The organism is Bacillus sp. LQ01 (assembly GCF_057624735.1).
The window spans coordinates 1-211633 of record NZ_JBYEZL010000004.1; the positions used below are offsets into that span (position 1 = coordinate 1).

Sequence of the window (211633 nt, forward strand, 5' to 3'; positions counted from 1 at the left end):
ATTTCCCATAGCGTAAGCTAGTAAGATCCCTGAAAGATGATCAGGTTGATAGGTTCGAGGTGGAAGCATGGTGACATGTGGAGCTGACGAATACTAATAGATCGAGGACTTAACCATATAATATGTAGCAATGTTATCTAGTTTTGAAGGAATATGCCTTCATAGTTTGGTGATGATGGCAGAGAGGTCACACCCGTTCCCATACCGAACACGGAAGTTAAGCTCTCTAGCGCCGATGGTAGTTGGGACCTTGTCCCTGTGAGAGTAGGACGTCGCCAAGCAAGAACCTAAGTCATTTTGACTTAGGTTTTTTTGTGTTTATTTCTATTTACCGAATGTTATAATCCATAAATTTAATAAAGCTAAAGACGAAAAAAGAATGAAATAGAGACTGTTTAAAATAATAGCAATAACTTTTAGTGTTCCTGATTTTCCTAATGCCACTAAAGTAATACTTAAAATAGGACACATTATTTCTATCATAAGTATATATTTTAAATAATGAGATGCTATAAATAAGTATTTAATAATTACAGAAATTACTGCAATAGAGAAAAATAAATAGGATGATAGCATAGTTCTTTCTTTAACAGTTATCCTCCTTAGAAATTAAATCGTTATAATAATACAAGAGTATATATATTTTGATTTAAAACATACTGAAGTGCCATTTAAACGATTATACGTAAAATAGATGTCTAGAAATATATATTCTAATTCCCTTTTCTTCTTGCATATAGTTGCAATTCTTCTTTTGAATATAACTAAAACACGAACGTTATTGACTACTAATAAAAAAACATTCGATTATTTATTGACATTGTTTATGAAATATTGTTAATATAGCCATAGAAACAATAATATAAGACCTCATATAATCGCGGGGATATGGCCTGCAAGTCTCTACCTAACGACCGTTATTCGTTAGACTATGAGGGAAAGTCACTCGGTATTTTTCTATTCACAAGGGATACGTATGCCTGAGTAGAGCGCTTTCTCTCATAGTAAAAGAGAAACTGTTCTATTTCAGGCTTTTTTTATTTGAATCGGGGGGATTCTAATATGAAATCACTAGTTGGAGTCATAATGGGAAGCACGTCAGACTGGGAAACAATGAAATATGCTTGTGACATTTTAGATGAATTAAATATACCGTATGAGAAAAAAGTTGTATCCGCTCATCGGACTCCGGATTATATGTTTGAATATGCAGAGACGGCTCGTGAACGTGGATTGAAAGTTATTATTGCTGGAGCTGGTGGAGCAGCACATTTACCAGGAATGGTTGCAGCGAAGACAAATCTTCCTGTAATTGGAGTTCCAGTTCAATCAAAAGCATTAAACGGCTTAGATTCATTATTATCCATCGTCCAAATGCCAGGAGGTGTTCCAGTTGCAACTGTTGCAATTGGTAAAGCTGGTTCAACGAATGCTGGATTACTTGCCGCACAAATACTTGGATCATTCCATGATGATATACATGATGCATTAGAATTGAGACGAGAAGCGATTGAAAAAGATGTGCGTGAAGGTAGTGAGCTAGTATGACGAGAATCATTTTACCTGGAAAAACAATCGGTATTATTGGAGGCGGCCAGCTAGGAAGAATGATGGCATTGGCAGCTAAGGAAATGGGATATAAAATTGCTGTTTTAGATCCTACAAAGCATTCACCATGTGCACAAGTTGCTGATATTGAAATTGTTGCACCATATGATGATTTAAAAGCAATTCAGCATTTAGCAGAGATAAGTGATGTTGTCACATATGAATTTGAGAATATTGATTATAGATGTTTACAATGGCTTGAAAAACATGCGTACTTACCACAAGGTAGTCAGTTGTTAAATACAACGCAAAATCGTTTTACAGAAAAGAATGCGATTGAGAAGGCTGGGTTACCAGTAGCAACGTATAGATTAGTTCAAAATCAAGATCAGCTTACAGAAGCAATTGCTGAGTTATCATTCTCTTCCGTCTTAAAAACGACGACAGGTGGATATGATGGGAAAGGACAAGTTGTTTTAAGAAGTGAAGCTGATGTTGAGACAGCAAGAAATCTTGTGGATAAAGCAGAATGTATTTTAGAGAAATGGGTGCCTTTTGAAAAAGAAGTATCAGTTATTGTGATTCGTAGTGTAAGTGGTGAAACAAAAGTGTTTCCAGTAGCAGAAAATATTCATGTAAATAACATTTTACATGAATCTATCGTTCCAGCTCGCATTACAGAAGAGCTTTCTCAAAAAGCAATTGCTTATGCAAAGGTACTTGCGGATGAATTAGAACTTGTGGGAACACTAGCTGTAGAGATGTTTGCTACAGATAATGGTGAGATTTATATTAATGAATTAGCGCCAAGACCTCACAATTCAGGACACTATACACAGGATGCATGTGAGACGAGTCAATTTGGTCAACATATTCGAGCAATCTGTAATTTACCTCTAGGAGAAACAAATTTGTTAAAACCAGTTGTCATGGTAAACATTTTAGGCGAACATATAGAAGGGGTCCTAAGACAAGTGAATAGATTAACCGGGTGCTATTTACACTTGTATGGAAAAGAAGAAGCAAAAGCACAGCGAAAAATGGGGCATGTTAATATTTTAAATGATAATATTGAAGTCGCTCTAGAAAAAGCGAAGAGTTTGCATATTTGGGACCATCAAGAACAACTGTTGGAGGGAAAAAGATGATTAGTCGTTATACACGCCCAGAAATGGGTGCAATTTGGACGGAAGAGAACAAATTTAAAGCATGGTTAGAAGTTGAGATTTTAGCTTGTGAAGCATGGGCTGAGCTTGGCGATATTCCAAAAGAAGATGTTAAGAAAATTCGTGAGCATGCATCATTTGATATTGATCGTATTTATGAAATTGAAAAAGAAACACGTCATGACGTAGTTGCATTCACTCGTGCTGTATCAGAAACGCCAGCATTAGGTGAGGAACGTAAATGGGTTCATTACGGTTTAACATCTACAGACGTAGTAGATACAGCATTATCTTACATCTTAAAACAAGCGAATGAAATTATATTAAAAGACTTAGAGAACTTTGTAAGCATTTTAGCTAACAAAGCGAAAGAGCATAAATACACAATCATGATGGGAAGAACACATGGTGTTCATGCAGAACCAACAACATTTGGTTTAAAACTTGGTCTTTGGTATGAAGAAATGAAACGTAACGTAGAGCGTTTCAAACAAGCTGCTGATACAGTTCGTGTTGGTAAACTATCTGGTGCGGTTGGTACATATGCAAATATCGATCCATTCGTAGAAAAATATGTTTGTGAAAACTTAGGATTAGAAGCAGCACCAATTTCAACACAAACATTGCAACGTGATCGTCACGCACACTACATGTCAACACTTGCACTAATTGCAACATCTATCGAAAAGATGGCAGTTGAGATTCGTGGTTTACAAAAGAGTGAAACACGTGAAGTTGAAGAAGCTTTCGCAAAAGGTCAAAAAGGTTCTTCTGCAATGCCACATAAACGTAATCCAATTGGTTCTGAAAATATGACTGGTTTAGCTCGTGTTATCCGCGGTTATATGATGACAGCTTACGAAAATGTTCCATTATGGCATGAGCGTGACATTTCTCACTCTTCGGCAGAACGTGTAATTTTACCAGATGCTACAATCGCATTAAATTACATGTTAAATCGCTTTGGTAATATCGTTAAAAACTTAACTGTATACCCAGAGAATATGAAACGCAATATGACAAGAACATACGGCTTAATTTATTCTCAGCGCGTAATGCTTACACTAATCGACAAAGGTATGGTACGTGAAGAAGCTTATGATATCGTACAGCCTAAAGCGATGGAAGCCTGGGAAACACAAGTACAATTTAAAGAGCTTGTAGAAGCTGATGAGCGTATTACAAGCAAGTTAACACAAGAAGAAATTAATGAATGCTTCAACTATGAGCATCATATGCAACACGTTGATACAATCTTTGAACGCCTTGGATTAAACGAAGCGTAAAATTTCATATGGCACAGAATAGAGTCATTCTGTGCCATTCTTTATAAAAACATTATTCACATTTTTCAAACTACAGGGGGCTTGCGAAATGCAAAAGCTAGAATTGCTGTATGAAGGTAAGGCAAAAAGAATTTATCGTACAGAATCAGCAGATATGGTTTGGGTAGAGTACAAAGATAGTGCGACTGCTTTCAATGGGGAGAAAAAAGAGACGATTACAGGAAAAGGTCGTTTGAACAATGAAATTACAACTTTATTGTTCAGAAAGTTACAAGAAGTGGGAATTAAAACACATTTTGTTGAGAAGTTATCTGAAACAGAACAACTTGTTAAAAAAGTGAGTATTATTCCTTTAGAAGTTGTCACAAGAAATGTAATTGCAGGAAGTCTTTCAAAACGATTAGGAATGGAAGAGGGAACTGTACTTGCAGAACCAATCGTAGAATTTTACTTCAAAGATGATGATTTAGGAGATCCGCTTGTAACGGAAGATCATATTCGTGTATTAAACGTTGCATCACCAGAGCAAGTAAGTGTATTACGAGATATGGCTCTACAAATCAATCAAGTGTTGATTGATCATTTCGCAAGCTGTCGTGTAAGATTAGTAGATTTCAAATTAGAGTTTGGTGTAACGGAAGAAGGAGAAATCATTTTAGCGGATGAAATTTCACCGGATACTTGCCGTTTATGGGATGAAACGAGCAATGAAAAGTTTGATAAAGACGTATTCCGTCGCGATCTTGGAAATTTAACAGATGCTTATGAAGAGATTTTAAAACGTTTAGGGGGAATTTCACATGTATAAAGTTAAGGTATATGTAACATTAAGAGAAAGCGTATTAGATCCACAAGGAACAGCAGTAAAAGGAGCACTTCATAGTCTTTCATTCACAGAAGTACAAGATGTTCGAATCGGAAAGTACATGGAACTAACAATTGATAAATCTGTATCTGATTTAGATAGCAAGGTAAAGGAAATGTGTGAAAAACTATTAGCGAACGTTGTAATGGAAGACTTCCGTTATGAAGTTGAGGAGGTTGTCGCACAGTGAAATTTGCCGTAATAGTATTTCCGGGTTCGAACTGTGATGTCGATATGTTCCATGCAATTAAAGATGAGCTTGGCGAAGAAGTAGATTACGTTTGGCACGATACAGAGAATCTAGATGAATATGATGCAATTCTACTACCAGGTGGATTTTCTTATGGTGACTACTTACGCTGCGGTGCTATCTCTCGCTTTGCTAATGCAATGAAAGCAGTGCAAAAAGCTGCTGAGCAAGGAAAGCCGATTTTAGGTGTATGTAATGGATTCCAGATTCTTGTTGAATCAGGATTACTACCAGGAGCGTTAATGAGAAACGAAAACTTAAAATTTATGTGTCGCACTGTTCAGTTGCGTGTTGAAAATAATGAAACGATGTTTACATCACAATATGGAAAAGATGAAGTAATTAATATTCCAATCGCGCATGGTGAGGGGAATTACTATTGTGATGAAGCGACGCTTAAACAATTAGAAGAGAACAATCAAATCGCATTCCGTTACGTAGAAAACCCTAACGGTAGCGTTTCAGATATTGCTGGTATTGTAAATGAAAAAGGAAATGTACTTGGTATGATGCCACATCCAGAGCGTGCTGTAGATGAATTACTTGGCGGTGCTGAAGGGTTAAAAGTCTTTCAATCTATCTTAAAACAGTGGAGGGAAACATATGTCGTTAATGCTTGAACCAAATCCAACACAAATTAAAGAAGAGCGTATATATGCGGAAATGGGGCTAACAGACGAAGAGTTTGCCATGGTTGAAAAGATTTTAGGTCGTCTGCCAAATTATACAGAAACAGGGTTATTCTCTGTAATGTGGTCTGAACATTGTAGTTATAAAAATTCGAAACCAGTTCTTCGTAAGTTTCCAACTACAGGTGAGCGCGTTCTGCAAGGACCTGGAGAAGGTGCTGGAATTGTAGATATCGGTGATAATCAAGCAGTTGTATTTAAAATGGAAAGTCATAACCATCCTTCAGCTATTGAACCATATCAAGGAGCTGCAACAGGTGTTGGTGGTATTATTCGTGACGTATTCTCTATGGGAGCACGCCCGGTAGCTCTATTAAACTCACTTCGTTTCGGTGAATTACAGTCACCACGTGTGAAATATTTATTCGAAGAAGTAGTAGCAGGAATTGCAGGATACGGTAACTGCATCGGTATTCCGACTGTTGGCGGCGAAGTACAATTTGATCCATGTTATGAAGGAAATCCACTTGTAAATGCAATGTGCGTAGGTTTGATTAACCACGAAGACATTAAAAAAGGGCAAGCGCACGGTGCTGGTAACACAGTAATGTACGTAGGAGCATCAACTGGTCGTGACGGTATTCACGGTGCAACATTCGCGTCGGAAGAACTATCTGAAAGCTCAGAAGCGAAACGTCCAGCGGTTCAAGTAGGGGATCCATTTATGGAAAAGCTTCTTATTGAAGCGTGTTTAGAATTAATTCAATCCGATGCACTTGTTGGAATTCAAGATATGGGTGCGGCTGGTTTAACATCATCATCTGCAGAAATGGCAAGTAAAGCAGGAATGGGTATTGAAATGTACTTAGATGATGTACCACAGCGTGAAACAGGAATGACACCATATGAAATGATGCTATCTGAATCACAAGAGCGTATGTTAATTGTCGTGAAAAAAGGTAGAGAACAAGAAATAGTAGATTTATTTGAGAAGTATGGTCTTGCAGCGGTTACGATGGGGAAAGTAACAGAAGATAAAATGCTTCGTTTATTCCATAAAGGTGAAAAGGTAGCTGAAGTTCCAGCAGATGCTTTAGCAGAAGAAGCACCAATTTATCATAAGCCATCAAAAGAAGCAGCATACTTTGCTGAATTCCAAGCAATGAAAATGGAAACGCCAAAAGTAGAAAATTATAAAGACGCGTTATTTGCTTTATTACAGCAACCAACAATTGCAAGTAAAGAGTGGGTATACGATCAATACGATTACCAAGTTCGCACAAGCACAGTTGTTACGCCAGGTTCAGATGCTGCAGTTGTACGTGTACGCGGTACAGAAAAAGGATTAGCAATGACGACAGATTGTAACTCTCGCTACATTTATCTAGACCCAGAGATGGGCGGTAAAATTGCAGTAGCAGAGGCAGCGCGTAATATCGTATGTTCTGGCGGAGAGCCACTTGCAATTACAGATTGCTTAAACTTCGGGAACCCAGAAAAACCAGAAATCTTCTGGCAGATTGAGAAATCAGTAGACGGTATGAGTGAAGCTTGTCGCACATTACAAACACCAGTTATCGGCGGAAACGTATCGATGTATAACGAGCGTAGTGGTGAAGCTGTATATCCAACACCAACTGTTGGGATGGTCGGACTTGTGCATGACTTAAAACATGTAACAACACAAGAGTTTAAGCAAGCTGGTGATTTAGTGTATGTAATTGGTGAGACGAAAGCTGAGTTTGGCGGAAGTGAATTACAGAAAATGATTCACGGCAAAATTTTCGGTCAATCACCAAGTATCGATTTAGATGTAGAATTAAAACGCCAAAAACAAGTATTAGAAGCAATTCAAGCTGGTCTTGTTCAATCTGCACATGATGTTGCTGAAGGTGGTTTAGCAGTTGCGATTTCAGAAAGTGCAATTGGTGCTAAAGGCTTAGGTGCTACTGTGAAATTAGATGGAGAAGCAACAGCAGCATTATTCGCTGAATCACAGTCTCGCTTCGTGATAACTGTAAAACGTGAAAATAAAGAGGCGTTTGAGAAAGTGGTAGAAGCAATCCAAGTTGGAGAAGTAACAAGTACAAATGAAGTAACAATTCATAATGAAGAAAATGAAGTATTACTTACAGCAAATGTAGATGAAATGAGAAAGGCTTGGAAAGGGGCAATCCCATGCTTGCTGAAATAAAGGGGTTAAACGAAGAATGTGGCGTTTTCGGAATTTGGGGGCATGAAAATGCAGCACAAGTTTCATACTACGGATTGCACAGTTTACAGCACCGTGGGCAAGAAGGCGCAGGCATTGTCGTAAATAATGGGGAAAAAATCGTCGGTCACAAGGGGTTAGGTTTAATATCAGAAGTGTTTTCAAGAGGTGAGCTAGAAGGATTAAATGGAAAATCAGCAATCGGACATGTACGATATGCAACAGCTGGTGGAAGTGAAGTTGCTAACGTTCAACCATTGTTGTTCCGTTTTTCCGATCATAGTATGGCGTTAGCTCATAACGGAAATTTAATTAACGCAAAAATGCTTCGTCGTGAATTAGAAGCAGAGGGCAGTATTTTTCAAACTAGTTCAGATACAGAAGTACTTTTACATCTTATTAAACGTAGCACGAAAGATTCTTTAATTGAAAGTGTAAAAGAGGCTTTAAATAAAGTGAAAGGTGCGTTTGCGTATCTTTTACTAACTGGAAATGAAATGATCGTTGCATTAGATCCGAATGGGTTCCGTCCGCTTTCAATTGGAAAGATGGGGGATGCTTACGTTGTAGCATCTGAAACATGTGCTTTTGATGTAGTAGGTGCAACATACATTCGTGATGTAGAACCGGGTGAATTACTTGTCATTAATGATGAAGGAATTCACGTAGATCGTTTCACAAACGATGTAGAACATGCAATTTGTAGTATGGAATATATTTACTTTGCACGACCAGATTCTAATATTGCTGGTGTTAACGTCCATGCAGCACGTAAGAATATGGGGAAACGTTTAGCGGCAGAAGCTCCTATTGAAGCAGATGTTGTTACTGGTGTACCAGACTCTAGTATTTCAGCTGCGATTGGCTATGCGGAGGCGACAGGTATTCCATATGAGTTAGGATTAATTAAAAATCGTTACGTTGGACGTACGTTTATTCAACCTTCTCAGGAACTGCGAGAGCAAGGGGTTAAGATGAAGCTTTCCGCAGTAAGAGGTGTAGTTGAAGGGAAACGAGTTGTTATGATTGATGACTCTATCGTAAGAGGAACGACAAGTAAACGAATTGTTCGTATGCTTCGTGAAGCTGGAGCGACAGAAGTTCACGTAAGAATTGCTTCACCACCTCTGAAATATCCATGTTTCTATGGCATTGATATTCAAACGAGAAAAGAATTAATTGCAGCAAATCATACAGTAGAAGAAATCCGTGAAATGATCGGAGCAGATTCTTTAACATTTTTAAGCGAAGATGGATTAGTAGATGCAATTGGACGTCCATATGAAGGGAAATATGGCGGCCTATGCATGGCTTACTTTAATGGGGACTATCCAACAGCTCTTTATGATTATGAGCAAGAGCTTTTAGAAAGTATGAAATAAGAAAAGTGAGAAAAGCTTCTACTTCTTTTGATGTAGGAGCTAGATCCTTTCTTAAAATAGCCCGCCCTGGATGGGGAGAAATTAAAAGACGAGGTGTAAATAACGATGGCGAATGCATATAAGCAAGCAGGAGTAGATATTGAAGCTGGATATGAAGCGGTATCTCGCATGAAAAAACACGTACAAACAACTATGAGAAAAGAAGTACTAGGCGGTTTAGGCGGTTTTGGAGGTATGTTTGATCTATCAAAATTTGCATTAGAAGAACCTGTATTAGTATCTGGAACAGATGGCGTGGGAACGAAATTGATGCTCGCTTTTATGGCAGATAAACATGACACAATTGGTATTGATGCAGTAGCAATGTGTGTAAATGATATTGTTGTCCAAGGAGCAGAGCCGCTTTTCTTCCTTGATTATATTGCTTGTGGTAAAGCTGAACCTAGTAAAATTGAAAACATCGTCAAAGGTATATCAGAGGGCTGTCGCCAAGCTGGTTGTGCATTAATCGGTGGAGAAACAGCTGAAATGCCAGGAATGTATTCTACGGAAGAATATGATTTAGCTGGTTTTACAGTTGGGATTGTTGATAAAAAGAAAATTGTAACAGGTGAAAAGATTGAAGCTGGTCACGTGCTAATTGGCTTAGCATCTAGCGGTATTCATAGCAATGGTTACTCTTTAGTACGAAAAGTGTTATTAGAAGATGGGGAACTATCTTTAGAGCGTATTTATGGCCGCTTAGAACTACCTCTTGGTGAAGAATTATTAAAACCAACGAAAATTTATGTCAAACCTATTTTAGAACTATTGAAGAAACATGAAGTATACGGTATGGCGCATATTACAGGTGGTGGATTTATTGAAAATATTCCACGCATGTTGCCAGAAGGAATCGGTGCTGAGATTGAACTAGGATCTTGGGAAATTCAGCCGATTTTTAGTTTGCTTCAAGAAGTTGGAAAACTGGAAGAGAAAGAAATGTTCAATATTTTTAACATGGGTATTGGTATGGTAGTAGCAGTGAAGGAAGAAGATGCAAAAGATGTTGTTCGTCTTCTTGAAGAGCAAGGAGAAATGGCTCGTATTATTGGACGTACTATACAAGGAGCTGGCGTTACTTTTAATGGGGGCACAGCACTATGAGTAGATTAGCAGTTTTTGCTTCTGGAAGTGGATCTAACTTTCAATCTCTCGTTAATGCGGTAGAAGAAAAAAGATTGGGTGCAGAAATTAGTTTATTAGTATGTGATAAACCAGAAGCACGAGCTGTTGGACGGGCAAATTATCATCATATTCCGTGTTTTGCTTTTTCAGCGAAAGCATATGAGTCAAAAGAAGCGTTTGAAAAAGAGATATTAAAGAAGCTAGAAGAATATGAAATTGATTATGTTATTTTAGCTGGATATATGCGTTTAATCGGGCCGACGTTACTAGAAGCATACGGCGGGAAGATTATTAATATTCATCCATCATTACTACCGAGCTTTCCGGGTAAAGATGCTGTCGGTCAAGCGTTAGAAGCAGGTGTGAAAGTAACTGGAGTAACAATTCATTATGTAGATGCAGGTATGGATACAGGGCCAATTATTGCACAAGAAGCAGTGGTTGTTTCTGAAGGGGATACGAGAGAAAGCTTACAAAAGAAAATTCAACAAGTTGAACATAAATTATACGTAAATACAGTGAATCAAATTGTTCAGTCTGTGAAAGAATCAACTGTTAACTAACATACAACCAGGGGTGAAGGATAAATGAAAAAGCGTGCATTAGTAAGTGTTTCAGATAAAACAGGAGTAGTAGAATTTGTTAAAGGGTTACTAGAACAAGGGATTGAAGTTATTTCAACAGGTGGTACGAAAAAGTTACTAGAAGAAAATGGCTTACAAGTAATCGGCATTTCTGAAGTAACTGGTTTCCCTGAAATTATGGATGGCCGTGTGAAAACATTACATCCAAATATTCATGGTGGTCTATTAGCAGTTCGTGATAATGAAACACATGTAACACAAATGAATGAGTTAGGTATAGAGCCAATTGACTTTGTTGTTGTTAACTTATACCCATTTAAAGAAACAATCGCTAAGCCTGATGTAACATTTGCTGATGCAATTGAAAATATTGATATCGGTGGCCCAACAATGATTCGCTCTGCTGCGAAAAATCATAAATTCGTATCGGTAATTGTAGATCCAGTAGATTATGATATTGTGTTAGCAGAACTGAAAGAGAACGGTGAAGTAGCAGAGGAAACAAAACGTAAACTAGCAGCGAAAGTATTCCGTCATACAGCAGCGTATGATGCGTTAATTTCTAACTACTTAACAGAGCAAATGGGTGAAGAAAGTCCAGAAACATTAACTGTGACATTTGAGAAAAAGCAAGACTTACGCTATGGCGAGAACCCACATCAAAAAGCAACTTTCTATAAAGCGCCATTCGCAGCAACGTCTTCTGTTGCATACGCAGAACAATTACACGGTAAGGAATTATCGTATAACAATATTAATGATGCAGACGCAGCGCTTAGCATCGTAAAAGAATTTACAGAACCAGCAGTAGTAGCAGTAAAGCATATGAATCCATGTGGTGTTGGAGTAGGAACTAATATTCACGAAGCATATACTCGTGCTTATGAAGCAGATCCAGTATCAATCTTCGGCGGTATTATTGCAGCAAATCGTGAAATTGATAAAGCTACAGCAGAAAAGTTACATGAAATTTTCTTAGAAATTGTTATCGCACCTTCGTTCTCGCAAGAAGCTTTAGAAGTGTTGCAAAGTAAGAAGAACTTACGTTTATTAACTATAAATATTGAAAAAGCGACAAGTGCAAGCAAAAAACTAACTTCTGTACAAGGTGGACTTCTTGTTCAAGAGGAAGATACGTTATCATTAGATGAAAGTACAATTTCAATTCCAACGAAACGTGAACCTTCAGAGCAAGAATGGAAAGATTTAAAACTCGCTTGGAAAGTTGTAAAACATGTGAAATCAAACGCAATTGTTTTAGCGAAAGATGATATGACAATTGGTGTCGGTGCGGGACAGATGAACCGTGTAGGTTCTGCAAAAATCGCAATTACACAAGCTGGTGAAAAAGCACAAGGTAGCGCGCTTGCATCTGATGCTTTCTTCCCAATGCCAGATACATTAGAAGAAGCAGCAAAAGCAGGAATTACAGCAATCATTCAACCGGGCGGATCAATCCGTGATGAAGATTCTATTAAAGTGGCAGATACTTACGGGATTGCTATGGTGTTCACTGGCGTACGTCATTTCAAACACTAATAGAGGATGTTTAAAAAGTCCGGTTAAGAGAACCTTCGCATGTCGTCGTTGCATCGCCAGTGCGGTACTCATGTAGGAAAGCTACACTCCGTGTCCTCCTGGCAAATGCGCCTCGACCTGCTTGGTTCTCTTAATCCTCCTTTTTAAACCTTTATTGATATGGATGTTAAAAAAGTCCGGTTAAGAGAACCTTCGCATGTCGTCGTTGCATCGCCAGTGCGGTACTCATGTAGGAAAGCTACACTCCGTGTCCTCCTGGCAAATGCGCCTCGACCTGCTCGGTTCTCTTAATCCTCCTTTTTAAACCTTTATTGATATGGATGTTTAAAAAGTCTGGTCGAGATAACCTTTTATTGATATGAAAAAGCAAACTAGGAGCATAGCTTCTAGTTTGTACTTATTTAATTATTGGGGGATGAAATATGAATGTTTTAGTAATTGGCCGCGGTGGGCGTGAGCATGCTTTAGCTTGGAAGTTTGCACAATCTGAAAAAGTAGAAAAGGTATATGTAGCACCAGGTAATGAAGGTATGAGAGATGTTGCAACACCAGTTGATATTGATGAAAATGATTTTGATGCATTAGTTTTATTTGCAAAAGAGAATAATGTTGAGTTAACTTTCGTTGGACCAGAAATTCCGCTTATGAATGGAATTGTTGATCGTTTTAAAGAAGAGGGACTTCGCGTATTTGGTCCGAATAAAGCGGCTGCTGTTATTGAAGGTAGTAAAGCTTTTACAAAAGAGCTTATGAAAAAGTATGATATTCCAACTGCGGCGTACGAAACTTTTACAGATTATGAAGAAGCAGTACAGTACATTCAAAAAGTTGGTGCACCAATCGTTATTAAAGCTGACGGCCTAGCTGCTGGTAAAGGTGTAACGGTAGCGATGACGCTTGAAGAGGCATTACAAGCTGTGAAAGAAATGCTGCAAGATGTGAAATTCGGCGCGGCAAGTAAGAAGGTCGTTATTGAAGAGTTTTTAGATGGACAAGAATTTTCATTAATGGCATTCGTGAATGGAACAACTGTACATCCAATGATAATCGCCCAAGATCATAAAAGAGCTTTTGATGGTGATAAAGGACCAAATACGGGCGGAATGGGTGCATATTCTCCAGTACCACAAATTCCAGAATCAGCAGTTCAAGAAGCGATTCAAACCGTATTGCATCCAACTGCTAAGGCGATGATTGAAGAAAACCGTTCGTTTACAGGTATTTTATACGCAGGTCTTATTTTAACAAATGATGGTCCGAAGGTAATTGAATTTAATGCACGCTTCGGTGATCCTGAAACAGAAGTTGTATTACCTCGATTAGAAAACGATTTAGTTGATGTATGTAACGCTGTATTAGATGAAAGTGAACTAACGTTACAATGGTCAGAAGAAGCGGTAATCGGTGTTGTACTTGCTTCTAAAGGATATCCAGAAGCATATAAAAAAGGTGATATTATTAGCGGACTAGATGCACTGCAAGATGTGATTGTTTTCCATGCAGGTACAGCAATGAAACATGGGGACTTTGTAACGAACGGTGGCCGTGTATTATTTGTTGCTTGTAAGGCAAATAGTTTACAAGAAGCAAAAGATAAAGTATATAAAGAAATCGGTAAAATTGAGAGTGATGGTCTATTTTATCGAAGTGATATAGGATATCGTGCAATTGGGCATGAGATGACGAAAAGTTAATATGTAAAAATCCCGCTGAGGAATCAGCGGGATTTTTTATGCATCTTTATCTTTTTTTAATTTCCCTTTTTGCTTTGCCATTTCTCGAAGTAAATACTCGATGTGTGCATTGACGCTACGAAATTCATCATTTGCCCATTTTTCGATGACTGCGTGTAATTCAGGATCAATACGTAATGGAAAGCTTTTCTTTTTAGCCATAATTACTTATAGCCCTTAGTATAGGCTTCCTGTATTAATAACTGGCTGCGCACCTTTATCTGAAACGATGGCAACTAATAAGTTGTTTACCATATTTGCTTTACGCTCGTCATCGAGTTCTAGTACGCCTTCTTCATCTAACATATGGATGGAATCTTTCGCCATCTTCACAGCACCTTCAACAATTTCTTTTCTAGCAGCTAATACTGCTTTTGCTTGCTGGCGTTGTAGCATTGCATGGGCAATTTCTGTTGCGTAAGCTAAGTGCGTTAAACGAGTTTCTAATACTTCTACACCAGCAATTTCAAGACGCGCCTCTAACTCACGTTTTAATTCTTCAGAGATTTCTTCAGTATTTCCGCGTAACGTAACGCAGGTTTCATCTTGGAAATTGTCATAAGGATATTTTGTTGCAACATGGCGGATTGCCGTTTCGCTTTGAATTTCTACAAATCGATCATAATGTTCAACACCAAACATTGCTTTTGCAGAATCAACAACTTTATATACGATAACAGCTGCAATTTCAATTGGATTTCCATCAACGTCATTTACTTTTAATTTTTTACTGTTAAAGTTTTCAACACGTAAAGATACAGTTTGACGGAATGCGAACGGAATCGTTAAAAATAAACCGTTTTGACGAATTGTTCCTAAATAATTACCGAAGAACGTAATAACCTTCGCTTGATTCGGTTGAACAATACCGATACCTGTAGCGAGAACTGCGGCTAATATAATAGTTAGTGCCGCTCCTATGAAAATTTCTTGTGCAAGGAAAAATACACCGATAGCAGCTAAAATCAAAATTCCAATAATACCGAGAAAACCATTTACATAAAATACTTGTTTTTCTTTCATATGATCGCCTCCTGATATAAAAATGATATCACTTTTATATCATTTTAAGCAAGAGGTATGCATCTAATTTTCTGAATTTTATTGGTTGATATCTTTTATATACATTTTAAGGTTCAAAAAGAGAATATACGTTCTGTTTTATGGTAAAATAAAGAAGACTTAACCGCCCACTGCAGCAGCTAAGTCCCTTTGAGAGCATCTTGCATCGTGACAAATGATTCAAAGCGGTTTTGCCAGGATTATATCTTCAATCGCTGACTCAATCTCTTTGTCAGAAGCGTCATAACTTCCTTTTGACTCTGGCTTGTCATGAGTGGAAGTTTGATTCACTTCTTCTTTAGCATGTCCTTTTTCACCAAAATTCATGCTAGGCATTTTAAATGCCCCCATATTCATGTATTTTCCGAATTTCCACATTTCAACAACAGGGCAGAAACGAACAATTCCTTCTGCAACTTTCATTGCACCAATCCATAGAAAAATGTTAGACCAAGTGCACCACGGCTTGCGTACAAGTTTAGTTGCACTACATCCGAAGAGGACGAGCCCAAGTGTAATTCGAATTAGAGCGTTTATTGTCCCGATATTTTGCTTCATTAGAAAAACACTCCTTTTTATGAAAGTTGAAATAGATAATACTATTTCTCTTATTAGTATCCCGTTTGATTTTTGGGATATGTAATCCAACATTTGACGTGGAAAAAGATGTTGGATTGTGCGTGTGTGTAAGTAACTTTTTTTGTTATAATGAAAGAATGCATAAAAGGAACTTCAAAATTAAATCCTCTAGTTTAAAAAATATGGAAGAGGTAATTCCAAACGTAATTCTCCGTTTTAAACAAATATTTAAGATGAAGTTAAAACAGTAATGATGAAAATAAACTGTTATTTTGAACAGAAATATATATAACTAGAGAAAAGGAAGGGTGTTTTCATGTACGATATTTCCGGATGGAAACATGTATTTAAGCTTGATCCAAATAAGGAGTTAAGCGATGAACATTTAGAAATGATTTGTGAGTCTGGAACTGATGCGGTTATTGTAGGCGGAAGTGATGGAGTTACAATTGATAACGTATTACACATGCTAGTTAGCATTCGTAGATATGCAGTTCCTTGTGTATTAGAGGTTTCTGATGTAGAAGCAATTACACCAGGATTTGATTTTTATTACATCCCAAGTGTTTTAAATAGCCGAAAAGTAGAATGGGTAACAGGTGTTCATCATGAGGCATTGAAAGAATTTGGGGATATTATGGACTGGGACGAAATTTTTATGGAAGGGTATTGTGTTTTAAATCCAGAAGCGAAAGTAGCCCAGCTTACAGAAGCGAAATGTGATTTAACAGAAGATGACGTTATTGCATATGCTCGTTTAGCAGACAAGCTATTACGTTTACCGATATTTTATTTAGAATATAGCGGTACGTATGGAGATGTTGAACTTGTTAAAAATGTAAAAGCAGAATTGAAACAAGCTAAGTTATATTATGGCGGTGGTATTTCTAATGCAGAACAGGCGAAAGAAATGGCACAATATGCTGATACAGTAGTTGTTGGAAATATTATTTATGATGATATAAAATCGGCGTTAAAAACAGTTAAAGCAGTAAAAGGAGAGTAGGTGCAGGCGTATATGAGTATGACAGATAAGTTATTAAACGGTTTAAATCCACAGCAACAAAAAGCAGTACAAACAACGAATGGACCACTTCTATTAATGGCAGGTGCAGGTAGTGGTAAGACACGTGTGTTAACACATCGTATTGCGTATTTACTTGGTGAAAAAGGTGTAGCACCATGGAATGTACTAGCTATTACCTTCACAAATAAAGCAGCTCGTGAAATGCGTGAGCGTATTGATACACTTGTGGGACCAGAAGCAGAAGATATTTGGATTTCGACGTTCCACTCTATGTGTGTACGTATTTTACGACGCGATATCGATCGTATTGGTATTAATCGTAACTTTACAATCTTAGATTCAGGTGATCAGCTAACTGTAGTCAAAAAAATTATGAAAGAGCGCAATGTTGATCCGAAGAAATTTGAGCCGCGCTCTATTTTAGCGGGTATTAGTAATGCGAAAAATGAACTGTTATCTGCGGATAAATATGCAAAAAAAATTACAATGGCTGATCCATATGAAAAATTAACGAGCGATGTATACGCAGAGTATCAAAAACGTCTTTTGAAAAATAATTCATTAGACTTTGATGATTTAATTATGACGACGATTCAGCTATTTGAACGTGTTCCAGAAGTATTAGAGTTTTATCAGCGTAAGTTCCAATATATTCATGTTGATGAGTATCAAGATACGAACAAAGCGCAATATCTTCTTGTTAAACATTTGGCAGCGCGTTTTAAAAATCTTTGCGTTGTGGGTGACTCTGACCAGTCTATTTATCGCTGGCGTGGTGCAGATATTTCTAACATTTTGTCATTCGAAAAAGACTATGAGAATGCACAAGTAATTCTGTTAGAACAAAACTATCGTTCGTCACAAAATATTTTAAATGCAGCGAATGCTGTTATTGAAAAAAATACGAATCGTAAGCCGAAGAAATTATGGACAGACAATCAAGTTGGAAGTAAAATCTCGTATTATCGTGCTGCAACTGAAAAGGACGAAGCGTATTTTGTTGCAAAAAAAATTCGTGACGATATTCAAATGGGGAAACGAAAATATACTGATTTTGCAGTGCTATATCGTACGAATGCTCAGTCTCGTATGGTCGAGGAGATTTTCCTTAAATCTAACATTCCGTATAAAATTGTCGGGGGTACGAAGTTCTACGATCGTAAAGAGATTAAAGATATTTTGGCGTACTTACGTTTAATCGGTAATCCAGATGATGAAATTAGTTTTGCACGTATTATAAATGTGCCAAAGCGTGGCATTGGTGCGACTTCTATCGATAAAATTATTAATTACGGTGTGCAAAATGGAATTTCATTAACTGCTGTATTTGATGAGATTGAGCATGTTGGAGTAAGTGCAAAAATTACAAAGGCAGTAAAAGAATTCGCGAATTTATTAAATAACTGGGTAAATATGCAAGAGTATTTATCTGTTACAGAATTAGTAGAAGAAGTTATTGAAAAAACAGGCTATCGCGATATGTTGAAAAATGAACGTTCTTTAGAAGCGGAAGGTCGTTTAGAAAACTTAGACGAGTTCTTATCTGTTACGCAAACATTTGAATCTCAAAGCGAAGATAAGAGCCTTGTTGCATTCTTAACAGATTTAGCACTTGTTGCTGATATTGATCGTGTAGATGAAGACCCAACTGCTGGTGAAGAAGTTATTTTAATGACGATGCACTCGGCGAAAGGATTAGAGTTCCCGGTTGTCTTTATTGTTGGCTTAGAGGAAGGGATATTCCCTCATACTCGTTCTCTTATGGAAGAGGATGAAATGCAAGAAGAACGTCGTCTTGCTTATGTAGGTATTACTCGTGCAGAAGAAGAGCTATATTTATCTAACGCGCAAATGCGTACATTATTTGGTAGAACAAGTATGAACGCTGCGTCTCGATTTATTACAGAAATCCCGACAGAACTAGTGGAATCATTAAATGAAACAGCGCCGAAGCGTGAAACATCGTTTGGTACAAAAGGCAGAACGGCAAGTAGCGGCAAAACGACAATCACAACAGCAACACGCTCTCGTTCAGCTTTCGCGCGCCCTGCGGCTAAGACGACAGGCGGCGAACAAATTGGCTGGGCAGTAGGAGATAAAGCTTCCCACCAAAAATGGGGAGTCGGTACAGTTGTAAGTGTAAAAGGTGAAGGTGATGCAAAAGAATTAGATATTGCGTTCCCAAGCCCAATTGGTGTTAAACGTTTGTTAGCAAAATTTGCACCTGTGACGAAACAATAGGAAAGGAATGAGGATATGTCAAAAGAGATAGTAAAAAAACGTATAGAAGAATTACGTGACTTGTTAAATACATTTAACTATCAATATCACGTATTAGACAATCCTTCTGTTTCTGATGCGGAATATGACCGTAATATGCAGGAGCTTATAAAATTAGAAGCAGAGAACCCAGAGTTTATGAGTGAAGATTCTCCCTCCGTTCGCGTTGGGGGGACTGTTCTTGATATATTTGAAAAAGTAACACATAAGTCACCAATGTTAAGTTTAGGAAATGCATTTAACGAAGGAGATTTACGTGATTTCGATAGAAGAGTACGTCAAGGAATTGATGGTGCGAATGTAAGATATATATGTGAATTAAAAATTGACGGGCTTGCCGTTTCGCTTCATTATGAAAAAGGACGCTTCATTCAAGGGGCAACACGTGGTGATGGTGTAACGGGTGAAGATATTACTCAAAATTTAAAAACGATTAAAGCTATCCCACTTCGTTTAAATGAAGAAGTAACGTTAGAAGCACGAGGCGAAGCTTATATGCCGAAGCGTTCATTCGTTAAACTAAATGAAGAAAAAGAGCAAAATGGAGAAGATGTATTTGCGAATCCGCGTAATGCAGCAGCAGGTTCAATACGTCAACTTGATCCGAAAATTGCAGCGAAGCGTAACTTATCTATGTTTGTGTATGGTCTTGCGAATGTAGAAGAAAAAACAATTTCATCACATAGTGAATCGCTGGATTTCTTAGGTGAACTTGGATTTAAGACAAATCCAAATCGCCGTACATGTGAAACAATTGAAGAAGTTATAGCTTATGTAGAAGAATGGCAAGAAAAACGTCCGCATCTTGATTATGAGATTGATGGAATCGTTATAAAAGTAGATGATGTTGCTCTTCAAGAAAGTCTAGGAACTACAGCGAAGAGTCCAAGGTGGGCGATTGCTTATAAATTTCCGGCTGAAGAAGTTGTAACGAGATTAACAGGCATTGAATTAAGTGTTGGCCGAACAGGGGTTGTAACACCGACTGCAGAACTAGAGCCAGTGAGAGTTGCTGGTACGATTGTTCGTCGTGCTTCTTTACATAACGAAGATTTAATTCGTGAAAAAGACATTCGAATTGGTGACTACGTTGTTGTGAAGAAGGCTGGAGATATTATTCCTGAAGTTGTGAACGTTATTTTTGATAAGCGTACTGGTGAGGAAGAAGAATACCGCATGCCAACTCATTGTCCAGCATGTGAGAGTGAACTTGTTCGTTTAGAAGAAGAAGTAGCACTTCGATGTATAAATCCGACTTGTCCGGCTCAAATTCGAGAGGGATTAATCCATTTCGTTTCAAGAAATGCGATGAATATTGATGGACTTGGAGAACGTGTCATTACACAACTCTTTGATGCAGATTACATTCGTACATTTGCTGATTTATATGCATTGACGAAAGAGCAATTATTACAGTTGGAACGTTTTGGTGAAAAATCAGCAACAAACTTAATACAAGCAATTGAAAATTCTAAAGAAAACTCGTTAGAGCGATTATTATTTGGTCTTGGAATTCGCCACGTTGGAGCGAAAGCAGCACGTACATTTGCAGAGCACTTTGAAACGATGGATGAGCTTGTAAAAGCAACGGAAGAAGAACTAAAAGCAATTAATGAAATTGGCGAAAAAATGGCTCAATCTGTTGTGACATATTTTGATAATGAAGATGTATTAGAGTTATTACAGCAGTTTAAAGAGTATGGCGTGAATATGACATACAAAGGTATAAAAATTGCAGATTTACAAAATGTTGAATCTTACTTCGCAGGAAAAACGGTTGTTTTAACAGGTAAGCTAGAAGTTATGGGACGAAGTGAAGCGAAGAAGAAGATTGAGGCATTAGGTGGAAAAGTAACAGGAAGTGTTAGTAAGAGTACGGATTTAGTTGTTGCAGGTGAAGCAGCTGGTTCGAAATTAGCACAAGCGGAGAAACATAATGTTGAGGTTTGGAATGAAGAGAGGTTCTTACAAGAGCTAAATAAGTAAGAGGTGCAAACTTACCATGAAAAAAATAGCATTAGCGGTATTAAGCCTTGGCCTACTTGTAAGTGGGTGTAGTGCAGGTGCCGACAAAGATGAAAAAGTGGCTGGGAAATCGGGGAAAGCAAAAGAACAATCAGTTGTTCCAAAATACGCTATTTCGGATGAATATTATAAGACGACTATTCCATTTGATGGTGGAAAGGCACGTGGTTTAGTGGTGCAAGGGTTAAATAGTCGCCTTGATATAGATGAATTTGAAACAGGATTAATGCGAATTGCAAAAGAATCATTTAGTACGAAAGATAATTTTTTAAAAGGCGGAAAAGCTCTAGATACTCAAACTATACAGATGCTTGTTAAAAGAAAACGTACAGATGCTGAACAAAAGGAACTAGAGGAAAAATTAAAAAAAGATGCAGTTAAATTTCCAAATATAGGATTAAATCCTGCATTAGGAACAGGATCCGAATCACTAGAAGTGAAAAATAAAAAAAATCCAATATATATTTCAAATATTTTAGAGCATGATTATTATGTGAAAAAAGGCGATAACGGCGAGGAACGTGTTGGTATGGTAGTTGGATTAGCGATGAATTCTGTTCAATATTTTAACGAAGAGCATGGTTACCCACGTGAAGCTGCAATCCCAGATGAAAAGATGTTAGCTGAAGGGAAAAAAATGGCGCAAGAAATTTTGAAAGTCATACATCAAAAAGAACCTGAAACAAAAAATATTCCGATAACATTTGCGATTTATCGCCAAGCTCCAAAGTCTTCGCTCGTGCCAGGTAATTTTGTTTCTTATGCAAATGTCGAAAAAGGTAGTGAAACGGTTGAAGATTGGAAACAAATTAATGAAAAATATTATTTGTTCCCATCAGAGCAAGCGAAAACAGATAATAAACGTGAAGATCTTGCAAGAGTATCCAACTTTAAGGCAAAACTAAGCGATTATTTCCAAGGCGACTATACAGCTGTTATTGGTACTGGTATGTATAGAGATGATGAATTAAGAGAAATGAAGCTTGATATTCCTGTCCAGTTTAATGGAAAAGCGGAAATAGTTGGTTTTACACAATATGTGGCAGGGCTTGTTATGGAATACTTCCCGAATTATATGAAAGTACAAGTAACGATTAAATCTGTAGAACGCCCAGAAGCTATTATTATACGTGAAGCAAAACAAGATGAACCACTTGTGAAAATTTTAGATTAAATATGAAGGCTGTTCCTCTATGGAACAGCTTTTTTTCTTATGTAATTTTGTTATAATTTAAAATGTTGTAAAAAATAGGGGTAAGGGGTAAAGCTCATGGAAGAATTAAGTTTTCAAGTCATTATTTTATTAATTGCATTCGGTTTTTTAGCAGCTTTTATTGATTCCGTTGTTGGAGGAGGAGGGTTAATTTCGCTTCCTGCACTTATGTTTGTTGGCCTATCGCCAGCTTCGGCAATTGCAACGAATAAATTAGCGGCAACAATGGGGACGTTTACGAGTGCGATGTATTTCATTCGATCAGGAAAAGTTGATTTTAAAATTGTAGGAAAGTTAATCCCGTTAACTATTGTTGGAGCTGTTGCAGGTGCTTTAGTAGTAAAATTTATTCCATCGGATATTTTACGCCCATTAGTACTTGTAATGTTGGTATTTATTGCTATTTATATTATTGCAAAAAAGAATTGGGGAAGTGTGTCTACCTATAAGAAGATGACGCAAAGAAAAACATTAATATTTTTCTTTGCTATTTTAATGATAGGATTTTATGATGGGTTTTTTGGACCAGGGACAGGGTCGTTTTTAATTTTTGCATTTTTATTAATTGGCTTGGATTTTATTCAAGCGGCAGCATCTGGAAAACTTTTGAACTTTGTTAGTAATATTGTATCTTTAATTACTTTTTTATTCTTAGACATAATTCATTTTGAATACGGTATTATCATGGGATTATCAATGATCTTAGGTGCTTATTTTGGATCGAAGTTTGCGGTTCAAAAAGGTGTTGGATATGTAAGGACTTTATTTTTATTAGTTACTATATTATTGATTGGGAAAAATGTTTTGGAATATACTCATATTTTGTAGATTCATACGCATGTATGAATCTCTTTTTTTATTATATTTTAAAAATTTATTAATTTTTAAAATATAAGTCTAGGAATATTTGAATAAATCTAAATTATCGTGTAGAATAATGTTGTAAAATGTAAACGTTTTTCTAAGGGGAGGCTAAAAAAATGGTAGTAGCATACAAACATGAGCCATTTACAGATTTTTCAGTGGAGGCTAACAAATTAGCGTTTGAAGAAGGTTTAAAGAAAGTAGAATCTTATCTTGGACAAGACTATCCATTAATTATCGGGGGAGAAAAAATCACTACAGAAGACAAAATTGTTTCTGTAAACCCTGCAAATAAAGAGGAACTTGTTGGTCGTGTTTCAAAAGCAAGCCGTGAGTTAGCTGAAAAAGCAATGCAAGTAGCGGATGAAACATTCCAAACTTGGAGAAAATCAAAGCCAGAAATGCGTGCAGACATTTTATTCCGTGCTGCAGCAATCGTTCGTCGCAGAAAACATGAATTCTCTGCTATTCTTGTAAAAGAAGCAGGTAAGCCATGGAATGAGGCAGATGCTGATACAGCAGAAGCAATCGACTTTATGGAATATTATGGTCGTCAAATGTTAAAATTAAAAGACGGTATTCCAGTAGAAAGCCGTCCGATTGAATATAATCGTTTCTCTTACATTCCATTAGGAGTAGGTGTTATCATTTCTCCTTGGAACTTCCCATTCGCAATTATGGCAGGTATGACAACAGCTGCTTTAGTTTCTGGTAACACAGTATTACTAAAACCAGCTAGTACAACTCCTGTAGTAGCAGCGAAATTTATGGAAGTATTAGAAGAAGCTGGCTTACCAGCTGGCGTAGTAAACTTCGTTCCAGGTAACGGTTCTGAAGTTGGTGACTACTTAGTAGATCATCCTCGTACACGTTTCGTAAGCTTCACGGGATCTCGTGATGTAGGTATCCGCATCTATGAGCGTGCAGCGAAAGTAAACCCAGGACAAATTTGGTTAAAACGCGTTATCGCTGAAATGGGCGGTAAAGACACAATCGTTGTTGATAAAGAAGCAGATCTTGAATTAGCAGCTAAGTCTATCGTTGCATCAGCATTCGGATTCTCAGGACAAAAATGTTCTGCATGTTCTCGTGCAGTAATCCATGAAGATGTATACGATCACGTATTAAATCGTGCTGTTGAATTAACAAAAGAATTAACAGTTGCTAACCCAGCAGTATTAGGTACAAACATGGGTCCTGTTAATGACCAAGCTGCATTTGATAAAGTAATGAGCTATGTTGCAATTGGTAAAGAAGAAGGTAGAATCTTAGCAGGTGGCGAAGGAGACGATTCTAAAGGCTGGTTCATCCAACCAACAATCGTTGCTGACGTTGCAGAAGATGCTCGCTTAATGAAAGAAGAAATCTTCGGACCAGTAGTAGCATTCTGTAAAGCGAAAGACTTCGATCATGCACTTGCAATTGCAAACAATACGGAATACGGTTTAACAGGTGCTGTTATTACTAACAACCGTGACCATATTGAAAAAGCACGCGAAGACTTCCACGTTGGTAACTTATACTTCAACCGTGGATGTACTGGTGCAATCGTAGGTTACCAACCATTCGGTGGCTTTAACATGTCTGGTACAGACTCTAAAGCTGGTGGACCTGATTACTTAGCACTTCACATGCAAGCAAAAACTACTTCTGAAACTTTATAAGAAATAGTAGAGGAGCTCTTCACAGAATGTGAAGAGCTCCTTTTAAAATTGAACCCCCATATATTACCGTCGTTCGAAGAGAATGAGCTAAAACCTATTAATAGCGGGATAAACATGTAAACAGAAATAAAATAATGAGAAAAGTTGACTTATTAGTCATATTTTTTAGTATTCATTTTGAGAATTTCCTGTATAATACAATTTGAAAGAAAATCTATGGTTCGACAAGGAACACTCCTTTCGGTTTTGCTCACTGAAAGGAGTGTTTTTTTATGTAGCTAAAAATTCTTGCGTGCTTATTACATTTGCATATACGCCATTTAAACTAGCTAAAATTGTATTGTGAATATAAACAGCTGGTATAGTAGCGTTCTTAAAAGAAAGGTCTTTTGTAGCACAAGCGTCATGTATAACGGTACATTGAAAGCCAAAATCGAATGCAGCCCTTACTGTTGCATCGATACACATATGAGTCATCATCCCGCATACAACGACATGTTCAATATTAAAACGTTTTAATTGCTCTAGAAGATTAGTTTCTCGGAAGCTATTTGGATAATGTTTGACTATAACTGTTTCTTCTCTAAGTGGACGTACGCTTTCGTGAATATGTACACCTTCTGTATTAGGTAGGAAAAAAGTAGCGTCATCTTTTATAGCTACGTGTTGGATATGAAAAATAGGTTCGCTGTTTGTTCTAAATTGTTGTAATAACTGATTAGCATATTCGCTTGCTTCTACTGGATTACGCAATTCCATCTTTCCATTTGGAAAATAATCGTTTTGAATATCGACGAGTAAAAGAGCTGTTTTCATATATTTATCTTCCTCCGAGTTTCATATTCAAATAAATTTATTCAATTCGTAGAGAGGATTCTCCTGTTTAAAAATATGAGGAAGAAGAATTTTAAATAACCTTGAAAGTTACTATTTTTCAGATGAATATTCATCTGAAAATTTTAATAAAGGAATAATTAATATTTTTCTAAAAAATGTATTGACTCTTATTATTCTGAGTTCTATAATGAGAATTAATTAAACGACAATTAAATCGATACATTCTTATCCAGAGAGGTGGAGGGACTGGCCCTACGATACCTCAGCAACGGGTTTTTTAATACCGTGCTAACTCCAGCAAGCCATATAAAGGCTTGGAAGATGAGAAGATGTGAACGAGTACATATAAGTGCTCTCCTTCTTATCTTTATGGTTGATAAGAAGGAGGGCACTTTTTATTTTACCTCGAAAGCTCTGCTTCAAGTTTTTACAGCATATAGGAGGGAAAAAAATGATTTCTTTTACCAATGTAAGTAAAGTGTATGAATCAGCTGGCCAATCTGTTCATGCGGTGGAGGATGTAACATTATCAGTTGAGAAAGGCGAAATTTTTGGCATTATCGGTTTTAGTGGCGCTGGAAAGAGTACGTTATTACGCTTAGTAAATATGTTAGAGAGACCGACGGCAGGAACGATTTCAATAGATGATAAAGATATTACATCATTATCGACGAAAGAATTGCGTAAACTAAGACAAAGAATCGGAATGATTTTTCAAAGTTTTAATTTATTTAATTCAAGAACAGTATTTGGAAATATTGCTTATCCATTAAAGTTAGCGAAAGTACCAAAGAATGAGATAAAAGAAAGAGTAAATGAACTGCTGAAGTTTGTAGGGTTAGAAGATAAAGCAAACTATTATCCAGAGCAGCTATCAGGTGGGCAAAAGCAGCGTGTGGGCATTGCTAGAGCACTTGCGACATCGCCAGATATTCTTATATGTGATGAGGCAACATCAGCCTTAGATCCAGAAACGACGACAGAAATTCTAAACTTATTAAAGAAAGTAAATCGAGAATACAATTTAACAATTCTTCTTATTACACATGAAATGCATGTTGTGAAAGAAATTTGTCACCGTGTAGCTGTAATGGAGAAGGGGAAAGTTATTGAAGAAGGAAAACTGTTTGATGTTTTCACGCAACCAAAAACAAAGACGACTCAAAACTTTGTACGTTCTGTCATTAATGATCATTTACCGGAAAGTGTTCTAGCGAAAATTCAAAATGGTGGTCAAATTTATCGTCTAACATTTACTGGTGAGGAGACAGGACAGCCGGTACTATCATATATCGCAAAAAACTATAACGTCGATGTAAATGTACTGTACGGAAATATTATTGAACTTCAAAATGTGCTATTTGGAAATCTTCTTGTAGAGTTGCAAGGTGAGCAGAGGGAAATTCAAAAAGCATTACAACATCTAAGACTGCAAGTGCAGCTGAAGGAGGTAGAAGCTCATGCGAGTTGATTGGAGTATATTTTGGCCGCGCATACTAGATGCGACGGGGGATACCCTCTTAATGGTAATTGTAACCCTTATATTCGCTACAATTCTGGGTATACCTCTAGGTTTACTTTTGTATGTAACGAGAAAAGGAAACTTTTTAGAAAATAAATGGGTCTTTTCTATTCTTAACATCATAATTAATACAATTCGTCCGGTACCATTCATTATCTTTTTAGTAGCCTTAAGTCCACTAACAAGAAGTGTTATCGGAACGACGATTGGAACAGCAGCGGCAATTTTCCCGATGACGTTAGTCGCATCAATTGGTATTGCTAGAATGGTTGAAACAAACCTTGTTTCCGTTCCGAAAGGAGTAATTGAAGCAGCGCAAGCAATGGGAGCCTCACCAATTAGAATTGTTTTTGAAATCCTTGTACCAGAAGCGTTAGCACCATTAATCTTAGGTGTCACATTTATGACAGTTGGTTTAATTGAATTCTCTGCAGTTGCTGGGCTTGTCGGTGGTGGCGGTCTTGGTGACTTGGCAATGACATATGGTTATCAACGTTTTGATACATCAGTTATGTTCGTAACGGTCGTGTTACTTATCATTCTCGTACAGATAGCTCAAAATTTAGGAAACTACTTTGCGAAAGTCTTGTTACGCAGATCATAAAAAGGAAGAGAGGAAAAGAAAATGAAGAAAATTTTAGCATTTGCATTATCAGCGATTGTAGGAGTCTCAGCATTAAGCGGCTGCTCAAGTGGAGACACGGGTGCAGGAGCGAAAGAAAAAGTAGTTCGCGTCGGTGTAACTGGAACGGATGGAGACGCTTGGGAAATTTTGAAGAAAAAAGCTGAAAAAGAAGGGATTAAGATTAAACTGGTCGAGTTCTCTGATTACACAACGCCAAATAAAGCGTTAGCTGATGGAGATATTGAATTAAACTCATTCCAGCATATTGCTTTCTTAGAGCAATTTAAAAAAGAGCATAAGTTAGATATTACAGCTGTTGGTACAACGCAAATTGCGCCAATGGGTTTATACTCTGAAAAATATAAGAAAGCAAATGAAATCCCAGATGGTTCAGAAATTGCAATTCCAAACGATCCAACGAACCAAGCACGGGCATTAAAACTTCTTGATGCAGCTGGATTATTAAAGCTTAAAAAAGACTTTGGTCTATTTGGAGATCCAAGTGGTATTGCTGAAAATCCGAAGAAATTAAAAATTACACCGGTTATCGCACAGCAAACACCTCGTGTGTTAAAAGATGTAGCGGCATCAGTTATTAATAACGGTGTTGCTGGTCAAGCTGGATTAGATCCAGCGAAGGATCCTATTTTCTTAGAAGATCCAAAGAATGAAAATGCAAAGCCATATATTAATATTTTTGCAGCTCGTAAGAAAGATAAAGATGATCCAACATTGAAAAAAGTAATTGAACTATATCATTCAAAAGAAGTAACAGACGCAATTAAGAAAGAAACAAATGATGGTTCCATTTCAGTAGATCTTTCACTTGATGAGCTTGAAAAAATCGTAAAATAATCATTGGGTTTAATGGACTAACAGAAGGAACCCCTCCGCTGTTAGTTCGTTCAACATATAAACTTAACAAACAAACCCTAATTCTGTACCTTCCAATTTTGTATAACATAGAATCCAATGTTTGTTAAGTAGAGTGATAGACCAGGAATTTTCCTGGTCTTTTTTTATGAATGAAAGTAGCTAGCGAACAGTAAGGTGATCCAAATTATAATGGGATAAGAAAATAAGCTGAAAAGGAGTGTAATTACGAATTGCTTTGGATGAATTAAGTGTTTTTTTGATAAAAAAAAGAAAATAGAAAAGAGAGTAATGAAAAATGCTGATATTACGCCGGGGTTATAAGAGCGATAAATGAAAAACAAAATAATATGTTGAACAGAGTTGAAGAAGATGGCCCCTTGTATAAAAATAATCCAGCATATAGAAGACAAGAAGTTAAGTTGATATAGAAAGACGATAAGTAATACAAAGATTGTTAATACGGAAATGGCGATGAAAAATTGTTGGCTAGTTATAAGACGGATTGAAAATTGATTAGCAAGGTATTGTGGCATTTGGAAAGCTTCTTCAAGGTTATGAATGAAAAATAATAAGGGAATGATCCAGAATATAGTAGTGGAATGTTTTTTCATCAATTTACATCACTCCAATAAAGTATAGAAAGCCTAAAAAAAGGCCCTCTATACAGAGATGGTTATTCAATTATGATATTTTTTAAATTAACTTCATGATGCTCTCGTTCTTTCAGATAAGCAGCTAGTTCCTCTTGTAAAATATTTAATATTTGCTTAGCTGATTGTTGGATTGGATTAGGTAGCTCTTCTAATATATGCATCCCGACTTTTACTTTTGTACGAATTACCCTTCGTAGTAATTCCTCATGCATGTACTACACCTCCAAACCGAATATTTAGTACATCTTCTTCAAATTTTGCTCCTTGAATAGAAAGGTGTGTTAATGTTTTTGGTAACGTGATGTTCCGTTTAACAGAACCCGCTCGAATAATAAGTTCATCACCTTTTTGATTTAAGGAAAGTTCACTTTTGTTTGAGAAGGGAATGGACAGAACGAAAATATACTCATCGCCATCCTTTTTTACATATTGAGTGCGCCCGTTAAATTTTACTTTTGTAGGGGAATGATCAGTTTTAAATAAAGAATCTCCTACACGTTCTAACATAGACAAACCAACAACTTCTTGTTCAAACATTGGAGCTTCGTAAATAGGAAGGGGTTGAAAACTATCTTTAATTAATGTTTTATATTTCTTCTGTGTATCTTTCCATGCCTGAAAATAAGGATCGGTGACAGTGTTAGGGATGACGCGGTTAATCATAATGGCATCTACGTTATAATCGTATAAATTCAAATAAGTAAAGCTGCGCTGGGCTTCTTTAATGACCATTTTTTCAGGATTTACAACGATGCGGATACTTGTTACTTCTCGATTTGATAAAATATCTCTCATTTCTCCGAGCTGTTCAAGTGTACTTGTTAATTCGTCCATAATATCGTCGGTTGGAAGAGGGACACCAAGGAGTGGTTGAGCTACTGGACGAACGACTTTTAAAACTTTTCTTTTAATAGGAAATAATTTTTCCATCCACCAGCCGAGCATGTCTGGAAAGCTTAGCATTGCTAATGTTTCTCCTGTAGGGGCACAATCAATAATGATAACATCATATGTGTCTTGCTTATAATAATCGAGTACGCGAAGTAGGCTAATTAAATCTTCCATACCGGGAAACATCGTTAATTCTTCTGTTGTAATATCATCAGCTGCTTTAGAAGTGAAGAGTAGTGTAATATATTTCTGTAATTTTCCCCAGCCTTTTTCCATTTCATAAATCGTATTAATTTCTTGTGCCCACAAATTTTCACGAATTTCTAGTGGTTCAGAAGATAGCTTTATACCAAATGAATCTCCTAAACTATGAGCAGGATCTGTGCTCATTACTAATGTTTTTAATCCTTGTTTCGCACTTTGAATTGCTGTTGCTGCTGAAATGCTAGTTTTTCCTACGCCGCCTTTACCTGTATACAAGATAATTCTCATCATTCATATCCCCTTTGTTTCGAATGTCGAATATTACGAGTGTCGAAGTAAATGGTTGAATAAAAACCCAGATAGGGTTTTATTCAATCGGAATGTTTTTCATTTTAGGTGTAGAAATCTTTTCTTCTGTTTTTTGCTGTGACGTAGCGATGTGATTCATGATTTTTTGGAAGATTTGTAGTAAGAATGCTTTTTCTTCTTCTGATAATGCTTCTGTTACTAAGCTAAAGTAATGGGCCGCATTTTGTTTTACTTCTTGAACGAGTATTACGCCGTTTTCTGTTAACCGAATTAATACAATACGTCGGTCATTTTCATCACGGTAGCGTTCAATATATCCCTTTTTTACAAGGCGATTTACAACGCCCGTTGTTGTACTCATCGGTATATCAAGAAGATCAGCAATTTTCGTCATTGTAATATCTGTATTTCGTTCCATCCAAAGTAAACAAAATACTTCTGTTTTAGAAAGTGTTAAATCTAGGCTTACCCATTCTTCAGGATAGAAAAGTTTCTTGGCGTTATCTAGCAGTAAGTCTAAAAAATGTTCATATTGCAACAATTAATTCCACTCCCGTATATTTCGAGGTTCGTAATATTTATTTTTATTTTATGTAGAATAGAAATAATTGTCAATGATTTTAATTGTTTTTTCAGATTAGGCAGAAAACTTTCTTTAAAATAGTATTCTTTTATGATAGATTTATAAATATAAAGCGAGAATTTACATAAAAATCCATCATGGTAAATATACTTATCTATAATGGGTATGCAGCTAACGAGGGGGAGAACGATGAGAAGACGTAATACGCAAGCGTTCACGTTTTTAGCATGGACTTCATTTGTTTGTGCGATTTCAGGTATGCTAATTGGGATTTATACGTTAGATGAAACGCTTAGTGTAAAAGGATACTATTTAATTGGAACATTATTTTTAACGATGTCTTGTTTTGTATTACAAAAAACAATTCGTGATAATGAAGAAGATAACGAGAGATTTCCGAAAAATAAACCGTTAGATAAAGAGTAAATTGTAAAGAAAGGCATTTGCCTTTCTTTTTTTATGTAAAAATGGCGTAAGTACTCTGTGTTGACTTGCTTGAAGTACTGAAAATTTGGTATCATCAATAGTATTGTAGATTGAACGATATATTATGGAGGTGGCCTAGCCGTGTCAAGAATTTCCGTTGAGAATGTAAAGCACGTAGCACATTTAGCACGTCTTGCAATTACTGATCAAGAAGCAGAAAAATTTCAAAAACAACTAGATGCAATTGTTACATTTGCAGAACAGTTAAATGAATTAGATACAACAGATGTAAAACCAACAACTCATGTATTAACTATGAAAAATGTTATGCGTGAAGATGTACCAGAAAAAGGTTTACCAGTCGAAGAAGTATTAAAAAATGCACCGGATCACAAAGATAATCAAATCCGTGTTCCAGCAGTATTAGAATAGAGGAGGGGAATTTCGATGTCATTATTTGATCATTCAGTATCAGAGTTACATAAGAAGTTAAACAACAAAGAAATTTCCGTTACGGATTTAGTAGAAGAATCTTACAAACGTATTGCGGATGTTGAAGATAACGTAAAAGCTTTTCTTACATTAGATGAAGAAAATGCACGCGCAAAAGCGAAAGAATTAGATGCAAAAATCGGCGCTGAAGATAATGGTTTATTATTCGGTATGCCAATTGGTGTAAAAGATAACATTGTAACTAACGGTCTTCGTACAACTTGTGCGAGCAAAATGTTAGCAAACTTCGATCCAATTTATGATGCGACAGTTGTGCAAAAGCTAAAAGCTGCTGACACAATTACAATCGGTAAATTAAACATGGACGAGTTCGCAATGGGTTCTTCAAATGAAAACTCAGGATTCTACGCTACGAAAAACCCATGGAACTTAGATTACGTTCCGGGCGGATCTAGTGGTGGTTCTGCAGCAGCTGTAGCAGCAGGAGAAGTACTATTCTCTCTAGGTTCTGATACGGGTGGTTCTATCCGTCAGCCAGCTGCATATTGCGGTGTTGTAGGTTTAAAACCAACTTATGGACGCGTATCTCGTTACGGATTAGTAGCATTCGCATCTTCACTTGACCAAATCGGACCGATTACACGTACAGTAGAAGACAATGCATACTTATTACAAGCTATTTCAGGTATTGACCGCATGGATGCAACTTCTGCAAACGTTGAAGTTGGAAACTATTTAGCTGGTTTAACAGGCGATGTTAAAGGTTTACGCATTGCTGTACCGAAAGAATACTTAGGCGAAGGTGTTGGCGAAGAAGCTCGTGAGTCAGTACTAGCTGCTTTAAAAATATTAGAAGGTATGGGCGCAACTTGGGAGGAAGTATCGCTTCCACACTCTAAATACGCTCTAGCAACGTATTACTTACTATCTTCTTCTGAAGCATCTGCGAACCTTTCACGCTTTGATGGCGTGCGTTACGGTGTTCGTTCTGATAATGTAAATAACTTATTAGATCTTTACAAAAACACACGTAGTGAAGGTTTCGGTGATGAAGTTAAACGTCGTATTATGCTTGGTACATTTGCGCTTAGCTCTGGTTACTATGATGCATATTACAAGAAAGCACAACAAGTACGTACATTAATTAAAAACGACTTTGAAAATGTATTTGCTAACTATGATGTTATTATTGGACCAACAACGCCAACTCCGGCATTTAAAGTGGGCGAAAAAGTTGATGATCCAATGACAATGTATGCAAATGACATTTTAACAATCCCAGTAAACTTAGCGGGTGTTCCAGCGATTTCTGTTCCATGTGGATTCGGTGCTAACAACATGCCACTTGGTCTACAAATCATTGGTAAACACTTCGATGAAGCGACAATTTACCGCGTTGCACATGCGTTTGAGCAAGCAACAGACTATCATACAAAAAAAGCAAGTCTGTAAGGAGGCGAGCATAGATGAATTTAGAAACAATTATTGGTTTAGAGGTTCACGTTGAGTTAAAAACAAATTCGAAAATTTTCTCTGCGAGTCCAACAGAATTCGGAGCGGAGCCAAATACACAAACAAGTGTAATTGACTTAGGATACCCAGGGGTACTTCCTACTTTAAATAAAGAAGCAGTTAACTTTGCAATGAAAGCTGCAATGGCATTAAACTGTGAAATCGCAACGGAAACGAAGTTTGACCGTAAAAACTATTTCTATCCAGATAACCCGAAAGCTTACCAAATCTCTCAATTTGATAAGCCAATTGGTGAAAATGGTTGGATTGAAATCGAAGTAGACGGTAAAAAGAAACGTATCGGTATTACACGTCTTCATTTAGAAGAAGATGCTGGTAAATCAACGCATACAGCTGATGGTTCATTAGTAGACTACAACCGTCAAGGTATGCCTTTAATCGAGATCGTATCTGAGCCAGATATGCGTACGCCAGAAGAAGCATATGCATACTTAGAGAAGTTAAAATCAATCATTCAATACACTGGTGTATCTGATTGTAAGATGGAAGAAGGTTCCTTACGTTGTGATGCGAACATTTCTCTTCGTCCAGTTGGACAAGAGAAGTTCGGTACAAAAGCGGAACTGAAAAACTTAAACTCATTCACTTACGTACAAAAAGGTCTTGAGCATGAGCAAGTGCGCCAAGAAAAAGAACTGTTATCTGGTGGCATCATCCAACAAGAAACACGTCGTTATGATGAAGCAACAAAGAAAACAATCTTAATGCGTGTGAAAGAAGGATCTGACGATTACCGTTACTTCCCGGAGCCAGACTTAGTTGAACTTTACATCGATGATGAGTGGAAAGAAGCAGTTCGAGCTTCTATTCCAGAACTTCCAGATGCACGTAAAGCTCGCTACGTTGCAGAATTAGGCTTACCAGCTTATGATGCACACGTGTTAACATTAACGAAAGAGATGTCTGATTTCTTTGAAGCAACTGTTGCAGACGGTGCTGATGCGAAATTAACATCGAACTGGTTAATGGGTGAAGTACTTGCATACTTAAACAAACAACAAAAAGAATTAAAAGACGTTGCATTAACGCCTGCTGGTTTATCTAAAATGGTTCAATTAATTGAAAAAGGTACAATTTCTTCTAAAATCGCGAAGAAAGTATTTAACGAATTAATTGAAAAAGGTGGAGACCCAGAAGAAATCGTTAAAGCGAAAGGTCTTGTTCAAATTTCTGACGAGGGTACACTTCGTAAAGTTGTAACAGAAATTCTTGATAATAATGAGCAATCTATCGAAGACTTTAAAAACGGTAAAGACCGTGCAATTGGCTTCTTAGTTGGTCAAATTATGAAAGCTACAAAAGGACAAGCAAATCCACCACTTGTTAACAAAATCTTACTTGAAGAGATTAATAAGCGATAATAGTAGTGACTTTTAAAGATTAAGCAGAAAAACACCCGTACATGGGTGTTTTTCTAGGTTAATCAAACGTTTGTTTAAATGAGACAAAATCGTTTAAACAAACGTTTGATTAACTGTCAAAAGTGGAAAAATGTTTGTATAGCAACTATGGTATGATAGTTGCAAAAAGGTGGGAATAATGATAAATCTAAACATAGAGGTTTTTTTCATCTCATGAAATAATAGATAGTTATTATTCGTTATATGTAAATTTTTATGGAAGAATGGATAGAAATAAAGTGAAACTTTAATCAGTAGGAGGTTCATCCACCATTGATTATTAGCCCTCACCAATCGGGCATTTACTGCCCGCAAATAGCGGGATAAATTTTGGAGTCAAATAAAAAACCATTGAAATGAATATTTACTTTTGATGGACTACACGAATCGGGTTCTTACTGCCTGTTTGAGCGGGATAAAAGAAGGATAGCAAGATGAGAGGAGGTAGGCATGGGAATACTGAATAGAAGTTCAGTATGTTCTTTTTCGATACATAAAGAAATTTCCTGTGCTAATAAATGATGAAGCGAGCAAGAATTATTTATAATCCTACTTCGGGGCGTGAGCTATTTAAGAAGAGCTTACCAGAAGTATTACAAAAATTAGAACAAGCTGGCTATGAGACATCTTGTCATGCGACAACGGGTCCTGGAGACGCTACTGTGGCGGCGAGGCAAGCTGCGGATCGTAAGTTTGATGTTGTTATTGCGGCTGGTGGCGACGGTACATTAAATGAAGTAGTAAACGGTTTAGTTGGGCATGAATTCCGTCCGAAATTTGGAATTATTCCAGTTGGAACGACAAATGACTTTGCACGTGCAATTGGTGTACCTCGTTCTATTGAAGAGGCAGCAGATATTATTTGCGAAGGAAAAACAGTGCCATTAGACCTTGGTAGAGCGAACGATACATATTTTATTAACATCGCTGGTGGCGGTCGTATTACAGAATTAACATACGAAGTACCGAGTAAGTTAAAGACAGTATTAGGACAACTTGCTTATTACCTAAAAGGTATCGAGATGTTACCATCATTGCATCCGACATATGTTGAAATTGAGTATGATGGAAAGTTACTACAAGAAGAAATTACGATGTTTTTAATTACGAATACCCGTTCAGTAGGTGGATTTGAAAAGGTAGCACCGTATGCATCTATTAACGATGGGTTATTTGACCTATTAGTACTGAAAAAAGGTTCTATCGCTGATTTAATTAAAGCAGCAACACAAGCACAACGTGGTGAACATATTAATAATCCAAAAGTGTTATATACACAAGCGAACCGAATTAAAGTACATTCACCAGATAAACTAATGATTAATTTAGATGGTGAGTATGGTGGAGATGCACCGATGGAATTCGAAAATATATATCATTGTTTAGAACTATTTGTTCCTGAACATCAAGAGGATGCCCTGTAAAGGCATCCTTTTTACTTTGTTAAAATGAATTGTAAATTGGGAGTTAGTTTGATTTTTATGGTATTTTTACAATTCTTTTATTTTACATCCATACTTTATTGATACACTGGAAGAGATAAGAAATGAGAGGTAGGGTGCTATGGAGAAGGTAAAGGCGATATTATTTGATAAAGATGGGACATTAATGGATTTTCATTCAATATGGATAAAAGTAGCTGAAGAACTTGTAGCTGAATGTATAAGTTTATATCATTTACCAAGTACAATGCGGCAGACCTTATTAGAAGAGATTGGTGTAGAGGGAGCATTTGTTAATCCGAGGAGTGCAATAGCTGCTGGAACAAGCCTTGATGTAGCGAAGGGGCTTTGTAATTATATTGAGTCTGCTAGAGAAGAAGAGATGCATCATTGGGTAAGTGAGAAGTTATTTTCCCTTATGTATGAGCATCGTTCGCATATGAAAATGACAGCAGATTTACCGAAAGTGTTACAGGCATTAAAAGATAAAGGATTTATATTAGGGGTTGTCACGGCGGATGATTTCGCACCAACAGAATTATTTTTAAGACAATATAAGTTGGAGAACTTTTTTGATTATATTATAGCCTCGGATACATTCCCTGCGCAAAAACCAGATAAAAAGATTATAGAAGTGTTTTGTGAGAAATTTAATTTAGCATCATGTGAGGTTGCGGTTGTTGGAGATACGCCAACTGATTTACATTTAGCCAAAAATGGCGATTGCTATGCAATTGGGGTGCTATCTGGTACGGGAGACCGTCCAACATTAGAACCACTTGCTGATTTAGTGTTAGATTCTGTTGGAGAGTTTATTTCTCAATCGGGTGAGTTTTTCTGGGAGAAAGAAAAGTCTAATGTGTAAGGAAAATAAGTCTATAAAGACTCTTAATGAGTCTTTATAGACTTATTTTTTATGCCTGGATACAAAGAATATAGGATAAATGCTAGAAAAGAAAGTTGGCATACATTTTGCAATAAAAAGAGAAAACAATGTAAAGAAAAGGATGGGGTACGCAATGAACACAAAAAAATTTGCTAAAGTAAATGAACAAATTCCAGGACCGAAAGCGGCATCTTTATTAGAACGCCGTCAAAATATAGTACCAAAAGGAGTAAGTAACGGCATCCCAACGTTTGTACAATCTGCAAATGGTGCTCTTGTAACAGATGTTGATGGTAATCAGTACATTGATTTTGCAGGAGCAATCGGGACAATTAACGTAGGGCATTGTCATCCAGCGGTTAAAGAAGCGCTCCATAAACAAGTCGATCAATACATTCATACTGGATTTAATGTCATGATGTATGAGCCATATATTGAATTAGCGGAAAAGCTTGCGGCATTGGCACCAGGAAGTTTCGATAAGCAAGTCCTCTTTTTAAATAGTGGTGCAGAAGCAGTTGAGAACGCGGTGAAGATCGCTCGTAAATATACGAAGAGACCTGGTATTATCGCATTTTCTAAAGGTTTCCACGGGCGTACATTAATGACAATGACGATGACAAGTAAAGTGAAGCCATATAAATTTGGGTTTGGTCCATTTGCTCCAGAAGTATATAAAGCGCCATTTCCATACGAATACCGTCGCCCAGAGGGATTAACGGAAGAGCAGTATGATGATTTTATTATTGAAGAGTTTAAGAACTTCTTCATATCGGAAGTAGCACCAGAAACAATTGCAGCTGTTGTAATGGAACCTGTTCAAGGGGAAGGTGGATTTATCGTCCCAAGTAAGAAATTTGTTCAAGAAGTACGCCGCATTTGTTCAGAGAACGGCATCTTATTTGTAGCGGATGAAATACAAACAGGCTTTAGTCGTACAGGAAAATATTTTGCAATTGATCACTATGATGTCGTTCCAGATTTAATTACAGTGTCTAAATCATTAGGTGCTGGTGTACCGATAAGTGGTGTCATTGGACGTAAAGAAATTATGAATGAGTCTGCACCAGGTGAACTTGGTGGAACGTATGCAGGAAGTCCATTAGGATGTGCGGCTGCATTAGCTGTTCTCGATGTAATAGAAAATGAGAAATTAAATGATAGAGCGATAGAATTAGGAAAAGTCGTAATGAACCGATTCGAAGAGATGAAAAATAAATATCATTGCATCGGCGATGTGCGTGGGTTAGGTGCAATGTGTGCATTTGAGGTCGTTCAAGATCGTAAGACGAAAGCACCTGACAAAGCGTTAACGGCTAATCTATGTGCAGAGGCAAATAAGCGTGGGTTACTGTTATTATCAGCAGGAACATATGGAAATGTTATCCGTGTGTTAATGCCTTTAGTTATTACAGATGAGCAACTTGAAGAAGGTTTAACAATAATTGAAGAATCATTGCAAGCTTGTTATGAGCAAACAAACATCGCTCGCGTTTAAAAAATGAAGTATAAATAGCAAACATTCTAGCTGACTCTATATTAAATGCAGAAAATTCACTTTATAATAAAGGTAGTGAAGTGGATCGATGGATTTGAAGTTAGGGGTGGCTAGGATGGTTGCAGAAAAGGAACGAGTGTTAATGGATTTAAAAGATGTATTTGAATATGCGTTTGACGAAATTTTTGTTACAGATGAGCAAGGGATCGTTGTGCGTGTAAATAGTACATGTGAAAGGCACTACCAACTAGCTGCCGAAGAGTTAGTTGGTAAGCATGTAAAAGAACTACAAAAGGATGGAATCTTTTATCCATCAGCGACATTAGAAGTGATTGAAAAAAAGAGGCCAATTGAACTCGTTCAAACTACAAAATCAGGAGAGTATTTACACGTTCGTACAAGGCCTGTTTTTGATGATGAGGGAAATTTAAGAAGAGTGATTAGTTATTCTCGGGACCTTACTGAACTCTATCAATTACGTCAAAAGGTAGAGGAAATGGATAATCAGCTAAAAACATATAAAAAAGAATTAAGAGAAACATATGAGCATGAAGGACTTATTTTTAAAAGTCTAGCTATGCAAAAAATAGTCGATACAATCAAAAAAGTATCTGTAGTGGATAGTACTGTTCTCGTTTTAGGCGAGACTGGAGTTGGGAAAAGTCGATTAGTACGCCATTTACATGAAGTGAGTTACCGTAAGAATGAAAGTTTCTATGAAATTAATTGTGCGGCATTGCCAACTAATTTAATTGAATCAGAGCTTTTTGGATATTCAGGTGGATCTTTTACAGGTGCGAATCGTGAAGGGAAAAAGGGACTATTAGAATCCGCGCATAAAGGAACTCTTTTTTTAGATGAAATCGGTGAAATGCCGCTTGAAATTCAAGCGAAGCTTTTGCAAGTATTGCAAGAAAAAACATTTCGTCCTATAGGCGGAAGAGAATTGAAAAAAGTGGATGTTCGAATTGTGGCGGCAACAAATAGAGATTTAAGCGAGATGGTGAAACAAGGAACATTTCGGAAAGATTTATACTATCGTTTGAATGTCATTCCAATTGCAATTCCCCCGCTTAGGGAAAGAACAGAAGATATTTTGCCGCTTATTTATCATTACTTGCAGCAATTTAATAAAAAGTACGGACGTGATGTGAAACTAGCGCCGAGTACGTTACAAATGTTTGTTGGATATCCGTGGGAAGGAAACAATAGAGAAATAGAGAATGTAATTGAGAGAATTGTTATTACTGTCGATGATGTTGTAACGGTAGAGGATTTGCCACTCTCTATGCAAGAGGCTGCAGTTGAACAATCGGGGCAAAGCCTTTATAAAATGCTGGAAGAGGTAGAGAGAAATATTATTCTTAAAGCGTATAAAACGTATGGATCAAGTTATAAAGTAGCTGAGTTTTTGCAAATTAGTCAATCTGCTGCTACTAGGAAAATTAAGAAGTTCATAGAGGAGGAAGAAAACATTGGATAAAAAGGCGACTTTTGTAAGTATAGATAAAAAGGCGATGTATATAAATGGTGAGTGGATTACACTACAAGAACAAATTGAAGTAAATAATCCTGCGACGAAGGAAATATTTGCAACTGTACCAAAAGGCGGAGTAACAGAGGCAAAGCAAGCTGTTGATGCTGCACATGAAGCTTTTAAAACGTGGTCTAAGTTAACGGCAGCAGATCGTGCAACGAAGTTAAAAAAGTGGTTCATGCTTATTGATAAAAATAAAGAAGAGATCGCAGCGCTTATGACGAAGGAACAAGGAAAGCCGTTTGCAGAAGCGCTTGGTGAAGTAAATTATGCAAATAGTTTTGTTGAATGGTATGCAGAAGAAGGGAAACGTGTGTATGGTGAAATGATTCCTGCTTCTCATCCGAATAAGCGCATTTTAGTTATGAAGCAACCAGTTGGCGTTATGGCAGCTATTACACCTTGGAACTTCCCGGCAGCAATGATTACGAGAAAGGTAGCCCCAGCGCTTGCAGCAGGCTGTACAGCCGTTGTGAAACCGGCGAGTCAAACGCCGCTAACTGCATTGAAATTGGCGGAATTAGCCCATGAAGCAGATATTCCAAAGGGCGTAATCAATATCGTAACAGGTAGTGCAAAAGCAATTGCTGATACATGGATGGAAGATAGTCGCGTTCGAAAAGTATCCTTTACAGGGTCAACGGAAATCGGGAAAGAGTTAATGGCTAGTGCTGCACAAACGATGAAAAAAGTTTCGCTTGAGTTAGGTGGCCACGCTCCGTTTATCGTAATGAATGATGCGGATTTAGATAAAGCAGTAGAAGCGGTGATTGGTTCGAAATTCCGTAACGCAGGACAAACGTGTATATGTACAAACCGAGTATTCGTTCAAGAAGAAGTATACGAAGTATTTGTAGAGAAGTTCCAAAAGGCAGTAGGGCAGTTGAAAGTAGGAGACGGTTTCGGTGACGGAACGACTGTCGGACCACTTATTGATGAGAATGCAGTTTCAAAAGTACAAGAACATATTGAAGATGCTATTCAAAAAGGTGGAACAGTTTTATATGGTGGTCAAAAGGTCGCAGAGTTAGAGGGACATTTCATTCAACCGACTGTAATTGGATTGGCAAATGATACGATGCTTTGTATGAATGAAGAAACATTTGGGCCAGTGGCACCAGTTGCGAAATTTAAAACAGTTGATGAAGTAATCGAACGTGCAAATAATACACCATACGGTTTAGCTGCGTATATTTTCACGAAAGACATTAGCCAAGCATTCCAAATTAGTGAAGCGTTAGAGTACGGTATTATCGGTCTAAACGACGGTCTTCCATCAGTTGCACAAGCACCATTCGGTGGATTTAAAGAAAGTGGTATCGGTCGTGAAGGAGGCCATTTCGGCATCGAGGAATATTTAGAAATTAAATATATTTCATTGGGACTATAAGTAGTATACTAGAATCTCTATAAGGTAACAGAGAAGGAGATTCTAGTATGGTATATTGGCTATTATTACTTGTTACAATTATTTTTGAAGTAGCTGGAACAATTGCGATGAAACTATCAAATGGTTTAACAAAGCTCGTTCCGAGTGTACTGATTTTCGTGTTTTATGGAATTTGTTTCAGCGTGTTCGCCATCGTTGTGAAAAAGATCCATTTAAGTATTGCTTATGCTATTTGGTCTGGCGTTGGAACATTACTTATTACAATCATTAGTGTGTACTTCTTTAAAGAGCATATTAGTTTATTTCAAGCATTTTGTATTCTTTTTATTGTTTTGGGTGTCATTGGACTTAAGGTTTCATCGGCATCATGAAAGCTATCTTTTGTAGAAGATAGCTTTTTTCTATTTGTGCAGTTAGCAATTAATACGACAAAATATGACAAGAAAGAGTAAAGCGTTTTGTTATGATATATATGAAATTTTGTCTTATGTGGAGGAAAGAGTATGTTAGAAAAGGTAAGTCAAATTGTTTTAATTTTTGGCATAGCTTTTAGTTTAAGTGCTTGCACTGAGACTAAAGATAGTAATGAAAGTAAACAAGAAGATGTTCAAGATAAAGTGTATAAAATAGGGGAGACAGTAGACGTAGATGGTTTGCAAGTAACTATCGATTCAGTTAAATTAGGATATCCGGATTATGATGAGGATAAAAAGAAAGAGGAGATTTTGGGGATTATTTTCAAAGTAGAAAATAATAGTAAAAAGGAAATACCTTTTGCATTTTATGAATTTGAGATTACCGATAAGAAAGGTACAAGATTTAAAGAATATAATAACCCTGATAGCTTTATTAGTAAAAAGTTAGCACCAGAAGAAAAAATTCAAGATATCATGCTATTTGACGTAGCGAAAGAAAATACGTATATCGCTACGTATAGACCAGAGTTTACGCGTGAAAATAGAACAATAAAATTTGAATTGAAACCAAATAAATAAAGAAACACATTGGATTATCCAATGTGTTTCTTTATGGTAATAAATTTAAAACGCCCAGTTACCTTTACGGAAGATAGGCTCATGTCTGCCATCAGCAGTAATACCGTCAATATCAAGCTCAGCTGATCCAATCATGAAGTCGTTGTGTGTAATACTAGCGTTTGCGCCGTTTTCAGCAAGTTCTTCTTTAGACATTGTTTTTCCGCCAACTAAGTTAAATGCGTAAGCATTTCCAATCGCAAGGTGGCAAGATGCATTTTCGTCAAATAGTGTATTGTAGAATAAAACATTTGTGTTTGAAATTGGTGAGTCATGAGGTACTAAAGCTACTTCCCCTAAGAAGTGAGAACCTTCATCTGTTTCTACTAAATGTTTTAAAGCTTCTTCACCAGCTTCAGCTTTATAGTCTACGATACGTCCGTTTTCAAATGTTAACGTGAAATTATCGATAATATTACCTGCAAATACTAACGGTTTTGTACTAGAAACTTGGCCGTTTACACCTGTTTTAAGTGGCATTGTAAATACTTCTTCAGTTGGAATATTAGCCATAAATGGTACGTTCTTTTCATTTAAGCTACCAGCACCAGCCCATACATGTTTTTCTGGAAGTTCGATTGTTAAATCTGTTCCAGGACCTGTATAGTGAAGAGCTTTATAATGCTTTTCGTTTAAGTAATCCACTTTTGTATGTAATGTTTCATCATGTTCTTTCCATGCTTCTACAGGATTTTCTAAATCAGCACGAGTAGCTTTGAAAATAGCATCCCATAACTTGGCTTCTTGTTCTTCTGGCGCTACGTCAGGGAATACTTTCGCAGCCCATTCTTTCGTAGGAACAGAAATGACACACCAGCTTACTTTATCTGCTTGTACGTAATCACGGTATACTTTCATTGCTTCTCCAGCTACTTTATGAGCTGTTGCGATACGCGATGGTTCTACACCTTTTAATAAATCAGGGTTTTCCGCATAGATAGACATAAATGCAGCGCCTTCTTTTGCTAATTCTTCACGAGCATGTGCTTTCCAAGATGGAAATTCAGCGAAAGCTTCTTCAGGAGCTAGATCGAATTTTAAGCGTGTTAACGTCTCATCATTCCAATCTACATATACGTGTTTTGCACCAGATTTATATGCTTTTTCTGTAACGAGGCGTACAAATTGTACAGCTTCAAGAGGTGCACTAATTGATAAAGTTTGTCCAGGTTGAATATTAACACCAACATTAACTGCAAGAGCAGCATATTTCTCTAACGTTTGTTCAAATGACATATGTATAATCTCCTTTAATTTGAAAGATTTCTTACTATATATAATACAAGAAAATTCTAAAAATATATATAAATATAAAGTAAAAAGAGAGCTCAAAATGTATTGAGCCCTTATATTTACTTAATTGAAGAAGCAAACTGCTCTACAGTCGTTGTATGGTGTATACGAACGCGCTTCATCTTTAACAATTCATCAGGTTCACCCTTCGTAATGAATTGCCCAGGCTTTGTCGTCGTCGCAAATTGATAATACTTCTTCGTTTCTGCAACAACCTTATCATCTACATGACCGAATGGATAAGCAATCGCGATAACAGGCTTACCTGTTATTTTTTCTAGCTTTTCTTTTGAACCTTTTAACTCTTCCTCATAGTTTGTAATTTTCGGTAAGTCTGCATGTGTTGCAGTATGAGATTGCACCGAGAAAATGCCGGAATCAACCATTTCTTTTATTTCAGAAGTAGACAATGCTCCTTCTACATCAACGTTATCAACAATCATATATTCTGTTGCTGCCGGTTTAAAAGTATCATCTTTTAGCTTTTGTAAAATGCGAAATGCATTCATATTATTTTTCATACCGTCATCAAATGTAACGAAAATCGGTTTATTTACTGTATTTATATCGCCCCAGCGTTCAAACGTTAAAAGCGTATAACCATTGTCCTTTAAATGTTTCATTTGTGCTTCAAAGTTAGCTGGTGATACGAATAAATCTTTAATGCCTTGACCATGATAATCATCAATTGCGTGATACATAAGAACAGGAACCTTTTGTTCGAAAGTAATAGTAGATTTCGTAAGCGGGATTGTTTTCCCATCTTCTTTCATTCCTGTTGCTTCAATTTGGAACTCACCGCGTTTTCCTTCAAATTCCTTTATATCAAAAGGAAGTGTGAATTGTTTCTCTTTTTCTTTAGAAGAAAAAGATTTAGCACTTTCCTTGCCATCAGCTGTGCGCCAAATTTTATATTGTACTTCATTTAAAGAATCTTTTATGTCTGTAATATGAATACTTGTGTTTGTAGATTCGTGTGTAACTGAATTATATGAGATTTTACCTTGTTCTTGCACAGTCTCTTCTTGTTTCTTAATCCCTTGAGCCGTTTTCTCTTTTTTAGGTTCTGGACTTACATTGTTAGTATTACAGCCTGCTAGAATGGCAGACGTACATAAAGCAATTGCTGCGTATTTTCTCATAAAAATCACCTTCTATTGTGTAGTATGTTGCATATTTACATTAAAATCCCCACCGCTATAAGAGTGGTGGGGATATACCCTTGTTCATCATATCATTTGAAGAAAATGAGGGGAATATGATTTTTAGGAGGTTATTAATGTAATAGATTAGTGACTTTGAATAGATGTATTTTTTTGTTTCTTATTAGAATTAATAATAATATAACCGACTACAAAGATAAGAGGAATAATGAAGACATAGATAGGCATTCCCCATACATAATAGCTTTTCAGCGTTAAGACTAGTAAATGTAAGAAATCGAAAATTGCGTGAGCTTTCATAATATCCTCCAATGGTTTTTTGAAAATTATAACATTTTAAACTTGTTATTTGTATAATTTGGAAATTTATTTAAGCTAATTTTAAAGTAAGAAGAATACATATTAATATGCAATTTTGCATAAGGATATGTATTTTATTAAAATATAAAGATTTTATACTATAATGAAAACCGCTATAAAACTAAGTAAGAATAATGTATGGAGTGGAGAATAGAAATGAAATATAAAAAAATAATATATATCTTTTTCATATCGCTATTTATAGTTGGTTGTCAAAGTGAAGTGAGTAAAGCGAATAGCGTGGAAGAGTATATTCCATCGCATCTTATGAATGCGGAAGTGACGGCGGATATTATGACACTTGAGATGGAACCAGATACTCTTAAAAAGGTAGGGAGTATTGGTCAAAGAATGAGAGAGCATCTAGCAAGTAATATGGAATGGTATTTAAAATATGTAGAAGAACATGCAGAGAAAAAAAGTTTTCCATATCATCCTAATTTCGGTGTTACAAAAGAAGAGTATGAGTTTGTACTAAATGCAATTGATCAAAGTAAATTGGTTAATACAAAAGATGGAAAGCTGAAATTTAAGAAAAAAAATGATCATGAAGTAGAGATTTTTTCAAGTGAAAGTATAAAGCTCCTTAAATATGTAGTTATTGATACGAAGAAGAATACAGTAAAAACATCTCTAGGCGAATGTGAATATTTTGGAGAAATACTAGCGTCACCAGAACAGAAGTTAACTGGTCCTTGGCACGGAAAACAATGGATGTTAAAAAAAGATGACTTAATATATATATTTTCTTTAGGGAAAATTGAAGCAGAAAATAAATCAATTATTGATATTTTCGTGAAAGGTAAATATAAGGGGGAAATTATTAATAAGGAAGAGGCATTAGAGTTTTCTTCAGTTTCTTAAATGATGATAATAAAAAAATCACCTTGCTGTCTAAGCAAAGGTGATTTTTTATTAAATAAACAATCCAGCGATTGTCGCAGATAAAATAGAAGCAAGTGTTGATGCAAATAGCATTTTCCAACCAAATTTAGAAACAACGCTTCCTTGTTTTTCAGAAAGGGCACGGATTGTACCAACGATTGCACCAATTTGGCTAATACTTGCGAAGCTAATTAAGAATACTGTAACGATTCCAACTGTACGTGGAGCTAATGTTGTAGCTGTGTCTTTTAAATCAAGGATTGCTACAAACTCATTTAAAACAATCTTCGTACCCATAATACCACCAGCTGGGATAATATCTTGAGTTGGAATACCCATTAAGAATGCGAATGGAGAAAGTACGTAACCGAAGATTTGTTGTAAAGTAATGGCATGTCCCATTGCGCCTGAAGCTGCACTAATTACGTAGTTTACAACTTCCATCACACCGATAAAGGCGATCATTAATGCGGCAACGATACCAGCTACTTTTAAACCATCAAGCGCACCGTTAATCATTGCACCGATAAAGCTGTCCCCGAATAGAGTTCTATCAAATTTTTGAATCACTTCATCTTCTTTCTTCGTATCAACTGGTGTTAATAACGAACAAACGATTAAGCTTGAGAATAAATTTAGCGGAAGAGCTGCTAGTACGTATTTTGCATCTAACATCATTACGTATGATGCTGTAACAGAAGCAGAAACGGAGCTCATCGCAGAACAACAAATGATAAACATACGGTTTTTATTGAAATGCTGTAAATCGTTTTTAATAACGATTAATGCTTCACTTGAACCGAAGAATACAGAGTTTACTGCGTGGAATGACTCAACGCGTGGTAAACCAGTAATTTTTGAAATAGCACCGCCGACAACGCGAACGATGAATGGTAAAACACCTAAATAACTAAAGATTGAAAGTAGTGCTGAGAAAAATACGATAATTAGTAATACGTTTAAGAAAAAGACAAAATCTCTGTGAATTCCATTAAAGAGAAAATCGACACCTGTCGTACCAAGTTTAATTAGTTTGTTGAAAACTTTACTAATGAAAATAATGATTTGTTGACCAATCTTTGTAGCAAACATAAACCAACCGATTAAAATTTGGAAACCAATCATAATTGCAATTGCACGGAAGTTGATTTTACCTTTGTTGTTTGACAAAGCAAAACATAAACCTAACACGGCAAGAATACCGATAATGCTCATTACATATTGCATGTAGTTGCCCCTTTCAGAAGTTCGTATAAAGTTTGTACATAAAACGCTCGTTATATTACTAAAAATAAAGGAATGAGGTTTTATGTCATACGTAAGATGTCTGACCTTTTAGAAAAATAAAAATAAAAAAAGACCCATATGGATTCACTTTCATCTATGAGAGAAAGCTAATCAATATGAGTCCTTTTTTGCGCATAGGCTAATATTCATTAGTTTTCCCCATAGTCCAGCAATTTAAGGTTGCTGGGTAGAAACTCTCGATCCATATTATCAAGTATATATGAGGTAACATCGTCCGTATTAAATTAGTAGTAGCGTAACATTAACAGAGAACTATCGTCAATAGCTTTTTTTCTTCCAATAGAAAAAGACCATATAAGTATGATAAAATGTAACGCAGTGTTATGAAAAAGAGAGGTCGGAAAATGAGTACTAAAATGACGCCACCAGTTGAGAAAAACGAGTTTATAGATGTAGTATTTGAAGATTTAACACATGATGGTGCCGGTGTTGCGAAAGTAAAGGGCTATCCTATTTTCGTTAAAAACGGATTACCAGGTGAAGAAGCGCAAATTAAAATTATTAAAGTGAAGAAAAACTTCGCATTTGGTCGTTTAATGAAGCTTCATACAGAAAGTCCATATCGTAAAGATGCAGAATGCCCAGTATATAATCAGTGCGGCGGTTGTCAGCTTCAGCACTTAACTTATGAAGGACAATTACAGGCGAAAGAAAAACAAGTACGTGACGTTATGCAGCGCATTGGAGGACTAGGTGATGTTCCTGTTCATCCTGTACTTGGCATGGAAAATCCGTGGGTATATCGCAATAAAGCACAAGTACCAATCGGAGAACGTGAAGGCGGACTTGTAGCTGGTTTCTATCGCCAAGGAACGCATGACATCATTAATATGGAATCATGCTTAATTCAGGCAGAAGAAAACGATACATTAATTCAAGAAGTAAAACGTATTTGTGAAAAGCACGGTATCACTGCGTACAACGAAGAGCGTAACAAAGGAACACTTCGTCACGTAATGGCTCGTTACGGACAAGTAACAGGGGAAATTATGCTTGTCTTCATTACACGTACAGCAGAATTACCGAACAAAAAAGCAATCATTGAAGAAATTGCAGCGAAATTCCCAGAAGTAAAATCAATCGTTCAAAACGTAAATACGAAGCGTACGAATGTAATCTTCGGAGATAAAACGACAGTACTGTACGGATCAGAATATATTTATGACTTTATCGGTGACATTAAATTTGCGATTTCAGCACGTTCATTCTATCAAGTAAACCCAGAGCAAACGAAAGTGCTTTACGATAAAACGTTAGAATACGCAAAATTAAATGGTAACGAAACAGTAATCGATGCCTATTGTGGAATCGGATCAATCTCGTTATTCCTAGCGCAAAAAGCGAAAAAAGTGTACGGCGTTGAAATCGTCCCAGAAGCAATTGAAGACGCAAACCGAAACGCAGCACTAAACAACATGACAAACGCTGAATTTGGCGTAGGAGAAGCTGAAGTAGTTATTCCAAAATGGTACAAAGAAGGCGTAATCGCCGACACAATGGTCGTAGACCCACCGCGTAAAGGCTGTGACGAAGCATTACTAAATACAATCATCGACATGAAGCCAAACCGCGTCGTATACGTATCGTGTAACCCAGCAACATTAGCACGTGATTTAAAAGTACTAGAAGAAGGCGGATATAAAACACAGGAAGTACAACCTGTTGATATGTTCCCGCATACGACGCATGTGGAGTGTGTGGCTTGGCTTAAGTTGGTATAATAGGAAAGCAGTTGATATAGGGGAAATCTATACCATCTGCTTTTTGGTTTACAAAAATACCATTCATAAGCGATTTTAGTTAAAATAAATATTGCTGATTTTCACAAATTATAAATTTAGATTTTGAAATTGTATTCATAGTGAGAGGATTTGAATTTGAAATGATAGATAATTTTTGGCGTGAATTACCACGACCATTTTTCGTACTTGCACCAATGGAAGATGTGACAGACGTTGTTTTCCGTCACGTAGTAAGTGAAGCTGGTCGTCCAGACGTATTCTTCACAGAGTTTACAAACTCGGATAGCTATTGTCATCCAGAAGGTATGAAAAGTGTACGTGGCCGTTTAATTTTTACAGAAGACGAACAGCCGATGGTAGCACATATTTGGGGAGACAATCCCGAATACTTCCGTCAAATGAGTATCGGTATGGCAGAACTAGGATTTAAAGGCATCGATATTAATATGGGTTGCCCAGTACCGAATGTAGCATCAAGAGGGAAAGGTAGTGGCCTTATTCTACGTCCAGACGTTGCAGCAGAACTTATTCAAGCAGCAAAAGCGGGCGGACTACCTGTCAGCGTAAAAACAAGACTTGGCTTTAAAGAGTTAAGCGAGTGGGAAGATTGGTTAACGCACATTTTCAAACAAGATATTGCAAACCTTTCTATTCATTTACGCACAAGAGAAGAAATGAGCCAAGTAGATGCGCATTGGGAACTAATTCCGGAAATCAAAAAATTACGTGACCGCATTGCACCAAATACGTTAATAACAATCAATGGAGACATCCTTGATCGTAAAATGGGGCTGGAACTTGCTGAAAAATACGGCATTGATGGCGTAATGATTGGACGAGGCATCTTCAAAAACCCATTTGCTTTTGAAAAAGAGCCAAGAGAACATAGCAGTAAAGAACATCTAGATCTTTTAAGACTACAACTTGATTTACAAGATCAATATGCAGAAGTACTGCCACGCTCAATCACAGGGCTTCACCGCTTCTTCAAAATTTATGTGAAGGGCTTCCCAGGAGCTGCGGAATTGAGAAATCAATTGATGAGTACGAAGTCGACGGATGAGGTGCGTGCTTTGTTGGATAAGTTTGAGGATAGTGTTGGTGAGGCTCAGGATAGTGAGACGCTTTAACTTTTAAGCACTTAAATCATTTCATATGTAGTGCATGACATGAGTGAGTTGAAAATAAGTGCAGAGCTGGAAAAGAACAGTGTATTTGAGAAATCAAAACACTGTTTTTTTTCTTTTAGTTAATGTTAAGAGAGAAATCTTTTTATAGGCATATAAAAAACATGTAAGAGCTCTGTAGATACAATGATAGAGAAAAGTTCGGGTAAGACTATAAAACATATCTTTAAAATGTTAAAGTATTAATTTAGTGGACAATAACTAAAAGGCTAGATTAAACATGATAATTTAAAGCAGGTTATAGCATAAACTTTAACCGCTGAATAAATAATCAACATTTCAGGAGGAAACCCAATGGCAATGAGCAACAACGATATATTAAAAAGAGTACGATACGCTTTAGATATAAAAGATATAGATATGGTAGAAATCTTTAAACTTGGCGGGATGGAAGTAACGAAAGAAGACGTAGTTGATATGCTTACAAAAATAAAGAGAGCTCCTCAGCACGAAGCTGAAAATGATGAGGTAGCTGAAGATGAGTACGTAAAAACATGCGATATGATGATGTTAGAGGCATTTTTAAATGGATTTATTACTTTAAAAAGAGGAAAGCAAGATCCGAAACCAGGGCAGCCTGCACCTGTACAGAGCAAGGAGAGTGCCAATAACCTTCTTCTAAAGAAAATGAAAATCGCACTATCTTTAACGAGTGAGGATGTACTTGATATATTAGATAGCGTGGGCGTTACGGTAACAAAAGGAGAGTTAGGCGCTCTGTTAAGAAAAAAAGGCCATAAAAATTACAAAGAGTGTGGCGATAGATACGCAAGGAATTTCATTAAAGGATTAGCTGTAAAGTATAGAGGATAATGAGTTCGTTAAAGCGGTAAATGATATAATAGGTAGAGTAGGACGTTTGTATCCTACTCTTTTTTATTTGTAAAATAATACGTTAGGTGATGAAATGGTATATACATATTTAGGTGAGACAATTAATTTTCATATAACTTATAAGAAGAAAAAGTCCGTGCGTCTTTTTGTAGATTCATACGGAAATGTGGAAGTACAGGCTCCGAAAGGGACACCTGTTGAATACTTAGTCCAGTTGCTAGAGGAAAAGTGGGATTGGATTCAGACAACTCGTAAGGAAATGGCGGAGCGAGCGCGTGGACCACAGGAAAAGGATTACGATCAAGGAGAAGGCTTTTTGTATTTAGGGAATACGTATCCGATACAGATTTCCCAAGATGTAAGCATTGAGCAAGACAATGCGATTTTTGAAGGGGATAAGTTACATATTTATGTAAAAGAGCTAAAGGATGAGAAAATACAGCAAGCTTTAAAACGATTTTATTATAAGCAGTGTAAAGCTTTAGTAGAGAAAAGCATTAAAGCGCATCAAAGTAATTTCAAAACAAAACCACGTTCTATTCGTATTAAAGATAGTAGTCGTACTTGGGGTACTTGCGATTCGAATTTACAACTAACATTCAATTGGAAGCTAGCAATGGCACCACAGCGAGTAATTGACTATGTAGTCGTTCATGAAATGTGTCATATGGTTCATTTAAATCATGATCGATCGTTTTGGCGTCTTGTCGGGAAGATAATGCCTGACTATAAGGAAATGGAGAACTGGTTAGCTTTATCTAGTTGGAAGATGACGGTTTAATGTTGCGCTTTGTATAGGTTGCAATTATTGTCAATCTTTGTCGGTAAGTCGATATATTTCGAAAATCGCTGATATATTTGAAGTTGCGCCGATATATTTCGAAAATCGCTGATATATTCGGAGTTGCGCCGATATATTTCGAAAACCGCTGATATATTTGGAGTTGCAATCGATATGTTCAATGAAGAGAAAGTAAAAGGAGAGGTCACAGCAGACATCTCCTCTTTTCGAGTATATAGATTATCGTCCAAACTTCACAACAAAATCCTCATCCACTTTCTCCATCTCATACCCACGATACCCTTCCGAAAGCAAAGCCTGCTGTCCACTAGCATCACTCATTAGAATACTTTGAACATCCGTCCAATCTCTTTTCTTGTCTTCACGCAATTTCTTCACAAAAACATACCGCAGACTACCACCATACTTCTCTTTCAGCGCAGCAATCTCCATCCCTTGCGCAAATTTATCCTTCAAACTTGGAATGTTAAAAGGAGCAACGGTGCAGCATACGTAATCATATTTGCTGTCTTCTTTTTGCAATTCTTCCATAATGACTTTCGCTAATATTTTTTGCATCCCATTTCCTCGGCAGTTCGGATGAACGTTTGAGATTTCTTGATAGATGACGCGGTGCAGTTCACTTTCTGATAGACCAATATCAAGCCCTAAATGTTCATCGTCGATAGGAGGGACGAGTAGAGCGCGAAATGCGATGAGTTTGTTTTCGATAAAAGCACCGATCATCATGCCGTTTCCTTTTAGAATGTATTGAAATTCTTCTTGTGAGAGTGGTTGTAAACGACTTTTATCTTCTAGTGCTTCAACTACGATGTTTTGTAGTGATAAAATTTGTTCGATGTGCTCTAGTGATAGTAATGTAACGTGAAATGATTCGTTATTTTGTTTTAATGTTCCTTCGTATAGAACCGTCATATGATAGTCCTCCTTTAGCGTACAACGTCTTGAAAGACGGTTAGTTCTTGTAGTGTATTTTCATTTATTTCAATGCCGAGTCCCGGCTTCTCGTTTAAGCGAATGAATGGTACATCGTAATGTAAGTTTCCGATGTCTTTTGTGAATTTTAATGGCCCTGTTAGCTCTACGCTCGTAATGATTTTCTTTGAGAAAGCGACATGGAATCCTGCGGAAGAGGCAACAGATGATTCGACCATTGATCCCACTTGGCATTCAATGCCGGCCATTTCAGCTTGATGAGCGAGCTTTACAGCTGGATATATGCCACCGCATTTCATGAGTTTTATATTCACTTTATCAGCAGCTTCTAATTTAATAATTTGGCGCATTTCACGAGAACTTTTTAGTCCTTCATCAATCATAAGCGGGAGGTCTGTCTTAGAACGGATATGAGCCATGGCATCAATATCGTCCGCGATAACAGGTTGTTCAATCCAGTCAATGTTTAAATGTCCTAATGAACGCAGTGCTGTTAATGTGTTTGCGCTATTTTTCCAGCCTTGGTTTACATCAACGCGAATAGCGATGTCATTTCCTACACGTTCTCGTACAGCTTCAATACGTTTCACATCTTCTTTTACATTCGTACCAACTTTCATTTTGAAAGATTGGTAACCTTTTTGAATCATAGAAGCAACTTCTTCAGCCATATCTTCAGGATCGGCAATACTTAAAACGTGAGTGACAGGGAATTCTTCATGATAGCGCCCGCCAATTAATTGATATACAGGTTGATTTAGTTTTTTGCCCATTATATCAAAACAAGCAATATCAATTGCAGCTTTCGCTGTTGGAACACCGTAAATTGTATTGTCCATCATATCGTGTATTTTTTCGATATTCATTGGATTTTTCTCGATTAGAGCAGGGGTTAGCGTATGTTTTAAAGTATGGAAAGTACTTTCCCATGATTCACCTGTGACGTGATCATCAGCAACGCCTTCACCGTAACCGATAATACCTTCATCTGTTTCCATTTTGACGATAATAGAGGGCATATCAGAATAAGAGCCATAACTAATAACAAACGGATTGCGAAGCGGTAAACGAATTGCGTAAAGATGAATAGCTGTAATTTTCATTGAATAGAAACCCCTTCCTGTTTACAATAGTTTTGTACATTTGATATAGTTGACGTTAAATAGTCGTTAATTAATGATAAGGAGTTAGAGAAAATGATGATAAAAATTGCAGTTGTCGGTTCAAAGGAGTTTATGGAGAACCTTTTTCCTATTGCTCAAAAATTAGAAGGAATAGAAATTGATCCATATATTTACCTTCATCCGGCGGAATCTTCTGAATTATTAAAGTGTCTAAAGCCTTGTGATGTCATCTTTTTCTCAGGTGCTTTACCTTATTATATGGCAAAAGAAATAAGAGAACAATTACGAATTCCAAGTACATACTTACAGCAAGACGAGACAACTGTCGCATCTTCAATTCTTTCTATCATGTATCATCAAAGTATTCAACCACATAACATTTCCATCGATTTAGTAGACCGCTCGTTTATTACAAATGTGTTCCATGATATTGGTATAAAAGAAAGCCCGCAAGTGTTGGATTATGAAAATATGCTGTGGAGTAAAGATGAAATAAATAGAGTTATCGATTTTCATGTAGCTAAATATCAATCTGGAGAGGCTCATTTAGCTTTAACTAGTATTCACGCTGTTTACGATGAGCTTCAAAAAATAGGTGTTCCTTCAGAGCGTATGATTGATCCAACACAGTCTATTATATATGGGCTAAAAGATGCAAAAATAAAAGCTGAGTTAGCAAAAAGCTATTCAGCTACTGTTGGTGCTTGTATTATTTCTTCCCTAGAATTACGAACGAGTTTGCTTGAAAAACTAGATGTCATTTCAAAAGAACTACGTGGTTCATTTAAACAAGTGGATGAAATGACATGTATTTTGTATACAACTCGTGGTGATATCGAATCGATTATTAAAACAAATGCGATAAATAACTTGTTTGCAAGCGTAGAAGGAACGATAGCTATTGGATTTGGTTATGGAAAAACCGTGAAAGAGGCGGAGCAAAATGCAAAAATTGCTCAAAGTTTTGCAAAGAATAATCCAATAGATCGTTGTTTTTATATACTAACAAGTGATAAAGATTTGTTTGGTCCGTTCCCGAAAGAACAGAGAGTACAAAGTTTGAAAAATGATAATCCGGAACTAATGAAAATAGCGAAGGAAACGAAGCTTAGTCCGGCCAACTTGTCAAAAATCATTCAATTTAGTCAATCGCATCCGTCATTGAAGTTTACAGCAGCTGACCTTTCTGAGTACTTACAAGTGACTCGAAGATCGACAGAAAGGTTGTTAAAGAAATTAGTTGATTACGGGTATGCTCATATTTGTGGCGAGGAAATGCCCTATCAACAAGGGCGACCTCGCGCACTATATGAACTGAATTTACCGCTATTTTTAAGCTTCTAGTTGAGCTTTTTGTTTCTTTAGTAATTCTGCTTTTTCAATGTCTGATAGTTTTACAATTGTGAAGCCTGTTATGCCATAAATGATTGAGATAATAGGTACGATGAAATTCAAAATAGCATAAGGGGCATATTCAAATGCACCTACGCCAAGTGTAGCGAGAATAAATACACCGCACGTATTCCAAGGAACGAAGACAGAAGTTAATGTTCCGCCATCTTCTAATGCTCTGGATAAGTTTTTTGAATGTAGTCCTTTTTCTGTGTATGCATTTGCGTACATTCTTGAAGGGACAACAATTGAAATATATTGTTCAGAGCAAGTAAGGTTTGTTGCAAAACAAGATGCGATAGTAGAAGCGATAAGCCCTTTTGCTGATTTCGCTAACTTTAAAATTTGATTTACAATTGAGCGAAGAATACCTGTATGTTCTAATACTCCTCCGAAAGTCATAGCGACAATTGTCATAGAGACTGTATTCATCATCGAATCTAAGCCACCGCGGTTAAATAGTTCGTCTACTAGCTTGTTTCCAGTGTCTATAACAAATCCAGCTTGGAGTGCACCGACAGATGCTGAGACAGAACCACCTTGAATAAAGACTTGTGATAAAAATCCTAAAATAATACCGACGAGAATCGCTGGTATAGCAGGAACTTTTTTTGCGACCAATACCATAACGACTACGGGTATAATGAGTAGGAAAGGTGAGATAACAAAGTTTTGTTGCAATACTTGTAACGTTTGATCGATGCTCTTCGCATCAATATTGTTAGCGCCGAAGCTTCTTCCTAAGAGCGCGTAAACGATAAGAGTAATAATTAAACCTGGAACTGTAGTAAATAACATATGACGAATGTGTGCGAATAAATCTGTATTTGTTAATCCTGCGGCTAGGTTAGTTGTATCTGAAAGCGGTGACATTTTATCGCCAAAATAAGAGCCTGAAATAATGGCACCAGCAACCATTGGAGCTGGGATTCCCATACTTAGGCCAATTCCCATTCCAGCAACACCAATTGTCCCCATTGTAGACCAAGAGCTACCAATTGCTAATGCAACGATAGAACAAATGACGGTAATGGAAACTAAAAATAGTGATGGAGTTAAAAGTTTTAAACCGTAATAAATCATCGTTGCGACGATTCCACCGCCAATCCAAGCACCAATTGTTAAGCCAACAAGAATAATAATGACGATAGCAGGTAATGCAAGACGAATCCCTTTATACATTGCTTCTTCAAGATCATTCCATTTGTAACCATAACGCCAAGCGACAATAGAAGCAACGGTTGTACCGATAATAAGTGGAACGTGAGGGGTTTGTTTTAATACAACAATTGTAACCATCATAACTGCAACGGTAATGATAATAGGGATAATCGCTATTCCAAAAGGTATTTCTTTTTTCATAAAGTTCCTCCTTGTTACGTATGTTTGTTTGTATTTTTAGAATTGTCGTAAAATAGACGTTTATTAGGTTATGATAACTAAAAGTTTATGTAAGCGTCAACATAAAAAACAGAAAATAAGGAATGTTCTAGTTGTTTGTTTAGTTTGTAATATAAGTGCAGAGTAAGGTTTTTAAGTATTTAAAAATAAACAATTGACTTTTTTCTTAAAATTCAATATGTTCATAAAAACATCTGTTTTTCATAAGTATAATTAACTCGAATCGTTTGTAATGTGGGAAGGAGACTGGAACGTTGAAAACATTAGAACTACAAGAGCGCTTAACGGAGATTTTTCAGCATTTACACGAAAACCCTGAAGTAAGTTGGAAAGAATATGAAACGACAGCGTATATTACTGACTTTTTAAAAGAAGAAGGAATTTCATATAGAACATTTGATGATTGTCCAGGTGTAATTGCTGAGATTGGAGGCGGGAATCCAGTTATTGCGATTCGTGCTGATATGGATGCACTTTGGCAAGAAGTAAATGGAGAATTTAAAGCGAACCATTCATGTGGCCATGATGCTCATATGACCATTGTAATGGGACTTATTTTACAATTGAAAAATATGAGATGGAAAAGTGGTATGGTTAGATTTATTTTTCAGCCGGCAGAAGAGAAGGGGAATGGTGCTTTGAAGATGGTGGAGAAAGGTGCTGTAGATGATGCTGATTTCTTATTTGGCGTCCATCTAAGACCAATTGAAGAACTATCTTTGAAACAAGCAGCCCCATCTATTCGCCATGGAGCAGCAGGATTTTTAGAGGGTATGATTCATGGGGAGGATGCACACGGGGCAAGACCACACCAAGGTGTGAATGCAATTGATGTCATTTCCATGATTAATATCGGTTTGAAAAATATTTGGCTGCCACCGCAAAGTTCCTATTCAGTAAAAATGACGAGATGCCAAGCAGGTGGTGATAATTTAAATATCATTCCAGGAAATGGTCATTTCAGTTTAGATGTAAGAGCTGAGAGTAATATACTATTAGAAGAATTAAAGAAAAAGATTGAGCATGTAATAGAATCAGCTGCATCGATGGGGTCGAAAACTTCATACGAATGGATGGATCTTGCACCAGGAGCAGAGGTTTCCGAAGAAGCAGAGCGTTTTATGCGTAAAGGTATTCTCGAAGTGTATGGGGAAGAGAGATGCACAGGGCCTCTCTATACGACAGGAAGCGATGATTTCCATTACTATACAGTGAAAAGACCACATTTAAAAGCTGTCATGCTTGGACTAGGAGCAGACCTACAACCTGGATTACACCATCCGTATATGAGGTTTGATCATAGTTGTATTATGGATGGGGTAGAAATATTGAAACAAACTGTATTGAAAGTGTTAGAAGACAGGGGCTAAAGAGCTCCTGTTTTTTTGTCGTGAATTGTCGGTAAATCGATATATTGAGAAAATCGTTGATATATTTGAAGTTACGATAGATATATTAAGAAAATCGTTAATATAATTTCACGTACCTATTAATTTGATGAAAAATGAGCCTCCAGTACATGGTGTATAATAATAAGTACCATTTTTTAATAGGAGAAAACGAATGAACGAACAATATTACGATGCAGTTTTACATATAAAAACAGTCGGTGAGCAAAAAGGGTTTAACAAATCTATGCATTATCACCGTTATGAACCGACGCCGTATAGCGGATTAGATGAGTTACTGAATCAATATGAAATAAAAAGTAGTGACCGAATTGTAGACTTTGGGTGCGGAAAAGGGCGATTAAACTTTTATATGCATCATAAATGTGGGGCTTCAGCAGTTGGAATTGAAATGAATGAAGAGTTTTATAAAGAAGCGATTGATAATCGAGATCGTTATGCACGAAAGGCACGAAACAGTAAGGGGAAAATTCAATTCCAATGTTGTTTAGCGCAGGAATATAAGATTGATCCACATGATAATAGGTTTTATTTCTTTAATCCGTTTTCTGTGCAAGTGTTTATGAATGTAGTAAATAACATTTTGCTTTCAGTAGAAAATACGGGGAGAGAAGTGGATATTATTTTATATTATCCTTCTGAGGACTATATTTTCTTCTTAGAAAATCAGACTGCGTTTGAGCTGAAGAAAGAAGTTAGATTGCCAGGTGCTTATGAGAAGAATGGGAATGAGAGGTTTTTAGTTTATACATTAGGGTAATAAAAAAACAGGTGCCAAGGCACCTGTTTTTTATTAGTTACGGATTAAGTAATCAAATGCACCTAAAGCTGCGTTTGCACCTGAACCCATAGAGATGATGATTTGTTTGTACGGATTATTTGTACAGTCACCTGCAGCAAACACTCCTGGTACGTTTGTAGCGCCGTGCTTGTCTGTTACGATTTCACCGCGAACGCGTTCAACTGTTTCGCCTAACCAGTCTGTGTTTGGCACAAGACCGATTTGTACGAATACACCTTGTAATTCAACGTGATGAACTTCTTCAGTTTCACGATCGATGTAAGAAATACCGTTTACTTTATCAGTACCAGTGATTTCTTTCGTTTGAACGTTTTTCAGAACAGTTACGTTTGGTAAGCTGTTAAGACGCTCTTGTAATACAGCATCAGCTTTTAATTCTGGCATGAATTCAAGAACAGTTACGTGCTTAACGATACCTGCTAAGTCGATAGCTGCTTCAATACCAGAGTTACCTCCGCCGATAACTGCTACGTCTTTTCCAGTAAATAATGGACCGTCACAGTGTGGGCAATATGCTACACCTTTATTTTTGAACTCAGCTTCACCTGGTACGCCAACATTACGCCAGCGAGCACCTGTAGAAACGATTACGCTCTTACTTTTCAGAATAGCGCCGTTTTCAAGTTCCACTTCAATAAGTTCTTTTTTCTCTAAACGTTTCGCACGTTGTAGATTCATTACATCGATGTCGTATTCTTTTACGTGTTCTTCAAGGCTTGCTACTAGCTTAGGACCTTCAGTCTTTTTTACGCTGATGAAGTTCTCAATGCCCATAGTATCCATTACTTGACCACCGAAGCGCTCAGCAACGATACCAGTGCGGATGCCTTTACGTGCTGCGTAAATTGCTGCACTTGCACCAGCAGGGCCCCCACCAACAACAAGAACATCGTATGGATCTTTATCAGAAAGCTCTGATGCATCTGGACCGTTACCCATTTTAGCTAAAATTTCTTCAAGTGTCATACGACCGCTTCCGAAAGATTCGCCGTTTAGGTAAACAGTTGGTACTGCCATGATGTCTTTGCTTTCTACTTCCTCTTTGAATGCAGCGCCATCAATCATAGTATGTGTAATACCAGGGTTAAGAACGCTCATTACGTTAAGAGCTTGTACAACATCAGGACAGTTATGACAACTTAGGCTGATATAAGATTCAAAATGATATTCGCCTTGAATGTTTTTAATTTGATCGATTAATTTTTGTTCAACTTTTGGAGCGCGTCCACTTACTTGTAGTAAAGCTAACACTAATGATGTAAATTCGTGTCCTAATGGAATACCAGCGAATACGACACCAGTGTCTTCACCAGGGCGGTTTACGCTAAAGCTTGGTGTTCTCTCTAATTCAACTTTTTCTACTGTAATCTTAGATGACATAGTAGCTAATTCGTCTACTAGAGCTAACATATCTTTAGATACGTTATCGTCTCCTGCGCTTACCTTAAGTAAAATATCGTTCTCCATTAATTGAAGGTATTGGGATAGTTGTGTTTTTATATCTGCATCTAGTATCATTTTGATCGAACTCCTTAGATTTTGCCTACAAGGTCAAGGCTTGGTTTAAGTGTTGCAGAACCCTCTTGCCATTTAGCTGGGCAAACTTCACCTGGGTTGTTACGTACGTATTGAGCAGCTTTAATTTTGTTAACAAGAATGCTTGCGTCACGGCCGATACCGTCAGCATTGATTTCCATAGATTGGATAACGCCGTCTGGATCGATGATGAATGTACCACGAGCAGCAAGACCTTCTTCTTCCATTAAAACGTTGAAGTTTGTAGTGATTGTGCGAGTTGGGTCACCAATCATGATGTACTCGATTTTGCCGATAGTTTCTGAGCTATCATGCCATGCTTTGTGAGTGAAGTGAGTGTCTGTAGATACAGAGTATACTTCAACGCCTAAGTCTTTTAGAGTTGCGTATTGGTTTTGTAAGTCTTCAAGTTCAGTTGGGCAAACGAATGTGAAGTCAGCTGGGTAGAAACAAACTACACTCCATTTTCCTTTTAAACTTTCGTCAGTAACTTGGATAAATTCTCCATTATGGTAAGCATTAGCTTTAAACGGTTTTACTTCTGTGCCGATTAATAACATATTAAAATTCCTCCTAAATGTTGGTTTTGAGCATCAAAAAATAGTGTGCTCATAAAATATATTTTTTAATTAACTATAATAATTCTAATTCGATATTAATTATCATATAGAAGTGGTTATTTTGTCAAGAGAATAAACCAACTTTATACCGATTTAATTAATATTTATTCTCAATTAAGGCTAACAGGGAATGGAAAGGTAACTTTAAGTTTATAAATTTTCAATGATTGTTTGAAAGAGTAGTGTGTATGTTAGAGATATGGTGTAAGTGTAAATTCTTAGGAAGGAAATATTTCTTAGAAGTTATGTATTTGAAAAGGAACTGCTTATTTCTATTTTACAAAGAATTGTGCGATAAATAAAATAAAATGAATCGAAATCTTTTTGAACAATTTTTGTCATCTCAAATATATAATTAGGAAGTATATTACGCTGATAGTTAGAAATATTGACTCAAAGTGCTAACGAGATATAATAAAACCTAGATATACCTTTCAAAAAGAAGAATACATATTTATAGGATGAAAAAATTCAACCTATTATTTTTTATAGCTTTTAGAAAACGCTTACAATTGGTGTGGAGGGGAAACCATGTCTAAGTTCACAAAGTATTTTTTAATGGAAGCTAAAGATGTGATTGCATATGTGAAAGAGAAATTATCTAAGTTTAAACATGCAAAGGGGCTAAAGTGTAAAGAAATAGGTGATGGCAATTTAAATTATGTGTTCCGCGTTTGGGATGAAAAAGAGAACATCTCTGTCATCGTAAAGCAAGCTGGGGATACAGCTCGCATTTCAGATGAGTTTGAGTTGTCGACGAATCGTATTCGCATAGAATCAGATGTTTTGCAGTTAGAGGATGAGTTAGCACCTGGACTTGTTCCTAAGGTGTATTTATTTGATAGTGTGATGAACTGTTGCGTAATGGAAGATTTATCGGATCACACAATATTACGTACAGCACTTATAAATCATCAAATATTTCCGCAGCTTGCTGACGACTTAACTACTTTTATGGTAAATACACTTTTATTAACATCTGATGTTGTAATGAATCATAAAGAGAAGAAGGAACTTGTGAAGAATTATATAAATCCTGAATTATGTGAGATTACAGAGGACCTCGTATATTCAGAACCATTTACAAATCATAATAAGCGTAATGAGTTATTTCCTTTAAATGAGGGATGGATTAGGGAGCATATTTATAGTGATAAAGAGCTTCGTATGGAAGTAGCGAAACGTAAATTTTCTTTTATGACGAATGCACAGGCATTGCTTCATGGTGATTTACATACTGGTTCTGTTTTTGTAAGAGATGATTCTACAAAGGTTATTGATCCTGAGTTTGCTTTTTATGGACCTATGGGATATGACGTTGGGAATGTAATGGCGAATTTAATGTTTGCTTGGGTGAATGCAGATGCAACGATGCCACCTGGAGCTGAGAAAGATACGTATATGGATTGGTTACAAACTACGATGGTAGAGGTAATTGATTTATTTAAGAAGAAGTTTTTAGATGCTTGGGATATTCATGTGACCGAGATTATGGCGAAGGAAGAAGGCTTTAACGAAGTATATTTACAATCTGTATTAGAGGATACAGCTGCAGTGACAGGTCTTGAATTAATCCGCCGTATTGTTGGATTAGCGAAAGTAAAAGATATTACTTGTATTGAGAATGAGGAAGCACGTGCTAGAGCGGAGCGAATTTGTCTTAAAGTAGCGAAGAGTTTTATTTTACGAGCGAATCAATATAGAACAGGTACAAGTTTTGTAGAAACGTTAAAAGAACAGTCAATGCACTACGCGGAGTAAGGGGAGAATATGATGGAAGAGCAATTAATACCAATTCAGTGGAAAGATGATGCTTTAGTTTTGTTAGATCAAACGTTATTACCGAATGAAATTGTCTATGAATCATTTAAAACAGCTGAAAGTGTGTGGGATGCCATTCAAGTAATGAAAGTACGAGGTGCACCAGCGATTGGTGTTTCAGCAGCTTATGGAGTGTATTTAGGGGTAAAGGAATTTGCTGAAAGTACGGAAGAAGGATTTATGGATGAAGTAAGAAAGGTATGTACATACTTGGCGACATCAAGACCGACTGCAGTAAATTTATTTTGGGCACTTGAAAGAATGGAAAGTGTAGCGGCAGATAATATTCATTTATCAATCTTACAGTTGAAAGATAGATTACTAGAAGAGGCAAAAGAAATTCATAGAGAAGATGAAGAAATTAACCGTCAAATTGGAGAACATGCATTAACATTATTCCGTGATGGAATGGGAGTATTAACACATTGTAATGCTGGTGCGTTAGCGACGACTAAGTATGGTACTGCGACGGCTCCAATGTACTTAGCAAAAGAAAAAGGATGGGACTTAAAAATCTTTTCGGATGAAACACGTCCAAGATTACAAGGGTCAACGTTAACGGCATTAGAACTACAGCAAGCGGGAATTGATGTTACTGTCATTACGGATAATATGGCAGCTATGGTCATGTCACAAGGGAAGATTGACGCTGTAATTGTTGGATGCGACCGTGTGGCAGCGAACGGTGATATAGCAAATAAAATTGGAACATTAGGCGTATCTATTTTAGCGAAATACTACAACATTCCGTTTTATGTAGCAGCGCCAACGCCGACAATCGACTTGAAAACACCGACAGGAAAAGAAATTCCCATCGAGGAAAGAGATGCTTCTGAAGTGATTAATCGCTTCGGACAATATTCTGCTCCGAAAGAAAGTAAAGTATATAATCCAGCATTTGATGTTACTCCACATGAAAATGTAACAGCGATTATTACAGAAAAAGGGATTGTAAAGGCACCGTTTACGGAGAATTTAAAAAAGCTATTTCAATAAATAGATAAATATAAAAGTCAGTCATCATAAGCTTCATACTTAGGGGGATGTATATGTTATTACAAAAAGAAAGAGAAGAAATTGTAGCGTATGGAAAGAAAATGATTTCTAGTGGTTTAACAAAGGGGACGGGTGGTAATATTAGTATCTTTAATCGTGAACAAGGTCTTGTTGCGATTAGCCCAAGTGGTTTAGAGTATTATGAAACAAAGCCTGAAGATGTAGTTATATTAAACTTAAATGGTGAAGTAGTAGAAGGAGAGAGAAAACCATCAAGTGAATTAGATATGCACCTTATTTACTATAGGAAGCGTGAAGATATAAATGCGCTTGTGCATACACATTCTCCTTACGCGAAGACGATTGCGTCATTAGGATGGGAGCTTCCGGCTGTGTCATATTTAATTGCTTTTGCAGGTCCGAATGTCCGCTGTGCACCGTATGAAACATTTGGTACGAAGCAATTAGCGGATGCTGCTTTTGAAGGCATGATTGATCGTCGTGCTGTGCTACTTGCAAATCACGGTTTAATTGCTGGTGCAAATAATATAAAAATGGCATTTACTGTTGCAGAAGAGATTGAGTTTTGTGCTCAAATTTATTATCAAACGAAAAGCATTGGGGAACCAAAGCTATTGCCAGAAGATGAGATGGAGAATTTGGCGAAGAAGTTTGAAGGATATGGGCAGTAGTAGAATGAAACAAAGACACCCTCAAGAAAAGATCTTGAGGGTGTTTTTTAAGCTTTTTTAAGCAACAAATACATAAAGTAAGGAGCCCCAATTAAAGCAACGACAATACCTGCTGGAATGCCATTAGGATCAACGATATTTCTTCCAATTGTATCTGCTAATAATAATAGCCATCCGCCGATTAAAAGGGCGATAGGCATGAAGATTTGATGTCTTGGGCCTACTAAAGATTTCGCGATATGAGGAGCCATTAATCCGATAAAGCTAATTCCTCCTGTTACGGAAACAGCTGCAGCTGCAAGTGCAACAGCTGCAACTAATAAGTACCTACGTTCTTTTTCAATTTCAATTCCAACACCGATTGCGACTGGTTCGTTTAATGCTAAAATGTTTAATCGATTTGCTTTATAGAAAACAAACGGAATTAATACGATTAGCCATGGGAGCATTGCTAAAACGAATATCCAGTCATCTCCCCAAATATTTCCGGCAATCCATTTTGAAATAAAGTCTACTTTCATACGATCCGCGGATGAAATAAGGACAATCATCGTTCCAGATAGTGCAAATGCAAAACCGATACCGGTTAATGTTAATCGGATTGGTTGAAGTCCAGTTGATTTACTATATGAAAATACGTAAATTAGAACAGCTGTCAGAAATGCTCCGATAAATCCAACTACAGGTAGTAAGTAGAGAAATGAACCTACATCTATTGGAAAGTATAAAAAGAAAATAGCAACAGCAACACCGGCCCCAGAGTTAATACCAAGAATACCAGGTTCAGCTAAATCATTTCGAGTAATTCCTTGAAGAATAGCTCCTGATAAAGCGAGAGCCATACCAGCTAATAATGTAATGACAATTCTAGGTAGCCTTAAAGAGTATAAAACAAACTCCTCTTTAAAAGTCCCTTGCCCCATTAATGTTGGGAGTAGTCGATCATAAGATAAAGATGCTGAACCAAGTCCCATTCCAACTACAATGGTTGTGATGATTACTATAAGTAAAGTGAGTATAATGAGACGCTGTTTTCTTAAAATAGATTGCATCATGAGAATGTTTTTCCTCCTTTACGTACAATGAATAGGAAGAATGGTAACCCTACAATCGCGACAATTGCTGCAACTGGTGTTTCGTATGGAGCGTTAATAGTACGTCCGATTGTATCTGCAAGTAGCATAAAGGAAGCTCCAGCAATTGCTGACATCGGTATAACAAATCGGTAATCTGGACCGACAATTGGGCGTACCATGTGAGGTACCATTAAGCCGATAAATGCCATATTTCCAACAAGCGCTACAGATGCACCTGCAAGTAAGATAATAATGATAAATAAAATAGTTTTAATAACAATAATTTTTTGACCTAGTCCAATAGCCACTTCCTCACTGAAACTAAGAACTGTCAATTTTTTTGCTAGTAAGATAGCGATAAAGATACTAATTGAAATGACTGGAATAATAATTTTTAATTGGTTCCAAGTTGTTCCAATTACGCCACCAGCAGTCCAAAGTGATACATCTTGTGAAATTTTAAAGTAAATGCCAATTCCTTCTGAAATTGCGAGTAGAAATGCTGAAACTGCAGCACCCGCTAATACAATTCGAAGAGGAGAAAGGCCGCCTTTTTTCACCATACCAATTCCAAATACCATAATTGCGCCAATTGCAGCACCGATAAAGCAAGCTAATGTTAAGTAAAGATAGCTGATGGAAGGGTTGAAAGCAAGTGTCAGTGCAAGCGCAGCATTTGCTCCACCAGATAGCCCTAATAATCCAGGATCCGCAAGTGGATTTCGTGTTAATCCTTGCATAATTGCTCCAGAAACGGCTAATCCAGCTCCTACAAAAATAGCAGCAACTTCACGTGGTAAACGTATTTCTCGAATAATAGATATTTTGTCTCCTTTAGCGGAGGAAGTGAGTGCTGACCATACATCTTTTATCGAAGTATCTGCAGCACCTAATACCATTGCAACCATAAAAATAAGAAAGAATGCAATTAAGCTTAAAATTAGTTTGTATGTAAAAGCTATAGAACGTGGATTGTCATGATCTTTTGTCATTCGTTTCACATCTTTTCTGTTCATAGAATAAAGGAAGAGGAATTCTTAAATTAAGAATTCCTCATGTTTGTATTATTTACCAAGAAAGCTCTTCTTGAAGAAGTCTAGTTGGAAATCTAATGTAAGTGGATCATTGAAATAGAATTCCATCATGTTTGCTTCATATACGCGATTATTTTTTACTGCTGGGATGTTTTTATATGATTCTGTCTCTTGGAATGAGTTATCAGTATCTTTATTTTTACTTACGATTAAGTAATCACCAGCAAATTCAGGTAATACCTCAGTAGATAATGCGTAGTAACCTTCTTTTAATGCTTTTTCTTTTACTTTTTCAGGCATTTTTAATTTCATTTCTTGGTACAGAATTTCTGTTCCGCGGCCCCAGTTCTCGCCGTATACATAAAGCTGTTTGTTGAAGTTTTCTACAACAGAAACTGTAGCATCTTCACCGATTTTTGCTTTAATTTCTTTACCAGCTTCTTGTGCACGTTTCTTGAAGTCATCAACCCAAGTTTTTGCTTCTTTTTCTTTGTTTAATAACTTACCGATTTCTAAATGCTGTGTTAAGTAATCAACTTTTCCGTAAGTGTATGTTACAGTAGGCGCGATTTTCTTTAACTTATCGACATTTTTAATATTTGATAAACCGATGATTAAATCTGGATTTAGTTCAGCGATTTTTTCAACATTTTCATCTGATACTTCAGCAACATCTTTAAGTTTGCTATCAAAACGTGGGTTTTGTTTAGACCATGAATCTACCCCAACAAGATTTACACCTAATGACATTACGTTACCAGCGAATGATGATAATACAACAACGCGTTTTGGATTTGCAGGAACTTCTACTTTACCATTTTCAGATTGGTATGTAATTGTTTCTGATTTGCTACCTTTTGCATCGTCCTTTTTGTCTGTAGAACTATTGCTACAAGCGCTCATAACAAGAACGAAAAGGACTGTTAGTGAAATAAATAACTTTTTCATCGTCTTTCTCCTTTAACATAGATGATATGTGTATACAATAATTTGTTTAACTGTAATCTTTTTGAAATAGTAGTGGTAATGCAAAATAATTTATTAAAAATCTTGAATATGAGATTTTATAATATAGTAATAACCATATTAATGAAAGAAGATGTAATCTCAAATTTGCTAATTATTAACAAAATGATAATGATTATCACTATTGATTCTTTAAATAATATAATTTTATATAGGTGTATTGTCAATAGTAATTTTGATTGTAAATTTTGCGGAAACAGGTTATATTTTATTGAGAATGATAATCAATGATTAGTAGCTGAGGAGTGAGCACGAATGAATCAAGAAGAATTGTTTGATGTAACCGTGATAGGCGGAGGACCTGCAGGGCTTTATTCAGCTTTTTATAGTGGACTCAGAGAAATGAAAACGAAAATAATAGAATTTCAACCACATTTAGGTGGAAAAATACATGTGTATCCGGAAAAAATGATTTGGGATGTAGGAGGACTATTACCAGTTACAGGTGATAAGTTAATTGAACAACTTGTACAGCAAGGGTTAACATTTAAGCCAGAAGTTGTATTAGATACAAAAGTGGAATCAATTATTCGTAATCAAGATGGTACTTTTACATTAAAAACAAGTACTGGGGAAGAACACTTTTCAAAAACAGTTATCGTCGCAACAGGAAGTGGTATATTGAAACCGCAAAAGTTATCTATTGAGGGTGCTGAGCGATTTGAAGTATCAAATTTAAATTATACAGTTAAATCTTTAAAGCGTTTTAAAGGTAAAACAGTTATTATTTCCGGTGGAGGCAATTCTGCTGTTGATTGGGCAAATGAATTAGAACCAATTGCGAAAAAAGTGTATGTAACCTATAGAAAAGAAGAATTATCTGGTCATGAAGCACAAGTAAAACAACTTATGAACAGCTCAGCGGAGTGTTTCTTTAATACATCGATTACAAAATTAATTGCTGGTGATAATCATGAAGCGATCGAATATGTAGAATTAACAAATCATGAAACAGGTGAGGTTTCTCATTTACCTATTGATGAAGTTATTATTAATCATGGATATGAACGCGACATTACATTATTAGAAAATAGTGAGTTAGACGTTGCAATTATAGATAATTATTATATTGCAGGTAATGCAAATAGTGAGTCTTCAGTAGATGGATTATATGCTGCTGGAGATATTTTAAAGCACGAAGGGAAACTACACTTAATTGCAGGTGCATTCCAAGATGCTGGAAATGCTGTTAATAAAGCAAAACAATTTATCCAACCAGATGCAAGTGAGTATGGAATGGTTTCTTCTCATAATGAAGTATTTAAGAAGAGAAATCGCGAACTGATTAAGCAGATGATGAAATAATAAGGAACAAGTATACCCCCACGTATTTCTCTATTCCAATGGATGAGAGATGTACGTGGGGGTTTTCCTGTTTACTATATTTTCTATCATTATAATGACACCGGTTTCATCAGTTCATATGATATGAACATTTTATTGGTAAAGCATCCTAGAAAACAATTTAGCTATGTTTTGCTTACGCAGAACATGGCTAAATTACGCTGTCCCTTTAGCGCGTTCATTAGGAAATGGCATATTTAGTATAGAAGCAATATACTGTTTTCCATGCATTCGAGCTAATGATTCTAATATTTGGCGAACACGTTTTGTAAGATGACCTTGTTTTTTGATGGCTTCACAATATGCGTCATAGAAGGCATATTTAGCCCAAAGGAAATCATCTTGTTGGAATAAGAAATGATTTTTGTACCATTCACCAATTGTATGATAACAATTGTTTTCATGTATTGCTGTGCTTTGAGAAAGAAAACGATCAGATAAAGATACATTTAAATGAGAAATTGTGTTTTCTGTTTCAACTTGTAGTGTTTTTTCTAACATTGTAATGATGTGACGAGTAGCCATATGTTAACTCTCCTTTGTGTAAATGGGTAATACCATTCTATATTTAAAAAATTCTTACTATATAATACTATACAATATATGGAATGCATCTACCTGCTTTTTGAACTGCATTTACAAAATCTTTTTTATTTGTTTACAAAAATAAAGTAAAGTAAGATACAGTATAGATGAAAAAATAATAAAGGAATGAACGCATTGTATATAACAGTAGAAGAGACTGCGGAGTATTTGAATTTACCAAAATCGTATATTGAAGAGTTAATTCAGCAAAAGAAAATTCGTGCGCTATTCGATGGAGAGCAATATTTAGTAAATAAAGAACAATTTAATACACATTTAGAACAAATGGAGAAATATAAGCAATTAGTGGAAGAAATATTGAACGAACCAATTCCAGAAGATATGGATGTTAAAGACGAAGATTAAACTATGGAAAATCCCTTATGAAGATATGCAGAAATGTATATTCATAAGGGATTTTTTGTTTGAAGATATCAAAAACATAAGGAGTTCTTAGCCTTTCTTCAAATTTTGATAGGTAGTAGTCTACCATGTTAAAAGCATATTTTTTTCTAGCTAGGACAAACATAGAGAACGTAACCTGTACAGATACATATACTATCAGTGCAAAAGCTTATAAATTAATGGAAGGGGTTTTCTCGTGAGTTTATTTCATTGTGATTTTCTGAAAGACTTAATTGGATCTTTTGTGAGAGTAAACAGGGGTGGTCCAGAATCTCAAAAAGGGACAATAGTCGCTGTATGTTCGGATTACTTTGTATTAAAGAATGAAAAAGGAGAGCTCTATTACTATCAGATTCGTCATCTGAAAAGTATTACAAAAAATGCGAAAGATTGTAAAGCAGATGATTGCAGATGGTTGGAATGTGAATGTGAAGATGACTTTGAAAAGTTACTTCAAAGCTTCAAATATTGCTGGGTGAAAATTAATCGTGGTGGCCCAGAGAAAGTTGAAGGTATTTTACAAGATGTTTCTTGTGAATTTGTGACACTAATTGTAAAAGAAGAAGTTATATTAGTTGCAGTATCTCATATTAAGAGTGTAACAGTACCTTGTAGAGAGAGCGAAGAAAGCGAAAGTGAAAGCGAAAGTGAAAGCGAAAGTGAAAGTAATAATTCAGGTCGAGCTCGCGCACAAAGACAGTCAAGAAGAGGAAGATAATAAGAAAGGAGGATATAAATTTGGAAAGTATATTATGCTGTGAACAAATTAAAGGCTTAGTCGGTGAGACTGTAAAAGTAAATCTTCGTGGACCAGAGAGTCGAGTGGGGGTACTTGTATCGTTAGGAAGAGATTACCTTACATTACAACTTCCTCTTGGTGAATTAGTATATTACCAATTGAAACATGTGAAAAGTCTAGTTAAGAAAGTGAAAGAAAGTAAATGTGGCGATGGCTATGTTTCATGTTTCTGCTCTGATGATGATACTTTTGTCGATGTATTACGTGACTTGAAGTATAAGTGGGTAAAGATTAATCGTGGCGGCCCAGAGTGTGTAGAAGGCTTATTAAGTGAAGTGCATGAAGAATGTATTACGCTAGTAAACGGTGATGAAGTTATTTATATCATTAATTATCATATTAAGAGTGTGAGTCAAGTAGTGAAATGTAAAAAGAATGAAGATGAATAATGTTTAATAAATAAGAGGGGCATTATGAGGGAAAGAGAAGAACAATTTCTTATTTCGATAGTATGAAAAGGAATTACTTACTATTAAGACAGAACATTGCCCTGATTATTTTTTTGAAATGGAAGATAGTAAAGCTGAAATTCATAGGAAGGAGGATATAGATGAATGAGTTAAACAAAAGTATTGGGGAAAATATATATGTTAAATTAATCGGTGAAAAAAGGTTTAAAGGTATATTAATAGACGTAGGAAATGACATTATTGTTCTTTACAATGGACAAGACTATGTATATATATCTTTATATCATGTACAATACTATAAATTTTTAAGAGCACATGACGAAGACATACTAAAACCAGATGTTGATTCTGTAATTAAGAGGGAATCCCCTTCAATTTCTTTGAGAAAAGTATTAAGTACTTCTAAAGGGATTTTTACAGAAGTTTATGTAGCAGGAAATGCTCCAATACATGGTTATGTTACAAGTGTGATGAACGACTATATTGTTTTTTATAGTCCGGTTTATAAAACGGTATATATATCTTTAAAGCATTTAAAATGGTTAATTCCGTATAAAGAAAACCAAGTACCGTATGCCCTCAATAAAAATGAACTCCCCGTAAATCCGTTAAATATTACATTAGCTAGAACATTTGAAGAACAGCTTATTAAAATGACTGGGAAAATTATGGTGTTTGATTTAGGTGAGGAGTCCAATAAAATTGGAAAAATGGCGAAAATTGATGAAGGTCATATTGAGATATCAAAAGCACGTGATGCAAAAATGTATGTGAATATTCAACATGTAAAATCCGTCCATTGTCCGTAGATTAGTTGGAAGGGCTGACTTTTTCTTTTATATGCAGAAGAAAAGGTCGAGCCTATTTGTTTTAGTTTAATTTGAAGATGAGGGGAAAAATGAATTGAATATAAACATAGTATAGTGTGATTTTTTAAAAGGTAACTTTGCACTAACTTATAAAAATTGTGTACGAGCTATCTTTTTATGTATTCAATTTATTTTTTGAGGAGGAGTTGCTCAACTAATTTATTAAAGGGGTTTTGTTCGTGGAGCAGTTTCCGAATTCGTTATCAATTACATTGCTGGGTAGTGCTGGTGGAGCAGCAAAAGCAGTTTTAGCAATTTTAAATCAAGCGATAGCAAATGAAAAAGATCCAATTTATGAAGTATTAAAGAATGCCAAATTTCATTTAGTGGATATAAAACAAAAAGATAGGACTTATTATGATGAGTTGTTTTCGAATTTGAAAGGTCAATTATATTTATATGAGATAAACCTTCAAAATGTAGTGGAATTTAAACAACATTTAAAAGAAAAAAGTACGAGTGTTGTGATTGATGTTTCAGGGGCAGATACAGTTAGAGTATTAAGCTGCTGTAATGAATTAGGAATTTGTTATATTAATTCAGCCTTGGAAAATGAAGCAGTAGATCAGGACGACAGCTTAATCGGCTTTCAGCTTACGGAAAGATATACAAGGTTTGAGAAGGAGAAAGAGAAATTTACAAATACAAAAGCGATTATAGGTTCAGGTATGAATCCAGGTGTTGTTCAATGGATGGTTGTTGAGCTTATGAAGGAACGACCAAATGAAAGGCCAAGAGCATGTTATATTGTAGAACATGACACGTCGTTTTTGCATGATACAGCACTTATAAAGCCACATACACTTTATGCTTCATGGGCAGTAGAGCGATTTTTAGATGAAGCAATCTGGAGTTATCCGATGTATATGAGTCATCATCGGCCTCTTTACTTTTATGAAGATGTATATGCTTCAGAGTATAAAGTGAAGTTAGGAGAAAAAGAATTCTATGGTTGTTTAATGCCACATGAGGAAGTATTAATTTTAGGGAAAAACTTCAATATGGAAGTTGGTTTTCTTTACCGAATTAATGAGTATACAACAAATATAATTAGACAGAACTTAGATCAAGTAGAAGATTTATGGAACTGGAATCGTAAAGTGTTTAATCCAGCGGAAGAAGAGGTTGCTGGAGAGGACTTGGTCGGTGTGTTACTCGTTTATGAAAATAGTGAGACATATATGTATAATGTAATGAATAGTAGCCAAGTTTTTCGTAAATATAAAACGAATGCAACGTATTTTCAGGTAGGGTGCGGAATTTATGCGGGCTTGTCTAGTTTACTTTTAGATCAATTTGAACAAGGTGCTTATTACGTCGAGGAGTTGTTATTAAATACAGAAAGTAAGTACGGTGAGTATTTAAATTTATATATGAAGGATTTTGTAATAGGGCATAATAATTTTACTGATGGATTGTTACATGATAGGGTAAGGTGGATATAAGTTGTTACTAAAAGGAAGGAGAGATCTCCTTCCTTTTAGTATTATAAGGTTAAATATTGCCCTGAAAGCAATTTCATACTTATACTTTAAGGAGATAACAATGAAAGTTTTTTGTATCGATCAAGGGGAGTTTTTATATGAACAAATACAAGAGCTTGATTTATGAAGAAAGAAGAGCCTTAAAGGTATTTATATTATTATTTTATATTATATTCTTTTTATATGACGCTATATATTATTTTGTATATCCTGCTATGAATATTAGTGGAACAGCGGTAGGGTGGCCAGAAGGTAGTCTTGGGATAGGTGTGCCTATATTTGTAATAGCATTATTTCCTATTTCTATATATCTTCAAAAAAGAGGGTATGTATATTCTGTAAAATATTTATTTTTATTTGGATACATGTTTATCAATCTTGTTAATAATTTAATGATTTATTTGCGAACGGATAGACCTTTTGAACATGGTAGTATGGTAGAAATGTTGTTAATTTTATTTGCCCCAGTTTTCGTGAATAGAAAATACTTTTATTTAGTTTCCTTTAGTGTAATTGGAAAGTACGTATTTTTCACATTGCTATTACAAGATTTAAAAGTGATAATTCCACTTGTTTTATGTGTATTTTATTTCATTATTTCACATTCTTTATTAAAACGATTTCAATCTTATGTAAGAACAGTGGTTGAAATGATGAACAATATGAAAGAGACGGAAAATTTAGCTGTGATTGGGACTATGTCTACAACAATTGCCCATGAAATTCGAAATCCACTAACAGCGTTAAAAGGGTTTACGCAAATGCAAAAAGAAAGAAATCCAACTGATACGATGAGCTACGACATTATGCTACAAGAAATTGAAAGGGTTAATGGATTTGTTAGTGAATTGATGTTGTTAGGGAAACCAAAGCCAACAAATTATGAAAGGTGTAATATACGAGACACCCTTCTATATGTTGTGCATCTAATGGAAAGTTATGCAACGCAATATAGAGTTAAATGTAATTTACAAGTAGATGGAAATTTAACGGCTATAAACGGTGATGATAAGCAATTAAAACAAGTGTTATTAAATATCATTAAAAATGGAATAGAATCAATGCCAGAGGGTGGAGAAATTCATATCCGTGCATATCAAAAAACGCAAGGACATTTGTGTATTTCTGTTGAAGACCAAGGATGTGGTATAGAGAATGAGAAGTTAGAAAAAATCGGCAAGGCGTTTTACACAACAAAGGAGAATGGTACAGGACTTGGATTAATGATTACATATAAAATTATTAAGGAACATCAAGGGAGTATCACGATCCAAAGTAGTCTAGGAGTAGGAACGAAAGTAGAAATTTTTCTGCCGACCGTTTAATGTATTTGAGAAAAGATTTTTCAGAAAAGTGTTCTTGTTGTGTAAATATAAACATTTTATAAAATGTTTCAAGAAGGGTTTTTTTTATAAAATACTTCGTTTATAATGGAGGAAAATATCGACATGAGATTGATTGCTCATGTAACGGTTCAGTAGTGTTATGAAAAGATAAGAAGGGGTGCACGCGCATCCTTTTTTCTATGCAGATATTATGAAAGAGGTGGTATGATGGAATTAACATTAAATTCGACTGTATGTTTACACACGATTCAATTTCGAAAAGAGCAAAAGAATTATACTGTAAAAGACACAATTACAGGAGAAAAATATGAAATGCCGCCACTTTGGATTGATGCATTGGCAATGATGCGTGACGGTTTTTTATTGGGGGAAATTGAGGAGAAATTAAAAGAAGAGTATCCATCCGAAGAAGTGAATATGTTAGCATTCACGAAGCAACTGTTAGAACTAGAACTTGTTGAAATGGTAGATGGGGAAGAAATAGCTTGTACAAAGAAGAAAGAGAAGGATTATTTAGCTTGGTTACGTCCTCATGTTGAGCAATTCTTTCTTAATTTAAATAAAAAAAATAGAAGCAAAGGTCAATGATGATCTTTGCTTTTTTGTATAGTTTGTTTAAAAAATTACAGCAAATGCTCTTGCAAAAGCACCGTCGCTATCTTTAATTTTTAAAGGTGCTGCTGAGAAGAAGAAACGTTTCGTGTGAATGGCATCTAAGTTTGTTAAGTTTTCGATTAAATAAATATTATTCCCAAGTAGTATGTGATGAATTGGTGATGTTTCTGTCGTTACCTCATCAGGAGAAATAAAATCTAAACCGACAGATTTTACTTTTAATTGTACTAGTTCCTCGGCTAATTCTTCAGAAAGATAAAAAGCTTCTTTCTCATACGCCTCCGTGTTCCATTTAGTAGATAGATTGGAATGGAAAATAACAATATCTCCTTCTTTTATATCAGCATCGTGCAGTACTTCTTTAGGTAGTTTTCGTTCTTGTACATGAGTTACATCAATAAGAACAGCTTCACCTACAAATTGATCCAGCGGTAATTGATCGATGGTCGTTGCGCCTGAAATAAAATGCGCAGGAGCATCACAATGCGTGCCAACATGAACGACAGAATGAAAATCTGTAACTTGATAGCCTGATTCTTCAACACTTGTAACAGCTTCTAGTTGTATTTTAGGTGTTCCAGGAAATTGAGACATATTATTTTCAAATGTTTGTGATAAATCAATTACTTTCATTTTACATACCTCCAATATATGTTTTTCAAATAATAAAAAGCTCATCCTTCAGTATCAAGAAAGATGAGCTTTACATGCTAGTTGAGTTTTATCTTCCAAAATGCAATGCATTTTGCAGGAATTAGCACCTATTCAGTTCGTATAAACTGAGGTTGCTGGGCTTCAAAGGGCCGGTCCCTCTGCCTCTCTTGATAAAGAAGTATTTAATTTTGAAATCGGAATTTTCCGATAGTTAAATTGTAATTCATTTCCTTTTTGCGTGCAATACAAAATAGGTATTCACCCAAATAAAGCTACGCGCATATTGTAGCTTATGTAAATACAATGCTGCGAAGGAGTGAGTGCAGTGACAGGAAATGTATTGAATTATTATGCTGGTGGTAATACAGCTAGGGGATTTCATAATTTATATGAAGAGAATTTAAAAGGGTTAGACAGATTATTTATCTTAAAGGGTGGTCCAGGAACGGGGAAATCTTCTTTAATAAAGGCCATCGGTCGTGAATGGGTTGAAAAAGGATATGATATTGAATTTTTACATTGTTCTTCTGACAATAAATCGGTTGATGGTGTAATTATCCCAAAATTAAAAGTAGGAATTGTTGATGGGACATCACCACATGTAATTGAGCCCAAAATGCCAGGAGTTGTTGAAGAGTATATAAATTTAGGAATTGCTTGGGACTCAGATAAATTAAGGAAGCAGAAGTTAGAAATTGAAAGATTTGTTTCAGAAGCAAGTAAAGCTTTTCAGTCTGCTTACGCACGTTTTAAAGAGGCATTGCTTATACATGATGAGTGGGAGAAGATATATATTGATAATATAGATTTTAATAAAGCAAATGAACTAACCGATCAGCTAATCCAGAAATTATTTGCAGATAAAAGCGGGAGACAATCGCTTGTAAAACATCGTTTTTTAGGAGCTGCTACACCGAAAGGAGCAGTTGATTTTGTTCCTAATTTAACAGAAGGGTTACCACATCGTTATTTTATAAAAGGGCGCCCAGGTTCTGGAAAATCAACGATGCTTAAAAAGTTAGCTAAGGCAGCTGAAGAAAAAGGGTTTGAAGTTGAAGTATATCATTGCGGATTTGACCCGAATAGTCTTGATATGGTTATCGTAAGAGAATTAGGCTTTGCAATTTTTGATAGCACCGCACCACATGAATATTTTCCAAGTCGCGAAGGTGATGAAATTATTGATATGTATGCCCTTATTGTTATGCCAGGGACGGATGAGAAATATGCGAAGGAAATTCGTGATGTTTCCATTCAATATAAAGCAAAAATGAATGAGGCGATGTCTTTCTTAGCGAAAGCAAAATCGGTTCGTGATAAATTAGAACGAATTTATATTGCTGCTATGGATTTTTCAATAGTAGATGCATATAAAGAGGAGATTCAAAAAGAGTTTGAACGAATTGCTGCTACTGTAATTGAAAAGCAACAATAGAAGTTTTATTAGGCTGTCAGTAATTTCTGACAGTTTTTTTAGTATGTAGTAAAATTAATAGTGTATTGTCGAATTTCCAAGGAAATAATCCAAAAATGGAGATGTTATGAAATGAGAGAGAAAATCGAGTTGGAGTTAGAAAGAATTGAAAAAGAGAATGATGTGAAAATTTTATTTGCGGTGGAATCAGGGAGTCGTGCTTGGGGGTTTCCATCGAAAGATAGCGATTATGATGTTAGGTTTGTTTATATACATCCGGTAGAATGGTATTTATCAATTCATGACAAACGTGATGTAATTGAATATCCAATTAGTGATGATTTAGATATAAGTGGTTGGGATATTAAAAAGGCGTTGCAACTATTCGCGAAGTCGAACCCAGCTTTACTTGAGTGGATTCGATCACCAATTTTTTATTCGAAAAACTCTAATTTTCCAGAACTACTTCAACAGATGAGTGAGAAGAATTTTGATCCAAAAGCAACGATATATCATTATTTACATATGGCGTCGAAAAATTATCGTGAATTTTTGCAAGGTGAGAATGTAAAGCTGAAAAAGTACTTTTATGTATTACGTCCTATTTTAGCTTGTAAGTGGCTAGAAGAGAAAGCAACTTTACCACCTGTAGAATTTGATCGATTGATTACAGAATTACCATTAGAATGTAGTGTATTAGATGAGATTGAAAAGTTGTTAATAAAGAAAAAAGCAGGTACTGAATTAGATGTTGGATTGAAAATTAAGGTGCTAAATCAATTTTTAGAAGAACAAATTCATTACTATGGGCAATATGTAAAAGGAATTGAAAAGGGATCAGGGATCGATATTGAAATTTTAAATACACTATTTCGAGACATGCTGTTTGAAGCATATGAAAAAGAGCACAAGTAAGTTTGTGCTCTTTTTATTTTGTAGGAATGAAGAAAACAGATATAGCTGCGATAAGACCTGCAAAGGAGAATAAGTAAAAATTCCATGCTAAGTCATATTGCATTGTCATAATAATACCGATGAGAATAGGGCCAGCAATTGCACCAACTCGGCCAAGTCCCAGTCCCCAGCCTAAGGAGGTAGCTCGGATATGTGATGGGAAGTATTGTGTTACATATGCATTTAATATTTGAGTAATACCGACCGATCCAATACCAGCAAGGCCAATTAAAAGATAAATGATTGTAACAGATGGCTTAATTGTTAATAGTCCGATACATATGGCTGCCATAAGATAAGAGATGCTAATAACAATTTTTGCGCCTATACGATCAGCAATTGCTCCAGCGAATAACGCACCAACAGCTGCGGTAATATTTAGCATAAGTAGAAAAGACAGACTAGATCCAAGAGGATATCCCGCCTGGCGCATCATCTGTGGTAACCAAGTATTTAAACCGTATATTAAAAACATTCCCATTATATAAGTGATCCAAAAAAGTAGTGTTGCTTTTATGTATTCTTTTGAGAATAAAGTAAAAAATCCATTTTTCTTTCGTATAGTAGATGGAGCTTGATGAGTTTTATTTTTTACATGAAATTCAATTTGAAAACGATTAAGAATTTGGTTCACTTCTTCTTGGCGATTACGTGATAATAAAAATTGAATGGACTCAGGTAAATAGCGAATAATGAAAGGAATGAGGAGTAGTGGAATCATTCCGATACCAAACATAATTCTCCATCCGAAATCTTCTAACATAAACATAGACAAAATAGCACCTAATACGATACCTAAAGGATAGCCAGTAAACATAAGAGCATAAATAAAAGATTGCCTTTTTTTTGGTGAATATTCAACAGTAAGTGCTGAAGCCGTTGGGATAACACCGCCTAATCCGATTCCTCCTATAAATCGAGATAATCCAAATAACTCAGGAGAAGAAGCGATAGCCGCTAAACCCATTGTGATAGAAAAAAGTGCTAAACAGCATATAAGCGTCCATTTACGCCCAATTAGATCTGTAATCGTTCCAACTAGAATAGCCCCAATAAACATCCCAAATAAAGCATAGCTTGCAATTGTACCAGCGTGCGCTGGTGATAGCGCCCAGCTTTTGTCTTCTAGGAGCTTTGGTAGAACGGCACCGTAAATACCTAAATCATATCCATCAGCTAAAATGGCTAGCCAACAAATAAAAACAACAAGTTTTGTAATAGAGCTTGAAAAGATAGTTTCTGTAGATTCTAGATGAGGTGGAGCTGAAGGTTGCATAATATTCACCCCTTTTAATTTGTAGATGAATATATTATTTTATTTAATGTTAATATTTTCCTTCCTGTGTCGAAATTTATCTGAACAGGTTTTATAACAAATAAAGAAGTTCAACCGTAATTCTGTTGAACTTCTTTATTTGTTTACTCATTATCAACGCGTTTTAACGGTTGATCTGCTGGGCCTTCAAGAACGTCTCCCTCAATTGAAAAACGAGAACCATGGCAAGGACAATCCCAAGTACAATCACCATTATTCCATTCAACTTCACAGCCGAGATGTGTACAAGTTGTATCGACGATATGTAATTTTCCTTCTTTGTCCTTATAAGCACCTGCTCGTTTACCGTTAACATGTACGACAGATCCTTCACCAACTTCGAGATCTTCTGGCTTACGTAATGCGGTTTCAATCTTTCCTTCAATTAAATGTTTCGCAACATCAATGTTCTGGGAGAGGAACGTTTTTATATCTGGATTTGCATGGAAGCGTGATGGTGCATACAGTTCTTTATAGGGACTGTGGACTTTTAGGATGGAGTCCTTCAGTAGGTGAGCGGCAGCAGTTCCAGTTGTCATGCCCCATTTGCGATATCCAGTTGCAACAAAGATATTTGGATTTCTTTCGTTAATATGTCCGATATAAGGAAGCTTATCTAGAGTGATTAAATCTTGTGCTGACCATCTATAAGGAACCTCGTCTATTCCAAAAGTTGCTTCAGCAAAAGAATAAAGTGCTTCATAATGAAGCATCGTATTTATTCCTTGTCCTGTTTTATGACTCTCTCCGCCAATCAAAATTAATTTTTCTCCATTGTTTGTTATATAGCGTAAGGAGCGCTTTGGATCATCAATACTTAAATACATGCCACCTGGATAATCCATTTTTGCTTTTATTGCAAGAGCGTAGGAGCGTTCTGCGTACATTCGCGTAAAGAAAAAGCTATTTGCATCATAAAAAGGAAAATGTGAACAAGAGACGACATATTCACAAGTGATATGATGGCCCTCTTTTGTAATTATTTGTGGATGATCTCCCTTTTCCACATCCATAGCTGTTGTTTGTTCGTAGAGCTTTCCGCCCATCTCCACAAACTTTTCTAAAAGTGTTTTTAAATAAAGAAGGGGATGGAATTGTGCTTGATTTTTCATTATAAGCGCAGATTGTACTGGAATAGGAATCGATAGAGATTGAACATAGTCACAAGGTATATTTAATTTTTGATAAGCTTCATATTCTTTCGATAAATTTCTTAATCCGTTATCGGTAGTTGTATATAAATATGAATCTTCATTTGAGAAATTACAGTCGATTTTATATGTTTGAACAGTTTCATTTATGAATTGTAGAGCCTGATTATTTGATTCATAGTAAAGCCCGGCCTTTTCTACACCGAAATGGTTTATTAATTCATCATAAATAAGATCATGTTGTGCTGTTACTTTCGCTGTTGTATGCCCAGTCGTTCCGTTTAAAATACGACCAGAATCAATTAAAACAACATCGATGCCTTCTTTTGCAAGTAAATAGGCAGTAGTAATACCTGTAATACCAGCACCGATAATAGCAACTTTTGTCTTTATATTTTCGGATAAACGAGGGAAAGTAGGAAACTGAGTAGATTCAATCCAATAAGATAGCGGCAGTTGTGGAAATGTATCACTTGTCATTGCGGAAACCTCCTGATTTTAGAACAATTTTCCTTTTAATATTTCCATAATATATGAAATTCATGTGTGTTGTTTTAGAAGTAGTCTATTTTTATTAAAAGAGGTTATAAATTATTTTAATATAATTAATTAGATGGGGCATTATGAAGTGGTAGGATTTATATAAAACTAAATTCAAGTGATTCTGTTTGTTGATTACATAGGGAGTTATTGAATGAGATAGAGTCTATGGCGTTTAAGAAAATGTCTATATATAGTGGGTAAATCCTTATGGAATCTATACATTTTCTTTAGTGAAATAAAGTATGATTATAAAAATATAACCACCTTTTATTACTAGGTCATAAAAGGTGTTGACAATATAGAAATTCTATTGTTATGATTCATCATGTGGAAAGGTTGATAGAGAGTAAAAAGAGAAATGTTTTTCATTGATAATAAAAGCGAAAAATAAGTGACGATAGAGTGAGTATATTTTCCTTATAATAGATGCTTTTTGGATCATCTAGTAAAATCAATCTGGAAGCAAGAATTGATATATGTAAGTTGCGCAAGGCGCGGCATAAGAAAGGAGCAAAAGGATGAAGGAGCTTCATACGTTTGGGTGGTATGCAGCACGTGTATCACCACATTTGCCGAAAAAAGCATTTAAACCAGTGCCTACTCGTTTATTTGGTGGACTGGCTTATTTGCTTGTGGCATTGGCGGGGTTAATATCGATTGGTGTATTTGAATTGAATGTGTGGGCGAATCTAGGAATTGCGATTGTTCTTGGATTATGTTTTGCTTCACTTGGATTTTTAGGGCATGAAATTTTACATGGAACTGTTGTAAGAAAGGCATGGCTTCGTGACTTCTTAGGCGCGATTGCATTTATGCCATTATCAACAGGGCCAAAGCTTTGGAGAAAGTGGCATAATGCAACGCATCATGTTCATACACAGCATGAAGAGAATGATCCGGATGCATGGCCGACACTTGAGAAACTTAAGAAGAGTAAGTTTTTGAGTTGGGTATATCGTATGCCTTTACATGTACGTTCATTCTTTAGTTTTCTGTCACTAACAATTCAATTTACATTGCATTCGACTCGAATGTTCTTTCATTTTATAAAAGAGTTCAAGTCATCCAATCAAAAATCTGTATGGCTTCAACTTCTTTTGCCTTGGACAGTTTGGATTAGTTTATTGTTTATTATGGGACCTGGAAAATGGTTATTTGCATATGTCATTCCGTTGTTAATTGCTAACTTTATTGTAATGGCATATATCGCAACAAATCACCGCTTAAATCCAATTGTTCCAGTAAATGATCCGTTAGCAAACTGTTTGTCAGTAACAGTGCCGCGCTGGGTAGACGTTTTACATTTCAATTTCTCATATCATACAGAACATCATCTGTTTCCTGCTATGAGTTCTAAATACTATCCGTTAGTAAAAGAGAAGATTAAAGAAATGTGGCCGGAACGCTATCATGAGATGCCGATGACAAAAGCTTTGGCAGCGCTATGGAATACACCACGTGTGTATTATCAAGGAAGTGAATTAGTGGATCCGCATAGAGAGCATTTCTATGGTTCTTTAGGAAATGGACTAGATCCTCATAATATTTCATATCGTGAGGAACATATAGAGGAAGAAAAGAGTATTAAAAAAGTAAATCAGTAAACATTAATATATTTTTGCAATGAAAAAGCAAGCCATCTCAGGCTTGCTTTTTCTTATAAAGAAACTTCCTTTTTGTTCTTTTTATGGAATTGGACGGAGTTAGTTTCTTTTCGTTGTAGTCGTTTTTCTAAGAGATTAACAAAATAAGTAAATAGAAGAACAAGTACGAGATAGTATACACCAACGATTATGTAAGTATCTAATTGTTGGAAGTTACCTGCTGCAATTGATAAACCTGATCCCCATAACTCGGACAGTCCTACGTAAGCGACAAGTGAAGAGTCTTTTAATCCGATAATAAATTGGTTTCCTAGAGGAGGAAGAGACAGACGAAATGCTTGTGGTAATATAATCCGGCGCATAGCTAAAGGGTAAGGCATACCTAAGGAGCGAGCGGCTTCCAATTGTCCCCGGTCGACGGATTGAATGGATCCTCGGAAAATTTCCGTAATATATGCACCGTTATGAATTGCTAAAGCGATTGCTCCTGCCCAAAAAGGGGAGAAAACAATGACAGATGTAATGCCAAAATAGAGAATTGCGATTTGAACGATTAAAGGTGTACCACGAATAATAGCAATATAGATATGAGCAATGCTATTTAAAACTTTGTTATTCGAGATCCGAAAGAAAGCAAATAATAATCCAATTAATGAACCGAGTACTAGGGAGGTTAATGTTAATTGTAATGTGACAATAGTAGCTTTTAAGAGTGTGGGATAGGTAGAGATAAAAATTTCAAACATGCGTTTCACCTCATATTGTATAGATTTTAGTAGAGAATGAAATGCCCCACATAAAATGAACATTTAATCAGTGGGGCACTGTTTATGAATCTTTTGAATGGCTAACTTACTTCGTTTTTTCCTCTTCACCGAGAATATTACGCCCGAACCATTTTTTACTGATCTTTTCATACGTACCATCTTTAATGATTTCATCTAACGCTTTATTTACTTTCTCAACCATTTCTTTATCATCTTTGCGAATAGCAATTCCCATTTCATCAAGATTTAATGGTTTTCCGGCTTCTTTTATATTTGATTTTCCTTCTTTTATCATACGTAGACCAACCATTTGATCCGTAATTACTGCGTCAACACGCCCAGGCTCTAAATCCATAAGAGCAGTAATATCGCTGTCATATTCAGTGATTTGATCTGTATATTTTGCAACCAGATTTTTAAAGGTACTAGCTTTTACAACACCAATTTTCTTACCTTTTAAATCTTCTGGAGAAGAGATAGCGTTATTCTTTTTAGCTACAAAAATTTGGGCGCCAGAGCGATAGTACGGATTTGAGAAACTAACAGCTTTTAAGCGCTCCTCTGTAATTGCCATACTACCCAGTATTACATCATATTTCTTCGCTTGAAGACCTTGAATCAGCGTTTCCCATGGGTTTGTAACTGGCGTAGCCTTCATGTTCATCTTTTTAGCAAGAGCTTCACCGATTTCTACATCAAAACCGACAAGTTTGCCGTCATTTTCTTTATAGTTAAAAGGTTTGTATAATCCACTCATCGCATAGCGAAATTCTTTTTCACCATTTGTTGAAGTAGTAGAGCTTTCTTTGCTACAAGCTCCTAGTATGAAAGATGTACATAGTGTAATGCTAGCAACAATGGTTAATAGTTTTCTTTTCATAAAACCCCTCCTATATATTGATCATACGGATGGTTTTTTAGTATGTTATTGAAATATTTTATTTGGATGATTAGTTGTGCACCGTATGAATGTATTCTTTTTCGTTCGAAACAAAAGTTACATTATAAAACGTTGCGTAAAAATTGTTTTGCCCGTTCATGTGATGGAGCTGAAAAGAATTGTGCTGGCGGAGCATCTTCTACAATCTTTCCATCATCCATAAAGATGACGCGATCAGCTACATCTCTTGCGAAATTCATTTCATGAGTAACAATAACCATTGTCATCCCTTCTTCAGCAAGTTCTTTCATAACTTGCAATACTTCTCCAACAAGTTCAGGGTCTAAAGCTGAGGTAGGCTCATCAAATAGCATAATCTTAGGGCTCATTGCAAGAGCTCGTGCAATGGCAATGCGCTGTTTTTGACCACCTGAAAGAAGATGAGGAGTTACATCTGCTTTATCTTGAAGGCCGACTTTTTGGAGAAGTTGAGTTCCAATATCCTTTGCATTTGCTTTCTCTAATTTTTTTACGTGAATAGGTGCTTCTATGATGTTTTCTAGTGAGGTCATATGAGGAAAGAGGTTAAAGTGCTGAAAAACCATACCGACATTTTCACGGACTTTATTTAAATTTGAATGCTTTGGATCAATTCGCTCACCTTGTAAGTGAATTTCGCCTTCATCGTACATTTCTAAAAAGTTAAGACAGCGAAGTAATGTACTTTTACCAGAACCACTGGCACCAATTAAAACAACAACTTCTTTTTCTTTTACTTCTAAATCAATTCCTTTTAACACATCAAGTGAACCGAATGATTTTACTAGATTTCGAACTTGAATCATACAAAACCCCCAGTTAAAAATATATTTTACAAATGTTGCCCCTTATTTCTGTTATTAGTCATAAATTGTCAGAATCCTTTATTTTTTCGTGCAATTTGATATTCAAAGAAATAATTTTTTTAAAATCTCTATATCCTTCTATAATGAAAATATGGATAATAATATATAGGTAGTATTTATATTGCTTATAAAAAGGGGGAAAGGGAAGATGGAAAAAGAAAGGAAAACATTTTCTTTTGGATTACGTACACAACTTATGCTATTCACTACAGTTTTAGCTTTCATTACATATTCAACAAGTATCTTTTTTATTTACGTGATATACGATTATTTTCAAAGTTATGTAAGTCAAACTGTATATAATATTATCGTTATGTTATTAGGGGTAGTATGGTCTGGAATTTTAGCATATGGAGCAGCCGTATTTTTAATTAAACCGCTTCGCAAGTTAGAGGAAGCGGCAAGAAAAGCAGCTGAGGGTGATATTCGTGAAGATGTTCCATTACCGAAGACAGATGATGAAATTAAATCTTTAAGTGTTGCATTTAATATGATGTTAGGAAACTTAAGGGGCATGGTAAAAAATATTGATACAACATTTTCGTATACAAATAATCAAGTACAGCAGATTAGAAAACAAACAGGCGAAGCAACGAGACAAGCGCAAGGTGTATCTGAGACACTTGCAGAAATTTCTTCAGGCGCTGAGCAATCAGCGGCATCAATTCAAGCAATTGTTTCTGCTGTTGATACAACGACTTCTATTGCAAGTGAAGTAGAAGAAAAAGCGAAGCAGTCTGATACATTGTCTTCAGAAATGGTTGAAGCTTTAGGGCATAGTACTCGTGTCTTTACGTCTTTAATTCAAGGTATTCAAACATTGGCAAAAGAAAATGAAGATTCAATGCAAAATGTACAGAAGTTAGAAGAACGAATGAAACAAGTAGAACATATTGTGTCTGTTGTGAGTGCGATTGCTAGCCAAACGAATTTATTAGCACTAAATGCTTCTATTGAGGCAGCTCGCGCAGGAGAGCATGGAAGAGGCTTTGCGGTTGTTGCGGAAGAAGTACGGAAACTTGCTGATGAAAGTGATCATTCTGCAAGAAACATATCGCAGTTATTACGGAATATGCAAGATGAAGTACAACAAGTTGCAATGAAAATGACAGAACAAGTGAAAATAGCTAAAGAAGAGGCGAAACGTGGGGAAGCTACGGAATTAATTTTAAAAGAAATGTCATCAAGTGTTATGGAAGTAGCCGATGCAACTCAGCAAATTAGTAGTTATATGAATGAACAAGTGAGCCACATTCATCAAACAGGAGCACAAACAAAAGCTGTAGCAGCAATTGCTGAAGAAACGTCAGCTGGTTCGCAAGAAGTGGCGCGTGTGACGCTACAACAGTCTAAAAATATGATAGTAATCGATCAATTATTAAAGGATTTAGAGAAACAAGCAACTGATTTGAAACAAACAATTGAACGATTTTCAATGTAAAAGGAAGAACAGAATGCTGTTCTTCTCTTTTTTATTTAGCTTGATTTAATATTTACAGTTAAACTATGAACGTTTCCGCAACATTCTTTTCTGTCCCTTTCGGATGAAAATTATAGCGAGCTATAATATTAAAAGGGGTGTCTTTTATGAAAAAAGAAAAAAGACAACGGTTAATTAAACAATTTGTAAAGGAGTATGAAATAGATAAGCAAGAAAGATTAGTAGAATTGTTAGCAAAAAAAGATGTATTAGTAACACAAGCTACGGTTTCTCGCGATATTCGTGAGTTAAACTTAACGAAGGTACCTTCTCAAGAAGGATTAATGATATATAAAGTTTTCTCAGAAGAGCATGTACAAACTGATATAAAGTTAAAGAAAAAATTACGAGAAGTTGTTGTGAAAATTGATTGTGTAGATCAATTAATGGTTATTAAAACATTACCTGGTAATGCACATGTTATTGGTGTTTTATTTGATGAGTTAGATTGGAAAGAAAAAATAGGATGTATATGTGGAAATGATACATGCCTTATAATTTCACAGTCGAAATCAGATAGGGAGATTATAGAAGAAAGATTAAATTTAATTATTTAGATGCAAAAATCTTGTTTTTAATAAAATTAAAAACAGGATTTTTGTTTAAATACGGAAGTTAAATATTCAACATATATGCGTAATATATGTATTTTTTATTGAGAAAGCGAGATAGTTTGTTATAAAAATACATATTCGTATGATTTAAAAAAAATAACTTGTTTAATATTTCACAATGATAATGTGGATACTTTCACAAAGATGAAAGTGCAGAGCATTTATTATGTACTTGTAAGACATCAAACATATTTAAAAGGAGGTACAACAAATGAAACATCCGATACATGTTACTTCAGAAATTGGAGAATTACAAACGGTTTTATTAAAACGACCGGGTAAAGAAGTGGAAAACTTGACGCCAGATTATTTGCAGCAATTATTATTTGACGATATTCCATACTTACCAATTATTCAAAAAGAGCATGATTATTTTGCACAAACGTTACGCAATCGGGGTGTTGAAGTTCTTTATTTAGAAAAACTAGCCGCTGAGGCGTTAGTAGATAAAAAACTTCGAGAAGAATTTGTTGATCGTATTTTAAAAGAAGGACAGGCCGACGTAAATGTTGCACATCAAACTTTAAAAGAATATTTACTTTCCTTTTCAAATGAAGAATTAATTCAAAAAATTATGGGCGGTGTACGGAAAAACGAAATTGAAACAAGTAAGAAGACACATTTATATGAATTAATGGAAGATCACTATCCGTTTTACTTAGATCCAATGCCTAATTTATATTTTACTCGTGATCCAGCAGCTAGCGTGGGCGATGGCTTAACGATAAATAAGATGAGAGAACCAGCGCGTAGACGTGAATCATTATTCATGGAGTACATCATTAAATATCATCCAAGATTTGCAAAACATAATGTACCAATCTGGTTAGATCGTGATTATAAATTTCCAATTGAAGGTGGCGACGAGCTAATTTTAAATGAAGAAACAATTGCGATTGGAGTATCTGCTCGTACTTCAGCTAAAGCAATTGAACGTTTAGCTAAAAATCTCTTTAGCCGACAAAATAAAATTAAGAAAGTGTTAGCAATAGAAATTCCAAAATGTCGAGCATTTATGCATTTAGATACAGTATTTACAATGGTTGATTATGACAAGTTTACAATTCACCCAGCCATTCAAGGGCCAAAAGGGAATATGAATATTTATATTTTAGAAAAAGGATCAGATGAGGAAACTCTTAAAATTACACATCGTACTTCTTTAATGGAAGCATTAAAAGAGGTATTAGGCTTAAGTGAATTAGTTCTTATTCCATGTGGAGGAGGAGATGTAATTGCTTCTGCTCGTGAACAATGGAATGATGGCTCGAACACATTAGCAATCGCGCCAGGTGTAGTTGTTACATATGATCGCAACTATGTATCTAATACGTTATTACGGGAACACGGTATAGAAGTGATTGAGGTGCTAAGTTCGGAATTATCTCGTGGTCGTGGGGGTCCACGTTGCATGAGTATGCCAATTGTTCGTAAAGATATTTAGTATAAATAACGGAGAAAGTAGGGATGAATTATGTTAATGACTAGACCAAATTTAAAAGGAAGAAGCTTTCTAGCAGAAAAAGATTTTACACAAGAAGAATTATTATATTTTCTAGATTTGGCAGCAGAATTAAAAGAGAAAAAGAAAAATGGTATTCCGCATCATTATTTAGAAGGTAAAAATGTAGCGCTCTTATTTGAAAAAACTTCTACTCGTACACGTTGTGCATTTACAGTAGCATGTACAGATTTAGGAGCAAATCCTGAATATTTAGGGAAAGGTGATATTCAACTTGGGAAAAAAGAATCTGTAGAGGATACAGCAAAAGTGTTAGGGCGTATGTTTGACGGAATTGAGTTTCGTGGATTTAATCATGAAACCGTAGAATCTTTAGCACAAAATTCTGGTGTGCCGGTTTGGAATGGATTAACAGATATGTGGCATCCAACACAAACACTAGCAGATTTATTAACAATTAGAGAACATATAGGGAAATTGAAAAATGTGAAGCTCGTTTACGTTGGCGATGGACGAAATAATGTTGCTAATAGCTTACTAGTTGGTGGAGCAATCGTTGGAATGGATGTACGTATTTGTACACCGGAATCTTTATGGCCTGCACAAGAAGTAATTGATTTAGCAAAAAAATATAATGAACAGGTAATGATAACAAGCAATGTGGAAGAAGCTGTTGCGAATGCGGATGTAATTTATACAGATGTATGGGTGTCTATGGGGGAAGAAGAAAAATTTGCTGAACGTGTCGAGTTATTGAAACCTTATCAAGTAAATATGAAAATGATTAAAGCAACAGGGAATGAAAACGTGATTTTCTTACATTGTTTACCTGCATTTCATGATGTTGAAACGATGTATGGCGAAGAAGTTTATGAGAAATATGGGTTGAAAGAAATGGAGGTAACTGACGAAGTATTCCGCAGTAAACATTCAAAAGTATTTGATCAAGCTGAAAATAGAATGCATACAATTAAAGCGGTTATGGCAGCTACTTTAGGAAATATGGAGTAAAGAAGAAAGGGAGTCTTCCTTTCTTCTTTCTCCTCCTTTAGACACGATCATTCACTATTGCTTTTGTATTGTTATTGCAATTTAAGAGAGGTGAGTGGAATGGGTGAAGATAAGAAATTAGGGTTGTTTACACTAACGGCTCTTGTAGTTGGGTCTATGATTGGCGGTGGAGCCTTTAATTTAGCGAGTGATATGGCAAAAGGTGCTGGTGCTGGAGCCATTATTATTGGCTGGGTTATAACAGGAATTGGGATGATTGCACTTGGATTATCTTTTCAAAATCTAACTGTAAAACGGCCAGATTTAGATGGTGGTATTTTTAGCTATGCAAAAGCAGGGTTTGGTAATTTTATGGGGTTTAATAGTGCGTGGGGATACTGGCTATCTGCTTGGCTTGGAAATGTAGCTTACGGTACATTATTGTTTTCTTCATTAGGATATTTCTTCCCGATCTTTGAAGGCGGTCAAAATGTAGAATCCATTATTGGTGCAAGCGTATTATTATGGTGTGTTCACATGTTAATTTTACGTGGAGTTCAATCAGCAGCCCTTGTGAATTTAGTAACTACAATCGCAAAATTAGTACCTGTATTTGTATTTATTGTCATAGGAATCTTCGCGTTTCATATTGATACGTTCTTAGATGGATTTTGGGGGCAAGCTGGTTCTTTTTCATGGGGAGCAGTTGGCAGCCAAGTTAAAAGTACAATGCTTGTAACTTTATGGGTATTTATTGGGGTAGAAGGGGCTGTTGTTTTATCCAGTCGAGCAAAAAATAGAAGTGATGTAGGGAAAGCAACCGTTATTGGCTTAATTGGTACACTCATCATTTACATTTTAATCACATTATTGTCTCTTGGACTTATGCAGCAAGCAGATATTGCAGGTTTGAAAAATCCGGCTATGGCTTATTTATTTGAAAGTGTTGTTGGAAAATGGGGTGCTATCTTTATTAATTTAGGTTTGGTCATCTCTGTATTAGGTGCTTGGTTAGGTTGGACTTTGCTCGCTTCTGAAATTCCATATTTAGCGGCTAAAGATGGAGTATTTCCAAAATGGTTCGCAAAAGAAAATAAAAATAAGGCTCCAGTAAATTCATTATGGATAACAAATGGTTTAATACAAATGTTCTTGTTAACATTCGTCGTTTCTGATCAGGCGTATAACTTTGCATTCTCTTTAGCATCTTCAGCTATTTTAATCCCATATGCTTTTTCAGCGTTTTATCAACTGAAGCATAGCTTAAAGTCTGAAGAAGCAGATCGAAATAAAAATATAATAATTGGCTTGATAGCAAGTATTTATGGCGTGTGGCTAGTTTATGCAGCTGGTTTAGAGTATTTATTATTAACAATGACTTTATATGCGCCAGGTATTTTTATTTTTTACAATGTTCAAAAGCAAAAGAGTTCGAAGCAAATATTTACTCGAGTGGAATTAGCATCATCCGTAGCAATTGGTGCTTTAGCATTCTTTGCGATTTATGGATTAATTACAGGCAGTATTACTTTATAAAGCGCTGTGAAAGCGAAATCAACTGGAGGGCTGGAATATGGCACGAAGAAAAATTGTAGTTGCACTAGGGGGAAATGCGATACAGTCTGGAGAAGCTACTGCGGGAGCGCAGCAAGAAGCGTTGGAAAAAACGGCAGAACAACTTGTGAAAATAATGGAAAATGATGTGGATATAGTAATTGCGCATGGAAATGGCCCACAAGTGGGGAATATTTTATTACAGCAAAAAGCTGCAGAAACGGAAAAGACACCTGCAATGCCATTAGATACTTGTGGGGCAATGAGCCAAGGAATGATTGGATATTGGATGGAAAATGCGATTGAAAAGGCATTGAAAAAACGGAATATAAAAAAAGACGTAGCAACGGTTATAACACGCGTTGTTGTGGATAAAAAAGATGAGGCATTTAAAAATCCAACTAAACCAATCGGTCCTTTTTATACAGAAGAAGAGGCCAGAAGATTAATGGATGAAACAAAAGCAGTGTTTAAAGAAGATGCTGGTAGAGGATGGAGACGTGTTGTTCCATCACCGAAGCCTGTAAGTATTCATGAACATAAAGTGATTAATTCTTTGGTCGAAGATGGAAATATAGTGATAGCTGTTGGCGGAGGTGGAATTCCAGTAATTGATTCCGAAGAAGGGCTAAAAGGAACTGAAGCGGTTATCGATAAAGATTTCGCTGCACAGAAATTAGCAGAATTAGTAGATGCCGATACGCTCGTTATTTTAACTGCAGTTGATCATGTGTATGTAAATTATAATCAACCGAATCAAAAAAAATTAGAGCATGTCACAGTGAATCAATTAGAAGAATATATTGAAGAACAACAATTCGCTGCGGGAAGCATGCTTCCGAAAATTGAAGCTGCTATTAATTTTGTTAATACAAATCCAAAAAGAAAAACAATTATTACGTCTTTAGAAAAAGTATATGAAGCACTAGAAGAAAAAGCTGGTACTATTATTTCAAAACAGAATGTATGCATGTATGTTTAAATTCTTATGTACGCTACTTAGTAGTAAAAAAGAATGGAGTTAGTAACTTCATTCTTTTTATTTATTAATATTTTTTGTACTCATTGTTCATAAAGTTTTCATGATGAAATCTGAATATGTAAGTTAATTATGATAAAATTCAAATTGAATACGCTTTCTTGATTTTTTCGCTCCAACATACAGCAAGAGAGAGGGAATTTTATGAATAGACGGAACGTAGTGAAAGACTTAAAGCAGTTCGAATTATTTGCTCATTTAACAGAAAAAAAATTGAAAGGCTTAACAGAGTTTGTTTATTGGCGAACTTATAAAAAAGGTCAATTTTTATTTTTAGAAGGGGATTCAAGAGAAAGAATTTACTTCATGTTAGATGGTTTTGTAAAGTTAGAGCGGGTTAATCAAAATGGGAACTTATTATACGATGACTATGTGAAGCGATATTCTATTTTTCCTTATGGTGGTATGTTTACAGACAGAGGATATAACTATACAGCAGAAGCAATGACGGATGTGGAGGTATATTATATTCCAACGGTAATCTTTGAAGATATGGTAAAGTCCAGCAGAACGCAATTGATGTACGTTGTTCAGCAATTATCATCTATATTAAAATTGAACGAAAATCGAGTGCAAAATATTACAATTCCTAATGCACAAGATCGTGTTATCCAAACGTTAAATTATTTAATGCAGGATTTAGGAGAACAGAGTGGAGAAAAGATTGTAATTTCATGTCCACTTACAACAATTGAAATATCCAAAATATCTGGAACATCTCGAGAGACAGTTAGCAGCGTATTAAAACAATTAAAAAATGATAGCATTGTTACAATTTTAGATAAAAAAATTACAATACATGATCCAACATATTTTGAAGAAATCTCTATGTGAAAATTGTATATTGATTTTTTAATTCATAGTGTATATTAATAAGGTTCTTTATATATTTATAAGGAACTTTTTTACGTTATCCTCTATAAAAAGATTGTATAGTATGGTAATAATAGCTAAAATCGATAATAAAATACAAAGTGAAGGGGAGAAAGAATGATTCGTATTGAGTATGATCGATTAGTAGCTATTTGTTACAGTATAGGGGTTTTGTTATTATTAAAAATTCCAAATGATAATGAATTAATTGGGGAAAAACTATTCAATGTCTATAAGGTTCCGATACATACGTATGTTTATATGGATTATAAAGTCTCAAATATATTGATTGTTTCTTTCATACTACATGTAATTGCATTTATATTATTTTTAAAATGGCTAGGAAAAAAGGAGTCTAGTACATTTAGAAAAACGAATAAGATAAAAGTAGTAGGCATTAGTATTTTGATTGTAATGATGCCGTTTATTTTAAATACAATCCTCCAGACATTGAATAAAACATGGTACTACGCAGGAAAAACAGGGGTAGAAGCAATAGAATATAAAAAAGAAGATAGCCAGTGTAGAATGGAGAAAAATGGAGAGAATATCCAACCGAAGTGCATTGTTACTTTAAAAAATTATCGTAATCATTCACAAGCATTAAAAGTTGTTTTATATGATAATGCAAACGAGAATTCAAAAAGCTATCCAGTACCGAAACCAGTCTATTTACAAAAACATGAGACAAAGCAATTCGAATTTCAAGTTCCTGTTTCTTATAATAGAGGTATTGAAAAAGATAAAGTACCAAATATTAAATTACATTCATTGCATGAAAATGATACGAAATACAATTAATCTGTAAGTAAAAGTTTATGAGTAGGAGCAAGAATTTGAAACGATATAGAAAATCAACTTGAATCATCCAACATACTGCGAGGTAACGGTATATTGGATGATTTTTTTATGTTATCCCCTTTTTTCACGTATGAAAAGGAGGAATACTTTGTTGGAAATGAAAAACATCACAAGGATCATACATGGTTTTTACTTTACGTAATCTGTGAAAGTTAGAGCCATAATAACTAGTTTGCCAATTTTTAATGTCGATATCGGGCCAGTTCACATAGTCACCTAGTGTATAAGGATCTAAGCTTTCTCGTAAACCTTTAACCCAGCGTATATTTCGATTTTCTTCATCATCGCATTTCCAAGAGGTAATGTATTCTTGAGCAATAATTGCTTTACGATGAAAATAAGCCGTTTTATTCGGCGAAATATTTTCAACAGCACCTATGAGCGATTGATGCCAAATACTAGCATCTTTATTCGGTGCATGAGAAAGAAAGTATTGCATGATTTGAATGCCTTTAAGGGGAATAGGTTTATAGACATAGGAACCAGAGCGCTTGAAATTTTCAGGGATGTTACCGCCATTAAAAAATTCAACAGCCTTTATATAAGGAACTTCTTCTATAAAGAGAGAGGGGCTACCAGTTTCAAGAAGAGGTGAAGAATGAGATTTACCTTTGTGAGAAATAAATAAAGCATAAGAATAAAGAATCTACATAGAGTTCAATGAAAACAGTTGCAAACTGTTCATATTTTGTTATGATAGTGTTACGAAAACGTTTGCATAAAATTCCGATGGGATGCAAAAGGAGAGAATGACTATGAATAAGACATGGTGGAAAGAAGCGGTTGCTTATCAAATTTATCCACGAAGCTTTATGGATTCAAATGGTGATGGTATTGGAGATTTACAAGGTATTATTGCAAAACTGGATTATTTAAAAGATTTAGGTATAGATGTAATTTGGATTTGTCCAATGTATAAGTCGCCTAATGATGATAATGGTTATGATATTAGTGATTATCAAGATATTATGGATGAGTTTGGTACAATGGCAGACTTTGATGCTTTACTAGATGAAGTTCATAAGCGTGATATGAAGCTTATTATTGATTTAGTTATTAATCATACGAGTGATGAACATCCATGGTTTATTGAATCACGTTCATCTAAAGATAATCCGAAGCGTGATTGGTATATTTGGCATGATGGTAAAGATGGTGCGGAGCCAAACAACTGGGAAAGTATTTTTAATGGTTCGGCATGGGAATATGATGAAGAAACAGAACAATATTATTTACATCTATTCTCACGTAAACAACCAGATTTAAACTGGGAGAATAAAGAAGTTCGCGAAGTACTATATGATACGGTTAATTGGTGGCTTGATAAAGGTATTGATGGTTTCCGCGTTGATGCGATCAGTCATATTAAAAAAGAAGAAGGCCTCAAGGATATGCCAAATCCAAAAGAGTTAAAATATGTGCCATCTTTTGATAAACATATGAATGTGAAAGGTATTCAACCTTTATTAGAAGAGCTAAAAGAAAATACATTCTCTAAGTACGATATTATGACTGTTGGTGAAGCAAATGGTGTTAAGATTGAAGATGCTGAGCTATGGGTTGGAGAAGAGCAAGGTAAGTTCAATATGGTATTCCAATTTGAACATTTAAGTTTATGGGATGCAGAGAAGAAGAAAGACCTTGATGTTGTAGGATTGAAAAAAGTATTAACGAAATGGCAAAAAGGATTAGAAAATAAAGGATGGAACGCTTTATATATTGAGAATCACGATAAACCACGTATCGTTTCAACATGGGGAGATGATAAACAATATTGGCGTGAAAGTGCAACAGCTCTAGGGGCGATGTATTTCTTTATGCACGGTACACCGTTTATTTATCAAGGCCAAGAAATTGGTATGACAAATGTTCAGTTACCAAATATTGAAGATTACGATGATGTAGCAATTAAAAATTTATATCGCGAGAAAATTGCAGAGGGCGTACCACATCAAGATATGATGGAGATTATATGGGCTTCTTGCCGCGATAATTCACGTACACCTATGCAGTGGAATGATGAGATGAATGCTGGTTTCACAACAAGTACACCTTGGTTTAGCATGAATCCAAATTACAAAGAAATTAATGTTGAAAAGCAAAAAAATGAAGAAAAGTCTATTTTCAATTTCTATAAGAAAATGATTGCCCTGAAAAAAGAGCACGATGTACTGAACTATGGTACGTACGATTTACTTTTAGAAGACGATCCACAAATTTATGCATATACACGTACGTTACAGGATGAAAAAGTCATTGTAATTAGTAATATCTCAAAAGAGGAAGCTGTGTATAATGAGGGTTCATTTGCACTAGAACGCAAACGTTTGCTTTTAAATAACTATGAAGTTGCGGAACATGAAGAAGTAACAACAATTGCTTTAAAACCTTATGAAACAAGGGTTTATCGCATTTCATAATAAAAAAGGATGCTCTTTGAGCATCTTTTTTTATGAAAAAAAATAAATTTCTATTGCAAAGTGAAAACGCTTTTATTAAAATAGATTTATGAAAACGGTTGCGTAAAAAGAAAAATGATATGAGGAATCGTTTTCATAAAAGGGACAGAAATTATAATTTAAATCATTATGTTGTTATAAATAAAGGGGAGGAAGAACAGATGAAAATTACGTCTTTTGATTTTTGGCAAAAGTTCGGGAAAGCTTTATTAGTTGTTGTAGCCGTAATGCCAGCAGCTGGTTTAATGATTTCCATCGGTAAGTTAATTGGTATGTCTGCTGGGGATGTTAACGCAGTTCATACAATCGCTCGCGTAATGGAAGACATCGGTTGGGCAATCATTACAAATCTACACATCTTATTCGCAGTAGCAATTGGGGGATCTTGGGCGAAAGATCGCGCGGGTGGTGCATTTGCAGCGCTATTAGCATTCGTCTTAACAAACCGAATTACAGGAGCTATATTTGGCGTAAACGCTGAAATGTTAGCGGATTCAAAAGCGAAAGTTTCTTCAGTAATAGCGGGAGATTTAATTGTAAAAGATTACTTTACTTCTGTACTTGGTGCACCTGCATTAAACATGGGAGTGTTCGTAGGGATCATCACAGGTTTCTTAGGAGCTACTTTATATAACAAATATTATAACTATAATAAACTGCCACAGGCATTAGCATTCTTTAATGGAAAACGATTTGTACCATTCGTTGTAATTCTTTGGTCTACAGTTACTGCGATTGTATTATCACTTCTATGGCCATTCATCCAAAGTGGGTTAAATGAATTTGGTCGCTGGATTGCAGCTTCAAAAGATAGCGCACCAGTTGTTGCACCGTTTGTATATGGAACGTTAGAGCGTTTATTATTACCATTTGGTTTACACCATATGTTAACGATTCCGATGAACTATACAGAGCTAGGCGGAACATATACGATGTTAACTGGTTCAAAAGTTGGACAAGTTGTAGCAGGACAAGATCCATTATGGCTTGCATGGATTACAGATTTAAATAATTTACTAGCAAATGGAGATACGAAGGCATATAACGATTTATTAAATAACGTTGTACCAGCTCGTTTCAAAGCTGGACAAGTTATCGGCTCAACAGCAGCGTTAATGGGGATTGCATTTGCGATGTTCCGTAACGTGGATAAAGAAAAGCGTGCAAAATATAAACCAATGTTTTTATCAGCAGCATTAGCAGTATTCTTAACAGGTGTAACAGAACCAATTGAATTCATGTTCATGTTTATTGCTCCAGTATTATATGTTGTATATGCTATTACAACAGGACTTGCATTCGCGCTAGCTGATTTAATTAACTTACGTGTTCATGCATTTGGATTTATTGAGTTAATTACTCGTACACCAATGATGGTTAACGCAGGTTTAACAAGAGACTTAATCAACTTTGTTATTGTTTCATTAGTGTTCTTCGGTCTTAACTTTACACTATTTAATTTCTTAATTAAAAAATTCAATTTACCAACACCAGGGCGTGCAGGTAACTATATTGATAATGAAGATGAGGCATCAGAAGGAACAGGAAATGTACAAGACGGTTCACTAGCAACAAAAGTTATCGATTTATTAGGTGGAAAAGAAAATATTGCTGACGTAGATGCTTGTATGACGCGCTTACGTGTAACAGTAAAAGATTTAGATGTTGTTGCACCAGAAGCACAGTGGAAACAAAATGGTGCTTTAGGACTTATTGTAAAAGATAAAGGTGTACAAGCGGTATATGGTCCGAAAGCTGACGTGTTAAAGTCAGACATTCAAGATATGTTAGGTGCGTAATAATATGAAATTGCTAACTTTAAACTGTCATTCTTGGCAAGAAGAGAATCAAATAGAAAAGATACAATACCTTGCTAAAGTAATTCAAGAAGAAGAGTACGATGTCATCGCATTGCAAGAAGTAAGTCAGTCCATACAAGCTGAAAATGTATGCGGTAACAAGAAAGAAGATAATTTTGGACTTTTACTATTAGAAGAGTTAAAAGCGCTACATGTAAAAGATTACAATATTACTTGGGATTTCTCTCATATTGGTTATGACGTGTATGAAGAAGGATTAGCGATTATAACGAAGCATAATATTATAAAAGAAGATACGTTCTTTATTTCAGAAAACGAGGATACAACGTATTGGAAAACGCGTAAAATTGTAAGTGCAACAATTGCTTATAATGGTAAGGATATAACGTTTTACTCTTGCCATCTCGGTTGGTGGAATGATGAAGAAGAGTTATTCGAAGGTCAAGTCGATCGTTTGATGGAGCGTGTAGATAGCAATAAGCTCGCCTTCTTAATGGGGGATTTTAATAACAATGCTCGGTTGGAAGGCGAAGGTTATGAGTATATGATGCAAAAAGGGTTGTATGACACATATGAATTAGCAATAGAGAAGGATGAAGGAACGACTGTCCAAGGTGAGATTGCTGGTTGGGATGAAAATAAACATAATTTGCGAATCGATCTAATATTGTGTAACCAAAGTAAAAAAGTTCATTCTTCAAAAGTTATTTTTAATGGTACAAACAGAAATGTAATTTCAGATCATTTTGGTGTAGAGGTTCAATTGGATATATAATAGAAGAAATCCTCACAGAGAATAAAAGCTGTGAGGATTTTTTTTAGGAATACAAGTATTTCCAAGAGAAAATACTTGTATTTTTTATGACATTTCATATATATTTGTTATTATTGAATGTAAAACCGATTTGGTCATTTTGTATTCATACTTTGACTCACTTCGTTATATAATGAAGTAAGTGAAAGTTAATGGGAAAAAATAGTACGTTTTTGGTTAATACACGATGTAGAAAGTGATATAATTGCAAAATGTATGTATCATTTTCTAAAGAAGGAAAAATATATAATTAGGTGATAACTTCTATGAAACAAATTTGGCGTATTTATAAGACAGATTTACGGAATGTAGCCAAACATTGGGCTGCAATTGTTATTGTTTTAGGATTAATGATTTTACCATCGTTATATGCATGGTTTAACATTAAAGCTTCTTGGGATCCGTATGGAAATACAAAAGAGGTTCCCATTGCAGTTTCTAACCAAGATGCAGGTTCTAATTTAAGAGGGAAAGATATTAATATCGGGAAAGAGATTGTAGACTCCCTTAAGAAAAACAAAAATCTTGGCTGGAAATTTGTAGATGAAAAACAAGCAATTTACGGAGTTGAGCGTGGGGATTATTATGCAAGTATTACGATTCCAAAAGACTTCTCTGAAAAAATCGCAACTGTTCTGGATGAAAATCCGAAAAAACCAGAACTGGATTACTATGTAAATGAGAAAGTAAACGCGATTGCACCGAAGATTACAGCAAAAGGTGCATCAGGTATTACAGAAGAAATTAGTAAAAACTTTGTTAAAACAGCAAACGGTGAGATTTTTAAAATTTTCAATGACCTTGGAATCGATTTAGAAACAAACTTACCAAGTATCGAGAAAGTAAAAGATCTTGTATTTAAGTTAGAAGCGCAGTTCCCAGAAATGAATACACTCATGGATAAGGCGTTAGATGATGCGACTCGAGCAGAAGATATTGTGAAAGTGGCGCAGAAAGATTTACCTGTTGTAGAGAGTGTAATAAATGATGGGCAGGAAGCATTGGCGAATTTAGATAAGTTCTTTGCAAGACAAGATCAAACATTAAAAAACGCTCCAGGAACGATAAGAAATGATTTAGTAGCAGCAAAAGGCGTTATGGATAGTGCAGCTGTATTTACTAACTTTTTAATGAATCCAGGTGTGGATTTAAATATTCCTGATTTCTCTGGAATGAATGGATTACCTGAATTCCCTGCAAGACCGGACCTTTCTAAGTTGAATAATGACGGATATAAAAGTATAGCGCAAAATATTAATCAAACAGTAAATAATGTTTTAAGCTCATCACGTGCAGGAACAGCTTATGGGAAAAGTGTTTTAAATGGATTGCAAAATGGTCAGTTTGATCCAGAACAAGCAAAGAAAGATTTAAATGCAGTATCAAATCAATTGCAAGCTCGTACAGAAGGTATTTCGTATCTTATTAATGTATTTACTGAACTTCAAAACTCAGCGACGACTGATTTTGGAAAAAGCTTTTTCCAAGGGCGAGTGGATCGCCTAACTAAGCTGAAAAGTGGTATGGAAAATGCAAACAACGGTATTAAAGATATTGTAAATGTTATCGGTACAGGACAAGAAGTAAAGAAAGATGTAACAGATGTAGCAAATCAAAAATTAGATGCAGCAAATGCATTAATTGATCAAGCTGAAAAAGATTATAATGAAACGTTTGTAGCAGATTATAAAAAAGCAGTTAGCACAGTAGATCAAGCGAAAGCTAATGCGAATGAAATATACGATAATGCAAAAGCTGATTATGATAAAGCGAAAAATGGTCTAGAAAGTACTAAATCTAGTGTCCAAAAAGCACTAGAGGATGTACAAAACAAAGGTATTAATGGTTTAGAAGGTTCGAAGGAAGCCTTGAAAAGCTTAAATGGTCAATTCCAATCTGGAATCGGTTTAATTGATGATATGATTCCAGTTCTAGAAAGTACAAATAAGGTTTTAGCGGATGTAAATAGTGATAAAAACCTTAATAATGGAATCGCAAAATTAAACAAAGCGAAAAGCAGCTTACAAAAAGGTGTAGAGGCAACGAATAAGGGAATTACACTTCTTAACAATGGCCAGAAACCTACAAAAGATGTAATTGAAAGTATTAACAACGCTGCGAAGGGCGGATCAGCTCAATTAACAGATGTATTATCGACGTATGATTCAGAAATTGTACCTAATTTCAATACAGCAATTGCTCGTACAAAAGAGATGTCGAAAAATACAACTCAAATTTTAAATGATGCAGACAAAAAGCTTCCAGATGTTAAAAAATTACTAGAAGATTCATCAAAAGGCTTAGTAGACGGTAGAAAGAAATTAGTAGACATTAAAGCTGAAATGCCGGAGACTGAGAAAAAGATTAAAGAATTAGCAGATAAAATTCGTGATTTTGAATCTGAAGAGGATTTAAAAGACATCATACGCTTATTGAAAAACGATGTTGAGAAGCAAAGTGATTACTTTGCGAATCCAGTAAATTTAAAAGAAAATAAATTATTTGCGATGCCGAACTACGGTTCAGCGATGTCACCATTCTATACAGTGCTTGCATTATGGGTAGGCGCATTATTAATGGTTTCATTATTAACGGTAGAAGTACACGAAGAGGGCGCGAATTATAAGAGCCATGAAATTTACTTCGGACGTTTATTAACATTCTTAACGATAGGTCTTTCACAAGCGTTTATCGTATCGATGGGAGATATATTCTTACTCGGTACGTACGTAGTCGATAAGTTCTGGTTTGTGTTATTTAGTTTATTTATTGGTGGAGTCTTCGTTTGTATCGTATACTCACTCGTTTCTATTTTCGGAAACGTTGGGAAATCGATGGCGATTATTTTACTTGTACTACAAGTAGCAGGATCGGGCGGAACATTCCCAATCCAAATGACACCAGCGTTCTTCCAAGCGATTTATCCGTTCTTACCATTCACATACGCAATTAGCGCAATTCGTGAAACAGTTGGTGGAATGCTTTGGGATATCGTAACGCGAGATTTACTTGTGTTAAGTGCTTTCGTAGTAGTTATGATTGTTGCTGCGTTATTACTGAAAACACCAATTAACAAATCAAGTGAAAAATTTGTTGAGAATGCAAAAGGAAGTAAAATCATTCACTAAAATAAAAGGTTCCTACCGATAGAGGTAGGAACCTTTTTGTTTAATCAAATTTTAATTTTTTTAATGCTTCCGCGAATGGGTTATTTAATGGTTCTTCTTCTTTTTTCTGTTGTTTCATATATTTTTGAACGTCGCGTTTATCGGCTTTGTTTCCAGATTCTTTTTTACGTCGCTCTTGGAATGTTGATAATTTCTCGCGATAGCCACATTTACATGCGAAAATTTGGCCTGCACCCTCACCACGTAATTCTAGTTTCTTTTTACATTGCGGACAGCGAGCATTTGTTGTACGAGATACATTTTTACGATGACCACATTCACGGTCTTGGCATACGAGCATTTTTCCCTTTTTTCCATTTACTTCTAGCATTGGTTTACCGCAATCTGGACAAGACTTCGTTGAAATGTTGTCATGTTTATATTTCTTATCACTCGATTTAATTTCAGAAACAATTTCTTTCGTATAGTTCTTCATTTCCGAAATGAATACTTCTTTCTTTAATTTTCCTTTTGCAATTGCTTCAAGTTTTTGTTCCCACTCACCAGTTAGTGTAGGTGATTTTAATTCTTCTGGTACTAAATCAAGTAATTGACGACCTTTTGATGTAATGTGAATATCTTTACCACGTTTTTCAATTAAGAAAGAATTGAAAAGTTTGTCGATAATATCTGCACGTGTCGCTACAGTACCTAATCCACCAGTTGATTTTAACGTATCAGCAAGTTGTTTATTTTGCGTATCCATATATTTTGTAGGATTCTCCATTGCTGAAAGTAAAGTTGCTTCATTAAAGCGTGCAGGTGCTTTCGTTTGACCTGATGTTTGCATAAGTAACTTTACAGTTAATGTATCGCCCTTTTCAATGTGAGGTAGAATCTGCTCTTTTACGTCATCAGTTACATCATCGTCTTCAAATCGATTTTCGTATACTTCCTTCCAACCAGCATGTAAAATCGTTTTTCCGCGTGCAATGAATGTTTCATTGCCGACCTTTGTGCGTAACGTTAGTTGTTCGTATTCGAATGCTGGGAATAAAACAGCTAAGAAACGTTTTACAACTAAATCATAAATTTTGCGTTCTTTATCTGTGAATGCTGCGAAGTTAACGTATCCTTCTGTTGGAATAATCGCATGATGATCGCTTACTTTACTATCATCAACAAATGATTTGTTAGGTTTGATAGGCTTTTGTAATACTTTATGTGCGAAGGGACGGTATTCTCCAACACCACATGCTTTTAGACGTTCTGGAAGTGTTCCGACGATATCAGATGAAATGTAGCGTGAATCTGTACGAGGGTACGTTAGTACTTTATGCTGTTCATACAATTTTTGCATAATATTTAATGTTTCTTTAGCAGAGTAACCGAACTTTTTATTTGCATCACGTTGCAATTCAGTTAAATCGTAAAGACCAGGAGAGAATGACTTCTTCTGTTTCTTATCAATTTCCACAACAGTAGCATTTTGTTTATCTAAACTTTTTACAATACCATCGATTTTTTCTTTATTAAAACTACGGCTATTGCCATTTGCATCTTGCCAAGTAAGTTTGAGCTTCTCCATTGTTTGAGCTTCGATGCCGTAGTAAGTTTGAGCTTTGAAGTTCTTTATTTCATCCTCACGACTAGCAATCATAGCAACAGTAGGGGTTTGTACACGGCCGCAATTTAACTGGGCATTAAAGCGAGTCGTTAAAGCACGAGTTGCATTAAGACCGATATACCAGTCAGCTTCTGAACGTGCAACTGCTGAAGCGTATAAATTGTCATAGGCTTTACCTGGTTTTAAATTTGCAAAACCATCTTTAATTGCTTTATCGGTTACAGAAGAAATCCATAAACGTTTGATTGGTTTATTTAGCTTAACTTTATCGATAATCCAGCGTGCGACTAATTCCCCTTCACGTCCAGCGTCTGTTGCTACAATAATTTCATTTACATCTTTTCTAAGTAGCTGACTTTTTACAGCATTAAATTGTTTACCAGTTTGTTTAATAACCGTTAATTTCAAACGCTCAGGTAGCATCGGTAAATCTTCTAAATTCCACTTTTTATATTTCACATCATAACTTTCTGGATCTGCTAATGTAACGAGATGACCTAAAGCCCAAGTTACAATATATTTACTACCTTCAAGGTAGCCATTTCCTTTTTTATCGCACTTAAGTACACGAGCAATATCTCGTGCAACGGAAGGTTTTTCAGCGATTACAACGCTTTTTGACATATTAAAAACATCCTTTCAAATTTCCATAAGTTAAATATAGCATACATCTTCTTGAGATTCAGTTTCGCTCCATATTTGATCGGTTTTTAGTGGGATGAACAAAACACTCACTGATTAAAGTTTCACTTGATTATGTTTATTGTTATATAGGTTGCTTCTATATGAAATAGAAAAGTAAAGAACTTGTTATTTTAGTAGAATAAGAGTAGACTTTGAAGTAGATGAATAATAAGCACATGGGAGTTTGTGGATGCAAACTGAGAGTATGACTAGTCCGTCATTGACCATTTGAACCTGTTGGATAATGCCAGCGTAGGGAGAGTGTAAAAGCACATGTTCAGGCACTTTGCGTACGCGCAAAGTGTCTTTTTGTGTATCTCCCATCATTATAGTTAGGAGATGAAAAGGATGAATATGAAAGAAATTAGTAAAGTAGTGGATTTGGTGAGAGAATCTAATCCGCTCGTTCATAATATTACAAATGTTGTTGTAACAAATTTTACTGCTAACGGTTTGTTGGCACTTGGAGCATCGCCTGTAATGGCGTATGCAAAAGAAGAAGTAGCAGAAATGGCTAGCATTGCTGGAGCGTTAGTATTAAATATGGGGACACTTCGTCCTGAAGAAGTAGAAGCGATGTTACTCGCGGGTAAATCAGCAAATGCGAACAATGTGCCAGTACTATTTGACCCAGTTGGTGCAGGAGCAACTTCGTATCGAACAGAAGTTGCGAGACATATTCCAGCCGAAATAGATTTAGCAATTATCCGCGGAAATGCGGCTGAAATAGCAAATGTTATTAATGAGAAATGGGAAATTAAAGGGGTAGACGCTGGTACTGGAAATGGCAATGTTGTAAGTATTGCAAGGCAGGCAGCAGATGAACTAAATACAGTTGCGGTCATTACTGGAAAAGAAGATGTTGTTACAGATGGAGAGAGAACTATTGTTATTCGAAATGGTCACCCTATTTTAACGAAAGTTACGGGAACAGGTTGTTTACTAACTTCTGTAATAGGAGCATTTGTAGCAGTGGAAAAAGATTATGTAAAAGCAGCAGTAGCCGCATTAACGTTTTATGGTGTAGCTTCGGAACTGGCAGCTGCTAAGGCGGTAGAAAAAGGGCCTGGTAGTTTCCAAATTGAATTTTTAAATCAATTAGCGAATACAACTTCAGGTGATATTGAGAAGTATGGGAAGATTGTGGAGTTAGAGTAAGAGGGAGTGAAAGAAATGGCACGCATTGAAATAGATAAAATGTCTAAGCTATTGCAAGTGTATTTTATTATGGGAAGTAATAACTGCACGAGGGATCCTTTAGCTGTATTGAAAGAAGCGTTAGATGGTGGAGTGACACTTTTTCAGTTTCGCGAGAAGGGGGAAGGTTCTTTAATCGGAGAAGATAGAGTGCGCTTTGCAAAAGAATTGCAGACGCTTTGTAAGGAATATAGTGTTCCTTTCATTGTAAATGATGATGTAGAATTAGCCATTGAATTAGATGCAGATGGTGTTCATGTTGGACAAGATGATGAAGGAATTACATCTGTTCGTGAAAAAATGGGAGATAAAATTATCGGCGTATCTGCTCATACAATTGAAGAAGCACGCTTTGCAATCGAAAATGGAGCGGATTATTTAGGTGTTGGTCCTATTTTCCCAACGAGTACGAAAAAAGATACGAAAGCGGTTCAAGGAACGAAAGGATTAGCTTATTTTAGAGAACAAGGAATTACAGTGCCAATCGTTGGTATTGGTGGGATTACAATTGAAAATACAGCGGCAGTTATAGAGGCGGGTGCGGACGGTGTTTCAGTTATTTCAGCAATTAGTTTAGCGGAATCTGCGTATGAAAGTACGAGAAAATTAGTTGAAGAAGTAAAGAGAAGTTTGTAGGGAAGGAAGTGTAGTATTTTAAGTGCTACATGAAGAAATAGACTGCCCAAAATTTAAACAAATATTTGATTAAAAAAGCACAAACCTTTTTAAATAAAGGTTTGTGCTTTTTCTTTAAAACATAATTGAAATTAAGAGCATTCCAATTCCGATAGAAGTAAATGTTGCAATTAGGCCCGGAATCATAAAACTATGATTTAATACGTATTTACCGATACCTGTTGTACCAGTACGGTCAAAGTTAATGGCAGCAACGATTGTTCCATAGTTTGGAATGAAGAAATATCCATTTACTGCAGGGAACATCGCAATCAGTAGCGCTGGTGGAATACCAAGAGATAGTCCAAGTGGCATTAAGGCACGAACTGTTGCTGCTTGGCTGTACAGTAAAATAGATAGAATGAATAGTGCGATAGCAAATAGCCAAGGTGCACTTGTTACTAAATGCTGAATCGATCCTTGAATCATATTTAAGTTTCCATTAAAGAAAGTATCTCCCATCCAAGCGATACCGAAAATAGCAACAACTGCTGTTGCTCCTGCTTTAAAGACGTTACCAGATACAATGCTTTCTACATTTGGTTTACAGAAAATAATAATAAGAGCCGCGATAGTTAACATAACCATCTCAATTGTGTTCGGCATAGAAAGACGGGCTAACTTCCCACCAACTATCCATCCTGGACGAAGTGCTTCAAATGAACCAAGAAGTACAACAAGGAAGGTTCCTACAAGGAAAAGGATAACTGATAATTTTGCGCCCTTTACACCTACAAATTCTTTTTTCTCTTCAAGCTTAGGAATTAATCCTTCTTTTAATCGTTTTAAGTATTCAGGGTCTTCATTTAATTCTTTTCCCATCTTACTAGCAACAAATGCAGCTATCATACAAGCGATGAAAGTAGAAGGGATACTTACTTTTAAAATATCTAATAAGGTGATTTTATAGTCAGCTAACATTGCTAAAAGTGCAACTGTTGCAGCTGATATAGGACTAGCTGTAATTGCTTGTTGGGAAGCAATTACGGCAATTGACATTGGTCGTTCTGGTCTAATTCCGGATTCGCGAGAGACTTCAGCGATAACAGGAAGTACAGAATAAGCAACGTGACCAGTTCCTGCACAAAGTGTAAATAAATAAGTAACAATTGGAGCAAAGAATGTAATGCGTTTTGGATTTTTTCGTAATGCCTTTTCAGCTAGATGAACAAGGTAGTCCATTCCTCCAGCGGCTTGCAAAGCACCAGCAGCTGTAATTACTGCCAAAATCATAAGCATTACATCGATAGGAGGCGCCGTTGGTTGTAAGTGGAAGACAAAAACGAGTATTGCCATACCAACTCCACCCATTACTCCTAAACCAACTCCGCCTAGGCGTGCACCAATAAAAATACAGAGTAACAAGGTAAGAAATTGTAGCCAAAACATGATAAACTACCTCCGAAATTCATTAGTTAAGATATATTCGAATAGTTTAATTTGAATGAAAATTAAATAAATACCCGAAGAAATCCTTGTTATTTATACATTTTTTATTATATAACATAAAAAAAGTAACATTCACGTACTTTTTGAAATTATTTTGAAAAAGCAATGCGTTAAAAATTTGTATTTATATCTCTAAATAAGTAGACATTTTGATTTATATGTTGTAATCTTTGAAAGAGAATAAATTAATTCTCATAGAACTCCCATATCGTTCAACTCGTTCAGCGAGAAAGGCAAACTGATGGAAACATGAGGACGCAAAACTACAGGAGCTAAGGTCGAAAGGCTACGCTAGCCAGTTACCGGACGGATAGGGTTGGTCTTTGCCAATGCTTTTACATTGGCTTTTTTTTATTCTCGAACATATTGAGAAACATTTTCAAACAAAATATTCATATATTTTGTTTTTTTGTTTATGTTGATTAAGGAAGGTGGATATTAATGAAAAAATATTGGCATAAGTTATCGTTCCTTCAAAAGAACGTCTTATTAACCGTACTAGTTATTTTGACGCTTGTTGGAAGTATGGGTGCGTTAAGTTTCAACATGTTTCAAAATAGTATGATGTCTTTATTTGAAAGGCAGTCTATTGAAACAGGAGAAATAGTATTAAAAAAATTGGATTTAGAGTTAGTTAGAGACATGGCGAAAGATCCTACAGCCGAAAAAGTGAAAAAAGAAAAGTTAACAGAGAAATTAGATGAAGTTTCAAAAGAATTGAAAAGTGTTGGACAAACGTATGTTACAGGAGCAAAGCCGAATGAAAAGCGAGAATTACAACTCGTTGGTTTGACTACAGAGTTAACAAATGCATTCCCTATAAAGACGGGAGATTATTATGAACAACCCGCTCATTGGATGAAGGCATACGATAAAGTGATTGATACGAAAAAGGCACAAATGACAGAAGTATATGAAGATGAAATAGGTTCGTGGGTGACAATATTAGAACCAATTACGGATGGAGAAAACAATATTGTTGCAATTATTGCGGCTGACTTAGATGCTTCCATTGTTCCTATTACAAAAGAGAAGTTTATGATACAGGGTTTACTCTTTATCATTATTTCATTAGCAATTGCGACTATTACTCAATTCTTTATCGTGCGTCACTCGTTAGCTCCATTAAAAGATTTACGAGAAGGGTTACGTAAAATTGGTGAAGGTGACTTAAGTGTTAAATTAAAAGAAAGACCAGATGATATTGGAATTATTAATGTTTATTTCAATAACACGATTGAAAAATTTAAAGGGATTATAGATAAAGTAAGGCAAACTGCTGAGCAAGTTTCTTCTTCTTCACAAGAATTGTCGGCGAGTACAGAGGAAAACAGCATGGCAGTTCAAGAGATTGCAAGTTCTATTGAAGGTTTAAGAGTAGGGGCACAGTCTCAAAAAACTTCAGTACAACAATGTTTAGGAATTGTACATGGAATGGAAGATAAGGTAGAAGAAATAACTGGGGCTGCAAAACAAGTTGCGGTTGCTTCTGAAGGTATGGAACAACATTCAATTGAAGGTAATGAAGTGATTGGACAAATTATTAATCAAATGAGTTTAATCCAAAATGCAGTACAAGATTTATCTTCCATCATTTATTCGTTAGAAACAAGGTCAAAAGAAATTAGTGATATCGTAACTGTAATTACAGGTATTTCAAATCAAACAAATTTATTAGCTTTAAATGCTTCTATTGAGGCTTCACGTGCTGGAGCAGCTGGAAGAGGGTTTGCAGTTGTTGCTGATGAAGTACGAAAATTAGCAGAACAAACGGAAGCGTCTGCAAAAGATATAGCGAAATTAATTGGTGAAACACAAGCTGAGACAGAAGATGCTGTAGTTTCCATGCAAAAAGGTTCAAAAGAAGTAGAAACTGGAATTTCGCTTGTTCAAAGTAGTGGAGATTTCTTTGAAAAAATCTCAAAATCAGCGCAATCTGTTACAGATCAAGTAAAAGCTGTTTCCGGTAATTCGAGTGACATTTTACAAAATAGCCAGAATATTGTTCAAGTCGTAAATGAATTATCACATATTGCAAATACTTATGCCAACAGCAGTAGTAATGTTGAAGAAAGCATGAAAGAGCAAGAAATATCAGTACAAGATATTGCAGAATTAGCGACTTCTTTAAGTTGGCTTTCTCAGGAATTACAAGAGCTTATTGGTGAGTTTAAAAGCGAATAAGGAGAAAGTTCAATTCTAATCAAGGGGGTATCTCCGCTACTGATTATGAATTGAACGAATCTGCCCTTTAATAAGGGATGAAAAAGGTGTGAATTTTCACACCTTTATTATATTTAAGAGAGGAATTTACATAAATATGAAATTAGCAATTTCTTATAATGAGATGGTAAAAGAATTTTTAGGAAAAGTAGAAGGAAGTATTAAAATACCTAAAGATGTGCAAGGAACAGAACTTAGGATAAAAAGGAAAACGGAACTGTTTTCAAATTTGACTCACATTGTAGATTTAATAGGAGCGACTGCAACGTGGTTATATCATATTTCTAAAGAAAAACATATTGTCGTGCTTTATCATGTAAGAGGAAATTTATTTCCAATTACTATTGAAGTTTCTAATTTTCTCTCCTATGAAAGTTTAAATTTACAAATTGAAGAGCAACTGGAGCAAATTAAAGAAATGAATGAGGAAGAAATAGAAGAGTTTCAAAACGGTAATACATTATATGAAATGTCACCTATTATTATTGGTGAAACATATTATGAGCTAAAAGACACGAATACATTACAATTTGTATTTAGTAAAAATATGCAAAGTGTAGAAATAATATTTAATAGTGTTAATTGGAAAGAGACAACGATTACTCGTTATGCACAACAAATACAAGGTGTTTTAGTTGATATATCACAAAATACTAATAAGTATATAAAACATTTTAATATTATTACAGAGGCCGAGATGGCACTTTATAGTCAAGTGAATGATACGACAGCAGTATATCCTGAGAAAAGTATCGTCGATATGTTCTATAATACTGTTGCTCAATTTCCAAATCGTATAGCTTTATCTTCAAGGGAAGGTACTTTAACTTATGAGGAGCTAAATAAAAAAAGTAATCAAATAGCTCATATGTTAATTAAAAACGGCGTCCAATTAGGAGACTATGTTGGAATATTTATGAAACGTAGCATAGACACAGTAGTAAGTATGGTAGCTATATTAAAAGCTGGTGCAGCGTATGTTCCGATTGATCCAGATTATCCGGAAAGTAGAATACAGTACATTATTCAAGATAGCCAAGCGAAAGTTATATTGATGAAAGAGACGCCTATAACATGTGATGGGGTTCAAACAGTTTCATTGTATGATAGTGAAACTTATGAAGATATAGATGTAAAGTTGTCTATTCATTGTGATGATGTAGCTTATATGATTTATACATCGGGTTCAACAGGGAATCCAAAGGGAACGATGTTAGCACATAGAGGCGTTGTTAATCTGTACACTTGGATGAAAAAGCAATATGAATTGACAGAAGAGGATGTATTTGCTCAATTTCCTTCCTTTAGTTTCGATGCTTCTGTATGGGAGTCATTTGCTTCTTTATTCTGCGGAGGAAACTTGTATGTACTATTAGAGGAAGAGCGATTGTCTGTAGAGGCATTTGCAAATGCAATCTATAAAGTGAAAGCAACTTCAATCTTGGCATTAGCAACAATTTTTGTTCGACAAGTAGCAACTTATTTAGCAGAAGAAGATATATATAAGCTAGCTTCCCTAAAAAGAATTGCGATTGGTGGTGAAATGTTACCTGTAGAGGTTATTAAATTGTGGAGAGAAAGAATAGGTACAAATGTTGAAATTTATAATGTATACGGACCGACAGAATGTACTGTAGTGACGACAACCTATAAAATACCTAGTCAGTTAAATGAGGATGTTGCGAGTATTCCCATTGGTAAACCATGTGCTAATTATCAAGTTATGATTTTGGATGAGAATATGAATCTTTGTCCAATTGGTGTACCTGGTGAATTATATATAGATTCAGTGGGATTAGCAAAAGGGTATTTTAATAAGCCTAATAAAACAATTGAAGCTTTTATTCCGAACCCTTTTAATCCTATAGTTAATATATATAAAACAGGTGATATCGTTAAGTTGCTAGAGGATGGAAATATAGAGTTTTTACATCGGAAAGATGATCAAGTAAAAATTAGAGGACATCGTATTGAACTAGGAGAAATCCAAAGTAAAATTTCTCAAAATCATAATATAAAAGAAAATGCTGTTTTTGCTAAGAAGAGTAAGGAAGGTAGCCAATATTTAATCGCGTTCTATACAACTTTAAATAAAAAAGAAATACCAGAATTAGTTTATCAGTTACAAGAGCAATTACCAGATTATATGGTGCCATCTAAACTAATTTATATTAATGAATTACCACTTACACCTAATAAAAAGATTGATGTTAAGAAGTTAGCTCAGTTAGAAGAAAAGTATGAACCGGTTCGGCTACAAGAATATGTTGCACCTTCTAATAAAGCAGAAAAACAAATAGCGAACGCCTGGGCGGAAGTATTAGGAATTTCAAAAGTTGGAGTGCATGATGATTTCTTTACAATTGGTGGACATTCATTAAAAGTATTACGAGTCTTAACATTGTTAAAAGAAGATTTCTCACATTTAACAATTCAAGATTTCTTTAAAGAAAGAACGATATATGGATTAGCTCGAATTGAGCGAGAAGTAAAAGTAGAGAAAGAAGAAGTATTTCGTGAATATAAAGTGATTCACGAGCCAGATACTATCACGTATGCAAACGTTTTGGAAGAAACCCAGATTTCAAATGTCTTTTTAACAGGAGCTACTGGTTATTTAGGATCACACATATTATATGAATTGTTGAGAGATACATCTGCTACTATTTATTGTTTAGTAAGACCAACCAAAGATGTGCAGCAAAGAATTATAGATACATTAACAGGCTACTTTAATGATATATGTGAAGAATGGTTACAGCGTATACAGGCCGTAGCTGGTGATCTGGGAGAAGAGTATCTTGGGATGAGCGAAGAAGAATTTATGTTCATCAGTTCTAAGATGGATACGATAATTCATTGCGGTGCAGATGTAAGACATTTTGGAGATGTAAAACAATTTGAAAATATAAATGTCCAAGGAACTAGCCGTATGCTAGCATTAGCGGAGAAAGGTGCTACATTCCATTTTATTTCTACAATTGGTATCCCGTTAGAATTAGCGGTAGATCAATGGGATACATACATGAAAACTGGTGATTTTAATTACAGTGTAGACTTAGAGAATGTATATTCAAATAGTAAACTACAAGCGGAAAACATTGTTCGTGAAGCAATGAAAAATGGTTTGCGCGGAAATATTTATCGTGCAGGTAATTTAGCATGTCATTCAGAAACAGGTTCGTTCCAACAAAATATTGAAGGAAACGCATTTTATCGTCTTATTAAAACAATGCTATTAATTGGGAAAGCACCAAATGTGAAGTGGAAAGTTGATTTCACACCAATTGATTTTGCTAGTAAATCAATTGTATCGTATTTACAAGATGCGCAAATTGTAGGAGAGACGTTACATATTTGTCATCCACATCAAATTGAGTTTGAACAATTTATACAGCTAATTGGAGAGTGTGGATACAATCTTGAAATGGTTCCACTTTCAGAATATGTAAATACCGGACTTGCATTAGCGAAGGGAAATGAAGTAATAGCAGAGTTAATTGCTTCTCAAGTTGCAGGAGATGGAGCACAGCAATCTGAAATTGTAATGGGTACACGTAGAACGAATGAATGGATTAAGAAAAAAGAATTGATAGTACCAGCAATTAATAAAGAATTTATACAGCAGTTATTAGCTCATGGTGAAAAAGTTGGTTATTTTCCAAAAATAATGAAATGATTATGCATGCTTTTGTTTGTTCAATAAAATAAATCATGCTACAATGAAAACGAATTAAGGACCGGGGAGCCAATTGGCTGAGAGGATGTAAGTAAACATCGACCCTCAACCTGATCTGGATAATGCCAGCGTAGGGAGTTACTTAAAGTGATGTAGCATATGTTATTCTGTAATAACTTGCATACAAGGCTTTCCTACGCAGTAGGAAAGCCTTTTCTTATTTTTGAAATTTAATTTTATAAGGGGGATTTTATTATGTCACAACAAGTTACAATGTCATTTTCAGTAGTACCACAAGCGAAAACGAAAGATGTATATTCTGTTGTCGATAAAGCAATTGAAGTTGTGCAACAATCGGGAGTTCGTTATGAAGTAGGGGCAATGGAAACAACTTTGGAAGGAGAATTAGATGTACTTCTTGATGTCGTTAAACGTGCGCAACAAGCTTGCGTCGATGCTGGAGCAGAAGAAGTGATTACTTCTATTAAAATCCATTATCGTCCAAGCACTGGTGTAACGATAGATGAAAAGGTTTGGAAGTACCGTGATGAATATGCAAAACCAGAAGCAATCTAAACTTATTACAACTATTTGGCTTATCCTTCTCATTGCGATATGGGAAGGATCTGTTTCATTATTTAAAATCGAACCGTGGATTTTACCAAAGCCTTCTGCCATTGTTCAAGAATTAATTGGGATGAAAGATTTACTATTACCAAATACGATGCAAACACTGCAGGAAGTTATAATTGGACTATTCTTTGCAATTTTATTGGGGACGAGCATCGCAATTATTATGGATGTTATACCGTTATTTCGTATTTTAATAAATCCATTGCTCGTTATTTCGCAAACAATTCCAATTGTTGTACTTGCACCGCTATTTATTATTTGGTTTGGATATGGGATGTTGCCGAAAGTAATGGTCGTAATACTCGTTTGTTTCTTCCCAATTGCGCTTAGTATTTTAGAAGGTTTTCAAACAGTAGATAAAAATATGCTGAAACTGTTACAAACAATGAAGGCGACGAAATGGCAAGTTTACCAGAAGGTAAAATTTCCAGCAGTGCTCCCATACTTTTTCTCAGGTTTAAAAATTGCAGTTACATATAGCGTAATGGGGGCAATTATCGGAGAATGGCTCGGTGCAAGTGAAGGATTAGGCGTTATGCTTACGAGGGCTACAAAATCCTTTTTGACTGCCCGAGTATTTGGTGTTGCAGCAATCATCGTTATGGTGACATTATGCCTGTATTTTATCGTAGAGTTTATGGCAAGAATAACAGCACCATGGATATATAGAAAGGACGGCAGAAAATGAAAAAAGGTTTGAAAGTTATGTTAGCTGCCTTAGTAGCGGTAGGTGTGGCTGGATGTAATCCGGCGAAGAAAGAAGAAAGTGCAAGTAAAGATCAAAAAGTAAAAGTAGTATTAGATTGGTTTCCAAATACGAATCATACTGGCTTGTATGTAGCGAAAACGAAAGATTATTACAAAAAGCAAGGATTAGATGTAGAAATTATTCAACCAGGTGACAATGTAACAGCAGAGCAAATGATAGCATCAGGAAAAGCAGACTTCGCAATAAGTGCACAAGAAAATGTAACGTTAGCTCGTGTAGAAGGAATTCCTGTTGTATCTGTAGGAGCGATTATTCAGCATAACACTTCAGCGTTTGCATCGCTTAAGAAAGACAATATGACGTCACCGAAAGATTTTGAAGGTAAACGTTACGGCGGCTGGGGAGGACCAGCAGAAGAAGCGACATTAAAGACGATTATGGATAAACATCAAGCTGATTTTAATAAAGTTGAAAAAATCATCTTAGGACAAACAGATTTCTTTAAATCAATTGGCCGTGATGCAGATTTCGAATGGATTTATTACGGTTGGGATGGTATTGAAGCGAAGCGTCAAGGAAAAGAGTTAAATACGATTATGGTGAAGGACTTAGATCCAGCGCTTGATTTCTATAGTCCTGTTATTATTACGAGTGAAAAACATACGAAGCAAGATAAAGACTTTGTGAAAAAGTTTATGAGTGCAACGACAGAAGGTTATAATTTTGCAATTAAGGAACCGAAAGAGGCTGCTGATATTTTAATTAAAGCTGTTCCAGATGTGAATAAAGATTTAGTTCAAGAAAGCCAAAAATGGTTAAGTACGAAGTATCAAGATGATGCTAAAGCATGGGGAGTACAGAAGGAAGAAATTTGGACGAATTACATGAATTTCTTATATGACAACAAAGTTATTAAAAAGAAAATCGATGTAAAAGATGCTTTTACAAATGAATTCCTTCCAAGTGAAAAATGAGCGGATTACAAATAAAAAATATAGTGAAATCTTTCGACGGAAAGAATGTATTAGAGAATATTAGTGCCTCTATACAAGAGGGAGAGTTTGTTTCCTTTGTAGGACCGAGTGGTTGCGGGAAAAGCACATTATTAAACATGATTGCAAATGTTGAAAAACCAACAAGCGGGAACGTAACGTATAACGATAAGCAAGTACAAGAGCAAGATGTTGTTAGTTATATGCCACAACAAGATTTATTACTACCGTGGCGATCAGCTTTGCAAAATATCGTTCTTCCGTTAGAAATTGAAGGAAAGCCGAAAAAACAAAGGCTGACAGAAGGAATGGAAGCATTAAAGCAGTTCGAACTAGATGAATATGCAAACCATTATCCAGATGAATTGTCTGGTGGTATGCGTCAAAGAATTAGTTTTCTGCGCACATATTTATGTGAAAAGCCAATTATGCTGCTTGATGAGCCTTTTGGTAAATTAGATGCATTTACAAAAATGGAAGTACATAGCTGGCTTTTAAACTCTTGGCATCAAGAGAAGCAAACAATCGTTATGGTTACACATGACTTAGATGAGGCAATCTTGCTTTCAGATCGCGTATTTATTTTATCTCAAAGACCAGCGTCAATAGTTGGCGAGGTACAAGTGAAATTACCTAGGCCGAGAACGATGGATATGTTAACATCACTCGAATTAAAAAAGGATAAAGAAGAGATTTTAAGTGTGTTAGCTCCTTATATGAAAAAATAGAAAAAGCTGATGTTTTAATTTTAGACGAACGGACTAATCATTTGGATGTAGAAACTAAGATGGCTTTACAGGAAGCGTTACAACAATACAAAGGAACGGTTTTAATTGTCTCACATGAACCTTCTTTCTATGAATCGTAGATAACAAAATTATGAAATATAGAAGAATGGAATACTCAACAATATGAATAAAGAAAAGGCATTAGCTTTTATGAGCTAATGCCTTTTCTTTGTGATTAACATGATTTTCGAGAACTCTTACATGAGAATTGTATGAAGAAGCACTCTTATGGTGCGCTTATAAGCGTGCTTTTTCTTTTGTTATATTTATAATACGAAAGCCTTTCCCTAACAGGTGACTATCTTTCTTTATATATATAGATAGTTCAAAATGGAATAAAAATAATTCCTTTATGTAAAGGATAATATGGATATTATAGGAAGACAATAGAAATTAAAGGAAATTCATGTAAAATTCAAATGAACTTCATATAAACTTCATATTAGAAATTAAATATAATTATAATAGGTTATCGTGATATTTTTGATTTTTCATAAAATTAAAAGTTTGAATTTAGGAGGTATTGCTCAAACCTAAATTCAAACTTTATTGAAGTAATTAATGGATATTACGTCTAGTTTTCGCTAATGACGGCATTTAAAAGTTCGGCAGGATTACCTGTTCCTGCACCGCCAATTGTAATAGATCCACCAGGAGGAATTTCACCATTCCATCCTGCGTTCGTAATTACATAATGATTATTTGTTTTACTACTAATTTTAGAATCCCAAACTTGTGTTAAATTGCCGCTATAATCAAATTCTAATTTCCAATTTTTAATAGGAGTCGTTCCATTATTTTTGATTATAATCGAGAAGTTATAACCGCTGCCCCAATTCGAAGTGACTGAAAATGTAGCAGTACCATTTCCATCAGGAGGTGTCGTATTAGCTTCATCCGTTTTGACAGTAAGAGCGGTAGGTTGTGATTTATTTCCAGCAGCATCTTTGGCAATTACCGAAAATTTGTATTCCGTATTAGGTTTTAAGTTTTTAATTGTAATGCTATTTGTTGTTGTACTCCATTTCTCTTCTCCAGCAGTAATTTCATATTCCGTAACTCCTACGTTATCAGTAGATACAGTCCAGTTTAATTGAACTGAGTTTGAATTTTTATTCGTAACTACAATGTTTTTAACATTCGTTGGTGGCTCAGTATCTTTTTGACTAATAGGTCCACCAAGTAATTCTTTTACTAGCGTATCAAGTAATTTTGGACCACTGCAACTATATTTTGGACTTGTACGGCAATCTCCGCTTAGTTCCCAAAACATTGCTCCACTTAAACCTTTCGTCTTTATATAGTCTGTTTTGTATTTCATAGATTCATTGTCATCGTAGCTAATAAATGTGCCTGTAGTTGCATTATATAAGTAAGGTACTTTAGCTGTGTCATTCCAGTAGCGTACAAAACCATTTTTATTAACGTAATTGGCTGCTAAATCGCCGTAATCATACACACCTGTGTCACCGGTAGAGTAATCATCCCAAGTACCTTTAGAAGCAAGTTGCCCATCACTACCTGGTTTGCAAGGTTGATATTGTCCGTTATTTTCTTTGCCACAACTTTTCCAGCCACGTCCGTAAAAGGGTACGCCTAATACTAGTTTATCGACTGGAACACCTTCATTTGTATAAACATTTATAGCACCATCTACGTAAAAATTCGTATTTGCTGCTGGGTCATTTGGATCCTTATATAGAGCTGCATTATGATTAGAAGTAGCTTCCCATCCGCCGTGGAAATCATATGTCATAATATTAATCCAATCGAGTATTTGAGAAATTTTCTTTAGTTCTGTATGATCAGCGTAGCGTTGACTTGCACCTGAAGCGATTGTTAGTAAATATTGTTTGCCATCTTCAGCACCTGCTTTATTCAAAGCATTTCGGACGTCTTGAAGAAGGAGAGTGAAATTTTGTTTATCTTCAGGACGATAACTACCACCAGGAATCGTTTCAACGCCCGGATATTCCCAGTCTAAATCTACGCCATCAAACCCATATGCGCGAAGAAAAGCTACTGTAGATTCAGCAAATACTTTTCTTGTTTTTTCATCAGCGGCCATATCAGAAAAGCGGTTAGACCAAGTCCAGCCACCAACGGAAATAATTGTTTTTAAGTGAGGATATTTAGCTTTTAATCGTTTTAGTTCCCCGAAATTTCCGCAACGGGCATATTTATCGCAATCTTCCCAAGTTGTCCCTGAGCCAGGATACGATTTGGTAACATCAGCCCATGGTTCACCGAGTACAAGAGTACCATTAGGAACCTCTTTATTTTGCAATGGTACACCAGATTCTTTACAGTTCCACGTTTGTTTATTTGGATTATCAGGATGAGTAGAAGGGTTTCCATGTTTTCCATTCCAACAAATATCCGCGAAAGCATAGTTAAGGTGAGTAAGTTTTGATGCATCAATGTCAGCAACTTGATAATTACGTCCGTAAACGCCCCACGAAGGAAAGTACCCAACAATTTTTTGACTTTGCTTTGGTGAATCTGCTAATGCGAGATTTGGAGTAATAAAATTTGTGAGAAAAAGAGGTAAGAAAAGTAGTAGGGATAGTAATAGCAGTGTGAATTTTTGAGACCTCATAGCCATTTCTCCTTTCAAAATAAAAGATATATTTAAAGGCATACGCCAATAAATCAAAATGAATCTAGACGTGTGAAACGTCTAGATAAAATGATCAGACATCACGAAGTCTATACAAGGGAGCTGGGGGTGATTAAATCGTAACAAATGTAAGATTTAGTGTAAACGCTTTATTAAGTTAAAAAAGACTTTCTCAATACAAAAAGGCTTGAATACAAACTATATATGAAAACGAAAGATTGGTATGGGAGGAAAAAGCTTATTATAAATAAATTTGAGAAAAAATTGTATGGAGCCAATTATTAAAGACGTAGAAAGATAAGGAAATATCATGTAAAATAATAGTAAAAATATGTAAAGGAGGGAATGGTGTGGATGTGTTTTTGAACATTGCTGAAGAAAAAATTCGACAAGCAATACGGAATGGTGATCTTGATTATCTTCCGGGAAAAGGAAAACCACTACAATTAGAAGATCTTTCAATGGTACCTCCAGAACTTAGAATGAGTTATAAAATTTTAAAAAATGCGGGAATGATTCCACCAGAAATGGAACTACAAAAAGATATATTAAAAATAGAGGATCTAATTGCTTGCTGTTATGATGAAGAAGAGAGAAAGAGATTACGAGAAGAGTTAACAGCAAAAACGCTTCGTTTTCAGCAGGTAATGGAAAAGAGAAAGATTAAAGATAGTTCAGCTTTTCGTATGTATCAAGACAAAGTATTTCGTAAATTACGCTAAGAGGGATAAGATGACTACATTTAAAACGATAGAAGAATTAGCGACCTATATCGAAGAACAACAATTGGTACTTCTGTTTATTAAAACGGAAAATTGTGGTGTTTGTGATGTTATGCTAAGAAAAGTAAATTGCGTATTAGAGAATTATGATTACGTAGAGAAAATAGAGATATTACTACAAGACATGCAGGAGATTGCGGGGCGATATGGAGTATTTACAGGGCCAACAATTTTATTATTTCATAATGGAAAAGAAATTCTTCGTGAATCACGCTTCATTTCACTTGAAAATTTAGAGAGAACCATTCAATTATTCGAGGAATAAGGGAGGCTTTTAAATGGAATTTATTATTGTCATACTATTATTTGTTGTAGTTGGAACAATCGTAACAGCAGTTCGATCGAACAAAAAGAAGGTAAATCTTACAAAACAAAATAACATTCATAATTCATCTAACAGCTCATCACCATTATTTTTCTTTGCTGGATCTGATAATGATAGCTCGCATGATGGCGGCTCACATGATTGTGGAGGATCTTTTGGGGGAGATAGCGGAGGAAGCTGTGGTGGCGGTGGTGATTGATAAAAATGCGCCTTATATAGGCGTATTTCTTTTTAAACAAACGTTTGATTAGTCGGCTTACATATGCATAAACACAGTTAAACAAACGTTTGTTTAATATTTTTAACATACTAAGGGGAATGGAAATGAAAAGGGAACCGAAAGTGAAAAATAAGGGGAAAGTAGTGTTATTTTTATTAGCTGCAGGAGGCGTATTTCTTGTTAAATTAGCATTTAAATTTGGAACCATACATATGATTCGAACTTGGTTTGAAAGTACGTTTTCTTAAATAAGGAATATAGCCTCTTGCGATAGAGGTTTTTGATTTGTTATTATTAGACTGAACGGTCGGTTTAAAGAGGTGTGAATATGAGAAGAAGCGCAGAAGAGATAAAGAAAGAAATTGCATATAAAGCAGAAAGTCTATTTTCACAGAAGGGCTACGCAGCTACATCTATGGAAGAGATTTGTGAAATTACAGAGCGAAGTAAAGGAAGTATTTATTATCACTTTAAAAGTAAAGAAGAATTATTTTTATTTGTAGTGAAACAGCATACGTATGATTGGATTGAAAAATGGAATGAAAAAGAGAAGTTGTATAGCACTAGTACTGAAAAACTATATGGTCTCGCGGAATATCATGTAGAGGACATACAGCAACCAATTTCAAATGCAATAGAGGAATTCTCTATGAGCCAAGTTGTAAGTAAAGAGATTCTGGATGAACTGTTAGCTTTAACTAGAGAATCATATGTTATGTTTGAGAAATTAATTGAAGTAGGTATACAGTCTGGAGAGTTCCGTGAAGATAATACTCGTGATCTTATGTATATTGTAAACGGATTATTATCAGGACTTGGAGTGCTTTACTACGAATTAGATTATAAAGAGCTGAAACGTATTTATAAAAAGGCAATAGATGTATTGTTAAAAGGAATGGCAGCTGAATAATAGGTCAGTTGCTTTTCTTACAAAATAAATTAGACCGAACGGTCGGTTTATGAAAGGGGAATGAAAATGAACGCTTTATTTAAAAACCGAGCATTTATGCTCGTTATGGCGTCTGATATTTTACAACAATTTGCAATTTGGATCAGAAATATGGCTCTTTTGTATTTTATAATGGAGCGAACGAATAATGATCCAGTTTCTGTTTCGTTGTTATCAGTTATGGAATATGCACCTATTTTTATTTTCTCGTTTATCGGTGGTGCGCTAGCTGATCGCTGGAATCCGAAAAGAACAATGGTCGCTGGAGATGTATTAAGTGTACTGTCTATTATAGGAATTGTCTTGTTGTTAAAGCTGGATTATTGGCAGGCTATATTTTTTGCAACACTCATTTCCGCGATTGTAGGTCAGTTTTCTCAGCCCTCATCTTCGCGTATATTTAAGCGCTATGTAAAAGAAGGAGAGGTAGCAAATGCGATTGCATTTAACCAAACATTACAGTCATTATTTCTGATTTTTGGACCAGTGGTGGGATCGCTTGTGTATACACAACTTGGTTTATTTACATCACTATATAGCTTAATCATTTTATTTTTGTTATCTGCTATCGCCCTTTCATTCTTACCAAAATGGGTTGAAAAAGAGCAGGTGGCGAGAGACTCATTAAAAAATGATATAAAAGAAGGTTGGAAGTATGTTCTTCATACGAAAAATTTACGTATGATTACGATCACTTTTACAATTATGGGTTTAGCTGTTGGATTAACGAATCCATTAGAAGTATTCCTTGTAATTGAACGTTTAGGTATGGAAAAAGAAGCTGTTCAATATTTAGCGGCAGCTGACGGAATAGGTATGTTACTCGGTGGTATTGTTGCTGCAGTTTTCGCTTCAAAAGTGAATCCGAAAAAGATGTTTGTATTCGGTATGGGTATATTAGCCCTTTCATTTTTAGTAGAAGGGCTATCTACATCATTTTGGATTACTAGTTTCATGAGATTTGGAACAGGTATTTGTTTAGCTTGTGTTAATATTGTTGTCGGTACGCTTATGATTCAACTTGTACCAGAAAATATGGTTGGAAGAGTAAATGGAACGATTTTACCACTGTTTATGGGGGCAATGCTAATTGGAACTTCATTAGCTGGAGGATTAAAGGAACTAACTTCACTAGTTACTGTGTTTTGTATAGCGATGGCACTTATTTTATTAGCGATAGGGCCAGTTGTACGTATGCAAATAAAGAAAGAAGATATCGCTAACAAAGAGGCACTAACAAATTCATTAGCTTCAAAATAACTATTGTAAGGGAGCAATATTGCTCCTTTTTTCTTTGAGGAACTTTTGACAACTATATGAGCCAATTATATACTGATGTTGTAAAAACGATTTTACAGGTTAGGAGCAATGGTGTGAAAAATCAAATCTATGAATTACGCACTGAAAATAATATTTCACAAGGCGCATTAGCTGATAAATGTAAGGTTTCTAGACAAACGATAAATGCAATTGAGAATAATAAATATGATCCAAGCTTAGCGTTAGCGTTCCGTTTAGCTGAAGTATTAGGAACAACTGTTGATAAATTATTTTTGTACAAGCAGTAGAGTCGTTCATTATAAGGCGCACCTTTAAAAATAAAAAAGATCCTCTTCTTATGAGAAGAGGATCTTTTCTTATAGCGTTTTAGTCTTTGGACTAGGTGGTGTAACGGATGTATTATTTTCTGGAACTCTAGTTAGTAAGAATCCTCCGATAATAAATAGAACAATAATACTAAGAACACCAGCGTTTGTTTTTCCTGTTAATTGCGTTGTAACACCGACTAATACCGGACCTATAATTGCGGCAAACTTCCCAAATATATTATAAAATCCGAAGAATTCATTAGCAGATTCTTTTGGTACTAGTTTTGCAAAGTATGAACGACTTAGTGCTTGAATACCACCTTGAGATGTAGCAACTAACATTGCTAAAATCCAAAAATCAAGTGTCGTTTTTAAAAAATAAGCATATGTGCAAATAATGATATAAATAATGATACCGACATATAGCATTTTTTTGCCAGTAAATGTTTCAGATAATTTTCCGTATAGTAAAGCAAATGGACAAGCGACAATTTGTGTTACAAATAATATGATTAATAGATTCGTTGCACTAATACCGAGATCGGTTCCGTAAGCGGTAGACATAGTAATAATTGTATCGACTCCGTCAATATAGAAAAAGTAAGCGATTAGAAACATAAATACAGTTTTATATTCTTTAATATTTTTAAAAGTATCAGCAAGACGTTTGAAGCTCATTCTAATAGGTCTTGGATGACGCTCAATATAGTGTGTTTGCTCTACGTTTTTTAGCATTGGAATTGTAAATAACCCCCACCAAAGAGCTGTTATTGCAAAGGAAATTTGACTAGCAATGCCGACCGATAAGGGAATAGTTCCTTTTTGAGAAAGAATAATAAGAGCGATACAACCGATAAAAGGAATTGTACTCCCGATATAACCTAATGCAAATCCTCTTGTAGAAATTCGGTCCATTCTATCTTCAGAAGTGACGTCTACTAAAAATGCATCATAGAAAATGTTTGCTCCAGCAAAGCCGATTAAGGCGAGCATATAGCACCCTAGCAATAAGTACCACTGAGAGGTTGGAACGACTGCTAACATACTTGTAAATACGATACCGAGTCCAAAGAAGAATGTGAAAAAACGTTTTTTAAATCCTTTATAATCAGCAACTGTGCCAAGAATAGGAGCAAGTATAGAAATTAAAAGTGTTGCGAATGAGTTTGCATATCCCCAATATGCTGTTGAAGTTGCCCCAGATAGTCCAGCTTCTTTTGCAGCTGCTTTAAAGTAAATTGGAAATAATGCAGTTGTAATGACGAGCGAGTATACAGAGTTCGCCCAATCGTATAATATCCAGCTTTTTTCTTGTCTGGACATTTTTTTCATATAATGTTCCCCCTTAAATTTGTTTTACTAACAGTGTACAAAAATAAAAATTATAAAAAGAGAAACAGTGATTAATTTTACATAACTTTTACATATATACACAGTTCTTTACAATTGGAGTAAATCCTCTACAATTGCTCCGTCTGTTTCACCTAAGTGTAAACCGAGTAGTCTAGCGATAGTTGGACCTTCATCAATAAGTCTCATATACGGGACGGTAAAGCCACTTTTTATTCCTTTCCCAGCAGCGATAAAAATTGTTTCATAGTTAGGTTTTGTTGGAGAGTATCCATGCGTACCAAATGTATATTTTTTACTAGGCGTAACATCTTTTTCAGTAATTTCTTTTATAAAATCTCCTGTATAGTTTTCAGTGAAATAATACCCTTCTCGTGCTTCTAACATGAATAAACAATTACCGTCTGCACCGCAGTCTTTGGCAGCTTCATCATGAAGTATAAATTCAATTCCGTTTTGTTTATTTTGAAGTAGTTCTTCAAGGAGTAGTTGTACCTCCCGGATTGTATCCATATCATTTTTGTCCTTTACATATACATAGGCAGAGCCGTCGCAACTTTGGCAATAGGCTTTCCAGTCTACTAATTTTCCTTTTTTATTAAGAGATATAAGTCCTCTTTGATGGAATAGCACATTTAATTGGATGGATTTGTTTTCACTTAAAGCGCTATGATCACCAAGGGCAATAATTGTACTTTCTTCGTATAGGTTACTTTCTTTTAGTGCTTGAATAATTTTCCCTAGACGTTTGTCGTGTCTCTGGATAGCAGCTGTTGTTTCGTTAGATTCAAAGCCGTGATAGTGTCTTTGTGTGTCTAGATCGGTGAAATGTACGAACATGACATTAGGCTTTTTCGTCTGGATTGTATGCACAGCAGAGGCGAGGACGAAATCATCCAGCTCTGGTTGTGATAAACCATTTCTTATATGGCCGAAACGACGATTTAAATCTAATTGGTATAGTGGGCTACCGCTAAATAAGGAAACTAACACTTGATTTTGCCAAGGTCTATTGGGGAAAATTTCTGGTAAATTGTAATCGATGTTCGCTCTTCCAGTAACAGGCCATAGAAGGGCAGCTGTCGTTAAATTTGCTTTGCGCGCTTCATCATACAATGTTGTTCCTTTTATTGATTTTCGGTACCAATGCCAATCAGGTGATTCACGCCCTGGTTGAAGTAACGTATTGCTAACAACACCGTGCTTGTTAGGGTAATTACCAGTTACGATTGTTGAGTGGCTTGGATATGTTACAGAAGGATAAATTGGTTCTACTTTTTCGACAACCGTGCCCTTTTTTATTAGAGATTGGAAATGAGGTAGTTTTTGTAGTATAGGAAAATCTAAAGCTGATAAACAGTCGAATGATAAAATGATGACGTGGTTTGTTAATGCTTTATCCATAAAGTTCCCTCCTGATTATATAAAACCTATTATTATATATTACTATTAACACCTAGTAATAAATATATATTTTTAGGTGAAAGTTTATTATTTATTTTCAGAAAAATTAAACATATAATTAAGTATAAGGGAATCTATGGAGGGAGGGAACACTATGGATTGGTTAGATGGATTTGGTATTTTTTACATCATTGGCGGAATCACGATTATCCTTGTATTTGCTATTTCATATTTACTAAAGAAACGGTTTCCAGACAAACAGTTTGATATTATATTTGCACTTAGTTTAATACTTCTTTGCTTAGCGTCCTTTCCCGTTACAATGATGGTTATTGGTGGGTGGGAAGGAATGGGATATGGATTTATTGGTTTCTTTGTCCTACTTGGTACACTTATCGGTATGATTGCACATCAACTTGTGAAAATTACGCGGAAAAGCTACGTATAAAACTGCAAAAAATGAAAAGGATATATAAAAATAAGAAAATTAGCTATTGTTTTAAAAAAGAATTTGTATTATGATAATCAACAAATTTATTTCGTTATAACGATGAAAAAGGACTAGTACATGTTCAACCTTTTTAGCAGAGAGAGAATCCGTCAGGCTGAAAGATTCTTAAAAAGGCAATATGGAACCTGCCTTTGAGTTCTGCATATGCAGCGGGAATTTCCCGTTATCAAAAAGAGAGCATGCGCAATTTTTGTGCATGAATCAGGGTGGTAACGCCGGCAAAGCTCGGTCCCTATTTAGGGACGCGGGCTTTTTTGTATTTTCTAGAAGGAGGAAGACTGACTATGGCAAAAGAACAAGTGCAAGCCATTACGAAGATGGAAGAGGACTTTGCGCAGTGGTATACCGATATTGTAAAAAAAGCCGAACTTGTTGATTATTCAAGTGTAAAAGGGTGCATGATTTTACGTCCGTATGGTTATGCCTTATGGGAGAATATGCAGAAGGTGATGGATGAGAAGTTAAAAGGAACTGGCCATGAAAATGTATATATGCCAATGTTTATCCCAGAGAGTTTATTGCAAAAAGAGAAGGATCATGTTGAAGGATTTGCTCCTGAAGTAGCATGGGTTACGCATGGTGGAGATGAAAAGTTAGCGGAAAGACTTTGTGTACGTCCTACATCTGAAACTTTGTTCTGTGAGCACTTTTCAAAAATTGTGCAATCCTATAATGATTTGCCAAAGTTATATAATCAGTGGTGTTCAGTAGTTCGTTGGGAGAAGACAACTAGGCCATTCCTTCGTACGACTGAATTTTTATGGCAAGAGGGTCATACAATCCATGAAACGGCAGAAGAATCGCAGACTGAAACATTAAATATTTTAAACTTATATGCTTCTTTTTGTGAGGATTATTTAGCGATACCAGTTATTAAAGGGCAAAAAACAGAAAAGGAGAAGTTTGCTGGAGCAAAGGCAACTTATACAATTGAAAGTTTAATGCATGATGGAAAAGCGCTTCAAACAGGAACCTCTCATAACTTTGGAACGAATTTCTCTGAAGCATTTGATATTAAGTTTTTAGATCGTAACGGTAAGTGGCAATATGTGCACCAAACATCTTGGGGTGTATCAACAAGAATGATAGGCGGGCTAATAATGGTTCATAGTGATAATAATGGACTTGTAATGCCACCAAAAGTCGCTCCAGTGCAAGTTGTTATTGTACCGATTGCTCAGCATAAAGAAGGAGTTTTAGCAAAAGCAACAGAGTTACAAGGACATATTCAAAAGGTTGCACGAGTAAAAATAGATGCTAGTAATAAAACACCAGGCTGGAAATTTAATGAGTATGAAATGAAGGGGATTCCAATTCGATTAGAAGTTGGCCCTAAAGATATTGAAAAGAATCAAGTTGTACTTGTAAGAAGAGACACGAAGGAAAAAGAGTTTGTACCAATGGATCAATTAGAAGAACGTATTCCAGCATTACTTGAAGAAATTCATATTGCTTTATTTGATAAAGCAAAAGCATTTCGCGATGAGAATATGTATGTTGCGACAAATTTCGAAGAGATGAAAAAAATAGCTGACGAAAAGCAAGGCTTTATTAAGGCAATGTGGTGCGGGGAATTAGCTTGTGAAGAAAAACTAAAAGAAGAAGTTGGAGTATCTTCACGTTGTATGCCTTTTGAGCAAGAGCATTTAGCTGAAGAATGCATTTGTTGTGGTAAAGAAGCTAAACAAATGGTGTATTGGGGAAAAGCGTATTAATACTTTTTCTGATAGGTGATAAAAAGGACTTTGGGCTGCATAATAAAATGCAATCCAAAGTCCTTTTTAGTTTTATAAAGTATTTCATGTATTCTTTAGATGGAAGTATGTTGCTCTTATTTTACGTTTTTACGACGAATAAACAGTAACATACCAATTAGGAATGTTGAAAGACCCATTAAAATAGATATAGGGTAATGCGTTGCGGTATTCGGTAATTTATCACCTTGTTTTTTCGTATTATCTTTTACATTACCCCCTTGAGAACCGTTGCCCTCCTGAGAATTGCTATCGCCTTTAACACGATTGCCACCTTGAGAGCCATTACCGCCGTGTGAGCCACTGCCACCAGAACCATCGCCACCAGAACGGTTACCACCAGAACCGTTACCGCCAGAACCGCTGCCACCAGAGCCGTTGCTACCAGAACGGTTACCACCAGAACCGTTACCGCCAGAACCGCTGCCACCAGAGCCGTTGCTACCAGAGCCAGAGCCACCAGAGCCGTTGCTACCAGAGCCAGAGCCACCAGAACCGTTATCGCCGGAACCACTGCCACCAGAGTCATTGCCACCAGAACCACTGCCACCGGAACCATTACCGCCGGAACCGTTGCCGCCAGAGCCGCCAGAACCACTGCCGCTAGAACCGTTGCCACCAGAACCGTTGCCACCAGAACCGTTACCGCCAGAACCACTGCCACCAGAGTCATTGCCACCAGAACCGTTACCGCCAGAACCACTGCCACCGGAACCATTACCGCCGGAACCGTTGCCGCCAGAGCCGCCAGAGCCGCCAGAGCCGCCAGAACCACTGCCGCTAGAACCGTTGCCACCAGAACCGTTATCGCCGGAACCATTGCCGCCAGAGCCACTGCCATCAGAACCGTTACCGCCGGAACCATTGCCGCCAGAGCCATCGCCACCAGAACCGTTTTCACCAGAACCGTTTTCACCAGAGCCGCTGCCACCGGAACCACTATCGTCCTGAGAACCGTTATTTCCTGGAGGTTTATTATTATCCTTTGAGTTTCCTTCTGCAAAATGATCGCTATTTTGTACAATAGCGTTTGTTAATGGTTGGAAGTTTTCAGTTGCAGCATTACCGATATTTAAACCGCTAAAAAAAGATAGAGAGAGTGTTGATGCTAAAATGAAGATTTTCGTCATGGTTTTCCTCCTAAGAAATGAATGTTCCATCTAAAATACATCCCTTTGTAATATTTCTTAGGAAAAAGAGTTTTATGCAAAAAAAACTATATATAGAAAAAGGTGGTATATTTGTCAAAGCAGAAAAGAGTTAATGTAGATTTCCTACAAATAATAGAGGTGGAGAATTTACATTCATAACGGTAGAGGAAGTGGCAGTAGATGAAAGAGTATATAGCGTTTGATATTGGCGGTACGCAAATTAAGTATGGCATTATTTCAGAAGCAGGGAGAGTATTAAAGCGTAAAACAGTTGCAACAGAAATTCACTTAGGCGGAGAACAAATTATTCAAAAACTCATTCTTTTATCAAAAAAATTAATGAATGAACATACTATTGCCGGAATTGGTATTAGCACTGCGGGAATTGTTGATATTAATAAGGGAATTGTGACGGGAGGCGCGGATCATATTCCAGGATATAGTACTATTCCTATTATTGATAGATTGCAAGAGATATTAAAAGTTCCAGTATCGATTGACAATGATGTGAATTGTGCAGCGTTTGGAGAAAAGTGGAATGGTAGTGTAAGAGAGAAAGAGAACTTTATTATGCTCACCATTGGAACAGGAGTTGGGGGAGCAATTTTTATAGATGGAGAATTGTACCGAGGACATTCATTTAGTGCTGGTGAATGGGGGAATATGCTAATAGAAGGAAAAACATTTGAAGAGGTTGCTTCGATTTCAGGATTAATTCGGCTTGTAAGAAAATATAAAGGCAAAGGCGAGTGGAATGGGAGAACAATTTTTGAGTTGTATGATAAAGGAGATAGAGAAGTTGCTCAAGCAGTTGGGATTTTCTTTAAACATTTGGCAATCGGAATTAGTAATCTTGCTTATATTTTTAATCCAGAAACAATTATTATTGGGGGAGGAATTACCGATAGAGGAAATGAGTTTTTAAAAGAAGTAAAAGAAGAGGTCAGTAAATACTTAAATCAAGAGATTTATAATAATTGTGAGATTGAACTTGCACAAAACGGTAATTGTGCAGGAATGATTGGTGCTATTTACCACTTATTACATCATCATAAGTAAATTATATGAATGTTTTCATATAACTGAGAATTTATCCTTTTTATCAATAGGTAAATAATGCTACAATATAAGAGAAGAATACAATATTTTCCGATATGGAAAATGCTTTGTAGAAAGGGAGAAACTTCATGCCTATTATTTTAGAAAAAGGTCAAAAGATCGATTTAACGAAAGGACAACCAAAAGTAGCAAAACTACAGGTTGGCTTAGGCTGGGATCCAATTGGGCAATCAGGTGGATTTCTGTCTTCATTATTTGGAAGTAAACCAAATATAGATTGTGATGCATCTGTTGTTATGTTAGAAGGAGATCGTTTTTTAAACAAAAATGATTTAGTTTACTTCGGAAACAAACTTTCTACTTGTGGTAGTATTATTCATTCAGGAGATAATTTAACAGGTGAAGGCGAAGGTGACGATGAAACAATCTTTGTAGAATTACATAAAGTCCCAAGTCGTATTAACCGTTTAGTATTCGTTGTAAATATTTATGACTGTGTAAACAGACGTCAAGACTTTGGTATGATTCGTAACGCTTATATTCGTATTCAAAATCCTCATACAGGTGAGGAATTAGCACGTTATAATTTATCAGAAAACTATGCTAGTAAAACAACTTTAATTGCAGGAGAAATGTATCGCTACGAAAATGAGTGGAAGTTTTCAGCAGTTGGAGAAGGCACGCAAGATAAAAACTTAAGTGAGATTGTATCACGTTATCAATAGGATAAACTAAGGAGGAATTTTTAAATGGCATCTATTTCTTTAAAAAAGGGACAAAAGGTAGATTTAACAAAAACAAATCCAGGTTTATCAAAGGTACTTGTAGGGCTTGGCTGGGATACAAATCGTTATGATGGACAAGCTGATTTCGATTTAGATGTTAGTATCTTTTTAGTAGGTGCGAACGGTAAAGTTTCAGGAGCAGAAGATTTCGTTTTCTATAATAATCCCAAAGGTGCGAATGGTGCTGTAGAGCATTTAGGAGATAACCGAACTGGTGAAGGCGAAGGCGATGATGAAGCGATTAAAATCGATTTAAAAAATGTTCCTGCTCACATCGAACGTATTTGTTTCACAATTACAATTTATGATGGAGAAGGCCGCAGCCAAAACTTTGGTCAAGTTTCTAACTCATTCGTACGTATTCTCGATGAAGAAAAGAATGCAGAGTTAATTCGTTACGATTTAGGAGAAGATTTCTCTATTGAAACAGCGGTAGTAGTAGGTGAATTATACCGCCATGCAGGTGATTGGAAGTTCAATGCAATCGGAAGTGGATTCCAAGGTGGGTTAGCGTCTCTATGCAATAACTTTGGTTTAGATGTAGAGTAATAGATTCAATTTATATATCCATTGGTGAAATGCATGTTTACTGATGGGTATATTTTTAAAGATAAAAATATAGAGGTGAATATAAATGGCTATTCAGTTACAAAAAGGACAGAAGATTGATTTAGGTAAGACGAGTCCTGGTTTAACAAAAGCAGTAATTGGTCTTGGATGGGATATTAAATCTTATGATGGCGGAGACGATTTCGATTTAGATGCATCTGCTTTTTTATTAGATGCGAACGGGAAATGTACGAAGGAAACTGATTTTATCTTCTATAATAATTTAAAGTCTCCTTGTGGATCAGTTTTACATACTGGCGATAACAGAACAGGTGAAGGCGAAGGCGACGATGAGCAACTTGTTGTAGATTTGAAAAAGGTTCCAGCAGACGTTCATAAAATTGCTATTACAGTTACAATTTATGATGCGGAAGGCCGTAATCAAAACTTTGGACAAGTAGGAAACGCATTCGTTCGTTTAGCGAATGAAGAGACGAACGAAGAAGTTCTTCGTTTTGATTTAGGGGAAGACTTCTCTATCGAAACAGCAGTTGTCTTTTGTGAATTATACCGTCATAATGGACAGTGGAAGTTTAATGCAGTAGGAAGTGGATTCCAAGGTGGTTTAGGTGCGCTTGTAAGAGCGTATGGCTTGGATGCATAGAAAGGAAACGATATTCGTTTCCTTTTTTTGACCTTTCTATAAATCTAGCAAAGAATAGGGGATAAAGGTAAGATGAGTATTTTGCAAGGAATCCTTGATACGTATGCTCAGTTTTTCGACTTGGACATGTGGATTAAAGTGTTGCAAGATCCAGTATCTTGGGGATTAATTGGTACACTTGTTGTACTTGAAGGGTTGTTATCTGCTGATAACGCACTTGTGTTAGCGGTAATGGTAAAACACCTTCCTGAAGAGAAACGTAAAAAAGCATTATTCTATGGACTTATTGGAGCTTATATATTCCGCTTTATTGCAATTGGAATCGGAATGTTCTTGATTAAATTATGGTGGGTAAAACTTCTTGGTGCACTTTACCTTGCTTGGTTATCAGTAAAATACTTTATTGATAAGCGTAAAGGTGCAGGTGAAGAAGAGGAAGCTCATGGTATGAACCAAAACAGTATTTTCTTCAGAATGTTCGGTGTCTTCTGGGGAACAGTTGCCATGGTCGAATTAATGGATATCGCATTCTCTGTAGATAGTGTACTTGCTGCATTTGGTGTATCTAATGAAGTTTGGATTTTATTATTAGGCGGAATGCTAGGTATTTTAATGATGCGTGGTATTGCCGGTGTATTCTTGAAATTATTAGAGCGTATTCCAGAGCTTGAAACGACAGCATACATTTTAATCTTAATTATTGCATCGAAAATGTTACTGTCTTTAATCGAGATTGAGATTAGTCATACACTATTCTTTATTATTTTAGTTGTAGCATTTGGAGCAACATTTATAATTCACTACATGAAGAATTCTGGACAAGCTAAAGAAGAAGTTGCAGCTACTAAAGAAGATAATAAATAATTGAAATGGGTTTGCTCGTTTTGCGAGCGCCCATTTTTTATAACAAAAAATAGTTTATAATAGAAGAAGGACTTAGAAAAAACGTAACTGTTTTTGGAGGTGAACTGTTGTGTTTTCACGTTTTACACTTCAACCATATGCATTAAAAGATGAATCAGATTTAAAGCAATTTGAAACGCTTTTAGAAAAACGTCCACAATATGAACTGACAGAGAATGAGATGAAATTTAGTTATATAGCATGTCGAATCCTTGGCGTTCCTAATGATGTAGATGAATATTTTAATGAACTGTTTGATTATAGTGAAGCGAAAGGAATCGAAGTTTTACACGAACAAAATTTAAACAAAGTGATTGATTCGGAAAAGCTTCGTCATATTCAAGAAGTGTTCGGATTACATCAAGAAGCACCAAATGGTCTGACAGTAAATAGGTTAGTTGCACACTTATCTGGGAAACAACTTTTACCGAAAGTAGACAATCCTGATTTACAGCATTACATACATACGACGTTTATTTCACTATTGAAATTATATGAGAAACAACATAATCAGTCGTTAAAGACAGAAGGCTTCCGTCGTTTCTTAATCGACATAATTAAACTAAGCGAAAATTATGTAGCGAAGTGGTTTTCTACGATTAATTATAAGAAACAGATGCCGCGTATCGTTTGGTATGGTGATGCACAGGAAAGCCGTATATATTTCTTATACTTTCTTATTATGCTCGGTTGTGATGTGCTTTATTATCACCCAGAAGGAAAAGATGGATTTGAGAATGTTGATGAAGAGGGAAGGACCTTTATTGTGTCTCATCCAGGCCGTATTTCTCTTGAACCATTTCCAAATCGCCGCCGCGAGCGTGTGGCAACAGTAGCGTATCAAGCTTCAAAAGAAATTGAGCAAGTACTTCACCACGATAATTCACTGCTGTACAAGCCGTGGCAATTCCGTTCCTATACGCCTGTAGCTCGTACACTAAAAACAACATATGATGAGCTCTTTTTAATTACGAAAGAAAAGGCGTTTGTACGCCCGACATTCTTTGTTGAAAATAAACATATTTATATCCCTTCTTTATTTGCGAAAATATCAGGCGTTTCAAAGAATGATAAAGAGTATTTTCAACGATTAAAGGCTGTTACATCATTTGATAACAGTATACTAGTTAATACATTCCCATTTACGAAAGAGCAAAAAGCAAACTTCCAATATCATTATCGAGATGCATTAGACCGAGCTGGGAAATTACATCCGGATCTAATTATGAATAGCCATTGGTGGCCGCATAAGCGTTTACCGGAAGGTTTACAACATGGGATTGCAGAAGCGATTATCCATACGTGTGAAAGTGAAATGTGCAAACCAATTGCGAAAGAGACAAAACAAGATGTAGCGCTATATGTTTTCGCGCAACTTTCTCAAATACCACCGAATATTTTAGAACAGCTTGAGAAATTTGATTATTCACAAGATGTGCCGAAAATTGTTATATTTAATAATGAGAAGAGTGGAGAGTTAACTCGTTCTGATGCTGTTTTATTACTATTTTTAAATCAAATTGGAGTAGATGTATTCCATTTCAATCCAACGGGAAGAAACGATATTGAACCGTATATTGAAGCGGGGGCATTTGATTCCCATTGGCTTGAAGAGGTTAATTTCGATCTTGAGTTTCATGGTTCATCAGCCTATAAAAATTTATCACAAACAATAAAAGGACTATTTCGTCCATTTTTATAAGGAAAGGGAGAATACCATATGAATAACCCAGTCGTACTAGATCCGAAAACAGAATTAAATGAGCAAACAGCACAAGATGTTCGCTTGCAACTTAGACAAGATGCGGATGTACAACGTATTTATAATGCGGTAGATATTAAAGATCAATTAGAATTAATTGAACTTGGAAAAGAACCTTCTATGGAAATTTCACGTTTTGCTGATCAAATTTTACATACAATGTCATTATCAAAGATAGAAGATTCTGGTGAATTATTAAAACAGCTTGGTAAAATTATGGACAGATTTGATAGCAAAGACTTTGCGGAAGAGAAAAGTGGTTTCTTCTCACGTATGTTCAAAAAAGCGGATAAAATGATTGAACAAATCTTTAGCAAGTATCAAACGATGGGCCGTGAAATTGATAAAGTGTATGTGGAAATTACGAAGTACCAAGATGAGATGAAAAAATCAATTGGTACGTTAGATGGCTTGTATGAGCAAAACTTAAAATATTATTTAGACTTAGAGAAGTACGTAGTAGCAGGAGAAATGTTATTAGAGCGTTTAAATACAGAGTTAGTTCCGATGTATGAAGAGCGTGTGCGTAATAATGATCAATTAGCAGGTATTGAATTAGAGTCGCTTAAAAACTCGGTTGAAATTTTAGAGCAACGTATTGATGATTTAGAAAAAGCGCGTATGGTTGCGCTACTTACAGCACCACAAATTCGTATGATTCAACGTGGTAATAATAAATTAATTGGTAAAATTAATACAGCATTTATTACAACGATTCCTATCTTTAAAAATGGTATCATTCAAGCGGTAAATGCGAAGCGTCAAAAGCTTGTTGCAGATTCTATGGCTGAACTGGATCGCCGTACAAATGAATTACTTAAGAAAAATGCACAGAATATCGCAACGCAAAGTGTAGAAGTAGCGAGATTATCAGGTTCTTCTAGTATTAAGATGGAAACACTTGAGGAAACTTGGAACATTATTTCAAGAGGTATGCAAGAAACACAACAAATTGAAGAACAAAACAAACGTGAGCGTGAAGAAAGCCGCAAACGTATGGCTACATTAACAGAGAATATCAAAAAAGAATTACAAGGATAAAGTGAAACTTTAATCAGTGGGGTTTTGTTCATCCCCACCGATTATTAGCCTTCACCAATTGGACATTTATGGGCAGTTAATCTACCACCTAACTTCTTTGCTCAAACTGAATTTTGAGGTGGGAGTTTTACTGCACGGAAAATAGTAGGGTAAATGAAAAGGCAATGAGGACTATTCCTCATTGCCTTTTAGTTTCTCTTCACTAATTTAATAATCTCATTCACAATAAGTGGAATGATACTTAATAAGAGAACAAATCCCCAATCTCGCATCGTTAATGCATGTACACCGAATATATTTGCAAGGGGCGGGATGGAAATGATACAAACTTGCATAAGAACACCGATAAGAAGGGAGAAGACTAAATATTTATTTGTAAAGATCCCAATGGAAAAAATTGATTTCGTTCTTGAACGCAAGTTAAATGAATGAACGAGCTGAGAAAAACTAAGAACGACAAATGCCATCGTTTGAGCGTGTAATAGAGCATCCTCATCAATTTGCTCTGGGAAAAGAGGGAATAAATGTGTATCTCCAGTATAGAACTTTGCTCCGGCGATAAAGGCTATTAGCGTCAAAAGCCCAATGACAATCCCATTGAAAATAAGGAAAGGAACGCTACCACTAAATAAGCTTTCTTTCGCATGTCGTGGTTTTTCCTTCATCACATCAGGATCTTCAGGATCAACCCCAAGTGATAATGCAGGCAGGGTATCTGTAATTAAATTTACCCACAAAATGTGAATAGGTCGTAGTGGTGTTGCCCAGCCGAGTAAAATGGCTAAAAATAAAGTGATAATTTCTCCGAAGTTACAAGAGAGTAGGAAGAGAATTGATTTTTTTATGTTACGATAAATATTTCTACCTTCTTCAACGGCTTTCACAATAGATGAGAAATTATCATCTGTTAACACGACATCTGCTGCCCCTTTTGCAACGTCTGTTCCTGTAATGCCCATCGCTACGCCAACATCAGCTTGCTTTAAAGATGGTGCATCATTGACACCATCACCAGTCATAGAAACGATATTTCCTTTCGCGCGTAATGCCTTTACAATTTTCACTTTATGCTCTGGAGAGACTCTAGCGAATACATTTAAATGATTAATTTTGCTAGCTAGTTCTGTATCAGAAATGTTATCTAATTCAGTTCCAATCATAATTTCCGATATTTCTTCAGCAATGCCAAGTTCTTTGGCAATTGCAAAGGCGGTATCTTTATGGTCACCGGTAATCATAACTGTGCGAATACCGGCTTTTTTACATTCTTTAATTGAATCTTTCACTTCAGTTCGTGGTGGATCAATCATACCGACAAGACCAATAAAGATAAGATTTTCTTCAAGATGATTTATATCCATATCGTTTGAATTGTATTGTTTAAATGCGAATGAAAGTACTCTTAAAGCTTCTTGAGACATTGCTCCGGCAGCTTCTAATATTTGATTTTTATCAGAATCAGTTAAAATCTCGATTTTGCCGTTTTTAAAAATATGGGTACATCGAGGTAAGAGCTTATCGATAGCGCCTTTCGTCATGCTATAGTAGCTTTCATCGTATGTATGCACGGTTGACATCATTTTACGATCTGAATCGAAAGGTACTTCGTTAACACGTTCATGTATTTTTTCTAAATAATCTTTTTGCATGTTAAAAGTGGTTCCAGCAACGAGAAGTGCAATTTCAGTCGGGTCTCCCGTTTGTGATTCGTTATTATAAGACGCATCATTACATAGCACCATATTTTCTAACAATAGACGTTGCGCATTATTATTTACATTTAAACTTTCTAAGCGATCGTATGTGTTATCACTATAAAAGTGAGTAACGGTCATTTTATTTTGCGTTAACGTACCTGTTTTATCTGAACAAATAATTGTGACAGAACCGAGGGCTTCAACAGCTGGTAGTTTCCGAATGATAACGTTTTGTTTAATCATACGTTGCACACCAATTGCAAGAACGATGGAAACGATAGCTGGCAAGCCTTCTGGAATAGCTGCAACGGCTAAACTAATAGCAGTCATAAACATTTCTAACGTATCCCGGCCTTGTAAAAAACCGATGAGGAACATAATGATACAAATAGCTACAGCGACAAAGCCTAAATATTTTCCGACTTGTGCTAAGCTTTTTTGAAGTGGTGTCATATCATCGTCTGCTTCATGTAAAAGGGTAGCAATCTTACCAATTTGTGAGTTCATTCCAGTTTCAACAGCAACACCGACGCCTCTTCCGTATGTTACAAGAGTAGACATAAAGGCCATGTTTTTTTGATCGCCGAGTGGTACTTGTTCATCACTTTGCATGGAAGGGTGGTAGATTGCATCTTTATCAACAGGGACAGATTCACCAGTTAGAGCAGATTCTTCAACTTTTAAATTTGCGGTTTCAATAAGGCGTAAATCGCATGGGATATATCGTCCGGCGTCGAGCATAACGATATCACCTGGAACGACGTGCTCAGATGGAATTTCTTTTAGTTCACCATGTCTCTTGACGATGGCTTTAGGTGTTGCCATCTTTTTTAGTGCCTCTAAAGCTTGTTCTGCTTTAGATTCTTGGACAACACCGATAACAGCATTTAAAACTACAACAAGCGCGATAATACTGGCATCCGCCCATTCACCTACAAAGGCAGAAATAAGGGCAGCAATAATAAGGACATATACGAGGACGTCATTAATTTGGGCGAAAATACGCTGCCATAAAGTGCGTTTTTGTTTTGTAGCTAATTCATTAGAACCGTATTGCTTTAAACGTTCACTTACAATTTCATCTGTTAAACCGTGTTGTTCGTTTGTTTCTAGGTCAATTAATGTTTGATCTTTCGTCTTACTGTACCAATTGCTCATAAGTAAGCACCTCCAGTAAAAACAGTTAGCAATGGTAGTGTTGCTATTATTTGTGAGTAGTATGTATGGAGAAAAAATCTAAGATGAGGTTCTACTTCTATTGTACAATATTTTACAGTTGGTTGAGGGAAAGAGATGAGTTGTCATGAATTTGTTGGAAATAAAAAAGAGCCTCATATAAGAGAGGCTTTTTTACTTTTTAATTAATGTACCTAATTCTTCTGTAATAGCTTGCATTTCACTAATGCTGAATGTTTCACGTTTCATAACATGATTATAAATGTCACGTAAATCTTCGTACATTTCTTCGTTAAAACTAGCAGCTCTCATCGCTCCAGCATTAACCATACGTAATTTTTCTTTAATAGCTTCGACCATATATTCAACGTTTTCTTCTGACTTTACGGATAAATCCACCGAAGTGTCCCCCTTTAAAATAACATAAGGCTATCTTAACATTTTTTATCATTTTCGTTAATGAATCTTTTCAATCCCATTAAATTAGTAGGGATTTCCTTTATATTTAATAATTGGTTGTTTATACTATAAGTATATATTAAGAAATGCACCAAGAAGGGAAGAAACAAAAGTATGGTTCAAGTATTGTTTGTTTGTCTTGGGAACATTTGCCGTTCTCCGATGGCAGAAGCGATTTTTCGAAATCTTGTCGTAAAAGAGGGACTTGAAGAGAAAATTGTCATTGATTCTGCAGGAACTGGAGATTGGCATGTTGGCCATCCGCCACATAAAGGAACACAAAAAATTTTAAAAGAAAATGCAGTCACTTTTGAAGGAATTAAAGCAAGGCAAGTAGAAAAAGAAGACTTAACAAAGTTTGATTATATTATTGCCATGGACAACAAGAATATAGCAGATTTAAAAAGTTTAGGTAAAACTGGAGGCTATATTGGTAGGCTGTCCGACTTTGTTCCAGACGGTGGCTGGACAGACGTTCCTGACCCTTACTATACAGGGAATTTCCAAGAAGTATATGACCTTGTAACAGAAGGGTGTGCAAAGCTATTAGCTTTCATTCGAAATGAACAAGGAATATGAGGAAGCTTAGAAAGAAATACTTTCTAACATAAGAAATGAAAGGGTGAAGGAATATGGCAAAGAAAAATAATATTGCTCGAAACATTGCGATTGGTGTAGCGGCAGGTGTAGTTGTATCCATGTTAAAGAAAGAAAACCGTGAAAAAGTAAAAAATACAGCAGAAAAAGCAAAAACAAAGATGATTGAAATTGGTGAAAATGCAAAGATCAAAGAAAAAGTGCAAACTGTTACAGATAAAGGACGCGAACTTGCTGATTTCAATGTGGTAAAAGCGAAAGTAGCAGAAATTAAAAAATTAACGCCATCTGTTGTAGAGACGTTAAAAGAAACGAAAGAAATTTTTAGTAAGAAAAAAGTTGAGCCAGAAGAAAAGCCAGAAACGATTGAAATTCAAGCTGTATCTCCAAAGGTAGATGAGCTGAAAGCAGAAGAAGAGCCAGTAGTTGCTGAAGATGGTGGTATGAAAGAAGCGCGTGAATTATTTATGAAAGACTCAAATGCAGTGGAAAAAAAAACTGAAGCGTACATTGAGTTAAAGCAAGATAAAGAAGAGAAGAAAAGCGTTTAAACATATATGAGAAAAATTTTAGAAAAGGTGAGAAGAAATCGTACTTATTCGTTTGGTAAAGATTTATATGACCGGACGATGCGCGATGATGTAGCGGGCTTGGCAGCACAGCTCGCTTATTTCTTCTTGCTTGCAATTTTTCCTGGGCTCGTTTTCTTAATTACGCTTCTTGGATTTATTCCCATTCAAACAGAGGATGTGCTTAGTTTATTAGAGGTTTATGTACCAGATGATGCAATGAACTTAATTGAGGTAAATGTAGATAAAGTTGTAAACCAGCAAAATGGTGGTTTATTATCATTTGGTTTATTATCCATGTTATGGTTTGCCTCAAATGGTGTTAATGCGGTTATGAATGCTTTTAACCGCGCTTATGACGTGAAGGAAACACGTTCTTTTATTACAACAAGAGCGTTATCAATTGTGTTTACATTAGCTATTATTTTTATGATTGTCTTTGCGTTAATTGTTCCGGTATTCGGACAAGTTATTGGAGCAGCAGTGTTTAAAGCACTCGGTTTATCAGATAGTTTTTCTTTCGTGTGGAGCATTACACGATTAGTAGCGAGTTTCTTCGTGCTATTTGCTTTGTTTAGTTTCTTATATACATTTGCCCCAGATCGAAAGTTAAAAAGAAGAGAAGTTATTTCAGGGGCGTTATTTGCTACTGTAGGATGGATTGTGGTATCGTACTCATTTGCTTATTATGTAGATAAGTTTGCGAATTACGCCAATACATATGGTGGTCTCGGTGGTATCATTATTTTAATGTTATGGTTTTACTTAACTGGATGGGTAATTTTACTTGGCGGTGAAATTAATGGTTTACTCCACCATTATAGAACCGGTGACAATAATTCCCGTAATGAATAATGAGCTCTTGTTCCATAATAAAAAGGAACAGGGGGGATATTTCATGAGTAATAATAAAAAGAACCATAATAATAAAAGTAATAATAAACAAAAGAGCAGTTCGCATCCAAAGCATAAAACGAGTAGCAGTGCGAACGGTCATAATAGCTATCATTAAAAAAAACGGGTCCTCTATGAGGGACCCGTTTTATTTGCTGCCTTTTAATAATCGTAAGCCATTCAAAATGACAAGAATCGTACTTCCTTCATGGCCAATAACACCGAATGGAAGAGCTAAAAATTGCAAGAAGTTTGAACAAATTAGCATGGCAATAACGGCTAGCGAAAAGATTACGTTTTGCTTCACAATACGGTTCATTCGTTTTGATAAACGAATTGCTTGGGAAAGACGAGATAGTTCGTTCTTCATCAGTACAACATCCGCAGTTTCTAAAGCTACATCTGTTCCTTCTCCCATTGCGACACCAATGCTAGCAGTAGCTAGTGCAGGTGCATCATTTATACCGTCTCCGACCATTGCTACTGTACCGTATTTTTCTTTTAACTTTTTAATCGTTTCAACTTTTGTTTCTGGTAAACATGATGCGTAATATTCCTTTATATTACTTTCAGAGGCAATTGCTTTTGCCGTTTCTTCATTATCTCCAGTAATCATAATTGCTTCGACACCAATGCTTTGTAATTCACGAATAGCAGCTATTGTTTCTTGGCGAAGCGTATCTTTTAAAGCGATAAGTCCAAGAATGCCTCCCTCATCACTAATATAAACGACAGTTTTACCTTCCTTTTCAAGTGAGGCAGAAATACCATTATGAAATGTTTTTGTTTCTTCACCGATAAAATCAGCTTTACCTATTTTATAAGCGTTGTTTTCGAATATTCCTTTTAGCCCAAAACCAGTTACATCTTCAACCTTTTCAGGTTTTTTTAATGTAATGTCGTACGCATGTTGTGCATATTTAACAATAGATGCAGCCAAAGGATGTGTAGAGTGACTTTCAATGGATGCTGTAATAGAAAGTACTTCTTTTTCTGTCATATTTTCTCGAACATATACATCTGTTACGGTAGGTTTTCCTTCTGTTAATGTTCCTGTTTTATCAAAGGCGATTGCTTTTACTGAAGCGAGGCGTTCTAAATGTATGCCACCTTTAAAGAGAATTCCATTTCTTGCTCCGTTAGAAATTGCAGATAACGTTGCTGGTGTAATGGCAGCAACGAGTGCACAAGGAGATGCGACTACAAGTAAGATCATAGCGCGATAAAACGTTTCATTCCAGCTCCAGTCAAGTAAGAAATGAGGAACGAACATCATAAGCGCAACAACGAGTAGTACACCTTTTACGTATGTTCCTTCAAACTTTTCGATGAATAGTTGTGATGGTGATTTTTCACTTTGTGCACTTTGGACGAGACGGATAATTTTTTGGAATAATGTTTGATCGCTTGGCTTCGTAATTTTAACTTCGATAGCACCACGTAAATTTACAGTACCTGCAAATACTTCATCGCCATGTCTTTTCTCATTTGGAATAGGTTCTCCCGTGATTGCTGCTTCATCAATATTTGTTTCACCGTTATGAATCGTACCGTCAGCGGGAACACATTCACCTGGTTTAATTAAAATAATGTCGTTAATTTGTAACTCTCCAACAGGAACACGTTCCTCCGTTCCGTTGGAAATGCGTAATGCTTCTTCGGGTTGTAAGTCAAGAAGAGCGGAAATTTCTTTTTGGCTCTTACTTAATGTATAAGATTCCATAGCACCGCTGAGCGCAAAGATAAAGATTAAGATAGCCCCTTCTGCCCAGTAGCCAATAATTGCAGCACCAATAGCTGCAAAGAGCATTAGCATTTCAACATTTAGCTCTTTTTCTTCAATCGTATCTTCAATGCCTTCTTTCGCTTTTGCATATCCACCAACTATATAAGCAAGGATATAGCAAGTAATACCTACATTCATTACATCGTTCTTTGTGAATAACCAGCCAACTAAAATAAAAATACCAGATGCTACTGCAAATACAAGTTCATAATGTTTTTTTAATGTGTCCCATAAAGAGGGATGAGAAATTGTTTCTTTTGACTGTAACGTTTTTACTTCTGAGTTCATTACTACCCGCTCCTTCCGCATTCTTATTGAGAAAAATAATCAAAATCGAAACCCCTATAAAACGACGAAAGCTGCCATCCATAATGGATAGCAGCATTTCTGTTGAATCTGTTTTTAATAGTTCTTATGTTGTAATTATTCTATAGTATATCATATGTTTTTATGAGATGGTACGGTTTTGTTTCAAGTATAAACGGAAAACTTGTGTTTTCGCAACTCCTCTGGTATATATGAATATTGTTCATAAAAAGATCGGAAAGGAAGACAACAAGTGAAGACAGAGAAAATTTTTACCCATCCGATTGGCGTATTTATTGCTGCAATAGTAGCAACTTTTTTATGGGGAAGCGCATTTCCTTTTATTAAATTAAGTTATGTTGAACTTGGAATTCAACCACAAGAAGTTGGAGAGCAAATATTATTTGCCGGTTATCGTTTCTTTTTATCTGGAGTCATGCTCTTATTATTCTTTAAAGTGTTAGGAAAAGATATGAGCTTCAAAAAAGGAACAGGGAAACAGTTAATACAAATTGGTTTATTCCAAACGTTTCTTCAATATATCTGTTTTTACATTGGAATGAGTTATAGTTCAGGAATTGAAGGAGCTATCATTTCAGGAACATCATCATTCTTTCAAATTTTACTCGCCCATTTTTTATATAAAGATGATGCTCTCAATATGCGAAAATTAATTGGGGTATCTATTGGTTTTTGTGGCGTCATTTTAGTAAATGTGCCGAGTGATGGTAGCTTATCATTTCATTTTGGGATCGGAAGCTTATTACTTCTTAGTGCAGCAATGCTGTATTCATATGGAAACATATTAGCAAAAGAAGGTAGTAAAACATTAGATATTGGTTATATGACAGCATACCAAATGATTTTTGGTTCTACAGGATTATTATGTATAGGGGCTTTACAAGTTGGAGTCATGCCATTTACATTTAGTCTACATGCACTACTTATGCTAATTTATTTATCTTTCTTATCTGCAGCTGGTTTTTGCATTTGGAATACAATTATGAAGTATAACAAGGTTGGAAAAGTATCTATGTATATGTTCTTTATACCCGTATTTGGTGTGTTATTATCGAGCATGATTTTAGGTGAAGCAATTCATTCATTTGTGCTACTCGGTTTAGCATGTGTAGCCGCGGGAATCATTGTGGTAAATAGGACACCAGCTAAGCAAAAAATGGAGCAAGAAAAACAAGTAGCATAGAGAGCAGAAAAGCGATTACAATGGAAGAACAGTACTGTTCTTCTTTTTTTATAGAAAAAGGATAATAGACTAAGTGTAACGAAAAAAGATACAAAAAGCATTTATTGAGGAGAAAATATTATGAATCTACTTTACGTGGTGTTAATTGGGCAAATATTTCTTTTTTTTATTGGTGCAATTTATGCAATGGGGCAGACAAAAAGAACGAAAGATAATATGCCGTTACCTTTAGCAATTCGTCTTATTCTTAGTTTTTCTTTAACAGGTAGTGCAATTTGCATATGGTTACAAGATCCATCTGTAGAGTATAGTACGTGGGTTGCACTTGGTATGACTTTATCAACTGTGGGAGATTTGTTTATGGCTGGGCTGATTCCAATTGGTCATCGATTAATTGGAGGGATGGTTACTTTCGCTGTTGCTCATTGTTTTTATGTAAAAGCATTTTTGCAAACAGGAATTTCATGGAATGGTTTTTGGATTGGCTTACTCGTATATGGGCTCTTTCTAATTGTAGGATGGTTCTTCTTTATCCGAAATGATAAACAGGATAAGTTGTTTACGATAGGAGCTCTAATTTACGGATTGTGGGTTGGAGGAATGGCTTGCTTTGCATTCGCCTTATATTATGAAAATACAGGGATATGGTGGATACCAGCGTTTGGTGGCTTACTGTTTGTAATTTCTGATTTCATTATTGGCGTGACAGATATCGGAGGGCGTAAATTGAAGTATGAGCCACTTTGGATTTGGTTTACATATGTAGCTGCTCAAATGTGTATTATATATGTGGGATTATAAAAAGATACTCTCAAAATAGTGGATTGGTCATCTCCCTGTCAAGTAGACAGAAATAAAAAGAGTATTATGCCACGGCCTTTTCCCGATATTCTATCGGGGAAAGGCCGTGAAGTTTTTCTTGGAATCTTTCTGTATTATAAAACTGAATATATTCTTGAATTGCTCGGTAGGCCATTTCATATGTTTTTGGGCACACTAAATACAACTTCTCTGTTTTTAAATGTGAGAAGAATGATTCGATACACGCATTATCAAAACAGTTTCCACGTCTAGAATGACTACCGACAAATCCTAATTTCTCTAACTGTTTTGCGTAGGATTTAGATGTATATTGAAACCCTTGATCTGAATGGAAAAGGGGCTTAGTAGTTAATGACTTCCCTTCTAATTGACGTAATGTAGTTAAAACCAAATCTAAATCATTTCTTGAAGATAGCTTCCAGGCAACAATTTCATTGTTGTATAAATCTAACACAGCTGACAAATAGGCAAATTGTTCTCCGATTCGTACATAAGTAATATCTGTTACGAATTTTTGATTTTGCTTTTCAGCTTGAAACTCTCGATTCAAATGATTTTTAAATACCACAGATGTTTTTCTTTCATAAAACGGACGTTTTTTTCGAATGATAGATTGAATACCCAGCTCTCTCATAAGACGACGAACACGTTTATGATTCATTACCATTCCTTCTCGAGCCAAAGCACGAGTCATACGTTTATACCCATAGTAAGGGTGCTGACGATGAATAGATAAAATATGTTCTTTATGCCACATATCCCTTTTCTGACGTAAACGCTGCACGTTATGATATTTCCGCCATTTATAGTAGCCAGCCTTAGAAACTTCCGCGATTTGAAGCAACCATCGGAGTGGATAGGCTTGGCGTAATGAATCGATAAGAGAAAATCGTTCTTTCTTTAGGACCATTCCTTCCCGTGTAGATTTGGATTGCGCTTTTTTAAATACTCAACCTGTGCCTTCAAATAAGCATTTTCTTCTTCTAGACTATTAAAATTCTTTCGATTCCAGACACCACGTTGATCATCAAAGGACTCCCCTTGTTGCGCACGTTTTACCCACTCAATAATCTGGGCATCGCTCTTCACACCGAGTTGTTCACGAATTTCTCGCAATGATTTTCTCTCTTCTAATCGAAGACGAACTGCTTCTCGCTTTAGTTCTTCTGTATATTTTTGAAATGATTGTCCTTTTCTTGCCATAAAAAAATCCCCTCCAGATAAAACAGTATTGAGTCCATCATATCAGATGGACTCTTTTTTTACTGTCTACCTATAGGGGATAATACCAGATAGACTATTTTGAGAGTATCTTTTTTGCTTGTTAATTTGATCAGTATTTTTATTTTAAAATTTCTAATATTTTAATTTTATAATTCAGAATTTTGTAGAAAATCATCAGTCGTATTATTTATAATAAAAGTAAAAAGATGATGAGTTGGTGAAATGATGCAAAAGAAAAAACGTTGGCGTGAATTCTTTGGAACTATTGCAATTGCATGTTTATTGGTGTTTTTGGCGAAATTTTTTGTGTTTTTTCCGACGACTGTAAAAGGAGCATCTATGAGGCCAACGTTGCAAGATGGAGATAAGGTGATTGTTAATAAGTTAGCAAAACAATTTGAAAGCTATGGGAGAGAAGATATTATTGTTGTGAAAACAGATAATTTTTATGTCAAAAGAGTGATTGGATTGCCTGGAGATATAATTGAGATGAGAAATGATCAATTATATGTAAATTCTGAAGTGAAAGATGAAGAGTATTTGGATAGTAATAAAAAACAAGCAGAAAAAAAACTTATGAATTTAACAGAGGACTTTGGACCGATTACAGTTCCTAAAAATAAGATTTTTGTTATGGGAGATAATCGCTTAATAAGTAAAGATAGTAGAAATGGTTTAGGTTTTATTGATAGAGAAGATGTGTTAGGAAAGTTAGCAGGCATTTATTATCCGTTTGAACATATGAAAATAATAAAGTAAAAAAAACCAAGCAAATTTTAGTTTGCTTGGTTTTTTTGTTAAACAGTAGGAGATTCGTTTGATACAAAGATATCTTCATGTTTCTTTGTAGTACTTAAAACAAATTTATGTTGTAGTAATTGTAGTTTAAATAACGCCAAAGGATCATGATATGTTTCTGGATTGCTTCTTAGCGTCGCTAATGTTTGCTCGTCTTCCTGTATCTCAAGTTGAGCTGCATCTACATTTTGTTTCAATATATTAAGTGGATCTTTGAAGAACATCATGATATCACGTTCTAATGCACCTTCAAATACTTCAAATTGAAGGAAGAATTGTTTGGAAATTGTGTGAGCAATTTCTGTATAGTCTTCTGTTTCAATATATTGTTTATATTTGTTGGCGAGCATAGATTGGTTTTTTTGCATATTACCAAATAATTTTCCGGCACTTTTTAAGAAAAACTGTGTCGGTGTAAAGCGTAATAAAATATTGATGTTCGTTACTGTAATTCGATTTGTCATTCGTGCAACATCTCGATTCCAATCATCTAATAATTTGAAATCGCAAGGAAGTTTCATACGTTCTTCTTTATATAATTTATTAAACGTTTCACTCATTTCATCTAAATAAGCTTGAGCTTGAATAAATTCATTATGTGCTGTTTCAATCCATTCTTGAATAGACCCAGTAAATTTAGGAAGAAGTACCTGTTGTACATGCTTTTGAACACGTTCATTCATTGCAGCATTTAATTCTTCATGAACTAGTTTGAAATCACTATCTTCTTGAACAAGATCAGAGCAACTCTGTAATAATTCAGGAATTTGAGAATGTATATCTCGTGTAATTTCTTCTTTCGTTAAAAGATAGGATTCGGTAATAGAGCGAATTTTATCTTTTTCAAGAGCAGTAAGGTTATTAATAAATCCAGTAAGTTTCACTGAGATGTGTTTATTCCAGCGTACGGATTTTACTAATGTATTTTCTAATTCCACACGTTCATTTATGAGATAAGCAATTGTCTTTTGTGTAAACCATATTAGCTTTTCTATACGTTCTTTTTCTATATCGCGTTTTGCAAGATTAGAGAGAATAGATTCTGTTACATCTCCAAGTTGCTGGCTACTCTCTTGCGAAGGAGAGTATGGGAAGAATTGTGCATCTGGAAAATGTACTTTAAGTTTACTAATTAGTTTTTCATTAGTAGTCGTATTATTTGTGTGTAATACGAAGTGAATTTGTAAGTTTGGTACTTGTTCACGTAAATAAATTAATGTATCAATTTCTTTACTATGCAATGGTGAAGAAGAATTTAATACGTAAACAAGACTATCTGCTGCTTGTAAGTATTCAAAGTATGCATTGTTTTTATCCAATTGCTCTTGAATGGATGGTGTAAGAAGAAATGTAAACTTATTTTTTCTTAAAAACCTACTTGGTAGCTTAATTTCTATACATTTTTTCTCAAGTTCTGACTGAGCAGATGTAGCCGTTATTTGATGGAATTCATCAAGGTTAGGGATATTTCGTATATCTAACTCGGTAAATTCTGTTATTTCAGTTTGACTAGCGTCTTTAAATAGAATAGGAGTTGTTAAAGTTTCAGTTAAGATGTTCTCTCCCAATATTGAATTAACAAATGATGTTTTATCATGGTCACTAGTTCCAGCTATTAGTAGTGGTGTGACATTTAAATCACATAGTTCATGGACTAGTAGCGTAAATTGATGACTTAAATCTACATCATTTTTCTCAGCCCATACAGCGATTGTTTCGAATAAATGAGAAACTGTTTCCATATTTACATCTGCTTCAGCTGATGTATTAGAAAGTAAGGATCCAGCACTTTTTACGAGTAATGATTCTAAAGTTGTAGGTGAGACTTCATTCCATGCTAACACTGCTGCAGAGACAACTAGAGAATCTTTTGCTTTCGTTAAACTAAACCAATTTGTTAATAAATTTGGTACAAGTCCGTTTAATTCATGCATAAAATGATTTCCGGTAATTAATGCAAAGTATGTTTCTTGATAGCGAGTAGAAATTTCATTCCAATCGTCATTATTGTCTGTTTCAATATGCAAGAATAAATGATTAATACTTTGAATCCAAGGAAGGTATAAGGATTCATGTTGATAGCTATTCCAAAGAGCAATAACAAGCTCTTTAAATTGAGCTTGATCAACAGCATATAGAGCTTTTAAAGACTCATAGAAATATTCAGGCTTAATATTTTTTGTAAGTCCTTTGTTTATGTAATTTATTAACGTATCAAACCAGTGTAAAGATTGTGTTCGAATACCTTCTTGAACAGCTAGTTCGATAGCGTTGTTCCAATCTTCTTGTTTTTCATAGAAAGAACGTGCAATTGCAGTAATATTTGGATAATCCGGTTGGAATGCAACAGCTTCACTAATCGTCTTAAAAGCGAGTCCTAAACGATCTTGTTCGATATAAAGAGAAAGAAGTTGTAAGGAAACCTCCATCGTAAGAGTTGTATCTTCCGTTTGAATAGATTGATAAATTTCTTCTGCCTTTGGTAAGAATCCTAGTTCAAAATAAGCATCTGCAATATTTTTTGTCGCCCAAAGTGCAAGAGCATTATTTACTTTTTCCCATTTAAATATAGCTGCTTCAAAATCTTTATTTTGATAATAAAATTCACCTTGAGCAAATCGAATATTAGAAATGTTGGAGAATTCATTTTTAGATTCATTTATATATGCTTCACCGAGTACTTCCGATGCAGGAGTAGAAGTTTCTTCTGTTAAAAATGTTTTATAGTAAACTTTTTGAATAAATTGATTTTCAATGGTCATGTTCGTTCCCCCCTGTATAATTTAGAAAAATGATGTCGTATGTAAAAGGGTGTATGTTCTTTTAATAGGTAGAAGTTGCATTATATAGACCAAACTATGTTTTTGCTAGATATATCATTTTTCTTGAGAGTTAAACCGTTGCGAAAAGTAACTTTCCTTTATTGTAACAAAAAAACACGCATATGAATTTTTATTTTTTATCGGGTTATTTGCGGGCAGTAAGAATCTAATCTCAAAATTGTTGAATGTAAGTAAGTTATGTGGGAGTCGGGATGTCTGTAGAAGCAAGATTGGCATAGGTTAATAATTAGTAGAGGATGAACAAAACTCCCACTGATTAAAGTTTCACTTTATCTCTGTTAAAGGAAAGAATAGAAGTAGAGTTCATTATAAAAACAATGTATAGTGAATATGTATACCATGTTTGCCTTAAAGATAGAAAGGGTACAATGTGGAATAACGATCGTGCATAGGATGTGTCTTCCGAATGGAACAACATATTGGCGAGTTAATCGCGCATTATGGCTATTTTGGAATTGTTATAGCTTTGGCTGGTGGTATTGTCGGATTACCGATACCAGACGAGTTTTTATTGACCTTTGTTGGTTATAATGTTTCAAAAGGAGTTATGTCAGGAACTGCTGCTTTTTTAAGTGGGATGGCTGGTGCGATGTTAGGGATCACGTTAAGCTACATATTAGGTTTAAAACTTGGGCTCCCTGTTTTAAAGAAATATGGGCCGAAAATTAGAATTAAAGAACATCACATTGAAAAAACACATATTTTATTTGAAAAATATGGGCCATTTCTTTTAATGATTGGTTATTTTATACCGGGAGTACGTCATTTAACGGCATATTTTGCTGGGGTATCAAATTTGACACTTTGGCGTTTTTGTTTGTACGCTTACGGTGGTGCGCTCATTTGGATAAGTGTTTTTATTGGGCTTGGCTGGAAGTTAGGCGAGAAGTGGCGCTTCGTTGAGTATAGTTTACATCATTATGGAATATGGATTTTATTAATTTCAGCAGTTGTTACATGTGTTGTATGGTTGTACATAAAGAAAAAGAAAAACCGCTAATAGCGGTTTTTTTAGCTGAAAGCAATAAATAATACACCAGCTGTAATAAAGACTACACCAACACCGGTCATAAAGTTTAACTTTTCACCGAGGATAATCATAGCGAGAATGATAGAAAATACGACGCTTAATTTATCGACAGGAGCTACTTGTGAAACCTTTCCTGTTTTGAGGGCAAGAAAATAAAATAGCCATGACGAAGCACCTGCAACCCCACTTAATGTGATAAATAGCAGTGCTTTTTTATTTAGCAGTACGTCGCCGATATTTTGAAATTTACCTTGTATGATAATAACGCCTATCATAAATAATGCCATAATAATAGATCGAATTGTTGTTGCAACGTTTGCATCGATGCCGTCTAAACCAAACTTTCCAAAAATAGATACAAGGGCAGCAGCAATTGCTGATAATAGTGCAAATAAGAGCCACGAACTCATAGTAAAATTCCTCCAATCTTACAGTATTATACATGAAAATGATTCTCATGTATAAAGTTGAAGCAATTGAGCTTTATAGAAAGCGCGACTTCAACTTAACTTCTTGCTCCACCTGAATTTTAAGGTGGGAGTTTTACTGCCTGTAAATAGTGGGCTAAATAACGAAATAATCCCCACCTTATATTTTTAATAAGGTGGGGATTATTATACTACTCTGCAATTTCCTCATATAAAAAGTACGTTACATTATAAATATGTTCTACTTCATCGTCTGTCATAAACAATAATTCGTCACGCTCAATCCCTTTTTTCTTTTCAATAAACTCAATCATATTTTTGCGTTCTTCTCTCTTCATCAATTTTATTTCTCCCCTCAATCTGTTTTAATACAGTTTATTTAAGTTACTGCTATTATATAACAGAATCTTTGGAAAGTTCCACCTATTTTATTATTTTTTTTAAAAGAACTTTTCGACAAAACAAGCCCACCTAAGGGGGGGCTTGTTTTATTTTATAGTCGTAAAAACTCAGGCTCCGTCGTACCCGCACCATCAATGTAATAAATTGTGTCGGGATTGATTTTGATCAATACGTAATTAGGGTCTTCAGGACCGAGTAACCAACGTTTTAAGCTATTATTCCAAAACTTGTTTTTTAATGTTGAGTCTTCCTCGATTGAAGCTAACCCTTCAACTTCAATATAATCTTCATCTAATTTTTTTCCTTCTCGTCCGAGTAGTACATGGACATTAGGATTTTGTTCAATATCTGTTATCTTTTTTGATTGTCGATCTGTTGCAACATATAGTACAAAATCTTCATGGAAAAACATCATAAAGGCGCTATGAGGTTTCTCATTTCGTACTGTAGATAATACACCAGTACGTTGACCTTGAATAATAGTTGCGATTTTTTCTTTTAAGTGCATAATTTTAACCCCTTTTCACAATTTATAATTCTGTCTGTTTAAACAAGATAATTTAAATATCTTTCATACTGTTTTCTTCAATCCGATTTTTTAAACGTAATTGTGATGAAATCGGACAAGTTAGGAGAAGAATAATAATAATATTGAGGAGAAATACATACGATGGAAGGATGAAAAGCATGTTTAATAAAATATTTCTTATAGTAGCGCTTATAGGTGTACCACTATCTGTACTTGGAAAAACACTTCATTGGCCAGAAACAATTATGTTCGCTGTGTATTGTATTACGATTATCGCATTAGCTGGTTTTATGGGGAGAGCAACAGAGAGTCTAGCAATTGTTTCTGGTCCTAGAATAGGCGGATTATTAAATGCTACTTTCGGTAATGCTGTTGAACTTATCATTTCAATTTTTGCACTTCAAGCAGGGTTAATTGAAGTGGTGTTAGCTTCTTTAACCGGTTCTGTACTTGGAAATTTATTATTGGTAGGAGGGTTATCTTTCTTTGTTGGAGGTCTTAAATACAAAAGACAAAGTTTTAATGTATATGATGCAAGGCATAATTCAGCTTTATTAATATTTGCTGTTGTTGTGGCCTTTGTTATTCCAGAGATCTTTTCAATGAAGATGGACGCTGGCAAGACGTATCAATTAAGTATAGGTGTTTCTATTATTATGATTATCATGTACCTTGCTGCATTACTATTTAAGTTAGTTACGCACCGTGGTGTATATCAACATAAAAGTGACGAAGTAGCGCATGAAGAAGAGCCAGAGTGGTCAAAAGGGAAGGCGCTCCTTATTTTAGCGATAGCAACACTGGCAGTAGCTTATGTGTCAGAGGCACTCGTACATACTTTTGAAACTGTTGCAAAGTCATTTGGTTGGTCAGAGTTATTTATAGGGGTTATTATCGTTGCAATTGTTGGGAATGCAGCGGAACATGCGTCTGCAATTATTATGGCTTATAAAAATAAAGTAAATATTGCAGTCGAAATTGCAATAGGCTCTACATTACAAATCGCCATGTTTGTTGCTCCTGTATTAGTATTGCTATCTATGTTCTTCGCGCAAAGGATGCCTTTAGTATTTACTATACCAGAACTTGTGTCTATGATTACAGCCGTTTTCTTAACGATTGCGATTTCCAATGATGGAGATACAAACTGGTTTGAAGGTGGCACTTTACTAGCGGCGTATGTCATTATGGGAATTGGTTTTTATTTATTATGAAAAATAGGCATAACAATTGCGCTCAGAGAAAACAATAAACGAAGTAGTATATATACCTACATAGGAAGGAGCCAGACAGGTGAAACGAGTATACAGCATATGTCTTTCAACTATGGTCTCGTTTATTTTATTATTTCCTAACATGAGTTTTGCAAAGACAACAGTAGGAACAAAAATGCCTTCATCTGTTTTAAATATTTCAAAAGACAATACATTTCCAAATGATGCGCAAGATTTGCCACGTTTACAACCAAGTAAATTTGCTCAAGAGCTATTGAAAACGGCTAATATTAAAATTGAAAATCCAGACTTAATTCGGATGTTTAATGAAACGACAATTTCAAATGCGCCGCTTGCAGTAGGGTATCGGGCAAAAATTTATTTGGGTCAATGGGCTTTACATTATGAATCAGTAGACACATCGATTAATTGGGAATATAAACAAGTGAATCGAAATGTGTATGATAATCGCGGAGGAGACCGTTTATATCCACTTCGCTATAAGCAAGAAACACAAAAGACGGTTGAAGGCGATTTAACAGCAGATATGAAAGATGCTGCAGATGTGAAAAAAATGATGCTTCTCAAAGCACTTGAAAAAGTACAATTACCCCTTTCGTTTAAAACGACCATTGGTTATGGTACTGGACATGAGCGTGTGTATAATATTAGTCCGAGTCAACTCGGATATTTATACGCTTATACACCAGCAGTAAATGAAAAAGGAAAAGTAACATTTGGAGAAGTGTATCTTGTATTAAAGGGAAATCAAAAAAGACTTGTTGTGAAAAATATTACTTCTCAAGGAATTGGAGCTGCTATTCCAATTCATGATCATTTGTATTTTAAATTCATTTCTTCTTCCCACTCGCAATAACATGAAAAAACGTCAGCTTATAAGCTGACGTTTTTTTATAATGTAATGTTTGCTGTTTTTGATAAGAAATCTTCTGTCGGATAGTAGCTGTTTTTTACAAGAACATTTGGTCCAAGACATTTTACTGCAGGACAGTGACAGCTTAATGATTTTGCAGTTTTTGAAGCGCTCCATTTTTCATACGCTTCTTGTAATGTGTTTGTTTGTATGTTTCCTAGAAGTGGAACATCACCAAAATCAGTAACGATAATATTGCCATCAAAAATATTTACATTTAAGCGTGAACGACCATCTGGATCGTTACGAACAGTTACATTTTTGCTCTCTTGTAACTTTTTAAATGTGGCAATGTCTCGCTCGTCATCGCTACAAGCATAGAAAGGTAAAGTTCCAAATAACATCCATACATTTTCATCGCGAATTTCTAGTAAATGCTCAATCGCATCACGAATTTCAGCTTTTGTTAAAATCTCTAGATTACTCGCGAAGTCACTTGGATACATTGGATGAACTTCATGACGTTTACAGCCCATCTCTTCGACGATTTGGCGGTGAATATGTTCAATATGTGGTAGAGTTCTTTTGTTTAACATTGTTTCGGCAGATACAAGTACACCTGCATCTGATAGAGCCTTACTATTTGTAATCATTCTTTCGAATAATTTTGCACGTTGTTCGTAAGTAGGCTTACGCTCCATCATTGCAAATCCGCCTTCAACGAAGTCATCAATTGTTCCCCAGTTATGAGAGATATGCAATACGTCTAAATAAGGAATAATCTGTTCGTAACGTGCTAAATCTATAGTTAAGTTAGAGTTGATTTGAGTGCGAACGCCTCGTTCATGGGCATATTTTAAGAGTGGTGTTACATAGTTGTCGACGGATTTTTTTGAAAGCATAGGTTCTCCGCCAGTAATACTTAAAGAACGTAAATGAGGAATCTCATCTAATCGTTTTAATAAAAGATCCATCGGAAGCGGATTTGGGTCTTTCGGCTGTAACGTGTAACCAACAGCGCAATGCTCACAGCGCATATTGCATAACGTCGTCGTTGTAAATTCAACATTTGTTAATAGTAGTTTGCCGTACTCTTCAAGGTCCATATACGCTTCCCATGGATCGTAAGAAGGAGTAATCGGCTTCATTTTTTGTGATATCGTCATATGAAATACTCCTTTGACTATTGAAATAACAATTTGTCCATTCTCTATAATAGAAGAATATGTGCTTTTTATAAAGTGAAACTTTTTAGCATGAAAAGAGAGAGGGCTTACATTATAGTGGATGACTGTGACAAAATTGATGAAATTTCATGCCCATAGCAATCGTTTTTGCGGTATAATAAAAGCAACTCGAATTAAAAGGAGAGTGCCTTCATGGGAAAAGCAATTCAAGATAAAGATACACAATTAGTATATTTAAAAGAACGTTTAAATATGTTCATTGAAGTAATTGATACAATTGAACCCGAAGAAGTAGAATTAGAAGATGTAGATCGTCTTCTTGCAATGTTAGATGAATTAGAATTAAAATGTGAGCAATTTAAAAAAGACGAATAATATATTAAAAAGGCTACCAATTCCAATTTGGTAGCCTTTTTCTGTTCGGGTAATAGAAGGACGATAGAAAAAGAGGTATAATCAAGTTGTGAAAAATTTCATTTATGCTCTAATAGCGTGAAATAAATAGCTAAAGAGCATAACAATTGAATTTTCAGCTCATAACGTTTTGGTAGCGTTCACAATTGAGGGGGAAGTAACAATGGAAAAGCTTCAAGAAAGCATGTATCAACTAATTGTTGAAACGTCAACGAACTTACCGAAAGATGTTCGTCGTGCGATTCAACAAGCGAAAGAGCGAGAAAATGCAGGGACTCGTTCTGCGATGGCACTTGGCACAATTACAAATAATATTAAAATGGCTGATGATAACATCTCGCCGATTTGCCAAGATACAGGGATGCCAACGTTTAAAATTTATACACCAGTTGGTGTGAATCAATTAAAGTTGAAGGAAGCTATCTATAATGCGCTTGAGCGGGCGACAAAAGATGGTAAACTTCGTCCCAATTCTGTTGATTCTCTTTTTGGAGATAATAGTGGAAATAATTTAGGACCAGGTACGCCGGTGATTAAGTTTGAACAATGGGAAAAAGATTATATTGATGCACGTTTAATCCTAAAAGGTGGTGGCTGTGAGAATAAAAATATTCAATATAGCTTACCGTGTGAACTAGAAGGACTTGGACGAGCTGGCCGTGATTTAGAAGGGATTCGTAAATGCCTTCTTCATGCAGTATATCAAGCACAAGGGCAAGGATGTAGCGCTGGTGTAATTGGTGTTGGTATCGGGGGAGACCGCACATCAGGTTATGAATTAGCAAAAAATCAATTATTCCGTACATTAGATGATGTCAATCCAGTACCAGAGTTACAACATCTTGAAGAGTACGTATTAGAAAATGCGAACAAGCTTGGCATTGGTACGATGGGATTTGGCGGAGAAACAACTTTACTTGGTTGTAAAATTGGCGTCTATAATCGTTTGCCAGCTAGTTTCTATGTATCTGTTGCGTATAATTGCTGGGCATATCGTCGCCTTGGTGTGAAAATTCATCCTGAAACAGGAGACATTATGGATTGGCTATATCAAGAAGGGGAAGATACACTTCAGCATGAAGTACAAGAAAAAACAGAGCAACGTGAGATTGTATTAGAAGCACCAATTACAGAAGAGCAAATTCGTGAACTTCGCGTTGGTGATGTTGTAACAATTAATGGCATGATGTATACAGGTCGTGACGCAATCCATAAGCATTTAATGGATAATGATTGTCCAGTAGATTTAAATGGACAAATTATTTACCACTGTGGTCCAGTTGTTGTGAAAGATGACAATGACAATTGGCAAATTAAAGCGGCAGGTCCAACGACAAGTATTCGTGAAGAACCGTACCAAGGCGATATTATGAAGAAATTCGGTATTCGCGCTGTCATTGGAAAAGGCGGTATGGGTGCGAAAACATTAGCGGCTTTAGAAGAACATGGCGGTGTATATTTAAACGCAATCGGTGGTGCAGCGCAATATTATGCTGAATGTATTAAAGAAGTGAAAGATGTTGATTTCTTACAATTTGGTATTCCAGAAGCAATGTGGCATTTACGTATCGACGGGTTTAAAGCAGTTGTAACGATGGACTCTCATGGTAATAGCTTACATGCAGATGTTGATAAAACATCACTTGAAAAATTAGCTAGCTTTAAAGAGCCAGTATTTAAGTAAATAAAAAGTGCATCTCGAATGATTCGAGATGCATTTTTTTGGTATATATAGAAAAACATGTTCAGCATGAAAGAATGCGTTGCAACAGAAACTACAAGTACGATTATATATGGAAAGGAGACTATTTATGAAATATAAATGGTTATATATCGGTCTCATTTTTTCAATTATGATGGCACTTGTTCCAGTTTCAGCACTGGCTTATACAAATACTCCACATAACTGGGGAATCCCGCGTCCTAAAAATGAAACAGTACCAGATGCAGGAAAGTTATATACAGATTTACTACAAAAAAATGGCGGGTTTTATTTAGGAGATACGAAGAAAAAAGATATTTATTTAACATTTGATAATGGATATGAGAATGGATACACAGGGAAAATATTAGATGTATTAAAAGAGAAAAAAGTACCAGCAACTTTCTTTGTAACGGGACATTACATTAAAACACAAAAAGATTTATTGTTAAGAATGAAGGATGAGGGACACATTATTGGAAACCATTCTTGGAGTCATCCTGATTTTACAGCGGTAAATGATGAGAAACTTCGTGAAGAATTAACGAGTGTAACGGAAGAAATTAAAAAAGTAACTGGGCAAAAAGAAGTGAAATATGTACGTCCTCCGCGCGGTGTATTTAGTGAAAGAACGTTAGCTCTTACGAAAGAAATGGGCTATTATAATGTATTTTGGTCACTTGCATTTTTGGATTGGAAAGTGGATCAGCAAAGAGGATGGCAATATGCGCATAATAATGTTATGACGATGATTCATCCAGGATCTATTTTATTACTTCATGCAATATCAAAAGATAATGCAGAAGCACTTGCAAAAATCATTGATGATTTGCGCGAGAAAGGGTATCATTTTAAAAGTCTAGATGACTTAGTAAAAGGCAATCAACCGTAAGCATGTATGCTTACGGTTTTCTCATGCTATAATGATGTGTAAAAAGGATGGGGAAACGTATGTGGAGCGAGCATGTTACGTTAGAGTATCCGTATCATTTTGAAGAAGTATTAAAACGTTTATCTTTTGATCCTCTTAACGTCATTCAATTAGATGAGAAAGTTATTTATATCCCGCTTTGTATAGACGAGGAACAGGTTGTTGTTCGCTTACAAGGGATTGGTACTGTTCAAAATCCACAGTTTTGGATTTCTAGTCAGACAGGAGATCCAGAGAAAGTCATGAAACGAATGAGAGCCATTTTTCATTGGAATGAACCGTTTCAAGATATACAAAATCATTTTTTAAACACATCATTACGTCCACTATTTGAAACATATGCTCATACTCCAATTATTTTAGAATTTGATTATTTTGCTTGTCTGCTTCGCTGTATCATTCACCAACAAATAAATTTGAAATTTGCTACTGTGTTAACAGAACAATTTGTGAAACGGTATGGAACAGAGAAGAACGGTGTATTCTTTTTCCCCACTCCGGAAATAGTAGCAAATATTTCAATAGAAGAATTGAGAGAGCAGAAGTTTAGTCAGCGAAAGGCTGAATATATAGTAGGATTAGGTCGAAGTATTGTCAGTGGTACATTAAATTTAGCGAGTATAGAAAATGGGACGGAAGAAGACATTTCAGCACAATTGTTGCCAATTAGGGGAATTGGTGCATGGACAGTGCAAAACTTTTTAATGTTTGGGCTTGGACGGAAAAATATGTTCCCGAAAGCGGACATTGGGATTCAGCGTGCAGTGCAAGGTATATTTCAATTAGATGATAAACCTGATGATGCATTTTTAGAAAAATTGAAACAAGAGTGTGAACCATACTGCAGTTATGCAGCGTTATATTTATGGAAAAGTATAGAGTAGAGGTGTAATAATGATACAAAAGCAACATGAGAGTAAGTTGGAAGTTGGTCAAACGTTTCCTGTGACAATTAAACGTCTTGGGATTAACGGAGAAGGCGTTGGTTATTTTAAGAGACAAGTTGTTTTCATTCCAGGGGCATTACCAGGAGAAGAAGTTGTTGCAGAAACAACGAAAATTCAGCGTGGCTTCGCTGAAGCGAAAGTGAAAAAAGTTCGTAAAGCTTCACCGCATCGTGTGAAAGCACCGTGTCCAGTATATGAGGAGTGTGGCGGTTGTCAGCTGCAACATTTAGATTATAAAGAACAATTGAATCAAAAGCGTGATATCGTTGTACAAGCATTTGAGAAGTACATGAAAAATAGTATGGAAGAGAAAATTCGTCCAACGCTTGGCATGGAAAATCCATGGCATTATCGTAATAAGAGTCAATTACAAGTGGGGCGTAAAGACGAAAAGGTTATTACAGGGCTATATAAACAAAACTCACATCAGTTAATTGATATCGCTCACTGTATGATTCAACATAAAGCAACGAATGAAGCGACAAAAGTTGTAAGACGTATTTTAGAAAAATTAAATGTTTCTATTTACAATGAGAAAAAACAAAAAGGTTTAGTACGCACAATTGTAACACGTACTGCAGTTCAAACAGGTGAAGTACAAGTTACACTTATTACAACAAAAGAAGAATTACCAAATAAAGAACAATTTATTGCAGAAGTACAAAAACAGATGCCAGCGGTTAAATCAATTATGCAAAATGTAAACTGGCGTAAAACATCTGTTATTTTTGGCGACAAAACATTTAAATTAGCTGGAAAAGAAGTAATTCAAGAAACACTTGGTGATTTATCATTTGAATTATCAGCACGTGCGTTCTTCCAGTTGAATCCAGAGCAAACCGTTGTTTTATATAATGAAGCAAAAAAAGCCGCTGCGTTAACAGGCGATGAGAAAATTGTAGATGCGTATTGTGGCGTTGGTACAATCGGTCTTTGGCTTGCAAATGATGCAGCGGAAGTACGTGGTATGGATGTAATTCCAGAAGCGATTGCAGATGCAAGAAAAAATGCAAAGCGTCACGGATTTACAAATACGAAATATGAAGCAGGTAAAGCTGAACAATGGTTACCGAAATGGGTAAAAGAAGGATGGCGTCCAGATGTAATTGTTGTCGACCCACCACGTACAGGTTGCGATGATAAATTACTGGAAACAATTTTAAAAGTGAAGCCGAAACAAGTTGTGTACGTGTCTTGTAATCCTTCTTCATTAGCACGTGATGTACAAGCATTAATGAAGAGCTATGAAGTGGAGTATGTGCAACCAGTTGATATGTTCCCGCATACAGCTCACGTAGAAAATGTAGTGAAGCTTGTTAGAAAGTAAAGTTTATTAATATTCCCTCATGGTATGAGGGAATATTTTCTATGAAGGAGAATATTATGCATAATTATAAATTAACAATTCAGTACGATGGCGCACGTTTTAAAGGATGGCAACGTCTCGGTAATAACGATAATACAATTCAAGGAAAAATCGAAAGTGTCATATCTGAAATGGTCGGAAAAGAAATTGAAATTATCGGTTGTAGTAGAACAGACGCTGGTGTACATGCTTTGAATCAAGTTGCTAACTTTCAAAGTGATGAGAAGTTAGTGGAACATAAAGTGAAAAAATATTTAAATCAATATTTACCTAATGATATTAGCATTACGAATGTGGAAGAAGTACATGATCGTTTCCATGCTCGTTACAATTCTAAAGCAAAAACATATCTGTATAAAATTTGGAATGAAGAGCATACAAATCCATTTATGCGTAAATACAGCATGCATGTGAATAAAAAATTAAATGTGAAAAGCATGAAAGCAGCTGCGAAACATTTAGTTGGTTCACATGACTTTACTGCTTTTTCAAATGCGAAATCAAAGAAAAAATCTATGGTTCGAGAAGTATATACACTTGATGTGATGGAAGAGGCAGGGTTTGTACAAATTAGAGTAAGTGGTAACGGCTTCCTTCATAATATGGTAAGAAAAATTGTCGGGGCATTAATTGAAGTTGGATTAGGACAATTAGACGCTGAAGCAATTCCAAACATTTTAGAGGAAAAGCAGCGCAATCAAATTAATTGTCTTGCTGAGGCAAGTGGGTTGTATTTAGAGAATGTTGAGTTTTAATGGCAAATAAAAAAATCGGGCTAAGTAGCTCGATTTTTTTAGTATTACGAAGATTTCTCGTTTTTTATACGTAGCTTCAAATTCCAAAAAGCAGCAAGCATAATAGCTGCAAAGGAGCCGCTAATTGTTCCTAATAGCTTTGCATAAGGAAAGCTACTCATATCACCATTAATGAATAACATTATACATAGAACAGCAGGGAGAAGGTATAAGTAGTGTAATAACTTTAATTTTTTATCATTACTCATATATATAGCCCTTTCTAGCATGTTATATTTTTATTATAACATATTTTTCCAAGTTATTTTTTGCACTTGGAGACATGTTTATTTCATATGTGTAAATGCAGTTTTTTAATTCGATATTGTAAGTTTTGCCTACTTAATCCTAAAAATTTTGCAGCTTGTGAGATGTTGCCATGATGTTCTTTAAGAATTTGGTTAATGTAGTTCTTTTCCATTTTTTCTATTGTGTGTTTTAAAGTTTTAGGTGCATCAGTATTGTGATTAGTTAGTGCATGTTGCATATTGAATTCTGTTTTTATTCGTTCACGAAAGCGAGTAGGCATATGAAACGCTGTAATGATGGTTTCATCTTCTATCAAGTTCATGGAACCTTCAATTATATGTTCCAACTCCCGTACGTTTCCAGGCCAATCGTATGCATAGAAAAATTCTCTTACATTTACATCTACATCGGTTACATTGAGCCCAAATTGAGTATTATATTTTTCAATAAAGTGCTGAACAAGATCTGGAATATCTTCTTTTCTTTCACGTAAAGGCGGAAGACATAAAGTAACGACGCTTAATCGATAATATAAGTCTTCTCTTAATCGATTATGTGCGATGGCTTCGAAAGGATCTTCATTGATAGTTGCTATAATACGAACGTCAATTTCTTTTTCGTGTGTGCCTCCGATTCTTCGTATTGTTTTTTCTTGTATAGCTCGCAGTAACTTCGCTTGAAGTGCTGGACTTAATGAGTTGATTTCATCTAATAACAAAGTTCCTCCGTTCGCTTCTTCGAATAAGCCTGATTTATCTATTGCTCCTGTAAAGGCACCTCGATTTGTGCCAAATAGTAGGCTTTCCATTAAGGTATCAGGTATAGCGGCACAGTTTTGTGAAATAAAGGGTTTGGTTGAACGCTGACTTTCATTATGGATGCTTTGTGCAAATAGTTCTTTACCAGTGCCTGTTTCCCCTACGAGAAGTATGGAGGAAGATGTACGAATTACTCTTTTTCCTTCTGTAATGATTGATTGAATGGCTTCAGAATCACCAATTATGTGATCAAAGGTAAATTTAGTGCTTTGTTTTCGAGAAGGACTTATTTTTATCGTTTGTTTTAAGTTACTAATTTCTTTTGATATTTCAATAGCGCCTTTAATTTTTCCATTTTCTATTATAGGGAAAGTATCGTTAATCGTTGTAATTTCTTGTCCTTTATTGTTAAAATACGTTTGTTTTATATTTTTCTTTGTTTTTCCAAATTTTAATGCCTCTATAAGAGTACTATTTTTATTTTCTTCAAATGCAAATATTTCTAAAGGACTTTTATATAATACATCTAAGCGATCCATTGATTCAATTTCCATCATTTTGCGGTTATAGACAATCGTTTTACTTTCCTCATTAATAATATGAATCCCGATATCGAGTTCATTGAGTAAAGTTTCATATAGCATATTCATTTCAATAATTTGTTTGAAATTAATTTCTTCTGTATGCATGTAACATCTTCTCCTCATTTTACCCTATGAAGACTGACTTTTTATAATTTTATTAAAATTCTTATAAAATCGCAAAAAATTTTTGCTATTTTTCGTTTAAAACTTTTTAAATGATCGAAAAATTTTGCGGTTGTGCACATTTTTTTGTATGAAACTCTCATTTAATACATGAATTAGAGACTTGGTACGTATTTTGCATAAATAATATTCGAAATCTCTAGAGGGGAGAATATGACTTTTTACAGGATATACAACGTTTTGGTGTCAATTAATAAGAGGGAGGAATTTATAAAGTGAAGACAGTTATAGAAGGTGTGTATAGTCCTTGTTATGGAAAAGTAGAGAAGTTATTTGTGACGGAAAGTTCTTACGTATACGAGTGGGAGAAATTAGCATTAATTGAAACAATAGATAAACAGAAAGTAGAAATTAAGATAGGGATCAGTGGTTATATTGAATCATTAGAAGTAGTAGAAGGACAAGCTATTGCTGATCAAAAATTATTAATAACAGTAAGGGATGACCTTTTAGTAACAGGCAGTGATTAATGTAAGTGACGTGTATTTTTGCTCTTTTAAATCATTATTTTTACACTGAATACTTTTAAAAACGCTTACATTAAATGGGTTGGCAAAGTGAAAAGGGGGGATTTATATGATGGATCAAAACCAAGGATTAAAAAGAGAATTGAAAAGTAGGCACATATTTATGATTGCACTCGGTGGAGTTATTGGTACAGGACTTTTTTTAGGGTCAGGTTATACGATTCATGAGGCTGGACCTGGAGGAGCAATTGTAGCGTATCTTGTCGGTGGATTTGTAATGTATTTAACGATGCTCTGTCTTGGAGAATTAGCTGTTGCGATGCCTGACGCAGGGTCTTATCAAACGTATGCGACAAAGCATATTTCCCCTGCAGCAGGTTATGTAGTGGGATGGATGTCGTGGTTAAACTGGTCTGCTACGATAGGTATTGAATTAATTGCAGTTAGTATTTTGATGAAACGTTGGTTTCCTGATGTACCGTCATGGATTTGGTGTGTAGTGTTCGCGGTACTGCTCTTTGCTATTAATGCGTTATCTTCAAGAAGTTTTGCGGAAGTGGAATTTTGGTTTGCAAGTATTAAAGTAATTACAATTATTGCATTTATTATTTTAGGCGGGGCGGCAATGTTTGGTTTTCTAGATATGAAAGGAAATGAACCAGCACCGATGTTCTCTAGCTTTACTGATTACGGGGGACTGTTTCCGAATGGATTATCAGCCATTTTAATTACGATGATTGCAGTTAATTTTTCTTTCCAAGGAACAGAACTAGTTGGTATTGCAGCAGGTGAGAGTGAAAATCCAGAGAAAACGATCCCGAAGGCAATTAACAATACAGTTTGGCGTATACTTGTTTTCTTTGTACTATCTATTTTTATTCTTGCTGGACTATTCCCTTGGCAGCAAGCAGGAGTAATAGAAAGTCCATTTGTAGTTGTATTTGATAAAATTGGTATTCCTTATGCAGCTGATATTATAAATTTCGTTATTATTACAGCAGTTCTATCCGTTGCGAATTCAGGATTATATGCAACTTCTCGTATGCTATGGTCTATGTCTAATCAAGGAATGATTAGTCCGATTTTTGGTAAGTTATCTAAAAACGGTGTTCCTATTTATGCATTGATTGTAAGCACAATTGTAGGTTGTCTCTCATTATTATCAGGTATTTATGCGGAAGATACAGTTTATTTATGGCTGCTTTCTATCGCTGGATTTGGAGCGATACTAGTTTGGGCATCTATTGCTCTATCTAACTTATTAGCTAGAAGGTCATACATAAAGCAGGGCGGGGATGTCAAAGACCTGAAATTTAAAACACCGCTGTATCCATTCGTACCACTGCTTGCGTTAGTATTAAATGTAACAGTAATCGTTGGCATGGCCTTTATTCCAGAACAAAGAATGGCATTGTATTGTGGTATTCCATTTATGATTGTTTGTTTACTGTTTTATCGTGCTACAAGAAATAAGGGAAGTAATGTAGAGCATATTGAAAAGACAAATACAACGGAAGTAGAGAGTTTATAATAGTGATCAATTAGGAGACTGTAAAATTGTAAACAGTCTCTTTTTTTGTGAAAATAAAGCTGGAAACATACTATGTATGCAAAGGGGAATTAGCGATGAATCGAGAAATTTCGCAGTTGTTAAAACAAATAGATTCAAGGAAAGAGGAATTGTTAGAACTTACAAAAACATTAATTCGTTTTGAAACACCAGCACCGCCAGCGAGAAATACAAATGAAGCGCAAGAATTTGTTGCAGAGTTTTTAAGAAAACGAAATTTTAGTATTAATAAATGGGATGTATATCCGAATGATCCGAACGTTGTTGGGGTAAAAAAAGGAATAAAAAGTGACTCATATAAAAGTCTTATTATTAATGGGCATATGGATGTAGCTGAAGTGTCAGCAGATGAGGCGTGGGAAACAGATCCATTTGATCCATTTATAAAAGATGGCTGGTTAGTTGGACGTGGCGCAGCAGATATGAAAGGTGGGCTGGCTGGAGCGCTATTTGCCATTCAACTTTTACAAGAAGCTGGTATTGAATTACCTGGAGATTTAATCTTTCAATCAGTAATAGGGGAAGAAGTTGGAGAGGCAGGAACACTTCAATGCTGCAGGCGAGGTTACGATGCTGATTTTGCAGTCGTAGTGGATACGAGTGATTTGCATATGCAAGGGCAAGGTGGTGTCATTACTGGATGGATTACAGTGAAAAGTCCGCAAACGTTTCATGATGCAACGCGCAGACAAATGATCCATGCTGGAGGACGTTTATTTGGAGCGAGTGCGATTGAAAAAATGATGAAAATTGTGCAGAGCTTACAAGAATTAGAGCGTCACTGGGCAGTCATGAAAACATATGAAGGCTATCCATCTGGAACAACAACAATTAATCCAGCTGTTATTGAGGGGGGAAGGCATGCGGCGTTTATTGCGGATGAGTGCCAGTTATGGATAACAGTGCACTTCTATCCGAACGAAACACATGAACAAATAATAAAAGAAATTGAAGAATATATTGGAAAGGTAGCAGCTGCCGATCCATGGTTAAGTGAAAATCCGCCACAATTTAAGTGGGGCGGAGAATCAATGATTGTAGATCGTGGTGAAATTTTCCCTTCATTAGAAGTAGATAGGGAACATGCAGCTGTAAAAAAACTTAGCTCAGTACACGAGTCTATTTTATCAAAAAATGCAATTTTAGATATGTCTGCAACGGTAACTGATGGCGGTTGGTTTAGTGAGTTTCATATTCCAGCGATTATATATGGACCAGGTACATTAGAAGAAGCACATTCTGTAAATGAGAAAGTTGAAATTGAACAGTTAATTGAATTTACAAAAGTAATAACAGCATTTATATATGAATGGTGCCACACGAAAAAATAGATTTGTATAGTAAAATCGTACGAGTATGTATACTTGTACGATTTTTTAGTGAACTATTTCAGAGGTGAAAATAAACAACTGAAATAGTTCTTTATTTTGCTATGTCTTTCGTTTTATTTCAAGTAATTTCTCTTTTGCTAATTCAACGGCGATCGCATCATCTAAATAGCCAATTGGAAAGAGATAGTCGGGAATAATATCTGTCGATAAAATGAAATACAGTAATGCGCTTCCAAGAACTGCACGTTCTTCTTTTGAAATGGTTTCATTGCAAAATTGTTGATACATATCTGTTAATTGTTCAATAAAAGGACCAGCACTATCAATTTGCTCTAATTTGCTTGCGAAACTGTCATGAATACGTTTTTCGCCTTCTGTTGTCTGGGCATAGCGTTCGTAATTTTCGAGTTCTTGTTTTACGCGAGTTGTAGTGTAATCGAAATCGAATAAGTTAGAGGATTGCAGCGTTTGCTGAATGGTATCAAGAGATGTGTACATATCTGTTTTTTCTTTATTAATGTGAGGAGAATCAGGGTACATTTCATCAAATAACAATTGGGGTGGAACTTGAAGACATTCTGCAAATTTTTGTAGATGTTTTTGTTTTGGTGGTTGTTTACCATTAATAATTCTTGAGACTGTTGCAGGATCAATATTTGTAAGTATTCCTAGTTGGCGCATAGATAAGGCGCGTTCTTTTAAAAGTTTTTTTATTAATTTGCCAAGCCGATCATTCGGGTTTTCATTAGCCATAGTGTAGGCACTCCTTTTTTAGTGTTGAAAAAATATTGAGCATTTATTACAAGTATATGAAACAGACAGGCACAGTTGCTCAACATTTTCATAATATGCATTGAAAAGTGAGAAAAAGGGGTGACTATTTATGAGTACGGTAGGCTTATTTTCAATTTTTTTAATCGGGATCGCTTCTAATTTAGATAATGCAGGTGTTGGAATTGCATATGGCATTCGTAAAATTCGTATTTCGTGGTTTAACAATTTTATCATCGCATTCTTTGGATTTTTATTTACTTTACTAGCTGGATTTTTTGGAAACTGGATTGCGTTATTTATTTCAGAGTTTACAGCAAATCTGATTGGAGCAATCGTTTTAGGGATAATCGGTGTGTTTATTTTATGTCAGCCTTTCTTGGGCCAAAAAAATACTGCAGGTTCTAAAGATGATAATGTACTTATGGGAATTTTACGTGATCCGGAAAAAGCAGATTTTGATGGTTCTAAAACAATTAGTTTCTCAGAAGCAATTGTTTTAGGAGTTGCGTTGTCTATTAATAATATTGCAGGTGGATTTGATGCAGGGGTAACAAATTTAAATCTTTGGCTTACAGCGACTATTTCTGGGGTGTTTAGTTTTATTTGTATTAGTGGTTTTGCGTATGTAGGAAAACGATTTTTAGCAGAATACTTAGGGAAATGGGCGACAGTTATCGCAGGAGTGTTATTAATTCTTATTGGGATCGATCAGTTGTTGTAAGGAGAGTAGAAAACAAGGTTCGAGTATTTCCTTGGAAATACAGCAAGAGATTGCATATATCGACGTACTTTTCTCCATACTAATACGGATTTCTTTTAAGAAAGGGGGATTTGTATGGGACGCGGGAAAGCATTTGATCATAAGAAAAAAGGGCATGATCATCAACCACCTAAAGGTGCGTTCATTCATAAAGATGTAAATGAACATACTTTGGAAGAGGAAGAGCTACCAGTAAATATTGAGGCGTATAAAAATAGTTTAAAAAAACATTAAAAGCACCTACATAGGTGCTTTTTTACCGTATATCTTCAATTAATTGTTCGGATTCTTCATGCATACTGTACTCACTTAATACTTGAATGCAAAGCCACTTTAATTCCTCAATCGTATGCTCAAGTTCTTCAGGAAGCACATGATAAATGTCTTCAAGTCCCATCCCGAAATGAATAAGTTCAAGTACTTGATCATCGATGTTCCGATCCATTAATAATTCAAGTACTTCTAAATTGAATATGTATCGGTGAGCTTCGTCGAGTGAAACAACTTTTAACTTCAAGCTTTCTACAATACTCAGTATAAAAAGAAGGATTGTTTTTTCAAGAACAGGTTGTTTTCCCATTTGAAATATTAGTTTCATCTTTCACACCTCCACATATAGCGCTAGGTTGTACTATATTATTCAGGAGGGGGGAACAAATATGCATGATATAGAGAAACTTTCAGCACTGTTTTTGTAAGAGGATTGATAACTGACAAAAGTGAGGTTTTGGCGAAATAAAAAATCCTGCTAGTATAGCAGGATAACTCGCGATTAAAAAATGCTCCAACCTTCTTGAGCAGAAAGAAGTTCAAGGATTTTAAAACCGGCAATACTATTTCCGTTTGCATCTAAAGCTGGTCCGAAAATACCGATTCCCATGTCTCCTTTTACGCAGCCAAAAATACCACCGGCTACACCACTTTTTGCAGGAATACCAACACGAATTGCAAATTCACCAGATTCGTTATACATACCACATGTGACCATAAATGTTTTGCAAATTTTTGTAATATGCTTAGGGATAATTTGTTTTTTCTTATATGGATCATATCCATCCATTGCAAAAATTAAGCCGATACGTGCTAAATCGATGCAGTTTACTTCAACTGCGCATTGACGAGTATATAAATCCATAAGTTCTTCAATATCACAATCGATAATTCCGTTTTGTTTCATATAATAACAAAGTGAACGGTTTAGGTAAGCTGTCTCTAGTTCTGAATCGGCAACTTTAGAGGAATAATTAATAGTAGGATTATCTGTTATTTCACGTACAAAATGAAGAATACGTTCCATTTTTTCCTCGTTATCTTTTCCTGCTAACATGCTTGTAATAGCTAAAGCTCCTGCATTTATCATTGGATTAAGGGGTTTGGACGGACTTGTCGTTTCTAACTTAATAATAGAATTAAATGGGTCACCCGTTGGTTCCATTCCAACTTTAGAAAATACATATTCTTCACCACGGTCTAAAAGGGCAAGGGCAAGTGTAATTACTTTGGAAATACTTTGAAGAGTAAATAGTGTTTGTGAGTTGCCTGCATGGATATATTCTGTTTCTTTATGGAAAATGGCAATCCCTAAATCGTCTGGATTTGCATTTCCTAGTTCGGGGATATAAGTAGCAAGTTTTCCTTTTTTCGTATATGGTTTTACTTGTTCTAACAACTGTTGTAAGTTGTTTGTTTCAATGCACTGCATAGTACCAACGCTCCTATTTTGAATTAACTAAGTTTACTTTTCCCGATATGCTCGGAAATAAATAATAACATGAAAAAGTGGAATGATAAAACGAAAGTTCAATGTGCTATAATAGGTCTTTCGTTTCGAGTATTCTGTATTTTAAAAAGGAGAATTTTCCTTTTATATAACAGTTTGGAAATAGGAGATTTATCCATAAAAAGTTCAGAAATAAAAACTACACATCTATACAACTATATGTTATTATGGTTATGTAATAGAAAGCGTTTTCTAAAGCGTACTTATAATGATAACGATTTCATAAATTTAATTAGGGGGAATTAAAATGTTGCAGTTTTTACAACGTATTGGTAAAGCTTTAATGCTTCCGATCGCAGTACTACCAGCAGCAGGATTATTGCTTCGTTTAGGGCAACCAGATGTATTTGATATTCCTGTTATGGCACAGGCCGGCGCAGCAGTTTTTGATAACTTAGCACTTATTTTTGCAATTGGTATTGCAATCGGTCTTTCAGTGGATGGTAGTGGTGCAGCAGGTCTTGCAGGTGCAATTGGTTATCTTGTTATGAAAAATAGTATTGATGCACTTAGCAAAGGGTATTCAACTGCTGAATTACAAGGTAAATTAAGTAAAGTCCAAGATTTAATAGGTAATAGCGCAAATGTAGATCCATCTAAGCTTGCGGATACAATGACACAAGTATCTAAGGCTGCTGAATTATCGACTAAAGTAGATATGAAAGTCTTAGGTGGTATTATTGTTGGTGTTATAGCAGGACTTCTTTATAATAAATTCCATAAGATTAAACTTCCAGAATGGTTAGGTTTCTTTGCTGGAAAACGTTTCGTTCCAATTGTTACATCAGTCGTGATGCTGATATTAGGAATTCTATTTGCACAAATTTGGCCAACAATTCAAAATGGTATTGATGCATTAGCTCATGGAATTGTTAATTTAGGTGCAATTGGTTCAGGATTATTTGGTTTATTAAACCGTTTATTAATCCCAATTGGTTTACACCACGTAATGAACACATACTTCTGGTTTGTATTTGGGGACTTTACAAATGCAGCAGGTAATGTTGTTAATGGTGATATTGCTCGTTTCCTTGCAGGTGACAAAACAGCAGGTATGTTTATGACTGGTTTTTTCCCAGTTATGATGTTCGGTTTACCAGCAGCATGTTTCGCAATGATTGCAGCTGCTAAACCAGAAAAGCGTAAAGCAGTTACTGGTATGTTAGCTGGTCTAGCATTAACTTCATTCTTAACTGGTATTACAGAGCCTATTGAATTCTCATTCATGTTCTTATCACCAGTATTATATGGTATTCATGCTGTATTAACAGGTCTTTCTTTATTCATTACAACATCGCTTGGCATTCATGATGGTTTCTCATTTAGTGCCGGTGCAATCGATTACGCTTTAAACTTCGGTATTGCAACAAAACCAGTCTTACTAGCAGGTATCGGTTTAATTTACGCAGCAATTTATTTCATAGTATTCTACTTCTTAATTAAGAAGTTCGATTTAAAAACTCCTGGTCGTGAAGATGACGATGAGTTAGTTGAAGATGGTGAGGCACCAGTTGCAGGTTCAATCGGTGAAACTTACGTAGCAGCTTTAGGCGGAAAAGAAAACTTAACAGTTATTGATAACTGTGCAACACGTCTACGCTTACAAGTAAAAGATGCTGGTCAAGTAAATGAAGCAGCATTAAAACGTGCTGGTGCAAAAGGTGTTATGAAATTAAGTAATACAAGTGTACAAGTTATCGTAGGTACAAATGTTGAATCTGTTGCCGATGATATGAAAAAACACGTATAAATAATGAGATAAGAGGATGTCCAAAAAGATTGATAAAATCAATTTTTTAGAGGATATCCTCTTTTTTTTGTTAATAATTTAACGGGAATCTTACTTTTGTAAATTTTCTTTTTCTTTTTTGTACATATAGGTTGGTAATATGTGCAGTGCGTGATAAAGTAGGGATGATATAGAATGGATTATCCATAATCTACTAAAATAAATCTTTAATAGAGGAATTAAATTATTGGTGAGTAAGGGGAAAAAAGCAATTATGGATCAGGAAAAAAATAATGCGAATGGGAAAGTACGTCGGCCGATTGTATACATAAAAAGAACAATCATTCTCGTCTTACTATTATCACTTGTATATTTTATGTATACAAAAATTGTTGCGCATAATAAGAAAGAAGAAACTTTAAAAGCGGCAGCAGAAATGAAGAAACAAGAAGAGCTAAAAAAGAAAGAAGAAAAAAAGAAACAAGAAGTACAGAAGCAAAAACAAAAAGAGCAGGAAGAACAAGTGAAGCAAGCGCAAGCTGTGGAGAAGCTTCCCGAGGGACCACCTCAAGAAATTAATGAAAACGCTCAATTAGACCAGTATTTACAAAACGCAGGATTTAGCGGGACAGCTGTTATTGTAAAGAATGGAAAAGTTCTTTTGAATAAAGGGTACGGTATGGCAAATAAAGAACAGAAAGTACCGAATAATTCAGAGACGACTTTTTATATTGGTTCTATTTCAAAGGCATTTGTAGCAACTGCTATTATGCAGTTGAAAGATCAAAATAAATTACAAGTAGAAGATACTGTTGCAAAGTATATTCCAAATTTTCCTCAAGGTAATAGTATTCAGCTAAAACATCTATTAACACATACATCAGGGATTCCCGAATATGAGCAGGGAAAAGAAGATATTTCTCATGAAGAACTGATAAAGCGGATAGGAAATCAAAAGCGTATTGGTGGTCCAGGAGAGAAATGGAAGTATTCTGACTCGAACTACTCTATACTTGCATACATTGCCGAGAAGGTAAGTGGACAGTCGCTCGAAGAATATATTAAGCAACATATTTTTGCTATTGCGGGTATGAAACATTCTGGTTTTGGCACAGCGTTAGAACAAACAAGATTCCCATCAACGGGTTATAAAATAGTAAATAATAATATGACAACACCTAATATTCCGAGCATGTCACAACTATATGGTTGTGGTGATATATACACAAGTGCGCATGATTTATATTTATTTAACGAAGCACTATTCTCTGGTAAATTAATTTCAAAAGAGAGTTACGATCAAATGTTTACGGGTGGAAAAAAGGATTACGGGTTTGGATGGTACGTAGACCCAGGAAGCTATTCGAATCACGGTGTAATGCCAGGATGGAATTGCTTAAACGGATTTAGTAAAAATGGTAGTGTATATGTTGTTTTATTATCTAACATTCAAAATAACATTAAATCATTTGGTAAAGTGAATAACGATATTTATTCGATATTGCGGAATATTGAAGTGTAAGAAACTATCCTTTTGGATAGTTTTTTTTATGCCTTGAACCAAATATTTCTTTTAGAAAATGTATGTCTTACCTATCACAAAAATATCTATTTTGTATACATTAAGATGTATGGATGTGAAATTTTATAATCTAAAAATAATAGGAGGAGAAGTGTATGTGTCTGTTCAGAAAATATTGGAATAAATTATCGAGATTGTTTAATAGGCAATTAGATTATTTTTTAGATAATAAGTTATTACCTGCTGTGGAAAGACTTTTATTTTCACAAAACTTCGCGAGATTTATTCAAAGAAACTCTAAGCAAGCTACTGAAGAAGTTATTGAATCAAGTAGATTTCAATCTATTATTTGTAACATTTTAAAAGAATGTACTACATCACCTTTTAAAGAAATTGCAGAGCAGTATTTAGGTAAAAACGTAGAAATTACTGTGACAGTGGGACAGTTAACAGGCGTTATTGTAGCAGTTGGTGATGACTTCTTAACATTGCAAGAAGGAATAGGAACAGAAGTTTTATTACCATTTACAAGTATTATATCAATTAAAGAAGCGTAAGAAAGGAGCGTTATATATGTTATTTACTGATGAATTACGTAACCATGTTGGGGAACTAGTGCAAGTTGTGACAGCTGTAGAAATCATTGCAGGCGTTCTTTTATCTGTGACGGATGGGGCAGTAATTGTTCGTACTTCTCCTTCTTATGGACCACCAGAAGATGTAGTTGTGCGTATTCCTATTATTGCTTATGTTCGCTTGGAAGGGTAAGAGTGATACAAGTATGAGAGTGTCAGTTGTTATTCCAGTGCATAATGAAGCAAGTACTTTATCAAAAGTTTTAGTAGAAGTAAGAAAGCTCGAACCATATGAAATTATCATAGTAGATAATGGATCGACAGATGGTACGAAAGAAATAGCGCTACAGCATAATTGCCGTGTGATTTATTATAGATATTCCCTTGGTAATGATGTGGGACGGGCAATTGGTGCTAGAGAAGCAAAAGGTGAAATTGTTTTATTTTTAGATGGTGATATCGTCATGAAAAGTGAAGAATTATACAATTTTATTAAAGGAATACAGCAAGGACATGAGATTGTTTTAAATAATTTAACATGGTCCGTTTATTTGAAGATGAGACCGCATTATACGACGGTTGGAAAATATATGTTAAATCGTTATTTGAACAAGAAGGAGTTTGTTGTAGGATCTTTAATTGCAATACCACATTCGATAAGTCGTAAAGTGATTGAAAAACTGGGGTGGTGGAATTTAGCAGATCCAGCATTATTTCAAGCGATGGCGATGTCTAGAGGAGTAGATATTTCTGATATGGCTTCAGTTGATGTCATTTACACAAATAAAGTTCGTCCTGTCCATACGGGCACATCACCTGGCTCTCCTTATCCGAAAGCGACTAGTCGTATTATGGGTGATCATTTGCGTGCTTTACAATACGTAATCGAAACATACGGTAATCGCGGTGGTTTTTCAGAGGACAATAGAGATAGAGCGTTTGTAGGAAAGTATAAACCAGTTTTATTACAAAAGAAAAAAGCGAAATATAGTGCCATTATCCCGGTATCAGAAGAAAAAATAATTATAAGGTCTGTTATACAAGAAGTGAAAGAAGCAGGTGTAGATGAAATTATAGTTGTCGCAAATGGAGCAGATGTTGAGACTGTTAAACAGGCAAAGCTAGAGAATGTTATTGTAGTTGAATTTACGAAGACGCTTGGACATAATGTAGCACGAGCAATAGGGGCTATGCATGCTACGGCAGATATTTGTTTATTCGTTGATGGTGATTTTGTTATTCCAGCAAAAAAACTCACTCCATTTTTACATGCTGTTGAAGATGGAAATGACGTGGTGTTAAATGATTTACAATGCTTATTAGATATGTTTCATCCAGCAGATCCAATTAGTATGGGAAAATACTTTTTGAATTTGGTAGCGAAAAGACCAGATTTATGGAATAACTCACTAACTGCTGTACCACATGCCATGCATAAGAAGGTAATAGAGAAAATAGGATATGACTCCCTTATCATTCCGCCATTAGCACAAGTGAAAGCTATTTTAGAAGGATTCTCTATTACAACAGTAGAGTTAGTAGATGTTATAAAAACAAATCGAGTACGTCCAGAGCAACACGAATTTGTAAATGGGCGTATTTCAGCGTTTGATCGTATTTTCGGTGATCAACTTGAGGCGGTTACGTATTTATTACAACGTACGGACGAACGTGGTGGCTTTACTGATGGAGATAGAGATAGAGATATCATTCAACAATTGAGAAGGGAAGAAGAGAATACAAATGAATAGTAGTAAAGTAGCTATTATTGGGTTAGGGTATGTTGGCCTTCCTTTAGCGGTACATTTTGCAGAAAGAGGGCATACAGTACTTGGATTAGATAAAGATATTAGAAAAATAGACTCAATTATAAAAGGAGAAAGTTATATTCCAGATGTTTCTTCTAAAGAGTTACAAAGTTTATTGACGAAAAAAAAATTAACAGTAAACACACCGGATCAAGGCATTGCTGATTTTCAAAGTAGTGATTATGTTATTGTCACTGTCCCGACTCCAATTAATGAACAAAGAGAACCAGACTTAAGTGCCCTCATTTCAGCTTCGCATTATATACAACAAAACCTTCAAAAAGGACAAACCTTCATTTTTGAAAGCTCCACATATCCAGGCACACTTGAAGAAGTCATCATACCTATTATTTCTCAAAATAGTAACAAGGTAGGGGAAGATTTCTATATCGGATATTCCCCTGAGAGAATTGATCCAGCAAATAGTCAATATTCAGTTCAAGCTATTCCAAAAGTTATTAGTGGACAAACAGAAAAGTGTAGACAAAAGGTACAGGATTTATATAGTACCATTTTTGACGAAGTTGTACCTGTTAGCTCTCCGAAAGTAGCAGAGATGTGCAAGCTATTTGAAAATATTCAGCGCTTAGTTAACATTTCTTTAGTAAATGAACTAAACACACTATGTGAAAGTTTAGGCATTGATTTTTATGAGGCCATTGAAGCGGCATCTACAAAACCATTTGGGTTTACTCCATATTGGCCAGGGCCAGGGATAGGGGGACACTGTATTCCAGTAGACCCTTTATATTTTCAATGGAGAATAAAAAAGAATGGGGCAATTAGTCAATTAATTGAGGCAGCACATATAATTAATGAAGAAATGCCAGAGAAAATGGTCCGGAAAGTAAAAAGTGTGGTGCAATCACCTGCAACGGTGTTAATTGTAGGGATTGCGTATAAAAAAGATGTAAATGATTTGAGAGAATCACCAGCGTTACCGATTATTCAATTATTAAGAAATCAAGGATACGAGATAGAATATCATGATCCTTATATTTCTTTCGCGGAAATTGGAGATAAGGTGTATCAATCTGTTTCTTTAGATGAAGAAAAAGTTAAAAAAGCGGATTGTATTTTAATTTTAACGGATCATTCTAATATTGATTGGAAGCTTTTTAAAGGAATGGACCGAGTAATAGATACACGCGGGATTGTAAAGAAGGTGAGTAAATGAGTAAGAAATGTTTAATTACAGGTGGGGCCGGATTTATCGGGTCGCATTTAGCTGAAGAGTTGATGAGAAGAGGTTATGAGGTCACTGTTGTGGATAACTTTTATAAAGGTAAAAATAAGTACCATAAAGAGTTAATGAAAAAAATCCGTGTTATTCCAATAAGTGTTTTAGATAAAAATTCTATTTATGAATTAGTAGATCAGCATGATGTCGTGTTTCATTTAGCAGCAATTTTAGGTGTGAAAACAACAATGGAAAAAAGTATAGAGCTCATAGAAACGAATTTTGATGGGACGAGAAATATTTTACAAGCAGCGTTAAAAGGAAAGAAGAAAGTAGTTTTTGCTTCTACTTCAGAAGTATATGGTAAGGCCAAGCCGCCTTTCTCTGAAGAGGGAGATCGATTATACGGGGCAACTTCTAAAATTCGTTGGAGTTATGCAGTTTGTAAAACGTTGGAAGAGACATTATGTTTAGGATACGCATTAGAAGGTTTACCGGTAACGATTGTTCGATATTTTAATATTTATGGTCCAAGAGCGAAAGATGGTCCGTATGCAGGGGTAATCCCGCGATTTATTAGTGCGGCTTTGCAAGGAGAAGACATTCTCGTATATGGAGATGGAAAGCAGACACGTTGTTTTACGTATGTGAGTGATGCGGTAGAAGCAACAATTCGGGCAATGGATGAGAAGGTAAATGGTGAGATTATTAATATAGGTTCTGAGAATGAACAGAGTATAAAAGAAGTAGCAGAAGTAATTAAAAAATTAACGAATTCTTCTTCGAAGATTGTACAAGTGCCTTTTGAAGAAGTATATCCTCATGGTTTTGAAGAAATTCCAAATAGAAGACCAGATGTAACAAAATTAAAAAAGCTTGTTCAATTTCAGGCGAAAGTAACGTGGGAAAACGGATTGAAGGAAACAATTAAGTGGTTTCGTGAACAAAACAATGGCTAAGTCATTATCTGTTATTATTCCTGCATGTAATGAGGTCGATACGATTTCAGACGTTATTCAATCGGTAAGACCATTAAATCCAGTAGAAATTATTGTAGTAGCAAACGGTTGTAATGATGGAACAGAAGATGTTGCAGATCGTTTAGGGTGTAAAGTAATCAAACATACAGAGCTACTAGGGAACGATGTTGGACGTGCAGTCGGCGCAAAACATGCGATAGGTGATGTATTACTATTTATAGATGGTGATTTTGCTATTCAAACTTCAAAATTAAAATTATTCCTTAATCCGATTTTATACGATCAGGCAGATGTAGTTTTAAATAATTTGGATGCATTATTTTTAAAAAGGCAAAAACCTACTTCTATTACAGTATGGCGCCAAATATTAAATGCAATGTTAGAGCGTGAAGAATTAAAAATTAATTCTTTATTAGATGTACCTCATGCGCTGACGAAAGAAGTCGTTCAAAGCATCGGATATGAATGTTTTGTTAATCCTATTGTGGCTCATTTACGCCTACTTCAAAGTAAATGGAGAATTAGTCGTCATTGCGCCATTGACGTTATTACGCCAAATAAATTTCGTCCATTCCAGCATGCTGCATATGGAACAAATCTTTCCCAATCTGAAAAAAGAATGATAGGTGATCATATAGAAGCAGTAGCGGCACGGATATTAAGCAGTGATGAGCGCGGAGGATATTATGATGGAAATAGGAAAAGGGATAGTGTCTATCATACTTTAAGTTTTGAAGAGTTTTATCAAGGATGGGGCGTCACATCTAATTTGTATAAAGGAAAGCAACTATCTGTTGTTATTCCCGTACAAGATGAAGAGAAAACAATTGGAAACGTTATAGAAGAGCTTCGCAAAATTGAACCCTTCGAAATTATCGTTGTCGTAAATGGTTCGTCAGATAAAACGAAAAAAATTGCAAAAGACAAAGGGGCAACGACAATTGTATATAAAGAAGCACTCGGAAATGATGTAGGGCGCTCACTTGGAACTTATTTTGCCAAAGGAGAAATTGTGTTATTTATAGACGGCGATTTTATTATTCCAGCGAGTGAGCTATATCCTTTTGCAAAAGCTATAGCAGATGGAAAGGACGTCGCATTAAATGATTTAAATCACTATTTAGATTTAAGAGTACCACTTCATCTTGTAACTGCATTTAAGTATGCACTAAATTTAGCTTGTGATAGAAAGGATTTAGGGGTAGGCTCACTTATTGCGGTACCTAATGCATTTAGCCAAAAGTGTTTGAAAGCAATTGGGTATAAATCTTTATTGTCACCTTGTGTAGCACAAGTGAAGGCTCTTCTGTCTGGATTTGAAATTGCATGTGTATATCGTGTTGAGGTTGATAAGATGAACCGTATTCGTCCCAGTGAACATTTCGCAAAAATAGGTCACCCTCCTGCTGTACTTCGAATTATAGGTGATCATATAGAGGGACTAGAGCAAATAATTTCATTAACAGACAATCGTGGCGGATTCTATGATGGCAATAGAAAAAGAGATGTTTTATAGAAGTAACAAAAAAGTGTACAACATGTGTACACTTTTTTGTTCTGTTATAAAAACTATAACAGATTAGGAGATAAGAGTATTACAGCTCTACAATGGGTATTGTTCTTATATTACAAAATAGGACTCGTATATAAGGATACCAAAAAAATACAATTAAGGAAAGGGTTAATTTTAAAGACTTTTAAATGAAGTTAACACTGTATATATAGTAGTTTGCTCAATATTTCACAAACATGTCACAACTATTTCGTTCACTTTCGTAAAAAAGTAGTATTCTAAGTGTGTAAGCTGTTATATAAAAAATCTTAGTCCTGTACTAATCAAAAATGGAGGAGATTAGGATGACTCAAGTATTAGAAAATGTTAAAAACGCATGGGAAAACTTTAAAGGTGAAAAATGGAAAGCAGAGATTGATGTTCGCGATTTCATTTTAAATAATGTAAACGTTTTCGAAGGAGACGAATCTTTCTTAGCAGAAGCAACTGAAGCAACGAAACAACTTTGGGATCAAGTAATGGATTTAACAACGAAAGAACGTGAAAACGGTGGCGTTCTTGATATGGATACAAAAATTGTTTCTTCTATTACATCACATGCCCCTGGATACTTAAATAAAGATATTGAAAAAGTAGTCGGTTTCCAAACTGATAAACCATTTAAACGTTCTTTACAACCATATGGTGGTATTCGTATGGCAGAACAAGCTTGTGAATCTTATGGATACGAAATGGATAAAGAACTTAGTCGTATTTTTAGAGATTGGAGAAAAACTCATAACCAAGGTGTATTTGATGCATACACACCAGAAATGAGAAATGCACGTAAATCAGGTGTTATTACGGGTCTTCCAGATGCATACGGACGTGGACGTATTATCGGTGACTATCGCCGAGTAGCGTTATATGGTATTGATCATTTAATTGAAGCGAAAAAAGCTGATTTAAATTTAACTGGCGGTGTAATGAGCGAAGATACAATGCGTTTACGCGAAGAGTTATCTGAGCAAATGCGTGCACTTCAAGAGTTAAAAGAAATGGCCGCTTCTCATGGCTTCGATATTTCTAAGCCAGCAACAAACACGCAAGAAGCATTCCAATGGTTATACTTCGCATACCTTGCAGCGATTAAAGAGCAAAACGGGGCTGCAATGAGTCTTGGGCGTACTTCTACATTCTTAGATATTTACATTGAAAGAGATTTAGCAAATGGTACTTTAACAGAAGAAGAAGTACAAGAAATTGTAGATCACTTCATTATGAAATTACGTCTTGTGAAATTCGCAAGAACACCTGATTATAATGAATTATTCTCTGGTGACCCAACTTGGGTAACTGAATCTATCGGTGGTATGGCATTAGATGGTCGTCCATTAGTAACAAAGAACTCATTCCGTTTCTTGCATACATTAGATAATTTAGGACCAGCTCCAGAACCAAACTTAACTGTTCTTTGGTCTAAACAATTACCAGAGAACTTTAAAAACTACTGTGCGAAAATGTCTATTAAAACATCAGCAATTCAATATGAAAATGATGACATTATGCGCCCTGAATACGGCGATGATTACGGTATTGCATGTTGCGTATCTGCAATGAGAATCGGTAAACAAATGCAGTTCTTCGGAGCTCGTGCAAACTTAGCGAAAGCATTATTATATGCGATTAACGGTGGTAAAGATGAAAAATCTAAAGCACAAGTTGGTCCTGAGTACGCACCAATTACTTCTGAAGTATTAAATTATGAAGAAGTTATGCATAAGTTTGATATGACAATGGAATGGTTGGCGGGTCTATATTTAAACACATTAAATGTTATCCATTACATGCATGATAAATATAGCTATGAACGTATTGAAATGGCACTTCATGATACAAACGTTCTTCGTACAATGGCAACAGGTATTGCTGGTCTATCTGTAGTAGCAGATTCATTAAGTGCAATTAAATACGCAAAAGTAAAACCAATTCGTGATGAAAATGGTATTGCAGTTGACTTCGAGATTGAAGGAGATTTCCCTAAATACGGTAACAATGATGATCGTGTAGATGAGATTGCTGTAAATCTTGTAAAAACATTTATGAATAAACTTCGTAAACATAAAACATACAGAAATTCTGTTCATACAATGTCAATCTTAACAATCACATCTAACGTTGTATACGGTAAGAAAACTGGTAATACTCCAGATGGCCGCCGTACTGGAGAACCATTTGCACCAGGTGCGAACCCAATGCATGGACGTGATACAAAAGGTGCATTAGCTTCATTATTATCTGTGGCTAAATTACCATATGAAGATGCACAAGATGGTATTTCTAATACATTCTCTATTATTCCGAAAGCACTTGGTAAAGAAGATGATGTACAAGTACGTAACTTAGTATCAATGCTTGATGGCTATGCAGTAAAAGAAGGCCACCACTTAAATATTAACGTATTTAACCGTGAAACATTAATGGATGCAATGGAACATCCTGAGAAATATCCACAATTAACAATTCGCGTATCTGGTTACGCTGTAAACTTTATTAAATTAACTCGTGAACAACAAATTGATGTAATTAACCGTACAATGCATGAAAGCATGTAAATGAAAAAAGTGTCCCTTCGCTCTTAATATATAGCGAAGGGAGGCTGTTTCAATAAAGGAGGAAGTAACATGGTAAAAGGAAGAATACATTCTGTAGAGTCTTGTGGTACTGTTGATGGCCCAGGGATTCGTTATGTCATATTTACACAAGGGTGTTTATTACGTTGTCAATATTGTCATAATGCTGATACGTGGGAAATCGGTAAAGGTAAAGAAATAACAGTTGAAGAAGTGATGCAGGATGTGACATGTTACCTTCCATTTATTGAAGCTTCCGGAGGCGGTATAACAGTTAGCGGTGGAGAGCCATTATTACAGCTAGACTTTTTAATTGAGTTGTTTAAAAAGTGTAAAGAGGCTGGTATCCATACAACAATCGACTCTTCTGGTGGTTGTTATTCTGAGGAACCAGAATTCCAAAATAAGCTAGATATTTTAATGGATTATACAGATTTAGTTTTATTGGATCTGAAACATATCGATTCCAAAAAGCATCGTAAATTAACAGGGAAACCAAATGAACATATTTTACAATTTGCTCGTTATTTATCGGATAAGAATAAACCGATTTGGGTACGACACGTATTAGTTCCTGGTGTTACGGATAATGAAGAGGATCTACAAAAACTATCTAGCTTTATTCAAAGTCTGTCTAATGTTCAAAAAGTTGAAGTGTTACCATATCATAAGCTTGGTGTATATAAATGGGAGGCGCTTGGACACAAGTATCCACTCGCAAATGTAGAACCACCTACTGAGAAAAATGTAGAACATGCTAAATATATTTTACAAGCGGTCTAATCCAAATATTGGATTAGGCTTTTTGCTTTCTTTACAATAAAATCTAGAGTATATATTGATAAAAGAGTATACTGAAAATAGAATATCCATAATTTTGTACGGAATAAATGGAGAAATTTACATAATTGTAAAGGGAAATCAAAATAGTAAAAAGAATTAAGAAGTAAAAGAGTGAGTATCATGGAATAGAGAACATTTGTAAGTTATTGCGAAAGCTCTTATAGGAAAGTATAATGTAAAGATATGAGCACAGATAGGATTAAGGGGTCAATCTTATATGCTTTGCATATCCACGACAGGTACATAGCTGAAAGGGAATTATTAAAATCTGTTTATGTAATTTTTAAGGAAAATGTTTTTCCTATTGTCGTATATGCAATATGGAGAAACAAAAAGCTAGGAGTGGATTTGTTTGATAAAAAACCCCAAGGTTTTAATATTAACTGCACATTACGGTAATGGTCATGTGCAAGTAGCAAAAACATTAGAACAAACATTTCGCCAAAAAGGAATTGAAGATGTTATTGTATGCGACTTGTTTGGAGAATCACATCCATTTATAACTGACATTACAAAATATCTATATTTAAAAAGTTATACAATAGGAAAAGAATTATATCGTTTGTTTTATTACGGGGTAGAAAAAATTTATGATAAGAAAATAGCATCTTGGTATGCGAACTTTGGAAGGAAACGTTTGAAAACACTTTTACAGGTGGAGAAACCAGATATTGTAATTAATACATTTCCAATTATCGCTGTACCAGAATTAAAGAAACAAACAGGTATTTCAATTCCTGTCTATAACGTATTAACGGATTTTTGCGTGCACAAAATATGGATTCATCGAGAAGTAGATCGTTATTTTGTTGCAACGGATCATGTGAAAGAATTGATGGTTGATATCGGTGTACCTGCGGAACAAATTGTTGAAACAGGAATTCCAATTCGGAGTAGTTTTGAGTTAAAGGTAAATCCAGAAATCATATATAATAAATATCAGTTATGTAAGAATAAAAAGATTTTACTAATTGTAGCAGGTGCTCATGGGGTATTAGGAAATGTAAAAGAACTATGCCAATCATTTATGTCAATGCCTAATTTACAAGTAGTTGTCGTTTGTGGGAAAAATGAAGCTTTAAAACAGGATTTATTAAGTTTACAGAAGCAAAATTCCGATGCATTAAAAGTGTTTGGGTATGTTGAAAATATTGATGAATTATTCCGTATTACTTCTTGTATGATTACGAAGCCAGGCGGAATAACATTAAGTGAAGCAGCAGCGTTGCAAGTACCTGTCATTTTATATAAGCCTGTTCCAGGACAAGAAAATGAAAATGCGATGTACTTTGAAAGAAAGGGAGCAGCAGTTGTCATTCGCGATGATAGTGAGGTTTTTGCAAAAACAGAGGCATTATTACAAGATGATGTGAAGCTTCTTCAAATGAAAGAAGCAATGAAAAGCATCTATCTTCCAGAGCCAGCTGGCCATATTGTAGATGCAATTTTGGCGGAAAATCATGCAGAACCGCGTCATATACCTATTAAATCACCTGCTCTTGCACAATCTTTTACTTAATATGAAACCCTCTTTGTATATGTAAAGAGGGTTCTTTATTATTTTTAAAGAAAATTTAGTGAGTTATCCACAAAAGGATTGCGCTTTCATTAAACAGTAAAGTCGGAATATTAACAACTATATCCACATTGTCCACAATTTTTAGAAAAATATCCACAATTAAAACAGCTGATATATGCTTTAATATAGAAAAATATTAAATGTTTTTGAAAATTACTAACAATTTCATCGGTTTTGTGGATAAAGTTGTCCACAGCAAAAAAGTCCCTTATGTATAAGGGGCTTTTTTGCTTACTTCTATCAGTCGAGAAAATTATGTAATGAAAATGAATAATTAGGGGGGAAACTTCTAATTATTCATTTTCACTTTAAATGCTTTTCGAGCGATATCCTGCTGCACGATCTGCTTTTTGAAATTCGCGTTGATAGAGAACTTCTTGTGTACTAGATAATGTGTTTTTTGCTTTATCACGTTTCTTTTTATCCATTACAAATCACCTCGTGTCTTAAAGTTACTATTTATCGTTTCCAAAGACATGAGGGGATATACGCATATGGAAAATGTTAACGATTGATTATCATTTCAGAAAATTTAGATTACGCTTCTTTTAATTGATGAGCATCTTGGAAGGTTGTATCTCGCATTGTAGCAAGTGTGTATTGATCTTTTGGAATTTCATATAAGTTATACACTTCTTCGTTTGCGTTAATTTCATCATATACGGCTTTTCTTGTTTCGTTTGCTAGATTCACATATTGCAGTTTTTCTGCAGCTTTAATAGAACGAATATTTATTTTACGAATACGCATGAAAATTGTTTCAATATCTAATTCATAGAAAAGTTCACTAAAAAATGAATCTTTTGCCAATTTGTTATAGCCTTTTCCATGATATGGTTTGCCAAGCCATGTCCCGAGAAATCCAGCTTTTTCTTGCACATCAAATAAAGTAATTGTTCCGATAGGGTTACCCCATTCATCTAAAATTGTGCGTGAAATTAATTCACCACGCTCTTCAGCTTCAATCGTTTGTTTCGTTAAGAATAAATATTCTTCATAAGAATAAGCCTTTTGACGCACAAAAGGGAAGACAGCTGGATCCACCATTAACTCGTATAGAACGTGGCTGTCGTGTAAGTCGCGTTTTTTCAACATACTAACTCCTCCTCACACGAGGGTAGCATGACGAAAAAACACCCCACCCTCGAAATTTTTATATCAATCTTTAAAAAATTTCGGGGTGGGAATCGAACCCACTAGAACCAGTTTCTAACGCTGGTGGCGCACCATTTGCCTTCCCCATTCATCAATTTGAAAATGATAATCACGACACAAATTGATTATGGTTTCATTCAGTTTATAATCGTATAATACTTTATCTAGTCAAAAAAATAAACTAGTTTTTTTTATTTTTTTTGTAAATTATTTTCCCATCAATCATAGTTAGTACAGGCTTGGCTAAATAATGGAAAGGATGATGAGTCCATAGCACGAGATCGGCGTCTTTTCCAACCTCGATGCTTCCAATTCTATCCTCTAAACGCAAATTTCGTGCTGGGAATATGGTGATTCCTTCTAGTGCTGTTTTCTCGTCTAACCCTTCTCTTACTGCAACAGCAGCGCAAACATTTAAATATTGAATGGGTGTATAAGGATGATCTGTTGTGATAGAAACTTCCACACCATTTTTTGATAATATATGGTAAGTATCCCATGTTTTATTTTTTAGTTCGATTTTAGAACGGCGTGTCAGAGTGGGACCAACTGAAACCTTCAAATTGTGTTTTGAAAGTTCTTCAACAATAAAGTGTCCTTCTGTGCAATGTTCAATGCGTAAATCGAGATTGAATTCTGTTGCAAAGCGTAGAGCAGAACTAATATCATCTGCTCGGTGAGCGTGGATACGTACGGGTATTTCCCGACGTAATGCTTTTAAAATAGGAAGCATTCGAAAATCAGCTTCGTGCCCGTAGTGTTGTGCTTCATAGAATGATTCCCGAAGTAACCCCATAATCCCCATACGTGTAATGGATTCTTTTGTTCCATTACTATGGACTTTTTTAGGATTTTCTCCAAAGGCAATCTTTAAACCAGCAGGTTCTTGAATAATCATATGATCAATACAAGTTCCAGCTGTTTTTATTACACAAGTAGTACCCCCGATAATATTTTGACTGCCAGGCATAACGTGAACGGTTGTAATTCCGTTTTGTACAGCGTCTTGAAAGGCAATATCGAAAGGATGGATTCCATCTAAAGAACGAATATGTGGTGTTGAAACTTCAGATGTTTCATTGGCATCATTTCCAGCCCAACCAGTACCTTCATCATAGAGACCAAGGTGAGTATGGACATCAATAAAGCCAGGTAAGAGATGGAGTGCTCGTGCATCTATAACGGTCATATCTTGAGTAGGTGGAATAAAAGGTTTGACCTCGGTAATTCGCTCTCCTGTAACGAGTACATCTCCTTGAAACTTTTGAGATGTAATAGGGTATACAATGGCTTGTTTGAGCAATATTTTCATAGGTACCTCATTTCTGTTACTTTATAATGCTAATGGAAGTTAAGGGAAAGTAACTGAAAGGTTATTTGTATGGTAATGCTTCGGATCCTAGAAAATGAAAGTTTTGAAAGAGCCCATGTAAAATTGTGTTTTAGAAGTACTACATTGTATGCGAAAGTATATTTTGTAATGCATGGTCTATTTCTGGAAATGTGTATTGGTATCCATGTTCAATTGCTTTAATGGGTAATACACGTTGCCCTTCTAGTACAAGTATGCTCATTTCACCTAATAAAGTTTGAATGATAAAAGAAGGTACAGGCAACCAATGAGGCTTTTTCATTATAGTTGCAATGGTTTCTCCAAATTCCTTCATTCTTATAGGTGTTGGTGCTGTCATATTAAGAGGACCATCAATTTCTTTTTTGTGTATAATGAAATCCATCATACGAACGACATCGTCTATATGAATCCATGATAACCATTGCTTCCCAGAACCAATGGTGCCGCCGATATAGAATTGATAGGGAAGTAGCATTTTTGGAAGAGCTCCTTCATTTGCACCTAATACAACTCCAAATCTTGCGTAGATTGTTCGTATTCCGAGAGAACGTGCTTTAGATGCTTCTTGTTCCCATGAATATACTGTATTTGCTAAAAAGTCATTTCCAGGAGTCTCATGCTGTTCTGTAAAAGACTCTATTTCAGACGTTCCATAGTATCCAATAGCACTTGCGTTAATAAATGTGTGTGGCTTTGTATGGAGTCCCTGCAATTGTTTAATGAGTCCTTTTGTTGTTTGAATTCTACTGTTTAAAATGGCTTTCTTTTGTTGCTTTGTCCATCTACTATTAATAGACTCTCCGGCTAGATTAATAACTACATCAATAGAAGAGAGGGGGAAGGTTTGTAAATCTGGTGTCCATTGAACATACTGAAGGTTAGGATCGGAAGTTTCAGTAGTTTTTTTTCGTGTGAGAATGTAAACAGTATATCCTTTTTGAATAAAAAAAGTAGAAAGGGATTTGCCGATAAAGCCTGTACCACCAGAAATTGCGATTTTCACAAGTATTTCCTCCTCATTATATATATTCTTGAAAAGAAAAAATGTTCCTCGACTATGTTAAAATAATAGAGAGGTGAGAGTATGGCTGTCATTACAAAAATAGAAGTACAAAAACGATCGAAAGAACGATTTAATATTTATATTGATAAAGGTCAAGGCGAAGAGTACGGATTTAGTGTGGATCAAGTAATCTTAATAAAACATGGATTACAAAAAGGCTTAGAAATTGATGAAATCGAGTTAGGAAATATTTTGTACAATGAAGAAGTGCAAAAAGCATATTTACAAGCAATCTCCTATTTATCCTATCAAATGAGAACAAAACAAGAAATAGAAGATTTTTTACGAAAAAAAGAAGTGGGACAGGCCATCATCTCTGAAGTCGTTTCGAAATTATTACATGACCGATATATTAATGATAAAGAGTATGCTGTTTTATATACGCGAACGCAAAGTAATGTGAATCGAAAAGGTCCAACTGTTATTAAAAGAGAGTTATTAAATAAAGGTGTTCAGGATTTAATTATTACACATAGTTTACAAGAATATCCGAAGGAAAAGCAAATTGAGAATGCCTTGTTTCTCATAGAGAAGAAGAAAAAATCTTATCAAAAACATTCTTTTTTACAAATGAAACTAAAGTTAGATGAGATGCTTGTTCGAAAAGGATATTCTAGAGAAGTAATTCAAATTTGTTTGGAAGAATTGAAAGACGAAAAAGATGACGAAAAGCAACAAGAAGCGTTACACTATCATGGGAATAAATATTATGAGAAATATAAGAAGCATGATGGATGGACATTTGAAAACAAGATGAAACAAGCGTTATATCGAAAAGGATTCTCTATTGATGAAATCGAGATATTTTTGCAAATGAAACGCGAAGAGGAATGAGGAGAATAAGATGAATATGCCAAAACGCTACAGTGAAATGACACCGCATGAGCTAAGGGAAGAAATTGGCGCTTTGAAGGAGCAAGCAGTAAAAGCTGAGCAGCTTGGGATTGTCAATGAATTTGATGTATTAATGAGAAAAATGGCAATGGCTCGTGCTTATATGACGGATATAAACAAATTCCGTATTGGTGAAACATATGAATTAGTAGAAGAACCTGGTGTATTATTTAAAATTACGTATTTCAATGGGGTATTTGCTTGGGGATATAAGCAAAATGATAATGAAGAGATTGGCATACCAATTTCCTTATTGCAAGAAAAATAAAAACCAGAGAGCATATATCTCTCTGGTTTTCATCTTTGGTAGGCGTTAAAGGAGATAGGAGATTCTAAAATTGGCGTTTTTTACATTCATTTGCCAATATAATGAGAGACTGGGTTTGTTGCGTCTGTCCGTTAACTTGCGCTTTCGCATGTTTTGGACGAGTCCACGTATGGTTAAATAATTCAGAACGACTATCTAAGCGATCACGGTAGCTCATCTTTATCACCTCGTGTAGGAAGTTAATTTAATTTGTATTACTCTTCCTGCTGATTTGCAGCACGCATACGTTCTTGTGGGTGCGTGTTAATTGTGCCGTTAGGTCGTTTCGAAGCGAAGCGTGATTTCGCTTTCGGTTGACCGTCGATTTTGCTGTTGTTTTTTGACTCAGACCAAAATTCGGCTTGTTTACCCATTACGAACGCCCTCCTCATTATCGGTTGATACCTCTTTAAGAAGTATCAATTATAGAATGTGCAAAATTGAAGAAACTATCCTTTAGAAATGAAGGGATAAATAGGTAAAAGGAGATTATAATATGAATGATATTTATGAAACATTAACGAAAGAATTATTAGACAAGAATGACAAGCTTTCTTACGCACAAGCTCGTGCGTGGGTTGAGTTACTATGGGAAGATTTTCAAACAACTTATGCAAAATCAGGTCGTTATCAAGGCGATGAAATGACAGAACAAGTGGTACGATCATGGATTAATAATCATGGTGTACGCCTTCATGAAATGCGTACAAATAATCCGAAGTATAGTCATTTAATTAATCAAGAAGATCATTTGAAACATTAAAAAAAGCGACTTAAGTCGCTTTTTTTAATGTGGAAGTAATTCCAGTTTTTTTCGAAGCTTTTCTTCACTAAAGATCCATCCTGTATAGGAACTAATAATATTTAAATTGTGGTCGAGCTGAACGATTGCAACAAATGGATAATAATCTTTACTTCGATATCGTAAATCAATGAATCGTACTTCATAATAATGGTCATGATCAAAAATATCCCAGCGATATACAGGAGAGAAAGATAGAAAGGCCGAGATGTTTTCATCTTGTTTAGCTGCTCGCATAATATTATTGTCTGGGAACGGTACCCGATCGAACTTATCATATATCATGATGTTACCACGGTGCCATCTCGCAACGTAGTAATAATCAGCCGTAACGATTGCTAAATGGTAATGGTAAAATCGGTAAGAAGGAGAAATGATAATCTTTTCGACATTTTTGAAACGTTTGTGTACAACGCTTCTTATATTTCTGTGCATCATAATCCGTCCGATATAGTAAACAATCATTAATATATATGCCGCTAAAGCTGTATATCCCTTATGAGAACCGACGAGCATGCAAGCAATTGCAAGTATATGGATAAAGAAAATTACGGTATCGAATGTATTAATCACGCCGAGTGCGACCCATTTTTTTGTGAAAGGCCGTAATGCTTGTGTACCATAGGCATTGAAAATATCTACAAAGACGTGAAGGAAGACAGCAATAAATGACCAAAGCAGTAGATGAAGATATGGAGCGTCTGAAAAGAAGGCGAAAGAGATGCCACTTATAAGGAATGACCAAAGAATTACCGCAGGAATAGAATGAGTAATCCCACGATGATTTCTTATATATTTAGCGTTATTACGCAATTTTAAAACTGTGTCAATGTCAGGAATGTTGGAACCAGCAATTGTAGCAAGCATAACAGCTTGGGGGCCAATATCACTTTGTGCTATGGCTGGATCTAATGTTGCTAAGCTACCTAAAGTGATACCCATAACAAGGTGAGTGGCTGTGTCCATAGAAATCCACCTCCGTTTTTTATTAATGTAACTCTTTTTATTCGATACCTCAAGTCCTTTGCCTTCTATTTCCTGTATCATCTTACTTAAATTTTTTCCTAAAATCTTTATAATAGTACTTATATGCAAAAAAATGAGGGGGATCAAGTTTGACACTTGAAATACTAAACAATTTTAATATAGAGCAGTTTCAAAATGATTTAATTGGTTGGTTTGAAGAAGAACAGCGCGACTTACCATGGAGAAAGAATAAAGATCCATACCGCGTTTGGGTTTCTGAAATTATGTTACAGCAAACAAGAGTAGAGGCTGTAAAACCATATTACGCAAATTTTATGGGGAAGTTTCCTACACTTGAAGCGTTAGCGAACGCAGATGATGAAGAAGTATTAAAAGCATGGGAAGGTTTAGGATATTATTCTAGAGCACGTAATTTACATGCGGCAGTAAAAGAGGTAAAAGAAGTATACGGCGGAGTTGTACCAAGTGATGTAAAGAAAATTGAAAAGTTAAAAGGAGTCGGACCATATACAAAAGGTGCTATTTTAAGTATCGCATATGGTATACCAGAGCCGGCAGTTGATGGAAATGTTATGCGTGTATTATCTCGTATTTTATCAGTATGGGATGATATTGCAAAACCAAAGACTCGAAAAGTTTTTGAAGAGATTGTGCGTGAAATTATTTCGATTGAAAATCCATCTTATTTTAATCAAGGTTTGATGGAATTAGGTGCACTAATTTGTATTCCGAAAAATCCAGCATGCTTACTTTGTCCTGTACGTGAACATTGCAGAGGGTATGCTGAAGGTGTTCAAAAAGAATTACCAGTAAAAAGTAAAGCGAAAGCTCCTAAAATGGTACCTATTGTTGCAGGTGTACTTCAAACTGAAGACGGTCGTTACGTTATTAATAAACGTCCAAGTACAGGTTTGTTAGCTAACATGTGGGAGTTTCCGAATGTGGAACTTGGAGAAAGTATTCGAAATCAGAAGGAACAGCTTATAGATTATATGAAAGAAAAATTTGAGCTCGAGGTTTCTATTGATGAATACGCAATGAATGTACAACATACGTTTACACATCGTACTTGGGATATATTTGTATTTTACGGAAAAGTAACAGGTAATATTGTTGATACAGATACATTAAAATTTGTATCAAAAGAGGTATTTGAGCAATTACCTTTCTCAAAATCACACCGTACTATTTATGAAAATTGTGTGGAGAAAATTACAATGCAATAAATAAAAAAGTGTTCCCAATCTAGGGAACACTTTTTTAATCGTAAGAAATTTTTGTCCCATGAGTCCAACTAGCTTCACCTTCTTGTAAGCCGCCTCTTGATTCGATTTCTACTACAATTTCTTTGTAAATACTTTGCCCTTCTACATTTAAATAAGGCAGAACCTGTTGTAGTGAGTGATGAAAATAAGCTAATTCATCTTCTTTCCATTCATTTTTTGAAATCATCGTTAGTTCAGTCATATCGCGTCCTATATACATATTTACACCTCCATTTTCTATAGTTTGAATGAGTAACAAAAGTTATATGCGGAAATTTTAAAAAAGAAAATTACGGATAGCTTCTAAGTGAATTGGTTACATTATTGATTGTGGAGGTGAGAAAGATGAGTAAAAAACAACAAGGTTATAACAAAGCAACTTCTGGTGCTAGCATTCAAAGTACAAATGCTAGTTATGGTACAGAGTTTTCAACTGAAACAGATGTACAAGCTGTAAAACAAGCAAACGCACAATCAGAAGCAAAGAAAGCACAAGCTTCTGGTGCACAAAGTGCAAACGCTAGTTATGGTACAGAATTTGCAACTGAAACAGACGTGCATTCTGTGAAAAAACAAAATGCTAAGTCAGCTGCAAAACAATCACAATCTTCTAGCTCAAATCAGTAATGAAAGAAAAACACTTCTCTAATTCGGGAGAAGTGTTTTCTTTTTGCGTGGATCGTTGTAATGAAAAGAAAGCGAACGACATAACTTCTAATAAGTCAACAAATGTAGTCAAAGGAGAAGGAAGTTAACAATTAGAATTATGTAATTAGGAATAATAACTGATGAATAAGTCCAAAAGGGGGTAAGTAATGAACGATTTTGATAAGTTGATAGGGGAGCAATTAGAAACGATGGATGAGTTGTTAAAGTTACAAGCACATCTAGAGAAGTATCAACAAATCGAAATGAATGAAAAAGATACGTGCGATAAAAAAGAACTGCATTTTATCCGTCAGGAAATATATAGAACAGAAGTAGCGTTGAAGATGTTACATGAGAAATTTGAAGAACAAACGAATAGTGTAATTCAATCTTTTACAACTGAAAAAATGATTTCAAATTTAGGGTAAGATATATTGTTATCTTCAGGTGAAAAGTCCTTCTTTGTATGGAAATAGAGAAGGGCTTTTTCTATTACATGTCCTCGCTTATAAATAATGCAGTACAATCCCTATCTCTTAAGAAGAGTTGGGGCATAGTATTCAACGATAAACCTCCTGCATATTCAGTTTGAAAAATAGAGTCTTATCCCTTTAGTTTTAAAATTTCGACAAAAAAGTTATAATAGAAAAAAAGTGAATGCCGTTCAAAGGGCATTTGCAGTTGAAAGAAGGGAGCATATATGGGATTTCCCAAAGAAGGAGAAAAAGTACAAATACATAGTTATAAACATAATGGCTCCATTCATAGAATGTGGGAAGAAACAACAATTTTAAAAGGGACACAGAGTCTTGTAATCGGAGCGAATGATCGTACAGTAGTTACAGAATCGGATGGCCGAACATGGATTACTCGTGAACCAGCAATTTGTTATTTTCATGCCAACTATTGGTTTAATGTGATTGGGATGCTTAGGGAAGATGGCGTATATTATTATTGTAATTTAAGCTCACCTTTTGCGTATGATCCTGAAGCATTAAAGTATATTGATTATGATTTAGATATTAAAGTATATCCAGATATGACATATACGCTTCTAGATGAAGATGAGTATGAAAAACATAGTCAAATTATGCAGTATCCACCTGTTATTGATACAATTTTAAAACGAAATGTAGCACATTTAACACAGTGGATTCATCAAAGAAAAGGTCCATTTGCACCAGACTTCGTAGATATGTGGTATGAACGATATTTAATGTACAGAAATTAAAACAAACCTGCAGGGGGCTTCCCGGCAGGTTTGTCCTATTAGAGGGGGGATTATGTGCAAGGCATAAAAAGATATTTACAATTTGTTAAACCATATCGATGGCTTATTGCTATTACAATTATTATTGGACTAGTTAAGTTCGGTATCCCACTTATTATGCCGTGGTTATTAAAGTATATTATCGATGATGTAATTCAAGGCGCGGGCTCACTTCAAGATAAAACATCTCAATTAATAACAGCGATTGGAATTGCTTTTTTTATTTTTGCGGTATTAAGACCACCGATTGAATATTATCGTCAATATTTCGCCCAACGTATCGCAAATACAATACTGTATGATTTGCGGAAGCATATTTTCGGTCACTTACAAAAGTTAAGTTTACGTTATTACTCCAATACAAAAACAGGGGAGATTATTTCGCGTGTCATCCATGATGTAGAACAAACGAAGGATTTTGTAATTACTGGTTTGATGAACGTCTGGTTAGATACTGCAACAATTGCTATTGCTATCATTGTTATGTTTTCTATGAATATAAAATTAACATTTGTTGCGTTATTGATTTTACCTATTTATGTAATTGCAGTGAAACATTTTTTCGGACGTCTTCGGAAATTGACGAAAGAGCGTTCACAAGCGTTAGCGACGATGCAAGGGTATTTGCATGAACGTATTCAAGGAATGCAAGTGACACGTAGCTTTGCGTTAGAAGAGTATGAGGGGAAGCAGTTTGAAAAAAGAAATAATGAATTTTTAACGAAAGCATTAACCCATACAAGTTGGACGGCAAGAACATTTTCGGCAGTAAATACGTTAACCGATTTAGGTCCGTTACTTGTGATTGGTTTTGCAGCATATGAAGTAATTCAAGGGCAGTTAACGCTAGGAACGATGGTAGCTTTTGTTGGATATATGGATAGTTTATATAGTCCGCTTCGCCGCCTTGTTAATTCATCTACAACATTAACACAATCTTTTGCATCGATGGACCGTGTGTTTGAACTGTTAGATGAAAAATACGATATTGTTAATGTACCAAATGCGGTACAAACGAAAAAATTAAATGGAGAAATTGTATTTGACAATGTTTCTTTTCGTTATAATGCAGATGAAAAAGAGATATTACACAACTTGTCATTAACTATGCAGCCTGGAGAGAAAGTAGCGCTTGTAGGAGCGAGTGGGGGAGGAAAGTCATCTCTTGCTAGTTTGATCCCGCGTTTCTATGATGTTTCTGAAGGCGCGGTTTATGTAGATGGCATAGATGTAAGAAAGTACAATATGAGAAATTTGCGTAGTCATATTGGAATTGTACTGCAGGATAATTTATTGTTTAGCGATACAATTGGAGCTAATATTTTATATGGAAATCCGAAAGCTACAGAGAAAGAAGTGATTGCAGCTGCCAAAGCTGCGCAAATTCATGATTTTATTATAGACTTACCAGATGGTTATAATACTGTCGTTGGAGAACGTGGTGTGAAGCTATCAGGCGGGCAAAGACAACGCGTGGCAATTGCACGAGTGTTTCTAAAGAATCCGTCGGTACTTATATTAGATGAAGCAACTTCAGCATTAGATTTAGAAAATGAAAGGTATATTCAAGAGGCGCTTCAGACGTTAGCTGCTGACCGGACAACGATTATAATCGCACATCGATTAGCGATGATTACGCATGTTGATACGATTATTTACATTGAAGACGGTGAGATTAAAGAGACTGGTTCTCATGAAGAGTTAATGCGAAAAAGAGGATTTTATTACAATTTATATCAACTTCAACATATAACAGAAACAGCTCCTTTACCATAAAAGGAGCTGTTTTTTTATTCGTCTTCTTTTTTATCATCGATTTGGAGTTCTTTTTCTGGTTTATGATATGTGTAGAAGCTATCTACAAGCAAATCTAAATGCTCTACTTCTTCGCTATAGTTAATGATGGAAGAAATAAGAGGGAAGAGATGTAACCATGTTTTATATGCTTCTTCATCGTCCTTATTTTGATATTCCATAAAGATATCAATTAATTCTTGTTTACCTGTTTCAACTTCATCAAGCATTTCAACTGATTGTTGTTTTTTTGCTTTACCAATAAATTTTAATAAAACTTGTTCATGATAATGCGTTAATGAGTCAAGTTCATTTTGGATAGATTCCTGAAATTCTTCCGGCATATAGCGCAGTTCATTTTCAGTACGGTGTAATGATTTTAACGTACTTAAAGCACGGCTTGTTGTCGCTAACATTTGTCTGAATAAAACGAGCTTACGAATTTTTGCGAACTTTACTTTTTTCGTATAGCTTCTTTCTTCTTTATACAGCAAATAGTAATGATTTAGTTTAATCATTTTTTCTTTCATACGATCAATATCAGTTTTTAGCGTTGTAAAATCAGAAGCCTGCCTGCTATTCATTCGAATCCATTTTACAATTTCTTCTGTATTATCAACGATACGATGATAAAGTTTTGTTTCATATTTTGGCGGCATAAATACTAAATTTACAAGTGAAGCCGCAATAATACCAATCATAATCGTCGCAAATCGAAGTAAGGCAAAACTAAAGAAATCTTCGCCTTGATACTCCATAATGGCGATAACTGTTACTAAAGCAATTGATATTGTGTTTTCTAATCGTAATTGTAATGTAAGAGCAATTACTAATATACATGTTAATCCAATAATAAAAGGATTATGTCCAAAAGCAGTAGCAAATGCGATAGCAAATATCGCACCAATTACATTTGCTTGAATTTGTTCAAGTGCTGTTAAATAAGAACGGTATACAGACGGTTGAACAGCAAAGATAGCTGAAATTCCCGCAAATACCGGACTCGGTAATTGAAGTAAAATACAAGCAAATAAAGCTAACGTGATGGCAATACCCGTTTTTAAAATGCGAGCACCAAGTTTCATACCCTTAATAAGATCCTTTCTCTTGTCATAATGAATGTACAACATGATACTATACATTCATTACAATATGTTAGCAAGTGATATTTTAGTGACGTTAAAAGAAATTAGTGTTCATTTTATCCCGCTAATTGTGAGTAGTAAGATTCCTGCCTCAAAAATTAGAAGCTAGATGCCGGTAAACGCTCGATTGGTGTAGGCTAATTAAAGTTTCACTTTATAATTTTTCCTAATTCCTTTTAAACATCAGTTTTTAGTAAAAAAACCTGCTGAATTTCAGCAGGTCTCAAATTGTTACTATAGATTACTATGAGAAGCGTACTTCGTCAATTTTTTCTTAATAATGAAAATTACTCATTTTACTCTGTTGAGATAGATGGGTCTGCCTGTTCTTTTTTCGGGATAATCTCAAAAAACTGGTTCTGTATATCATCTAATAATGCTGTTAATAAAGCAACTTCCTCATATTGCTCATGTTCGTTTAGTACACGAATATAGTCTAGCAATAATTCAGTTACATCTTTCAAACCATTTTTACTAATTGGTTGTAATGTAACATTTGCCCCTTTTGCAATTCTTCTTTTTAAGGCCTGTTCTGTTAGGCCTAAGTTTGAATCATGACGCAAATAAACAACACCGCCAGTCATGCCAGCGCAAATCCATGGACCAGGGTCACCTAAAACAAGCGCTCGCCCATTTGTCATATATTCAAAAGCAAAACCTTTAATATTGGAGTATGCCCCTATATTTCCTTGCTCTTTTTCACGGAGTGGTTTTGTTATTCTACCTCCAATTATCATGTCTGCCCCAGAAAGGCGAATGCCAGCGCGAGCATCAGCGTTCCCTTGCACGTATAGTGCCCCTTTTTGTGCACCATATCCAAATCCTTTTCCGACAGAACCGTTATAATATACTCCGTCTTTTCCTTTTGATTTCGTTATATAAATCCCACCACCAAAGGAAGTTTTACCAATGCCATCTTGTGCGCCGCCATTTACGTGTATAAATAAATTTTCACTATTGTAAGCGCCTAACCCATTTCCGGGAATAGAACCATTCGTATACTTTAATGTAAGTGGTTCAAGTTGAGTAGCTTCATATAGTTTACTGCGAACGCGATAACATGATTCTAGACCACCCATAACGCGTTGCTCTACACCAACGCCTACTAATTCTTTTGAGTCAGCGGAATGAACTGTCTTAAATTGTTTTTCTGGTACACCATCTGTTGTTGTAACAGATGGATGTTCTATTATTTGTAATAAATTACGTAAGTTTAATAAATTTTCGCCTCGAACTTGCTCTAATAAATCAGAACGCCCAACAATTGCTTGTAAATTTGTACACCCAAGCTGTCCTGTTAATCGTTTTAGTTCTATACCGAAAGAGGTGAATAAATTTAGCAGGCCAGTAACCGCGCTTTCTAATTCGCGTGGGACGAAGCGGCGTAACCCATGTTCCTTTGCTTGTGCTTCAGACTCGATTTGTGTTGCAATTCCGACATGACAAGTATCTAGATGACACCCACGGCAAGTAGTGCAGCCGATTGCAATCATTGATAGTGTGCCAAATCCAATACGGTTTGCTCCGAGAAGCATGATTTTCAAGGCATCATTTACACTTCGAATACCACCATCTGCCCAAATCTCTACTTTATGTCTCATGCTCGCTTCTAATAAAGCGTTGTGAGCGGCTTTAACACCAATTTCTACAGGAAGACCTACATGTTGCAAGGCGTGAATACGTGCAGCACCTGTTCCGCCATCGAATCCGCTAATGTTAATAAAATCAGCACCAGCTTTGGCGATACCGACAGCAATTGTTCCGATATTAGGAACGACAGGGACTTTCACGGCTACTTTGGCAAGTTGATTAGCTGTTTTAATTTCCGTAATCATTTGAGCTAAATCTTCAATTGAATAAATATCATGGTTATTAGAAGGTGAAATTAAATCTGAGCCAATTGTCGCATTACGTGCTTCAGCGATTTTGGCTGTTACTTTTGAACCAGGTAAATGCCCACCTTCCCCAGGCTTTGCGCCTTGACCAATTTTGATTTCAATTAAGTTCGATGAGTTTAGTAGTTCGGCATTTACTCCAAATCGCCCAGATGCCACTTGTTGTCCACGTGTATGTGGATATTTTCCAATCATATCTTTAATTTCGCCGCCTTCACCGTTCAAGCTAATCATATTTAGCTGATCGGCCGCTTCTGCATATGCGCGAAAGGCAATTTCGTTTTGAGAACCAAATGACATAGAACTAATAATAAATGGAAAATCATGGGTTTCAATGCCGATAGATACTTCTTCAGTTGGAACGACATGTTTTGTTTGTTTCGTTTGAACAAGGTGTCTGATTGCGATGGGATTATTCTCTTCTAGTTCACTTAACTTGTCACGGTAATCATCATAAGAATTTCCTTTTGCAACATCGCCGATTGCTTTCCAAATTCGCGGGAATATATGAAATGATTTTCGCATTCTAATTTTAGGATTGTTATAATCATCCGCTCGCATTTTTGCATCTTCAGCAAGTGATTCAAGTGAAAAAGCTAAATCATTTGAACCGAAGAAATTTGTAATCTGTAATATATTTGCGATTTCTTCATGTAACCCAATAGATGAATAGAGACGTCCGTAACCACGTAACTCATGAATTCCAATTGTTGAAATGACTTTTTCTAATCCTTTATTAAGTGCATTATACAGATTCGTAATTGGTGTTTTTGTTCCATCATTTACAGTCGCGAATAATAAATATGGATTAATACTATCTGCTCCTAATCCATATAGCGTGACAATGTCATGTAAGGAGCGAAGGGCACCAGAACGTATAACGAGAGAACAATTGCGGCGTAATTTATTTTCACTTAATGCTTGATGTACTTTAGCAGTAACTAAATGTGGATCAATCCACAATCTTTCATTTAGATGGGCTTTTGCGTCATCTAATACTAGTAGGGAAGCACCATTGTTAACAGCAGCTATCGCTTCAGAACTAATGCGGCTTAATGCACATTGTAGAGTTTCTGACGAGCTGAATGTAGCAGAGATTGTGGCGATAGAGTTATGAGTTTTAAATAGCTTTATGAGTTGTTCGTACGTAATTGTGTGTAATTCCTCTGCAATAGGTTGTGCCACGCTGCCTTCTAAAATAATTGGTGAAAGCATTTCAACTACAAATGGCCGTTTTGCGCCACTTAATAAACTTGGACGCTCTCCAAGTACAGTACGTGTAGAGAAGTGTTCAATTTCACGGTCACGGTCAATTGCAGGGTTTGTAACAACAGCTACACTTTCTTTAATGAAGTCAGCGATATTTCGTCTATCAGTATCAAGTGCGGCAAGTGGTGAGTCATGCCCAAGTGAGCGTATTGGCTCAACGCCTTTTGTTGCCATCTGTTCAAGGAGTTGAATATGTTCTCGGTCCCATCCGAAAGCGACGTATTGTTTCGTTTCAACTTGAACAGAATCACATAGCCCTTGGATTTTTTTCGTTTCAGGGATAGATAAATTTAAATGGTAATTGGTAGTATCAATTCGCTTTTTAAAACGGTTATATACTTGGATTTGATATTTGTCATATTCATAAAGAACAAGTTCATCTTGTTCATTCCATTTTAATCCGACTTTTTCTCCAGGAGCGAGTGGTTTTGGTTCTGCTACATATTTAGTTGGTGATACAACTCCAGGTTCAGAAGAGAAAATATAAGAGCTCTCTGTCTCTACTTTCCATACTGGGCGTAATCCAAGGGAATCAACGCTGAAAACAGCTTCATCTTTAAAACGGGAAATGATGCCAGCTGGTCCTTGGGCAAAATGTCCCCATGCTTCACGTATATACGTATATAAATCTTGTAAAGGTGTTTCATAAAGTTTAATTTCATTAATAATTGGTGGGAATAGAATTTCCATTGCTTCAAATAAGCTGTAGTTGTATTGAACAAGTAGGGTTTCTAAGGTGCGGTTTAAATCTTGAGAGTCACTGCCTCCTGCAGTAAGTGGTACATCAATCATTTCAGCTTGATCGCGTAATTTCGCAATTGTGTTAATTTCACCATTATGTCCGAGAATGCTAAATGGTTGTACACGAAAAAAATTAGATAATGTATTAGTAGAGTAGCGGTTATGTCCTAATGTCATAGTTGAAGCGATAAGCGGATGTTGTAAATCATTATAGTAGGCAACAAGCGTATCACCAGCACCTAGAACTTTATATACAACATGATTACGACTTAATGAAGCAACATGAATTGCTTCGTTTTCCTCTATTTTTATTGTGACAGAAAATAATGTTTGCTCAATATTTGTAATTTCGTTTTCTGCGATAAGGGCAACTTGCCAAAATAAAGGTTCTTCTTGTTTACCAAGTGGACCGAGTGCATCTGAGTTTGTTACATCATCACTTTCGAAAATGATAGTAAAGTTTTTGTTGTTTAATTGCGTACGAATATAATCTTTTAAGGCAGTAATGTCTTCTTTTTTATTTAGAAAAAAATGTCCAACGATAAAGTGGGGATGATCCACAATCGTTGGATTATATCCGCTACTTTTTAGTTTTTCATTCCAAAGCGTTTTTGGTATATCAATGTGAATGCCGATGCCATCGCCCTCACCATTAATGAAACCAGCTCTATGATTCATTTTGACGAGTGATTGTATGCAAAGGTCAATGTTTTCTTTTGTAGCAATTTTTCGTTTCTCCATAACGGAAACGATTCCACACGCATCATGTTCTGCATTTCTATAATCTCGAAATAAAGACGGTGTCCATGTATTTTTTTTATTGAGCATCCGTCAATCCCCCCTCTTGTAAAAGTTAGAATAATCTTACTATTTAAGGTGCGAATCACCTTGTACACAGAGATAGTAATGCTGTAAAAGAATATAAAACAGATAATTATGAATAATTATACTATTAATACGGAATTTATGAAATAGAAAAAAGGAAAAAAGAAAGGTGAGCTTTCTTTTTTCCTTTTAATGACGGGATTATTTATTGTCTGCTAGGGCAGCAAATGCTCTGCCGACAGCTTCGATTGTATATTCAATATCTTCTTTTGTATGTTCTGTAGTTAAGAACCATGCCTCGTATTTAGAAGGTGCTAAGTTAACTCCTTCTTGAAGCATAAGCTTGAAGAATTTACCGAACATTTCACCGTCTGTATCTTGTGCGGCATCGTAATCTTCAATTGTATTTGTTGTGAAGTATACAGTTAAAGCCCCTTTTAGACGGTTTAATGTAATATCGATATTATGTTTCGCTGCTTGCTCTAAAATTCCTTTTTCAAGCATTGCACCAAGTTCATCTAATCTCTCATAAAGCCCTTCTTGTTGAAGCACTTCTAGACAAGCGATACCTGATGCCATAGAAGCAGGGTTTCCTGCCATTGTACCAGCTTGGTATGCAGGTCCAAGCGGAGCAACTTGTTCCATAATTTCTTTCTTACCACCGTAAGCACCGATTGGTAAGCCGCCGCCAATAACTTTACCAAGCGCTGTTAAGTCAGGTGTCACACCAAGTAAGTCTTGAGCACCACCGTACATAAAGCGGAAAGCAGTAATAACTTCATCATAAATTACTAATGCGCCAGCTTCGTGAACAAGTTCATTCACTTTTTCAAGGAATCCTGGTTTAGGCTCTACAATACCGAAGTTTCCAACGATCGGTTCTACAAGGATAGCTGCTACTTCATGACCCCATTTATCTAAAGCCTCTTTTAAAGTTTCGACATTATTAAATGGAACGGTAATAACTTCTTGTGCAATACTTTGTGGTACGCCAGCTGAGTCAGGAGTTCCTAAAGTAGAAGGACCAGATCCAGCTGCCACAAGTACTAAATCAGAATGACCGTGGTAACAACCAGCGAATTTCATGATTTTTGTGCGACCTGTATAAGCACGAGCAACACGAATCGTTGTCATCACTGCTTCTGTACCAGAGTTTACGAAACGGACTTTATCTAATGCAGGCATTGCTTCTTTTAACATTTTTGCGAATTTTACCTCTAGCGCTGTTGGTGTTCCATAAAGTACCCCATTTTCAGCAGCTGTTGTAATTGCTTTTGTTATATGCGGATGAGCATGTCCAGTAATAATAGGACCGTATGCTGCTAAATAATCGATATATTTATTTCCGTCTACATCCCAGAAATAAGCGCCTTTCCCACGTTCCATAGCAACAGGAGCGCCGCCGCCAACTGCTTTAAAAGAACGAGAAGGACTATTAACACCGCCAACGATATGCTCTAAAGCTTCTTTATGTAATGCTTCTGACTTTGTGAATTTCACTACAATTCATCTCCTTACAAAAATCTATGTATTATTCTAACATGTTTTTCGAAAAGACGTATTGTTTGTGATAGCGAAGGCAGTTGGGTAAACTATTCGTTGTGACATTTAGGAGGGGGGTCCGATTATGAAATCGGTAATTGAGGTACAAGGGTTACGTAAAGAGTTTACAGCCTATTCAAGTCGTCCGGGCTTAAAGGGTGCATTTCGCGATTTATTAAATCGTAATTATAAAATAGTACCAGCAGTAAACGATGTATCTTTTACTGTAAAGCAAGGTGAAATGGTTGGTTATATTGGTGAGAACGGTGCTGGTAAATCAACAACAATTAAAATGCTTACGGGGATTTTAACTCCGACATCAGGGCAAATCACAGTAAATGGAATGAACCCACATAAACAAAGAGAAGAATTTGTAAGAACAATTGGTGTTGTTTTTGGACAGCGTTCGCAACTTTGGTGGGATATTGCAGTACAAGAATCGTTTCGTTTATTAAAGAAAGTATACGGTGTATCAGACGCTCAGTATAAGGAGCATATGGAGCACGTAATTGAAACGTTAGATATAGGGCCTTTATTAGATAAACCAGTTCGAAAATTATCTCTTGGTCAAAGAATGCGTTGTGAATTAGCGGCAGCCTTAATTCATAATCCACCGTTATTATTTTTAGATGAGCCAACAATTGGGCTAGATGTACTTGTGAAATTGAAAATACGTGAATTTTTAAAAGAAATGAATGAACGTTATAAAACAACAATTTTATTAACAACACACGATATTACTGATATTGAAGCTTTATGTGAGCGCGTTATCATGCTGGATGAAGGGAATATTATGTATGACGGTTCTTTAAGTAATCTTCGTACGCAGTGGGGAGCAGAGAAGGAAATTCACTTTCAGTTTGTTGCACCAGTTTCCTATCAGGCTTTATCAATGGTTATGCCAGATAATCATGTCGTTTGGTCGAAAGCGAAAGAGGAAAATGCATGGGTTGCAAAAATTCCGAATGAAGAAGTTATTATTTCAATGCTTATTTCTAAAGTAGTACAAGCATTTCAAATTAAAGATTTAAAAATTAACGAAGTGTCTACAGAGGAAATTATTCGTAACATTTATGAAGAAGGTATTACGCATGGGTAAGTATATTGAAATGATTCGAATTCGCTTTTTAATGATGCTTGCGTATCGTACAAATTACTATAGCGGGATTTTAATTTATACGATTAATATCGGTGCTTACTATTTTTTATGGCAAGCAATTTATAGCGGAAAAGAGAATATTGAAAGTTTATCTATTTCGCAAATGACCACGTATATCGCAATCGCGTGGATGGCACGTGCCTTCTATTTTAATAATATAGATAGGGAAATTGCGATGGAGATTCAAGAAGGACGTGTGGCTGTAGAATTAATTCGTCCGTATAACTATTTGGGAATGAAAGTTATGCAAGGTCTTGGCGAGGGAATATTCCGTTTTGCCTTCTTTTCCATTCCAGGCATGGTTATCGTTACGTTATTATTTTCGTTGCAAATTACAACGAATTTTCAAACTTGGTTATATTTCTTCTTATCTTTAATATTTAGCTTTATTATTAATACACAAATTAATTTAATGACGGGAATGCTTACGTTTTTCCTATTTAATAATAGTGGAATTATGTATGCAAAACGCGTTGTTATTGATTTATTTTCAGGTCTATTATTACCAATTAGTTTTTATCCGTTATGGGCCCAAAAAGCAATGATGTTTTTACCGTTTCAGGCTATTAGTTATATTCCAAGTATGATTTTTTCTGAAGGTATACAGGGGAGTAAGTTGTATGAGGCTTTAGTATTTCAAGTGATTTGGGCGATTGTACTTATTATTCCAATTGTACTCATGTGGAGAACGGCGAGAAAACGTCTAATTGTACAAGGGGGATGATGAGATGCTATATATAAACTTATTTTTACAATATGCAAGTCAATATATAAAAACGAAATTGGAGTATCGAGGCGATTTTATCGTTGGTTTACTTTCTGATTTATCGCTTCAAGCAGTTAATTTAATATTTATTCTCGTTGTATTTGGGCATACACAAGCATTGAAGGGATGGAGTCGAGAAGAGGTAATCTTTATTTATGGTTTCTTTTTAGTACCATTTGCCATCTTTTCAGCTTTCTTTAATATATGGGATTTTAATGATCGATACATTATTAAAGGGGAGATGGATCGTGTATTAACGCGACCGATCCATAGCCTATTTCAAATTATATTAGAAAGAATGGAACTTGAATCTTTAATTGGAGCTATTACAGGGATTGTTGTAATGGGATATGCAGCTGTGGAGTTACAATTATCTTTTTACTGGTATGATTTCTTCTTATTTATATTGATGGTAGGAGGAGGAGCACTTGTATATGGAGGGATATTTGTTACGTTGGCGAGCCTTGGTTTTTGGTCGGATGCGAAAAGTTCAATTATGCCTCTTATGTATAACATAGGTAATTACGGGCGCTATCCTGTTAATATTTATAATCGTGTAATTCGTTTCATTTTAACGTTCGTTTTACCGTTTGCGTTTGTTGGAGTATATCCAGCAGCATACTTTTTAAGAAAAACAGAATGGAATAGTTATGCATTTGCGACGCCAATTGTTGGTATTATCTGTTTTACGATTGCAATCACCCTCTGGAACCAAGGGGTAAAAAGGTATCGTGGCGCGGGTAATTAATTATAGAAGCTTGTTCGTTTCTAAGGGATAAATCAGTTCTCCACCTCATACATATAAAATGAGGTGGAGGACATGTTATGGGGATTTATTCTATTAATTGCAGCAATCGCTATTTTGAAAAGTGTCCAATTATTATGGAGTTCCTATTCAGATTCAACGCGTTTTTTTTCGCTCTATAATTTGGCCACATTATTTTTAATCTATACAACAGTACTAATCGCATTTGGATTAAGTTACGTTGTATTAGAGGAAATGGGTTTCGCAGTTTTGAAAGAGGATGGAGAAAGTTTGAACGCTCATTCCTTTCAACTCGTCGAAGTTTGTTTATATTTTAGCGCAGTTACTTTATTGTCTGTTGGATATGGTGACATATCTCCGATTGGAATTGGGCGATGGATTGCAATCGCAGAAGCGCTAATTGGATATACACTCCCTTTTGCTTTTGTGATGAGGTCTGTAATAGACAATGAAAAATAAGGAAGCATTTGTTATAGTAAAGGAAAAGAGTAGGAGTGATAAATATGATTACAGTAGGAGAAATGGCACCAGAATTCACATTAGAGGGAAGTAACGGAGAAGAAGTTTGCCTAGCTGATTTCCGCGGTAAAAATGTAGTTCTCTATTTTTATCCGAAAGATATGACGCCAGGATGTACAACTGAAGCATGTGATTTTCGTGATGCGTATGGAGTATTTCAAGAGAAGGATACGGTTATTCTTGGAGTAAGTCCTGATTCAGCGAATAGACATTTGAAATTCATTGAGAAACATGAATTGCCATTTATACTTTTAGTAGATGAAGATCATAAAGTAGCAGAGTTATACGATGTTTGGAAGTTAAAAAAGAACTTTGGGAAAGAGTATATGGGAATCGAGCGTTCTACATTCCTTATTAATAAAGACGGTGAACTTGTAAAAGAGTGGCGTAAAGTGAAAGTGAAAGGACATATTGAGGATGTTCTTTCTTATATAAAATAAATCTACATTGGAGATAAAATATGCAGAAACAAGGCAAGTGTCTATACATATTTTACTGCCTTACATAAAGTGGAAGTGTAGGGCATACCTCCTCAGATGATAGTATTCCAAGTGCGATTATGTCGCACTTTTTTCTATGGAATATATGAAGAAAAAAGGGAAAGATACATAAAAACAAGTCCTGAATATAAAAATAAACTACATACTTATAGTAGAAATATTGACGATTTATAAGAAAAGGAGTACACTCTTTATAAGAATTATAAAATAATAATCCGTATAGAATCGGGGTGCATGACGGTGGTCAAAGAAGAATTAAAAGAAGCGCTAGAAATGCTGAAAAATACGGGTGTACGCATTACTCCACAGCGTCATGCTATTTTAGAGTACCTTGTGGAATCAATGACGCACCCAACAGCGGATGATATTTATAAAGCATTAGAAGGTAAGTTTCCAAATATGAGTGTTGCAACTGTCTATAATAACTTACGTGTGTTTAAAGAGGTTGGACTTGTAAAGGAATTAACTTATGGAGACGCTTCAAGTAGATTTGATTATGTTACAAGTCAACATTATCATGTGATTTGCGAAAAATGTGGTAAGATTGTTGATTTTCCTTATGGAGGCTTGGAAAAGCTGGAAGAGGAAGCTGCGAAAACGACAGGCTTCGTTATCAATAGTCATCGCTTAGAAATTTATGGCGTTTGTCCAGAGTGTCATAAGGCGTAATATATAATAAAGAAAGAGGCTGACGGCTATACGTCAGCCTCTTTCTTTATTATATAAGGATTAGCGTGAGGTTAATCGGGATTTACAGTGCTAAGTTAGTAAGGAGGGTTAGATAAAAGTTTGTCGAATTTACTTTGTATTGGTGGAAATGAATTCTGGGAGGGGACATTTTGAAGAAATATGAGATTAAAAATAACATTCCAACATTGGAAGAATATAAATATTTATGTGATTCTGTGGGATGGACTAACTATATGAACTTTGAGGTGGCGGAAATATCACTTCAAAATTCGATTTACTGTATAACAGTCAAGGATAATAATCAAATCATCGGCATGGGGAGAATTGTTGGTGATGGGGCTATCTATTTCTATATTCAAGATATAGTGGTTCATCCAGAGTATCAAAAGAATGGTATTGGAAAGAAAATAATGAATACTTTAGTAGAATACTTAAATCAGAATGCTCCAGATAAAGCATTCATTGGTTTGTTTGCGTCGCAAGGTAAAACATCATTCTACGAAAAATATGATTTTAAAGATTATTCGCCTAATATGACAGGGATGTTTACTGTTATTTCGAAAAAATAGGTGTAATAAATTTAATAAAACAATTAAAAAGTTGATTTTTTAAGAAATCAACTTTTTAATGAGTTGAAACGTTTGTAGTGTTGCAAATTCGTATTTCCCTTGATACTTATGATTTATAACTCTTCTTATTATACTTTTCATCAAATTCTTTTCCTTCTAGATCTCGATCTAGTGTTAAAGGTTGATTGCAGTGCATACATGCATCGACACGGCCGAGCATTTTGGTTGGCTTATCACAGCTTGGGCAAATAATTTGGATAGTCTTAGTAGATAACATGCCAATCCAAAAGTAAACGACAGTGCTAGCGATAACAGCTAAAAAGCCAACCATCATAAACGTTGTCATAATAATAATGTTTTCGCGGAAAAAGACACCTAAGTATGCAATGAAGAGGCCGATAAATACTAAACTTAATGCAAAGGTCCGGATTTTATTGATTTTGTTTGAATACTTAATGCTCATTCTCACCACGCTCCTATACTAATAATATAACATACAATTTAGAATTTTCACTCTCGTGTAAATTGATAAAGGGATAAGATATGAAATGAATAGGAGGGGGACCATGAAGAATGAATGGACGCTATAAGGATTTTTACAGCGGTTTTTAAGTTTTTAACGGGATGTGAAATTTTTTTATAAAAAGTATTGACCCTGTATATACTGCATGATATATTAATAACCGTCGCTGATGCGGAAACGCAGAAAACGACAAAAAAGAAATTAAAAAACTTAGTTGACATTGAAAAATGAAGATGTTAACATAAGGAAGTCGCGAATGAGCGACTAAGTAGTTCTTTGAAAACTGAACGAAACAAACAACGTGAAACGTCAATTTTTATTTTAGATGCTAGACAAACTAACTTTATTGGAGAGTTTGATCCTGGCTCAGGATGAACGCTGGCGGCGTGCC

At 35.6% G+C, this 211633-nt stretch carries 194 protein-coding genes, 2 rRNA genes, 6 pseudogenes, 7 riboswitches and 1 other annotated feature; of the genes and pseudogenes, 141 read left to right on the forward strand and 61 right to left on the reverse strand.

Going from position 1 to position 211633, the window contains the following annotated elements:
* Nucleotides 1-117 (forward strand): 23S ribosomal RNA (locus AC22L0_RS23500); the annotation flags it as partial.
* Nucleotides 118-165: 48 nt separating this feature from the next.
* Nucleotides 166-281 (forward strand): 5S ribosomal RNA (rrf, locus tag AC22L0_RS23505).
* Nucleotides 282-324: 43 nt separating this feature from the next.
* Here the strand turns inward: rrf and AC22L0_RS23510 are convergent.
* Nucleotides 325-576, reverse strand: coding sequence for a hypothetical protein (locus AC22L0_RS23510; RefSeq protein WP_000953258.1), 252 nt, complete (start codon nucleotides 574-576; stop codon nucleotides 325-327).
* Nucleotides 577-850: 274 nt separating this feature from the next.
* A riboswitch (purine riboswitch) is annotated at nucleotides 851-952 on the forward strand.
* A gap of 110 nt (nucleotides 953-1062) precedes the next feature.
* Between AC22L0_RS23510 and purE the strand changes: the two genes are divergently transcribed.
* The 12 genes from purE to purD all read left to right on the forward strand — a co-directional run bounded on the left by purE (nucleotide 1063) and on the right by purD (nucleotide 14322).
* Nucleotides 1063-1548 (forward strand): 5-(carboxyamino)imidazole ribonucleotide mutase, encoded by a 486-nt coding sequence (gene purE, locus AC22L0_RS23515; RefSeq protein ID WP_000839367.1) that lies wholly within the window; start codon nucleotides 1063-1065, stop codon nucleotides 1546-1548.
* The gene (purK, locus tag AC22L0_RS23520; protein WP_000196772.1) at nucleotides 1545-2696 is read left to right on the forward strand and encodes a 5-(carboxyamino)imidazole ribonucleotide synthase; all 1152 of its coding nucleotides are present in this window, start codon (nucleotides 1545-1547) and stop codon (nucleotides 2694-2696) included. The genes purE and purK overlap by 4 nt, the downstream gene beginning before the upstream one ends.
* On the forward strand, nucleotides 2693-4000 hold the full coding sequence (gene purB, locus AC22L0_RS23525) for an adenylosuccinate lyase (RefSeq protein WP_000625682.1): 1308 nt from the start codon (nucleotides 2693-2695) through the stop codon (nucleotides 3998-4000). Before purK ends, purB begins: the two co-directional genes overlap by 4 nt.
* A gap of 88 nt (nucleotides 4001-4088) precedes the next feature.
* On the forward strand, nucleotides 4089-4808 hold the full coding sequence (purC, locus tag AC22L0_RS23530) for a phosphoribosylaminoimidazolesuccinocarboxamide synthase (protein WP_001170544.1): 720 nt from the start codon (nucleotides 4089-4091) through the stop codon (nucleotides 4806-4808).
* Nucleotides 4801-5055, forward strand: a complete 255-nt coding sequence (gene purS / locus AC22L0_RS23535; RefSeq protein ID WP_000278823.1) for a phosphoribosylformylglycinamidine synthase subunit PurS — start codon at nucleotides 4801-4803, stop codon at nucleotides 5053-5055. Before purC ends, purS begins: the two co-directional genes overlap by 8 nt.
* Nucleotides 5052-5735 (forward strand): phosphoribosylformylglycinamidine synthase subunit PurQ, encoded by a 684-nt coding sequence (gene purQ / locus AC22L0_RS23540; RefSeq protein WP_000666787.1) that lies wholly within the window; start codon nucleotides 5052-5054, stop codon nucleotides 5733-5735. The genes purS and purQ overlap by 4 nt, the downstream gene beginning before the upstream one ends.
* A complete protein-coding gene (purL, locus tag AC22L0_RS23545) occupies nucleotides 5719-7938 on the forward strand; it encodes a phosphoribosylformylglycinamidine synthase II (RefSeq protein WP_016111304.1) in 2220 nt (739 codons plus the stop codon). The genes purQ and purL overlap by 17 nt, the downstream gene beginning before the upstream one ends.
* A complete protein-coding gene (gene purF, locus AC22L0_RS23550; protein ID WP_000879032.1) occupies nucleotides 7923-9338 on the forward strand; it encodes an amidophosphoribosyltransferase in 1416 nt (471 codons plus the stop codon). Before purL ends, purF begins: the two co-directional genes overlap by 16 nt.
* 105 nt (nucleotides 9339-9443) lie before the next feature.
* On the forward strand, nucleotides 9444-10484 hold the full coding sequence (gene purM, locus AC22L0_RS23555) for a phosphoribosylformylglycinamidine cyclo-ligase (protein WP_001262439.1): 1041 nt from the start codon (nucleotides 9444-9446) through the stop codon (nucleotides 10482-10484).
* Nucleotides 10481-11068, forward strand: coding sequence for a phosphoribosylglycinamide formyltransferase (gene purN / locus AC22L0_RS23560; RefSeq protein ID WP_000088596.1), 588 nt, complete (start codon nucleotides 10481-10483; stop codon nucleotides 11066-11068). Before purM ends, purN begins: the two co-directional genes overlap by 4 nt.
* Before the next feature lie 24 nt (nucleotides 11069-11092).
* On the forward strand, nucleotides 11093-12628 hold the full coding sequence (gene purH / locus AC22L0_RS23565) for a bifunctional phosphoribosylaminoimidazolecarboxamide formyltransferase/IMP cyclohydrolase (protein WP_000745434.1): 1536 nt from the start codon (nucleotides 11093-11095) through the stop codon (nucleotides 12626-12628).
* Between the two features lie 422 nt (nucleotides 12629-13050).
* A complete protein-coding gene (purD, locus tag AC22L0_RS23570; RefSeq protein ID WP_001101975.1) occupies nucleotides 13051-14322 on the forward strand; it encodes a phosphoribosylamine--glycine ligase in 1272 nt (423 codons plus the stop codon).
* Nucleotides 14323-14358: 36 nt separating this feature from the next.
* Here purD and AC22L0_RS23575 read toward each other — a convergent pair whose 3' ends face one another.
* From AC22L0_RS23575 to AC22L0_RS23585, 3 genes are all read right to left on the reverse strand, one after another.
* A complete protein-coding gene (locus AC22L0_RS23575; protein ID WP_001085171.1) occupies nucleotides 14359-14523 on the reverse strand; it encodes a type II toxin-antitoxin system antitoxin in 165 nt (54 codons plus the stop codon).
* Between the two features lie 15 nt (nucleotides 14524-14538).
* Nucleotides 14539-15384, reverse strand: coding sequence for an SPFH domain-containing protein (locus tag AC22L0_RS23580; RefSeq protein WP_000660669.1), 846 nt, complete (start codon nucleotides 15382-15384; stop codon nucleotides 14539-14541).
* Nucleotides 15385-15603: 219 nt separating this feature from the next.
* A complete protein-coding gene (locus AC22L0_RS23585) occupies nucleotides 15604-15981 on the reverse strand; it encodes a YgaP family membrane protein (protein WP_000812348.1) in 378 nt (125 codons plus the stop codon).
* Between the two features lie 337 nt (nucleotides 15982-16318).
* Between AC22L0_RS23585 and pcrB the strand changes: the two genes are divergently transcribed.
* From pcrB to pruA, 6 genes are all read left to right on the forward strand, one after another.
* Nucleotides 16319-17008 (forward strand): heptaprenylglyceryl phosphate synthase, encoded by a 690-nt coding sequence (gene pcrB, locus AC22L0_RS23590; protein WP_000272102.1) that lies wholly within the window; start codon nucleotides 16319-16321, stop codon nucleotides 17006-17008.
* A gap of 12 nt (nucleotides 17009-17020) precedes the next feature.
* Nucleotides 17021-19270: a DNA helicase PcrA gene (gene pcrA / locus AC22L0_RS23595; RefSeq protein WP_139894270.1), complete on the forward strand. Its 2250-nt coding sequence runs from the start codon at nucleotides 17021-17023 to the stop codon at nucleotides 19268-19270.
* Nucleotides 19271-19285: 15 nt separating this feature from the next.
* A complete protein-coding gene (ligA, locus tag AC22L0_RS23600) occupies nucleotides 19286-21295 on the forward strand; it encodes an NAD-dependent DNA ligase LigA (protein ID WP_000031613.1) in 2010 nt (669 codons plus the stop codon).
* Between the two features lie 16 nt (nucleotides 21296-21311).
* Entirely contained in the window at nucleotides 21312-22508 is a 1197-nt protein-coding gene (locus tag AC22L0_RS23605; RefSeq protein WP_000717034.1) for a CamS family sex pheromone protein, read from the forward strand.
* Nucleotides 22509-22604: 96 nt separating this feature from the next.
* Entirely contained in the window at nucleotides 22605-23375 is a 771-nt protein-coding gene (locus AC22L0_RS23610) for a TSUP family transporter (RefSeq protein ID WP_000391975.1), read from the forward strand.
* Nucleotides 23376-23527: 152 nt separating this feature from the next.
* Entirely contained in the window at nucleotides 23528-25075 is a 1548-nt protein-coding gene (pruA, locus tag AC22L0_RS23615) for an L-glutamate gamma-semialdehyde dehydrogenase (RefSeq protein WP_000259555.1), read from the forward strand.
* Between the two features lie 250 nt (nucleotides 25076-25325).
* Here pruA and AC22L0_RS23620 read toward each other — a convergent pair.
* Nucleotides 25326-25891 (reverse strand): annotated as a pseudogene (locus AC22L0_RS23620) (cysteine hydrolase family protein).
* Between the two features lie 243 nt (nucleotides 25892-26134).
* A riboswitch (SAM riboswitch) is annotated at nucleotides 26135-26240 on the forward strand.
* A 123-nt stretch (nucleotides 26241-26363) separates the two neighbouring features.
* Between AC22L0_RS23620 and AC22L0_RS23625 the strand changes: the two are divergent.
* The 3 genes from AC22L0_RS23625 to AC22L0_RS23635 are packed head-to-tail and all read left to right on the forward strand — an operon-like array spanning nucleotide 26364 to nucleotide 28914.
* On the forward strand, nucleotides 26364-27383 hold the full coding sequence (locus tag AC22L0_RS23625; RefSeq protein WP_000623013.1) for a methionine ABC transporter ATP-binding protein: 1020 nt from the start codon (nucleotides 26364-26366) through the stop codon (nucleotides 27381-27383).
* Nucleotides 27373-28038, forward strand: coding sequence for a methionine ABC transporter permease (locus tag AC22L0_RS23630; RefSeq protein WP_001261865.1), 666 nt, complete (start codon nucleotides 27373-27375; stop codon nucleotides 28036-28038). Before AC22L0_RS23625 ends, AC22L0_RS23630 begins: the two co-directional genes overlap by 11 nt.
* A gap of 21 nt (nucleotides 28039-28059) precedes the next feature.
* Nucleotides 28060-28914, forward strand: a complete 855-nt coding sequence (locus AC22L0_RS23635) for a MetQ/NlpA family ABC transporter substrate-binding protein (protein ID WP_000721594.1) — start codon at nucleotides 28060-28062, stop codon at nucleotides 28912-28914.
* A 164-nt stretch (nucleotides 28915-29078) separates the two neighbouring features.
* On the opposite strand, the gene AC22L0_RS23640 is transcribed toward AC22L0_RS23635, so the two are convergent.
* The 4 genes from AC22L0_RS23640 to AC22L0_RS23655 form a co-directional block, all read right to left on the reverse strand.
* Nucleotides 29079-29546, reverse strand: coding sequence for an HXXEE domain-containing protein (locus AC22L0_RS23640; protein WP_001986283.1), 468 nt, complete (start codon nucleotides 29544-29546; stop codon nucleotides 29079-29081).
* Nucleotides 29547-29608: 62 nt separating this feature from the next.
* The gene (locus tag AC22L0_RS23645) at nucleotides 29609-29800 is read right to left on the reverse strand and encodes a DUF3926 domain-containing protein (protein WP_000544105.1); all 192 of its coding nucleotides are present in this window, start codon (nucleotides 29798-29800) and stop codon (nucleotides 29609-29611) included.
* Entirely contained in the window at nucleotides 29793-30974 is a 1182-nt protein-coding gene (locus AC22L0_RS23650; protein ID WP_002102676.1) for an ArsA family ATPase, read from the reverse strand. The genes AC22L0_RS23645 and AC22L0_RS23650 overlap by 8 nt, the downstream gene beginning before the upstream one ends.
* 76 nt (nucleotides 30975-31050) lie before the next feature.
* Complete coding sequence (locus AC22L0_RS23655) at nucleotides 31051-31533, reverse strand: MarR family winged helix-turn-helix transcriptional regulator (RefSeq protein ID WP_000942472.1); 483 nt, start codon at nucleotides 31531-31533, stop codon at nucleotides 31051-31053.
* Between the two features lie 231 nt (nucleotides 31534-31764).
* On the opposite strand from AC22L0_RS23655, the gene AC22L0_RS23660 reads away from it, so the two are divergent.
* The 11 genes from AC22L0_RS23660 to AC22L0_RS23710 all read left to right on the forward strand — a co-directional run bounded on the left by AC22L0_RS23660 (nucleotide 31765) and on the right by AC22L0_RS23710 (nucleotide 43135).
* Nucleotides 31765-32001 (forward strand): YiaA/YiaB family inner membrane protein, encoded by a 237-nt coding sequence (locus AC22L0_RS23660; protein WP_001254391.1) that lies wholly within the window; start codon nucleotides 31765-31767, stop codon nucleotides 31999-32001.
* Between the two features lie 141 nt (nucleotides 32002-32142).
* On the forward strand, nucleotides 32143-32433 hold the full coding sequence (gene gatC / locus AC22L0_RS23665) for an Asp-tRNA(Asn)/Glu-tRNA(Gln) amidotransferase subunit GatC (protein WP_000086999.1): 291 nt from the start codon (nucleotides 32143-32145) through the stop codon (nucleotides 32431-32433).
* A gap of 15 nt (nucleotides 32434-32448) precedes the next feature.
* Nucleotides 32449-33906, forward strand: coding sequence for an Asp-tRNA(Asn)/Glu-tRNA(Gln) amidotransferase subunit GatA (gene gatA, locus AC22L0_RS23670; RefSeq protein WP_139894271.1), 1458 nt, complete (start codon nucleotides 32449-32451; stop codon nucleotides 33904-33906).
* A 14-nt stretch (nucleotides 33907-33920) separates the two neighbouring features.
* Complete coding sequence (gene gatB, locus AC22L0_RS23675; RefSeq protein ID WP_001047685.1) at nucleotides 33921-35348, forward strand: Asp-tRNA(Asn)/Glu-tRNA(Gln) amidotransferase subunit GatB; 1428 nt, start codon at nucleotides 33921-33923, stop codon at nucleotides 35346-35348.
* A gap of 557 nt (nucleotides 35349-35905) precedes the next feature.
* A complete protein-coding gene (locus AC22L0_RS23680) occupies nucleotides 35906-36811 on the forward strand; it encodes a diacylglycerol kinase (RefSeq protein ID WP_000977679.1) in 906 nt (301 codons plus the stop codon).
* A 139-nt stretch (nucleotides 36812-36950) separates the two neighbouring features.
* Nucleotides 36951-37694 (forward strand): HAD family hydrolase, encoded by a 744-nt coding sequence (locus tag AC22L0_RS23685; RefSeq protein WP_000416668.1) that lies wholly within the window; start codon nucleotides 36951-36953, stop codon nucleotides 37692-37694.
* A 154-nt stretch (nucleotides 37695-37848) separates the two neighbouring features.
* A complete protein-coding gene (gene gabT, locus AC22L0_RS23690; RefSeq protein ID WP_087966498.1) occupies nucleotides 37849-39213 on the forward strand; it encodes a 4-aminobutyrate--2-oxoglutarate transaminase in 1365 nt (454 codons plus the stop codon).
* A 115-nt stretch (nucleotides 39214-39328) separates the two neighbouring features.
* Nucleotides 39329-40696, forward strand: coding sequence for a sigma-54 interaction domain-containing protein (locus AC22L0_RS23695; RefSeq protein WP_087966496.1), 1368 nt, complete (start codon nucleotides 39329-39331; stop codon nucleotides 40694-40696).
* The gene (gene gabD, locus AC22L0_RS23700; protein ID WP_000358130.1) at nucleotides 40689-42140 is read left to right on the forward strand and encodes an NADP-dependent succinate-semialdehyde dehydrogenase; all 1452 of its coding nucleotides are present in this window, start codon (nucleotides 40689-40691) and stop codon (nucleotides 42138-42140) included. Before AC22L0_RS23695 ends, gabD begins: the two co-directional genes overlap by 8 nt.
* A gap of 47 nt (nucleotides 42141-42187) precedes the next feature.
* Complete coding sequence (locus tag AC22L0_RS23705) at nucleotides 42188-42511, forward strand: DMT family transporter (RefSeq protein ID WP_000263262.1); 324 nt, start codon at nucleotides 42188-42190, stop codon at nucleotides 42509-42511.
* 132 nt (nucleotides 42512-42643) lie between these two features.
* Nucleotides 42644-43135, forward strand: a complete 492-nt coding sequence (locus AC22L0_RS23710) for a DUF4352 domain-containing protein (RefSeq protein ID WP_000891129.1) — start codon at nucleotides 42644-42646, stop codon at nucleotides 43133-43135.
* Nucleotides 43136-43180: 45 nt separating this feature from the next.
* On the opposite strand, the gene AC22L0_RS23715 is transcribed toward AC22L0_RS23710, so the two are convergent.
* From AC22L0_RS23715 to AC22L0_RS23725, 3 genes are all read right to left on the reverse strand, one after another.
* Nucleotides 43181-44410, reverse strand: coding sequence for an aminopeptidase (locus AC22L0_RS23715; protein ID WP_000007357.1), 1230 nt, complete (start codon nucleotides 44408-44410; stop codon nucleotides 43181-43183).
* 116 nt (nucleotides 44411-44526) lie between these two features.
* Nucleotides 44527-45609, reverse strand: coding sequence for a polysaccharide deacetylase family protein (locus AC22L0_RS23720; RefSeq protein WP_087966494.1), 1083 nt, complete (start codon nucleotides 45607-45609; stop codon nucleotides 44527-44529).
* A gap of 147 nt (nucleotides 45610-45756) precedes the next feature.
* The gene (locus AC22L0_RS23725) at nucleotides 45757-45930 is read right to left on the reverse strand and encodes a hypothetical protein (RefSeq protein WP_000643592.1); all 174 of its coding nucleotides are present in this window, start codon (nucleotides 45928-45930) and stop codon (nucleotides 45757-45759) included.
* Between the two features lie 216 nt (nucleotides 45931-46146).
* On the opposite strand from AC22L0_RS23725, the gene AC22L0_RS23730 reads away from it, so the two are divergent.
* Nucleotides 46147-46854, forward strand: coding sequence for a hypothetical protein (locus AC22L0_RS23730; protein WP_087966492.1), 708 nt, complete (start codon nucleotides 46147-46149; stop codon nucleotides 46852-46854).
* Between the two features lie 51 nt (nucleotides 46855-46905).
* Here the strand turns inward: AC22L0_RS23730 and AC22L0_RS23735 are convergent, their stop codons facing one another.
* Nucleotides 46906-48102, reverse strand: a complete 1197-nt coding sequence (locus tag AC22L0_RS23735) for a NupC/NupG family nucleoside CNT transporter (RefSeq protein WP_087966491.1) — start codon at nucleotides 48100-48102, stop codon at nucleotides 46906-46908.
* Between the two features lie 202 nt (nucleotides 48103-48304).
* A riboswitch (purine riboswitch) is annotated at nucleotides 48305-48406 on the reverse strand.
* 121 nt (nucleotides 48407-48527) lie between these two features.
* Between AC22L0_RS23735 and rlmD (AC22L0_RS23740) the strand changes: the two genes are divergently transcribed.
* The 4 genes from rlmD (AC22L0_RS23740) to AC22L0_RS23755 all read left to right on the forward strand — a co-directional run bounded on the left by rlmD (AC22L0_RS23740) (nucleotide 48528) and on the right by AC22L0_RS23755 (nucleotide 52727).
* A complete protein-coding gene (rlmD, locus tag AC22L0_RS23740) occupies nucleotides 48528-49904 on the forward strand; it encodes a 23S rRNA (uracil(1939)-C(5))-methyltransferase RlmD (RefSeq protein WP_065224767.1) in 1377 nt (458 codons plus the stop codon).
* A gap of 161 nt (nucleotides 49905-50065) precedes the next feature.
* Complete coding sequence (locus tag AC22L0_RS23745) at nucleotides 50066-51055, forward strand: tRNA dihydrouridine synthase (protein ID WP_087966490.1); 990 nt, start codon at nucleotides 50066-50068, stop codon at nucleotides 51053-51055.
* A gap of 351 nt (nucleotides 51056-51406) precedes the next feature.
* A complete protein-coding gene (locus tag AC22L0_RS23750) occupies nucleotides 51407-51925 on the forward strand; it encodes a YehS family protein (RefSeq protein WP_087966489.1) in 519 nt (172 codons plus the stop codon).
* Between the two features lie 94 nt (nucleotides 51926-52019).
* Nucleotides 52020-52727 (forward strand): M48 family metallopeptidase, encoded by a 708-nt coding sequence (locus AC22L0_RS23755; protein ID WP_087966487.1) that lies wholly within the window; start codon nucleotides 52020-52022, stop codon nucleotides 52725-52727.
* Nucleotides 52728-52967: 240 nt separating this feature from the next.
* Here AC22L0_RS23755 and AC22L0_RS23760 read toward each other — a convergent pair whose 3' ends face one another.
* Together AC22L0_RS23760 and AC22L0_RS23765 are read right to left on the reverse strand one after the other, a co-directional pair.
* Nucleotides 52968-53663, reverse strand: coding sequence for an N-acetyltransferase (locus tag AC22L0_RS23760; RefSeq protein ID WP_087966483.1), 696 nt, complete (start codon nucleotides 53661-53663; stop codon nucleotides 52968-52970).
* A gap of 14 nt (nucleotides 53664-53677) precedes the next feature.
* Nucleotides 53678-54787 carry a mandelate racemase/muconate lactonizing enzyme family protein gene (locus AC22L0_RS23765; protein ID WP_087966481.1) on the reverse strand — a complete coding sequence of 370 codons (1110 nt, stop codon included), beginning with the start codon at nucleotides 54785-54787 and terminating at the stop codon, nucleotides 53678-53680.
* A 93-nt stretch (nucleotides 54788-54880) separates the two neighbouring features.
* On the opposite strand from AC22L0_RS23765, the gene AC22L0_RS23770 reads away from it, so the two are divergent.
* Nucleotides 54881-56152 (forward strand): transcriptional regulator, encoded by a 1272-nt coding sequence (locus AC22L0_RS23770; protein WP_087966478.1) that lies wholly within the window; start codon nucleotides 54881-54883, stop codon nucleotides 56150-56152.
* Here the strand turns inward: AC22L0_RS23770 and nhaC are convergent.
* Nucleotides 56141-57562 (reverse strand): Na+/H+ antiporter NhaC, encoded by a 1422-nt coding sequence (gene nhaC, locus AC22L0_RS23775; protein ID WP_000711520.1) that lies wholly within the window; start codon nucleotides 57560-57562, stop codon nucleotides 56141-56143. The genes AC22L0_RS23770 and nhaC overlap by 12 nt on opposite strands.
* A 293-nt stretch (nucleotides 57563-57855) precedes the next feature.
* Between nhaC and AC22L0_RS23780 the strand changes: the two genes are divergently transcribed.
* Together AC22L0_RS23780 and AC22L0_RS23785 are read left to right on the forward strand one after the other, a co-directional pair.
* On the forward strand, nucleotides 57856-58971 hold the full coding sequence (locus AC22L0_RS23780; protein ID WP_000853512.1) for a M20 peptidase aminoacylase family protein: 1116 nt from the start codon (nucleotides 57856-57858) through the stop codon (nucleotides 58969-58971).
* 193 nt (nucleotides 58972-59164) lie between these two features.
* The gene (locus tag AC22L0_RS23785; RefSeq protein WP_048567395.1) at nucleotides 59165-59770 is read left to right on the forward strand and encodes an SAM-dependent methyltransferase; all 606 of its coding nucleotides are present in this window, start codon (nucleotides 59165-59167) and stop codon (nucleotides 59768-59770) included.
* Nucleotides 59771-59803: 33 nt separating this feature from the next.
* Here the strand turns inward: AC22L0_RS23785 and ahpF are convergent, their stop codons facing one another.
* Both ahpF and ahpC read right to left on the reverse strand, forming a co-directional pair.
* Nucleotides 59804-61330, reverse strand: a complete 1527-nt coding sequence (ahpF, locus tag AC22L0_RS23790) for an alkyl hydroperoxide reductase subunit F (protein WP_000599501.1) — start codon at nucleotides 61328-61330, stop codon at nucleotides 59804-59806.
* A gap of 14 nt (nucleotides 61331-61344) precedes the next feature.
* On the reverse strand, nucleotides 61345-61908 hold the full coding sequence (gene ahpC / locus AC22L0_RS23795; RefSeq protein WP_000924420.1) for an alkyl hydroperoxide reductase subunit C: 564 nt from the start codon (nucleotides 61906-61908) through the stop codon (nucleotides 61345-61347).
* A gap of 591 nt (nucleotides 61909-62499) precedes the next feature.
* Between ahpC and mtnK the strand changes: the two genes are divergently transcribed.
* Genes mtnK through AC22L0_RS23810 form a run of 3 tightly spaced genes read left to right on the forward strand, consistent with a single transcriptional unit; the run spans nucleotide 62500 to nucleotide 65477 of the window.
* Nucleotides 62500-63729, forward strand: coding sequence for an S-methyl-5-thioribose kinase (gene mtnK / locus AC22L0_RS23800; protein WP_087966476.1), 1230 nt, complete (start codon nucleotides 62500-62502; stop codon nucleotides 63727-63729).
* 9 nt (nucleotides 63730-63738) lie between these two features.
* Nucleotides 63739-64785 (forward strand): S-methyl-5-thioribose-1-phosphate isomerase, encoded by a 1047-nt coding sequence (mtnA, locus tag AC22L0_RS23805; protein WP_087966474.1) that lies wholly within the window; start codon nucleotides 63739-63741, stop codon nucleotides 64783-64785.
* Nucleotides 64786-64838: 53 nt separating this feature from the next.
* Nucleotides 64839-65477: an L-fuculose-phosphate aldolase gene (locus AC22L0_RS23810; protein ID WP_000926565.1), complete on the forward strand. Its 639-nt coding sequence runs from the start codon at nucleotides 64839-64841 to the stop codon at nucleotides 65475-65477.
* A 47-nt stretch (nucleotides 65478-65524) separates the two neighbouring features.
* Here the strand turns inward: AC22L0_RS23810 and AC22L0_RS23815 are convergent, their stop codons facing one another.
* The 3 genes from AC22L0_RS23815 to AC22L0_RS23825 are packed head-to-tail and all read right to left on the reverse strand — an operon-like array spanning nucleotide 65525 to nucleotide 68535.
* Complete coding sequence (locus AC22L0_RS23815; protein ID WP_000983759.1) at nucleotides 65525-66532, reverse strand: FecCD family ABC transporter permease; 1008 nt, start codon at nucleotides 66530-66532, stop codon at nucleotides 65525-65527.
* Nucleotides 66529-67569, reverse strand: coding sequence for a FecCD family ABC transporter permease (locus AC22L0_RS23820; protein WP_001998969.1), 1041 nt, complete (start codon nucleotides 67567-67569; stop codon nucleotides 66529-66531). Before AC22L0_RS23820 ends, AC22L0_RS23815 begins: the two co-directional genes overlap by 4 nt.
* A gap of 48 nt (nucleotides 67570-67617) precedes the next feature.
* Complete coding sequence (locus tag AC22L0_RS23825) at nucleotides 67618-68535, reverse strand: iron-hydroxamate ABC transporter substrate-binding protein (RefSeq protein ID WP_000732594.1); 918 nt, start codon at nucleotides 68533-68535, stop codon at nucleotides 67618-67620.
* Between the two features lie 333 nt (nucleotides 68536-68868).
* On the opposite strand from AC22L0_RS23825, the gene AC22L0_RS23830 reads away from it, so the two are divergent.
* Nucleotides 68869-69918, forward strand: coding sequence for an NAD(P)/FAD-dependent oxidoreductase (locus AC22L0_RS23830; protein WP_001070931.1), 1050 nt, complete (start codon nucleotides 68869-68871; stop codon nucleotides 69916-69918).
* A 195-nt stretch (nucleotides 69919-70113) separates the two neighbouring features.
* Here the strand turns inward: AC22L0_RS23830 and AC22L0_RS23835 are convergent, their stop codons facing one another.
* Nucleotides 70114-70482 carry a hypothetical protein gene (locus AC22L0_RS23835; protein WP_000235475.1) on the reverse strand — a complete coding sequence of 123 codons (369 nt, stop codon included), beginning with the start codon at nucleotides 70480-70482 and terminating at the stop codon, nucleotides 70114-70116.
* Nucleotides 70483-70668: 186 nt separating this feature from the next.
* Here AC22L0_RS23835 and AC22L0_RS23840 point away from each other — a divergent pair, with 186 nt between their 5' ends.
* The 7 genes from AC22L0_RS23840 (at nucleotide 70669) to AC22L0_RS23870 (ending at nucleotide 76443) form a co-directional block, all read left to right on the forward strand.
* Nucleotides 70669-70908, forward strand: coding sequence for a helix-turn-helix domain-containing protein (locus AC22L0_RS23840; RefSeq protein ID WP_001998970.1), 240 nt, complete (start codon nucleotides 70669-70671; stop codon nucleotides 70906-70908).
* Between the two features lie 235 nt (nucleotides 70909-71143).
* Nucleotides 71144-71665 (forward strand): spore coat protein, encoded by a 522-nt coding sequence (locus AC22L0_RS23845; protein WP_088361115.1) that lies wholly within the window; start codon nucleotides 71144-71146, stop codon nucleotides 71663-71665.
* 20 nt (nucleotides 71666-71685) lie between these two features.
* Nucleotides 71686-72135, forward strand: coding sequence for a hypothetical protein (locus tag AC22L0_RS23850; RefSeq protein ID WP_000443836.1), 450 nt, complete (start codon nucleotides 71686-71688; stop codon nucleotides 72133-72135).
* Between the two features lie 161 nt (nucleotides 72136-72296).
* Nucleotides 72297-72965 (forward strand): LSm family protein, encoded by a 669-nt coding sequence (locus AC22L0_RS23855; protein ID WP_001004266.1) that lies wholly within the window; start codon nucleotides 72297-72299, stop codon nucleotides 72963-72965.
* Nucleotides 72966-73204: 239 nt separating this feature from the next.
* The gene (locus AC22L0_RS23860; RefSeq protein WP_000434722.1) at nucleotides 73205-74470 is read left to right on the forward strand and encodes a hypothetical protein; all 1266 of its coding nucleotides are present in this window, start codon (nucleotides 73205-73207) and stop codon (nucleotides 74468-74470) included.
* Between the two features lie 137 nt (nucleotides 74471-74607).
* Nucleotides 74608-75834 (forward strand): ATP-binding protein, encoded by a 1227-nt coding sequence (locus AC22L0_RS23865; protein WP_001046107.1) that lies wholly within the window; start codon nucleotides 74608-74610, stop codon nucleotides 75832-75834.
* A 228-nt stretch (nucleotides 75835-76062) separates the two neighbouring features.
* Complete coding sequence (locus AC22L0_RS23870) at nucleotides 76063-76443, forward strand: hypothetical protein (RefSeq protein WP_000424119.1); 381 nt, start codon at nucleotides 76063-76065, stop codon at nucleotides 76441-76443.
* A gap of 27 nt (nucleotides 76444-76470) precedes the next feature.
* On the opposite strand, the gene AC22L0_RS23875 is transcribed toward AC22L0_RS23870, so the two are convergent.
* The gene (locus AC22L0_RS23875; RefSeq protein ID WP_000862983.1) at nucleotides 76471-77103 is read right to left on the reverse strand and encodes a cyclase family protein; all 633 of its coding nucleotides are present in this window, start codon (nucleotides 77101-77103) and stop codon (nucleotides 76471-76473) included.
* 85 nt (nucleotides 77104-77188) lie between these two features.
* Nucleotides 77189-77301: riboswitch (SAM riboswitch) on the reverse strand.
* A 148-nt stretch (nucleotides 77302-77449) separates the two neighbouring features.
* Here AC22L0_RS23875 and AC22L0_RS23880 point away from each other — a divergent pair.
* Together AC22L0_RS23880 and AC22L0_RS23885 are read left to right on the forward strand one after the other, a co-directional pair.
* Nucleotides 77450-78559 (forward strand): PRK06851 family protein, encoded by a 1110-nt coding sequence (locus AC22L0_RS23880; protein ID WP_087966472.1) that lies wholly within the window; start codon nucleotides 77450-77452, stop codon nucleotides 78557-78559.
* A 111-nt stretch (nucleotides 78560-78670) separates the two neighbouring features.
* The gene (locus tag AC22L0_RS23885) at nucleotides 78671-79453 is read left to right on the forward strand and encodes a nucleotidyltransferase domain-containing protein (RefSeq protein WP_001208231.1); all 783 of its coding nucleotides are present in this window, start codon (nucleotides 78671-78673) and stop codon (nucleotides 79451-79453) included.
* 13 nt (nucleotides 79454-79466) lie between these two features.
* Here the strand turns inward: AC22L0_RS23885 and AC22L0_RS23890 are convergent, their stop codons facing one another.
* The gene (locus tag AC22L0_RS23890) at nucleotides 79467-80768 is read right to left on the reverse strand and encodes an MFS transporter (protein WP_001183092.1); all 1302 of its coding nucleotides are present in this window, start codon (nucleotides 80766-80768) and stop codon (nucleotides 79467-79469) included.
* Nucleotides 80769-80911: 143 nt separating this feature from the next.
* Nucleotides 80912-82438 carry an FAD-dependent oxidoreductase gene (locus AC22L0_RS23895; protein WP_000199976.1) on the reverse strand — a complete coding sequence of 509 codons (1527 nt, stop codon included), beginning with the start codon at nucleotides 82436-82438 and terminating at the stop codon, nucleotides 80912-80914.
* Nucleotides 82439-83019: 581 nt separating this feature from the next.
* Here AC22L0_RS23895 and desB point away from each other — a divergent pair.
* Nucleotides 83020-84105 (forward strand): Delta(10) desaturase DesB, encoded by a 1086-nt coding sequence (gene desB, locus AC22L0_RS23900; protein WP_000661226.1) that lies wholly within the window; start codon nucleotides 83020-83022, stop codon nucleotides 84103-84105.
* 53 nt (nucleotides 84106-84158) lie between these two features.
* On the opposite strand, the gene AC22L0_RS23905 is transcribed toward desB, so the two are convergent.
* The 3 genes from AC22L0_RS23905 to AC22L0_RS23915 form a co-directional block, all read right to left on the reverse strand.
* On the reverse strand, nucleotides 84159-84914 hold the full coding sequence (locus AC22L0_RS23905; protein WP_002004337.1) for an amino acid ABC transporter permease: 756 nt from the start codon (nucleotides 84912-84914) through the stop codon (nucleotides 84159-84161).
* Nucleotides 84915-84957: 43 nt separating this feature from the next.
* Nucleotides 84958-85752, reverse strand: coding sequence for an ABC transporter substrate-binding protein (locus tag AC22L0_RS23910; protein ID WP_000823768.1), 795 nt, complete (start codon nucleotides 85750-85752; stop codon nucleotides 84958-84960).
* Nucleotides 85753-85874: 122 nt separating this feature from the next.
* Nucleotides 85875-86597, reverse strand: coding sequence for an amino acid ABC transporter ATP-binding protein (locus AC22L0_RS23915; RefSeq protein WP_000616925.1), 723 nt, complete (start codon nucleotides 86595-86597; stop codon nucleotides 85875-85877).
* 373 nt (nucleotides 86598-86970) lie between these two features.
* Here AC22L0_RS23915 and AC22L0_RS23920 point away from each other — a divergent pair.
* From AC22L0_RS23920 to AC22L0_RS23960, 9 genes and pseudogenes are all read left to right on the forward strand, one after another.
* Nucleotides 86971-87156 (forward strand): annotated as a pseudogene (locus AC22L0_RS23920) (HAMP domain-containing protein); the annotation flags it as partial.
* 369 nt (nucleotides 87157-87525) lie between these two features.
* Nucleotides 87526-88098 (forward strand): annotated as a pseudogene (locus tag AC22L0_RS23925) (methyl-accepting chemotaxis protein); the annotation flags it as partial.
* A 146-nt stretch (nucleotides 88099-88244) separates the two neighbouring features.
* Complete coding sequence (gene argR, locus AC22L0_RS23930; RefSeq protein ID WP_000711827.1) at nucleotides 88245-88694, forward strand: arginine repressor; 450 nt, start codon at nucleotides 88245-88247, stop codon at nucleotides 88692-88694.
* Between the two features lie 268 nt (nucleotides 88695-88962).
* Nucleotides 88963-90195 (forward strand): arginine deiminase, encoded by a 1233-nt coding sequence (arcA, locus tag AC22L0_RS23935; RefSeq protein ID WP_000682331.1) that lies wholly within the window; start codon nucleotides 88963-88965, stop codon nucleotides 90193-90195.
* 30 nt (nucleotides 90196-90225) lie between these two features.
* A complete protein-coding gene (gene argF, locus AC22L0_RS23940) occupies nucleotides 90226-91224 on the forward strand; it encodes an ornithine carbamoyltransferase (protein WP_000930289.1) in 999 nt (332 codons plus the stop codon).
* Between the two features lie 99 nt (nucleotides 91225-91323).
* On the forward strand, nucleotides 91324-92739 hold the full coding sequence (gene arcD, locus AC22L0_RS23945) for an arginine-ornithine antiporter (protein WP_000503410.1): 1416 nt from the start codon (nucleotides 91324-91326) through the stop codon (nucleotides 92737-92739).
* 37 nt (nucleotides 92740-92776) lie between these two features.
* Nucleotides 92777-93739, forward strand: coding sequence for a carbamate kinase (arcC, locus tag AC22L0_RS23950; protein WP_000113948.1), 963 nt, complete (start codon nucleotides 92777-92779; stop codon nucleotides 93737-93739).
* A gap of 201 nt (nucleotides 93740-93940) precedes the next feature.
* On the forward strand, nucleotides 93941-94630 hold the full coding sequence (locus tag AC22L0_RS23955; RefSeq protein ID WP_001081905.1) for a Crp/Fnr family transcriptional regulator: 690 nt from the start codon (nucleotides 93941-93943) through the stop codon (nucleotides 94628-94630).
* A gap of 156 nt (nucleotides 94631-94786) precedes the next feature.
* Nucleotides 94787-95470, forward strand: a complete 684-nt coding sequence (locus tag AC22L0_RS23960) for a hypothetical protein (RefSeq protein ID WP_000619194.1) — start codon at nucleotides 94787-94789, stop codon at nucleotides 95468-95470.
* Nucleotides 95471-95594: 124 nt separating this feature from the next.
* On the opposite strand, the pseudogene AC22L0_RS23965 reads toward AC22L0_RS23960, so the two are convergent.
* Nucleotides 95595-96131 (reverse strand): annotated as a pseudogene (locus tag AC22L0_RS23965) (BBE domain-containing protein); the annotation flags it as partial.
* A 154-nt stretch (nucleotides 96132-96285) separates the two neighbouring features.
* Here AC22L0_RS23965 and AC22L0_RS23970 point away from each other — a divergent pair.
* From AC22L0_RS23970 to AC22L0_RS23985, 4 genes are all read left to right on the forward strand, one after another.
* Nucleotides 96286-97950, forward strand: coding sequence for a glycoside hydrolase family 13 protein (locus tag AC22L0_RS23970; RefSeq protein WP_001044703.1), 1665 nt, complete (start codon nucleotides 96286-96288; stop codon nucleotides 97948-97950).
* Between the two features lie 200 nt (nucleotides 97951-98150).
* On the forward strand, nucleotides 98151-99788 hold the full coding sequence (locus AC22L0_RS23975; protein WP_000705560.1) for a PTS transporter subunit IIBC: 1638 nt from the start codon (nucleotides 98151-98153) through the stop codon (nucleotides 99786-99788).
* Nucleotides 99789-99792: 4 nt separating this feature from the next.
* The gene (locus AC22L0_RS23980; RefSeq protein WP_000771984.1) at nucleotides 99793-100584 is read left to right on the forward strand and encodes an endonuclease/exonuclease/phosphatase family protein; all 792 of its coding nucleotides are present in this window, start codon (nucleotides 99793-99795) and stop codon (nucleotides 100582-100584) included.
* A gap of 305 nt (nucleotides 100585-100889) precedes the next feature.
* Complete coding sequence (locus AC22L0_RS23985) at nucleotides 100890-103751, forward strand: YhgE/Pip domain-containing protein (protein ID WP_000810074.1); 2862 nt, start codon at nucleotides 100890-100892, stop codon at nucleotides 103749-103751.
* Between the two features lie 40 nt (nucleotides 103752-103791).
* Here AC22L0_RS23985 and topB read toward each other — a convergent pair whose 3' ends face one another.
* Nucleotides 103792-105981: a DNA topoisomerase III gene (topB, locus tag AC22L0_RS23990; RefSeq protein WP_000047300.1), complete on the reverse strand. Its 2190-nt coding sequence runs from the start codon at nucleotides 105979-105981 to the stop codon at nucleotides 103792-103794.
* 226 nt (nucleotides 105982-106207) lie between these two features.
* A riboswitch (TPP riboswitch) is annotated at nucleotides 106208-106317 on the forward strand.
* Nucleotides 106318-106389: 72 nt separating this feature from the next.
* Here topB and thiM point away from each other — a divergent pair.
* Both thiM and thiE read left to right on the forward strand, forming a co-directional pair.
* Entirely contained in the window at nucleotides 106390-107199 is an 810-nt protein-coding gene (gene thiM, locus AC22L0_RS23995; protein ID WP_001056095.1) for a hydroxyethylthiazole kinase, read from the forward strand.
* A 15-nt stretch (nucleotides 107200-107214) separates the two neighbouring features.
* The gene (gene thiE / locus AC22L0_RS24000; RefSeq protein ID WP_000090967.1) at nucleotides 107215-107874 is read left to right on the forward strand and encodes a thiamine phosphate synthase; all 660 of its coding nucleotides are present in this window, start codon (nucleotides 107215-107217) and stop codon (nucleotides 107872-107874) included.
* Nucleotides 107875-107988: 114 nt separating this feature from the next.
* On the opposite strand, the gene AC22L0_RS24005 is transcribed toward thiE, so the two are convergent.
* Nucleotides 107989-109302 carry an anaerobic C4-dicarboxylate transporter family protein gene (locus AC22L0_RS24005; protein ID WP_000498692.1) on the reverse strand — a complete coding sequence of 438 codons (1314 nt, stop codon included), beginning with the start codon at nucleotides 109300-109302 and terminating at the stop codon, nucleotides 107989-107991.
* 282 nt (nucleotides 109303-109584) lie between these two features.
* A riboswitch (cyclic di-GMP riboswitch) is annotated at nucleotides 109585-109669 on the forward strand.
* Between the two features lie 134 nt (nucleotides 109670-109803).
* Here AC22L0_RS24005 and AC22L0_RS24010 point away from each other — a divergent pair.
* The 6 genes from AC22L0_RS24010 to AC22L0_RS24035 all read left to right on the forward strand — a co-directional run bounded on the left by AC22L0_RS24010 (nucleotide 109804) and on the right by AC22L0_RS24035 (nucleotide 118326).
* Nucleotides 109804-111546 carry a methyl-accepting chemotaxis protein gene (locus AC22L0_RS24010; protein ID WP_000761075.1) on the forward strand — a complete coding sequence of 581 codons (1743 nt, stop codon included), beginning with the start codon at nucleotides 109804-109806 and terminating at the stop codon, nucleotides 111544-111546.
* Nucleotides 111547-111682: 136 nt separating this feature from the next.
* Entirely contained in the window at nucleotides 111683-115264 is a 3582-nt protein-coding gene (locus AC22L0_RS24015; RefSeq protein WP_097995254.1) for a non-ribosomal peptide synthetase family protein, read from the forward strand.
* Between the two features lie 52 nt (nucleotides 115265-115316).
* Nucleotides 115317-115418: riboswitch (TPP riboswitch) on the forward strand.
* Nucleotides 115419-115519: 101 nt separating this feature from the next.
* On the forward strand, nucleotides 115520-115840 hold the full coding sequence (locus AC22L0_RS24020) for an MTH1187 family thiamine-binding protein (RefSeq protein ID WP_000082906.1): 321 nt from the start codon (nucleotides 115520-115522) through the stop codon (nucleotides 115838-115840).
* Nucleotides 115812-116585, forward strand: a complete 774-nt coding sequence (locus AC22L0_RS24025; RefSeq protein WP_001057166.1) for an ABC transporter permease — start codon at nucleotides 115812-115814, stop codon at nucleotides 116583-116585. Before AC22L0_RS24020 ends, AC22L0_RS24025 begins: the two co-directional genes overlap by 29 nt.
* Nucleotides 116582-117580 (forward strand): ABC transporter substrate-binding protein, encoded by a 999-nt coding sequence (locus tag AC22L0_RS24030; RefSeq protein ID WP_000715568.1) that lies wholly within the window; start codon nucleotides 116582-116584, stop codon nucleotides 117578-117580. Before AC22L0_RS24025 ends, AC22L0_RS24030 begins: the two co-directional genes overlap by 4 nt.
* Nucleotides 117577-118326, forward strand: coding sequence for an ABC transporter ATP-binding protein (locus AC22L0_RS24035; protein WP_000016085.1), 750 nt, complete (start codon nucleotides 117577-117579; stop codon nucleotides 118324-118326). Before AC22L0_RS24030 ends, AC22L0_RS24035 begins: the two co-directional genes overlap by 4 nt.
* Nucleotides 118327-118960: 634 nt before the next feature.
* On the opposite strand, the gene AC22L0_RS24040 is transcribed toward AC22L0_RS24035, so the two are convergent.
* The gene (locus AC22L0_RS24040) at nucleotides 118961-120985 is read right to left on the reverse strand and encodes a glycosyl hydrolase family 18 protein (protein WP_087966470.1); all 2025 of its coding nucleotides are present in this window, start codon (nucleotides 120983-120985) and stop codon (nucleotides 118961-118963) included.
* A 371-nt stretch (nucleotides 120986-121356) separates the two neighbouring features.
* Here AC22L0_RS24040 and AC22L0_RS24045 point away from each other — a divergent pair, with 371 nt between their 5' ends.
* The 7 genes from AC22L0_RS24045 (at nucleotide 121357) to AC22L0_RS24075 (ending at nucleotide 124850) form a co-directional block, all read left to right on the forward strand.
* Nucleotides 121357-121728, forward strand: coding sequence for a DnaJ family domain-containing protein (locus AC22L0_RS24045; RefSeq protein ID WP_000382380.1), 372 nt, complete (start codon nucleotides 121357-121359; stop codon nucleotides 121726-121728).
* Between the two features lie 10 nt (nucleotides 121729-121738).
* On the forward strand, nucleotides 121739-122053 hold the full coding sequence (locus AC22L0_RS24050) for a thioredoxin family protein (protein ID WP_000206517.1): 315 nt from the start codon (nucleotides 121739-121741) through the stop codon (nucleotides 122051-122053).
* Nucleotides 122054-122066: 13 nt separating this feature from the next.
* Nucleotides 122067-122312, forward strand: a complete 246-nt coding sequence (locus AC22L0_RS24055; RefSeq protein WP_000394369.1) for a hypothetical protein — start codon at nucleotides 122067-122069, stop codon at nucleotides 122310-122312.
* Between the two features lie 125 nt (nucleotides 122313-122437).
* Entirely contained in the window at nucleotides 122438-122581 is a 144-nt protein-coding gene (locus tag AC22L0_RS24060; protein ID WP_000817981.1) for a hypothetical protein, read from the forward strand.
* Nucleotides 122582-122661: 80 nt separating this feature from the next.
* Nucleotides 122662-123243 carry a TetR/AcrR family transcriptional regulator gene (locus AC22L0_RS24065; RefSeq protein ID WP_001254434.1) on the forward strand — a complete coding sequence of 194 codons (582 nt, stop codon included), beginning with the start codon at nucleotides 122662-122664 and terminating at the stop codon, nucleotides 123241-123243.
* Nucleotides 123244-123309: 66 nt separating this feature from the next.
* Nucleotides 123310-124542 (forward strand): MFS transporter, encoded by a 1233-nt coding sequence (locus tag AC22L0_RS24070; RefSeq protein WP_000992568.1) that lies wholly within the window; start codon nucleotides 123310-123312, stop codon nucleotides 124540-124542.
* A 56-nt stretch (nucleotides 124543-124598) separates the two neighbouring features.
* Nucleotides 124599-124850 carry a helix-turn-helix transcriptional regulator gene (locus AC22L0_RS24075; RefSeq protein ID WP_002023181.1) on the forward strand — a complete coding sequence of 84 codons (252 nt, stop codon included), beginning with the start codon at nucleotides 124599-124601 and terminating at the stop codon, nucleotides 124848-124850.
* A 69-nt stretch (nucleotides 124851-124919) separates the two neighbouring features.
* Here AC22L0_RS24075 and AC22L0_RS24080 read toward each other — a convergent pair whose 3' ends face one another.
* Nucleotides 124920-126203, reverse strand: coding sequence for an MFS transporter (locus AC22L0_RS24080; protein WP_087966468.1), 1284 nt, complete (start codon nucleotides 126201-126203; stop codon nucleotides 124920-124922).
* A gap of 108 nt (nucleotides 126204-126311) precedes the next feature.
* On the reverse strand, nucleotides 126312-127625 hold the full coding sequence (locus AC22L0_RS24085) for an alkaline phosphatase family protein (RefSeq protein ID WP_000356419.1): 1314 nt from the start codon (nucleotides 127623-127625) through the stop codon (nucleotides 126312-126314).
* A gap of 154 nt (nucleotides 127626-127779) precedes the next feature.
* On the opposite strand from AC22L0_RS24085, the gene AC22L0_RS24090 reads away from it, so the two are divergent.
* Nucleotides 127780-128073, forward strand: coding sequence for a YesK-like family protein (locus AC22L0_RS24090; RefSeq protein ID WP_000383853.1), 294 nt, complete (start codon nucleotides 127780-127782; stop codon nucleotides 128071-128073).
* Between the two features lie 93 nt (nucleotides 128074-128166).
* Nucleotides 128167-128373 (forward strand) — a binding site (T-box leader).
* A gap of 47 nt (nucleotides 128374-128420) precedes the next feature.
* Nucleotides 128421-129851: a proline--tRNA ligase gene (proS, locus tag AC22L0_RS24095; protein ID WP_087966466.1), complete on the forward strand. Its 1431-nt coding sequence runs from the start codon at nucleotides 128421-128423 to the stop codon at nucleotides 129849-129851.
* A 116-nt stretch (nucleotides 129852-129967) separates the two neighbouring features.
* Here the strand turns inward: proS and AC22L0_RS24100 are convergent, their stop codons facing one another.
* A complete protein-coding gene (locus tag AC22L0_RS24100; RefSeq protein ID WP_487272455.1) occupies nucleotides 129968-131020 on the reverse strand; it encodes an LPXTG cell wall anchor domain-containing protein in 1053 nt (350 codons plus the stop codon).
* A 201-nt stretch (nucleotides 131021-131221) separates the two neighbouring features.
* Between AC22L0_RS24100 and AC22L0_RS24105 the strand changes: the two genes are divergently transcribed.
* From AC22L0_RS24105 to AC22L0_RS24135, 7 genes are all read left to right on the forward strand, one after another.
* The gene (locus AC22L0_RS24105) at nucleotides 131222-132100 is read left to right on the forward strand and encodes an ROK family protein (protein WP_000666107.1); all 879 of its coding nucleotides are present in this window, start codon (nucleotides 131222-131224) and stop codon (nucleotides 132098-132100) included.
* Between the two features lie 128 nt (nucleotides 132101-132228).
* Complete coding sequence (locus AC22L0_RS24110) at nucleotides 132229-132825, forward strand: TerD family protein (RefSeq protein WP_001121578.1); 597 nt, start codon at nucleotides 132229-132231, stop codon at nucleotides 132823-132825.
* A gap of 24 nt (nucleotides 132826-132849) precedes the next feature.
* On the forward strand, nucleotides 132850-133434 hold the full coding sequence (locus AC22L0_RS24115) for a TerD family protein (RefSeq protein WP_000146720.1): 585 nt from the start codon (nucleotides 132850-132852) through the stop codon (nucleotides 133432-133434).
* An 85-nt stretch (nucleotides 133435-133519) separates the two neighbouring features.
* The gene (locus AC22L0_RS24120) at nucleotides 133520-134098 is read left to right on the forward strand and encodes a TerD family protein (RefSeq protein WP_001007532.1); all 579 of its coding nucleotides are present in this window, start codon (nucleotides 133520-133522) and stop codon (nucleotides 134096-134098) included.
* A 72-nt stretch (nucleotides 134099-134170) separates the two neighbouring features.
* Entirely contained in the window at nucleotides 134171-134962 is a 792-nt protein-coding gene (locus tag AC22L0_RS24125) for a TerC family protein (protein WP_000025688.1), read from the forward strand.
* A gap of 109 nt (nucleotides 134963-135071) precedes the next feature.
* A complete protein-coding gene (locus tag AC22L0_RS24130) occupies nucleotides 135072-136703 on the forward strand; it encodes a YceG family protein (protein ID WP_487272456.1) in 1632 nt (543 codons plus the stop codon).
* 18 nt (nucleotides 136704-136721) lie between these two features.
* Complete coding sequence (locus tag AC22L0_RS24135; protein ID WP_001064409.1) at nucleotides 136722-137804, forward strand: toxic anion resistance protein; 1083 nt, start codon at nucleotides 136722-136724, stop codon at nucleotides 137802-137804.
* Between the two features lie 188 nt (nucleotides 137805-137992).
* Here AC22L0_RS24135 and AC22L0_RS24140 read toward each other — a convergent pair whose 3' ends face one another.
* A complete protein-coding gene (locus tag AC22L0_RS24140; RefSeq protein WP_139894279.1) occupies nucleotides 137993-140659 on the reverse strand; it encodes a cation-translocating P-type ATPase in 2667 nt (888 codons plus the stop codon).
* 192 nt (nucleotides 140660-140851) lie between these two features.
* A complete protein-coding gene (locus AC22L0_RS24145) occupies nucleotides 140852-141076 on the reverse strand; it encodes a DUF1128 domain-containing protein (protein ID WP_000366199.1) in 225 nt (74 codons plus the stop codon).
* Nucleotides 141077-141250: 174 nt separating this feature from the next.
* On the opposite strand from AC22L0_RS24145, the gene AC22L0_RS24150 reads away from it, so the two are divergent.
* Genes AC22L0_RS24150 through AC22L0_RS24160 form a run of 3 tightly spaced genes read left to right on the forward strand, consistent with a single transcriptional unit; the run spans nucleotide 141251 to nucleotide 143157 of the window.
* Entirely contained in the window at nucleotides 141251-141715 is a 465-nt protein-coding gene (locus tag AC22L0_RS24150) for a low molecular weight protein-tyrosine-phosphatase (RefSeq protein WP_000250916.1), read from the forward strand.
* A gap of 53 nt (nucleotides 141716-141768) precedes the next feature.
* The gene (locus AC22L0_RS24155) at nucleotides 141769-142284 is read left to right on the forward strand and encodes a DUF4075 domain-containing protein (RefSeq protein ID WP_487272458.1); all 516 of its coding nucleotides are present in this window, start codon (nucleotides 141769-141771) and stop codon (nucleotides 142282-142284) included.
* 6 nt (nucleotides 142285-142290) lie between these two features.
* The gene (locus AC22L0_RS24160; protein ID WP_001226536.1) at nucleotides 142291-143157 is read left to right on the forward strand and encodes a YihY/virulence factor BrkB family protein; all 867 of its coding nucleotides are present in this window, start codon (nucleotides 142291-142293) and stop codon (nucleotides 143155-143157) included.
* A 187-nt stretch (nucleotides 143158-143344) separates the two neighbouring features.
* Here the strand turns inward: AC22L0_RS24160 and AC22L0_RS24165 are convergent, their stop codons facing one another.
* The gene (locus tag AC22L0_RS24165; RefSeq protein WP_087966460.1) at nucleotides 143345-145270 is read right to left on the reverse strand and encodes a heavy metal translocating P-type ATPase; all 1926 of its coding nucleotides are present in this window, start codon (nucleotides 145268-145270) and stop codon (nucleotides 143345-143347) included.
* Between the two features lie 271 nt (nucleotides 145271-145541).
* Here AC22L0_RS24165 and AC22L0_RS24170 point away from each other — a divergent pair, with 271 nt between their 5' ends.
* Together AC22L0_RS24170 and AC22L0_RS24175 are read left to right on the forward strand one after the other, a co-directional pair.
* Nucleotides 145542-146492, forward strand: a complete 951-nt coding sequence (locus AC22L0_RS24170) for a DMT family transporter (RefSeq protein ID WP_000845729.1) — start codon at nucleotides 145542-145544, stop codon at nucleotides 146490-146492.
* Nucleotides 146493-146612: 120 nt separating this feature from the next.
* Complete coding sequence (locus AC22L0_RS24175) at nucleotides 146613-147293, forward strand: lysoplasmalogenase (RefSeq protein WP_001051073.1); 681 nt, start codon at nucleotides 146613-146615, stop codon at nucleotides 147291-147293.
* A 64-nt stretch (nucleotides 147294-147357) separates the two neighbouring features.
* Here the strand turns inward: AC22L0_RS24175 and AC22L0_RS24180 are convergent.
* Nucleotides 147358-148517 (reverse strand): IS3-like element ISBth8 family transposase gene (locus tag AC22L0_RS24180; protein ID WP_087966457.1). Its coding sequence is split into 2 segments (ribosomal slippage): nucleotides 147358-148259 and nucleotides 148259-148517, totalling 1161 coding nucleotides; the frame shifts between segments, so codons are not numbered across the junction.
* A 243-nt stretch (nucleotides 148518-148760) separates the two neighbouring features.
* Between AC22L0_RS24180 and lepB the strand changes: the two genes are divergently transcribed.
* On the forward strand, nucleotides 148761-149297 hold the full coding sequence (gene lepB, locus AC22L0_RS24185; protein WP_000983302.1) for a signal peptidase I: 537 nt from the start codon (nucleotides 148761-148763) through the stop codon (nucleotides 149295-149297).
* Between the two features lie 38 nt (nucleotides 149298-149335).
* Here lepB and AC22L0_RS24190 read toward each other — a convergent pair whose 3' ends face one another.
* Nucleotides 149336-152098: a tetratricopeptide repeat protein gene (locus AC22L0_RS24190; protein ID WP_087966455.1), complete on the reverse strand. Its 2763-nt coding sequence runs from the start codon at nucleotides 152096-152098 to the stop codon at nucleotides 149336-149338.
* Between the two features lie 487 nt (nucleotides 152099-152585).
* On the opposite strand from AC22L0_RS24190, the gene AC22L0_RS24195 reads away from it, so the two are divergent.
* Nucleotides 152586-153179 carry a DedA family protein gene (locus AC22L0_RS24195; RefSeq protein WP_000434878.1) on the forward strand — a complete coding sequence of 198 codons (594 nt, stop codon included), beginning with the start codon at nucleotides 152586-152588 and terminating at the stop codon, nucleotides 153177-153179.
* An 11-nt stretch (nucleotides 153180-153190) separates the two neighbouring features.
* Here AC22L0_RS24195 and AC22L0_RS24200 read toward each other — a convergent pair whose 3' ends face one another.
* The 3 genes from AC22L0_RS24200 to AC22L0_RS24210 all read right to left on the reverse strand — a co-directional run bounded on the left by AC22L0_RS24200 (nucleotide 153191) and on the right by AC22L0_RS24210 (nucleotide 154547).
* The gene (locus tag AC22L0_RS24200; RefSeq protein WP_000100296.1) at nucleotides 153191-153619 is read right to left on the reverse strand and encodes an EamA family transporter; all 429 of its coding nucleotides are present in this window, start codon (nucleotides 153617-153619) and stop codon (nucleotides 153191-153193) included.
* Between the two features lie 209 nt (nucleotides 153620-153828).
* Complete coding sequence (locus tag AC22L0_RS24205; protein ID WP_000817786.1) at nucleotides 153829-153975, reverse strand: BH0509 family protein; 147 nt, start codon at nucleotides 153973-153975, stop codon at nucleotides 153829-153831.
* 155 nt (nucleotides 153976-154130) lie between these two features.
* Nucleotides 154131-154547: a pyridoxamine 5'-phosphate oxidase family protein gene (locus AC22L0_RS24210; protein ID WP_000550220.1), complete on the reverse strand. Its 417-nt coding sequence runs from the start codon at nucleotides 154545-154547 to the stop codon at nucleotides 154131-154133.
* A gap of 179 nt (nucleotides 154548-154726) precedes the next feature.
* On the opposite strand from AC22L0_RS24210, the gene cax reads away from it, so the two are divergent.
* Together cax and AC22L0_RS24220 are read left to right on the forward strand one after the other, a co-directional pair.
* Nucleotides 154727-155782: a calcium/proton exchanger gene (gene cax / locus AC22L0_RS24215; protein WP_000482133.1), complete on the forward strand. Its 1056-nt coding sequence runs from the start codon at nucleotides 154727-154729 to the stop codon at nucleotides 155780-155782.
* A gap of 79 nt (nucleotides 155783-155861) precedes the next feature.
* Nucleotides 155862-156659: a YfkD famly protein gene (locus AC22L0_RS24220; protein WP_002102695.1), complete on the forward strand. Its 798-nt coding sequence runs from the start codon at nucleotides 155862-155864 to the stop codon at nucleotides 156657-156659.
* A gap of 35 nt (nucleotides 156660-156694) precedes the next feature.
* Here the strand turns inward: AC22L0_RS24220 and yfkAB are convergent, their stop codons facing one another.
* Nucleotides 156695-157822, reverse strand: coding sequence for a radical SAM/CxCxxxxC motif protein YfkAB (yfkAB, locus tag AC22L0_RS24225; protein ID WP_000156023.1), 1128 nt, complete (start codon nucleotides 157820-157822; stop codon nucleotides 156695-156697).
* Nucleotides 157823-158035: 213 nt separating this feature from the next.
* Here yfkAB and AC22L0_RS24230 point away from each other — a divergent pair, with 213 nt between their 5' ends.
* The 6 genes from AC22L0_RS24230 (at nucleotide 158036) to truA (ending at nucleotide 163958) form a co-directional block, all read left to right on the forward strand.
* On the forward strand, nucleotides 158036-158218 hold the full coding sequence (locus AC22L0_RS24230) for an SE1561 family protein (protein WP_000513558.1): 183 nt from the start codon (nucleotides 158036-158038) through the stop codon (nucleotides 158216-158218).
* Nucleotides 158219-158420: 202 nt separating this feature from the next.
* Nucleotides 158421-159941, forward strand: a complete 1521-nt coding sequence (fumA, locus tag AC22L0_RS24235; protein WP_000413520.1) for a class I fumarate hydratase — start codon at nucleotides 158421-158423, stop codon at nucleotides 159939-159941.
* 127 nt (nucleotides 159942-160068) lie between these two features.
* Nucleotides 160069-160851, forward strand: coding sequence for a delta-lactam-biosynthetic de-N-acetylase (pdaA, locus tag AC22L0_RS24240; RefSeq protein ID WP_000875956.1), 783 nt, complete (start codon nucleotides 160069-160071; stop codon nucleotides 160849-160851).
* 59 nt (nucleotides 160852-160910) lie between these two features.
* On the forward strand, nucleotides 160911-161774 hold the full coding sequence (locus AC22L0_RS24245) for a DNA-3-methyladenine glycosylase family protein (RefSeq protein ID WP_000269418.1): 864 nt from the start codon (nucleotides 160911-160913) through the stop codon (nucleotides 161772-161774).
* Between the two features lie 10 nt (nucleotides 161775-161784).
* Complete coding sequence (gene rlmD / locus AC22L0_RS24250) at nucleotides 161785-163164, forward strand: 23S rRNA (uracil(1939)-C(5))-methyltransferase RlmD (RefSeq protein ID WP_000615200.1); 1380 nt, start codon at nucleotides 161785-161787, stop codon at nucleotides 163162-163164.
* Nucleotides 163165-163220: 56 nt separating this feature from the next.
* Nucleotides 163221-163958, forward strand: coding sequence for a tRNA pseudouridine(38-40) synthase TruA (truA, locus tag AC22L0_RS24255; protein WP_000553118.1), 738 nt, complete (start codon nucleotides 163221-163223; stop codon nucleotides 163956-163958).
* A gap of 44 nt (nucleotides 163959-164002) precedes the next feature.
* On the opposite strand, the gene AC22L0_RS24260 is transcribed toward truA, so the two are convergent.
* Both AC22L0_RS24260 and AC22L0_RS24265 read right to left on the reverse strand, forming a co-directional pair.
* Nucleotides 164003-164206, reverse strand: a complete 204-nt coding sequence (locus AC22L0_RS24260) for a hypothetical protein (RefSeq protein ID WP_000063854.1) — start codon at nucleotides 164204-164206, stop codon at nucleotides 164003-164005.
* 83 nt (nucleotides 164207-164289) lie between these two features.
* Nucleotides 164290-165693: a sigma-54 interaction domain-containing protein gene (locus AC22L0_RS24265; protein WP_000556689.1), complete on the reverse strand. Its 1404-nt coding sequence runs from the start codon at nucleotides 165691-165693 to the stop codon at nucleotides 164290-164292.
* 293 nt (nucleotides 165694-165986) lie between these two features.
* Between AC22L0_RS24265 and AC22L0_RS24270 the strand changes: the two genes are divergently transcribed.
* The 3 genes from AC22L0_RS24270 (at nucleotide 165987) to AC22L0_RS24280 (ending at nucleotide 169139) form a co-directional block, all read left to right on the forward strand.
* Nucleotides 165987-166241: a biotin/lipoyl attachment domain-containing protein gene (locus AC22L0_RS24270; protein WP_000859489.1), complete on the forward strand. Its 255-nt coding sequence runs from the start codon at nucleotides 165987-165989 to the stop codon at nucleotides 166239-166241.
* A 106-nt stretch (nucleotides 166242-166347) separates the two neighbouring features.
* Entirely contained in the window at nucleotides 166348-167769 is a 1422-nt protein-coding gene (locus tag AC22L0_RS24275; protein ID WP_000969250.1) for an amino acid permease, read from the forward strand.
* Between the two features lie 95 nt (nucleotides 167770-167864).
* Entirely contained in the window at nucleotides 167865-169139 is a 1275-nt protein-coding gene (locus AC22L0_RS24280; RefSeq protein ID WP_001078357.1) for an acetylornithine deacetylase, read from the forward strand.
* Nucleotides 169140-169238: 99 nt separating this feature from the next.
* Here AC22L0_RS24280 and AC22L0_RS24285 read toward each other — a convergent pair whose 3' ends face one another.
* Entirely contained in the window at nucleotides 169239-169892 is a 654-nt protein-coding gene (locus AC22L0_RS24285) for a DUF1232 domain-containing protein (protein ID WP_001262772.1), read from the reverse strand.
* Nucleotides 169893-170022: 130 nt separating this feature from the next.
* Here AC22L0_RS24285 and ytaF point away from each other — a divergent pair, with 130 nt between their 5' ends.
* Together ytaF and AC22L0_RS24295 are read left to right on the forward strand one after the other, a co-directional pair.
* Nucleotides 170023-170634 (forward strand): sporulation membrane protein YtaF, encoded by a 612-nt coding sequence (gene ytaF / locus AC22L0_RS24290; RefSeq protein WP_000108728.1) that lies wholly within the window; start codon nucleotides 170023-170025, stop codon nucleotides 170632-170634.
* A gap of 114 nt (nucleotides 170635-170748) precedes the next feature.
* Nucleotides 170749-170907 carry a hypothetical protein gene (locus AC22L0_RS24295; protein WP_000532409.1) on the forward strand — a complete coding sequence of 53 codons (159 nt, stop codon included), beginning with the start codon at nucleotides 170749-170751 and terminating at the stop codon, nucleotides 170905-170907.
* A gap of 22 nt (nucleotides 170908-170929) precedes the next feature.
* Here AC22L0_RS24295 and AC22L0_RS24300 read toward each other — a convergent pair whose 3' ends face one another.
* Together AC22L0_RS24300 and glsA are read right to left on the reverse strand one after the other, a co-directional pair.
* On the reverse strand, nucleotides 170930-171271 hold the full coding sequence (locus AC22L0_RS24300) for a DUF3969 family protein (protein WP_000766604.1): 342 nt from the start codon (nucleotides 171269-171271) through the stop codon (nucleotides 170930-170932).
* 174 nt (nucleotides 171272-171445) lie between these two features.
* Nucleotides 171446-172375 carry a glutaminase A gene (gene glsA, locus AC22L0_RS24305; protein WP_001149850.1) on the reverse strand — a complete coding sequence of 310 codons (930 nt, stop codon included), beginning with the start codon at nucleotides 172373-172375 and terminating at the stop codon, nucleotides 171446-171448.
* A 69-nt stretch (nucleotides 172376-172444) separates the two neighbouring features.
* Here glsA and AC22L0_RS24310 point away from each other — a divergent pair.
* The 13 genes and pseudogenes from AC22L0_RS24310 to AC22L0_RS24370 all read left to right on the forward strand — a co-directional run bounded on the left by AC22L0_RS24310 (nucleotide 172445) and on the right by AC22L0_RS24370 (nucleotide 186734).
* Nucleotides 172445-172559: pseudogene (locus AC22L0_RS24310) on the forward strand (transcriptional regulator).
* Between the two features lie 141 nt (nucleotides 172560-172700).
* On the forward strand, nucleotides 172701-174203 hold the full coding sequence (gene nagE / locus AC22L0_RS24315; protein ID WP_000938903.1) for an N-acetylglucosamine-specific PTS transporter subunit IIBC: 1503 nt from the start codon (nucleotides 172701-172703) through the stop codon (nucleotides 174201-174203).
* A 253-nt stretch (nucleotides 174204-174456) separates the two neighbouring features.
* Nucleotides 174457-175704 (forward strand): serine hydrolase domain-containing protein, encoded by a 1248-nt coding sequence (locus AC22L0_RS24320; RefSeq protein ID WP_000371841.1) that lies wholly within the window; start codon nucleotides 174457-174459, stop codon nucleotides 175702-175704.
* Nucleotides 175705-175859: 155 nt separating this feature from the next.
* Entirely contained in the window at nucleotides 175860-176261 is a 402-nt protein-coding gene (locus tag AC22L0_RS24325; RefSeq protein ID WP_000335548.1) for an LSm family protein, read from the forward strand.
* 16 nt (nucleotides 176262-176277) lie between these two features.
* Nucleotides 176278-176472 (forward strand): LSm family protein, encoded by a 195-nt coding sequence (locus tag AC22L0_RS24330; RefSeq protein WP_000899469.1) that lies wholly within the window; start codon nucleotides 176278-176280, stop codon nucleotides 176470-176472.
* Nucleotides 176473-176485: 13 nt separating this feature from the next.
* On the forward strand, nucleotides 176486-178030 hold the full coding sequence (locus AC22L0_RS24335) for a glycosyltransferase family 2 protein (RefSeq protein WP_487272460.1): 1545 nt from the start codon (nucleotides 176486-176488) through the stop codon (nucleotides 178028-178030).
* Nucleotides 178023-179264, forward strand: a complete 1242-nt coding sequence (locus AC22L0_RS24340; RefSeq protein WP_001088932.1) for a nucleotide sugar dehydrogenase — start codon at nucleotides 178023-178025, stop codon at nucleotides 179262-179264. The genes AC22L0_RS24335 and AC22L0_RS24340 overlap by 8 nt, the downstream gene beginning before the upstream one ends.
* Nucleotides 179261-180226, forward strand: a complete 966-nt coding sequence (locus AC22L0_RS24345) for a UDP-N-acetyl-alpha-D-glucosaminuronate decarboxylase (protein WP_000037023.1) — start codon at nucleotides 179261-179263, stop codon at nucleotides 180224-180226. The genes AC22L0_RS24340 and AC22L0_RS24345 overlap by 4 nt, the downstream gene beginning before the upstream one ends.
* Nucleotides 180219-181763, forward strand: coding sequence for a glycosyltransferase family 2 protein (locus AC22L0_RS24350; protein ID WP_002100715.1), 1545 nt, complete (start codon nucleotides 180219-180221; stop codon nucleotides 181761-181763). Before AC22L0_RS24345 ends, AC22L0_RS24350 begins: the two co-directional genes overlap by 8 nt.
* A pseudogene (locus AC22L0_RS24355) lies at nucleotides 181732-181952 on the forward strand (hypothetical protein). Before AC22L0_RS24350 ends, AC22L0_RS24355 begins: the two are co-directional and overlap by 32 nt.
* A 152-nt stretch (nucleotides 181953-182104) precedes the next feature.
* The gene (gene pflB / locus AC22L0_RS24360) at nucleotides 182105-184354 is read left to right on the forward strand and encodes a formate C-acetyltransferase (RefSeq protein WP_000195464.1); all 2250 of its coding nucleotides are present in this window, start codon (nucleotides 182105-182107) and stop codon (nucleotides 184352-184354) included.
* Between the two features lie 69 nt (nucleotides 184355-184423).
* On the forward strand, nucleotides 184424-185155 hold the full coding sequence (pflA, locus tag AC22L0_RS24365; protein WP_000238467.1) for a pyruvate formate-lyase-activating protein: 732 nt from the start codon (nucleotides 184424-184426) through the stop codon (nucleotides 185153-185155).
* Between the two features lie 412 nt (nucleotides 185156-185567).
* Nucleotides 185568-186734 carry a diglucosyl diacylglycerol synthase gene (locus AC22L0_RS24370; RefSeq protein WP_087966446.1) on the forward strand — a complete coding sequence of 389 codons (1167 nt, stop codon included), beginning with the start codon at nucleotides 185568-185570 and terminating at the stop codon, nucleotides 186732-186734.
* A gap of 368 nt (nucleotides 186735-187102) precedes the next feature.
* Here the strand turns inward: AC22L0_RS24370 and AC22L0_RS24375 are convergent, their stop codons facing one another.
* The 4 genes from AC22L0_RS24375 to AC22L0_RS24390 all read right to left on the reverse strand — a co-directional run bounded on the left by AC22L0_RS24375 (nucleotide 187103) and on the right by AC22L0_RS24390 (nucleotide 190306).
* Nucleotides 187103-187222, reverse strand: coding sequence for a YfhE family protein (locus AC22L0_RS24375; RefSeq protein WP_000358482.1), 120 nt, complete (start codon nucleotides 187220-187222; stop codon nucleotides 187103-187105).
* A 109-nt stretch (nucleotides 187223-187331) separates the two neighbouring features.
* Complete coding sequence (locus tag AC22L0_RS24380) at nucleotides 187332-187889, reverse strand: GNAT family N-acetyltransferase (protein WP_000914737.1); 558 nt, start codon at nucleotides 187887-187889, stop codon at nucleotides 187332-187334.
* A gap of 241 nt (nucleotides 187890-188130) precedes the next feature.
* A complete protein-coding gene (locus tag AC22L0_RS24385) occupies nucleotides 188131-189261 on the reverse strand; it encodes an amidohydrolase (RefSeq protein ID WP_000698314.1) in 1131 nt (376 codons plus the stop codon).
* 139 nt (nucleotides 189262-189400) lie between these two features.
* Nucleotides 189401-190306, reverse strand: a complete 906-nt coding sequence (locus AC22L0_RS24390) for a TIGR01777 family oxidoreductase (RefSeq protein WP_000684380.1) — start codon at nucleotides 190304-190306, stop codon at nucleotides 189401-189403.
* 81 nt (nucleotides 190307-190387) lie between these two features.
* Between AC22L0_RS24390 and recX the strand changes: the two genes are divergently transcribed.
* Nucleotides 190388-191200 (forward strand): recombination regulator RecX, encoded by an 813-nt coding sequence (recX, locus tag AC22L0_RS24395; protein ID WP_000268502.1) that lies wholly within the window; start codon nucleotides 190388-190390, stop codon nucleotides 191198-191200.
* A gap of 10 nt (nucleotides 191201-191210) precedes the next feature.
* A complete protein-coding gene (locus AC22L0_RS24400) occupies nucleotides 191211-191528 on the forward strand; it encodes a YfhH family protein (RefSeq protein WP_001057024.1) in 318 nt (105 codons plus the stop codon).
* A 64-nt stretch (nucleotides 191529-191592) separates the two neighbouring features.
* On the opposite strand, the gene AC22L0_RS24405 is transcribed toward AC22L0_RS24400, so the two are convergent.
* Together AC22L0_RS24405 and AC22L0_RS24410 are read right to left on the reverse strand one after the other, a co-directional pair.
* Nucleotides 191593-191745 (reverse strand): YpzG family protein, encoded by a 153-nt coding sequence (locus AC22L0_RS24405; RefSeq protein WP_000122093.1) that lies wholly within the window; start codon nucleotides 191743-191745, stop codon nucleotides 191593-191595.
* Nucleotides 191746-191782: 37 nt separating this feature from the next.
* Nucleotides 191783-191941: a small, acid-soluble spore protein K gene (locus AC22L0_RS24410; RefSeq protein ID WP_000517891.1), complete on the reverse strand. Its 159-nt coding sequence runs from the start codon at nucleotides 191939-191941 to the stop codon at nucleotides 191783-191785.
* A gap of 122 nt (nucleotides 191942-192063) precedes the next feature.
* On the opposite strand from AC22L0_RS24410, the gene AC22L0_RS24415 reads away from it, so the two are divergent.
* Nucleotides 192064-192330, forward strand: a complete 267-nt coding sequence (locus AC22L0_RS24415) for a YfhJ family protein (protein WP_000998166.1) — start codon at nucleotides 192064-192066, stop codon at nucleotides 192328-192330.
* Nucleotides 192331-192354: 24 nt separating this feature from the next.
* Here AC22L0_RS24415 and AC22L0_RS24420 read toward each other — a convergent pair whose 3' ends face one another.
* Nucleotides 192355-193335, reverse strand: a complete 981-nt coding sequence (locus AC22L0_RS24420; protein WP_000379106.1) for a metal-dependent hydrolase — start codon at nucleotides 193333-193335, stop codon at nucleotides 192355-192357.
* Nucleotides 193336-193484: 149 nt separating this feature from the next.
* Between AC22L0_RS24420 and mutY the strand changes: the two genes are divergently transcribed.
* Nucleotides 193485-194582 carry an A/G-specific adenine glycosylase gene (gene mutY / locus AC22L0_RS24425; protein ID WP_000171391.1) on the forward strand — a complete coding sequence of 366 codons (1098 nt, stop codon included), beginning with the start codon at nucleotides 193485-193487 and terminating at the stop codon, nucleotides 194580-194582.
* Nucleotides 194583-194616: 34 nt separating this feature from the next.
* On the opposite strand, the gene AC22L0_RS24430 is transcribed toward mutY, so the two are convergent.
* Complete coding sequence (locus tag AC22L0_RS24430; RefSeq protein ID WP_000275436.1) at nucleotides 194617-194841, reverse strand: hypothetical protein; 225 nt, start codon at nucleotides 194839-194841, stop codon at nucleotides 194617-194619.
* A gap of 125 nt (nucleotides 194842-194966) precedes the next feature.
* On the opposite strand from AC22L0_RS24430, the gene AC22L0_RS24435 reads away from it, so the two are divergent.
* From AC22L0_RS24435 to AC22L0_RS24450, 4 genes are all read left to right on the forward strand, one after another.
* Nucleotides 194967-195248: a gamma-type small acid-soluble spore protein gene (locus AC22L0_RS24435; RefSeq protein ID WP_000039046.1), complete on the forward strand. Its 282-nt coding sequence runs from the start codon at nucleotides 194967-194969 to the stop codon at nucleotides 195246-195248.
* 188 nt (nucleotides 195249-195436) lie between these two features.
* Entirely contained in the window at nucleotides 195437-195697 is a 261-nt protein-coding gene (locus AC22L0_RS24440) for a YgaB family protein (RefSeq protein ID WP_065704921.1), read from the forward strand.
* A gap of 272 nt (nucleotides 195698-195969) precedes the next feature.
* Nucleotides 195970-196500: a nucleoside tri-diphosphate phosphatase gene (gene ntdP, locus AC22L0_RS24445; protein ID WP_000506624.1), complete on the forward strand. Its 531-nt coding sequence runs from the start codon at nucleotides 195970-195972 to the stop codon at nucleotides 196498-196500.
* Between the two features lie 54 nt (nucleotides 196501-196554).
* A complete protein-coding gene (locus tag AC22L0_RS24450) occupies nucleotides 196555-198315 on the forward strand; it encodes an ABC transporter ATP-binding protein (protein ID WP_487272459.1) in 1761 nt (586 codons plus the stop codon).
* Nucleotides 198316-198329: 14 nt separating this feature from the next.
* Here the strand turns inward: AC22L0_RS24450 and AC22L0_RS24455 are convergent, their stop codons facing one another.
* The 3 genes from AC22L0_RS24455 to hemL form a co-directional block, all read right to left on the reverse strand.
* Complete coding sequence (locus AC22L0_RS24455; protein WP_000765787.1) at nucleotides 198330-199418, reverse strand: aromatic acid exporter family protein; 1089 nt, start codon at nucleotides 199416-199418, stop codon at nucleotides 198330-198332.
* A 356-nt stretch (nucleotides 199419-199774) separates the two neighbouring features.
* Complete coding sequence (locus AC22L0_RS24460) at nucleotides 199775-204211, reverse strand: glutamate synthase-related protein (RefSeq protein ID WP_087966444.1); 4437 nt, start codon at nucleotides 204209-204211, stop codon at nucleotides 199775-199777.
* A 198-nt stretch (nucleotides 204212-204409) separates the two neighbouring features.
* Complete coding sequence (gene hemL, locus AC22L0_RS24465; protein ID WP_061140037.1) at nucleotides 204410-205708, reverse strand: glutamate-1-semialdehyde-2,1-aminomutase; 1299 nt, start codon at nucleotides 205706-205708, stop codon at nucleotides 204410-204412.
* 127 nt (nucleotides 205709-205835) lie between these two features.
* On the opposite strand from hemL, the gene AC22L0_RS24470 reads away from it, so the two are divergent.
* From AC22L0_RS24470 to AC22L0_RS24500, 7 genes are all read left to right on the forward strand, one after another.
* Nucleotides 205836-206849 carry an ABC transporter ATP-binding protein gene (locus AC22L0_RS24470; protein ID WP_000843658.1) on the forward strand — a complete coding sequence of 338 codons (1014 nt, stop codon included), beginning with the start codon at nucleotides 205836-205838 and terminating at the stop codon, nucleotides 206847-206849.
* Nucleotides 206842-207633, forward strand: coding sequence for an ABC transporter permease (locus AC22L0_RS24475; RefSeq protein ID WP_000521519.1), 792 nt, complete (start codon nucleotides 206842-206844; stop codon nucleotides 207631-207633). The genes AC22L0_RS24470 and AC22L0_RS24475 overlap by 8 nt, the downstream gene beginning before the upstream one ends.
* A 4-nt stretch (nucleotides 207634-207637) precedes the next feature.
* Entirely contained in the window at nucleotides 207638-208423 is a 786-nt protein-coding gene (locus tag AC22L0_RS24480) for an ABC transporter permease (RefSeq protein WP_000965772.1), read from the forward strand.
* 72 nt (nucleotides 208424-208495) lie between these two features.
* Nucleotides 208496-208900 carry a potassium channel family protein gene (locus AC22L0_RS24485; RefSeq protein ID WP_000964343.1) on the forward strand — a complete coding sequence of 135 codons (405 nt, stop codon included), beginning with the start codon at nucleotides 208496-208498 and terminating at the stop codon, nucleotides 208898-208900.
* A gap of 44 nt (nucleotides 208901-208944) precedes the next feature.
* Nucleotides 208945-209400, forward strand: coding sequence for a thioredoxin-dependent thiol peroxidase (bcp, locus tag AC22L0_RS24490; protein WP_048568183.1), 456 nt, complete (start codon nucleotides 208945-208947; stop codon nucleotides 209398-209400).
* Between the two features lie 300 nt (nucleotides 209401-209700).
* Entirely contained in the window at nucleotides 209701-210129 is a 429-nt protein-coding gene (gene perR / locus AC22L0_RS24495; protein ID WP_000237829.1) for a peroxide-responsive transcriptional repressor PerR, read from the forward strand.
* A gap of 170 nt (nucleotides 210130-210299) precedes the next feature.
* A complete protein-coding gene (locus tag AC22L0_RS24500; RefSeq protein ID WP_000759738.1) occupies nucleotides 210300-210719 on the forward strand; it encodes a GNAT family N-acetyltransferase in 420 nt (139 codons plus the stop codon).
* 106 nt (nucleotides 210720-210825) lie between these two features.
* On the opposite strand, the gene AC22L0_RS24505 is transcribed toward AC22L0_RS24500, so the two are convergent.
* Complete coding sequence (locus AC22L0_RS24505) at nucleotides 210826-211182, reverse strand: YgzB family protein (protein ID WP_000025058.1); 357 nt, start codon at nucleotides 211180-211182, stop codon at nucleotides 210826-210828.
* Nucleotides 211183-211633: the final 451 nt, after the last annotated feature.

Bases quoted from the DNA above. Each gene is read 5' to 3' on its own strand.
- AC22L0_RS23905 (WP_002004337.1), bottom strand. From the start codon at position 84,914: ATGTTCATTTTATGTGGGGCATTTCATTCTCTACTAAAATCTATACAA.
- AC22L0_RS24075 (WP_002023181.1), top strand. From the start codon at position 124,599: ATGAGCCAATTATATACTGATGTTGTAAAAACGATTTTACAGGTTAGG.
- AC22L0_RS23605 (WP_000717034.1), top strand. From the start codon at position 21,312: ATGAAAAAAATAGCATTAGCGGTATTAAGCCTTGGCCTACTTGTAAGT.
- ntdP (WP_000506624.1), top strand. From the start codon at position 195,970: ATGGGATTTCCCAAAGAAGGAGAAAAAGTACAAATACATAGTTATAAA.
- AC22L0_RS23710 (WP_000891129.1), top strand. From the start codon at position 42,644: ATGTTAGAAAAGGTAAGTCAAATTGTTTTAATTTTTGGCATAGCTTTT.
- AC22L0_RS24280 (WP_001078357.1), top strand. From the start codon at position 167,865: ATGAATCGAGAAATTTCGCAGTTGTTAAAACAAATAGATTCAAGGAAA.
- nhaC (WP_000711520.1), bottom strand. From the start codon at position 57,562: ATGAAAAAAGAAATACCTTTTGGAATAGCGATTATCCCTATTATCATT.
- AC22L0_RS24090 (WP_000383853.1), top strand. From the start codon at position 127,780: ATGGATTGGTTAGATGGATTTGGTATTTTTTACATCATTGGCGGAATC.
- AC22L0_RS23830 (WP_001070931.1), top strand. From the start codon at position 68,869: ATGAATCAAGAAGAATTGTTTGATGTAACCGTGATAGGCGGAGGACCT.
- gatB (WP_001047685.1), top strand. From the start codon at position 33,921: ATGAATTTAGAAACAATTATTGGTTTAGAGGTTCACGTTGAGTTAAAA.
- AC22L0_RS24175 (WP_001051073.1), top strand. From the start codon at position 146,613: ATGAATCTACTTTACGTGGTGTTAATTGGGCAAATATTTCTTTTTTTT.
- pcrB (WP_000272102.1), top strand. From the start codon at position 16,319: ATGTACGATATTTCCGGATGGAAACATGTATTTAAGCTTGATCCAAAT.
- AC22L0_RS23510 (WP_000953258.1), bottom strand. From the start codon at position 576: ATGCTATCATCCTATTTATTTTTCTCTATTGCAGTAATTTCTGTAATT.
- nagE (WP_000938903.1), top strand. From the start codon at position 172,701: ATGTTGCAGTTTTTACAACGTATTGGTAAAGCTTTAATGCTTCCGATC.
- AC22L0_RS23680 (WP_000977679.1), top strand. From the start codon at position 35,906: ATGATGAAGCGAGCAAGAATTATTTATAATCCTACTTCGGGGCGTGAG.
- AC22L0_RS24440 (WP_065704921.1), top strand. From the start codon at position 195,437: ATGAACGATTTTGATAAGTTGATAGGGGAGCAATTAGAAACGATGGAT.
- AC22L0_RS23735 (WP_087966491.1), bottom strand. From the start codon at position 48,102: ATGCAATATGTAATGAGCATTATCGGTATTCTTGCCGTGTTAGGTTTA.
- arcA (WP_000682331.1), top strand. From the start codon at position 88,963: ATGAAACATCCGATACATGTTACTTCAGAAATTGGAGAATTACAAACG.
- AC22L0_RS23755 (WP_087966487.1), top strand. From the start codon at position 52,020: ATGGTATATACATATTTAGGTGAGACAATTAATTTTCATATAACTTAT.
- AC22L0_RS24025 (WP_001057166.1), top strand. From the start codon at position 115,812: ATGAATATGCAAAACCAGAAGCAATCTAAACTTATTACAACTATTTGG.
- AC22L0_RS23855 (WP_001004266.1), top strand. From the start codon at position 72,297: ATGAATGAGTTAAACAAAAGTATTGGGGAAAATATATATGTTAAATTA.
- AC22L0_RS23635 (WP_000721594.1), top strand. From the start codon at position 28,060: ATGAAGAAAATTTTAGCATTTGCATTATCAGCGATTGTAGGAGTCTCA.
- argF (WP_000930289.1), top strand. From the start codon at position 90,226: ATGTTAATGACTAGACCAAATTTAAAAGGAAGAAGCTTTCTAGCAGAA.
- AC22L0_RS23985 (WP_000810074.1), top strand. From the start codon at position 100,890: ATGAAACAAATTTGGCGTATTTATAAGACAGATTTACGGAATGTAGCC.
- AC22L0_RS23765 (WP_087966481.1), bottom strand. From the start codon at position 54,787: ATGAAAATTACAGCTATTCATCTTTACGCAATTCGTTTACCGCTTCGC.
- AC22L0_RS24405 (WP_000122093.1), bottom strand. From the start codon at position 191,745: ATGAGCTACCGTGATCGCTTAGATAGTCGTTCTGAATTATTTAACCAT.
- purB (WP_000625682.1), top strand. From the start codon at position 2,693: ATGATTAGTCGTTATACACGCCCAGAAATGGGTGCAATTTGGACGGAA.
- AC22L0_RS24155 (WP_487272458.1), top strand. From the start codon at position 141,769: ATGGCAAAGAAAAATAATATTGCTCGAAACATTGCGATTGGTGTAGCG.
- AC22L0_RS24140 (WP_139894279.1), bottom strand. From the start codon at position 140,659: ATGAGCAATTGGTACAGTAAGACGAAAGATCAAACATTAATTGACCTA.
- purK (WP_000196772.1), top strand. From the start codon at position 1,545: ATGACGAGAATCATTTTACCTGGAAAAACAATCGGTATTATTGGAGGC.
- AC22L0_RS23960 (WP_000619194.1), top strand. From the start codon at position 94,787: ATGATTCGTATTGAGTATGATCGATTAGTAGCTATTTGTTACAGTATA.
- AC22L0_RS23640 (WP_001986283.1), bottom strand. From the start codon at position 29,546: ATGAAAAAACATTCCACTACTATATTCTGGATCATTCCCTTATTATTT.
- AC22L0_RS23840 (WP_001998970.1), top strand. From the start codon at position 70,669: ATGAACGCATTGTATATAACAGTAGAAGAGACTGCGGAGTATTTGAAT.
- lepB (WP_000983302.1), top strand. From the start codon at position 148,761: ATGATGCAAAAGAAAAAACGTTGGCGTGAATTCTTTGGAACTATTGCA.
- AC22L0_RS23810 (WP_000926565.1), top strand. From the start codon at position 64,839: ATGTTATTACAAAAAGAAAGAGAAGAAATTGTAGCGTATGGAAAGAAA.
- AC22L0_RS24110 (WP_001121578.1), top strand. From the start codon at position 132,229: ATGCCTATTATTTTAGAAAAAGGTCAAAAGATCGATTTAACGAAAGGA.
- AC22L0_RS24455 (WP_000765787.1), bottom strand. From the start codon at position 199,418: ATGAAACTTGGTGCTCGCATTTTAAAAACGGGTATTGCCATCACGTTA.
- proS (WP_087966466.1), top strand. From the start codon at position 128,421: ATGGCAAAAGAACAAGTGCAAGCCATTACGAAGATGGAAGAGGACTTT.
- AC22L0_RS23650 (WP_002102676.1), bottom strand. From the start codon at position 30,974: ATGATGAGAATTATCTTGTATACAGGTAAAGGCGGCGTAGGAAAAACT.
- purD (WP_001101975.1), top strand. From the start codon at position 13,051: ATGAATGTTTTAGTAATTGGCCGCGGTGGGCGTGAGCATGCTTTAGCT.
- AC22L0_RS24420 (WP_000379106.1), bottom strand. From the start codon at position 193,335: ATGGACACAGCCACTCACCTTGTTATGGGTATCACTTTAGGTAGCTTA.
- AC22L0_RS23660 (WP_001254391.1), top strand. From the start codon at position 31,765: ATGAGAAGACGTAATACGCAAGCGTTCACGTTTTTAGCATGGACTTCA.
- AC22L0_RS24400 (WP_001057024.1), top strand. From the start codon at position 191,211: ATGAATATGCCAAAACGCTACAGTGAAATGACACCGCATGAGCTAAGG.
- AC22L0_RS24285 (WP_001262772.1), bottom strand. From the start codon at position 169,892: ATGGCTAATGAAAACCCGAATGATCGGCTTGGCAAATTAATAAAAAAA.
- AC22L0_RS24065 (WP_001254434.1), top strand. From the start codon at position 122,662: ATGAGAAGAAGCGCAGAAGAGATAAAGAAAGAAATTGCATATAAAGCA.
- rlmD (WP_065224767.1), top strand. From the start codon at position 48,528: ATGAGTACTAAAATGACGCCACCAGTTGAGAAAAACGAGTTTATAGAT.
- AC22L0_RS24330 (WP_000899469.1), top strand. From the start codon at position 176,278: ATGTTATTTACTGATGAATTACGTAACCATGTTGGGGAACTAGTGCAA.
- AC22L0_RS23835 (WP_000235475.1), bottom strand. From the start codon at position 70,482: ATGGCTACTCGTCACATCATTACAATGTTAGAAAAAACACTACAAGTT.
- AC22L0_RS24245 (WP_000269418.1), top strand. From the start codon at position 160,911: ATGTGGAGCGAGCATGTTACGTTAGAGTATCCGTATCATTTTGAAGAA.
- AC22L0_RS23875 (WP_000862983.1), bottom strand. From the start codon at position 77,103: ATGAAAGTAATTGATTTATCACAAACATTTGAAAATAATATGTCTCAA.
- AC22L0_RS24190 (WP_087966455.1), bottom strand. From the start codon at position 152,098: ATGACCATTGAAAATCAATTTATTCAAAAAGTTTACTATAAAACATTT.
- AC22L0_RS24470 (WP_000843658.1), top strand. From the start codon at position 205,836: ATGAAATCGGTAATTGAGGTACAAGGGTTACGTAAAGAGTTTACAGCC.
- AC22L0_RS23645 (WP_000544105.1), bottom strand. From the start codon at position 29,800: ATGCATGAGGAATTACTACGAAGGGTAATTCGTACAAAAGTAAAAGTC.
- AC22L0_RS24350 (WP_002100715.1), top strand. From the start codon at position 180,219: ATGGCTAAGTCATTATCTGTTATTATTCCTGCATGTAATGAGGTCGAT.
- AC22L0_RS23575 (WP_001085171.1), bottom strand. From the start codon at position 14,523: ATGGCTAAAAAGAAAAGCTTTCCATTACGTATTGATCCTGAATTACAC.
- AC22L0_RS23705 (WP_000263262.1), top strand. From the start codon at position 42,188: ATGGTATATTGGCTATTATTACTTGTTACAATTATTTTTGAAGTAGCT.
- AC22L0_RS24325 (WP_000335548.1), top strand. From the start codon at position 175,860: ATGTGTCTGTTCAGAAAATATTGGAATAAATTATCGAGATTGTTTAAT.
- pflA (WP_000238467.1), top strand. From the start codon at position 184,424: ATGGTAAAAGGAAGAATACATTCTGTAGAGTCTTGTGGTACTGTTGAT.
- AC22L0_RS23970 (WP_001044703.1), top strand. From the start codon at position 96,286: ATGAATAAGACATGGTGGAAAGAAGCGGTTGCTTATCAAATTTATCCA.
- AC22L0_RS24055 (WP_000394369.1), top strand. From the start codon at position 122,067: ATGGAATTTATTATTGTCATACTATTATTTGTTGTAGTTGGAACAATC.
- AC22L0_RS24205 (WP_000817786.1), bottom strand. From the start codon at position 153,975: ATGAAGAGAGAAGAACGCAAAAATATGATTGAGTTTATTGAAAAGAAA.
- AC22L0_RS24430 (WP_000275436.1), bottom strand. From the start codon at position 194,841: ATGTATATAGGACGCGATATGACTGAACTAACGATGATTTCAAAAAAT.
- purC (WP_001170544.1), top strand. From the start codon at position 4,089: ATGCAAAAGCTAGAATTGCTGTATGAAGGTAAGGCAAAAAGAATTTAT.
- AC22L0_RS23820 (WP_001998969.1), bottom strand. From the start codon at position 67,569: ATGAACAGAAAAGATGTGAAACGAATGACAAAAGATCATGACAATCCA.
- AC22L0_RS24080 (WP_087966468.1), bottom strand. From the start codon at position 126,203: ATGAAAAAAATGTCCAGACAAGAAAAAAGCTGGATATTATACGATTGG.
- AC22L0_RS24410 (WP_000517891.1), bottom strand. From the start codon at position 191,941: ATGGGTAAACAAGCCGAATTTTGGTCTGAGTCAAAAAACAACAGCAAA.
- AC22L0_RS23955 (WP_001081905.1), top strand. From the start codon at position 93,941: ATGAATAGACGGAACGTAGTGAAAGACTTAAAGCAGTTCGAATTATTT.
- AC22L0_RS23730 (WP_087966492.1), top strand. From the start codon at position 46,147: ATGAAATATAAAAAAATAATATATATCTTTTTCATATCGCTATTTATA.
- pruA (WP_000259555.1), top strand. From the start codon at position 23,528: ATGGTAGTAGCATACAAACATGAGCCATTTACAGATTTTTCAGTGGAG.
- glsA (WP_001149850.1), bottom strand. From the start codon at position 172,375: ATGCAGTGCATTGAAACAAACAACTTACAACAGTTGTTAGAACAAGTA.
- AC22L0_RS23815 (WP_000983759.1), bottom strand. From the start codon at position 66,532: ATGATGCAATCTATTTTAAGAAAACAGCGTCTCATTATACTCACTTTA.
- gatA (WP_139894271.1), top strand. From the start codon at position 32,449: ATGTCATTATTTGATCATTCAGTATCAGAGTTACATAAGAAGTTAAAC.
- pflB (WP_000195464.1), top strand. From the start codon at position 182,105: ATGACTCAAGTATTAGAAAATGTTAAAAACGCATGGGAAAACTTTAAA.
- AC22L0_RS23770 (WP_087966478.1), top strand. From the start codon at position 54,881: ATGATGATAAAAATTGCAGTTGTCGGTTCAAAGGAGTTTATGGAGAAC.
- AC22L0_RS24415 (WP_000998166.1), top strand. From the start codon at position 192,064: ATGAATGATATTTATGAAACATTAACGAAAGAATTATTAGACAAGAAT.
- ahpC (WP_000924420.1), bottom strand. From the start codon at position 61,908: ATGTTATTAATCGGCACAGAAGTAAAACCGTTTAAAGCTAATGCTTAC.
- arcC (WP_000113948.1), top strand. From the start codon at position 92,777: ATGGCACGAAGAAAAATTGTAGTTGCACTAGGGGGAAATGCGATACAG.
- AC22L0_RS24060 (WP_000817981.1), top strand. From the start codon at position 122,438: ATGAAAAGGGAACCGAAAGTGAAAAATAAGGGGAAAGTAGTGTTATTT.
- AC22L0_RS23725 (WP_000643592.1), bottom strand. From the start codon at position 45,930: ATGAAAGCTCACGCAATTTTCGATTTCTTACATTTACTAGTCTTAACG.
- desB (WP_000661226.1), top strand. From the start codon at position 83,020: ATGAAGGAGCTTCATACGTTTGGGTGGTATGCAGCACGTGTATCACCA.
- AC22L0_RS23785 (WP_048567395.1), top strand. From the start codon at position 59,165: ATGAACGAACAATATTACGATGCAGTTTTACATATAAAAACAGTCGGT.
- fumA (WP_000413520.1), top strand. From the start codon at position 158,421: ATGGAAAAGCTTCAAGAAAGCATGTATCAACTAATTGTTGAAACGTCA.
- AC22L0_RS24125 (WP_000025688.1), top strand. From the start codon at position 134,171: ATGAGTATTTTGCAAGGAATCCTTGATACGTATGCTCAGTTTTTCGAC.
- ytaF (WP_000108728.1), top strand. From the start codon at position 170,023: ATGAGTACGGTAGGCTTATTTTCAATTTTTTTAATCGGGATCGCTTCT.
- AC22L0_RS23610 (WP_000391975.1), top strand. From the start codon at position 22,605: ATGGAAGAATTAAGTTTTCAAGTCATTATTTTATTAATTGCATTCGGT.
- arcD (WP_000503410.1), top strand. From the start codon at position 91,324: ATGGGTGAAGATAAGAAATTAGGGTTGTTTACACTAACGGCTCTTGTA.
- truA (WP_000553118.1), top strand. From the start codon at position 163,221: ATGCATAATTATAAATTAACAATTCAGTACGATGGCGCACGTTTTAAA.
- AC22L0_RS23895 (WP_000199976.1), bottom strand. From the start codon at position 82,438: ATGACAAGTGATACATTTCCACAACTGCCGCTATCTTATTGGATTGAA.
- AC22L0_RS24300 (WP_000766604.1), bottom strand. From the start codon at position 171,271: ATGAAACTAATATTTCAAATGGGAAAACAACCTGTTCTTGAAAAAACA.
- AC22L0_RS24165 (WP_087966460.1), bottom strand. From the start codon at position 145,270: ATGAACTCAGAAGTAAAAACGTTACAGTCAAAAGAAACAATTTCTCAT.
- AC22L0_RS24135 (WP_001064409.1), top strand. From the start codon at position 136,722: ATGAATAACCCAGTCGTACTAGATCCGAAAACAGAATTAAATGAGCAA.
- AC22L0_RS24375 (WP_000358482.1), bottom strand. From the start codon at position 187,222: ATGGATAAAAAGAAACGTGATAAAGCAAAAAACACATTATCTAGTACA.
- AC22L0_RS23760 (WP_087966483.1), bottom strand. From the start codon at position 53,663: ATGACGGTTCTATACGAAGGAACATTAAAACAAAATAACGAATCATTT.
- AC22L0_RS24040 (WP_087966470.1), bottom strand. From the start codon at position 120,985: ATGAGGTCTCAAAAATTCACACTGCTATTACTATCCCTACTACTTTTC.
- AC22L0_RS24100 (WP_487272455.1), bottom strand. From the start codon at position 131,020: ATGACGAAAATCTTCATTTTAGCATCAACACTCTCTCTATCTTTTTTT.
- AC22L0_RS24030 (WP_000715568.1), top strand. From the start codon at position 116,582: ATGAAAAAAGGTTTGAAAGTTATGTTAGCTGCCTTAGTAGCGGTAGGT.
- AC22L0_RS24020 (WP_000082906.1), top strand. From the start codon at position 115,520: ATGTCACAACAAGTTACAATGTCATTTTCAGTAGTACCACAAGCGAAA.
- purS (WP_000278823.1), top strand. From the start codon at position 4,801: ATGTATAAAGTTAAGGTATATGTAACATTAAGAGAAAGCGTATTAGAT.
- purF (WP_000879032.1), top strand. From the start codon at position 7,923: ATGCTTGCTGAAATAAAGGGGTTAAACGAAGAATGTGGCGTTTTCGGA.
- AC22L0_RS23915 (WP_000616925.1), bottom strand. From the start codon at position 86,597: ATGATTCAAGTTCGAAATCTAGTAAAATCATTCGGTTCACTTGATGTG.
- thiE (WP_000090967.1), top strand. From the start codon at position 107,215: ATGGCACGCATTGAAATAGATAAAATGTCTAAGCTATTGCAAGTGTAT.
- AC22L0_RS24035 (WP_000016085.1), top strand. From the start codon at position 117,577: ATGAGCGGATTACAAATAAAAAATATAGTGAAATCTTTCGACGGAAAG.
- AC22L0_RS23890 (WP_001183092.1), bottom strand. From the start codon at position 80,768: ATGCAACCTTCAGCTCCACCTCATCTAGAATCTACAGAAACTATCTTT.
- AC22L0_RS23585 (WP_000812348.1), bottom strand. From the start codon at position 15,981: ATGAAGCAAAATATCGGGACAATAAACGCTCTAATTCGAATTACACTT.
- purH (WP_000745434.1), top strand. From the start codon at position 11,093: ATGAAAAAGCGTGCATTAGTAAGTGTTTCAGATAAAACAGGAGTAGTA.
- AC22L0_RS24200 (WP_000100296.1), bottom strand. From the start codon at position 153,619: ATGAGTTCGTGGCTCTTATTTGCACTATTATCAGCAATTGCTGCTGCC.
- AC22L0_RS24160 (WP_001226536.1), top strand. From the start codon at position 142,291: ATGAGAAAAATTTTAGAAAAGGTGAGAAGAAATCGTACTTATTCGTTT.
- AC22L0_RS23695 (WP_087966496.1), top strand. From the start codon at position 39,329: ATGGTTGCAGAAAAGGAACGAGTGTTAATGGATTTAAAAGATGTATTT.
- AC22L0_RS23720 (WP_087966494.1), bottom strand. From the start codon at position 45,609: ATGAGAAAATACGCAGCAATTGCTTTATGTACGTCTGCCATTCTAGCA.
- AC22L0_RS23885 (WP_001208231.1), top strand. From the start codon at position 78,671: ATGAGAGAGAAAATCGAGTTGGAGTTAGAAAGAATTGAAAAAGAGAAT.
- cax (WP_000482133.1), top strand. From the start codon at position 154,727: ATGTTTAATAAAATATTTCTTATAGTAGCGCTTATAGGTGTACCACTA.
- AC22L0_RS24275 (WP_000969250.1), top strand. From the start codon at position 166,348: ATGATGGATCAAAACCAAGGATTAAAAAGAGAATTGAAAAGTAGGCAC.
- purE (WP_000839367.1), top strand. From the start codon at position 1,063: ATGAAATCACTAGTTGGAGTCATAATGGGAAGCACGTCAGACTGGGAA.
- AC22L0_RS23630 (WP_001261865.1), top strand. From the start codon at position 27,373: ATGCGAGTTGATTGGAGTATATTTTGGCCGCGCATACTAGATGCGACG.
- yfkAB (WP_000156023.1), bottom strand. From the start codon at position 157,822: ATGACGATATCACAAAAAATGAAGCCGATTACTCCTTCTTACGATCCA.
- AC22L0_RS23870 (WP_000424119.1), top strand. From the start codon at position 76,063: ATGGAATTAACATTAAATTCGACTGTATGTTTACACACGATTCAATTT.
- AC22L0_RS24320 (WP_000371841.1), top strand. From the start codon at position 174,457: ATGGATCAGGAAAAAAATAATGCGAATGGGAAAGTACGTCGGCCGATT.
- purN (WP_000088596.1), top strand. From the start codon at position 10,481: ATGAGTAGATTAGCAGTTTTTGCTTCTGGAAGTGGATCTAACTTTCAA.
- AC22L0_RS24385 (WP_000698314.1), bottom strand. From the start codon at position 189,261: ATGAAAATATTGCTCAAACAAGCCATTGTATACCCTATTACATCTCAA.
- topB (WP_000047300.1), bottom strand. From the start codon at position 105,981: ATGTCAAAAAGCGTTGTAATCGCTGAAAAACCTTCCGTTGCACGAGAT.
- AC22L0_RS24335 (WP_487272460.1), top strand. From the start codon at position 176,486: ATGAGAGTGTCAGTTGTTATTCCAGTGCATAATGAAGCAAGTACTTTA.
- AC22L0_RS24460 (WP_087966444.1), bottom strand. From the start codon at position 204,211: ATGCTCAATAAAAAAAATACATGGACACCGTCTTTATTTCGAGATTAT.
- AC22L0_RS23580 (WP_000660669.1), bottom strand. From the start codon at position 15,384: ATGAAAGAAAAACAAGTATTTTATGTAAATGGTTTTCTCGGTATTATT.
- AC22L0_RS24340 (WP_001088932.1), top strand. From the start codon at position 178,023: ATGAATAGTAGTAAAGTAGCTATTATTGGGTTAGGGTATGTTGGCCTT.
- AC22L0_RS23685 (WP_000416668.1), top strand. From the start codon at position 36,951: ATGGAGAAGGTAAAGGCGATATTATTTGATAAAGATGGGACATTAATG.
- recX (WP_000268502.1), top strand. From the start codon at position 190,388: ATGGCTGTCATTACAAAAATAGAAGTACAAAAACGATCGAAAGAACGA.
- AC22L0_RS24435 (WP_000039046.1), top strand. From the start codon at position 194,967: ATGAGTAAAAAACAACAAGGTTATAACAAAGCAACTTCTGGTGCTAGC.
- AC22L0_RS24505 (WP_000025058.1), bottom strand. From the start codon at position 211,182: ATGAGCATTAAGTATTCAAACAAAATCAATAAAATCCGGACCTTTGCA.
- purM (WP_001262439.1), top strand. From the start codon at position 9,444: ATGGCGAATGCATATAAGCAAGCAGGAGTAGATATTGAAGCTGGATAT.
- AC22L0_RS24260 (WP_000063854.1), bottom strand. From the start codon at position 164,206: ATGAGTAATGATAAAAAATTAAAGTTATTACACTACTTATACCTTCTC.
- AC22L0_RS23825 (WP_000732594.1), bottom strand. From the start codon at position 68,535: ATGAAAAAGTTATTTATTTCACTAACAGTCCTTTTCGTTCTTGTTATG.
- mtnA (WP_087966474.1), top strand. From the start codon at position 63,739: ATGATGGAAGAGCAATTAATACCAATTCAGTGGAAAGATGATGCTTTA.
- AC22L0_RS24195 (WP_000434878.1), top strand. From the start codon at position 152,586: ATGGAACAACATATTGGCGAGTTAATCGCGCATTATGGCTATTTTGGA.
- bcp (WP_048568183.1), top strand. From the start codon at position 208,945: ATGATTACAGTAGGAGAAATGGCACCAGAATTCACATTAGAGGGAAGT.
- AC22L0_RS23910 (WP_000823768.1), bottom strand. From the start codon at position 85,752: ATGAAAAGAAAACTATTAACCATTGTTGCTAGCATTACACTATGTACA.
- AC22L0_RS24210 (WP_000550220.1), bottom strand. From the start codon at position 154,547: ATGCACTTAAAAGAAAAAATCGCAACTATTATTCAAGGTCAACGTACT.
- thiM (WP_001056095.1), top strand. From the start codon at position 106,390: ATGAATATGAAAGAAATTAGTAAAGTAGTGGATTTGGTGAGAGAATCT.
- rlmD (WP_000615200.1), top strand. From the start codon at position 161,785: ATGATACAAAAGCAACATGAGAGTAAGTTGGAAGTTGGTCAAACGTTT.
- AC22L0_RS24070 (WP_000992568.1), top strand. From the start codon at position 123,310: ATGAACGCTTTATTTAAAAACCGAGCATTTATGCTCGTTATGGCGTCT.
- AC22L0_RS24475 (WP_000521519.1), top strand. From the start codon at position 206,842: ATGGGTAAGTATATTGAAATGATTCGAATTCGCTTTTTAATGATGCTT.
- AC22L0_RS24115 (WP_000146720.1), top strand. From the start codon at position 132,850: ATGGCATCTATTTCTTTAAAAAAGGGACAAAAGGTAGATTTAACAAAA.
- gabT (WP_087966498.1), top strand. From the start codon at position 37,849: ATGAACACAAAAAAATTTGCTAAAGTAAATGAACAAATTCCAGGACCG.
- AC22L0_RS23625 (WP_000623013.1), top strand. From the start codon at position 26,364: ATGATTTCTTTTACCAATGTAAGTAAAGTGTATGAATCAGCTGGCCAA.
- AC22L0_RS23975 (WP_000705560.1), top strand. From the start codon at position 98,151: ATGAAAATTACGTCTTTTGATTTTTGGCAAAAGTTCGGGAAAGCTTTA.
- AC22L0_RS24380 (WP_000914737.1), bottom strand. From the start codon at position 187,889: ATGTTGAAAAAACGCGACTTACACGACAGCCACGTTCTATACGAGTTA.
- AC22L0_RS24480 (WP_000965772.1), top strand. From the start codon at position 207,638: ATGCTATATATAAACTTATTTTTACAATATGCAAGTCAATATATAAAA.
- AC22L0_RS24010 (WP_000761075.1), top strand. From the start codon at position 109,804: ATGAAAAAATATTGGCATAAGTTATCGTTCCTTCAAAAGAACGTCTTA.
- AC22L0_RS23865 (WP_001046107.1), top strand. From the start codon at position 74,608: ATGAACAAATACAAGAGCTTGATTTATGAAGAAAGAAGAGCCTTAAAG.
- AC22L0_RS23745 (WP_087966490.1), top strand. From the start codon at position 50,066: ATGATAGATAATTTTTGGCGTGAATTACCACGACCATTTTTCGTACTT.
- ligA (WP_000031613.1), top strand. From the start codon at position 19,286: ATGTCAAAAGAGATAGTAAAAAAACGTATAGAAGAATTACGTGACTTG.
- AC22L0_RS24050 (WP_000206517.1), top strand. From the start codon at position 121,739: ATGACTACATTTAAAACGATAGAAGAATTAGCGACCTATATCGAAGAA.
- AC22L0_RS24105 (WP_000666107.1), top strand. From the start codon at position 131,222: ATGAAAGAGTATATAGCGTTTGATATTGGCGGTACGCAAATTAAGTAT.
- AC22L0_RS23980 (WP_000771984.1), top strand. From the start codon at position 99,793: ATGAAATTGCTAACTTTAAACTGTCATTCTTGGCAAGAAGAGAATCAA.
- AC22L0_RS23750 (WP_087966489.1), top strand. From the start codon at position 51,407: ATGGCAATGAGCAACAACGATATATTAAAAAGAGTACGATACGCTTTA.
- AC22L0_RS24345 (WP_000037023.1), top strand. From the start codon at position 179,261: ATGAGTAAGAAATGTTTAATTACAGGTGGGGCCGGATTTATCGGGTCG.
- purL (WP_016111304.1), top strand. From the start codon at position 5,719: ATGTCGTTAATGCTTGAACCAAATCCAACACAAATTAAAGAAGAGCGT.
- ahpF (WP_000599501.1), bottom strand. From the start codon at position 61,330: ATGATACTAGATGCAGATATAAAAACACAACTATCCCAATACCTTCAA.
- AC22L0_RS24150 (WP_000250916.1), top strand. From the start codon at position 141,251: ATGGTTCAAGTATTGTTTGTTTGTCTTGGGAACATTTGCCGTTCTCCG.
- mtnK (WP_087966476.1), top strand. From the start codon at position 62,500: ATGTCTAAGTTCACAAAGTATTTTTTAATGGAAGCTAAAGATGTGATT.
- AC22L0_RS24295 (WP_000532409.1), top strand. From the start codon at position 170,749: ATGGGACGCGGGAAAGCATTTGATCATAAGAAAAAAGGGCATGATCAT.
- AC22L0_RS24485 (WP_000964343.1), top strand. From the start codon at position 208,496: ATGTTATGGGGATTTATTCTATTAATTGCAGCAATCGCTATTTTGAAA.
- AC22L0_RS24120 (WP_001007532.1), top strand. From the start codon at position 133,520: ATGGCTATTCAGTTACAAAAAGGACAGAAGATTGATTTAGGTAAGACG.
- AC22L0_RS23715 (WP_000007357.1), bottom strand. From the start codon at position 44,410: ATGTCATTTGAACAAACGTTAGAGAAATATGCTGCTCTTGCAGTTAAT.
- AC22L0_RS24265 (WP_000556689.1), bottom strand. From the start codon at position 165,693: ATGCATACAGAAGAAATTAATTTCAAACAAATTATTGAAATGAATATG.
- AC22L0_RS24085 (WP_000356419.1), bottom strand. From the start codon at position 127,625: ATGGATAAAGCATTAACAAACCACGTCATCATTTTATCATTCGACTGT.
- AC22L0_RS24015 (WP_097995254.1), top strand. From the start codon at position 111,683: ATGAAATTAGCAATTTCTTATAATGAGATGGTAAAAGAATTTTTAGGA.
- AC22L0_RS24005 (WP_000498692.1), bottom strand. From the start codon at position 109,302: ATGTTTTGGCTACAATTTCTTACCTTGTTACTCTGTATTTTTATTGGT.
- AC22L0_RS24230 (WP_000513558.1), top strand. From the start codon at position 158,036: ATGGGAAAAGCAATTCAAGATAAAGATACACAATTAGTATATTTAAAA.
- pcrA (WP_139894270.1), top strand. From the start codon at position 17,021: ATGAGTATGACAGATAAGTTATTAAACGGTTTAAATCCACAGCAACAA.
- argR (WP_000711827.1), top strand. From the start codon at position 88,245: ATGAAAAAAGAAAAAAGACAACGGTTAATTAAACAATTTGTAAAGGAG.
- pdaA (WP_000875956.1), top strand. From the start codon at position 160,069: ATGAAATATAAATGGTTATATATCGGTCTCATTTTTTCAATTATGATG.